At 65.6% G+C, this 213663-nt stretch carries 205 protein-coding genes, 1 tRNA gene, 3 pseudogenes and 2 riboswitches; of the genes and pseudogenes, 104 read left to right on the forward strand and 105 right to left on the reverse strand.

The features are described 5' to 3' along the window. From AC1DIO_RS13530 to AC1DIO_RS13545, 4 genes are all read left to right on the forward strand, one after another. A partial coding sequence (locus AC1DIO_RS13530) for a TCP-1/cpn60 chaperonin family protein (protein ID WP_476853503.1) occupies positions 1–336 on the forward strand: 336 nt, incomplete at its 5' end. Between the two features lie 187 nt (positions 337–523). Further along, a complete protein-coding gene (gene phnD / locus AC1DIO_RS13535; protein ID WP_476853504.1) occupies positions 524–1438 on the forward strand; it encodes a phosphate/phosphite/phosphonate ABC transporter substrate-binding protein in 915 nt (304 codons plus the stop codon). Between the two features lie 183 nt (positions 1439–1621). Continuing rightward, positions 1622–2008: a DoxX family protein gene (locus AC1DIO_RS13540; RefSeq protein WP_476853505.1), complete on the forward strand. Its 387-nt coding sequence runs from the start codon at positions 1622–1624 to the stop codon at positions 2006–2008. A gap of 130 nt (positions 2009–2138) precedes the next feature. Then, positions 2139–4238, forward strand: coding sequence for an ABC transporter ATP-binding protein/permease (locus AC1DIO_RS13545; protein ID WP_476853506.1), 2100 nt, complete (start codon positions 2139–2141; stop codon positions 4236–4238). Positions 4239–4343: 105 nt separating this feature from the next. On the opposite strand, the gene AC1DIO_RS13550 is transcribed toward AC1DIO_RS13545, so the two are convergent. The 8 genes from AC1DIO_RS13550 to AC1DIO_RS13585 all read right to left on the reverse strand — a co-directional run bounded on the left by AC1DIO_RS13550 (position 4344) and on the right by AC1DIO_RS13585 (position 13613). Continuing rightward, the gene (locus AC1DIO_RS13550) at positions 4344–4826 is read right to left on the reverse strand and encodes an META domain-containing protein (RefSeq protein ID WP_441489044.1); all 483 of its coding nucleotides are present in this window, start codon (positions 4824–4826) and stop codon (positions 4344–4346) included. Positions 4827–5021: 195 nt separating this feature from the next. Continuing rightward, positions 5022–5996: an ATP phosphoribosyltransferase gene (gene hisG, locus AC1DIO_RS13555; RefSeq protein ID WP_476823345.1), complete on the reverse strand. Its 975-nt coding sequence runs from the start codon at positions 5994–5996 to the stop codon at positions 5022–5024. Then, positions 5993–7105 carry an ATP phosphoribosyltransferase regulatory subunit gene (locus AC1DIO_RS13560; protein ID WP_476853507.1) on the reverse strand — a complete coding sequence of 371 codons (1113 nt, stop codon included), beginning with the start codon at positions 7103–7105 and terminating at the stop codon, positions 5993–5995. The genes hisG and AC1DIO_RS13560 overlap by 4 nt, the downstream gene beginning before the upstream one ends. Positions 7106–7310: 205 nt before the next feature. After that, positions 7311–8834 carry a histidine--tRNA ligase gene (gene hisS / locus AC1DIO_RS13565; RefSeq protein WP_476853508.1) on the reverse strand — a complete coding sequence of 508 codons (1524 nt, stop codon included), beginning with the start codon at positions 8832–8834 and terminating at the stop codon, positions 7311–7313. 119 nt (positions 8835–8953) lie between these two features. Next, the gene (gene glcF, locus AC1DIO_RS13570; RefSeq protein ID WP_476853509.1) at positions 8954–10342 is read right to left on the reverse strand and encodes a glycolate oxidase subunit GlcF; all 1389 of its coding nucleotides are present in this window, start codon (positions 10340–10342) and stop codon (positions 8954–8956) included. A gap of 3 nt (positions 10343–10345) precedes the next feature. Beyond that, the gene (locus AC1DIO_RS13575) at positions 10346–10900 is read right to left on the reverse strand and encodes a DUF2585 domain-containing protein (protein WP_441489231.1); all 555 of its coding nucleotides are present in this window, start codon (positions 10898–10900) and stop codon (positions 10346–10348) included. 92 nt (positions 10901–10992) lie between these two features. Continuing rightward, positions 10993–12180: a glycolate oxidase subunit GlcE gene (gene glcE / locus AC1DIO_RS13580; RefSeq protein WP_476853510.1), complete on the reverse strand. Its 1188-nt coding sequence runs from the start codon at positions 12178–12180 to the stop codon at positions 10993–10995. Further along, the gene (locus AC1DIO_RS13585; RefSeq protein WP_441489038.1) at positions 12177–13613 is read right to left on the reverse strand and encodes an FAD-linked oxidase C-terminal domain-containing protein; all 1437 of its coding nucleotides are present in this window, start codon (positions 13611–13613) and stop codon (positions 12177–12179) included. Before AC1DIO_RS13585 ends, glcE begins: the two co-directional genes overlap by 4 nt. Positions 13614–13749: 136 nt before the next feature. Between AC1DIO_RS13585 and AC1DIO_RS13590 the strand changes: the two genes are divergently transcribed. Both AC1DIO_RS13590 and AC1DIO_RS13595 read left to right on the forward strand, forming a co-directional pair. Further along, complete coding sequence (locus AC1DIO_RS13590; protein ID WP_441506546.1) at positions 13750–14655, forward strand: LysR family transcriptional regulator; 906 nt, start codon at positions 13750–13752, stop codon at positions 14653–14655. Positions 14656–14755: 100 nt separating this feature from the next. Then, on the forward strand, positions 14756–15691 hold the full coding sequence (locus AC1DIO_RS13595; protein WP_476853511.1) for an SMP-30/gluconolactonase/LRE family protein: 936 nt from the start codon (positions 14756–14758) through the stop codon (positions 15689–15691). A gap of 7 nt (positions 15692–15698) precedes the next feature. On the opposite strand, the gene AC1DIO_RS13600 is transcribed toward AC1DIO_RS13595, so the two are convergent. The 3 genes from AC1DIO_RS13600 to mscL form a co-directional block, all read right to left on the reverse strand. After that, complete coding sequence (locus tag AC1DIO_RS13600; protein ID WP_441489035.1) at positions 15699–16763, reverse strand: AbrB family transcriptional regulator; 1065 nt, start codon at positions 16761–16763, stop codon at positions 15699–15701. Positions 16764–16882: 119 nt separating this feature from the next. After that, positions 16883–18073, reverse strand: coding sequence for a pyridoxal phosphate-dependent aminotransferase (locus AC1DIO_RS13605; RefSeq protein WP_476853512.1), 1191 nt, complete (start codon positions 18071–18073; stop codon positions 16883–16885). Between the two features lie 121 nt (positions 18074–18194). Further along, complete coding sequence (gene mscL / locus AC1DIO_RS13610; RefSeq protein ID WP_441489033.1) at positions 18195–18614, reverse strand: large conductance mechanosensitive channel protein MscL; 420 nt, start codon at positions 18612–18614, stop codon at positions 18195–18197. A gap of 328 nt (positions 18615–18942) precedes the next feature. Between mscL and AC1DIO_RS13615 the strand changes: the two genes are divergently transcribed. After that, a complete protein-coding gene (locus AC1DIO_RS13615; RefSeq protein WP_476853513.1) occupies positions 18943–22506 on the forward strand; it encodes a hybrid sensor histidine kinase/response regulator in 3564 nt (1187 codons plus the stop codon). Between the two features lie 18 nt (positions 22507–22524). On the opposite strand, the gene AC1DIO_RS13620 is transcribed toward AC1DIO_RS13615, so the two are convergent. Then, positions 22525–23085 carry a thioesterase family protein gene (locus AC1DIO_RS13620; RefSeq protein WP_476853514.1) on the reverse strand — a complete coding sequence of 187 codons (561 nt, stop codon included), beginning with the start codon at positions 23083–23085 and terminating at the stop codon, positions 22525–22527. A gap of 121 nt (positions 23086–23206) precedes the next feature. Between AC1DIO_RS13620 and AC1DIO_RS13625 the strand changes: the two genes are divergently transcribed. From AC1DIO_RS13625 to AC1DIO_RS13640, 4 genes are all read left to right on the forward strand, one after another. After that, entirely contained in the window at positions 23207–23719 is a 513-nt protein-coding gene (locus AC1DIO_RS13625; protein ID WP_441489229.1) for a tyrosine phosphatase family protein, read from the forward strand. A gap of 34 nt (positions 23720–23753) precedes the next feature. After that, positions 23754–24743: an NUDIX hydrolase gene (locus AC1DIO_RS13630; RefSeq protein ID WP_441506542.1), complete on the forward strand. Its 990-nt coding sequence runs from the start codon at positions 23754–23756 to the stop codon at positions 24741–24743. Positions 24744–24866: 123 nt separating this feature from the next. Continuing rightward, positions 24867–25331, forward strand: a complete 465-nt coding sequence (locus AC1DIO_RS13635) for an Lrp/AsnC family transcriptional regulator (protein ID WP_441489030.1) — start codon at positions 24867–24869, stop codon at positions 25329–25331. 61 nt (positions 25332–25392) lie between these two features. Then, on the forward strand, positions 25393–25650 hold the full coding sequence (locus AC1DIO_RS13640) for an exodeoxyribonuclease VII small subunit (RefSeq protein WP_441489029.1): 258 nt from the start codon (positions 25393–25395) through the stop codon (positions 25648–25650). Between the two features lie 121 nt (positions 25651–25771). Here AC1DIO_RS13640 and AC1DIO_RS13645 read toward each other — a convergent pair whose 3' ends face one another. Next, positions 25772–26668 (reverse strand): LysR family transcriptional regulator, encoded by an 897-nt coding sequence (locus AC1DIO_RS13645; protein ID WP_476853515.1) that lies wholly within the window; start codon positions 26666–26668, stop codon positions 25772–25774. Positions 26669–26753: 85 nt separating this feature from the next. Here AC1DIO_RS13645 and AC1DIO_RS13650 point away from each other — a divergent pair, with 85 nt between their 5' ends. Continuing rightward, positions 26754–27389, forward strand: coding sequence for an NAD(P)H-dependent oxidoreductase (locus AC1DIO_RS13650; RefSeq protein ID WP_441506539.1), 636 nt, complete (start codon positions 26754–26756; stop codon positions 27387–27389). A 77-nt stretch (positions 27390–27466) separates the two neighbouring features. On the opposite strand, the gene AC1DIO_RS13655 is transcribed toward AC1DIO_RS13650, so the two are convergent. Together AC1DIO_RS13655 and AC1DIO_RS13660 are read right to left on the reverse strand one after the other, a co-directional pair. After that, the gene (locus AC1DIO_RS13655; protein WP_441506538.1) at positions 27467–28051 is read right to left on the reverse strand and encodes a biotin transporter BioY; all 585 of its coding nucleotides are present in this window, start codon (positions 28049–28051) and stop codon (positions 27467–27469) included. 109 nt (positions 28052–28160) lie between these two features. Continuing rightward, positions 28161–28829, reverse strand: a complete 669-nt coding sequence (locus tag AC1DIO_RS13660; protein ID WP_441506537.1) for a GntR family transcriptional regulator — start codon at positions 28827–28829, stop codon at positions 28161–28163. Positions 28830–28952: 123 nt separating this feature from the next. Here AC1DIO_RS13660 and AC1DIO_RS13665 point away from each other — a divergent pair, with 123 nt between their 5' ends. After that, the gene (locus AC1DIO_RS13665) at positions 28953–29873 is read left to right on the forward strand and encodes a pirin family protein (protein ID WP_441506536.1); all 921 of its coding nucleotides are present in this window, start codon (positions 28953–28955) and stop codon (positions 29871–29873) included. 126 nt (positions 29874–29999) lie between these two features. On the opposite strand, the gene AC1DIO_RS13670 is transcribed toward AC1DIO_RS13665, so the two are convergent. After that, the gene (locus AC1DIO_RS13670; RefSeq protein ID WP_441506535.1) at positions 30000–31241 is read right to left on the reverse strand and encodes an MFS transporter; all 1242 of its coding nucleotides are present in this window, start codon (positions 31239–31241) and stop codon (positions 30000–30002) included. Positions 31242–31404: 163 nt separating this feature from the next. Here AC1DIO_RS13670 and dxs point away from each other — a divergent pair, with 163 nt between their 5' ends. Both dxs and AC1DIO_RS13680 read left to right on the forward strand, forming a co-directional pair. After that, complete coding sequence (gene dxs / locus AC1DIO_RS13675; protein ID WP_476853516.1) at positions 31405–33315, forward strand: 1-deoxy-D-xylulose-5-phosphate synthase; 1911 nt, start codon at positions 31405–31407, stop codon at positions 33313–33315. A gap of 18 nt (positions 33316–33333) precedes the next feature. Beyond that, positions 33334–34062 (forward strand): TlyA family RNA methyltransferase, encoded by a 729-nt coding sequence (locus AC1DIO_RS13680; RefSeq protein ID WP_476853517.1) that lies wholly within the window; start codon positions 33334–33336, stop codon positions 34060–34062. A gap of 45 nt (positions 34063–34107) precedes the next feature. On the opposite strand, the gene AC1DIO_RS13685 is transcribed toward AC1DIO_RS13680, so the two are convergent. Next, a complete protein-coding gene (locus tag AC1DIO_RS13685) occupies positions 34108–34608 on the reverse strand; it encodes a hypothetical protein (RefSeq protein WP_476853518.1) in 501 nt (166 codons plus the stop codon). Between the two features lie 90 nt (positions 34609–34698). Between AC1DIO_RS13685 and AC1DIO_RS13690 the strand changes: the two genes are divergently transcribed. Beyond that, positions 34699–35436: an SOS response-associated peptidase gene (locus AC1DIO_RS13690; protein ID WP_476853519.1), complete on the forward strand. Its 738-nt coding sequence runs from the start codon at positions 34699–34701 to the stop codon at positions 35434–35436. Between the two features lie 41 nt (positions 35437–35477). On the opposite strand, the gene AC1DIO_RS13695 is transcribed toward AC1DIO_RS13690, so the two are convergent. Together AC1DIO_RS13695 and AC1DIO_RS13700 are read right to left on the reverse strand one after the other, a co-directional pair. Further along, on the reverse strand, positions 35478–36884 hold the full coding sequence (locus tag AC1DIO_RS13695) for an FAD-binding oxidoreductase (RefSeq protein ID WP_476853520.1): 1407 nt from the start codon (positions 36882–36884) through the stop codon (positions 35478–35480). 13 nt (positions 36885–36897) lie between these two features. Next, positions 36898–38151, reverse strand: coding sequence for a class I SAM-dependent RNA methyltransferase (locus AC1DIO_RS13700; protein WP_441489019.1), 1254 nt, complete (start codon positions 38149–38151; stop codon positions 36898–36900). Positions 38152–38343: 192 nt separating this feature from the next. On the opposite strand from AC1DIO_RS13700, the gene AC1DIO_RS13705 reads away from it, so the two are divergent. Both AC1DIO_RS13705 and AC1DIO_RS13710 read left to right on the forward strand, forming a co-directional pair. Then, positions 38344–39390, forward strand: coding sequence for a cysteine synthase A (locus AC1DIO_RS13705; protein WP_441506530.1), 1047 nt, complete (start codon positions 38344–38346; stop codon positions 39388–39390). Positions 39391–39394: 4 nt separating this feature from the next. After that, a complete protein-coding gene (locus AC1DIO_RS13710) occupies positions 39395–39961 on the forward strand; it encodes a hypothetical protein (protein ID WP_441506529.1) in 567 nt (188 codons plus the stop codon). 12 nt (positions 39962–39973) lie between these two features. Here the strand turns inward: AC1DIO_RS13710 and AC1DIO_RS13715 are convergent, their stop codons facing one another. From AC1DIO_RS13715 to AC1DIO_RS13730, 4 genes are all read right to left on the reverse strand, one after another. After that, positions 39974–40459 carry a hypothetical protein gene (locus AC1DIO_RS13715; protein WP_476831691.1) on the reverse strand — a complete coding sequence of 162 codons (486 nt, stop codon included), beginning with the start codon at positions 40457–40459 and terminating at the stop codon, positions 39974–39976. Between the two features lie 93 nt (positions 40460–40552). After that, the gene (locus AC1DIO_RS13720) at positions 40553–41542 is read right to left on the reverse strand and encodes a magnesium transporter CorA family protein (protein WP_441506527.1); all 990 of its coding nucleotides are present in this window, start codon (positions 41540–41542) and stop codon (positions 40553–40555) included. Between the two features lie 100 nt (positions 41543–41642). Next, entirely contained in the window at positions 41643–42503 is an 861-nt protein-coding gene (locus tag AC1DIO_RS13725; RefSeq protein WP_441489015.1) for an SDR family oxidoreductase, read from the reverse strand. Positions 42504–42517: 14 nt separating this feature from the next. Then, positions 42518–43378, reverse strand: a complete 861-nt coding sequence (locus tag AC1DIO_RS13730; protein WP_476853521.1) for an SDR family NAD(P)-dependent oxidoreductase — start codon at positions 43376–43378, stop codon at positions 42518–42520. A 77-nt stretch (positions 43379–43455) separates the two neighbouring features. On the opposite strand from AC1DIO_RS13730, the gene AC1DIO_RS13735 reads away from it, so the two are divergent. Beyond that, positions 43456–44244 (forward strand): class I SAM-dependent methyltransferase, encoded by a 789-nt coding sequence (locus AC1DIO_RS13735; protein WP_476853522.1) that lies wholly within the window; start codon positions 43456–43458, stop codon positions 44242–44244. Between the two features lie 17 nt (positions 44245–44261). Here AC1DIO_RS13735 and AC1DIO_RS13740 read toward each other — a convergent pair whose 3' ends face one another. Then, the gene (locus AC1DIO_RS13740; RefSeq protein ID WP_441506524.1) at positions 44262–46037 is read right to left on the reverse strand and encodes an acyl-CoA dehydrogenase family protein; all 1776 of its coding nucleotides are present in this window, start codon (positions 46035–46037) and stop codon (positions 44262–44264) included. 162 nt (positions 46038–46199) lie between these two features. On the opposite strand from AC1DIO_RS13740, the gene AC1DIO_RS13745 reads away from it, so the two are divergent. Further along, the gene (locus AC1DIO_RS13745; RefSeq protein WP_476853523.1) at positions 46200–47198 is read left to right on the forward strand and encodes an L-threonylcarbamoyladenylate synthase; all 999 of its coding nucleotides are present in this window, start codon (positions 46200–46202) and stop codon (positions 47196–47198) included. A 70-nt stretch (positions 47199–47268) separates the two neighbouring features. After that, positions 47269–48174: a LysR family transcriptional regulator gene (locus AC1DIO_RS13750; protein WP_441489010.1), complete on the forward strand. Its 906-nt coding sequence runs from the start codon at positions 47269–47271 to the stop codon at positions 48172–48174. 48 nt (positions 48175–48222) lie between these two features. Here the strand turns inward: AC1DIO_RS13750 and acuI are convergent, their stop codons facing one another. Beyond that, positions 48223–49209, reverse strand: coding sequence for an acrylyl-CoA reductase (NADPH) (acuI, locus tag AC1DIO_RS13755; protein WP_476853524.1), 987 nt, complete (start codon positions 49207–49209; stop codon positions 48223–48225). A 95-nt stretch (positions 49210–49304) separates the two neighbouring features. Next, on the reverse strand, positions 49305–50540 hold the full coding sequence (locus AC1DIO_RS13760) for an MFS transporter (protein ID WP_441489008.1): 1236 nt from the start codon (positions 50538–50540) through the stop codon (positions 49305–49307). Between the two features lie 302 nt (positions 50541–50842). Between AC1DIO_RS13760 and AC1DIO_RS13765 the strand changes: the two genes are divergently transcribed. The 3 genes from AC1DIO_RS13765 to AC1DIO_RS13775 all read left to right on the forward strand — a co-directional run bounded on the left by AC1DIO_RS13765 (position 50843) and on the right by AC1DIO_RS13775 (position 53590). Then, complete coding sequence (locus AC1DIO_RS13765) at positions 50843–52099, forward strand: cell wall hydrolase (RefSeq protein WP_476853525.1); 1257 nt, start codon at positions 50843–50845, stop codon at positions 52097–52099. 339 nt (positions 52100–52438) lie between these two features. After that, entirely contained in the window at positions 52439–52684 is a 246-nt protein-coding gene (locus AC1DIO_RS13770; protein ID WP_476853526.1) for a GDCCVxC domain-containing (seleno)protein, read from the forward strand. Positions 52685–52993: 309 nt separating this feature from the next. Continuing rightward, on the forward strand, positions 52994–53590 hold the full coding sequence (locus AC1DIO_RS13775) for a hypothetical protein (RefSeq protein WP_476853527.1): 597 nt from the start codon (positions 52994–52996) through the stop codon (positions 53588–53590). An 82-nt stretch (positions 53591–53672) separates the two neighbouring features. Here AC1DIO_RS13775 and nadC read toward each other — a convergent pair whose 3' ends face one another. From nadC to AC1DIO_RS13810, 7 genes are all read right to left on the reverse strand, one after another. Beyond that, positions 53673–54527, reverse strand: a complete 855-nt coding sequence (gene nadC, locus AC1DIO_RS13780; protein ID WP_476853528.1) for a carboxylating nicotinate-nucleotide diphosphorylase — start codon at positions 54525–54527, stop codon at positions 53673–53675. Between the two features lie 13 nt (positions 54528–54540). After that, on the reverse strand, positions 54541–56100 hold the full coding sequence (locus tag AC1DIO_RS13785) for an L-aspartate oxidase (RefSeq protein ID WP_476853529.1): 1560 nt from the start codon (positions 56098–56100) through the stop codon (positions 54541–54543). A 54-nt stretch (positions 56101–56154) separates the two neighbouring features. After that, positions 56155–57258, reverse strand: a complete 1104-nt coding sequence (gene nadA / locus AC1DIO_RS13790; RefSeq protein WP_476853530.1) for a quinolinate synthase NadA — start codon at positions 57256–57258, stop codon at positions 56155–56157. 179 nt (positions 57259–57437) lie between these two features. Then, complete coding sequence (locus AC1DIO_RS13795) at positions 57438–57707, reverse strand: hypothetical protein (RefSeq protein ID WP_441506514.1); 270 nt, start codon at positions 57705–57707, stop codon at positions 57438–57440. An 8-nt stretch (positions 57708–57715) separates the two neighbouring features. Then, the gene (infA, locus tag AC1DIO_RS13800; RefSeq protein ID WP_054207590.1) at positions 57716–57988 is read right to left on the reverse strand and encodes a translation initiation factor IF-1; all 273 of its coding nucleotides are present in this window, start codon (positions 57986–57988) and stop codon (positions 57716–57718) included. Between the two features lie 83 nt (positions 57989–58071). Then, positions 58072–59517, reverse strand: coding sequence for a DEAD/DEAH box helicase (locus AC1DIO_RS13805; protein ID WP_441506513.1), 1446 nt, complete (start codon positions 59515–59517; stop codon positions 58072–58074). A 190-nt stretch (positions 59518–59707) separates the two neighbouring features. Further along, complete coding sequence (locus AC1DIO_RS13810) at positions 59708–59917, reverse strand: cold-shock protein (protein ID WP_043233725.1); 210 nt, start codon at positions 59915–59917, stop codon at positions 59708–59710. 363 nt (positions 59918–60280) lie between these two features. Between AC1DIO_RS13810 and AC1DIO_RS13815 the strand changes: the two genes are divergently transcribed. Beyond that, positions 60281–60424, forward strand: coding sequence for a hypothetical protein (locus tag AC1DIO_RS13815; RefSeq protein WP_476769646.1), 144 nt, complete (start codon positions 60281–60283; stop codon positions 60422–60424). A gap of 3 nt (positions 60425–60427) precedes the next feature. On the opposite strand, the gene AC1DIO_RS13820 is transcribed toward AC1DIO_RS13815, so the two are convergent. The 4 genes from AC1DIO_RS13820 to AC1DIO_RS13835 all read right to left on the reverse strand — a co-directional run bounded on the left by AC1DIO_RS13820 (position 60428) and on the right by AC1DIO_RS13835 (position 65448). Further along, positions 60428–61132 (reverse strand): HAD-IA family hydrolase, encoded by a 705-nt coding sequence (locus AC1DIO_RS13820; RefSeq protein WP_476853531.1) that lies wholly within the window; start codon positions 61130–61132, stop codon positions 60428–60430. A gap of 3 nt (positions 61133–61135) precedes the next feature. Then, positions 61136–61957, reverse strand: coding sequence for an alpha/beta fold hydrolase (locus AC1DIO_RS13825; RefSeq protein WP_476853532.1), 822 nt, complete (start codon positions 61955–61957; stop codon positions 61136–61138). A gap of 131 nt (positions 61958–62088) precedes the next feature. After that, positions 62089–64773 (reverse strand): pyruvate, phosphate dikinase, encoded by a 2685-nt coding sequence (gene ppdK / locus AC1DIO_RS13830; protein WP_476853533.1) that lies wholly within the window; start codon positions 64771–64773, stop codon positions 62089–62091. 177 nt (positions 64774–64950) lie between these two features. Beyond that, the gene (locus AC1DIO_RS13835) at positions 64951–65448 is read right to left on the reverse strand and encodes a YcgN family cysteine cluster protein (RefSeq protein ID WP_441506509.1); all 498 of its coding nucleotides are present in this window, start codon (positions 65446–65448) and stop codon (positions 64951–64953) included. Between the two features lie 267 nt (positions 65449–65715). Between AC1DIO_RS13835 and AC1DIO_RS13840 the strand changes: the two genes are divergently transcribed. From AC1DIO_RS13840 to AC1DIO_RS13850, 3 genes are read left to right on the forward strand one after another with little or no spacing between them, the layout of a single operon-like run. Continuing rightward, positions 65716–67941 (forward strand): transglycosylase domain-containing protein, encoded by a 2226-nt coding sequence (locus AC1DIO_RS13840; protein WP_476853534.1) that lies wholly within the window; start codon positions 65716–65718, stop codon positions 67939–67941. A 12-nt stretch (positions 67942–67953) separates the two neighbouring features. Continuing rightward, the gene (locus AC1DIO_RS13845; protein WP_441506507.1) at positions 67954–68529 is read left to right on the forward strand and encodes a DUF1214 domain-containing protein; all 576 of its coding nucleotides are present in this window, start codon (positions 67954–67956) and stop codon (positions 68527–68529) included. After that, a complete protein-coding gene (locus AC1DIO_RS13850; protein WP_476853535.1) occupies positions 68526–69167 on the forward strand; it encodes a DUF1254 domain-containing protein in 642 nt (213 codons plus the stop codon). The genes AC1DIO_RS13845 and AC1DIO_RS13850 overlap by 4 nt, the downstream gene beginning before the upstream one ends. On the opposite strand, the gene AC1DIO_RS13855 is transcribed toward AC1DIO_RS13850, so the two are convergent. Both AC1DIO_RS13855 and AC1DIO_RS13860 read right to left on the reverse strand, forming a co-directional pair. Then, the gene (locus AC1DIO_RS13855; RefSeq protein ID WP_441506505.1) at positions 69168–69962 is read right to left on the reverse strand and encodes a hypothetical protein; all 795 of its coding nucleotides are present in this window, start codon (positions 69960–69962) and stop codon (positions 69168–69170) included. It lies immediately after the preceding gene. Beyond that, the gene (locus tag AC1DIO_RS13860) at positions 69959–70168 is read right to left on the reverse strand and encodes a hypothetical protein (RefSeq protein WP_441506504.1); all 210 of its coding nucleotides are present in this window, start codon (positions 70166–70168) and stop codon (positions 69959–69961) included. The genes AC1DIO_RS13855 and AC1DIO_RS13860 overlap by 4 nt, the downstream gene beginning before the upstream one ends. Positions 70169–70348: 180 nt before the next feature. On the opposite strand from AC1DIO_RS13860, the gene AC1DIO_RS13865 reads away from it, so the two are divergent. Beyond that, positions 70349–71482 carry a DUF2336 domain-containing protein gene (locus tag AC1DIO_RS13865; protein WP_441506503.1) on the forward strand — a complete coding sequence of 378 codons (1134 nt, stop codon included), beginning with the start codon at positions 70349–70351 and terminating at the stop codon, positions 71480–71482. A 23-nt stretch (positions 71483–71505) separates the two neighbouring features. Here AC1DIO_RS13865 and AC1DIO_RS13870 read toward each other — a convergent pair whose 3' ends face one another. The 3 genes from AC1DIO_RS13870 to AC1DIO_RS13880 are packed head-to-tail and all read right to left on the reverse strand — an operon-like array spanning position 71506 to position 74238. Further along, complete coding sequence (locus tag AC1DIO_RS13870; protein ID WP_069877409.1) at positions 71506–71841, reverse strand: DUF1491 family protein; 336 nt, start codon at positions 71839–71841, stop codon at positions 71506–71508. 23 nt (positions 71842–71864) lie between these two features. Next, positions 71865–72449: a hypothetical protein gene (locus AC1DIO_RS13875; RefSeq protein WP_441506502.1), complete on the reverse strand. Its 585-nt coding sequence runs from the start codon at positions 72447–72449 to the stop codon at positions 71865–71867. A 13-nt stretch (positions 72450–72462) separates the two neighbouring features. After that, on the reverse strand, positions 72463–74238 hold the full coding sequence (locus AC1DIO_RS13880) for a PAS domain-containing sensor histidine kinase (protein ID WP_476853536.1): 1776 nt from the start codon (positions 74236–74238) through the stop codon (positions 72463–72465). Between the two features lie 375 nt (positions 74239–74613). Here AC1DIO_RS13880 and AC1DIO_RS13885 point away from each other — a divergent pair, with 375 nt between their 5' ends. Both AC1DIO_RS13885 and AC1DIO_RS13890 read left to right on the forward strand, forming a co-directional pair. Beyond that, complete coding sequence (locus AC1DIO_RS13885) at positions 74614–74889, forward strand: hypothetical protein (protein WP_441488986.1); 276 nt, start codon at positions 74614–74616, stop codon at positions 74887–74889. Between the two features lie 110 nt (positions 74890–74999). After that, complete coding sequence (locus AC1DIO_RS13890) at positions 75000–75425, forward strand: SufE family protein (RefSeq protein WP_441506500.1); 426 nt, start codon at positions 75000–75002, stop codon at positions 75423–75425. 274 nt (positions 75426–75699) lie between these two features. Here AC1DIO_RS13890 and AC1DIO_RS13895 read toward each other — a convergent pair whose 3' ends face one another. After that, positions 75700–76116: a Ros/MucR family transcriptional regulator gene (locus AC1DIO_RS13895; RefSeq protein WP_043233741.1), complete on the reverse strand. Its 417-nt coding sequence runs from the start codon at positions 76114–76116 to the stop codon at positions 75700–75702. 471 nt (positions 76117–76587) lie between these two features. Here AC1DIO_RS13895 and AC1DIO_RS13900 point away from each other — a divergent pair, with 471 nt between their 5' ends. Next, on the forward strand, positions 76588–78714 hold the full coding sequence (locus AC1DIO_RS13900) for a S9 family peptidase (protein WP_441506499.1): 2127 nt from the start codon (positions 76588–76590) through the stop codon (positions 78712–78714). Here the strand turns inward: AC1DIO_RS13900 and AC1DIO_RS13905 are convergent, their stop codons facing one another. Continuing rightward, complete coding sequence (locus tag AC1DIO_RS13905; RefSeq protein WP_476853537.1) at positions 78715–80109, reverse strand: hypothetical protein; 1395 nt, start codon at positions 80107–80109, stop codon at positions 78715–78717. It abuts the gene before it with no gap. Between the two features lie 326 nt (positions 80110–80435). Here AC1DIO_RS13905 and AC1DIO_RS13910 point away from each other — a divergent pair, with 326 nt between their 5' ends. Next, positions 80436–81035 carry a superoxide dismutase gene (locus AC1DIO_RS13910; protein ID WP_069877416.1) on the forward strand — a complete coding sequence of 200 codons (600 nt, stop codon included), beginning with the start codon at positions 80436–80438 and terminating at the stop codon, positions 81033–81035. 72 nt (positions 81036–81107) lie between these two features. Here AC1DIO_RS13910 and AC1DIO_RS13915 read toward each other — a convergent pair whose 3' ends face one another. Together AC1DIO_RS13915 and AC1DIO_RS13920 are read right to left on the reverse strand one after the other, a co-directional pair. Next, positions 81108–82769 carry a methyl-accepting chemotaxis protein gene (locus AC1DIO_RS13915; RefSeq protein ID WP_476853538.1) on the reverse strand — a complete coding sequence of 554 codons (1662 nt, stop codon included), beginning with the start codon at positions 82767–82769 and terminating at the stop codon, positions 81108–81110. Between the two features lie 170 nt (positions 82770–82939). Further along, complete coding sequence (locus tag AC1DIO_RS13920) at positions 82940–83770, reverse strand: ChbG/HpnK family deacetylase (protein WP_476769676.1); 831 nt, start codon at positions 83768–83770, stop codon at positions 82940–82942. Positions 83771–83933: 163 nt separating this feature from the next. Between AC1DIO_RS13920 and AC1DIO_RS13925 the strand changes: the two genes are divergently transcribed. Continuing rightward, a complete protein-coding gene (locus AC1DIO_RS13925) occupies positions 83934–84968 on the forward strand; it encodes a glycosyltransferase family 2 protein (RefSeq protein ID WP_441488979.1) in 1035 nt (344 codons plus the stop codon). Between the two features lie 124 nt (positions 84969–85092). Next, positions 85093–86619, forward strand: a complete 1527-nt coding sequence (murJ, locus tag AC1DIO_RS13930) for a murein biosynthesis integral membrane protein MurJ (protein ID WP_476853565.1) — start codon at positions 85093–85095, stop codon at positions 86617–86619. Between the two features lie 12 nt (positions 86620–86631). On the opposite strand, the gene AC1DIO_RS13935 is transcribed toward murJ, so the two are convergent. The 4 genes from AC1DIO_RS13935 to AC1DIO_RS13950 all read right to left on the reverse strand — a co-directional run bounded on the left by AC1DIO_RS13935 (position 86632) and on the right by AC1DIO_RS13950 (position 89645). Further along, entirely contained in the window at positions 86632–87612 is a 981-nt protein-coding gene (locus AC1DIO_RS13935) for an NAD(P)H-dependent flavin oxidoreductase (protein ID WP_441488978.1), read from the reverse strand. Between the two features lie 5 nt (positions 87613–87617). Continuing rightward, complete coding sequence (locus tag AC1DIO_RS13940) at positions 87618–88484, reverse strand: branched-chain amino acid aminotransferase (RefSeq protein WP_441488977.1); 867 nt, start codon at positions 88482–88484, stop codon at positions 87618–87620. A 125-nt stretch (positions 88485–88609) separates the two neighbouring features. After that, a complete protein-coding gene (locus tag AC1DIO_RS13945) occupies positions 88610–88927 on the reverse strand; it encodes an AzlD family protein (protein ID WP_113515472.1) in 318 nt (105 codons plus the stop codon). After that, positions 88914–89645 carry an AzlC family ABC transporter permease gene (locus tag AC1DIO_RS13950; RefSeq protein WP_441488976.1) on the reverse strand — a complete coding sequence of 244 codons (732 nt, stop codon included), beginning with the start codon at positions 89643–89645 and terminating at the stop codon, positions 88914–88916. The genes AC1DIO_RS13945 and AC1DIO_RS13950 overlap by 14 nt, the downstream gene beginning before the upstream one ends. A gap of 131 nt (positions 89646–89776) precedes the next feature. Here AC1DIO_RS13950 and AC1DIO_RS13955 point away from each other — a divergent pair, with 131 nt between their 5' ends. After that, positions 89777–90385 carry a 4'-phosphopantetheinyl transferase family protein gene (locus AC1DIO_RS13955; protein ID WP_476853539.1) on the forward strand — a complete coding sequence of 203 codons (609 nt, stop codon included), beginning with the start codon at positions 89777–89779 and terminating at the stop codon, positions 90383–90385. 8 nt (positions 90386–90393) lie between these two features. Here AC1DIO_RS13955 and AC1DIO_RS13960 read toward each other — a convergent pair whose 3' ends face one another. The 8 genes from AC1DIO_RS13960 to pheS all read right to left on the reverse strand — a co-directional run bounded on the left by AC1DIO_RS13960 (position 90394) and on the right by pheS (position 99300). Further along, positions 90394–91134 carry a TerC family protein gene (locus AC1DIO_RS13960; protein WP_441488974.1) on the reverse strand — a complete coding sequence of 247 codons (741 nt, stop codon included), beginning with the start codon at positions 91132–91134 and terminating at the stop codon, positions 90394–90396. An 18-nt stretch (positions 91135–91152) separates the two neighbouring features. Beyond that, complete coding sequence (locus AC1DIO_RS13965) at positions 91153–91857, reverse strand: TerC family protein (RefSeq protein ID WP_441488973.1); 705 nt, start codon at positions 91855–91857, stop codon at positions 91153–91155. 72 nt (positions 91858–91929) lie between these two features. Continuing rightward, complete coding sequence (locus AC1DIO_RS13970) at positions 91930–93009, reverse strand: tartrate dehydrogenase (RefSeq protein WP_069877427.1); 1080 nt, start codon at positions 93007–93009, stop codon at positions 91930–91932. Beyond that, entirely contained in the window at positions 93006–93803 is a 798-nt protein-coding gene (locus AC1DIO_RS13975; RefSeq protein ID WP_476853540.1) for an alpha/beta fold hydrolase, read from the reverse strand. The genes AC1DIO_RS13970 and AC1DIO_RS13975 overlap by 4 nt, the downstream gene beginning before the upstream one ends. Positions 93804–94162: 359 nt before the next feature. Beyond that, positions 94163–96586 carry a phenylalanine--tRNA ligase subunit beta gene (gene pheT / locus AC1DIO_RS13980; RefSeq protein ID WP_441488971.1) on the reverse strand — a complete coding sequence of 808 codons (2424 nt, stop codon included), beginning with the start codon at positions 96584–96586 and terminating at the stop codon, positions 94163–94165. Beyond that, positions 96583–96999 (reverse strand): ASCH domain-containing protein, encoded by a 417-nt coding sequence (locus AC1DIO_RS13985; RefSeq protein ID WP_476853566.1) that lies wholly within the window; start codon positions 96997–96999, stop codon positions 96583–96585. Before AC1DIO_RS13985 ends, pheT begins: the two co-directional genes overlap by 4 nt. 2 nt (positions 97000–97001) lie before the next feature. Continuing rightward, positions 97002–98189, reverse strand: coding sequence for a ceramide glucosyltransferase (locus AC1DIO_RS13990; protein WP_441506492.1), 1188 nt, complete (start codon positions 98187–98189; stop codon positions 97002–97004). 28 nt (positions 98190–98217) lie between these two features. Beyond that, positions 98218–99300, reverse strand: coding sequence for a phenylalanine--tRNA ligase subunit alpha (pheS, locus tag AC1DIO_RS13995; RefSeq protein ID WP_476769749.1), 1083 nt, complete (start codon positions 99298–99300; stop codon positions 98218–98220). Between the two features lie 129 nt (positions 99301–99429). On the opposite strand from pheS, the gene AC1DIO_RS14000 reads away from it, so the two are divergent. The 4 genes from AC1DIO_RS14000 (at position 99430) to AC1DIO_RS14015 (ending at position 101884) form a co-directional block, all read left to right on the forward strand. Then, positions 99430–99864: a hypothetical protein gene (locus tag AC1DIO_RS14000; protein ID WP_441506490.1), complete on the forward strand. Its 435-nt coding sequence runs from the start codon at positions 99430–99432 to the stop codon at positions 99862–99864. 3 nt (positions 99865–99867) lie between these two features. Then, on the forward strand, positions 99868–100383 hold the full coding sequence (locus AC1DIO_RS14005) for a hypothetical protein (RefSeq protein WP_441506489.1): 516 nt from the start codon (positions 99868–99870) through the stop codon (positions 100381–100383). Further along, positions 100380–100976 (forward strand): SCO family protein, encoded by a 597-nt coding sequence (locus tag AC1DIO_RS14010; protein ID WP_441506488.1) that lies wholly within the window; start codon positions 100380–100382, stop codon positions 100974–100976. The genes AC1DIO_RS14005 and AC1DIO_RS14010 overlap by 4 nt, the downstream gene beginning before the upstream one ends. A 146-nt stretch (positions 100977–101122) precedes the next feature. After that, on the forward strand, positions 101123–101884 hold the full coding sequence (locus AC1DIO_RS14015; protein ID WP_441506487.1) for an LOG family protein: 762 nt from the start codon (positions 101123–101125) through the stop codon (positions 101882–101884). A gap of 59 nt (positions 101885–101943) precedes the next feature. Here AC1DIO_RS14015 and rplT read toward each other — a convergent pair whose 3' ends face one another. The 4 genes from rplT to AC1DIO_RS14035 all read right to left on the reverse strand — a co-directional run bounded on the left by rplT (position 101944) and on the right by AC1DIO_RS14035 (position 104074). Then, on the reverse strand, positions 101944–102318 hold the full coding sequence (gene rplT, locus AC1DIO_RS14020) for a 50S ribosomal protein L20 (RefSeq protein ID WP_043233082.1): 375 nt from the start codon (positions 102316–102318) through the stop codon (positions 101944–101946). 28 nt (positions 102319–102346) lie between these two features. Then, a complete protein-coding gene (rpmI, locus tag AC1DIO_RS14025; RefSeq protein ID WP_043233081.1) occupies positions 102347–102547 on the reverse strand; it encodes a 50S ribosomal protein L35 in 201 nt (66 codons plus the stop codon). Between the two features lie 201 nt (positions 102548–102748). Continuing rightward, a complete protein-coding gene (locus tag AC1DIO_RS14030) occupies positions 102749–103078 on the reverse strand; it encodes a VOC family protein (RefSeq protein WP_476769747.1) in 330 nt (109 codons plus the stop codon). A gap of 102 nt (positions 103079–103180) precedes the next feature. Then, positions 103181–104074: a LysR family transcriptional regulator gene (locus AC1DIO_RS14035; RefSeq protein WP_441506485.1), complete on the reverse strand. Its 894-nt coding sequence runs from the start codon at positions 104072–104074 to the stop codon at positions 103181–103183. Positions 104075–104170: 96 nt separating this feature from the next. Here AC1DIO_RS14035 and AC1DIO_RS14040 point away from each other — a divergent pair, with 96 nt between their 5' ends. Beyond that, the gene (locus tag AC1DIO_RS14040; RefSeq protein ID WP_476853541.1) at positions 104171–105166 is read left to right on the forward strand and encodes an aldo/keto reductase; all 996 of its coding nucleotides are present in this window, start codon (positions 104171–104173) and stop codon (positions 105164–105166) included. A gap of 149 nt (positions 105167–105315) precedes the next feature. Here AC1DIO_RS14040 and AC1DIO_RS14045 read toward each other — a convergent pair whose 3' ends face one another. After that, positions 105316–106539, reverse strand: a complete 1224-nt coding sequence (locus AC1DIO_RS14045; RefSeq protein WP_476831669.1) for an MFS transporter — start codon at positions 106537–106539, stop codon at positions 105316–105318. Between the two features lie 117 nt (positions 106540–106656). Between AC1DIO_RS14045 and AC1DIO_RS14050 the strand changes: the two genes are divergently transcribed. Further along, positions 106657–107262 (forward strand): TetR/AcrR family transcriptional regulator, encoded by a 606-nt coding sequence (locus AC1DIO_RS14050; protein WP_441506482.1) that lies wholly within the window; start codon positions 106657–106659, stop codon positions 107260–107262. A 250-nt stretch (positions 107263–107512) separates the two neighbouring features. Then, positions 107513–107806, forward strand: coding sequence for a GYD domain-containing protein (locus tag AC1DIO_RS14055; RefSeq protein WP_441488959.1), 294 nt, complete (start codon positions 107513–107515; stop codon positions 107804–107806). A 192-nt stretch (positions 107807–107998) separates the two neighbouring features. Here the strand turns inward: AC1DIO_RS14055 and infC are convergent, their stop codons facing one another. Both infC and AC1DIO_RS14065 read right to left on the reverse strand, forming a co-directional pair. After that, complete coding sequence (infC, locus tag AC1DIO_RS14060; RefSeq protein WP_069877443.1) at positions 107999–108541, reverse strand: translation initiation factor IF-3; 543 nt, start codon at positions 108539–108541, stop codon at positions 107999–108001. Between the two features lie 107 nt (positions 108542–108648). After that, positions 108649–109866: a glycosyltransferase family 4 protein gene (locus tag AC1DIO_RS14065; protein ID WP_476853542.1), complete on the reverse strand. Its 1218-nt coding sequence runs from the start codon at positions 109864–109866 to the stop codon at positions 108649–108651. Between the two features lie 112 nt (positions 109867–109978). On the opposite strand from AC1DIO_RS14065, the gene AC1DIO_RS14070 reads away from it, so the two are divergent. After that, a complete protein-coding gene (locus AC1DIO_RS14070) occupies positions 109979–110752 on the forward strand; it encodes an alpha/beta hydrolase (protein ID WP_476831668.1) in 774 nt (257 codons plus the stop codon). A gap of 10 nt (positions 110753–110762) precedes the next feature. Here AC1DIO_RS14070 and AC1DIO_RS14075 read toward each other — a convergent pair whose 3' ends face one another. The 6 genes from AC1DIO_RS14075 to AC1DIO_RS14100 form a co-directional block, all read right to left on the reverse strand. Next, positions 110763–111029 (reverse strand): BQ00720 family protein, encoded by a 267-nt coding sequence (locus tag AC1DIO_RS14075; protein ID WP_441488957.1) that lies wholly within the window; start codon positions 111027–111029, stop codon positions 110763–110765. A gap of 97 nt (positions 111030–111126) precedes the next feature. Beyond that, complete coding sequence (locus AC1DIO_RS14080; protein ID WP_043233104.1) at positions 111127–111555, reverse strand: Hsp20 family protein; 429 nt, start codon at positions 111553–111555, stop codon at positions 111127–111129. Between the two features lie 225 nt (positions 111556–111780). Then, positions 111781–112137, reverse strand: coding sequence for an HdeA/HdeB family chaperone (locus AC1DIO_RS14085; RefSeq protein WP_476853543.1), 357 nt, complete (start codon positions 112135–112137; stop codon positions 111781–111783). Positions 112138–113526: 1389 nt separating this feature from the next. Continuing rightward, positions 113527–113603: transfer RNA gene (locus AC1DIO_RS14090), tRNA-His, on the reverse strand. Positions 113604–113753: 150 nt separating this feature from the next. Beyond that, a complete protein-coding gene (locus AC1DIO_RS14095; RefSeq protein WP_476853544.1) occupies positions 113754–115013 on the reverse strand; it encodes a hypothetical protein in 1260 nt (419 codons plus the stop codon). Positions 115014–115113: 100 nt separating this feature from the next. After that, positions 115114–115509 (reverse strand): phasin, encoded by a 396-nt coding sequence (locus AC1DIO_RS14100; protein WP_069877448.1) that lies wholly within the window; start codon positions 115507–115509, stop codon positions 115114–115116. 216 nt (positions 115510–115725) lie between these two features. Here AC1DIO_RS14100 and AC1DIO_RS14105 point away from each other — a divergent pair, with 216 nt between their 5' ends. The 3 genes from AC1DIO_RS14105 (at position 115726) to AC1DIO_RS14115 (ending at position 122791) form a co-directional block, all read left to right on the forward strand. Then, positions 115726–118641 carry a sensor histidine kinase gene (locus AC1DIO_RS14105; RefSeq protein WP_441506479.1) on the forward strand — a complete coding sequence of 972 codons (2916 nt, stop codon included), beginning with the start codon at positions 115726–115728 and terminating at the stop codon, positions 118639–118641. A gap of 334 nt (positions 118642–118975) precedes the next feature. Continuing rightward, entirely contained in the window at positions 118976–120637 is a 1662-nt protein-coding gene (locus AC1DIO_RS14110; RefSeq protein ID WP_476776305.1) for a GGDEF domain-containing protein, read from the forward strand. Positions 120638–120847: 210 nt separating this feature from the next. Further along, on the forward strand, positions 120848–122791 hold the full coding sequence (locus AC1DIO_RS14115; protein ID WP_476853545.1) for a M23 family metallopeptidase: 1944 nt from the start codon (positions 120848–120850) through the stop codon (positions 122789–122791). Positions 122792–122918: 127 nt separating this feature from the next. Here the strand turns inward: AC1DIO_RS14115 and mgtE are convergent, their stop codons facing one another. Beyond that, positions 122919–124292 (reverse strand): magnesium transporter, encoded by a 1374-nt coding sequence (gene mgtE, locus AC1DIO_RS14120; RefSeq protein ID WP_441488951.1) that lies wholly within the window; start codon positions 124290–124292, stop codon positions 122919–122921. Positions 124293–124615: 323 nt separating this feature from the next. Here mgtE and AC1DIO_RS14125 point away from each other — a divergent pair, with 323 nt between their 5' ends. The 9 genes from AC1DIO_RS14125 to AC1DIO_RS14165 all read left to right on the forward strand — a co-directional run bounded on the left by AC1DIO_RS14125 (position 124616) and on the right by AC1DIO_RS14165 (position 132838). After that, positions 124616–125773 carry an acyl-CoA dehydrogenase family protein gene (locus tag AC1DIO_RS14125; RefSeq protein WP_476853546.1) on the forward strand — a complete coding sequence of 386 codons (1158 nt, stop codon included), beginning with the start codon at positions 124616–124618 and terminating at the stop codon, positions 125771–125773. Positions 125774–125799: 26 nt separating this feature from the next. Beyond that, a complete protein-coding gene (locus tag AC1DIO_RS14130; RefSeq protein ID WP_476768159.1) occupies positions 125800–126462 on the forward strand; it encodes a glutathione S-transferase family protein in 663 nt (220 codons plus the stop codon). Positions 126463–126544: 82 nt separating this feature from the next. Beyond that, positions 126545–127489 (forward strand): DMT family transporter, encoded by a 945-nt coding sequence (locus AC1DIO_RS14135; RefSeq protein WP_441506473.1) that lies wholly within the window; start codon positions 126545–126547, stop codon positions 127487–127489. 135 nt (positions 127490–127624) lie between these two features. After that, entirely contained in the window at positions 127625–128614 is a 990-nt protein-coding gene (locus AC1DIO_RS14140) for a LysR family transcriptional regulator (protein WP_069877455.1), read from the forward strand. Beyond that, positions 128614–129132 (forward strand): tripartite tricarboxylate transporter TctB family protein, encoded by a 519-nt coding sequence (locus tag AC1DIO_RS14145; RefSeq protein ID WP_441506472.1) that lies wholly within the window; start codon positions 128614–128616, stop codon positions 129130–129132. The genes AC1DIO_RS14140 and AC1DIO_RS14145 overlap by 1 nt, the downstream gene beginning before the upstream one ends. Positions 129133–129136: 4 nt before the next feature. Continuing rightward, positions 129137–130639 (forward strand): tripartite tricarboxylate transporter permease, encoded by a 1503-nt coding sequence (locus AC1DIO_RS14150; protein WP_113518957.1) that lies wholly within the window; start codon positions 129137–129139, stop codon positions 130637–130639. A 62-nt stretch (positions 130640–130701) separates the two neighbouring features. Further along, on the forward strand, positions 130702–131676 hold the full coding sequence (locus AC1DIO_RS14155; RefSeq protein ID WP_441506471.1) for a tripartite tricarboxylate transporter substrate-binding protein: 975 nt from the start codon (positions 130702–130704) through the stop codon (positions 131674–131676). 81 nt (positions 131677–131757) lie between these two features. Next, the gene (locus tag AC1DIO_RS14160; protein WP_476768155.1) at positions 131758–132285 is read left to right on the forward strand and encodes an ureidoglycolate lyase; all 528 of its coding nucleotides are present in this window, start codon (positions 131758–131760) and stop codon (positions 132283–132285) included. A 121-nt stretch (positions 132286–132406) separates the two neighbouring features. Next, complete coding sequence (locus tag AC1DIO_RS14165; RefSeq protein ID WP_441506469.1) at positions 132407–132838, forward strand: DUF1236 domain-containing protein; 432 nt, start codon at positions 132407–132409, stop codon at positions 132836–132838. A gap of 99 nt (positions 132839–132937) precedes the next feature. Here the strand turns inward: AC1DIO_RS14165 and upp are convergent, their stop codons facing one another. The 6 genes from upp to AC1DIO_RS14195 form a co-directional block, all read right to left on the reverse strand. After that, complete coding sequence (gene upp, locus AC1DIO_RS14170; RefSeq protein WP_441506468.1) at positions 132938–133579, reverse strand: uracil phosphoribosyltransferase; 642 nt, start codon at positions 133577–133579, stop codon at positions 132938–132940. A gap of 70 nt (positions 133580–133649) precedes the next feature. Continuing rightward, the gene (locus AC1DIO_RS14175; protein ID WP_476776303.1) at positions 133650–134867 is read right to left on the reverse strand and encodes a URC4/urg3 family protein; all 1218 of its coding nucleotides are present in this window, start codon (positions 134865–134867) and stop codon (positions 133650–133652) included. Positions 134868–134882: 15 nt separating this feature from the next. Continuing rightward, positions 134883–136145, reverse strand: a complete 1263-nt coding sequence (locus AC1DIO_RS14180; RefSeq protein ID WP_476831662.1) for a GTP cyclohydrolase II — start codon at positions 136143–136145, stop codon at positions 134883–134885. A gap of 110 nt (positions 136146–136255) precedes the next feature. After that, on the reverse strand, positions 136256–136423 hold the full coding sequence (locus tag AC1DIO_RS14185; RefSeq protein ID WP_441488940.1) for a Thivi_2564 family membrane protein: 168 nt from the start codon (positions 136421–136423) through the stop codon (positions 136256–136258). A 236-nt stretch (positions 136424–136659) separates the two neighbouring features. Next, the gene (gene glyS, locus AC1DIO_RS14190) at positions 136660–138798 is read right to left on the reverse strand and encodes a glycine--tRNA ligase subunit beta (protein WP_441506465.1); all 2139 of its coding nucleotides are present in this window, start codon (positions 138796–138798) and stop codon (positions 136660–136662) included. Next, a complete protein-coding gene (locus AC1DIO_RS14195; protein WP_069882152.1) occupies positions 138798–139715 on the reverse strand; it encodes a glycine--tRNA ligase subunit alpha in 918 nt (305 codons plus the stop codon). Before AC1DIO_RS14195 ends, glyS begins: the two co-directional genes overlap by 1 nt. Before the next feature lie 238 nt (positions 139716–139953). On the opposite strand from AC1DIO_RS14195, the gene AC1DIO_RS14200 reads away from it, so the two are divergent. Together AC1DIO_RS14200 and AC1DIO_RS14205 are read left to right on the forward strand one after the other, a co-directional pair. Beyond that, a complete protein-coding gene (locus tag AC1DIO_RS14200; protein WP_441488938.1) occupies positions 139954–140244 on the forward strand; it encodes a hypothetical protein in 291 nt (96 codons plus the stop codon). A 161-nt stretch (positions 140245–140405) separates the two neighbouring features. Next, complete coding sequence (locus tag AC1DIO_RS14205; RefSeq protein ID WP_441488937.1) at positions 140406–140726, forward strand: hypothetical protein; 321 nt, start codon at positions 140406–140408, stop codon at positions 140724–140726. Positions 140727–140913: 187 nt separating this feature from the next. Here the strand turns inward: AC1DIO_RS14205 and AC1DIO_RS14210 are convergent, their stop codons facing one another. Together AC1DIO_RS14210 and AC1DIO_RS14215 are read right to left on the reverse strand one after the other, a co-directional pair. Further along, positions 140914–141669, reverse strand: a complete 756-nt coding sequence (locus AC1DIO_RS14210; protein ID WP_441506463.1) for a tRNA1(Val) (adenine(37)-N6)-methyltransferase — start codon at positions 141667–141669, stop codon at positions 140914–140916. Next, positions 141662–141886, reverse strand: coding sequence for a putative signal transducing protein (locus tag AC1DIO_RS14215; RefSeq protein ID WP_069877466.1), 225 nt, complete (start codon positions 141884–141886; stop codon positions 141662–141664). The genes AC1DIO_RS14210 and AC1DIO_RS14215 overlap by 8 nt, the downstream gene beginning before the upstream one ends. 150 nt (positions 141887–142036) lie before the next feature. On the opposite strand from AC1DIO_RS14215, the gene AC1DIO_RS14220 reads away from it, so the two are divergent. Next, a complete protein-coding gene (locus AC1DIO_RS14220) occupies positions 142037–143053 on the forward strand; it encodes a polyprenyl synthetase family protein (RefSeq protein WP_441506462.1) in 1017 nt (338 codons plus the stop codon). A gap of 34 nt (positions 143054–143087) precedes the next feature. On the opposite strand, the gene AC1DIO_RS14225 is transcribed toward AC1DIO_RS14220, so the two are convergent. The 3 genes from AC1DIO_RS14225 to AC1DIO_RS14235 form a co-directional block, all read right to left on the reverse strand. Next, positions 143088–143972 carry a 4-(cytidine 5'-diphospho)-2-C-methyl-D-erythritol kinase gene (locus AC1DIO_RS14225; RefSeq protein WP_441488935.1) on the reverse strand — a complete coding sequence of 295 codons (885 nt, stop codon included), beginning with the start codon at positions 143970–143972 and terminating at the stop codon, positions 143088–143090. 32 nt (positions 143973–144004) lie between these two features. Further along, positions 144005–145783, reverse strand: a complete 1779-nt coding sequence (locus AC1DIO_RS14230) for a tetratricopeptide repeat protein (protein ID WP_441488934.1) — start codon at positions 145781–145783, stop codon at positions 144005–144007. 418 nt (positions 145784–146201) lie between these two features. Continuing rightward, positions 146202–147881 carry an electron transfer flavoprotein-ubiquinone oxidoreductase gene (locus tag AC1DIO_RS14235; protein ID WP_476853547.1) on the reverse strand — a complete coding sequence of 560 codons (1680 nt, stop codon included), beginning with the start codon at positions 147879–147881 and terminating at the stop codon, positions 146202–146204. A 219-nt stretch (positions 147882–148100) separates the two neighbouring features. On the opposite strand from AC1DIO_RS14235, the gene AC1DIO_RS14240 reads away from it, so the two are divergent. The 4 genes from AC1DIO_RS14240 (at position 148101) to ypfJ (ending at position 152503) form a co-directional block, all read left to right on the forward strand. Then, a complete protein-coding gene (locus AC1DIO_RS14240; RefSeq protein WP_476853548.1) occupies positions 148101–148913 on the forward strand; it encodes a uracil-DNA glycosylase in 813 nt (270 codons plus the stop codon). 150 nt (positions 148914–149063) lie between these two features. After that, a complete protein-coding gene (locus AC1DIO_RS14245) occupies positions 149064–150494 on the forward strand; it encodes a cytochrome ubiquinol oxidase subunit I (RefSeq protein WP_476768150.1) in 1431 nt (476 codons plus the stop codon). A 13-nt stretch (positions 150495–150507) separates the two neighbouring features. Further along, positions 150508–151512, forward strand: a complete 1005-nt coding sequence (gene cydB / locus AC1DIO_RS14250) for a cytochrome d ubiquinol oxidase subunit II (RefSeq protein ID WP_476831660.1) — start codon at positions 150508–150510, stop codon at positions 151510–151512. A gap of 109 nt (positions 151513–151621) precedes the next feature. Next, positions 151622–152503, forward strand: coding sequence for a KPN_02809 family neutral zinc metallopeptidase (gene ypfJ / locus AC1DIO_RS14255; RefSeq protein ID WP_069877471.1), 882 nt, complete (start codon positions 151622–151624; stop codon positions 152501–152503). A 102-nt stretch (positions 152504–152605) separates the two neighbouring features. Here the strand turns inward: ypfJ and AC1DIO_RS14260 are convergent, their stop codons facing one another. Continuing rightward, entirely contained in the window at positions 152606–153094 is a 489-nt protein-coding gene (locus tag AC1DIO_RS14260; protein ID WP_441506456.1) for a glycosyltransferase family A protein, read from the reverse strand. Between the two features lie 127 nt (positions 153095–153221). Here AC1DIO_RS14260 and AC1DIO_RS14265 point away from each other — a divergent pair, with 127 nt between their 5' ends. The 3 genes from AC1DIO_RS14265 (at position 153222) to AC1DIO_RS14275 (ending at position 156450) form a co-directional block, all read left to right on the forward strand. After that, positions 153222–154412 carry a PA0069 family radical SAM protein gene (locus AC1DIO_RS14265; RefSeq protein ID WP_441506455.1) on the forward strand — a complete coding sequence of 397 codons (1191 nt, stop codon included), beginning with the start codon at positions 153222–153224 and terminating at the stop codon, positions 154410–154412. A 51-nt stretch (positions 154413–154463) separates the two neighbouring features. Then, positions 154464–155075 (forward strand): ribonuclease HII, encoded by a 612-nt coding sequence (rnhB, locus tag AC1DIO_RS14270; RefSeq protein WP_441506454.1) that lies wholly within the window; start codon positions 154464–154466, stop codon positions 155073–155075. Positions 155076–155265: 190 nt separating this feature from the next. Next, positions 155266–156450: a site-specific DNA-methyltransferase gene (locus AC1DIO_RS14275; RefSeq protein WP_113512834.1), complete on the forward strand. Its 1185-nt coding sequence runs from the start codon at positions 155266–155268 to the stop codon at positions 156448–156450. On the opposite strand, the pseudogene mutY reads toward AC1DIO_RS14275, so the two are convergent. Further along, positions 156431–157501: pseudogene (gene mutY, locus AC1DIO_RS14280) on the reverse strand (A/G-specific adenine glycosylase); the annotation flags it as partial. The gene AC1DIO_RS14275 and the pseudogene mutY sit on opposite strands and share 20 nt — an antisense overlap. 92 nt (positions 157502–157593) lie before the next feature. On the opposite strand from mutY, the gene AC1DIO_RS14285 reads away from it, so the two are divergent. The 11 genes from AC1DIO_RS14285 (at position 157594) to AC1DIO_RS14335 (ending at position 167271) form a co-directional block, all read left to right on the forward strand. Continuing rightward, on the forward strand, positions 157594–158190 hold the full coding sequence (locus tag AC1DIO_RS14285; RefSeq protein ID WP_476853549.1) for a demethoxyubiquinone hydroxylase family protein: 597 nt from the start codon (positions 157594–157596) through the stop codon (positions 158188–158190). A 12-nt stretch (positions 158191–158202) separates the two neighbouring features. Continuing rightward, positions 158203–158766: a GNAT family N-acetyltransferase gene (locus tag AC1DIO_RS14290; protein ID WP_476853550.1), complete on the forward strand. Its 564-nt coding sequence runs from the start codon at positions 158203–158205 to the stop codon at positions 158764–158766. Positions 158767–158814: 48 nt separating this feature from the next. Beyond that, complete coding sequence (locus AC1DIO_RS14295) at positions 158815–159297, forward strand: DUF721 domain-containing protein (protein WP_441506452.1); 483 nt, start codon at positions 158815–158817, stop codon at positions 159295–159297. 104 nt (positions 159298–159401) lie between these two features. Continuing rightward, positions 159402–160031 (forward strand): DsbA family protein, encoded by a 630-nt coding sequence (locus tag AC1DIO_RS14300; RefSeq protein ID WP_441488923.1) that lies wholly within the window; start codon positions 159402–159404, stop codon positions 160029–160031. A gap of 42 nt (positions 160032–160073) precedes the next feature. After that, positions 160074–163529 (forward strand): chromosome segregation protein SMC, encoded by a 3456-nt coding sequence (gene smc / locus AC1DIO_RS14305; protein WP_476853551.1) that lies wholly within the window; start codon positions 160074–160076, stop codon positions 163527–163529. A gap of 219 nt (positions 163530–163748) precedes the next feature. After that, complete coding sequence (locus tag AC1DIO_RS14310; protein WP_476853567.1) at positions 163749–164093, forward strand: AtpZ/AtpI family protein; 345 nt, start codon at positions 163749–163751, stop codon at positions 164091–164093. Positions 164094–164137: 44 nt separating this feature from the next. Further along, entirely contained in the window at positions 164138–164896 is a 759-nt protein-coding gene (locus AC1DIO_RS14315; RefSeq protein WP_476853552.1) for a F0F1 ATP synthase subunit A, read from the forward strand. A 64-nt stretch (positions 164897–164960) separates the two neighbouring features. Continuing rightward, positions 164961–165188, forward strand: coding sequence for a F0F1 ATP synthase subunit C (locus tag AC1DIO_RS14320; protein ID WP_043231023.1), 228 nt, complete (start codon positions 164961–164963; stop codon positions 165186–165188). 80 nt (positions 165189–165268) lie between these two features. Beyond that, positions 165269–165853: a F0F1 ATP synthase subunit B family protein gene (locus tag AC1DIO_RS14325; protein WP_476853553.1), complete on the forward strand. Its 585-nt coding sequence runs from the start codon at positions 165269–165271 to the stop codon at positions 165851–165853. Between the two features lie 12 nt (positions 165854–165865). Then, positions 165866–166342: a F0F1 ATP synthase subunit B family protein gene (locus AC1DIO_RS14330; protein WP_441488920.1), complete on the forward strand. Its 477-nt coding sequence runs from the start codon at positions 165866–165868 to the stop codon at positions 166340–166342. 173 nt (positions 166343–166515) lie between these two features. Next, the gene (locus AC1DIO_RS14335) at positions 166516–167271 is read left to right on the forward strand and encodes a dienelactone hydrolase family protein (RefSeq protein WP_476853554.1); all 756 of its coding nucleotides are present in this window, start codon (positions 166516–166518) and stop codon (positions 167269–167271) included. A 4-nt stretch (positions 167272–167275) separates the two neighbouring features. Here AC1DIO_RS14335 and AC1DIO_RS14340 read toward each other — a convergent pair whose 3' ends face one another. From AC1DIO_RS14340 to AC1DIO_RS14370, 7 genes are all read right to left on the reverse strand, one after another. Continuing rightward, on the reverse strand, positions 167276–168553 hold the full coding sequence (locus AC1DIO_RS14340) for a L,D-transpeptidase family protein (RefSeq protein WP_476831654.1): 1278 nt from the start codon (positions 168551–168553) through the stop codon (positions 167276–167278). A gap of 130 nt (positions 168554–168683) precedes the next feature. Further along, on the reverse strand, positions 168684–170258 hold the full coding sequence (gcvPB, locus tag AC1DIO_RS14345) for an aminomethyl-transferring glycine dehydrogenase subunit GcvPB (protein ID WP_476853555.1): 1575 nt from the start codon (positions 170256–170258) through the stop codon (positions 168684–168686). Then, positions 170258–171598 (reverse strand): aminomethyl-transferring glycine dehydrogenase subunit GcvPA, encoded by a 1341-nt coding sequence (gene gcvPA / locus AC1DIO_RS14350; RefSeq protein ID WP_476831652.1) that lies wholly within the window; start codon positions 171596–171598, stop codon positions 170258–170260. The genes gcvPB and gcvPA overlap by 1 nt, the downstream gene beginning before the upstream one ends. A gap of 82 nt (positions 171599–171680) precedes the next feature. Next, positions 171681–172055, reverse strand: coding sequence for a glycine cleavage system protein GcvH (gcvH, locus tag AC1DIO_RS14355; RefSeq protein ID WP_441488915.1), 375 nt, complete (start codon positions 172053–172055; stop codon positions 171681–171683). 32 nt (positions 172056–172087) lie between these two features. Continuing rightward, on the reverse strand, positions 172088–173245 hold the full coding sequence (gene gcvT / locus AC1DIO_RS14360) for a glycine cleavage system aminomethyltransferase GcvT (protein ID WP_476853556.1): 1158 nt from the start codon (positions 173243–173245) through the stop codon (positions 172088–172090). A 57-nt stretch (positions 173246–173302) separates the two neighbouring features. Next, positions 173303–173400: riboswitch (glycine riboswitch) on the reverse strand. A 4-nt stretch (positions 173401–173404) separates the two neighbouring features. After that, a riboswitch (glycine riboswitch) is annotated at positions 173405–173504 on the reverse strand. Positions 173505–173598: 94 nt separating this feature from the next. Beyond that, a complete protein-coding gene (locus tag AC1DIO_RS14365; protein WP_476824524.1) occupies positions 173599–174210 on the reverse strand; it encodes a hypothetical protein in 612 nt (203 codons plus the stop codon). Then, positions 174207–174719, reverse strand: a complete 513-nt coding sequence (locus AC1DIO_RS14370; protein WP_441488912.1) for an invasion associated locus B family protein — start codon at positions 174717–174719, stop codon at positions 174207–174209. The genes AC1DIO_RS14365 and AC1DIO_RS14370 overlap by 4 nt, the downstream gene beginning before the upstream one ends. A gap of 446 nt (positions 174720–175165) precedes the next feature. Between AC1DIO_RS14370 and coxB the strand changes: the two genes are divergently transcribed. From coxB to AC1DIO_RS14430, 12 genes are all read left to right on the forward strand, one after another. Continuing rightward, a complete protein-coding gene (gene coxB / locus AC1DIO_RS14375) occupies positions 175166–176050 on the forward strand; it encodes a cytochrome c oxidase subunit II (RefSeq protein WP_441488911.1) in 885 nt (294 codons plus the stop codon). A 56-nt stretch (positions 176051–176106) separates the two neighbouring features. Next, the gene (ctaD, locus tag AC1DIO_RS14380; protein WP_476853557.1) at positions 176107–177747 is read left to right on the forward strand and encodes a cytochrome c oxidase subunit I; all 1641 of its coding nucleotides are present in this window, start codon (positions 176107–176109) and stop codon (positions 177745–177747) included. A gap of 144 nt (positions 177748–177891) precedes the next feature. Beyond that, positions 177892–178845, forward strand: a complete 954-nt coding sequence (locus AC1DIO_RS14385; RefSeq protein ID WP_069877488.1) for a heme o synthase — start codon at positions 177892–177894, stop codon at positions 178843–178845. Beyond that, complete coding sequence (locus AC1DIO_RS14390) at positions 178842–179012, forward strand: DUF485 domain-containing protein (RefSeq protein WP_141739979.1); 171 nt, start codon at positions 178842–178844, stop codon at positions 179010–179012. The genes AC1DIO_RS14385 and AC1DIO_RS14390 overlap by 4 nt, the downstream gene beginning before the upstream one ends. Next, positions 179012–179608 carry a cytochrome c oxidase assembly protein gene (locus AC1DIO_RS14395; protein WP_441488909.1) on the forward strand — a complete coding sequence of 199 codons (597 nt, stop codon included), beginning with the start codon at positions 179012–179014 and terminating at the stop codon, positions 179606–179608. The genes AC1DIO_RS14390 and AC1DIO_RS14395 overlap by 1 nt, the downstream gene beginning before the upstream one ends. 56 nt (positions 179609–179664) lie before the next feature. Beyond that, the gene (locus AC1DIO_RS14400) at positions 179665–180528 is read left to right on the forward strand and encodes a cytochrome c oxidase subunit 3 (RefSeq protein WP_441488908.1); all 864 of its coding nucleotides are present in this window, start codon (positions 179665–179667) and stop codon (positions 180526–180528) included. Between the two features lie 66 nt (positions 180529–180594). Next, positions 180595–180969 carry a DUF983 domain-containing protein gene (locus AC1DIO_RS14405; RefSeq protein WP_441488907.1) on the forward strand — a complete coding sequence of 125 codons (375 nt, stop codon included), beginning with the start codon at positions 180595–180597 and terminating at the stop codon, positions 180967–180969. Next, positions 180966–181733, forward strand: a complete 768-nt coding sequence (locus AC1DIO_RS14410) for an SURF1 family protein (RefSeq protein ID WP_441488906.1) — start codon at positions 180966–180968, stop codon at positions 181731–181733. Before AC1DIO_RS14405 ends, AC1DIO_RS14410 begins: the two co-directional genes overlap by 4 nt. Before the next feature lie 91 nt (positions 181734–181824). Further along, positions 181825–183240, forward strand: a complete 1416-nt coding sequence (gene thrC / locus AC1DIO_RS14415; protein ID WP_441488905.1) for a threonine synthase — start codon at positions 181825–181827, stop codon at positions 183238–183240. Further along, positions 183237–184580 (forward strand): M16 family metallopeptidase, encoded by a 1344-nt coding sequence (locus AC1DIO_RS14420; RefSeq protein ID WP_441488904.1) that lies wholly within the window; start codon positions 183237–183239, stop codon positions 184578–184580. The genes thrC and AC1DIO_RS14420 overlap by 4 nt, the downstream gene beginning before the upstream one ends. Before the next feature lie 6 nt (positions 184581–184586). After that, a complete protein-coding gene (locus AC1DIO_RS14425; RefSeq protein ID WP_441488903.1) occupies positions 184587–185201 on the forward strand; it encodes a GNAT family N-acetyltransferase in 615 nt (204 codons plus the stop codon). Positions 185202–185302: 101 nt separating this feature from the next. Further along, positions 185303–188212 (forward strand): EAL domain-containing protein, encoded by a 2910-nt coding sequence (locus AC1DIO_RS14430; protein WP_441488902.1) that lies wholly within the window; start codon positions 185303–185305, stop codon positions 188210–188212. A 35-nt stretch (positions 188213–188247) separates the two neighbouring features. On the opposite strand, the gene AC1DIO_RS14435 is transcribed toward AC1DIO_RS14430, so the two are convergent. Continuing rightward, positions 188248–188859, reverse strand: coding sequence for a YqgE/AlgH family protein (locus AC1DIO_RS14435; protein WP_441488901.1), 612 nt, complete (start codon positions 188857–188859; stop codon positions 188248–188250). Positions 188860–189035: 176 nt separating this feature from the next. Between AC1DIO_RS14435 and AC1DIO_RS14440 the strand changes: the two genes are divergently transcribed. The 3 genes from AC1DIO_RS14440 to AC1DIO_RS14450 all read left to right on the forward strand — a co-directional run bounded on the left by AC1DIO_RS14440 (position 189036) and on the right by AC1DIO_RS14450 (position 191019). After that, on the forward strand, positions 189036–189887 hold the full coding sequence (locus AC1DIO_RS14440; RefSeq protein WP_476853558.1) for a protein-disulfide reductase DsbD domain-containing protein: 852 nt from the start codon (positions 189036–189038) through the stop codon (positions 189885–189887). 46 nt (positions 189888–189933) lie between these two features. Next, positions 189934–190419, forward strand: coding sequence for a peroxiredoxin (locus AC1DIO_RS14445; RefSeq protein WP_113518915.1), 486 nt, complete (start codon positions 189934–189936; stop codon positions 190417–190419). 150 nt (positions 190420–190569) lie between these two features. After that, entirely contained in the window at positions 190570–191019 is a 450-nt protein-coding gene (locus AC1DIO_RS14450) for a GNAT family N-acetyltransferase (protein WP_069877496.1), read from the forward strand. Positions 191020–191034: 15 nt separating this feature from the next. On the opposite strand, the gene rnhA is transcribed toward AC1DIO_RS14450, so the two are convergent. The 3 genes and pseudogenes from rnhA to ispH all read right to left on the reverse strand — a co-directional run. Beyond that, positions 191035–191481, reverse strand: coding sequence for a ribonuclease HI (gene rnhA / locus AC1DIO_RS14455; RefSeq protein WP_113518917.1), 447 nt, complete (start codon positions 191479–191481; stop codon positions 191035–191037). Next, positions 191478–192443, reverse strand: a complete 966-nt coding sequence (locus AC1DIO_RS14460; RefSeq protein ID WP_476853568.1) for a homoserine kinase — start codon at positions 192441–192443, stop codon at positions 191478–191480. Before AC1DIO_RS14460 ends, rnhA begins: the two co-directional genes overlap by 4 nt. Before the next feature lie 24 nt (positions 192444–192467). After that, positions 192468–193421 (reverse strand): annotated as a pseudogene (gene ispH / locus AC1DIO_RS14465) (4-hydroxy-3-methylbut-2-enyl diphosphate reductase); the annotation flags it as partial. 196 nt (positions 193422–193617) lie between these two features. Between ispH and AC1DIO_RS14470 the strand changes: the two are divergent. From AC1DIO_RS14470 to AC1DIO_RS14480, 3 genes are all read left to right on the forward strand, one after another. Beyond that, positions 193618–195477: a monovalent cation:proton antiporter-2 (CPA2) family protein gene (locus AC1DIO_RS14470; RefSeq protein ID WP_441506433.1), complete on the forward strand. Its 1860-nt coding sequence runs from the start codon at positions 193618–193620 to the stop codon at positions 195475–195477. Beyond that, positions 195474–196829 carry an MATE family efflux transporter gene (locus AC1DIO_RS14475; protein ID WP_476853559.1) on the forward strand — a complete coding sequence of 452 codons (1356 nt, stop codon included), beginning with the start codon at positions 195474–195476 and terminating at the stop codon, positions 196827–196829. The genes AC1DIO_RS14470 and AC1DIO_RS14475 overlap by 4 nt, the downstream gene beginning before the upstream one ends. A gap of 99 nt (positions 196830–196928) precedes the next feature. Continuing rightward, complete coding sequence (locus AC1DIO_RS14480) at positions 196929–197888, forward strand: DUF937 domain-containing protein (protein ID WP_476853560.1); 960 nt, start codon at positions 196929–196931, stop codon at positions 197886–197888. Between the two features lie 122 nt (positions 197889–198010). On the opposite strand, the gene AC1DIO_RS14485 is transcribed toward AC1DIO_RS14480, so the two are convergent. Continuing rightward, positions 198011–199915 (reverse strand): methyl-accepting chemotaxis protein, encoded by a 1905-nt coding sequence (locus AC1DIO_RS14485; protein ID WP_476853561.1) that lies wholly within the window; start codon positions 199913–199915, stop codon positions 198011–198013. 224 nt (positions 199916–200139) lie between these two features. After that, positions 200140–200526: a DUF1127 domain-containing protein gene (locus AC1DIO_RS14490; RefSeq protein WP_441488893.1), complete on the reverse strand. Its 387-nt coding sequence runs from the start codon at positions 200524–200526 to the stop codon at positions 200140–200142. Positions 200527–200701: 175 nt separating this feature from the next. On the opposite strand from AC1DIO_RS14490, the gene AC1DIO_RS14495 reads away from it, so the two are divergent. Further along, positions 200702–201583, forward strand: coding sequence for a LysR substrate-binding domain-containing protein (locus AC1DIO_RS14495; RefSeq protein ID WP_069877505.1), 882 nt, complete (start codon positions 200702–200704; stop codon positions 201581–201583). A 49-nt stretch (positions 201584–201632) separates the two neighbouring features. Here AC1DIO_RS14495 and AC1DIO_RS14500 read toward each other — a convergent pair whose 3' ends face one another. From AC1DIO_RS14500 to AC1DIO_RS14515, 4 genes are all read right to left on the reverse strand, one after another. Further along, positions 201633–201809, reverse strand: coding sequence for a Flp family type IVb pilin (locus tag AC1DIO_RS14500; protein WP_441506430.1), 177 nt, complete (start codon positions 201807–201809; stop codon positions 201633–201635). Between the two features lie 102 nt (positions 201810–201911). Next, positions 201912–203291, reverse strand: coding sequence for a glutamate--cysteine ligase (locus AC1DIO_RS14505; protein ID WP_441506429.1), 1380 nt, complete (start codon positions 203289–203291; stop codon positions 201912–201914). 192 nt (positions 203292–203483) lie between these two features. Further along, positions 203484–204656: a carboxylate-amine ligase gene (locus AC1DIO_RS14510; protein WP_476853562.1), complete on the reverse strand. Its 1173-nt coding sequence runs from the start codon at positions 204654–204656 to the stop codon at positions 203484–203486. Between the two features lie 149 nt (positions 204657–204805). Then, the gene (locus tag AC1DIO_RS14515; RefSeq protein WP_441506427.1) at positions 204806–205558 is read right to left on the reverse strand and encodes a 16S rRNA (uracil(1498)-N(3))-methyltransferase; all 753 of its coding nucleotides are present in this window, start codon (positions 205556–205558) and stop codon (positions 204806–204808) included. A 201-nt stretch (positions 205559–205759) separates the two neighbouring features. Between AC1DIO_RS14515 and AC1DIO_RS14520 the strand changes: the two genes are divergently transcribed. Then, positions 205760–206236, forward strand: a complete 477-nt coding sequence (locus AC1DIO_RS14520) for a hypothetical protein (protein WP_113518927.1) — start codon at positions 205760–205762, stop codon at positions 206234–206236. A gap of 7 nt (positions 206237–206243) precedes the next feature. Next, the gene (ubiA, locus tag AC1DIO_RS14525; protein ID WP_476770475.1) at positions 206244–207209 is read left to right on the forward strand and encodes a 4-hydroxybenzoate octaprenyltransferase; all 966 of its coding nucleotides are present in this window, start codon (positions 206244–206246) and stop codon (positions 207207–207209) included. 119 nt (positions 207210–207328) lie between these two features. On the opposite strand, the gene AC1DIO_RS14530 is transcribed toward ubiA, so the two are convergent. Beyond that, complete coding sequence (locus AC1DIO_RS14530) at positions 207329–207850, reverse strand: DUF6101 family protein (RefSeq protein ID WP_476853563.1); 522 nt, start codon at positions 207848–207850, stop codon at positions 207329–207331. Between the two features lie 246 nt (positions 207851–208096). On the opposite strand from AC1DIO_RS14530, the gene AC1DIO_RS14535 reads away from it, so the two are divergent. The 5 genes from AC1DIO_RS14535 (at position 208097) to lpxK (ending at position 212400) form a co-directional block, all read left to right on the forward strand. Then, positions 208097–208924 (forward strand): 3'(2'),5'-bisphosphate nucleotidase CysQ, encoded by an 828-nt coding sequence (locus AC1DIO_RS14535; RefSeq protein ID WP_441488886.1) that lies wholly within the window; start codon positions 208097–208099, stop codon positions 208922–208924. Between the two features lie 109 nt (positions 208925–209033). After that, entirely contained in the window at positions 209034–209276 is a 243-nt protein-coding gene (locus AC1DIO_RS14540) for a DUF4170 domain-containing protein (protein WP_441488885.1), read from the forward strand. Positions 209277–209315: 39 nt separating this feature from the next. After that, complete coding sequence (locus tag AC1DIO_RS14545) at positions 209316–210047, forward strand: lysophospholipid acyltransferase family protein (RefSeq protein ID WP_441488884.1); 732 nt, start codon at positions 209316–209318, stop codon at positions 210045–210047. Next, a complete protein-coding gene (locus AC1DIO_RS14550; protein ID WP_441488883.1) occupies positions 210044–211348 on the forward strand; it encodes a 3-deoxy-D-manno-octulosonic acid transferase in 1305 nt (434 codons plus the stop codon). The genes AC1DIO_RS14545 and AC1DIO_RS14550 overlap by 4 nt, the downstream gene beginning before the upstream one ends. Beyond that, the gene (gene lpxK / locus AC1DIO_RS14555) at positions 211348–212400 is read left to right on the forward strand and encodes a tetraacyldisaccharide 4'-kinase (RefSeq protein WP_476831648.1); all 1053 of its coding nucleotides are present in this window, start codon (positions 211348–211350) and stop codon (positions 212398–212400) included. Before AC1DIO_RS14550 ends, lpxK begins: the two co-directional genes overlap by 1 nt. On the opposite strand, the gene AC1DIO_RS14560 is transcribed toward lpxK, so the two are convergent. After that, positions 212346–212567 carry a DUF2093 domain-containing protein gene (locus AC1DIO_RS14560; RefSeq protein WP_113518934.1) on the reverse strand — a complete coding sequence of 74 codons (222 nt, stop codon included), beginning with the start codon at positions 212565–212567 and terminating at the stop codon, positions 212346–212348. The genes lpxK and AC1DIO_RS14560 overlap by 55 nt on opposite strands. A gap of 99 nt (positions 212568–212666) precedes the next feature. Between AC1DIO_RS14560 and AC1DIO_RS14565 the strand changes: the two genes are divergently transcribed. Next, positions 212667–213488: a dienelactone hydrolase family protein gene (locus AC1DIO_RS14565; RefSeq protein ID WP_476853564.1), complete on the forward strand. Its 822-nt coding sequence runs from the start codon at positions 212667–212669 to the stop codon at positions 213486–213488. 21 nt (positions 213489–213509) lie between these two features. Here the strand turns inward: AC1DIO_RS14565 and AC1DIO_RS14570 are convergent. Further along, positions 213510–213663 (reverse strand): annotated as a pseudogene (locus AC1DIO_RS14570) (IS481 family transposase); the annotation flags it as partial.

Here is a 213663-nt window from a genome sequence, read left to right on the forward strand (position 1 = left end):
GACCAGAAGACCGGCGTCGAGATCGTCCGCAAGGCGATCATGGCCCCGGCCAAGCAGATCGTCGACAACGCTGGCGATGACGGCGCTGTCGTGGTCGGCAAGCTGCTCGAGTCGAAGGACTACGCCTACGGCTACAATGCCCAGACCGGCGAGTACGGCGATCTGGTCAAGGCCGGCATCATCGACCCGACCAAGGTCGTGCGCACGGCGATCCAGGACGCGGCTTCGGTCGCCGGCCTGCTGATCACCACCGAGGCGATGATCGCCGAGCTGCCGAAGAAGGACGCCATGCCGGCTATGCCGGGCGGCGGCGGCATGGGCGGCATGGACTTCTGATCGAAGTCCATCGCTTCTCGCGAATACGACGGAGGCCCGGCGCAAGCCGGGCCTTTTTCATGTCTGCCAGCCCCTGGCTCGGCCTCGGTGCGCGACAGCGGCCCGACGCGTCACGCAACCGCCATCCCGCCGTAATCGCGCCGTCGCGTCCCGCTGAGCAAATGACGCTCACTTTCAGGGGCCAGATATGCTCACACGTCGCACCATGATTGCCGGCCTTGGCGCCCTCACCTGCCTTCCCGCGCTGGCCCAGAGCGACTGGCGCCAGAGCATCAAGGAAATCCGCTTCGGCGTCTCGTCGGCAGAACATGAGGCGGGCGCGATCGCCCGCAACCAGCCAGTGATCGACTATCTCACAGGCAAGCTCGGCGTTCCCGTGAAACTCTATCGGGTCAGCGACTATGCCGGCCTCGTCGAGGCACTGCGGGCCGACCAGCTCGAGTTCGCCCGCTTCGGGCCCGCGGTCTACTCGCTCGGCCGGCGTGTCCTCGGCGACAAGCTGCAGCCTCTGTTCCGCGACATCGATAACAACGGCCAGGAAGGCTATTACTCGGTCATCGTCGTTCGTGCCGACAGCCCCTACAAGTCGGTTGCGGATCTGAAGGGCAAGAACTTCGCCTTCGCCGATCCGAACTCGACGTCGGGCTTCGCCTTCCCGTCCTATTTCCTGCGCAAACAGGGCTTTGATCCGCAGAACCATTTCGGCGGCACCGTCTTCTCCGGCGGCCACGACAACTCAGTCCTGACGCTGGTGCGCGGCCAGTTCGACGGGGTGGCGACCTATCAGGTCAACGAGACCTCCGGCGTCGTCCAGCGCCTCACCGCGCGCAACATGATTCCGGCAGGCGCKACACGCGTGATCTGGACCTCGCCCCTGATCCCCTCCAGCCCGTTCTCGACACGGGCCAACCTGCCCCAGGGACTGAAGGATGCCTTCGTCGCTGCGATGATGGCGATGAAGGCGGAGGCACCCGAGGTCTGGAAGGTCTACACCGACGGTCAGGTTTCCGCTTACGCCCCGGCGAAGCACGAGGACTATCTCGATGTCATCGCGGTGACGGAGGAGCTTGAAGCCCGGCGCAAGCAGAAGCCCGCAGGCTGAGCGGCGATCTGCCGCCGCAACGCGGCACGACAGGCGTTTTCAACAATGAAGTCGCCGATGGAAGCCGGGAATTGGTTCCGCGGGCCGCACCGGCTCTTGCATCGACTTTGGTTGTAAGCCCTATTCCCGCAAGCTGCGGCATTCCGCCGCGCTCTGTGGCACTCTCTTGCGAAAGTCTGCTCCATGCTGAACTCGCCCGCCCTTGCCGACGGCGCCAAGCTCGTCGGCCGCATCCTGCTTGCCCTGATGTTCGTGCTCGCTGGCTACTCCAAGATCAGCGGCTATGCCGGTACACAGCAGTACATGGCCTCGGCTGGCGTGCCCGCCATTCTGCTGCCTCTCGTGATCGCGGTCGAGCTTCTGGGCGGCCTGATGGTCGTTCTCGGCTGGAAGACGCGTCTTGCAGCACTTGCCCTTGCCGGTTTCACGCTGGCTGCGACGCTGCTGTTCCACCTGAACTGGGCCCAGCCGATGCAGCAGCTCCTCTTCATGAAGAACCTCTCCGTCGTCGGCGGCTTCATTGTGCTGTTCGCCGCGGGGCCCGGCCGGCTGTCGCTCGATCGCGGCTGACGTCGCATCACAAATCGCTGAAATCGACACGCCCGGCCTTGAGCMGGGCTTTTTTGTCTGATCCGGTCGGCTAGAAGATATTATCCGCATGCGCCGACGCTGGCGCGAGTTCCCCGGTAAGGAAGACCTGATGCGTCTTTTGAGTTTCTTTGTCGCTGCTCTCGCCGCCATCGCGCTCGTGGCGGGGCAGCAGAGCGGCAGCGGCGGCATGCTCGGTATGGGCGCCGTGGGTGTGCTGCTCGCACTCGCCACCTATCGCTCGACCGAGACCAGCTTCTTCCTGAAGATCTTTTCCGGGATTTTCGGTGTTGAGTACGTCGTCTTCGGGGCCGGCTCGGTGCTCGCGCAGCTTGGCTACTGGCCTGCCGATTGGGCCGCGATCGCTCCCCCTGCCAGCCTCGCCACGACAGTCGCCGTCTTCGGCATCCTGATCTATGCGATCTCCTTCATTCCGATGATCCAGCGCATCTCGCGCCTGGCATCGCCCTATTTTTCCTCGACCGAGACGACGACGGCGTACCTTTGGCCGTTCGGCACCTATCAGATCCAGCTCGGGCGCCTCGGCGTCATCCTGCTGATCTTTCTGGTAATCCTGAATCAAGCGCAGGTCGGCATCTCGCTTCGTCTCAGCTTCTTCAATCGCGATTTCTACAACGCGATCCAGGAGAAGGATGCGCCGTCATTCTGGTATCAGCTGATCTATGTCTTCAGCGTCTGGGCCGCCATCTCGGTGGTCTCGAACCTGATCGAGATGTTCGCCAACTACACGCTGCTGATCCGCTGGCGGCGCTGGATGGCGKAAAAATACAGCAAGAGCTGGCTCGGCAACGCCACTCATTACCGGATCTCGCTGGCGGGCACTGCCGACAACCCTGACCAGCGTATCGCGGAAGATACCCGCGCCTTCGTCAATCAGACCTACAACTTCGCCCTGCCGCTGCTGTCGCAGATTTCGACACTCGTCTCGTTCTCGATCATCCTCTGGTCGATTCCCGTTCCGATCACCATTCCGGGCACCGAGATCATCATCCCGGGCTTCCTGCTGTGGATGGCGCTGATCTACGCGATCGCGGCAACCTGGATCACGCATCTCATCGGCAAGCCCCTGATCGGGCTCGAATTCGAGCAGGAACGCCGGGAGGCGAACTTCCGCTTCTCGCTGGCGCGTCTGCGTGAATATTCCGAGCAGATCGCGCTGATGCGCGGCGAAGCCTCCGAACAGCGGCATCTGAGCCAGCGCTTCGGCGACATCGTCTCGAACTTCTATCGACTGGTCTGGAGCCGGGTGAAGCTGACCAGCTTCACCCTGTCCTATAATCAGGCGAATGTGGTCGTGCCCTATGTGCTGCTCGCACCGCATTACTTCACGGGCATCATCACGCTCGGCATCATGACGCAGGTTGCCTCGGCCTTCGATCGTGTCCAGACGGCGATGTCGTTCTTCATCAACAGCTATCAGGCCATCGCCTCCTATCTGGCCTCGATCAACCGCCTGACCACTTTCGAGGCGGCGATCGGGCAGGCGCAAGCCGCCACGGCCGGCGAGAAGGGCATCCACCAGACCGAACTCCCCGGGAACGAGGTCCATATCGACGGCGCGACACTGACGCTGCCGAACGGCACGCCGATCGTGCGGATCGACGGGCTCGATCTCGGCACTGCGCGCTCGACACTGGTGATCGGACCGTCAGGATCGGGAAAATCGACGCTGTTCCGCGCCATAGCCGGCATCTGGCCCTTCGGGGAAGGCAAGGTCGGGGTTCCCGCCAGTGCGCGGATCATGCTGCTGCCGCAGCGCCCCTACCTGCCGCAGGGGACCTTGCGCGCGGCCATGTCCTACCCGGCGCTCGACGACACCTATACCGATGCCGACATCGCGACGGCGATGACCCAGGTCAAGCTCGCCCACCTGATCGACCGGCTCGACGATGTCGACCTCTGGGCACAGCGCTTGTCAGGCGGTGAGCAGCAGCGCCTCGCCGTCGCGCGCGCCTTGCTGGCCAAGCCCGACTGGCTCTTCCTTGACGAGGCCACCGCCTCGCTCGACGAGAAGCTGGAAGGAGAGATCTACGACCTCATCGACCGGACACTGCCGCAGACGAAGATTGTCTCGATTGGGCATCGCTCGACATTGCGGGAGATGCACGACGAAATCGTCGTCATGCAGCCGAACGCGGATGGAACGCACAGTCCCCGCGCGATGGTTCGTGAGCCAGTCGTTCAGTCGTGAGTCAATGAGCGCCCGTAGCCGGGCGCTCGTCTGCCTTTCCCGCATCACGCTTCGTGTCGGGAAAGGCGGATCGTCAGGAGAACTGAAGCCGGCGGCTGACCGTCGTCAGATGCCGCGGTCGAAGCGCAACTCGCCCGAGGCGGTCTTGATCACCAGCCTGCCCTCGACGAGGTCCCAGTTGCGAGCTCCGCGCAAGGCGACCAGATAGGCCCGCTCGAATTCGGCAGCGCCCTTGTCGCAGGAGCGCTTGGTGATGGCCATGGGGCCGACCGCGATCCCCTGCTGGCGCAGCGGGTATGCCGCAGCGGAAAACGTGTTGCAGCCGCTGTAACCGGTGCCACGCAGGTTCGAGTCGATCTGCAGTGTGGCCTTGCGATCGGCGATCGACTTGCCGTTCATCGAAATCGCCGTCCAGGAGGCGCCCAGGGGGAAGGTTTTTTCCTGTTTCGGCGCTGCAGGCGCCTGCTCCGGCTGGTTCTGCATATCACGCGGCGACATCGCCTTTCGCTGGGCGGAAGCCGGCGACGCGATCAGCAGGGGTGCGAGGCTCAGGGCGAAGACAGCGGCGTAGCCAAGGCGTCGATTCATCATTTCTCTACCTATGCGGGGCCGGGACGATAGCCCACGCCCCGCTCTCATGGAAACGCCTAGAACCGTATCGCGTTGGGATCAACTGCGATCATTGCGACAACGTTGCTTTGCCGAGTGGCAGCGCCAGCAACGTCACGCGGCATCGCGTCGGAAATGGGGCCGGCTTCAGCCCAAGGCGGCGCCAGATGTCGCTCAGATTCGCGCCAGCAGGCGCTCCAGCAGGGGATTGGCCTTGCGGAAGACATAGGCTGGGGCGTTGACGGTGATCTCGTCAGCGCCGGAGCCGGCCAGATCGTCGACCAGTGCGAAGACCGCCTTCTCCGGGCAATGGATGGCCAGGATACCGCTCTCGGCGTGCGCACCGAAGGGCAGCCGAGCGCCATGTCGCACCACCATCTCCTCGATGGCCGCAGGCTTCGCATCGGTGAGCCGCGCGCGGATCTCCCGGACGGAACGCCCCTCCTCCTCGGCCGCGATGCGCGAKAGAATGGCATTGGCGGCGGCACGTGCGCGCGGGCTCCACGGCGCCCGCACCGAGGCGACGAGGTTGGCCTCGGAGGCCAGCATGACGCCATCGTCCAGAATCTTCAGGGCGTTGGCGGCCAGCGTCGCGCCGGTCGTGGTGATGTCGACGATGATTTCCGCGGAACCGGCCGCTGGCGCCCCTTCCGTCGCGCCCAGGCTTTCGACGATGCGGTAGTCGCCAAGCCCGTGCTCGGCGAAGAAGCGGCGTGTCAGGTTCACATATTTGGTGGCGACGCGCAGTTTGCGGCCATGGCGTGCGCGCATATGGCTCGCGACATCGTCGAGATCGGCCATGCAGCGGACATCGATCCAGGCCTGCGGCACGGCGACCACGACATTGGCGTGGCCGAAGCCGAGCGGCGTCAGCATCTCGACGGCGGCATCGGCATCGGCCACCTGCTCGCGCACGAGGTCCTCGCCCGTGATCCCGAGATGGGCCGCGCCGGAGGCCAGTTGCGAGACGATCTCCGAGGCCGAGAGGAACGCGACTTCCGCGCCATCCAATCCCGCGATCGTGCCGCGATAGTCGCGCGAGCCACGCGACTGCACGAATTTCAGTCCGGCACGGCCAAAAAAGGCAGTGGCGTTTTCCTGGAGCCGCCCCTTGGAGGGGACCGCGAGAACCAGCGGAGCGTCGCTCATGATGTTTGTCCCGTCAGCCGGTCGAGCCAAAGCGAGGCGCCGACTGCCGGGGCCGGCTGAGGCGCACCGAGGCGACCGAGCACGTTGTCGTAGCGGCCACCTCCGGCAACGGGCCGGCCGTCGCTGCGGCCCAGGTCATGCAGCTCGAAGATGAAGCCGGTGTAATAATCGAGATTGCGGGCGAAGCCGGTCGAGAAGGAGATCTGGCCGACATCGACACCGCGCGCCGCAAGGAAGCCGGTGCGCTCGTCGAAGGCGTCGAGTTGCTGCCCCAGGTCGAGCGAAGCCTGGTCGGAAAGGGCCCGCAATGCGGCCGACGCCGCATCGGGATCACCCGTGACGGCAAGTGCCTGGCCGAGCACGGCCTTCACATCCTCATTGACCGGGTTCTCGCGCTMAGCGGCACGGGCCAGGAAGCGTTCGGCGATATCGCCGGCGGAGCGGCCTCCGACCGTCGAGATCCCCGCGATCGACAATACATCCTCGACAAAGGCCTTGGCCGCCTTGGGATCCTGCCCCTCCAGCGCCTTGAGCAGTCCCGCATGAGCCGTTTCGCCAGTGGCTGCCGGTGGATCGAGCGCCTCGACCGCCTCGGCCGCCTTGCCCTGCACGACCGCGCGCATCAGCCGGCGGCGCGCCCCCTGCGGCACGGCCAGACCATCGAGCAATGCGCCGAGCAGTGCGACGTCGCCCATCAGAACACGCGGCTGCGTCAAGCCAAGCGCCGCCGCCGCCTCGATCGTCAGTGCCATGATCTCGGCATCGGCTGCGGCAAAATCCTCGCGGCCAAAGGACTCGAGCCCGGCCTGTGCGAATTCACCCGGCTCACGCGAGCGCATGCGGAAGACCGGGCCGGCATAGGCATAGGCCATCGGCGCACTCACGCCCGCCGCGATGTGATCCAGCGCCACCGGAATCGTATATTCCGGGCGAAGGCACCAATCGCGGCCATCGGCGTCCTGCGTCATGAAGATGCGCCGGCGGATATCTTCGCCTGAGAGATCGAGAAAGACATCGGCCGGCTGCAGAATCGCCGGCTCGGCGCGCTGATAGCCCTCAGCGGCGAGGAGCGCGATCACGGTGTCGATGCTGGCGCGTGTGGCGGACAAGGGCAGCTTCCTGTTGCGCGGCTGTCCTAGCAGCCGCGTCATGGATTTTCGATGGTTTTTAGGGAATTGGGTTAGCGGGATTTGGCGACCGACTCGTTGCCGACGGTTTCCGTCATGGTCGGGCTAGTCCCGACCATCCACGTCTTTGCCTACGATGAACGCTCAAGACGTGGATGCTCGCCACAAGGGCGAGCATGACTTTCAATCAGCCGTGTCGCTTCAGCACCCGCTTCACCCCCTCGACCAGCTMGGTCACCGGCACGGCGAACTGGGCCTCGGCCTGCCTCGCTTTGTGCTCGGCCGAATCCTTGACGTCGCGGCTGGCGGCGGCGAGTTCCGCGCCGAGGATCAGGTCCTTGATCACGATCGTGCCGGCCTCGCGCTCGGAGGAGCCCTGGATCACCGCACAGACCGCGCCGCGCTTATCGGCATATTTCATCTGGGCGTTGAAGCCGGAGCCGCCGAGATAGAGATCGGCACGCAGCAAGGGCTTGCCGTCCCCGTCCCGGGCCTGGCGGAGCTGAGACACGAATGCCTGATAGGCCGGCATATGCTCGGGCGTCTTGTTGTCCATGGCGGTGACGACGACGAGCGGCAGTTCGTTCTTCGTGTCGACCAATGGCGACTTCACCGCCTTCAGTGCCGAATAGAGCCGCGAGACGCCGACCGAGAAACCCGTCGCCGGCACCGGTTCCGGCCGGAAGCGGCCGACCAGCCCGTCATAACGTCCGCCGCCGGCGACCGAGCCAAAGCGCACGACCTGGCCGTCGTCATTGGTGACCGGGAAGGTCAGCTCCACCTCGTAGACCGGGCCGGTGTAATATTCGAGGCCGCGCACCACGGAAGGATCGATGACGACGCGGTCCGCATAGCCAGCCGCTGCGATCAGATCCGCCATCATGCGCAGTTCCTCGGCCCCTTCATGGCCAACGGGCGTCGACGCGAAGCCATCTGCGAGACGCTGCGCGGTCGCGGCATTGTCCGCAGCCCTGGCATCAAGAATGGACAGGACGCGCGTGGCCTGTTCGGCGCCCAGCCCCGCACCCTTCGTAAAATCTCCGCTCTCGTCCTTGCGCCCGTCACCCAGCAGCAGCCGCACGCCGTCGGGGCCGAACTTGTCGAGCTTGTCGATCGCGCGCAGCACGGTCAGCCGGCGCCCGGCATTCTGCTCGCCGCCAAGCCCGATCGCCTCCATCACGCCATCGAGCACCTTTCGGTTGTTGACCTTGACGACATAGTCGCCGCGCTTGATGCCGAGGCGCTCCATCGTGTCGGCAGCGAGCATGCAGATCTCTGCATCGGCCGCGACCGAGCCCGAACCGACGATATCGGCATCGAACTGCATGAACTGACGGAAGCGCCCGGGCCCCGGCTTTTCGTTGCGGAAGACGTAGCCGGCGCGATAGCTGCGATAGGGCTTTGGCAGCGCATCGAAATTCTCGGCGACATAGCGCGCGAGCGGCGCCGTCAGGTCATAGCGCAGCGAGAGCCACTGCTCGTCATCGTCCTGGAAGGAGAAGACACCCTCGTTCGGCCGGTCCTGGTCCGGCAGGAATTTCCCGAGCGCATCGGTGTATTCGACGAAGGGCGTCTCGACCGGGTCGAAGCCATAAAGCGAAAAGCTCTCGCGAATGACGGACAACATGCGCTCGGTCGCCGCCACATCGGCAGGACCGCGGTCGATGAAACCACGCGGCTGGCGGGCTTTCAGCTTGTCGGGTTTCGACATGGTTCAGGCTTCACTTCTTGAACGAGATGCGGAACAGCCCGCAGGGTAAGGTCCCGCGTTCGGTAACTTGACCGGGCAACGGGGGCAAGCACGCTTGCCCCTCCCCGAGCGGGAAGCGCCTATTCGGCCGCKAACAGCATGTCCTTCTGCTGACGCGGATCGCCGAGGGGAGCATCCTTGATCCCCGCCCTTGCCAGCTTCTCCGGCAGCGGCCCGCCGGTGGCCCAGTCGAGCAGCTCGGCGGTATGGACGACCGGGGTCGTCGCGCCCCGGTCGGCAAAACCCTTCGCCAGCTGGGTCATGCAGCCGATATTGCCGGTGGCGACGATCTGCGGCTTCGTCTTCTCGATATGGCCGATCTTGCGTTCGCGCAGCTGCCCCGCGATCTCGGGCTGGAGGATATTGTAGACACCGGCCGAGCCGCAGCAGATATGGCCCTCCGGCACCTCCTTCACCTTGAAGCCGGCTCCGCTCAGAAGGCGCTTCGGCCCGTCCTTGAGCTGCTGCCCGTGCTGCATCGAGCAGGCCGAGTGATAGGTCACCGGCAGCGCGACCTCACGGACATGGCGCAGCTCGAGCGTCTCGAGGAACTCGGTGACATCCTTCGCGAGGCTCGAAATCGTCGCCGCCTTCTCCGCATAGGCCGGCTCGTTGCGGAACATGAAGCCGTAATCCTTGATCGTGGTGCCGCAGCCTGAGGCGGTGATCAAGATGGCATCCAGCCCCTCGCCGTCKACCTCGGCCATCCAGGCGTCGATGTTGCGCCGGGCAAAGACGTGACTGTCCTGTTCGCGCCCCATGTGATGGACGAGCGCGCCGCAGCAGCCCTCGCCCTTCGGCAGCACGACCTCGACGCCATGGCGCGTCAAAAGGCGGATCGTCGCTTCGTTGATGGCGGGGTCGAGCACCGGCTGGGCGCAGCCTGAAAGCAGCGCCACGCGCTTGCGGCGCACGGCCGTGACGGGGAAAACCTGCGGCCCCTCCATGGTCGAGCGCGCCGGCAGGCGTGCAGGCGCCAGCGCCAGCATCGCCTTCAGCCGCCCGCCGACCTGCGGCAGCAGGCCGAGAAGGCTCCCGAACGGCTTGCCCAGCATCGCCGCCAGCATCGCGGCGCGGAACCGACCGGGATAGGGCAGGATCGCAGCGAGCACTCGGCGCAACGCCTCGTCATGCCAGGAACGCTGATAGGTCTCCTCGATATGGGCCCGGGCATGATCGACAAGGTGCATGTAATGCACGCCGGAAGGGCACGTCGTCATGCAGGAGAGGCAGGAGAGGCAGCGGTCGACATGCTTCACCACCTGCTCGGTCGCCGGCTTGCCGTTCTCCAGCATGTCCTTGATCAGGTAGATCCGCCCGCGCGGGGAATCGAGTTCGTCGCCCAGCAGCAGATAGGTCGGGCAGGTTGCCGTGCAGAACCCGCAATGCACGCAGGTGCGCAGGATCTTCTCCGACGCCGGCAGGCGCGGATCGGAGGCCAGATGTTCGGGCGTGAAGTTGGTCTGCATCGCTCAGGCCCCTCCCTGCCAGATTTTGATCCAGTCGGCGGGGTAGATCAGCATGATGATATTCAGGGTCAGGTTGTCACGGATGAGGTAGCCGACCACCAGCTCCATGCCGAGCGCAAGCGAAATGGTGAGCCAGACGGGCAGGACACGGGCGAGAAGGAAGCCKACGATCATCGCCGCGATATCGGAGACCGAATTGATGATGCTGTCGCCGGTATAGCCGAGCGAGATCGTCATTTCCCGGTAGCGATCGATGATCGCCGGGCTGTTCTCGGCAATTTCCCAGGCGTTCTCGATCAGGATCGCCAGAAGAAGCGCCTGCCCGAACGAGATCGGCAGGCCGGTCAGCCGGCGCACCGACCAGAACAGGCCATAGAAGAGGAAGCCATGGATGATGTGGGAGAAGGTGTACCAGTCGGCAATATGCTGGGAGTTCTCCGACGAATTGACGTCGCCGTGCCACGGCTTGACAAAGCCGCATTTGCAGATCGGCTCGCGGCCCATGACAAACAGGATCAAGGCGGCTGCGGCAATCATCAGAGCCGCGACGAGGGCGATCGTGCCCGGCTTGAACCGCCCCGGCGCCCAGGCTTGGCGGCGCCCCCCTTCAGTGCGGATCTCACGCGCGGCGGCTATCTGGTCGAACACCATCAAATCCCCGCATACATTCGGCCAGGCTCGAAGATTCCGGCCGGGTCGAAGCTGTTCTTGATTCCGGCCGTGACCCGCATCAGCGGCTCGGCCAGTGGTTCGAAGACCGGTACAACAGCGCGAACCGCGTGGGGTGCGCGCACCAGGGTCGCGTGACCTCCAAGCGACCTGATCGCAGCACGGATCGCGGCGGCTCCAGCGTCCTCGTCAGGCGGCACGGCGAGCCAGACCAGGCCGCCGCCCCAGTCATAGAACCAGCGCGCTTGCGGCAAGGCTTGCATGATCGCCGCCGTAGCACGCGGGGCCCTCGTCGGAGCAAGCGAGAGCCGCCAGACGGCTTCATGGCTGCCGGCGAAGAACCTCGCATCCCGTACGGAATGCCACAGCTCCTGCGAGGCGGCCCCCTCGATCAGTTCGGGCCTGCCGTACTGGCTCAGCAATTCGCCCAGCGCATCGGCGCGATAGGCGATCGAGCTCGCGAAATTCTCCAGCCTGAGCAGCGTGCGGGCCTGGTCGGCTCCGATGCCGGCCGGCAGATGCGCCGCCGCCATCGGTTCGAAGGGCGAGCTGAGCGCGGCCGAAAGCAGAGCGACCGCCGCCTCGTCGGCAAGGCCGGGCCAGGCCAGCGTGGCCACGCATTCCGGCGCCGGCAATACGCGGAAGGTGACTTCGGTCAGGAAGCCAAGCGTGCCGTGGGCACCGCTCACCAGCTTGACCAGATCGAGCCCGGTGACGTTCTTCATGACCCGGCCGCCGGACTTGATCGCCTCGCCCCGGCCGTTGATCAGCCGGATGCCGATCAGCGAGTCGCGGGCTGCACCAGCGTTGATCCGGCGCGGACCGGAGATATTTCCGGCTGCGACGGCACCGATTGTCGGCTCGCCCTCCGTGCCCAGCAATGCGCGATGATCCATCGGCTCGAAGGGCAGCATCTGGCCGCGGTCGGCCAGCGTCCTCTGGATCTCCGCCAGAGGCGTGCCGGCCCTGGCGCCAATCACCATCTCGGACGGCTCGTAGAGCGTGATGCCGGTCAGACCAGCGCTGGAGATGGTGCTCACGACCTGGGTCGGGCGCCCCAAGCCGGTCCGCGTACCGCCGCCGCGAATGGTGACCGGCGTGCCGTTGGCAGCGACGGAGGCAACGACGGCGCAGGCCTGGGCTTCCGTGGTGGGGGTGTGAATGGTCACGCGGCGACCCTGCCATCAAGCGGAAAGACCTTGGCCGGATTCAGCAGCCACTCGCTGTCGAAGACCGCCCGCACCCGCATCTGCTGGTTGAGATCGGCTTCGTTGAACTGCACGCGCATCAGATCGCGCTTCTCGATGCCGACGCCGTGTTCGCCGGTGAGGCAACCGCCCACCTCGACGCAGAGCTTGAGGATGTCGTTTCCGGCATCCTCGGCTTTGCGCGCCTCGACGGGGTCGTTGCAGTTATAGAGGATCAGCGGGTGGAGATTGCCGTCGCCCGCATGGAAGACATTGGCGACGCGCAGTCCATAGCCTTTGACGATCTCTGCCATGCGCTGCAGCACAAACGGCAGTTGCCCGGTCGGGATCGTACCGTCCATGCAGATGTAATCGGCGATCCGGCCCGTCGCACCGAAGGCCGATTTGCGGCCCTTCCAGATCGCGGCGGTCTCCATCGCCGACTTGCTTTCCTTGACCGTCTTGACGCCATGCTCGCGCGCGATCGCAACGATGCGCGCAAGCTGGGCGTCCATTTCCGCGTCCGAGCCCTCGACCTCGATGATCAGCAGCGCCTCGACATCCATCGGGTAGCCGGCCTTGGCGAAGGCTTCGCAGATCTCGATCGCCGGCTTGTCCATGAACTCCATCGCGACGGGGATGATGCCGGCGCCGATGATGGCGGCCACCGCGGCCCCTGCCTGCTCGCTGCTCGGGAAGCCGAACAGCACCGGGCGCGCGCCCTCGGCCGAGCGCAGGATCCGCACCGTCGCTTCGGTGACGATGCCGAGCTGGCCTTCGGAACCGACGATCAGGCCGAGCAGGTCGAGACCCGGGGCATCGAGATGGGCGCCCCCGATCTCGACGATCGAGCCATCGAGCATCACCAGGGTCACGCCCAGCACATTGTTGGTGGTGACGCCGTATTTCAGGCAATGCGCGCCGCCGGAATTCATGCCGATATTGCCGCCGATCGAGCAGGCAAGCTGGGAGGACGGGTCGGGCGCATAGAAAAAGCCCTCGGACATCACAGCCCCGGTGACGGCGAGATTGGTGACGCCGGCCTGCACCCTGGCGGCGCGGTTGGCATAGTCGATCTCGAGGATGCGATTCATCTTCGAGACACCGATGACGACGGCATCCTCCTGCGGGATCGCGCCACCGGCGAGCGAGGTGCCAGCGCCCCGCGGGACGACGGGAACGCCCTGCTCGCCGCAATAGCGCAGCACCGCCGCGACCTCCTGCGTCGTCGAGGGCAGCACGACCGCCAGCGGCATGCGGCGATAGGCGGTGAGCGCATCGGTCTCATAGGGCCTGCGCTCGTCATCGGAGGTGATCAGGGCCTCGGGCGCCACCAGTCCGGCAAGCCCGGCGATGATCGCATCGCGGCGCGCCAGGATGTCCGCGCGCGGCGCGGGAAAGGCAATGGCGCTCATGGTCTCCTCCTCCGGATGTCAGCTCTCGCGATATCACCCACACCCGGTTTCATACAAACAGGTTAGACCAATTCGAACCCGCTTGCAGCGCGACCAAAAGCCATGATTATTTCCAAAATGGAAAAGGTGGGCGAGCATGGACCGGTTCGGCGATCTGGATGTCTTCGCGCATGTGGTGACGGCCAAGAGCATGTCCGCGGCGGGGCGCGAATTGAAACTCTCGCCGGCGGTGATCTCGAAGCGCATCCGCCGGCTCGAGGAGCGCCTTGGCGTGCGGCTGCTGCAGCGCACCACGCGGCAGTTATCGCTGACCGAAGCGGGACAGGGCTTCTATGAGCGCGTGGTCTCGATCCTGTCCTCGATCGAGGATGCCGAGGCCTGGGTCGCAAGCGGCGCGGGCCAAGCGCGCGGGACCTTGCGCGTCTCCGCTCCCACCTCCTTCGGCCGGTTGCATATCGCGCCGCATCTGAAGCCCTTTCTCGACGCCAACCCGATGGTGACCGTCGACCTGATCCTGAGCGATTCCTTCGTCGACATCATCGCGGAGGGGTTCGACCTCGCGGTGCGGATCGCCGACCTTCAGGATTCGAGCCTCGTCGCCAAGCGGCTCGCGCCCAATCATCGCGTGCTCTGTGCCGCGCCGGACTATGTCGCCACTCGCGGAATACCGGCCAGCATCGAGGAGCTCTCTCACCACACGCTGATTGCCCATAATGCCGACCAGTGGCGGCTGGACGGACCGTCCGGTCCGGTCGGCGTGCGCGTCAACGGGCCGCTTCGGACCAATTCCAGCGAGGTCGTGCGCGAGGCGCTGCTCGCCGGCGTCGGCATCGCATTGCGCTCGACCTGGGATGTCGGGCCGGAACTGAAGACCGGGCAGCTCGTCAGGGTCCTGCCGGATTACTCGGTCGGCAAGCGTGTCGCCGTCTACGCGGTCTATCCCAGCCGCCGGCACATGGAGCAGAAGGTGCGCGTCTTCGTCGATTATCTCGCGGAGCTCTATGGCGCGACGCCGTACTGGGATGCGGGGCTTGATCTATGAGACGGCTCCCGCCCGCCCGTCATAGGGCATCTGCGCGGCGCCGGATTGCCCGGACACGTGGCTTGCTCGATCTTCGACACATCACTGGAGAAACCCGCTCATGTTCGGCTTGATCGAAGGCACCGGCGTCGAGGTTCTGGACCCGCGCTTCCACCGGGTCGTGCCGGGCTCGGCGCGGGTCGAGAGGCTGTGGACCGGAGCCCGCTGGTCCGAGGGGCCAGCCTGGTTTCCAGCCCATCGCAGCCTGGTCTGGTCCGACATCCCGAACAATCGCATGCTGCGCTATGACGAGGTGAACGGCCAGGTCGGCATCTTCCGCCAGCCGGCACGGAACTCGAACGGCAATACGGTGGATCCGCAGGGCCGGCTCGTCACCTGCGAGCATGGCGGGCGGCAGGTGACCCGGACGGAACATGACGGCTCGATTACCGTGCTTGCTAACAACTGGCAGGGCAAGCGGCTGAACTCCCCCAATGACGTCGTGGTGAAATCCGACGGCTCGATCTGGTTCACCGACCCGGATTACGGCATCGGCAGCGACTATGAGGGCGACAAGGCGGATGGCGAGATCGGCCATTGCAACGTCTACCGCATCGATCCGGTCAGCGGCGCGCTCTCGATCGTCGCCGACGACTTCGTCAAGCCGAACGGCCTCGCCTTCTCGCTGGACGAGAGCGAGCTCTATATCGCCGATACGGGGGCGAGCCATGACCCGGATGGGCCGCGCCATATCCGGAAATGCGCCGTGACGGGGGACGGCGCGTCGCTGGGCCGCTCGGAGATCTTCGCAACCTGCTCGGCCGGCCTGTTCGACGGCTTCCGGCTCGATGCCACCGGCCGCATCTGGACCAGCGCGGCGGACGGCGTGCATGTCTATCACCCCGACGGCACCTTGATCGGCAAGGTGCTGATTCCCGAAATCGTCGCCAATGTCTGCTGGGGCGGCGCGAAGCTGAACCGCCTTTTCATCTGCGGCACGACATCACTCTACTCAGTGATGACCCACGCCAACGGGGCGACCTGGCCGAAGCGCTGAACCGCGCTCAACTCTGCGGCGGCTCCGACTTCATCCGGACCACCAGCAACGGCATGGCGAGGCCGAGCAGCATGAAGCGCGCAAGATGGTGCGCGCCGACATAGAGCGGATCGAGCCCCATGGCGAAGGCAAGCATCGCCATCGCCTCCAGCCCTCCCGGCGCAAAAGCGGCCATTGCGCTGGCATAGGGCACGCCCGCAAGCCAGGCGGCCGGCCAGGCGAAGGCGAAGGCGACCACCATCGAGACGAAGAAGCCGCCAATGGCGAGCGGGAACAGCCCGGCGATTTCGCCGCGCTTGAGGTTGGAGACGCGCCCGCCCATCGCCGCGCCCAGCATGACCATCACCACGGTCGCGATCTCGGGCGGGAGCGTGCCATGGACCACGCCGGTGCCATGCAGCACGGCACTGGCCATGGTTGCGCCCAGGATGAAGGGCGCGGTGACGCCGATGCGCTCGAAGACGAGCCCGGTGACCAGGGCCACACCAAGAACCAGCGCCATATCCGGTGCGCTGGCGACGATCACCGCCGGCATCTGACCGACGCTGCCATCGCTCAAGGCCCGCATCAGACTGGGCAGGATCGCGACCAGGACAAGGATGCGGAAGAGCTGGATCACCGCGATGCGGCCAAGATTGGCCCCCTTGGCATGGGCAACGGCGATGACCGCCGACAGCGCGCCAGGCGCGGCGGCCAGCAGGGAATCAATCCAGGACCAGCGCGCGACGTAACGCAGATAGGCGCCGGTGGTGAGCATGATGGCCGCGAGCGCGACGAACAGGACCGCCAGCGAACCGGGATAGCGCGCCGTTGCCGCAAGCGCCTCGGGCGTCGCGGAGGAGCCGATCAGCACCCCCGACATCAGCATGGTCGCATCGAACCAGGGCTTTCGCAGATCGGGCAGGCGCTTGGCGACGCCGACGATCGAGACGATCAGCATCGAACCCGAGAGCCAGGCGGCCGGCACGTCGAACAGCGCGAAAATGGCGCCGCCGAGGGCGGCGCAGGCAATCACGGCCGCTTCACGCGACAATGTCTTGAGCCTGTAGGGGATGTAAGCCGGGCCGGTCATGTCACTCGGAGCAAGCGCCGAGGAGACACGACGCAGGGCCGATCAATGAACGCGGCGCGCAATCCGGTCAAACAAGGAGATGCTATCGCCGCGCAAGGCTGGGCTGCGCCCAGCGGGGCCTATGACGTCAACGCCCTTTGCAGCCGCGCCACCGCCTCGACGAGGTCAGAGGATTTGCGCGCGAAGCAAAGCCGCAGGCCCGTCTCGCCTCCGGGGCCGAAAGCGGTGCCCGGCGCCAGGCCGACATTGGCCTCATCGACCAGTTCGATCGCCAGCGCGCGCGAATCCTCGCGGCCGTCGACACTGAAGAACTGGTAGAAGGCGCCATCCGGCGCGGTCAGCGAAACCCGGTTCGTCGCCTTCAGGCCTTCGAAGATGATCTTCCGGCCTTCGGTCGCACGCGCGATCTGCTCGGCGACGAAGGGCTCGCCCTCGGTGAGAGCGGCGATCGCGGCGCGCTGGACGAAGACCGGCGATCCCGAGGTCGAATACTGGATCAGGTTCTCGACCACCTGGCCGAAGGCGGCCGGCACCTCGATCCAGCCGATGCGCCAACCCGTCATGGCCCAGTTCTTCGAGAAGGTCTGGACGAACAGGACGCGATCCTCCGCCTCCATCACGTCGTGGAAGGAGGTTGCGCGCGGCGCCCCGCCATAGACGAAGCGGCCATAGATCTCGTCGGCGATGATCCAGATACCGTGCTTGCGAGCCAGGGCAAGCAGCGCAGCCATCTCGTCCTTGGTCGCGGTCCAGCCGGTCGGGTTCGCCGGGGAGTTGATGACGAGCGCGCGCGTCTTCGGCGTGATCGCCGCGGCGAGCTTGTCGAGATCGAGCGTGAAGCGGCCGTGCTCCAGATCCATCGGCACGCAGACGGCCTTGGCTCCCGCCACGCCGATGGCCGCAGCGAAATTGGGCCAGGCCGGCGTCGGAATCAAGAGTTCATCGCCAGGTCCGGCAATCATCCTGACGGCGATCTGAACGGACTGCATGCCCGAGCCCGTGACGAAGAAGCGGTCGGCGGAAAGCGGCTGACCGTAGAGCGCCGTGTGGTAACGCGCGAGCGCCTCGCGCAGCTCCGGAATACCGCGCTGCCAGGTGTAGAAGGTCTCGCCATCAGCCAACGACTTGTTGGCGGCACGGACGATGAAATCGGGCGTCGAGAGATCGCCCTCGCCGACCCAGAGCGGGATCAGGCCAGGCTTCAGCCGGCCGTGATTGACCACCTCGACGATGCCGCTTTCGGGTGCATTACGGGCCTCTGGCCTCAACTCGGCAATCAGGCTGGCGCCCGGCAGCGTGCTCGTCGTCATCGGCTTCGACCTCGCAAGTTCAATGCCTCACCTTTAGCCGAAGCGGCGAGCGGGAGGCATGAAATCGCGAGATCGGGTTGATCGCTCGCGGTGATGAATTGCCCGCGAGCGGTGAGCGAAATCAGGCGTTCTTCTGCTTCAGCAGATCGCGGATTTCGCCGAGCAGCACGACGTCCTGCGGCGGGGCCGGCGGCTCGGCCGGAGCTGCCTTCTGGTCCCGCTTCACCCGGTTGATGCCCTTCACGACCAGGAACAAGGCAACGGCGATGATCAGGAAATTGATGGCTGCAGTGACGAAGCTGCCATAGGCGAACACGGCGCCCTGCTTCCTGGCCTCGGACAGGATCGGGCTGGTGACCGCGCTATTGAGGCCGAAGAAGTAATTGGAGAAATCGAGACCGCCCAGCGCGCCGAAGATCGGCATGATGATGTCGCTGACGAGAGAGTCGACGATCCTGCCAAAGGCCGCGCCGATGACCACGCCGATGGCGAGGTCCATGACGTTGCCCTTCATTGCAAATTCTTTGAATTCCTTCAGCATTGCCCTGCCCCTTCACCTCGGGATGATCGGCTTCACGCCTACCGGACGGCGTGCACGGATGTCGCAGGCTAATTGAGAGTTGCAGCGGTTAGAAGCCCGTCAGGGCGCCGACCTTTCGTCGGTGCACAGTCTTGGCCGGGGTTGAACGGACGATAGCACGCTGCCGCAGCGCAACGGCTGGGCAATAGCAGCCCGCGCCCAGCGGGAAATCTCCGGTCCAAGGCCTCGCGAGATCAACAGCTTAGGCGGTGCCTCGGCCGAAAGCCGCATCGCGCTGGGCGCGCACATGCACTAGGCTGCGCTGCTGCCGCTCTGGCATGGAGGCAAGATGATCCCGGCCTGGTCCGTCGTTCTGGTCGCGCTCGGCTATCTCTGCGTGCTGTTCGCCATCGCGCACGCTGCCGATACCTTCGGCCGCAAGCTGATGGGCGGGCCGGCGCGCACGACGATCTATGCGCTGGCGCTTGGCGTCTACTGCACCTCCTGGACCTTCTACGGCTCCGTCGGCTTCGCCAATCGCGCCGGTTTCGATTTCCTCGGCATCTATGTCGGGCCGATCCTGGTCATCGGCTTCGGCTATCGCTTCGTCACGCGCATCGTCGAGATCGCCAAGTCGCAGAACATCACCTCGATCGCGGATTTCGTCGGCGCGCGCTACGGCAAGAGCGAGCGGGTGGCCGCGCTCGTCTGTCTCGTCGCCGTGATCGGCGCACTGCCCTACATCGCCTTGCAGCTCAAGGCCGTCGCGAATTCGCTCTCGGTGTTCCTGACCGCAACGGGTGGCCAGGCGCTGACGCCGGATGTCCCGGTCCTCAGCGACCTCGCCTTCCTCGTCGCCATGGTGCTCGCCGGCTTCGCCTGTGCCTTCGGCACACGCCATATCGATGCAACCGAGCACCAGGACGGGCTGGTGCTGGCGATTGCGGCCGAGTCGCTGGTCAAGCTCGTGGCGTTTCTCGCGCTCGGGATCTTCGTCGCCTATGGCCTGTTCGATGGCTTCGGAGACCTCCTCGCCCGGGCGGCGAAGATGCCGGACGGGGCGCCTCCGATCTGGGAGCGGACCTCGAGCTGGCCGACCTTCCTGACGCTGACGCTGCTCTCGTCCTTCGCCGCGCTGCTGCTGGCGCGGCAATTCCACATGACGATCGTCGAGAACCGGGACCCGGGCGACGTCCGCCGCGCCGCCTGGATGTTTCCCCTCTATCTCGTCCTGATCAATCTCTTCGTGCTGCCGCTGGCGGCGGCGGGCGAATTGCTGATGCCGGGAAGCGGCATCGATCGCGACATGACCGTGCTGCTGCTGCCGCTGGAGCGGGGTGCAGGCTGGCTCGCGCTGTTCGTCTTCATCGGCGGGCTCTCCGCCGCGACCGCGATGGTGATCGTCGCCTCGGTCGCGCTCGCCATCATGATCTCAAACCATCTCGTCATGCCACTGCTGGTGCGCGGCCGAGGCCTGCTGAGCGACCCGGACCGGGCCATCCCGAGATCGCTGCGTTCCGGCCCGACCGGCGGCGACCTCGGTTCGCAGGTCGTGATCATCCGGCGCTTCGCCATCCTCGCCGTGATCCTGATGGGCTACGCCTATTACCGGGCGGCAGGTGAAGCGGCGCTGGTCTCGATCGGGCTCCTGTCCTTTGCGGCAACCGCACAGATCGCACCGGCATTCTTCGGCGGATTGCTCTGGCGGCGCGGCACCGCGCTCGGCGCCGTCGCAGGCTTGACGGCGGGCACGCTGACCTGGGCCTACACGCTGCTGGTCCCCAGCCTCGCATACCCCACCAGCGTCTGGAGCGAGATCGTGGCCAAGGGGCCGCTGGGCATCACGTCATTGCGGCCGGAAGCCCTGCTCGGCCTCGATCTGCCGGCCCTGCCGCACGGCGTGTTGTGGAGCCTCGGCCTCAACCTTCTCTGTTATGTCGGCTTCTCCCTGCTGCGACCGGCCAATGCCATGGAGCGCCTGCAGGCCAACTCCTTCGTCACCTCCGATCGCGCAACGATGGCCCAGTCCTTCTCGCTCTGGCGGTCCAGCGTCACGGAGGCCGAGCTGCAATCGACCATCGGTCGCTATCTCGGCCAGGAGCGGACGCAGCGCGCATTCGAGGGCTTCTCCATCGGGCGTGGCGAGGTTGCCAGCAGCAGCAATCGCGAGGCCGACATCCACATGCTGCGCTTCGGCGAGCATCTGCTCTCGTCGGCCATCGGCGCGGCATCCTCACGGCTTGTGCTCTCCCTGCTGCTGCGCCGCCGGAACCTGTCGACGGAAGCCGCCTTCAAGCTGCTCGATGATGCTTCGGCAGCCCTGCAATATAATCGCGACATTCTGCAGCACGGGCTCGACCATGCCGGCCAGGGCATTACCGTGCTCGACCGAGACCTGCGGCTGCTCGCCTGGAACCAGGCCTTCATAGAGCTCTATGACCTGCCGCAGTCGCTGGTGCGGTTCGGCACCGGGCTCGACGAGATCGTCCGTTTCAATGCTGCCCGCGGCGCCTATGGCGATGGCGAGCAGGATGAGTTGATGGCCGCGCGGCTCGAGAGCTTTGTCAATGACCGCGAGCCAGTCCGGCTCAAGCTCTTTCCCTCGACCAAKGTCATCGAGATCCGCTCCAATCCGCTTCCCGATGGCGGCCTGGTGACGACCTATACCGACATCACCGAGACCGTCGCCGCGCATGAAGAGCTCGAGCGGACCAATGAAAGTCTCGAGCGACGCGTCGCCGAACGCACCGAGGAAATTCTCCACGTCAACGCCGAGCTTCAGCGCGCCAAGGCCGAAGCCGAGGAGGCGAATGCGTCCAAGACGCGCTTCTTGGCCGCCGCCAGCCACGACCTGCTGCAACCCCTCAATGCCGCGAGGCTCTATGCGACGGCACTGGTCGAGCGTGACCKGATCGCCACCAGCCCCGAACTCGCCGAGAATATCGATGCGTCGCTGGACGCGGTCGAGGAAATCCTGACGGCACTGCTGGAGATCTCGCGTCTCGACGGAGGCGCACTCAAGCCGGAACTGACCAGTTTCAGGCTCGACGAACTGATGCGCCAACTCCAGCGCGAATTTGAGCCCAGCGCTCAGGAACGAGGCCTGCAACTGGTGTTTTCGCCCAGTTCCGTCGCCCTGCGCTCGGACCGGCGCCTGCTGCGCCGGCTGCTGCAGAACCTGATATCGAACGCGATCAAATACACGCCGAACGGCAAGGTCCTGGTCGGCTGCCGCCGCCGCGGCAATCAGGTTTCGATCGAGGTGCTCGATACCGGCCTCGGAATTCCTGCCAGCAAGCAGAAGACGGTGTTTCGCGAGTTCCAGCGGCTCGATCAAGGGGCCAGGGTCGCCCGTGGCCTCGGGCTCGGGCTTTCAATCGTCGAACGCATCTCCCGCACGCTCGACCACAAGCTCACGCTGACCTCCACGCCAGGGCGCGGGACGCGGTTCTCGGTGATGGTGCCGCGAACGGCGCCGCTCCCGGCCATGGCGACCAGCAGCACCCCGCCCCCGACGCCTGCGGGGCAATTGGCCGGTCTCAAGCTCCTGGCGATTGACAACGAACCCACGATCCTCGATGGCATGAAGCGCCTGCTCGAAGGATGGGGCTGTGCGGTCGCGACAGCGCCCGGGCTGGACGAAGCGCTTGCGCAGCTTCAGGCCCACGGCATGCCGGACGTGATCATCGCCGACTACCATCTCGACCATGGCGACGGGCTGAGCGCAATCGCAGCCTTGCGCGATCGTTCCGCCAGGCGCGTTCCCGCGATCCTGCTGACGGCCGATCGCTCGCCTCAAGTGCGGGAGGCCGCTGCGGCCTTCGACGTGCATATCCTCAACAAGCCGCTGAAGCCCGGAGCACTCCGCGCCCTGCTTGCGCAATGGCGCGCGATGCGTCTCGCCGCTGAATAGCAGGGAGACCTGCCCCACTCAGCGCTCGGCGCCGCCGGCCTGGCGCATCGCCTCCTCCGAGGCGAGAAAGGCCGCGACCTCGGCGCTCTGCGGCGGGCTCTCGGCGCTGATTCCGATATCGGCGAGAATGCGGGTCACCGGCACGTATCTCCTGGTCGCACGATCGTAGAGGGCAGCCCGCACCAGCGCCACGGCAGCGACGATCTCCGTGCCGTCGCGCCCCCGGCTGAGAATGCGATGCTGCATCACCAGCCAGTTCTCGGTCCAGCACAGGATCCGCGTCTCCAGCGCGAAGGGGCGGAACAGGCGCAATTCACGCCTGAAACGAATCATCCCGGCATTGACCACCGGCACCCAGCCCTCCCGCAGCACCGTGCGCCAGAGCCCGGTACGCAGCATCAGGTCGGTCCGCCCGAGATCCATGAGACTCCAGTAGCGGCCATTGTTCATGTGCAGGCTGGTGTCGAGATCGTGAAACCAGACGCGGAACGGCAGGACCGACATGTCGAAAGGTGGCTTCAGCCTGGATCGGAAGAGCGTGGTGACAAGAAGCCAGAGCAGGCGCAGCCAGAGGTTCATGCAGGCTCCTGTGGAGTGTCGCCGTCAGACGGCGCGCCCCGTTCCCGATGTCGCGACGATTGGCCATATCATCGTCACCGACTCGCGCCACTCTTTCGCACGTCCTGCAGCGGAACTCGCCATGCCGACACTCCATGTTTCGTCCCTCGCCCGGCTTCACGAGACGGTCGCATCGGTCGGTGCCAGCCATGTCGTGACCTTGATCAACGTCAACACGGTCGTGGAACGCCCGGCCGGCATTCTGCCCGAGCGGCATCTCTTCATCGGCATGTCGGACATCACGGCGCCGCTGGACGGGCATGTCCTGCCCGACGAGGACCATGTCCAGCGCTTCCTGAGCTTCATCCGCGACTGGGACCGCGCCGCGCCGATCGTGTTTCACTGCTGGGCGGGCATCAGCCGCTCGACCGCGGCGGCCTACATCGCGACCTGCGCCCTGCGGCCCCAGCGTGACGAGGCGGAGATTGCGCTTGCGCTGCGCAGCGCATCTGCCTCGGCCACGCCCAACGCCCGGCTCGTCTCGATCGCAGACCAGATCCTCGGACGCTCCGGTCGCATGACCACCGCAATCGAGAGCATCGGCCGGGGTGCGGACGCGTTCGAAGGCACTCCGTTCCGCATCGATCTCGATTGAGGCGGCGCCGGCCTTGCTGCATCGTGGTGGTGACATGCCCAAAGTCACAGCCCCCGCCATCGAGATCGGCCTCGCGGCAGCGATCGTCGCCTTCACCGGCAACCAGCCGCATATCCTGACGGCGCAGGGTCACGACGGAGACGCCACGCCGGGCCTCCCCTACGGCCCGTTCGACCCACTGGCGCATCGCACCTTCGAGATCGGCCTGCGCTCCTGGGTTGCGGACCAGACCGCGCTGTCGCTCGGCTATGTCGAACAGCTCTACACGTTCGGGGATCGCGGGCGGCAGGCGGAGATCCGCGATACCGGCCCCCATGTCGTCTCGGTCGGTTATCTCGCGCTGACCCGTGCGCCATCCCTGCCTGAGCAGGTCGCATTCCAGCCCTGGTATGGCTTCTTTCCCTGGGAGGACTGGCGCGCCGGCCGCCCGGCGGTCCTCGACTCGACCATCCTGCCGCAGCTCGACGACTGGGCGCAGGACAAGGCGGCCGAACGCGCGGAGCAGGAGCGGCGCGCCCTGTCGCGCCAACAGCGCATCGCAAGTTGCTTCGGGCTCGGTGGCGTGCCCTGGGACGAGGAGAAGACGCTCGAGCGCTACGAACTGCTCTACGATGCCGGGCTCGCCTATGAGGCGCTACGCGACCGGCGCCCCGATGCACTGCCGCGTTCCCCCAGTCCCCTGCTGGGCCGGCCGATGCGCTTCGACCATCGCCGCATCCTTGCGACCGCGATCGGCCGACTGCGCGCCAAGCTCAAATACCGTCCGGTCGTGTTCGAACTGATGCCGGACGCCTTCACCCTGACCGCGCTGCAGAACACGGTCGAGGCGATCTCGGGCCGGCACCTGCACAAGCAGAACTTTCGGCGGCTGGTCGAAAGCGCAGCGCTGGTGGAGCCGACTGGCACGATGACCCGCACTGCCGGGCGCCCCGCCGCGCTMTTCCGCTATCGCCGAGAAGTCATTGCCGAGAGGCCGGCTCCGGGCCTGCGCGTCGGCGGGCGCAACCTCGGAGGAGAGCGGTAGTTTTGTGCGGATGCGAAGGGAGTTGTCGTGCATATCAGCGCGACAGCCGAGAAACTGAGCAGAAAATTGCTTGCTTCTTACGAAATTTGCGACAATGCATCGCCCTCAAGAGGGGCCAAAGCCATGACGATCGAACTCGATTCCCGCGACCGGACCATTCTGCGCATCCTGCAGACCGATGGGCGGATCACCAATTCGGACCTCGCCGAAAGGGTTCACCTCTCCCCGTCCGCCTGTCTGCGCCGCGTCCGGCAATTGGAAGAAAGCGGGCTGATCCGCGGCTATGCGATGATGCTCGACGACAAGATCGCCGGCTTCCCCGGCACGGCCTTCGTCTTCGTTACGCTGGACCAGCAGGGGCGTGCCTCGCTTGAAGGGTTCGAGCAGGCGGTGCAGAATCTGCCCGAAATCCTGGAATGCCATCTGCTGGCTGGCGCGCATGACTATCTGATGCGGGTCATCTATCGCGACAGCGCTGATTTCGAGCGCATCCACACCGACATCATTACCCAGCTGCCGGGCGTCACGCGTGTGCAATCGACGCTGACGCTGCGCACGATCAAGAAGACCTCCGCATTGCCGGTCTGATGCAGGGTTGCAGCGAACAGGGCCAGAGCCGATAAGAGTGGCCCAACGGGAATCGCCGATCTTGACCGACGCCAAAACCAATTCCGATATCGCCGCCCTGCCCTTCGAAGAGGCGCTGAAGCAGCTCGAGAGCATCGTTGCCCGGCTCGAGCGCGGCGACGTGCCACTCGAGGAATCGATCGACATCTACACCCGCGGCGAAGCGCTCAAGGCACGCTGCGACGCCCTGCTGAAGCAGGCCGAGGCCCGTATCGAAAAGATCACGCTCGGCGCCGACGGCAAACCGGCCGGCACGACGCCGCTGGACGTCGACAAGTAAGCCGGCGCGGCCCGCGGGCTAAAGCATCGGCCCGAAAAGTGGATTGCGGTTTTCGGGGCAAAGCCGATGCAAAGACAAAGGGTTAGATCATCGAACTGGATACGATATCCGGTCCGATGATTTAGGCGGAGAGCAGCGCCTCGATCAGCCCCGCCACATGCTGCACTGCCGGATCGCGGTCACTGCGCCTGTGCCAGGCGACATGGAGCGGAAAACCCGGCACCGGAATCGGCGGCTCCCGCACCGCATAGTGCTCGCCGCTATCCCGAGGGAGCGTCCGGCTCGGCAGCAGCGCGATCAGGTTGGAATCGAGCAGCAGCGGCGGAACGATCAGGAAGCTCGGCACGACCATGCCGACATGGCGCTTCCTGCCGAGGACCGAGAGCGCTTCGTCAAGCGCGCCGAAGGTTTCGCCGCGGCCCGAAACCAGAACATGCGGATAGGCGAGCCAGCGATCCAGATCGAAGGCTAGCGCCGCCGGGTGCTCCTTCCGCATCGCCACGACGTAACGCTCGCGCAGCAATTCCTTGCGGGTAAAATCCTTCTCGACGCTGGGGATGACCGAGACGGCAAGATCAGCATGGCCTCGCGCCAGGCCGTCAAGCGCCTCCGGCGCACCGCGCCAGGGCATGAGCGCCAGTGTGATGCCAGGGGCCGTGCGCGCGAGCTCACTATACAAACCTCCGGCCAGCAGGGCGGGCGGCAGCTCCGCCGTCACCACCCGGACAATCTGCTGCAAGGTGGCGAGATCGGGCTGCGGCGGATCGAGCAAGGCTGTCATCTGAGCCAGCAGATCCTTGATCGGCTGCTGGAGCGATTGCGCCCTTGCGGTCGGCCGCATCTGCCCGCCGCCGCGCTCCAGGAGCCTGTCATTGAAGAGATGCCGGCAGCGATCGAGCGCGCTGGATGCTGCCGGCTGGGACAGTCCAACCCGCTCAGCGGCGCGCGAAACATGGGCTTCGTCCAGAAGCGCATCGAGGACGACAAGGAGGTTGAGATCGGTCGATCTTAAATTCATGAAATGGATAATACGATATATCGATCATCCATTGGAGTAATTTTGTTGGCACCCGCATCCTCTGCACATCACAAAGGAGGACGCCGTGCCCAACACCCTGATCCTGTTGTTCCACCCCGATTTCGCCACATCGAATGTCAACCGCGCCCTCTGCGAGGCCGTTGCCGAACTGCCGGGCATCACCGTCGTCGACATGCAGGCACAGTATTCAGATGGCGTGATCGACGTCGATGCGGAGGTCGCACGCCTCCTCGCGGCAGACCGGATCGTCCTGCAATTCCCGGTGCAGTGGTATTCGACACCACCACTGCTCAAAGCCTGGCAGGATGCGGTGCTGACCCGGATGTTCTACCTGGCCTACCAGGACGAAGGGCGCCTGCTCGCCGGCAAGCCGGTCCTGATCGCCGCGACCGCCGGCAATGTTGCGGAGGCCTATACGCCCGCGGGCCAGAACCGCTTTTCGCTTCGCGAGCTTCTCCGCCCCCTGGAAGCGACGGCCCATCGCTGCGGCCTCGCCTGGCAGGAACCCTTTCTGATCTACGAGACCCGCAAGGCCGACACTGAGGCGCTGCAGCTCGCCGGAGAGCACTATGCCGGCCGGATCAGCCGCCTTCCGTGCCCCATCACGGAACCAGCGCGGGAATCGATCCAGCCCCTGCACGCCGCCAATGCCGGCCTCCTGCTGCTGGCCGGAACCAGCCTCGCGAGGACGACAGGTTAGCGACGACCTGCACGGCCTTGGATACGGCAGAGCTGCCGCGCGCCGGAAGCCGGAGCGCGGCACACCCGCCCGCAGGCTTAGCCTGCCTGTTCCGAGCGGCTGGAGGCCTTCAGGATCGCAGCTCCCAAGGCGGATTTCAGGACGGCCCCCACGATGAACGGGACGACGCCAAGGAGCAGCGCGCGCTCGACGCCGATCAGGGTCGCAAGCCATGCTGCGCCGATCACCAGGCAGAGCGCATTGCCGAGCAGCATCGCGGCGAAGGACCGCATGAGCCTGCTCCCGCCCCAGCCGCGCTCGGCAAGCCAGCCGACCATGGCGGCCACGATCGGGAAGGAGAAGAGATAGCCGCCTGTCGGGCCCATGAAATGCGGCAGGCCGGACGCGCCGCCGGCGAGAACCGGCAGCCCGAGCGCCGCCTCGAACAGCCAGGCGAGGACAGTGACGGCGCCAAGACGCCAGCCATAGAATGCGCCGATCAGCGTCACCGCCAGCGTCTGCAGCGTGATCGGCACCGGAACCATCGGCACGCTGATTTGCGAGGCCAGCGCCAGGAGCAGGGTTCCGAACAGCACGGCGCCCGCCTGCACGAGGACAGGGCGGCTGCTCAGGCGCAGCGGACCGCCCGCCAGCTGCGTCGTAGCATAGGTCATTGCGTTCATTGCGATCTCCATCAATGATCAGATGCATATTATCTATAATTCATGAATCTGATCTATGATGGACTCCACATCGCGGCGAAGAATGCAAGCCCCTCCCGCCATGCACCTGTCATCCGACGATCGAAAAGGCCTCGCGCGTGCCACCGGAGGAGGTGCGAACCGGCTTGGTCCCAATCCACTGGACATGCCGCGCAAGCGTCGCCGCCGCGGCCTCGATTTGTCCTTCGCGCAACGCGGAGAGGATAGCACGGTGGTCGTGATCGGTGCGCGACTCCCATTCCGAACGCCAGGCAGCGAACAGGAACCGGGCGCTGGTCGCATGCAGATCATCGATCGCAGCCAGCAAGCGGGGCATGGCGCAGGGAGCGAGGATCAGCTTGTGAAAGCGCCGATTCGCATCCTCCCACGACCTCACATCCTGCGACTTGTCGCCGGCGCGCGTCGCTTCTTCGGCCTGCTCGAGGATCGCCCGGGTCAGATGTGGCGCGGCATGGCGCAGCGCCAACACCTCCAGCGCCGCCCGCATTTCCGCGACCTCGCGGACCTCCCGCAGATCGAAAGCGGCAACCCGCACGCCCCGGCGCGGCTCGCTGACGGCCAGACCCTGCGCTTCCAGCCTCTGAAAGGCCTCGCGCACCGGCACATGGCTGGCGCCGAACTCGGCCGCGACATGGTCCTGGCGCAAGCGGGCTCCGGGCTCGATCGCTCCGGAGATGATCCGGTCGGCCAGAGCGCGGCTGATCCGGATGGCGAGCGTGTCTTTCTGTTCGCTGGTCATTTTTTATAGATAATTTTGTTGTGATCTCCTGTCGAGCGCTTCGGATTCCCGGCGCATATCGATGCCGCTTGCCCCGTCGCGGCGTTGCGGCCAGACTCACCGTCAGATCCTGGGAGATCCCTCATGTCGCATCAGCCCGCCGATGACCCGATCCTGGGTGATGCCCGCTCCTGCCAGGCGATCGAGCAGGTCATCGTGCCGCGCGCTCATGACCTCGGCGGCTTTTCGGTCAGGCGCGCCCTGCCCTCGATCGGCCGGAAGATGGTCGGACCGTTCATTTTCTTCGACCAGATGGGCCCGGCCGAATTCCTGCTCGGCGAGGGTATCGATGTGCGCCCGCACCCGCATATCGGTCTGGCGACCGTGACCTATCTCTTCGACGGCGAGATCATGCATCGCGACTCGCTCGGCACGGCGCTGCCCATTCGCCCCGGTGCGGTCAACCTGATGACGGCGGGACGCGGCATCGTTCACTCCGAACGCACGGCGCCAGAAGAGCGTCTCAAGGCGCCGAAGCTCTATGGCATCCAGACCTGGCTCGCCTTGCCGAAGAGCCATGAGGAAGTCGCGCCGGAATTCATCCATCACGCCGCGCCCGAACTGCCGCGCATCGTCGAAGGCGGCAAGCGCATCAGCCTGATCATGGGCTCAGCCTACGGCCAGACCTCGCCGGTGAAATTCCCCTGGGATACGCTCTATGCCGAGGCGGTGCTGGCACCCGGCGCCATCCTGCCGCTCGACCCCGATTACGACGAGCGCGCGGTCTATATCGTCTCCGGCAAGATCGACATTGCCGGAGAGGAGTTCGGCGCCGGGCAATTGCTCGTCTTCAAGCCGGGCGACCGCATCTCGATCCTCGCGATCGACCAGAGCCGGCTGATGCTGGTCGGCGGCGAACCGATGGATGGCCCGCGCCATATCTGGTGGAATTTCGTCTCCTCCTCGAAGGAGCGCATCGACCAGGCGAAGGAGGAATGGAAAGCCGGCCGCTTCGACACCGTTCCCGGCGACGAAGCCGAGTTCATTCCCTTGCCGGAGAGCTGAGGGCAGTCCCGCGCAGCTCAGGGCTGCACGCTTGCTGGCCTGAGCCTGCGGGCCGTGCGTGTCCAGATCCGTGGGAAACGATGAACCTGCGGGTCGTCGGACACACAGCCATTCGAAGCCTGCCCATTATCCGGCCTGCAACCCAGACCGCAGCTCGGCCGAAGAGAGTTCGCCCGAAGGAATCGCCCTCAACGCCGGCATGCGGGAGGCCAGGATCGCGGCGACCGAGAGCGCGAAGAGGATGACGGGGAGCCAGATCGCCAGCCCAAGTCCGAGCCACTCGCCAGCAAGCCCTCCCGCAATCGCGCCTAACGGACGCATGCCGTACATCGCTGTCGTCAGCGTGGCACTGACGCGACCGAGCAAAGCCGGCGGCGTCACCGCCTGGCGCAGACTGGTCTGAATGATGCCCCAGAGAATCGGTCCGAAGCCGAAGAGGAAGAAGGCGAGCGCCAGCGCCGCAAGGCCGAGCGTCGCCGGAGCGATGGCCAGCAGCAGCGCGCCCAGGAGCGATGAAGCTGGGCCGAACACGAGAAGCAGCCCGGTTGGCAGGCGCGCGATCAGTGCGGCGCCGAAGAACGCGCCAAGGATCAGGCCGGCACCATAGACCGACGAGGAGAGACCGATCGTCTCCGGGGCGAGCAGCAGAATGCGCGCGGCATAGGGTGCGAACAGCGCCATGAAGGCGAAGAAGGCAAGGTTCCAGGCGATGGCGCAGAGCGCGATCGGCCTGAGATAGGGATGTTGCAGGACGAAGGCCCCGCCTTCCGCAATGGCCCGGTGCAACGGCTGGCGTGCGGCTGCCACCGGCCGCTCAGACGGCAGGCGCATGGCAAGCGCCAGGACCACGATTCCACATAGGGCACACAGCGCCAGCCCGAGCGCGCCGATGCCTCTTGCGACAGCCCAGCCGGCGAGCAGCGGCGCGGCCAGGCTCAGCACCGCACGGCCGAGTTCCATCCGACCATTGGCACGCGGCAGATCCCTAACCGCCACCATGCGCGGCAAGAGCACGAAAATGGACAATGCGATGACAACCGGGCCGGTCGCGGCAATGAAGGCCGAGAGTGCCAACGCCCAGTTCGTATGCCCTGAGATGAGCAGCGCCGCGCCGATCAGCGAGCCCGACAGCAACAACCCGCCTCCGGCGAGAATCAGTGAGCGGGGCGCAACCCGGTCCGCCCACACCCCCGCAGGCAGCGAGACGACGAGCCATGCCGCCGACTGAGCCGCGACAAGCAGGCCGACAAGCCGACTGCTGGCGCCAGCCTCCGTCGCTGCGAGCGTGATAGTGTCGAGCGCCAGCTTGTCGGCGAACTGCGCGACGATGCCGGCCAGGAGCAGGCCGAGGGGAAGGTGCGACGACATGGCGGGTTTCCGTCTTTGCGAGGTTGCCGCCAGCGTCCCACGCCTAGGACATCAGCCCCACCCGTTTCCTGTCTTCCGGCGCTGTGACGACCCGCCGGTTTGCCAGCGCCGCTCGCAGGCTTTATTCGAAGTCGATCACCTCGAAGGAACGTGTCGCTCAACCGTGCCCCGCCCTGCCACTCCACTTCTCGATCAAGTGTCCGATCCCGCCGCATTGCGTCGCCTGGACGATGTCCAGTTGCGTCAGCTCGCCGACGAACTTCGCGCCGAGACCATCGATGCGGTCTCGGTCACCGGCGGCCATCTCGGCGCTGGCCTCGGCGTGGTCGAGCTGACCGTCGCCCTGCACCACGTCTTCGACACCCCGGATGACCGCCTGATCTGGGATGTCGGCCATCAGGCCTATCCGCACAAGATCCTGACCGGCCGGCGCGACCGCATCCGGACCTTGCGCCAACCCGGAGGCCTCTCCGGCTTCACCAGGCGCAGCGAGAGCGAGTACGACCCCTTCGGCGCCGCTCATTCCTCGACCTCGATCTCGGCCGGGCTCGGCATGGCGGTCGCGCGCGATCTCGCCGGCAAGCCCAACAATGTCATCGCGGTGATCGGCGATGGAGCGATGTCGGCGGGCATGGCCTATGAGGCGATGAACAATGCCGGAGCGCTCGGCTCCAGGCTGATCGTCATTCTGAACGACAACGACATGTCGATCGCGCCGCCGGTGGGCGCGATGTCAGCCTATCTCGCGCGGCTGGTCTCTGGACGCACCTATCGCTCGCTCCGCGAGGTGGCAAAATATCTGGCGGAGAAACTGCCCCGCTTCTTCCACGAGAAGGCCAGGCGCACCGAGGAGTTCGCGCGCGGCTTCTGGACCGGTGGAACGCTGTTCGAGGAGCTCGGCTTCTATTATGTCGGGCCGATCGACGGTCACAATCTCGACCACCTGCTTCCGGTGCTGCGCAATGTCCGCGATGCGCAGAGCGGGCCGATCCTCGTCCATKTCGTGACGCAGAAGGGCAAGGGCTATGCCCCTGCCGAGGCGAGCGCCGACAAGCACCACGCCGTGGTGAAGTTCGATCCCGTCACCGGGCAACAGGCCAAGGCTCCTGCGAATGCTCCGAGCTATACCAAGGTCTTCGCCAATGCGCTGATCAAGGCGGCGCGCGCGGACGAGAAGATCGTTGCCGTCACCGCCGCCATGCCCTCGGGCACCGGTCTCGATGCATTCGGCAAGGAATTTCCCGGCCGGACCTTCGATGTCGGCATTGCCGAGCAGCATGCGGTGACCTTTGCCGCCGGCCTGGCAAGCGAGGGCTACAAGCCGTTCTGCGCGATCTACTCGACCTTCCTGCAGCGCGCCTATGATCAGGTCGTGCATGATGTCGCCATCCAGAAGCTACCGGTGCGCTTCGCGCTMGACCGGGCCGGCCTTGTTGGCGCTGATGGCGCGACCCATGCCGGGGCCTTCGATGTGGCCTATCTCGCCTGCCTGCCCGACATGGTGGTGATGGCCGCAGCCGACGAGGCGGAACTGACCCATATGGTTGCGACCGCCGCCGCCTACGATTCCGGGCCGATCGCCTTCCGCTATCCGCGCGGCGAAGGCGTCGGCGTGGAGATGCCGCAAACCGGCATTCCGCTCGAGATCGGCAAGGGCCGGATCGTCCGCGAAGGGTCACGCGTAGCCATTCTGTCGCTGGGCACACGGCTTGCGGAGAGCCTTGCGGCTGCCGAGTTGCTCGCTCAGCGCGGGCTCTCGACCACGGTCGCCGACGCACGCTTCGCCAAGCCGCTGGACGAGGCGCTGATCCTGCGGCTCGCCCGCGAGCACGAGATCCTGATCACCGTCGAGGAAGGCTCGGTTGGCGGCTTCGGCAGCCATGTCCTTCACCTGCTGGCGAGAACCGGAATGCTCGACGGCGGGTTGAAGGTGCGAACGCTGACATTGCCCGATCTTTATCAGGACCAGGACAAGCCGGATGTGATGTACGCGCTGGCCGGGCTCGACGCCGCAGGCATCGTGCGCAGCGTCGAGCAGGCGCTGGGCACGCCGGACGCCGTGCGCCGCGCCTGAGCGCGGGCGGCTGAAATCATGAAGAGCCGGGCGGACCAGCTTCTCGTCGAGCGCGGCTTCTTCGAGAGCCGCGCGCGGGCACAGGCGGCGATTGCTGCGGGCCTCGTCTCGGCGGGCGGCGTCACCGTGCGAAAAGCCTCTGACATGATCGCGCGCGATGCCGAGATCCTGGCCGAGGCACCGCATCCCTATGTCTCGCGTGGCGGCCTCAAGCTGGCGGCCGCGCTCGATGCCTTCGGCTTCGATCCGGCCGGGCTGACCTGCGTCGATGTCGGCGCCTCTACCGGTGGCTTCACCGACGTCCTGCTCCGGCGGGGCGCGAGCCGCGTGTTCGCCGTCGATGTCGGGCGGGACCAGCTTCATCCCAGCCTGAGAGGCCTTGCGCGCGTCACCAGCCTCGAAGCGCGCGATATCCGGGCGTTGGCGGCGGGAGAATTTGCCCCGGCTCCCGCGCTCGCCGTGATCGATGTCAGCTTCATCTCGCTGAGGCTTGTCCTGCCGACCGTTGCCGGCCTGTTGACGCCCGAGGCCCGGATCGCGGCGCTGATCAAGCCGCAATTTGAAGCCGGACGAGCGGCGCTCAAGAAGGGCGTGGTGCGCGATGAAGCCGTGCACGCCCAGGTCTGCGCGGAGATTTCGACGCTGTTCGCGGAACTGGGCTTCGCGGTCAGCGGCCCGATCCCCTCACCGATCGAGGGCGGCGACGGCAATCGCGAGTTTCTGATTGGCGGCTACCGGTCAGGTTAGATCAAACCGCAGATCACTTTTCGGGCCGATGCTTAGGACGCTAACTCAGTTCGCGAACAGGGCGTCGATATTGCTCTGCAGTGAGCGGACATCGAAGTCGTCGGTGTCGATCTGACCGTTGACGTTGATGAAGAGCGTGGTGTGACCGATCAGACTGCGCAACGCTCCAGCTGCGACCTCGACGACTGCCGCGACGTCCTCGCCTTCATCCAGATCCCCGAGCAGCGCGGTCGCCGCAGCGATCAACTGGCTCATGGTGCGGCAGAGCTCTTCGAAAGCCTCGATCTGACGAGCGTCGAGCTGGTCGTAGGCAGCAAGCGCCTCCGGTGCGCAGCGCAGCCGCGAGGTCTGGAAATGCTCGCGATAGCCGACTGCCCGCCAGCTGCGGAGCTCGTCGATGATGCCGCGATCCATCGGCACCAATTCGATCAGCATCAGCGCTTCGCCATAGCGATTGAGATAGTCGGTCGAGAGCGGGGGCTTCCCGGTCGGACCCAGCCGTTCATCCGCGTCAACGGCCAGCGCTCTCATCGCGGGGGCGGTCATCCTCAGGCCTCTGAATTGGCGGGACTATGCTCGACCAAACCCGAATAAAGTGTTGATCCGAGCGGTAATGCTTGGCACATCCAGCGCGACATGTGTGGTCGCTACGCCATTACCCTTCCGCCTCAGGCGATGCGCGAACACTTCGCCTATCCCGAGCAGCCCAATTTTCCGCCGCGCTACAACATCGCGCCGACGCAGCCCGTGCCTGTCATCCGCAATCATGAAGGCGGACGACAGTTCCTGCTGATGCGCTGGGGCTTCATTCCCGGCTGGGTCAAGGACACCAGGGACATTCCGCTGGTGATCAATATCCGCAGCGAGAGTGCACGCGAGAAGCCGTCCTTTCGCGCTGCTTTCAGCCGCAGGCGCTGCCTGATGCCGGTCGACGGCTTCTATGAATGGCATCGGCTAGACAAGGAGAGCCGCCCCTATCTGTTCCGCAAGCCGGATCACGGCCTCTTTGCCTTCGCCGCCCTGTGGGAGACCTGGCATTCGCAGGACGGTTCCGAGATCGACACGGTCGCGATGGTCACCGGTCCGGCCAACGGCCTGATGTCAGCCTTCCACCACCGCTGCCCCGTCATCCTCGCACCTGCGGATCACGCAGCCTGGCTCGATGCCAGCGCGCGCGACGACGATGTCGCAACGCTGCTGAAGCCTCCGGCGGAGGATTTGCTGGAAGCGGTCCGGATCGGGACCGCGGTGAACCGGGTCAGCAATGACGGGCCTGAAGTTCAGGCCCCCTATGACGCGGCAACGGAAAACCGGGCACCGCCCGCAAGGCCGCGCCGGCCGGTCGAGCCACCGGCGCAGGGAAGCCTGTTCTGAGAGGGTTGGCCGTGTGCAGCCAAGCCTGACGGGCTGTCGTCTTACAGCACGGCGCCGGGGTTCAGGATGCCCTGCGGGTCGAGCGTCGCCTTCAATGTCTTCATCAGCGCGAGTTCGACCGGATCCTTCACGCTCGGGAGCAAGTAGCGCTTGAGCCGGCCAATGCCGTGCTCGGCCGAGATCGAGCCATGCATCTCGGTGACGATGGCGTGGACGGAGCGATTGATCTCATTCCAGCGCGCCAGGAAGGCCTCCTTGTCGGCCCCGACCGGCTGGCTGACATTGAAATGGATATTGCCGTCGCCAAGATGGCCGAAGGGCACCGCGCGGCAGCCGGGGATCATCGCCTCGACCGTCGCAATGGCGCGAGCCAGGAAATCCGGCGTTGCGTGCAGCGGCACGGAAATGTCGTGCTTGATCGAGCCGCCCTCGAAACGCTGCACCTCCGACAGCATCTCGCGCAGCTTCCAGAAATCCTTGCGCTGTTCCAGCGAGCCGGCCAGCGCGGCATCGGTGATCAGGCCGTTTTCCAGTGCCTCGCCCAGGAAGGATTCGACAGCCTCATTGAGACCGACCGCGCTTTGAGCCGAAACTTCCATCAGCACGTACCAGGGCGACGGTTCCGAAAGCGGGTCACGGGTACCGGCCGCATGGCGCAGCACGAACTCAAGCCCGATGCGCGGCATGAGTTCGAAGGTCGTCAATGTGCCGCCCGCGCCGGCCTTGGCGGCGTTGAGCAAGGCCAGCGCCTCCACCGGCCCCGGCAGCGCAAGGAAGGCCGTGGCGCGCGCCGCGGGAAGCGGGAAGAGCTTCAGCACCGCAGCGGTGATGACGCCGAGCGTTCCTTCGGCTCCGATGAAGAGGTTCTTCAGGTCGTAGCCGGTATTGTCCTTGCGGAGTTGCCTGAGCCCGTTCCAGATGCGGCCGTCGGCCAGCACGACCTCGAGCCCCATGCAGAGCTCACGAGCATTGCCATAAGCGATCACGGCGGTGCCGCCCGCATTGGTCGAGAGATTGCCGCCAATGGTGCAGGTGCCCTCCGAGGCGAGCGAGAGCGGGAAGAGCCGCCCGGCAGCTTCAGCCGCCTCCTGTGCGCGCTGGAGCGTAACCCCGGCCTCGACGATCATGGTGTCGCCTTCGGCATCGACGGCACGAACCTTGTCGAGCCGCTGCAGCGAGAGAATGATCTCACGCCCGTCGGCAACCGGGATCTGCCCCCCGACAAGCCCGGTATTCCCGCCCTGCGGCACCAGCGTCGTCCCGGTCTCGGCTGCAAGCCTGACGATCGCCGCGACCTCCTCGGTCGAGCCCGGCCGCACGACTGCCGTCGCCTGGCCGCGAAACAGATCCCGCCATTCCTTGAGATAGGGCAGCATCGCATCAGGCTCGGCGATGATGTTGCGCGCGCCGACGATGCCGGCCATCCGGTCCAGAACTTGAGCGCTCATAGGGTCTCCGGGGTCACTTCTTGCCTGAGCGCCGAAACCGGGCGACCAGCTCTATGTGAGCGGAATACCGGAACTGGTCGACCGGCGTGACACCGTCCAGCGCATATCCGCCCGCGACCAGAAGCGCCGCGTCGCGTGCGAAGCTCCCGGCATCGCAGGAGACATAGACGACGGTCGCGACCTTGGACGCGGCCAGCCGCTTCACCTGCGCCTCCGCGCCTGCGCGAGGCGGATCGAGCACCACCGCATCGAAGCCGTTCAGCTCGGACTCAAGCAGAGGCCGGCGAAAGAGATCGCGTTGCTCGCCCGTGACGGCCTTCAGCCCTTGCGTTGCGCTCGCGGCCCTGAGCAAAGCCTGCACGGCTGCCTTGTCGCTCTCCAGCGCATGAACCTGCGCCTTCTCCGCCAGCCGGAAGGTGAAAGGTCCGCATCCCGCGAAAAGATCCGCCACGCGCTTCACCTTCGGCAGCGCATCGACGACGAGCGCAGCGAGACGCTCCTCGCCTTCCGCCGTCGCCTGGAGAAAACCGCCGGGGCCGGGCGCAACATAGGCTCGCCCCATGGCCTGCAAAGGCGGGCGGCGCTCGACGATGACATCGCCATGCATGGCGAGCCGGGCGAGATCGAGCCGTTCGGCCACCTCAGTCAGGGTGAGGCGCAGCTTGCCTCCGGCAGGGCCGTGGCCGCGAATATCGACATCGAGCCCGGCCTCGGAGGTCGTAACCTGAAGGTCAAGCGGCTTGTTCGAGCCCCCCAGCCGGTTGGCGAGCAGCTGCGCGACGGCAGGAGCGCGCGCAAGGCCGGGAGCCAGAACCGGACAGGCCTCGACGGCAATGAGGTCATGACTGCGGGCCATCATGAAGCCGACCATCATGCCCGCGCCTTCGCGCCGGGCGTGGAAGGTCACACGGCGCCGACCCACTCCATGCGCATCGACCACCGCCGCTACCGGCGCATCGATCCCGACACGGGCGAGCGCGGTCACGATCTGCTGCCGCTTCCAGTCCTGATAGAGTGCCGGAGGCATATGCTGCGCCGCGCAGCCGCCGCAGCGGGTAAAGAGCGGGCAGATCGCCGCCACCCGCGATTCAGCGGGCGCCAGGATCTCGACGAGTTGCGCGCGGTCGCCATCGCGAACGACCCGCACCGTCTCCCCGGGCAGGGTATAGGGCACGAAGACCGCCCCTTGGGACGTCTCGGCAATGCCGTCGCCGCGCTGGCCGAGATGCGCGATCGTGAGGGTTTCGTTCATGGCGAGAATGGACATGCGGATTTACGTTTGTGACCTTCGGTTTAGGTTCGCCTATCAGGTTGAACCGAAAGAGGGAAATTCGGTCGCCCAATCCACGCAATTCGAAAAATTCTTCCCGTGAAACGAGAAGAAAATTCTCTATCTTGACGTGCAGCGCCGCTCCGGCCCGACCGGAGACGCGTCTCGGCCCGAGGAGCGATTTCCATCATGACGATCCGCAACGGTGTCATCGAAGCCATCGGCAATACGCCCCTGATCAAGCTCAAGCGTGCCTCGGAGATGACCGGTTGCACGATCCTGGGGAAGGCCGAGTTCATGAACCCGGGGCAATCCGTCAAGGACCGCGCCGCCCTCGCGATCATACGCGATGCCGAGGCGCGCGGCCTCCTGAAACCCGGCGGCGTGATCGTCGAAGGCACGGCCGGCAATACCGGCATCGGGCTTGCCCTCGTCGGCAATGCACTTGGGTATCGCTCGGTGATCGTGATCCCCGAGACGCAGTCGCAGGAAAAGAAGGACATGCTGCGGCTTGCCGGCGCGACGCTGGTCGAGGTGCCTGCGGTCGGCTACGCCAATCCCAATAATTACGTGAAGGTCTCGGGCCGTCTCGCCGAGGAACTGGCGAAGAGTGAGCCGAACGGCGCGATCTGGGCCAACCAGTTCGACAACATCGCCAATCGGCAGGGGCATATCGAGACGACCGGGCCGGAGATCTGGCGACAGACCGACGGTAAGGTCGACGGCTTCATCTGCGCGGTCGGCACCGGCGGCACGCTTGCCGGCGCCGCGATCGCGCTGAAGGGTTTCAACCCAAAGATCCGCATCGGCCTTGCCGATCCGATGGGGGCGGCCCTGCATTCCTGGTTCACGACCGGCGAATTGAAGGCGGAAGGCTCCTCGATCACAGAGGGCATCGGTCAGGGCCGGATCACCCGGAATATCGAGGGCGCTCCGATCGACGTCTCCTTCCAGATCCCTGACGAGGAGGCGATCCCGCTCGTCTTCGAACTGCTGGAGCATGAAGGGCTTTGCCTCGGCGGTTCTTCCGGCATCAATGTCGCCGGCGCGATCAGGCTGGCAAAGGAGATGGGTCCGGGCCACACCATCGTGACCATCCTCGCCGATTACGGCACACGCTATCAGTCAAAGCTGTTCAATCCGGAATTCCTGCGCTCGAAGGGCCTGCCCGTTCCTGGCTGGCTGACGCGCGGCAGCGAGGGCCTGAAGGACGTGATGGCCCGCGTGCTGGCGTGACACCGTGCTGCTGAACCGCAGGACATTGGATGGCATCGCAGCCGGGCGCGTCACGCTTGTGTTCCGCCGCTGGCGCCGGCCCAGCGTCAGGGCGGGCGGCACGCTCCTGACGAGCATCGGCCTGCTGGCGATCGAGGATGTCGATCCGGTCGCGGAGATCAGCGAGGACGACGCGCGTGCCGGAGGACATGTCATGCGTGAAAGCCTGCTTGCAGAGCTTTCGAGCCGCGAGGGCCAGCTCTACCGGATCCGCCTGCGGCTTGCCGGGCCAGATCCACGCATCGCCTTGCGGGCKGAGGCCGAGCTTGGCGAGCCGGAGATGCACGACATCGAAACGCGCCTCATGCGCCTCGACGCGCGCCGGGCCTGGACGCTGGCGACGCTCGCACTGATCGCGGCTCATCCGGCACGGCGCGCACCAGAGCTTGCGGCACTGCTTGGCAGAGAAACCCTTCCGTTCAAGCAGGATGTGCGCAAACTCAAGGCGCTCGGGCTGACGGAAAGCCTGACGAGCGGCTATCGCCTGTCGCCGCGCGGAGAGGCGCTGCTCCAGCGCCTCTCGCCCCGATGACGGAGCAGCGATCTACTGGATCGGCTTGACGCTGCTCATGATCGTGTCGATCGCCTTGCCATGCTTCGTGCGCTCCTCATCGGAGCCCCAGAGCGTCAGCATGATCATGCGGTTCTTGCCGGCCGACATCATGATGAACTCGACTGTCGTCGGCCCGTTGTCGTCGCTGGTTTCGAACTGGAAGATGGTCGCAGGAATGCCATTCAGAGGCGCCTCGGCCTTCTTCGGCGGCACCTTCTTGATGTTGTTCTCCTTCATCCACTTCTCGTTATTGTCCAGCATCGCTTCGACATCGCGGGCGCTGGCATATTCGACGGAGAAGAAGACGTCCTTGCCGGGAGACTGGGCGGAGTAGCCATAGGCGATCTCCTCGGTGGCCCAATTGTCCGGCACGGTGATGGTGACGGCAGGATCCTTGTCGGGAACCGCGAAATTGCGCGCATGGGCCGATGTCGCGAGCACGCCCAGAAGGGCGACCGCCGCCAGAATTCGCTTCATGTGATGTTGGTCCAAGGAAGCTTCCGGCACAGCGCCTGGAAAGCCCCTGACCTTTGGCCATTATCGCGGGCCGGGCAATCTTCAATCCAGGCGTCAGAGCCACTTTTTCCAGCGGAATAAGACATAGGGCACCACGGCCGCGACGATCATCATGCCGACCGCGATCGGGTATCCGAACTGCCAATCCAATTCCGGCATCGTCTTGAAGTTCATGCCGTAGACCGAGGCGATCAGCGTCGGCGGCATCAGGGCGACGGCGACGACCGAGAACAGCTTGATGATCTTGTTCTGCTCGATGCTGACCAGACCCAGCGTGGCATCGAGCATAAATTGCAGCTTGCTCGAGAGGAAGGTCGCGTGCTCCTCGATGGCCTGGACGTCGCGAATCGAGGTCCGCCATTCCGGTGCGAAGCCGCTCGCGGCCTTCTTCGGCCGCTTGTAATTGGCCGACAGGAAGAGCAGCACGCGCTCGATTGCCACCATGCTCTCGCGCACATTCGAGATGATGTGCTCGTACTGGCCGATTTTCTGGATCACGCCCTGATAGGCGCTGCCCTGCTCGACCTCGGCCGCCTTGCCGTCGAAGATCCGGCGCGAGGCACCGTCGATCTTGTCGCCGACACCGCGCAGCACCTCGGCGGCTCGGTCGACGATGGCCTCGATCAACCCTTCCATGATGGCTTCTGGCTGCATGCCGCAGCCGCCCGGCTTGGCGACCCGGTTGAGAAAGATGCCGAAGGCACCGGGCTCGTCATAGCGCACGGTCACCAGCGCCTTCTCGGTCAGGATGAAGGTGACGTCCGCCAGCTTGGGGACATTGCTGTCCGACTGGCAGATTACCCGCGCCGTCATGTAATGGGCGCCGTTCTCGGTATAGATGATCTCGGACGGCTCGAGGTCATGCATCTCCTCGCGCGTCGGGATCGAGATGCCGAGATGGGCCTCGACCCGCTTGTCGTCCGTGGAGGTCGGATTGAGGAGATCGATCCAGACGGCTCCCACCGGGATCGGCTCATCCTCCGAGAGCGGGCGATGGGCCAACCGGTCGCCATGGTCGGGGCAGATGCTGTGGATCAGGAGCATAGGGGAGCGACTCGTCGGCAGCCGACAGGCCGCTTTGCTGCAGGGCAGGAACTCCAAGCCACCAACGATGTCAAACCGATGACGCGCCTCGCGGCGCGCTTCACACCCCGCCCTTCACACCGGCTGGCGGCTTGCTGTCGGCGGGCACGAAGAAGTCCGGCATCAGCGGCACTGACGGATCGACGCGGTAGGCCGAAAAGTCGGTGACGCCTTCGCCGGCCATGAAGCTGTCGTCGATCAGGAAATTGCCGGAAAACTGCCGCGACGACTTCAGGAAGATCATATGCGCCGCATCGGCCAGGATCTCGGGCGTGCGGCTCGCCTGCACCATCTTGTCGCCGCCGAGCAGATTCTGGACGGCCGCTGTCGCGATGGTGGTGCGGGGCCAGAGTGCGTTGACCGCGATGCCCTTCGGGGCGAGTTCGCCGGCCAGGCCCAGCACGCACAGGCTCATGCCGTATTTCGCGATGGAATAGGCGAGATGCGGCGCGAACCAGTGCGTCTTCATGTCGAGCGGCGGCGAGAGCATCAGGATATGCGGGTTCTCCGCCTTCTCCAGATGCGGGATCGCATATTTCGAGACCATGAAGGTGCCGCGCGTGTTGATCTGGTGCATCAGATCGAAGCGCTTCATGTCGGTCATCTGCGTGTTGGTCAGATTGATCGCGCTCGCATTGTTCACGACGATGTCGATGCCGCCGAAGGTGGCTGCCGTCTTGGCAATGGCGTCCGCGACCGCAGCCTCATCGCGCACATCGACCATCAGCGGCAGGCATTTTCCGCCGGCGGCCTCGATTTCGGCGGCGGCGGTATGGATCGTGCCCGGCAGCTTCGGATGCGGCTCGGCCGTCTTCGCGGCAATGGTGACATTGGCGCCGTCGCGGGCCGCCTTGAGCGCGATCGCGAGCCCGATGCCGCGCGAGCCGCCGGTGATGAAGAGCGTCTTGTTCTTGAGCGACATGGTCTCTCTCCCTCTCAATCTGGAATGGTGAAACGGTCCGGCTGAGTGCCGTCCTTATCGGTGAAGCCATAGGCTCGCGCGAGATCGGCAACATGCAGCACGGTCCCGGCGTGCCGGTTGACATCGGGATCAGCGGCGAGCGCGGCGACGGCCCTGCCGGCATAGAGTGGCGTCTCCGTCGTCTCGGCCGCCATGCCGGCATCCTGCACGCGCTCGGTCAGGACATGGCCGGGCGAGAGGCCGAGCGCGGTGACACCGTAAGGCCTGAGTTCCTGCGCCATGGCGAAGGTCAGCCGGTTCATCGCAGCCTTGGCGAGATCGTAGACGACATCGCCGAGATAGCCCGCACCGGTATCGAAACCCACGGTGACGATCAGCCCCTTGCGCATCTGGACCATGGCCGGCGCAACGGCCTTCGCCAGCAGGAGCTGCGCATAGACGCCACTCTCGAAGCCCTGGCCCAACCGTGCAGCCGGGCGGCGCCAGAACGGCGTGCCAAAGGCCGATCCGTCGGGGTACCTGTCGCCGTCATAGCCCTCATTGCCGCCCCAGACCGCATCGACGACGCAATCGAGCCGGCCGAAGCGTCGCAGAGCCCAGGAGACAAGCTGATCGACCTCGCGCTCCTGCGTATGGTCGCAGCGATAGGGATGCCCTTTGCCGCCGGCCGCCTCGACCTCGCGCGCCGTGTCCTCAAAAGTCTCCGGCCGCTGGTCCGTGCKGGGGCCGGCCTCGCTGGAGCGGCCGGTAACGATGACGGTTGCCCCTGCTTCGCCCAGGGCCCGCGCGATGCCGCGCCCCAGGCCGCGCGAGGCTCCCGCAACGAGGCAGATGCGGCTAGCGAGCGGCGCTGCCGCAAGGTCGGCGCTGGTCACCACCGGAGCGACAATTCCGGTAGCGCAGGCATCGGCAATCCTCTAGACGGACCGTCCCCCGAATCAGGAGAGCCGGAATGGACAGCGCAGACGTCGCCGCCTGCTGGGAGGCCAATGCCGAAACCTGGACGCGCCATGCGCGCGCCGGCTACGACCTTTATCGGGATGCCCAGAACACGCCGGCCTTCATGGCGAACCTGCCCTCTGTCGCCGGGCTCGAGGGGCTCGACATCGGCTGCGGCGAAGGCGCCAATACGCGCCGCATTGCGCAGGCCGGCGCGCGGATGACCGGCATCGATATCGCGCCGACCTTCATTCGGCATGCACGGGAGGCGGAAGCGGTCGCTCCGCTCGGCATCGCCTACCAGGTCGCCGACGGCATGGATCTGCCCTTCGCCGGCGGGAGTTTCGATTTCGCGACCGCCTTCATGTCCCTGATGGATATGCCGCGGCAGGATCGCGTCCTGGCCGAAGCCGAACGCGTCCTGCGACCCGGCGGCTTCCTGCAATTCTCGATCCTGCACCCTTGCTTCGCCACGCCGTTCCGGCGGGTTCTGCGCCACGAGAACAAGACCGTACTCGGGATCGAGGTGCGCGAGTATTTCCGCGCCACCGATGGCGAGATCGAGACCTGGCGCTTCGGCGCTGCGCCCGAGCATGAGAAGGCCAAGGTCGAGCCGTTCAAGGTGCCGCGCTTCCACCGCACACTGAGCGAGTGGGTCAACCTCCTCATCACGACGAGCTTCACCATCGAGCATATGCACGAGCCGACGGTCGATGCCGAAACGGCGGCGCGCGAGCCCTATCTCGCGGATACCCGCGTCGCGCCGCTGTTCCTGCACATGCGCGTGCGCAAGGCCGGCTGAGGCGCACGGCGCCCCGTTCACGCGGCGAAGACCATGTCGGCCTCGGTCACGGCGCCAGCGCCTTCCGTCACGGCGAGTTCCAGCCCCGGGGCCTCGATGGCGCCATGCTCGGCAAAGAAGCGGGCAGTCGCCACGGCTGCGGCGCCGCCTTCCTCAGTGCGCATGGCGAGCGCCTTCTTCGCCAGCCCGGTTCCACCCTGCGCCAGCGCGAAGAGCTTGAGATAGGGCGTCGCACCGGCGAGCACCTCGGCAGGTTTCGCCCCCATGGTCGCGAGCATCCACTCGGTTGCACGCTCCAGCGCGTCGACCGCGCTCTTCAGCCGATCGGCGGTGCGGCCGAAGCCGGGCGTGTTGGCCGCCGCAACCTCGTCCGCCACGCCCCGCATCTCGGCGATCAACGCCCTGACGGCATCGCCGCCGGACAGCGGCAGCTTGCGCTGCACGAGATCGATGGCCTGGATGCCGTTGGTCCCCTCGTAGATCGTGGCGATGCGGGCATCGCGCAGATGCTGGGCCGCGCCGGTCTCCTCGACATAGCCCATGCCGCCATGGACCTGGATGCCTGTCGAGGCGACTTCGACGCCGATATCCGTCGCATAGGCCTTCGCCACCGGCGTCAGAATCGCGGTGCGTTCGGCGGCCTGCTTGCGCTTGCCGATATCGGTCTCGCGATGCGAACGATCGAGCGCTTCCGCGACCATGTAGGCAATCGCACGCGCCGCCTGCGTCTTGGCCCGCATCTCCATCAGCATACGGCGAATGTCGGGATGCACGATGATCGGGCTCATCGGCGCGCCTTTCGGCGCATCGAGTGCCGCGCCCTGCTTGCGTTCATGCGCGAAGGCGAGCGCCTGCTGATAGGCCCGCTCGGCGATGGCGACGCCTTGGAGCGCCACGTTCAGCCGGGCGTTATTCATCATCGTGAACATGCAGGCGAGGCCACGGTTCTCCTCGCCGATCAGCCAACCGATCGCTCCGCCATTGTCGCCATAGGCCATCGAGCAGGTCGGTGAGGCATGGATGCCGAGCTTGTGCTCGATCCCGGAGCAGCGCAGGTCGTTATGGCCGCCGAGCGTTCCATCTGCGTTGACGAGGTATTTCGGCACGAGGAAGAGCGAGATGCCGCGTGTGCCGGGAGGCGCATCGGGCAGTCGGGCAAGGACGAGATGCACGATATTCTCGGTCATGTCGTGCTCGCCATAGGTGATGAAGATCTTCTGGCCGGTGATGCGATAGGTGCCGTCCCCGGCGCGCTCGGCCTTCGAGCGCAGCGCGTTGAGGTCGGAGCCGGCCTGCGGTTCGGTGAGGTTCATCGTACCCATCCACTCGCCGGAGACGAGCTTGGCGAGATAGGTCTCCTTCAGTTCCGCCGAGCCATGGGTATGCAGTGCCTCGATCGCACCGACGGTGAGCAGCGGACCAAGCGCGAAGGCGAAGGCGGCGGAGTTCCACATCTCGGTGCAGGCCGACTGCACCAGCGCCGGCAGGCCCTGCCCGCCATAGGCTTCCGGAGCCGGCAGTGCGTTCCAGCCAGCCTCGGCCCAGGCCTTGTAGGCCTCCTTCCAGCCGGGCGGCGTGGACACCGCGCCATCCCTCAGCGTCGAACCGACCTTGTCGCCGACCATATTGAGCGGCGCGATCACATCGCCCGCAAATTTCGCCGCCTCGCCGAGGATCGCTTCGGTCATTCCGCCGTCGAGCTCGGGGGCCAGGCCATCGGCAACGAGCCGGTCCAGCCCTGCCACATGGCGCAAGGTGGCGACGATGTCCTCGACCGGGGCGCGATAGCTCATGGCCTTCTCCCTGAATGCCCTGCCCGCCTGGCAATGTGCCGGCGCAAGGTCTGCTGCCGTCGTTATGCGTTGACGGCGATGTTAGCGACKAACTATCCCCTTCGCCACGCGCCAGCCTCACGACTTTCCGCCATACGCACTGCCGCACAACACAGTTTATATATGAACCATTCCAGGTCAACGGGCTCCGGGATACGTCCGACCCGCATTCTGCAGGCCGATGCCGAAGGCATTGCCGAGGCCGCGCGCCTGCTGCGCGCCGGAGGCCTCGTCGCGCTGCCGACGGAGACCGTCTATGGATTGGCGGCCGACGCGACATCCGGCCACGCCGTCGCCGGCATCTATGCGGCAAAGGAGCGGCCGAGCTTCAATCCGCTGATCTCACATCTGCCGAGCGTCGAGGCAGCGCGGCGCGAGGGCCTGTTCGACGCCAATGCGCTGGCACTGGCAAAGGCCTTCTGGCCGGGCCCCTTGACGCTGGTGGTGCCGGCTTCGTCCGCCTGCCAGGTCAGCGAGCTGGCACGCGCCGGGCTTGCCTCCGTCGCGTTGCGCGTGCCGTCGCATCCGCTTGCCCATGCCATTCTCGAAGCAGCCGGACGCCCGATCGCCGCACCCTCCGCCAACCGGTCGGGCCGGGTCAGCGCCACCAGCGCAGAGCATGTGCTGGCCGATCTCGATGGCCGGATCGATGCCGTGGTCGATGCCGGGCCGGCCGAGGTCGGTGTCGAGTCGACGATCATCGCCTGCCTCGATGGGGCGCCCAGGCTGCTTCGACCGGGCGGCGTCTCCCGCGCGGCGATCGAGGGCGTGATCGGCCGCCCGCTGGTGCTCGCCGGCGAGGCTGGCGCCGCACCCATTTCGCCCGGACTGCTCGCCTCGCATTACGCGCCCGCTGCCGCGGTGCGGCTGGACGCCGAAGCGCCCCGCACCGGAGAAGCCTGGCTCGGCTTCGGACCGGAGCCAGCGGGCTTCGTCGCGCCGGCGATTTCGCTCAACCTGAGCCCGCGCGGCKATCTCGCGGAAGCTGCAGCCAATCTCTTCGGCTACATGCGCCAGCTCGATGCGCAGGGCCCCAAGGCGATTGCGATCGCATCGGTGCCCGCGCACGGCCTCGGGGAAGCCATCAACGACCGATTGAGGCGCGCTGCGGCACCGCGCTGAGCCCCGCAAACAGCGCCTTGCAATTGCGCAAGATATCGCGATGCTGCCGCCGCAACCGGAGCCTGCGTCGATGAAGTCCAATCTCGCCTGGGATGATTTCAGGCTGGTCAAGGCGATCGCCGATCACGGCGGGCTGACGGGTGCGGCTGCTGCTCTCGGGGTCAATCATTCCACCGTGTTCCGCCGGCTCGGGCAGATCGAGGAACAGCTCGGCCTGCCCCTCTTCGAACGCCACAAGACGGGCTATGTCGCTACCTGCGCCGGCGAAGAGATGGCCGTCCTGGCGAGCCGCATGGAGGAGGATGTCACCGCCTTCGACCGCCGCCTGGCCGGGCGCGATGTCGCTCCTTCCGGCGAGGTCCGCGTCACCACGACCGACACGCTCTTCCTCAACATGCTGCTGCCGATCTTCGCGGCGTTCCGCCAGGCGCATCCGGCGATCCGGCTGGATGTCGCCATCGGCTACCAGACGCTCAACCTCTCGAAGCGCGACGCCGATGTCGCGATCCGGGCCAGCGATTCGCCCGGGGAGACCCTGGTAGGGCGCCGGCTCGCGACGCTGAACTGGGCGATCTATGGCCGCAGCGAGGACGGGCTCACCTCGGAGGAAGCCGCCGATCCTGCCGTTCTCTTCGAACGGGACTGGGTCACGCTCGGCGACCAGCTCGGTTATGTAAAGGCGGCACGCCATGTCCGCGACCATGTCGCGCCGGAGCGGATCGCGCTCAAATGCTCGGCGGTACTCGGCCTCACCGAAGCCGTCGAACAGGGGATCGGCATCGGCCCCCTGCCCTGCTTCATCGCCGATCAGCGCCCCAGCCTGACGCGCCTGACGGCGCCCAATCCGGATTTCTCGACCGGGCTATGGATCCTGACCCATCCCGATATCCGCAACGCGCCGCGGGTGCGTGCCTTCATGGACTTTTGCGGAAACGAACTCGCGAAGCACCGCGGCCTGATCGAAGGGACGGGGTGAGCCTTGGATCGCCGTGCGTCCTACCGGACGCAATGTGGCGATCCCTCTCTAGCCCACCTCGACCACCACCCGGCCCCGCACCTTGCCCTCGACGATCGCCTTGCCGGTCTCGATCACGCTCTCCAACGGAATCGTCGAGGTCATGGCAGCAAGCTTGTCGCGATCGAGATCGGAAGCCAGCCGCGCCCAGGCCTCGAGCCTGCGTGGTTTCGGGCACATCACCGAATCGACTCCGAGCAGCGAGACGCCTCGCAGGATGAAGGGTGCCACCGAAGCCGGCAGATCCATGCCCTGGGCCAGGCCGCAGGCAGCAACGGCGCCGCCATAGCGGGTCATCGCCAGCAGATTGGCGAGCGTATGCGAGCCGACCGCGTCGACGCCGGCGATCCAGCGCTCCTTGGCCAGCGGCTTGCCGGGGTTGGAGAGTTCGTTGCGGTCGATGATCTCGGCCGCGCCGAGACCCTTGAGATAGTCGGCCTCCTCGGCGCGGCCGGTCGAGGCGATGACATGCCAGCCCGCCTTCGCCAAAAGCGCGATCGCGACCGAGCCGACGCCGCCGGCCGCACCGGTGACCACAACCGGGCCATCAGCGGGTTTCAGCCCGTGCTTCTCCAGCGCCAGCACGCAGAGCATCGCGGTGTAGCCCGCGGTACCGATCGCCATGGCGTCGGCCGGGGTCATGCCGGCCGGCAGCGGCACCAGCCAGTCACCCTTGACCCGGCTCTTCTGGGCATAGGCGCCAAGATGGGTCTCACCCGTGCCCCAGCCATCCAGGATGACGAGATCGCCCGGCTTGAAATCGGGGTGGCTGGAGGTCTCGACCCGGCCGGAGAAATCGATCCCGGGAATCATCGGCCAGCGCCGGATCACCGGCGCCTTGCCAGTGATCGCGAGCCCGTCCTTGTAGTTCACGGTCGAGTGCGTGACGCGGACGGTGACGTCACCTTCCATCAGATCGGCTTCGGCGAAATCCGTAAAGGCGAGGTTCGGGCCGGTTTCGCCCTTCGTCGCGACGAGCGCCTTAAAGCTGGACATGCATCACTCCTGTCGTGCCAACTGGTCACGACAGGAGTGGAACGAGCCCGGGCAATCCGCAAGGCGCAAGCATGTGCGCCTTTGCCTCGTCCCGATCAGGCGGGCTGCGGCACCGCGCGCGTCACAGGCTTCTCGACGATCGGCAGGTTGATCAGGGCGGAGGCGACGCCCAGAGCGACCGAAAGCCACCAGACGATCTCGTAGGAGCCGGTGCGCTCATAGAGGATGCCACCGAGAAGCACGCCGAGGAAACCGCCGACCTGATGCGAAAAGAAGGCGAAGCCATAGAGCATCGCCATGTATTTCGTGCCGAACATCAGCATGACCAGCGAGGAGGTCGGCGGCACGGTCGAGAGCCAGAACAGGCCGATCACGACGCCGAAGGCCAGCGCGGTGGCCGGGCTTGCCGGCAGCAGGATGAAGGCGGCGATGGCAACCGCCCGCCCCAGATAGATCCAGGCCAGCAAATGGCGCTTCGGCATGCGGGAGGTCAGCCAGCCGGAGCCGAGAGAACCCGCCGCATTCGCGAGACCGATCACGGCAAGTGTCCAGCCGCCGACCCAGGCGGGCATTCCCGCATCCTTGAGATAGGCCGGCATATGCGCGGTGATGAAGGCGAGCTGGAAGCCGCAGGTGAAGAAGCCGAGCACGAGCAGGACGTAACTGCGATGCTTGAAGGCCTCCGTCAGGGCCTGCGTGACGCTCTGGTTCGGCAAGTTGACGGCCGAAGCAACCTGCCTGGCCTCTCCGGTCTTGCGCGTTCCCAGCATGATGGCGAGCGGCATCACCAGCAGCACCGAGCCGGCGAAGACGACAAGCGCCTGATGCCAGCCGATCTGCTCGATCATGATGTTGCCGATCGGCGGGAACAGGAACTGGCCGAAGGAGCCGGCCGCGGTCCCGGCACCGAATGCCATCGGGCGCCATTGCTCCGGCAGCAGCTTCCCGAAGGCAGCCAGCACGAGATTGAACGAACAGGCCGAAAGGCCGAAGCCGATCAGCACACCGGCGCCGAGATGCATCGTCATCGGCGTCGTGGCATAGGCCATGACGACGAGGCCGGCGGCATAGAGCAACGCACCGAAGCACAGCACCCGCACCGTACCGAACCGGTCGGCCACGGCGCCGGCAAAGGGAGCGCCGAGGCCCCAGAGCAGGTTCTGCAGGGCAATGGCGATACTGAACGTGTCGCGCCCCCAGCCGAATTCCAGCGTCATCGGGATCTGGAACAGACCGGCGCTGGCGCGGGGGCCGAAGGTGATCAGCGCGATCAGACAGCCGGCAGCGACGACGATTTCAGGCGCGTATCTGCGCCCAGTGGCCGCACTCATTGGGAGCTCCGACAATAGGACAGAAGGAGAGCAAGTTTAAACGTGTGGCTGCACGTTATCGTTTCGTCCCGCGCCGCAACAATGTCTTTTCGTGAAATTCCACATCACGGCCGCACATGGAACGCGGGTCGCCGAAGAACGCGCGCCGGAGCGCGGCATTAACCGGCTCTCAACCCTACCGGATGGATAACGGGATCGTCGAAAAGCGCGCCTTGGCTGCGCGGCCGACCCCCGGTGTTGTCAAGGCGGGCAGAGCGTTGAGTCAGTTGCGGTTACGGCGTCGCACGAGGCGAATCAGGGCGTTGGGTCTGAAATGGGCCCTGGCCACGGTCGCGCCCTGGGCGCTGTCCGTCGGGCTGCTGGTTTCCTTCACCGCATCCGCCGGGCAAAATCACGACGGCGACGCAATTCCCTATTCCATGCTGCGGCGCGCGGCGCCCTCGCCCGAATCCGTGCTCGAGGAAGGCCCTTCGATGCTGGTTGCGGCCAGCGCCTTCCGCCTGCCGGGCCTCACGCTGTCATCCTCGATCCAACAGGCTCATCTCTCCTTCGACGACCCCGAACGGCGTATCGCCATCGATCCGCGCCAGCCGCGCGAGGACATGAAGCGCACGGCAAGCGCCTTCCCCGAGGTCGACCGCAGCGCCAAGGGCGACCTGCTGCCGGGCCTGCGCCCGGGCCTGACGCTTACCCCGCAGCCACGCGAGCTCGAACGTGTCGTCTTCGGCGACAACCAGCCGGGCCTGATTTCGGGCGGCTTTGCGCTCGACGCCGTACGCGAGGGCGAAAGCAGCGACGGTCCGCAAGTGGGGTTCGAGCCCTATGCCAATGACGAGGGACTGACCGACCCAGCCCTCTCGGACTCCTCGCCGAGCTCGCCGAAGCGGATCATCACCTCGCCGCGGGAAGCCGAGCTGCATCTCGAGAGCATCGACGGCTCGACGCCCTCGGTTCCGCAGCCCTCAGCACGGGCCTCATCGACTCCGGCCGTGAACTACAGCGTCGCCACCATCGCGCCGACGACGCCGCCGGCCGTGGCCGCCGCACGGCCCGCCGCCATCGGCAAGGCCGCCGCTCCCGCAACCAGCGTCGCGCGCAAGAGCGATCCGGGGCCGAAACAGATTTATACCGGGCTGATCCTGCCGGAGAACATGGCGCGCGAGCAGCGCTGCCTCGCCGAAGCCGTCTATTTCGAGGCTCGTTCGGAATCCGAGGAAGGCCGGGCTGCGGTCGCGCAGGTCGTGCTCAACCGGGTGAAGAGCGGGCTTTATCCGGACTCGGTCTGCGGCGTGGTCTACCAGAACCGGAACCGCTACCTCGCCTGCCAGTTCACCTTCGCCTGCGAGGGCAAGTCGCTGCGAATCACCGAGCCCGAGCCGTGGCGCGCCTCCGTGCGCATCGCACGCGAGGTCTTTGAGGGCACGACCTATCTCGCGGATGTCGGCGCCTCCACTCATTACCACGCGGACTATGTTCGGCCGTACTGGGCCAAGAAGCTGAAGAAAATGGACGTGATCGGCCGGCACGTCTTCTATCAGCTGAGGCCGGGCCAGACTTAGTCTATCCTGAATTTTCAACCGCGGGCCCTGACTCCAAACAGATTGAATACCGGGCTTGTTTGCGAGAATGCGGGATCTTGGCTTGCGAGAGCGGGGCTGCATCGAGGCGCCTCTGGTCGGCCCGGAGGTCACCCTACGGGAGGGGCCACCTGCCCTGGAAACCTCTGTCGGCTCCATGAGGTGCTCAGCGAAAGCCACTGCGCCAGGACCTGATCCTTCCGGGCAGCGCCAGGCCGGACATGCAGGACGCTCGTGAAAGTCGTCCTGTCAGCTTGACCCGGCCCGTCGCTTGGAATTGCATCTATGATGCCTGATGCCTCAGAACCGCGCGTGAATTGAATGCAGCTTCAGTCCCTGATTACCTGCCCGCATTGCGGACACGCGGCTGCCGAGACGATGCCGACCGACGCCTGCCAGTTCTTCTACGAATGCAAGGGATGCGGTGCGGTGCTCAGGCCGAAGCAGGGCGATTGCTGCGTGTTTTGTTCCTATGGCTCGGTTCCCTGCCCGCCCATTCAGGAGGCTGTGAACGGAGGATCCGGCAACCTGTCCTGCTGCGCCTCTCCTGGTCCGAGCGGAACGTGATCTGAGCCCGGGGATACAGCCCGAAGCTGCGTCCATCTCGGCTGCACGCTGAACGAAACCGTTCTTGCCACGGTGCCCGGCCGGGACTTGCGGCCCGCTCTACCCTTGAGTCGGCAGGCTTCCGCTGCGTAGGGCTCGCCGGCCTGCCGCCTTTGCATTCCAATTCAGTATTCGAGGCCTTGCCGGATGCCGCCGATCATGGTTAATTTTACCTTGTTTTAGCGTTTACCTTGCGTTCATCACTTCCGGCTGGCTTTCTGCCTCCAACACGGCGGCGCCAKGACGCCGCCGGGGAGTTCGGAGTCAGACATGCGAKGCAAGGTGTTTTCCGCTTCCGCATTGGCCGCTTCGGTGGCTGCGGCCGCGCTGCTGCTCGGCGCCCAGGGCGCCCAGGCTGGCGGTGGCTGCTATGGCTCCGCCTGCTACACGCTGCAGCAGTTGCCCCCGGTCTATGGCACGATCAACGAGACCTATGTCGCGCGCCCGGCCCAGACGCAGTCGCGCATCATTCCGGCCGAATATGAATACGTCACCGAGCAGGTGATGGTGCATCCGCAGCGGGTCATCCCGCGCTATCGCCCGGCCCAGTACAGCACGGTTGCCGAACAGGTCCTGATCTCACCGGCGGGGCGTCGCTGGGAGGTGAGCCGCGATCTCTATGGCAACGTCACCGGTTGCTGGGTCGATGTTCCCGCGCGCTACGGCATCCAGCAGCGTACGGTCGAGATCAGCCCGGCGAGTACCGATTACGAGACCCTGCCCGCCGTCTATGGCCAGCGTCAGCGCAAGGTCATGGTGCGCCAGACGCAGGTCGTGCACGAGACGATCCCCGCTCTCTACGAAACCCGCCAACGCCAGGTGCTGATGAGCCCTGGCTCGCAATACTGGGCGCGCGGCCGCTATTGAGTTCACGCCTACCAAGAGTTTAGACGCAGACCCTTTTAACCACGGAAACGACCTTACGCCCCGGCTTCGGCCGGGGCTTTTTTCATGCGATCTCGATATCGAGCCCGAGGTCGAGCACGCTGGCGGAATGGGTCAGGGCGCCCACCGAGATCATGTCGACGCCGGTCGCCGCAATCGCCGCGACGGTGTCGAGCGTGATGCCGCCGGAGGCCTCGACCTTCATGCGGCCGCCGACCATCGCAACGCCCGTGGTCAGATCCGCAACGGACATGTTGTCGAGCATGACGATGTCGGCCCCCTCGGCGAGGACCTCCTCGAGCTGGGCCAGGGTATCGACCTCGATCTCGATCTTGACGAAGTTACCGGCCTGGCGCTTGGCCGCCTGCAAGGCCGGGCGAATGCCGCCGGCGACGGCGACATGATTGTCCTTGATCAGGACGGCGTCATCGAGCCCATAGCGATGGTTGCCAGCGCCACCGCAGCGAACGGCGTATTTCTCGAACGCGCGCAGGCCTGGCGTGGTCTTGCGGGTGTCGACGATCATCGCCTTCGTGCCCGCGGCCTTGGCTACATAGGCCGCTGCCAGTGTAGCGATGCCCGAGAGCCGCCCCATGTAATTCAAGGCGACACGCTCTGCCGAGAGGACAGAGCGGGCCTCCCCCTCGATGCGAGCCACAATGGCGCCGGGTTCGAGCCTGTCGCCGTCCGACATGGCGGCCTCGAAGCGAACCGACGGGTCGTATTGCCGGAAGGTTTCGCGGGCGAAGGGCAGCCCGGCAACGATGCCGCTCTTGCGCGCGGCGATCACCGCGCTTGCCCGCTTGCCGGCCGGAATCGTCGCAAGGGTGGTGATGTCACCGGCCCGGCCGAGATCCTCGATCAGAGCGGCACGTACCGCTTCGGTGATGAGCAGGGGATTGAGGACGGCTTGGCTCACGTCGGGCTCCGGATCAGGACAGGGCGCGGCGCGCGGCAGGCGGCGCCGATAATGTCAGCTTGCTGCGCGTCGCCAGCGCCGTGCTGGCTTGCGGGAAATCGCTGCGCCAATGGCCGCCACGGCTCTCGCGCCGGGCAAGTGCGGCTGCAACGATGATGAGGGCGGCACTCGCCATGTTGACGAGCGTCGAACTGTCCGCAGCCTCGGCGATGGCCTGGAGCTGACGCGACGCGGCAAGCAGCCCTGGCCCGTCACGCACCACGCCGGCCCTATCCGACATGATCGCGCGCAAGCGCTCGATCGCGCGCTGGTCCGCGGCTGTCGGCAAGCAGGCTGCCGTGCCGCTCATGCGGACAGGCTTCCCCCTGGTTCTCATCACCAACGGGCGGCCCTTCAGGTGCTCGGCGACACGTGCGCCGAAGACCACCGCCTCCAGAAGGGAATTCGAGGCGAGTCGGTTGGCGCCATGCAGGCCGGTGCTGGCCACTTCACCGGCGGCATAGAGGCCGGGAAGCGTCGTGCAGCCATGAGCGTCAGTCGCGACTCCACCCATGTGGTAATGCTCGGCCGGCGCCACCGGCATGAGGTCCGTCGTAGGATCGATGCCCGCCTTGCGGCAGGCGGCGGTGACGGCGGGAAACCGCTCGGCAAACTCAACACCGATCGCCGCCCTTGCATCGAGAAAGGCGCCACGCCCGGCCGCGATCTCGGCGAAGACAGCGCGGGCCACGATATCACGCGGGGCGAGCTCGGCGTCCTTGTGCACGGCCAGCATGAAACGCTCGCCAGCGGCATTGACGAGAATGCCGCCATCGCCGCGGATCGCTTCGGTCGCGAGCGGGGCTGGGTCGAGCCCGAGCGCCAGCGCGGTCGGATGAAACTGCACGAATTCGGCATCGGCGATCGTCGCGCCGGCGCGTGCCGCCATGGCCAATCCTTCGCCACGCGCCTCCGCCGGGTTCGTGGTCAGTGCGTAGAGATGGCCGATGCCTCCCGTGGCCAGCACGGTCGCGACGGCATGAAACCGCGTCGCCTCACGCGCTGCCCCGTGCTCGCCGCGCGCCAGCACGCCCGTGCAGGCGCCATCCGACAGAAGCAGGTCCTCGGCAATGAACCCTTCCCGCACAGTGATCGAAGGCGTCTGCCGCACCGCCGCAATCAGCGCCTGCATGATCGCGGCGCCGGCACCATCGCCGCCGACGCGGACGACGCGATGCTCCGAATGCGCGGCCTCGCGCGACTGCACGAGGCGCCCGGCGAGATCGCGATCGAAGGGGACGCCATAGGACAGAAGATCATGGACGCGTTCGGCAGCCTCATTGGCAACCATATGCGCGACGGCCTCGTCGACGATGCCGGCACCCGCCGCGATCGTATCGGCAGCGTGTTTGCCGGCCGTGTCGCCCTCGGACATCGCCGCGGCAATGCCGCCTTGCGCCCAGCTCGAGGAAGAGCCCTCGCCGAGCGGGCGCGGCGCCAGCACCGTGCAGGGCAGCGGCGCCAGTTTCAGGGCCGTGAACAGCCCCGCCAGCCCGCCGCCGACGATGAGGATATCCGCTTGGATGTCAGGCATGAGGGCCAATCCGCCGCCAGCGCCCCTCCCCCTGAGGGGAGAGGCATGCAGGCTTTACATCGTCAGGTTGACCATGCGCTCAACTGAGCGCCGGGCCTTCTCGGCCATCGCCGGATCGATCACCACCTCGTGCTGCATATAGACCAGCGATTCGAGGATCTTGGGCAAGGTAATGCGCTTCATATGCGGGCAGAGATTGCAGGGCCGCACGAATTCGACGCCCTTCGTCTCGGCTGCAACATTGTCCGCCATTGAGCATTCGGTGACGAGCAGGACGCGGCCCGGCAGCTCATGCTTGACCCAGTCGATCATGCCCTTGGTCGAACCAGCGTAATCGGCAACTGCCACGACTTCCGGCGGGCATTCCGGATGGGCGACGATTTTGATGCTCGGATCGGCCTCGCGGTAGCGCACGAGCTCTTCGGCGGTGAAGCGCTCATGCACCTCGCAGGCGCCGGCCCAGGAGATGATCTTCACCTTGGTCTGCGCCGCGACGTTCTTCGCCAGATACTGGTCAGGCACGAAGATGACTTCCGGCACGCCCAGGCTCTCGACCACCTGCACGGCATTCGACGAGGTGCAGCAGATATCAACCTCCGCCTTCACATCGGCCGAGGTGTTGACATAGGCGACGACCGGACGGCCGGGATAGCGCTCGCGCAACAGACGGATATCGGCGCCCGTGATCGAAGAGGCCAGCGAGCAGCCGGCCTTCATGTCCGGCATCAGCACGATCTTTTCGGGGCTGAGCAGCTTCGAGGTCTCGGCCATGAAATGCACGCCGCCCTGCACGATGACCTCTGCCTTGGTCTTCGAGGCCACCTTGGCGAGCTGCAAGGAGTCGCCGACGATGTCGGAGACACAATGGAAGATCTCCGGCGTCATGTAGTTATGGCCGAGGATGACCGCGTTGCGGACCTGTTTCAGCTCGTTGATCGCCTTGATCGTCGGCGCGAAGAAGGGCCACTCCACCGCCGGAATGACGGCCTTGACCTTCTCGTAGAGATGCGCGGTCGCGGCCTCGACCTCAGGCGTCCAGGTCAGGTCTGGCATCGGCAATGGTCGGAAGCGCGGATCGTCCCTGCKGCGCGCGACAGTGACCGGGGCGACAGCGTTGTCGGCCTCGAAGCCCCGAGTCTTTTCCAAGCCCAAAGACATGGCATCCTCCTCATCCCTGCGATGCCGGAGCTCCGCTCCGGGTCGCCGCCGGCCTGTTGCTAGCCAGCTATGCTCGTTTTGAGCATAAGGATATTAGCACGTCTCCCCGATGCTGACCAGCACTCGGCATCCCGCGCCAGCGCGCGGTCCTTCATGTGCTTGGGGAATATGGCAGGCAGTCAGGCGATGCCGCCGGTGACCAGCGCCAGGACGCCAAGACCGAGCACGAAGGCCAGGATCCGGGCGGGCATCCCGACAAGGGCGCCGGGCGGACGGCCCGTCACGAAACCAAAGACGACTTCGATGAGGCCGAGCCCGATCAGGACGAACAGATAGCGCGGGAAAGCTGCCGATCCCGCCAGCCATCCAATGTGAGCCGCGAGTGCGACAAGGCCTCCGAGGCCTGCGCCTGCAGCGAGGAAGAGCAGTTCAACCCGGCTGAAGCGCATGCTGTGGCTCAACGCCGACGGAAGTTCTGATTGCGCGGCGGCCCACCCGGAGCCGGTCCCGCCGTCTTCTGACGGAAGTTGATGCGGCCGCGATCAAGATCATAAGGCGACATCTCGACGACGACCCGGTCTCCGGCGATCGTGCGGATGCGGTTCTTCTTCATCTTGCCGGCCGCGTAGGCCAGGATCACATGGTCATTGTCGAGCTTCACCCGATAGTTTCCATCGGGCAGCACCTCGACCACCGTGCCGTCGAACTCGAGAAGTTCTTCTTTCGCCATTCCTTGGTCCTTCTTCTGCGCCTTGGGCGGACGACCGGATCAGAGGGATCCGCCGGCCCGATMGTCCCCTGGCTATCCGCGCGTCAGTTCGCGCGGCGCCGGGCGCCGCCATTGCGACGTTGCTCTGTTCTTTGCTGCAAGAACGCGACGCCGCCAAGTCCTTCCTTGCCGGCAACGCTGTCTTTTCGCGCCGAAGGCGCCTCAGTGCGCTGCGGCGGACGGTCATTGCGCGGAGTCTCGCTGCGCTGACCGGCGGCATGCTGGGGCTTGCCCGCCTGCTGCGGCTTCGCGCCCTGGCGCTGGCCCTGCGGCCGGCCATGATCGCGCCCGCCACCGGAGCCCTGGCCATTGCGGCCGCGACCCTGGTTCTGCGGCGGCTTCTTGGGCGTGCGACCATCCCAGTGCGGCACCTCGCCGACCGGGGTCAGCGAAACGCGGGTCAGCTTCTCGATCGCCGCCAGATCGCCGCGCTCTTCCGGGGTGCAGAAGGCAATGGCGACGCCGGTGGCACCAGCGCGCGCGGTGCGGCCGATGCGGTGGACATAGGTTTCCGCCACGTTCGGCAGGTCGAAATTGACGACATGGCTGACGCCGTCGACATCGATGCCGCGCGCCGCGATATCGGTCGCGACCAGAATGCGCAGTTCGCCATCACGGAAAGCGCCGAGAGCGCGCTCGCGCTGGCCCTGGCTCTTGTTGCCGTGGATGGCAGCCGACTTGATGCCGGACTGCTCGAGCTGGCGCACGACCTTGTCCGCACCGTGCTTGGTGCGCGTGAACACGATCGCGCGCTCCATCTCCGCCACGCCGAGCGTCTTCGCCAGCAGCGCCGGCTTGTGGCCGGGATCGGTGAAGATGACGCGCTGCTCGACCTTCTCGGCAGTCGTGGCAACCGGCGTCACCGCGACCTCGACCGGATTGGTCAGATAGGCCGAGGCGATCTCGCGGATCTGCTTCGGCATGGTCGCCGAGAACAGAAGCGTCTGGCGCTTGGCCGGGATCAGCGTCGCAATCCGGCGCAGGGCATGGATGAAGCCGAGATCAAGCATCTGATCGGCCTCGTCGAGCACCAGGAACTCGATCTCGCGCAGCGAGACTGCGCGCTGGTCGACGAGATCAAGCAGGCGGCCGGGCGTGGCGACGAGGATGTCGACGGTCTGGCCAAGCGCACGGATCTGCTTGCCGACTGGCACGCCGCCGAAGATCACGGCCGATTTGACCGTGGTGAACTGGGCGTAGGTGCGGATGCTGGTCTCGATCTGCGCCGCAAGCTCACGCGTCGGGCTCAGGATGAGTGCGCGCACCGAACGCGGCTGCATGCGCCGGGGGTTGTTCAGCAACCGGTGCAGCATCGGCAGCGAGAAGGCGGCCGTCTTGCCCGTGCCCGTCTGGGCCGCGCCGAACAGATCCTTGCCTTCGAGAATAGGGGGGATGGCCTGCGCCTGGATGGGCGTCGGCTTGGAATAACCTTCAGCCGCGAGCGCCTTGAGAAGCTGCTCGGCGAGGCCGAGGTCTGTAAATTGTGTCAAAACAGGTCTTTCTGAAGCCGAAACGCAAGGGGCGCATGTGGAAACCGGCTGCGCCACCGAATGGGTTCGGCATTGAAGTACGTCATTCCGCCCGGCGAACCGCTAGCCACTGCGCCGAAAGGTATTGTTGTAAAGGTATCGATAGAGAGAGCCGGGAGAGTGCGAGCACCCTCCCGGTCAGTATTCAGCCTCAGGCGACGACGAGGTTGCCGGCCGAGGACTTGCCGGTCTTGCGATCGGCGATCAGCTCGAAGGAGACGACCTGACCATCGCGAAGTTCGCGCAGACCAGCACGCTCGACAGCGCTGATGTGGACGAAAACGTCCTGGCCGCCGGCCTCAGGGGTGATGAAGCCATAGCCCTTGGTGGTGTTGAACCACTTCACGGTGCCCTTGTTCATAGGGTAGTCCTTACGTTTCAGATCCGCGTTCGTATGTGGAAGACACGACTTGACGCGCGGACGCCTCGCCGTGGCCTTGATAACGATGTGTGGTGGATCTGAATCGTGCCCGCCGACCGGGAAATCCCGCGCGGAGGATTGGCCAGAACCCGGCCGCATCTCGTCTTACATGGGCGGCACTAGCATAAATTGCAATGCGGGTCCAGCGCAGCGCCCTGATGCGCAACGGCGCCCCCTTCCCGGCATCCGCGCAAGACGGGAGCATCGGAGAAGGCGGCCCGCGGAGGCCCGCTCTGCGTCGAGGCTGCATCCCTCGACCCGTCGCATCAACGTCTTCGTCGGCGTGCCGACAGAATAACCGCAATGAGCGATGTCAATCGGCAGGCCGAACTCTTTGCCGATCTGGTCTTCGAACGGGGACTGCTCGCTTGCGCCCTGGAACGGATGCCTTCCGGGCCGCTCCTCAGCTTTGACGCGGCGGATGGTCCGACCAGGGGCCGTCGCTAGCGCTCATTCGATCTMGCCCAGAAGCCCGACGAGGCCGCCAAGATCCGCCAGGCGGCGATAGCGCTGCTCCGCGACCGGTTCCTCGGCATGTTCGAGCACCCAGGTCAGCTCATGCGGCACATGCACAGCCCAGGCCCCCGCCTGCAGCGCCGGCACGATGTCCGACTTCAGCGAGTTACCCACCATCATCGCATGTCTCGGCCCGTCACCATGACGCGCGAAGATGCGTTCATAGGTCGTGACACTCTTGTCGCTGACGATCTCGACCGCCTGGAAGAAATCGCCCAGCCCGGACTGGGCGAGCTTGCGTTCCTGATCGAAAAGATCGCCCTTGGTGATCAGGACCAACCTGTATTCGGAGGCCAGCGCCTCCAGTGTTTCCTGTGCCCCCGGAAGCGTCTCGACCGGATGCGCCAGCATCTCGCGCCCGGCGGCAAGGATTTCGGCGATGACGGAAGCCGGCACATTGCCGCCTGTGACCTCGATCGCGGTCTCGATCATCGAGAGCGTGAAGCCCTTGATGCCAAATCCGTAGAAGCCGAGATTGCGACGCTCGGCGTCCAGCAACCTGCCGGAGATTTCGGCGGCTTCGCCGTGCTCGCCGAGCAGGGCGACGAAACGCTCCTCCGTCAGCCGGAAGAACTGCTCGTTCTGCCAGAGCGTGTCATCGGCATCGAAGCCGATCGTGGTGAGCGCGCGAGACGGCACGGTTCAGCCCTTCAACTCGGAGATGAAGCGGTCGAGCTCGGCATTGAAGCGCGCCGCATCCTCGAAATAGACGGAATGGCCGGTTTCGGGAACGCTGACGAAGCGGCCCCTGGGAGCATGGGCAGCGACCGCCGCGACGCCACAAGGCGGGACGACGAGGTCGTCGGCGCCGGACAGGAACAAGGCTGGACAATCGAGTGCGGCGAGGTCGGACGGCGGGCGGTTGCGCGCCTCCCAGATGCGTTGCCGAACCAGCGCCTTGTCCAGACCTGCATTGATGCGGTCGATCGATTTGTAGAGTTCGTAGAGCGCCGGCAAGCGTTTCGCGAAGGCTTCGCCGCAGGCAGGATGGATACCGCTCCTGGCCCAACGCGGCAGTGTCTCATCGACACGCTGCTGCCAGGCCGCGAGTTCGCTCGAGATATTCCTTCCGGCCTTGCCGAAATCGAGCGTGCCGGTGGTGCAGGCCATGACGAGCCCGCTCACCCGACCGGGGTTCGCCAGCGCATAATCCACACAACTCCAGCCGCCCATGGATTGCGCGACCAGAACCGGCCGCTCCAACGACAGATKGGTGATCAGCGCGGCGAGGTCGCCGGCATAGTCTGCCGGATCGGGGCCTCCGGCCACCGGCTCCGACGGCGCGAAACCGCGATGAGCGAAGGTGACGCAGCTGTACTGCGGACTGAAATGAGCGACCTGCTGCCACCAGGACAAATGATTGCCGCCCAGTCCATGAGCGAAGACGATGGGCGGGCCAGAGCCCGTGACCTCGTAATAGAGCTTGCCGAAGGGGCGGGAGAGTTGGCCGATACGCGTCTGCATGGCGCGAAACTAGACCGGCGGCCGTTCTCGCGGCAATGCAGGATTGTCGGTCTCAGGCCGAGCATGGCGCAGGCCCGGGACCGACGTCCAGGAGATGGTCGGCTCGAGGCCGACCATCAGGATCTCCCTGCTCAGGCGTCCTTGGCCTTGATCGCGCCCAGTGCGGCTTGCGCCGCGGCCAGGCGTGCGATCGGCACCCGGAAGGGCGAGCAGGAGACGTAGTCGAGACCGATGCTCTCGCAGAAGCCGATCGAGGCGGGGTCGCCACCATGCTCGCCGCAGATGCCCAGCTTGATCCGCGGACGGCTCCGGCGACCGCGCTCGACCGCGAGCTTGACGAGTTCGCCGACGCCCTCCTGGTCGATGGTGACGAAGGGGTCGAATTCCAGGATGCCCTTGGCGGTATAGGAGCCGAGGAAGGAACCCGCGTCGTCGCGGCTGATGCCGAGCGTGGTCTGGGTCAGGTCATTGGTGCCGAAGGAGAAGAATTCGGCGCTGCGGGCGATCTCCTCGGCACGCAAGGCGGCGCGCGGCAGCTCGATCATCGTGCCGACCTGATAGGTGAACTCGGTCTTGCTCTCGCCGATCACGGCCTTCGCCATGGCGTCGATGCGGGCCTTGACGAGGTCGAACTCGGCGACGCCCATCACCAGCGGCACCATCACCTCCGGGATGACCGGCTTGCCGGTCTCGCGCGCCGAGATCACGGCGGCCTCGAAGATGGCGCGGGCCTGCATCTCGGCGATTTCAGGGTACGCCACCGCCAGCCTGCAGCCGCGGAAGCCGAGCATCGGGTTGAACTCGTGCAGCTCGGCCGCCCGGCGCCGGAGCACGTCCGGCGTCACCGCCATGGCGCGCGCCACCTCGGCGATCTCCTCGTCGGTATGCGGCAGGAACTCGTGCAGCGGCGGATCGAGCAGCCGGATCGTGACCGGCAGGCCCTGCATGATGGTGAAGAGCTCGACGAAATCCTGCCGCTGCATCGGCAGGAGCTTGGCCAGCGCGTCGCGCCGTCCCTTGTCGTCGCCGGCGAGGATCATCTCCCGCATCGGCAGGATGCGATCCTCGTCGAAGAACATGTGCTCGGTGCGGCAGAGCCCGATGCCCTCGGCGCCGAAATCGCGGGCCGCGCGGGCATCGCGCGGCGTCTCGGCATTGGCACGGACCTTGAGGCGCCGAACCTTGTCGGCCCAGCCCATCAGCGTGCCGAAATCGCCGGAAAGCTCCGGCTGTTGCATCTTGACCTCGCCAAGCAGAACCTGGCCGAGGGTGCCGTCGATCGTGATGAAATCGCCGGCCCGCAGCGTGGTCGGCCCCACCGTCAGCGTGCCCTTGGCATAGTCGACCCGGATCTGGCCGGCGCCGGAGACGCAGGGCTTGCCCATCCCGCGCGCCACGACCGCCGCATGCGAGGTCATGCCGCCACGCGTGGTCAAGATGCCTTCGGCGGCATGCATGCCGTGGATATCTTCCGGACTGGTCTCGACCCGGACCAGGATGACCTTGCGGCCTGTCTTCTTGGCAACCTCCGCATCGTCTGAATTGAAGACGATCTCCCCGGCCGCCGCACCGGGCGAAGCCGGCAGGCCGGTCGTCAGCACGCGGCGCTCGGCCTTGGGATCGATCGCCGGGTGCAGGAGCTGTTCGAGGGCGCCGGGCTCGACGCGGCCGATCGCCTCCTCCTCGCCGATCAATCCCTCCTGTGCCAGATCGACCGCGATCCTGAGCGCGGCCTTGGCGGTACGCTTGCCGGACCGGGTCTGCAGCATCCAGAGCTTGCCCTCCTGGATGGTGAACTCCATGTCCTGCATGTCGCGATAATGCTTCTCGAGGATGCCGTAGATCCGGCAGAGCTCGGCATAGGCCGCGGGCATCGCCTTCTCCATGGAAGGCTTGTCCGAGCCGGCGGCCTGACGCGCCACCTCGGTGATGTCCTGCGGAGTGCGGATGCCGGCAACGACATCCTCACCCTGCGCATTGATCAGAAACTCGCCATAGAGCGCGTTCTCGCCGGTCGAGGGATTGCGGGTGAAGGCGACGCCGGTGGCCGAGGTCTCGCCCATGTTGCCGAACACCATCGACTGGACATTGACGGCCGTGCCCCAGGAGGCAGGGATATTGTTGAGTTCGCGGTATTTGATCGCGCGGGCATTCATCCAGGACGAGAACACTGCGCCGACGGCGCCCCAGAGCTGCTCCTGCGGCTCCTGCGGGAACTCGGCACCGAGCGCCTTCTTCACGATGTCCTTGTAACGACCGACAAGCACCTTCCAGTCATCGGCCGAGAGATCGGTATCGAGATGCAAGCCCTTGCGCTCCTTGTAGTCTTCGAGCGCCTCCTCGAAATGGCCGTGATCGACGTCGAGCACGACGTTCGAATACATGGTGATGAAGCGGCGATAGCTGTCCCAGGCGAAGCGGGCGTCGCCCGAGGCCTTCGCCACGGCCTCGACGGTGACGTCGTTGAGGCCAAGGTTGAGGACGGTGTCCATCATGCCTGGCATCGAGGCGCGAGCGCCGGAGCGCACCGACACCAGAAGCGGATTGGCAGGATCGCCGAAGAGCTTGCCGGTGAGACGCCCCATCTCGGCAAGCGCAGCCTTCACCTGCCCGGCGAGATCGGACGGGAAATTCTTGCCATTATCGTAATAATGGGTGCAGACCTCGGTGGTGATCGTAAAGCCGGGCGGAACCGGCAAGCCCAGATTGCTCATCTCGGCGAGGTTTGCACCCTTGCCGCCGAGCAGGTTCTTCATGCCCGCTTCACCCTCGGCCTTGCCGTCGCCGAAGGTGTAGACCCACTTCCCACCAGCCATCACAACTACCTCTTCATCCAGCCGGGCTCAGCAACGCGCCGGCGATCCAAAAGTTTCATGCGAAGCGCCGCCGGCAGAGACAGCCGGGCGGCAGGGACGGGCGAGGTCATGCCGAAAAGCGGATGAACAATCAATGAGCGAGGCTGCAGCAGGATTGCTGCAGATCTGCGACGCTCCTCAGCCACGCAAAGGGTTGCGCGCCGCACGCGGCCAACGCAGCGGCCAATTGACGATACGTTCGGGCAGGTCGTCCTCATCGACGTCATCTTCACTGGCGAAGACCCGGCCGCGCACGGAGACGCCGGCCGTGACGACCGTCTCGGGGTCGCCAGACACCAGCGGATGCCACCAGGGCAGGTCACGCCCCTCCCCGACCAGCCGATAGGCGCAGGTCGGCGGCAACCACGGCAGCGTGCGAACGTCTTCCGGGGTCAGCGTCACGCAATCGGGAACGAGCGTCGAGCGATGGGAGTAATCCTTGCAGCGGCATGTCCCGGCATCGAACAATCGGCAGCCAATATCGGTCGCGTGGATGCGGCCGGTATCGTCGTCCTCGAGCTTCACCAGGCAGCAGCGCCCACAGCCGTCACAGAGCGATTCCCACTCCTGCATGGTCATCTCGTCGAGCGTCTTGCTAAGCCAGAATGGCTCTGGCCGGATGGGTGCGTCCGTCATGAAGGCGCTTATGCGCCCTCGTGGGGTTCGTGGGAAGCGCCGCGATGCCGCGCATCCCAGCTGCACGTCGATCCGGGCGGACTGTTTCGCAATGGCACGGATCGTCTGGCGCGAAACCTGCTGTTCATCTGCTTAAAGGATGACACTGGCCTTCACGCGCGCGAAGGTCGATCCTATGTCCCTACCAAGGGGCACTTTGGGTTGCCAACACCATCCGGTCGCGGCAGGAGATAACCGCAGTTTTTCGTCAGGGTGGCCCGGGCGGCGATGGAGTTCAGGAAGGCAAACTGGACGACCCGTCTCAAGCGCTTCGCGCTTGCCGTCGATTCATGGATCGACGACATGCTCTGGGGCGCGGGCCGTCGCGCGGGCGAAGCCTATGAACGTTTGCGCAGCTATGCCGACCGGCTGACCGTCTCCGGCGGCAAGCGGCTCGCAGCGGAGTTCGCCAGCGAGGGCCTGAATGTCGGGATCGCCGGCGCTCTCGTCATGCTCATGCTCGCAATCCCGGCCTTCCACGAAGGCCGCGAGGAGGCGCTCAAGCATCAAGTCTTCGCGGTGACCTTCCTGGACCGATACGGCTCCGAGCTCGGTCATCGCGGCGCGCGCCATGACGATTCGCTGAAGCTCGAGGAACTGCCGGACCATCTCATCAAGGCCGTCCTGGCAACCGAGGACCGGCGCTTCTACGACCATTTCGGCATCGACATCTTCGGCACCTTTCGCGCGATCACCGTGAACGCGCGCGCCTCGGGCGTGGTGCAGGGCGGCTCGTCGCTGACCCAACAGCTCGCCAAGAACCTCTTCCTGAGCAATGAGCGCTCGCTCGACCGCAAGATCAAGGAAGCGTTCCTGGCTCTGTGGCTCGAATACAGGCTGACCAAGAACGAGATCCTCAAGCTCTATCTCGACCGCGCCTATATGGGCGGCGGCACCTTCGGCGTGGCGGCTGCGTCAGAATATTATTTCGGCAAATCCGTGAAGGATGTCAGCGTGGCCGAGGCCGCCATGCTGGCAGGACTGTTCAAGGCGCCGACCAAATATGCGCCGCATGTCAATCTGCCGGCAGCCCGCGCCCGCGCCAATGACGTGCTGAACGCGATGGTCGATGCCGGGTTCATGACCGCAGGCCAGATCGACAGCGCGAAGCGCAACCCGGCGACCCCGGTCGACCGTAAGCGCGACGTCAGCCCCGATTACTATCTCGACTGGGCCTTCGAAGAGGTTCGCAAGCTGGCTGATGAGGGCAAGATCGGCCCGGACCGGGTCCTGACCGTCAAGACGCCGCATGATCCGGCGATCCAGGATCGCGCCGACCACGCGATCGAGACGGTCCTGCGCCAACACGGCCCGGCCTATCATGCGAAGCAGGCGGCGACCGTGGTGATGGACCCTGACGGCGCCGTGCGCGCGATCGTCGGGGGGCGCGACTATGGTGCGAGCCAGTTCAACCGCGCGACGGCCGCAAGGCAGCCCGGCTCTTCGTTCAAGCCGTTCGTCTATGCGGCAGCACTCTCCGCGGGGCTCTATCGTCCTAACACGATCGTGACCGACCGCCCGGTCTGCATCGGCAACTGGTGCCCGAACAATTACGGACGCTCCTATGCCGGGTCGATGCCGTTGACGGTGGCGCTGGCGAAGTCGATCAACACGATCCCGGTGCAGATGTCGATCGCGATCGGCCGCGCCACCGGCGAGACCCACGAGGCGCGCGCGGCACGCATCGGCCGGATGAAGATCATCGAGACGGCGCACGCCATGGGCTTGACCACGCCGCTGACCGACACGGTCTCGCTGCCCATCGGCGCAGCCGAAGTCACGGTCATGGATATGGCCGCAGGCTATTCCGTGTTCGCCAATGGCGGGCTGCGGGCCAAGCCCTATGCCGCGATCGATATCCATAATTCGCAGGGCGAGCTGATCTACCGGCATGATCGCGACGACGGCACCGGCAAGCGCGTGCTGAGCGTCCAGGTCGCGCAGGACATGAACTTCATGCTGTCCAAGGTTCCGACCGAAGGCACCGGGCGTCGCGCCGCGCTCGACGGCGTCGTGACGGCCGGCAAGACGGGCACCACCAATGGCTACAAGGACGCCTGGTATGTCGGCTATTCCGGCAATCTGGTCGGCGCGGTGTGGTTCGGCAACGACGACTCGTCGGAGACGGCGAATATGACGGGTGGTTCCCTGCCGGCAATGACCTGGAAGGAGATCATGCAGTTCGCCCATCAGGGGCTGGAGCTGAAACCGATCCCGGGTGTCACGCCTGTGACCGACCCGAAGGTCGCAGCACTCGCCAAGGCCAATGCTCCGGCAGCCGATGCCGCAGCGCTGGGCGCCGGCGCAGGACATATGCCGCGCCAGTCCTTCGAGGTTCTCTCGGCGGTCGGCGCGATGTTCCGCACGATCGAGCCGGTGCGGGCGGCAGGACGGACGGCCCAGGCCGGCATCCAGGACCTGACGCCACCGGGTGGCGCAAGCCGCATCCGCTGAACAGGCTTAGCCGTGCGCCTCCTAACGCTCTCCTACATCATCGCACTCGGTGCCGGGCTCGGGCTCGCCTCGGCGCATTATGCCGTCGCGGAGCGCCCTCCGCTCGGACGGCTGCAGGTCGGTTCATGGACCGCCTGGCCGCGCAGCGGCGGGCGTGATGTCGATCCCTATATGCGGGCCTATCTGGCCCGCGGCGTGCATCTGCCCCTTGGCTCCGGCGAAGGGCTCGAGTTCATCGCCGAACGCGACGAGAGCGGCCAGGTGCTCGACGGGCGCTGCCGCTATCTCGTCACCGGAACGACGCCGACGACGCGAGGCTGGACACTGAACGTCACGGACGCCGATGGCCACGCCTTTCACCTGCCGCTCGAACGCAGCGGATTCACCGATGCCGAGATCGTGCGCGACGAGAGCGCCGGTGTCCGGGTGGTTGCCGGGACGACGCCGGAGGCGGGAAACTGGCTGCCATTGCCCATTCGCGGGCGGTTCCAGTTTCGGCTGAGGCTCTATGATACCCCGATCTCTGGACATGCCAGCGAACTGCGCCCCGAGTCCCTTCCCCGCATCGGCCGGATCGATTGCCGATGACAAGTTTCGAGCCCTCCCACGGTGTTTCCGGTCCGGTCGTCGCGAAGGCAAAGCGGGCGATGAATTGGCGTCTGCGCATCACGACCGCGATCCGCCGCTTCGCACTGGCGACGCTGGCCKGGCTGGTGCTGGCCGGAATCGTCCATATCGTGATCGTGCTGCTGATCCCGCTCTTGTCGGAGCGCGATGCGGCAACGGCTTATGCGGCCTTGGGCGCCGGGGGGCAGGCCGAACTGGTATCGGCGCAGACCGCAGGCCTGCCGGCCCCGCGTGATGCCGACCCTGCCCTGGTGACCGCCGTTTGCAGCTATGATCTGAGTGCCGGCCCGATGCGGGTGGTGGCTCGCGTCGGATCACTGCCGCTGGGACTATCGCTGCACCGGCGTGGCGGCGGTGTCGGCTACGCCATCACGGACCGGGCCGCGATCCGCGGGGTTCTGGAATTCGTGGTGATGACCAGCGAACAGCTCGACGAGCGATTGGCACGCGACGAGGAGGGAGAGACCACCCGCGAACTGCGTGTCGTGTCCGACACGGAGCAAGGCCTGATCGTCGCGCGTGTCCTGGCGAAGCTGCCTTCCGACCGGCCCGATGCCGAGGCGATGGCCAAAGGCGTCGCCTGCGGCCTGGCGGATTGATCAGCCCTTGTAGACCACCGGCCTGGACGGCTCGTCACTCCGGAAGGTGCCGATCAGCGGCAACTTGCAGAGGGGCCCGGCCTCGGCCTCGAGCGCCATGATGCTGCGTTCGGCCCTGACCGCGTCGCGCGCCGGCATCTCGACGACGAGATTGGCCAGCGCATAGCGGTAGCTTTCCAGCCGGAAGGCGACACGCTCGCAGACCCAGAGAATCAGGCCTTCATTCTCGATCACGCGCGCCAGGGCCGGATCGTTCTGATCGGGCGGCACGAGAGGCGATGCCTCCAGCGTCTTCATCCGGATCCGGTCTGCCGCTACCACCCTGGCTGCATTGCCCCGGAACGGCCCGATCAGCAGGCGGTCGGCGTGGGCATCCTCGGCCAGCCGATTGTAGCGCGAGGCCTGCGACCGAAAGGAGCCGGATATCAGCGACCGATGATAATCGGAGATGTTGCTGGACTGAGCGGCTGCCGGCAGGATTCGGGCATAGGCCAGATCGGAGACCTGGCGCTCGAAGACATTGCGTTCATGTGCCGGCATGACGAAGCGCCAGGCGCGATCGCGCAACTGCTCCTCGTCGTCTGTCATATGGAAATACGATACGGCCTCGCCACGTGCGATTGCGGAGCCGAGGCCGATGCTTGGCGCAATGGTATCGTTCCAGATACCGGGACGCGGGCGGCCGAAGTCGCCGCTGCCCGGCGCACAGCCCGCTGCCGACAGGGCCACCGCCAGAGCCCATTGCAGGCTCCCCCTGCCCGCACCGGAACGCATACGCCGCAACAGGAGCATCACGCCGGCTGCCTGACACTCTTCGGAGCGGACTTGGCACGGGACCGGGTGCTCGGCTTGCGCTCCGGCCTGCCGGAAGCGCGCGGCTCCGGCGGGCGCTCGTAGCGAACACCGGTGAAGAACAGGATCGTTCCGGCTTCCCGGGGAATGGCCGGGAGCAGGCCAGCAACCCTGCGCCGACGCGGCGCGAAAGGAATGACGACGGCCATGATGCGCCTCCTTGGTTGGCGCCTTGGTTGCGGTCGAGGCAGGGAACGGATGGCACGGCGCGGGCCGGCGCCGGCAGCCGAGGCCCTCAAACCGCATCAGGCCCCGACATGGTTAACGCCACATTAACGCGTCGGGCATAAGTTGACGGAAACCACCCGAGTCTCCGACGAGTTGTCAGTATGCCGTCCCGAATCTCCGCCGATCTTGCGCAGCTCGCTCGTCTCGCGCGTGACGGCGGGCTCGATCTCAGCCAGGTTTCACTGCGTGTGAAAGCCGATCTGCTGATGTCGACTGCCCAGCCCTCCAGCGAGGATCTGGAGGCGTTTCGGGAGATGGCACTCGCCCTGATTCCCGCCATCGATGAGGGCACAGCCATCATCCTGGCGCGCAAGCTTGCCGGGTGGCGCCATGCGCAGGCTGATGTCCTGCAGGCGCTCAAGGCACGCGGTGGGGCTGTTCTGTCGACGCTGATGCGCCATGGCGGCCCGATCTCGCCCTCCGAGCTCGAAGACATTGCAGCCCATGGCGACGCAGCAGCTGCCATTGTCGTTGCCGAACGGGCCGACCTGCCGGCCAAGGCCAGCCTGATGCTGGCGGGTCGGGGCGAGCGGGCAGTCGATCTGGCGCTCCTCGCCAACCCGTCCGCCCCCCTGCCCCGGCCCGTGCTCGACCTCCTGCTCGACCGGGCGCGAGACGATGCCGCCTATGTGCCGGGCCTGCTTGTGCGGCGAGACATCAACAGCGCAGATCTGATCCCGCTCTTCCTGCATGCCGGAGCCGAACGACGCCGCGCCACAATCGAATCGCTTGCGGCGCTGGAGGCGGTCAGCCCATCGGAGAGACGCCCGGCGCCGACGCCGGAGACCTTTGCAGGCTGGCTCGCCACCGCCGAACAGGATCGCGATGGCCTCTTCGGTGCGCTCTCGAGCCAGCTGGGCACGGGCATCCGTCTCGCCGAGGCAATGGCCCGCGATCACTCGCGCGACCTGACGGCACTGACCTTGATCGCCGGCGGCGTCAGCGTCGAGGACGCGACGCGCCTCCTGATCCGGCTTGGCGACGATGCCGCCCATTCGGTGGAGCGCATTTTCGCCCTGGTGGCGCTGATGCGCTCGGTCACCCCAGGGGTGGCCTATCGGCTCGTCATGCAGATATCCGGCGAGAGCAAGGGTCTGTCCAGCCGCAAGGGCCAGCACCAGCCCCTCCTCGACCCGAGTGGAACGCCTGCCCGTTCCGGCGCCGCCAGGCCCGAAACTCGCTCGGTCCTCGACGAGGTCAGACGCGGACTTCGCGGCGGGCGCGAGCACGGCTGAGCGTTCGTATACGCTGCCGGGGGTCAGCCCTCGGCAAGGGCCAGTCTGGGATCGCCCTTCCGGTTCTCGATCTCGACGAGCCAGAGGTCCGGATCGAAACGACGTTCGCGCTCCACCCGTTCCTCAACGCTTAGCGGGTCGGAATCGAGGATCAGCTGAAAGCGGCGTGCGCCGCTCTCGTCCGCCAGCGCCTGCGGCGCAGGCCCGTAGAGCGCGGCGGTGCCGTCAAGCCGGTCGAGTTTGACGAAGATCGCCCCGGCCTCGCTGGCACCGCGGCGGCGCAGGACGGCATCGAAGCCGTCGAGTGCCGCCTGCCGCAAATAGGCTGAGACCCAAAAATCGCTGGTAAGACGCGCCATCGTCGGAAGGTACGCGATCTGCCTCAGTTTTCCACGGTGCGGCGCGGCGAAGCCGGCTTGGCCGAAGCCACGCCACGGATTTCCGCCGGAGGCCGCATGTCGACACCGTTGATCAGATCGGCGATCGGATCCCGGTCACGCACCGGGGCGGGAGCACGCTGTGCGGCCGCCTGGGCCGGCGCAGGGCGCGGGGCCGCATTGACGGATGCCGGTGGACGCGGCGCCGCTTCACGAGCCGCCTGCGTCAAGCCGCCCGGGCGCGAAGGGGGCAATTGCGCGGGCTCCGCCGGAACGGATGCGGCCGGAGCGGGAGCGGCAGGGGCCTGCTCGGTGCGCCGCTCCGCGTTGCGCGGCGACGGGGTGGCCGTCGTGGATTGTGAGAGGATTGGCGAGGGATGACGCGCCTTCTGAAACAGGAGCGCGTTCATCAGGATGGCCGCGGCGGCAGCCGAGAACAGGGTCAGGATCAGGCTACGACCCGGGCGACGCAAGGTTGCGCGCCAGATCCGCATCAGGAAGGACGCCTTGCGGCGAGCCGGCGGGGCGCGTCTCGCCGGAGCGGACAGGGTCGCGTTCGAGTGAGCGCGGGCTGCGAGTGTGACGGACATGGTCGGCTCTCGATCAGGCAGTCAGACGATAGGGTTCTTTGGTTTCGAAGCCGCGGCGCGGCGCTCGGGCGAAGGTAACGATCTTTGCGGGCTCGGAGGCCTGGGCGACGCCGCCAACCGGTAACCTCACCGAGACGCGCGTGCCGACACCTGGAGCGCTCTCCACCGTCAGGCGGCCACCATGCAGGCCGACGAGGCCACGCACCACCGACAGGCCGAGACCGGTGCCCTCATAGGCGCGGTCATAGGAGCCCTTGGCCTGGAAGAAGGGGTCGCCCAACCGTGGCAGATCCGCGGCCGCAATGCCGATGCCGGTATCGGACACCGAAAGATCGAGCATATCGCCGTCACGCACCACGGCCAGCGTKACCCGGCCGCCAGCCGGCGTGAACTTGATCGCGTTCGAAAGCAGATTCAGCAGGACCTGCTTCAGCGCACGACGGTCGCCACGCAGCAACGGCAGATCCGGGCCGATGACGCGTTCCAGGGCAACCTTCTCCGCTTCGGCACGTAGCGCCATCAGCCTGCAGCCGTCCTGGGCAAGTTCCGCAAGATCGAGCGGCTCCTGCTCGATCGCCATGACTCCGCTCTCGATCTTGGAGACATCGAGCAAGGTATTGACGACATCGAGCAGGTGATGGCCGGAAGCATGAATGATATTGGCGTATTCGAGGCGCTTGCCAGCATCGAGCAGGCCGTAACTGTCGGTTCCCAGCATTTCCGAGAAGCCGATGATCGCGTTCAGCGGTGTGCGCAGCTCATGGCTCACCGTGGCGAGAAACTGTCCCTTCTCGTCGCTCGCACGGACGGCCTCGGCATGGCCGCGCGCCCGCTCTTCGTCGAGCGCACGACGCGCGGTGACGTCGCGCATGACGCAAACGACCGCAGCCCCGTCCCGCGGCCCGGCATTCGCGACGCGATGCGCCTGCATCTCGAGCCAGAGGGCCACCGGAGAGGACGGCGTTCCCGGCTCGTCCTGGCGCGGCACGAACAGCGTGCGGAAGCAGGCGCTCGCTGTCCCGTCACCGTGCGCGGCATCGCTGAGCGCCTTGAGGAAAAGGGGGCGGTCGGCGACATGGACACGCTCGAGCAGCCCTCGCCCGATCAGCTCGCGCGGCTCTGCGCCCGTCAAGGAGGCCGAAGCCGCATTGGCGAAGACAACGGCGCCGGTCGCATCATGCCAGGTMACGAGGTCTCCAACATGGTCGAGCAGGAGCTGCGCACGCACGCCGGAGGCGCGATGTTCGCGCATCTCGTCGTCACGCCGCCACAGGAAGCCGAAGGCAACCACCGAGACATGCAGGATTGCGGCAGCAGCCAATAGCGGCATGGCAGCGGAGACCCAGGGAGCCGGCTCCGCGGACAGGCCGAATGCATGCACGATTGCGACCGAAGCCAGGGCGCCGGCAGCGATGGCGCCGGCGCGGGCAACATAAGCCCGCGAGCCGAAGAACATGGCCTCCGCCGGAATGGCGGCGAGCCACAGCAGGAGTGGCGACGCGATCCCGCCGGTCATGCCGGAAAGCGCGACGATCAGGAGCGCCAGCGCTGCGGCCGAAATGCAATGGGCGAGTTCGAGCCGCCCGCTGCGCGAGAGAATGAAGACAGCCAGCAACGGAAGCGTCACCGCAATCAACACAAGCAGTTCAAGCGCGCCCATCGTACCCCGCCAGGCGAGATAGGCCGGAGCCAGGCTCAGGGCCACCGCGCCGAGCGTCAGCCGCGTCAGCATGAAGCGCTCGTGGCGGATGCGCTCAACGGAATTCGGCAGCACCGATGGATGAACCATCKCCGCTACCTGTGTCCTGATCGCCGTCATCGTGATGGGAAAACGCAACGCTCACCTCGGCAGGCCGACTTGCCTGTAACATCCCGATCCTTGCCGAGCCGGGTTTAAGCGGGGTTTAAGGCGATTGCCGACCGAACGCGCCGAACCTGTTCCGCGGAGAGAAATTCGACAAATTGTACAGATAGTTAGAGCAGTTCGGCCGACGAATTTCATCCATTTCGATGTTCGCAGCAGGGTGAACGGAAGCTGAAGATAGAGCTGCGCCTTCGATTCAAATGCATTGCTTACAAATGACGCGATCTTTTGAGATCCGGATCTAGGATGTCTTCGGGATCAGGGGCGAGCCGGCATTGCCGGCAACCGGGGAAACGAGCGATGGCCTATCTTCTGCGCAGCCTGGCGGTGATCGGGGTCATCGCCCTCAACTCACCCGTCCATGGCGGCAAAGCCGAAGATGGCGGCGCGGCTGATACCCTGCGCAACGTGGCGAAGGCTGCGAGCCAGGTCGATGTCAGGACAGTGGCGAATGGCGCCATGGCCGCCCGTGAGGCCGCAGAGATCCTGGCTGGTCTCGATCCGGAAACGCGCTCCCGCTTCCTGGCGCTCACGCTCAGTGCAGCAAACCAGAAACCTCTGGCCACTACCCGCTAGCAGACTCGCACCTATATCTTGAAGGGCGAGCGCTTGACGGGGGGCGCCGGTCGGCCGAAGACGCTCGCCGTTGCCGCCCCGCCCATGGCGCGGCTCCGAGCGGACAGGACATGAGCGCAAGCCTCGACGAGATCATCGCCAATTTCGAGCTGCTCGAAGAGTGGGACGACCGCTACCGGTATCTCATCGAGCTCGGCCGCAGCCTCGCCCCGCTGCCGGAAGAAGCGCATAACGACGACAACAAGGTCCGCGGCTGCGCCAGTCAGGTCTGGCTGGCGGCACGCAGGGAAGGCGGCCCCGGCGCAGGGACGCGCCTGCATTTCCTGGGGGACAGCGATGCCCATATCGTACGTGGCCTCGTTGCGCTGGCACTCGCGATCTATTCGGGCCGCACCGCCCAGGAGATCCTCGCGACGGACGCATTCACGATCTACCAATCCCTCGGGCTCGCAGCCCATCTGACGCCGCAACGCTCGAACGGCGTGCGCGCGATGATCGAACGCATCAAGACGGATGCCCGCAGGGCGGTCGCCTAAGACTGCTCAAGACCGAATGCGGCGGGCGCAGTGAAAGCTGTCGCGCGGCCGGTTAAGCCTCGCCTCCTGCCGCTTCCTCATTTGCTTCGCTGGGGGATGTCGGCGCCCCCAGGCGACGGCTGGGACCGATGAGCCGAGGCACGACGCGATCCCCGCCGAGCACGCCGGCAAGCGGCAGCGCCATGAAAAAGGCCGCCGGGAACCCGGCGGCCAGACGAACTGTTTGGTCGCAAGCGCTGCCCACATTGGCAGCGCCGTCCTCCGCGACAAGCAATCAGCGGCGCTTGCGGCGCTGCTGACCCAATCCCATTTTCTTCGCCAGCTGCGAGCGCGCCTCGGCGTAGTTGGGAGCCACCATCGGGTAGTCGGGCGGCAGACCCCACTTTTCGCGATACTGCTCGGGCGACATATTGTACTGCGTACGAAGATGACGCTTCAGCGACTTGAACTTCTTCCCGTCCTCAAGGCAGATCAGATAGTCGGCCGTGATGGATTTCTTGACCGGAATGGCCGGCTTGGGCGCCTCGGCAGGCACAACCGGCGCAACACCACCAACAACGCGGCTCAGGGCGGCATGCACATCGCTGATCAAAGCGGGCAGTTCGGACGTAGGAACAGAATTGTTCGACACATAAGCGGACACGATGTCCGCGGTCAGCTCGATGAAATCCGAGCCGTCGTTGTCGGTCATGGCGAAAATACTCCTTATGTGTTCTTGGACAAAAAAATCGTCGGATCGGCCTGAACGTCCCGCGACTGAAGCCTTCGTTCTTCCAGCCCAGCAGCTGGTCAAGAGCTGCCCAAGCCAGAATCACAAAAAGCGAGACGACGAGGAAACGGTTTAATGCATAGAAAACACTCTCGCAAGACAATAATCGATCGCATGAATACATTCAAACGCCCGACTTACTGCACCCACGAACATTGTTCATAGCGTCCGTATTGTGTCGCGGCCATGATCATGCTCGGTCTGGTTGTCTTGCTCGCGCCACACACCGGCCTTACCTGTTCATTGCGCGCGCGAAGTACCCAAGTGTCCTATGCCTACCCGGATTTGAACTCCGAACCTTCGTGAACATCGCAACAAACGACGTTGACTACGCAACGATACCCACATCGCCCTCAATCCTTAACGCCATCTTAAGACAGTGCGAGCCCTGCCGTGACCAAACGCCTCCCCTTGCCTCCCCGTGCCGAGAAGCGGCCGGAGACCCGTACCGTTCACGGAGTTGCGCTGAGCGACGCCTATGGCTGGCTCAGGGCCGAGAACTGGAAGGATGTTCTCCGGGACCCCGGCAAACTGCCTGCAGATATTCGCGCCTATCTTGAAGCTGAGAACACCTATTGCGCAGCATTGATGGCACCGACGCGTGCTCTGCAGCGCGATCTGGTCAAGGAAATGCGCGGCCGGATCAAGGAAGACGATGCAGCCGTCCCACAGCCGGACGGCGCCTTCCTCTATTATTCGCGCTATCGGCGCGGCGGCGAACATCCTCTGATCTGCCGCAAGCCGCGCATCAGGCCCGAAAAGGGCGAAGCCCGCGAGCAGCTCCTGCTCGATGCCGACGCCCTGGCAAAGGGCAAGGACTTCTTCGAGCTCGGCGACGCGGCCCACAGCCCCGATCACAGCTTGCTTGCCTGGAGTGCGGACGAGGCGGGCTCGGAGCTCCACGACATCAAGGTCCGCGACCTTGCCACCGGAGCGGATCTGGACGACCGGATCACCGACACCACCGGCGACATCGTCTGGGCGCCCGATTCACGCTCCTTCGCCTATGTCCGTCTCGACGCCGATCACCGCCCGTCGCAGGTCTTCCGCCATCGACTTGGCACCGGGATGGACGAGGACGAACTCCTGCATGACGAGCAGGATGCAGGCATGTTCGTCGATATCGACGAGACCCAGTCCGGCCGCTTCCTGCTGATCTCGATCAGCGATCATGAAACCTCGGAGACCCGCTTCGTCGATCTTGCCGCACCGCAGGCTGAGCCGGTCCTGATCGCGCCGCGCGAGACGGGCCGCCAGTACAGCGTCGAGCATCACGGCGACGACTTCCTGATCCTGACCAATGCCGATGCCGAGGACTTCAAGATCGTCTCGGCCCCGCTCGCATCCCCATCGCCGGAGAATTGGCAGGACCTGATACCGCACCGATCAGGCCGCCTGATCCTCAGCCATCTCTGCCTGAAGGATCGGCTCATCCGGCTCGAACGCGAGGATGGCCTGCCGCGCATCGTCATCCGCGACCTCGCCAGCGGCGCCGAGAGCAGCATCTCCTTCGACGAGGAGGCCTATGGTCTCGGCCTCGATGCCGGCTACGAATTCGAAACCGACACGCTGCGCTTCCTCTATGCCTCGATGGCGCGCCCGGCCGAAACCTACGACTACAACATGGCGACGGGAGAGCGGACGCTGCTGAAGCGCCAGGAGGTTCCGTCCGGCCACGATCCGGCGGCCTATCGGGTGCGACGCGTCTTCGCGACGGCGAAGGACGGAGCCAGGGTCCCTGTCTCGCTTCTGCACCGGGCCGACCTTGCCCTCGATGGTTCAGCGCCCTGTCTGCTCTATGGCTATGGCTCCTACGGCGCGGCCATGTCGGCCTCGTTCCGGACCAATCCGCTCAGCTTGGTCGATCGCGGCTTCGTCTATGCCATTGCCCATATCCGCGGCGGCACCGACAAGGGCTGGCGCTGGTATCTCGACGGCAAGCGCGAGAAGAAGACCAACACCTTCACGGACTTCATCGCGGCGGCCGAGATGCTGGCCGATACCGGCTTTACTGCACGCGGCCGCATCGTCGCGCAGGGTGGCAGCGCCGGCGGCATGCTGATGGGCGCAATCGCAAACATGGCCCCGGAGCTGTTCGCCGGCATCATCGCCGAGGTCCCCTTCGTCGATGTGCTCAACACGATCCTTGACGACACGCTGCCGCTCACCCCGCCGGAATGGCCGGAATGGGGGAACCCGATCCGGGACGTCGAAGCCTTCCACATGATCAAGAGCTATTCGCCCTATGACAACGTCCAGGCGCAGGCTTACCCGCCGCTGCTCGCGATGGGCGGGCTCACCGACCCTCGTGTGACCTATTGGGAACCGGCAAAATGGGTCGCGCAACTGCGCGCGACCATGACCGGCGGCGGGCCGGTCCTGCTGCACACCAATATGGAGGCCGGCCATGGCGGCTCGGCCGGGCGCTTCGACTCGCTGAAGGAGGTGGCGCTGGCCTATGCCTTCGCCATCCACACGATCCGCGAGGGATGGCCGGAGCAAGCGGCCGCCAAGAGCTGATCAGCCGCCAAGCCTGCTCTTCTCGCTGGCGAGATAGGTCTTGAGCTCGTCCATCGAGGCGAACTTGTACTCGCCATCGGGCGTACGAGCCTGGATGGAACCATCAGCATACATCGTGAAATGCGTGTCGCCGACCTGATAAGCTCCGACGACGCCCTCGTCGGAGGTCGCCGGGCCGGGCGGCTCGGGAACCGTTTCCGTCTCTTCGCCGGAGATTGCCTCCTCGGCTTCATCCAGCGGCTCGCCCTCAGCCTCGGTCTCCTCGAAGACCGGCTCGATCCGAGATTCCGCCTCAGTCGTGTCCGGTTGGACCTCCGGCGCATCCGCACTCTCGACATCCGGCTCCAGCCGTGGCGCTCCGCTGGTCAGCGGCGGCCAGCGCGGTATCGTAGGCTCATCCGCCACTTGCTCGGGCTCGCCAAAAGTCGGCTCACGCCGGCCGAAGGCCGGTGCCATCCAGGCGGCGGCCTCGTCGATCTCGCGATCGCGCTGATCGAACGATGTTTCTCCCACCGGCAGATCGGGCTCCGGTTCGGGCTCGAAATCGGGTTCCGGGCGCTGCGGACCGAACGAGAGATGCTGGCGCAAGGCGCCGAAATCATCGGCTTCCACGGGGGGCTTGGCCTCCTCCGGGCGCGGCCTCTCGACCTGCGGCCACCAGGCTGGCGCTTGAGGCGAACGCAGGTCTTCGTCACCCGCCACAGCGCCCGTGTCGGCGTCCTCGACCTCTCCGGCGGCTTCGTCCTCATGCTGCGTCACGAAGGAAGCGGCAATCGACGGGGTGACAACGTCCGGCGCAAGCTCGGGCAGCACCGCTTCCGTTTCATGCGGCTCATGCAGTTCGGCCGTGGGGGCATCCGCCCTGCCCTTTTCGGGCTCCTCGACCGCGTCAATGGCCTCCTCACGCCGGTCAGCGGGCAGCTCCGAGGGGTGCGTGATCTCATCGAACAGATCGCTGATCACAGGCTCAGGCAAGTCCTGGGCGGCAGCGGGAGCATCCTCAGCGCCACCGCGCATTGAAGCTGCCAGGGCCCCGCCGGCGGCGACAAGCCCGGCCCCTGCTGCCACGGTGCCAAGGCCCGGAAGCGTCGACCGGGCTTCGCCCGGGATCGTCCGTACATCGTCATCCATCTCCACCGATGCCCGCGCCGCGTCAGCGGCGGAAGGCCCGGCTGAGGCCACCGTCAGCGCACCGGCAATCGCCACCCTGACGCGGCGCAGTTCCACCAGGACCCACGACAGGGCAAGCAGGATGATCCCAGCAGCGACAGCCACGCTGCCGGCTATGACCAGGGTGAAGCCCCGCTCGAGCACGAGGTAGGGCCAGCCATTAACGATGGCAGCGATGCCACCGGCAAAGAACCCCAGGCCCAACAGAACGAAGATCGTTATCAACGCAGTACCCTCAGTATCCACCGGAGGCAGGCGGCTTCATCGCCTCTCCGATCATCTTCTAACTTATTGAATAAGAGACTGTTTCACAATTCGCACTGAACTATGCCTGCAAATGGCCTGTTCATTGTGCCCCGTCCCGCATGTTTCGGGCCGTTTGCTCCGACGCAATATCATGGCCCACGGCGCGCCAAGCCGGTTGCCGGCCGGAAGCGGGAGGCTTAACTATCGCGTGGAATGGCGGCTGATCCGCCGGGCTGGCAAGTCCCAAGCCGTTCATGACGAAGCCATTCTCAGCAGTGTGATTTGACAGCCTAAGGAGAGGCCAAATGACCTTTACCCTTCCCGATCTGCCCTACGCCCATGACGCGCTCCAGCCGTTCATGTCGCGGGAGACGCTGGAATATCACCACGACAAGCACCACCAAGCCTATGTCACCAACGGCAACAACGCGATCAAGGGCACCGAATTCGAGGGCAAATCGCTCGAAGAGATAGTCAAGGGCTCCTACGGCAAGAACCCGGCTGTCTTCAACAATGCCGGCCAGCACTACAACCACCTCCATTTCTGGAAGTGGATGAAGCCCAATGGCGGCGGCAAGCTGCCGGGCGCGCTGGAGAAAGCCGTCGTCGATTCGTTCGGCTCCGTCGACAAGTTCAAGGAAGACTTCGTTGCGGCTGGCGTTGGCCAGTTCGGCTCCGGCTGGGCCTGGCTCGAGGTCAAGGGCGGCAAGCTCGCGATCAGCAAGACCCCGAATGGCGAGAGCCCGCTGGTTCACGGCGGCACGCCGATCCTCGGCGTCGATGTCTGGGAGCACTCCTACTACATCGACTATCGCAACCGCCGTCCCGACTACCTCAAGGCCTTCCTCGAGAGCCTGGTGAACTGGGACTACGTTGCTGAACTCTACGACGGCGCCAAGGCCTGACGGCAGCGCAGTCGTGACCCTATGCGACGGGGCCCTTTCGGGCCCCGTTTTGCATTCTTGGTAGGGTGACGGTCAGGCCGCCACGCTGTGCAGGAATTGGTCGACCGTCGCGCGCAGTCGCAATGCCTGGGCCGCAACCTCGCCAGCGGCATCCCGAACCTGCCCCGCAGATTGTCCGGTCTCCTCGACGCTGTCCGCGAGCACGCTGAGATCGCTCGACACCGACAGCGCTGAAGAGCTTGCCATCGCAACGCCGCTGGCAATCTCGCCGGTCGCGATCGCCTGCTGCTCGATCGACGTTGCGACCGCGTTCGTGAAGTTCTCGATCGCGCCCATTCGGTTGGCGATGTTCAAAATGGCGCCGACGACCTCACCGGTCGCCCCCTGGATGGCGCCAACCTGTGTCACGATCCGATCTGTTGCATCCGCCGTCTGCGCCGCAAGACTCTTCACCTCCGACGCAACGACCGCGAAGCCACGCCCAGCGTCGCCGGCGYGCGCAGCCTCGATCGTCGCGTTGAGCGCCAGCAGATTCGTCTGTGCGGCGATATCCCGGATCAGATTCACCACCTCGCCGATCGCGCGAGCCGTTTCGTCCAGCGCTTGTACCGAACCCGCGGTGTCGCGCGAGGCTGAGGCTGCCTCGACGATCTCGGTGCGGACATGCCGGATCTGAAACTCGACCTCGCGGATGGCCGCGCCCATCTCTTCGGCGGCCTGTGCGGCGTTCTCGACATTGGCCGAGGCCCCGTGCGAGTTCTGGGCGGCGCGGGCCGCACGTCCCGACGACTCTGCCGCAACACGCGCCAGGCCATCCGACGCTTCGCTCATCCGTTCGGCGTTGTTCTTGAATGCCTCCAGCGCGGCACCAACCTCGCCCCGGAACAGGGCAATCGATTCGTCGACGCGGCGCTGCTGGTAGCGGCGTTCGGCCTCGGTGACGTGCTGGKCCTCCTGGAGGGCCGCACGCTCTCCCAACCGGACCTTGAGCACGCTGAGCGCCTGCGCGATCGCGCCGATCTCGTCCCTCCGGTCTGCCGCGTCGATCGGTGTATCGAGCTTGCCGTCGGAGATGCTGACGATGGCCTGGGTCATGCTCTTCAGCGGCCGCATCGTGCGCGACAGGGAAACCCAGAGCAGTGGTCCGAGAATGAGCAGGATCAGAACGCCGATGCCGATCGTGACGAACTGCTCAAAGGAGGCCCGCGCATTGAGGCGCGTCTTGTCGAACCGGACGGCGACATAGCCGACCTGCTTCTGGTTCGGCCCAATCCGCACCGAACGAAGCTGGACGAGGTAGACATTATCCTCAAGCTGAAGAGTATCGCGCTCCTTCAAGGCATCCCAGGGCTCGCGCCCAAGTGCCGCCGCCAATGAGCGTGGGGTGAGCGAAAGCCTGCTCTCGGTCGATTCGCCGGCGCTCGCCAGGGCAACGATGTCATCGGCGACGAAGCCGGCATTGAAATCGGGGTCCTGACGCAGCGATTCGAGGATGTATCCCAGTGTCGTGGTGTCACGGGACAGAATTAGCGCCGGAGCGGCATTCGTGACCATGCTGGTCAGCGCAGCGATCTTGTGCTCGAGATCGTCGCGGGTCTGGGCCTGATTATAGCGTGATGCCACGATCACGAGGATGAGGATGGCCGCCGCGACGATGGCAATCGCCGCCCCAGCGATCCTGCTGCCGAGCGAGAGCGAACCGCGTGTTCCAGCCGAGCGCTTCGATGCAACCATCGCGATCGCCCCAGATCGCTTCAACCATGCCATAGCGCCGAGATCTCCGCCGGAGGCTGCAAGGGTAGGATCCGAACGGACCGGTGCTTACAAACTGAGCGATCACGGTAAATTTTCGATTGCGTAGGGTTAGCTTCGCGGCAAAGTTTTTAGCCGGCACCGACCTGTGGTCAAAACAGCTCCGAGAAGCGCGCAATTCTGAAGCCCGGCGGAGGCACGAACGCGGCAAGGGCAGCGTGTTCGAGCGCGCGCGTGGCGATCACCGGATCGAGCCGCGCCAGTTCGTCATCGATATGTCCGGGATGACACATCACAAGATGTGCCGCTCCGGGCGCGATCAGGAAATGGCGCAGATCCGCGCCGAAGTCGCGTTCGGAATCGAATGGCGAAACGCCAGAGAAGCCCCGGTTGACCGGGATCCCGCGCCGCAAAGCCTGCGAGCGCAGGCCCACGGCCAGACCAGCGATCACCAGTGCCTTGCCTACCGCCACCCCGCGCTGGCGGATCGCCCGGGCCGAGTCGGCCGGATCGCGCAGATAGACCGTCCCTTCCGGGTAGTGGCGCTGGATCGCCCGCAGCACCGCTCCGCGGACGCCCGGCAGCACGTGGACGTGCTGATGGCCGTCGACAAAATCCGGTGCGTGGCCCAGCGCGTCCTCGAAGGCTTCGAGCTGACGGCCGATCTCGCCCGCGATCTCGGCGCGGGCTGCGGCCGAGGTCGCCGCCGCCCGCGCGAGATCGCCGAGCCTTGGGAACATGCCCGCTGGCGCGACCCGATGCATCGGCCCAAGCGGGGCAGCGCAGGTCAGATTGAGATGCAGCCCGAGATCAGCCCTGCCGGAAAAGCTGCCCAGTTCGGAGGCAAGGCGCTGCCAATGCGGCCGGTTTGTCATTGCGCCCGTCGCCGAGAGCTTTCCAAGCGCAAGCAATTCCAGGATCGAACGGCTGACGCCTTCGGTCATGGCAAAATCATCGGCACAAAGAACGAAACGGATCGTCATCGATTTCGTTGTCCAGGGTTCATCCGCGATGGTGTAAGGGGCCCGTCGTAGGACTTGTGAGCACAACAGCTTTACGGTTCTGTGCCCATCGCGTCACCCGTGTCGAGCCCGGCTTCGCCGGAAGGCGGGGCCGGCCCGTCCTGGCCGGATCAAGAGGTCAGTCGTGTCGGAAACTTCGCCCGCTCCCAGCCTCGCAGTGCAGCGCCCCGCGCCTGCCCGGCCGGAGCTCTCCATCGTCGTCCCCGTTCACAACGAGGCCGATAATCTGCCGCTTCTCGTCGAGCGCCTGAAATCCGTGCTGACAGGCGTGGTTTCGTCCTGGGAAATGATCTGCATCGATGACGGCAGCCGCGACGGCTCGCTCTCCGTGCTGCGCCTGCTGAACGCCAGCGACCCGCGCATCAATGCCGTGTCGTTCAGCCGCAATTTCGGCAAGGAGATCGCCATCGCCGCCGGGCTCGACCATGCTTCGGGCGATGCGGTGGTGATCATGGACGCCGATCTGCAGCATCCGCCGGAAACCATCCTGACCTTCCTCGCCAAGTGGCGGGAAGGATATCTCAACATCTACGGCCAGCGCGCCGACCGCTCGGGCGAGAGCCGGCTGAAACGCGGCTTCGCCAAGGCTTTCTATCGGGTCTTCGCCAGTTTCGGCGAGACGGAGTTGCCGGAGGGCGCGGGCGATTTCCGCCTGCTTGACCGCCGTGTTGTGGACGCATTGCGCGCCCTGCCGGAGCGGGCACGGTTTTCCAAGGGTCTCTATGCCTGGGTCGGCTTCCCCTCGACCGGCGTGACCTTCGAAGTCGCCGAGCGCCAGCACGGCGTCACCAAGTTCAGCTTCCGCAAGTTGTTCAGCTTCGCCTTCGACGGGTTGTCCTCGTTCTCGACCGTGCCGCTCAAGATAGCGACCTGGACGGGGGTGATCATCGCCCTGATCTCGACCTTCAGCGCCTTGTTCTTCCTGTTGCGGACGCTGCTCTACGGCACCGACCTGCCTGGCTTCCCTTCGCTGATCGTGTCGATCATGTTCTTCTCGGGCATCCAGCTGATTTCGCTCGGGCTGATCGGCGAGTATGTCGGACGCATCTTCGCGGAAGTGAAGCGCCGGCCACTCTACCTGATCGGCGAGCGGGTCGGTTTCAACGCGCGCGCCGTCGATCATCCGCGCGGCGACGCATTGCCGCCATTGATCCGCTAAGAATGGTGCAGACGATTCGGCTTGTTCCGGCGCAGGCGAGCGCGCCTTGGGGCAAGAGCGAGGCCTGGAGTTCGAGCATGACGCCGTCCGCACGCCGGAAACCACATCCCGGCCTCATGCGCTGATGTTCAGGAAGATCCTGTCCGTTGGCGGCTTCACGCTGCTCTCCCGCCTGAGCGGTTTCCTGCGCGACATCGCTCTCGCCGCCGTGCTCGGCGCCGGCGCGATGATGGATGCTTTTTCCGTCGCGTTGCGGCTGCCCAATCATTTCCGCGCGATCTTCGGCGAGGGCGCCTTCAACCAGGCCTATATCCCGGCCTATGCGCGCATCAGGCAGCAGACCGGAGACGCCGCGGCGGCGCTCTTCGCCAACCGCGTCTTCACGCTGAACCTGATCGTGCAGGTCGTTCTGCTCGCACTCGCCCTGCCCCTGATGCCCGAGGTCGTGCGCCTGCTCGCGCCCGGCTTTGCCAACGATCCTCAGCGCTTCGAGCTTGCGGTCGCGCTGACGAGGATCACCTTCCCCTATCTGCTCTTCATCACGCTGGTGACGTTGCTCGCCKCGAACCTGAACGCCGTCGACCGTTTCGCAGCCGCAGCGGCAGCGCCGGTCCTGCTCAACATCTGCCTGATCGCTGCACTGTTCATCGCCTTCCTGTTTCCGAGCGCAGCCTATGCCGCCGCCTGGGGCGTCGCCGTCGCGGGCCTGCTCGAATGGCTGCTGCTGGTGCTTGCGGCCCGGCAGGCCGGCGTGTCGACGGCGCTGACGCGCCCGCGTGTCGATGCCGATGTGAAGAGCTTTCTCAAGGCTTTCGGCCCGGCCGTCATCGGCTCCGCCGGTGTGCAGATCGCGCTCTTCGCCGACACGATCATCGCCTCCCTGCTGCCGCGTGGCGCCTATGCCTCGCTCTACTATGCCGAACGGCTCTACCAGCTGCCGATCGGCGTGATCGCGATCGGGGTGGGTACGGTGCTGTTGCCGACCATGAGCCGCCTGATCGCGGCCGGCGATATCCACGGCGCGGACAAGGCGCAGAACCGGGCCGTGGCGCTGACGCTGGTCATGGCCGCCCCCTTCGCCGCAGCCTTCCTCGCCATCCCGGAGCTGATCGTCTCGGCCCTGTTCGAACGCGGCCGTTTCGATGCGGCAGCAAGCCAGGCGGCGGGCGCAGTGCTGTTTGCCTATGCAATCGGGCTCCCGGCCATCGTGCTGATCCGCTCGCAGGTCTCCGCCTTCCAGGCTCGTGGCGACACCACGACGCCAATGCTGGTTTCGCTTGCCGCCATCGCCGCCAATGTCGCGCTCAAGCTGCTGCTCTGGCGCGATTTCGGCGCGCCCGGGCTTGCGTTGGCGACGGCAACCGGAGCCTGGATCAATGTCGGTGCCTTGTTCGTCCTGGCGCTGCGCCGCGGCTGGACGAAACCGGACCGGCAGCTTCCCGGGCTGATCGTCATCACCCTCGCAGGTGGTGTGATTGCCGGGCTGGTCGCCCGTGTGCTCGCGCCCGGTGTCCTGGCCGCACTGGCGCATGTCCCGGTCGAGCCGCGCCTTCTGGCACTCACCGCGATCGGGCTGGTGGCCGCGAGCCTCTATCTCGTGATCGTTGCTGGCGGGTTGAAGGCGGCAGGCCTGTTCCGGCTCCTGCGCTGACCGGCAGATTCGTCAGGCCCTGAGCCGGGCTGCTCCGGAGCGAATGCGCGCGGCGGCCTCCGCAACCATGCGCTCGACGATCTCGGCTGCCGTCGGGATATCCGAAATCAACCCGGCAGCCTCGCCGAAGATCACTGCGGCGCCCTGCGGATCGCCGGCCATGAAAGCCGCCTTGTAGGCCGGGGCCTCCGCTTCGATCACGTCCTTGAGTTCATGGTCCCGGCCAACCCATTTCGCAATGAAGGCGTTTGCGCTGACCCGGATATCGAACGGTCTTGGCCAGTCGAGCTGGCGGACGATATCGGGGAGCGACGAGCGCACGGTCTCGTCCCCCGTCGCGGCGACGGCGACCGCATGGTGATTGGCGTGAACCAAGGCCTCACGGCTCGCCCAGAAACGCGTACCGACCAGAACGCCGTCTGCCCCCAGCATCAGGGCCGCCGCGAGTCCACGGCCATCGGCGATGCCGCCCGCCGCCAGCAGCAAAGTATCAGGGCTTTCGCGTGCGAGCAGATCGGCCACTTCCGGCACGAAAGGCAGGGTCCCGCGCGCTTGACCGTGACCACCGGCTTCGGCGCCCTGCGCGACGATGACGGCTGCGCCGGCCCGCAGCGCCTGCCGGACATGAACAATCGACTGGCACTGGCAGATCATCGGCACGCCAGCCGCCGCGATCTCGCCCGCAAAGGGTGCAGGATCGCCAAAGGAGAGCATCAGCGCCGCAGGCTGATGCTCGAGAACCTTGCCAAGCAAATGCGGCTGCCTCGCAAGCGACCAGGTGATGAAGCCGCAGCCGGTCCGGGTATTGCCGGCTGCGGCGAATTGCTGGTCCAGCCAGGCATCATCGCCGTAACCGCCGCCGATCAAGCCCAGCCCGCCGGCGCGCGTCACAGCGGCGGCCAACGCCCCGCCCCCGGCCAGAGCCATCGGCGCGGACAGGATCGGATGATCGATCCCGAAGCGCTCGGTGAGCCGGGTGGCGAGGCACGCCACAGTGACTAGGCGGTCTTGGAGTGCGCGAAGTCCATGTAGAGTTCGCGCGCCTTGCGGAACAGCGGGCCGGGCTGGAGCGCGGTGTTGTCGATCCGGGAAACCGGCATGACCTTCGAGTAGTTGCCGGAGATGAAGATCTCGTCGGCCTGCTCGAAATCGCTGTAGCGCAGGCTGGTCTCCTCGACCGTGATACCGTCCTGGCGCAGCAGCGAAATGACGCGCTGGCGGGTGATGCCGTTCAGGAAGGTGCCGTTCGCGACCGGGGTCTTCACCACGCCGTCCTTGGCCATGAAGATGTTGGACGTCGCCGTCTCCGCGACATTGCCAAGCATGTCGAGCACCAGCGCGTTGTCGAAACCGGCCGCCTTGGCGGCGCGCAGGACACGGGCATTGTTGGGGTAGAGGCAGCCGGCCTTCGAGTCCGTCGGCATGGTCTCGAGCGTCGGGCGGCGATAGGCGCCCTGCGTCACCGAGAAGCCGTTCGACGGCACCGGCATCGGAGCCTCGAAGAGGCAGAGGCAGAACTTGGTCGACTCAGGGTCGGCCATGATGGTCGAGAGACCGTCTGCCTCGCCCCAGTACATCGGCTTGACATAAAGCGCCGTGCCCGGGGCGAATTTCTTCGCGCCTTCATAGGTCTTGGCGATGATCTCCTCAGCCGACATCGTCGCCTTCAGGCCGAGCGCATGGGCCGAGCGGTTTACGCGAGCCGCATGCTTGTCGAGATCGGGCGCCTTGTCCTCGAAATAGCGAGCCCCGTCGAAGACGGTCGAAGCCAGCCAGCTGGCATGGGTCCGCGGGCCCATGATGCCCGGATTTCCCTCATGCCATTCACCTTCGAACCAGCTCCAGGTTTGCGAATACCAAGCCATAACCATCCTCGATTTTGTCAGTGTTATTGACCGACACCGTCTGCCGCCCCGCCGCGCGCGTCAACATGCCGAAGGCCCTCCGGCAATGACGTCATGTGATGGAAGCAATGCAGCCGGGTGATGGATCACAAGCCAAAGGCGCGGGCGAGCGAAACCACCGCCATGCCGACGACAAGTGCCAGAAGCTCGCTTCGGCGCAGTACCATGCTGCCGACAGCGGCCAGCAGCGCCAGCGCCGCAGCAAGCCCCAGACGCTCGACCAATGGCAGCACGGTTGCGACGACGATCGAGCCCGGCAATGCGGCCAGCCCGCGCCGGACATGCGGCGTGAGAGGGATGAACCCCATCAACACCACGCCCGAGATGCGACAGAGATAGGTGGCGATCGCCATGGCGGCGATCGCTGCCCAGGCTCCCCAGCCGGCGAGATCAGGCAGCGTCATCGAGGAAAGCTCCAGCGACCGCGCCAGAGAGCGCTCCGACGATGATGAAGGCATAGCCATCGACCAGCTTGGCCGTGACAAGCGCCACGATGCCCGCAACCAGCCAGGGCCGCGCCGCCTTCCGGCCACGCCAGAGCGGCACGATCATCGCTGCGAAGAAGATCGGCATCACGAGATCGATGCCATAGCGTCGCGGATCACTCACCAGCGAGCCGAGCAGATATCCCGGCACGGTGGCAAGAACCCAGACAACCCAGAGCAGGAGTCCGCCGCCGATCAGCACGCCGAGATCGCGCCCACCCTCGGCGTGATAGCGCGTTCCGACCAGCCAGTTCGCATCGGTGAAGAAGAACAGATGCAAGGCGTTGAGGGCCCGCGGAAAACGCGAGAACCAGGGCTGAAGCGACGCACCTTGCAGCACCATCCGCGCATTCACCGTCGCGGTGACGGCTGCAAGGCCGGCGATCGCCCCCCAGGTCCATTCCGGCCGCCAGAGTTCCATCGCCACGAGCTGCGCGACCCCGGCATAGACAATCGCGCTCATCATCACGGTTTCCAGCAGGCTCAGGCCCTTCGCCGCGGCGGCTGCACCGAAGGCAACCGCGAAAACGATGATGCCCGGGAGCACCACGGAAATCTTGCGGACTCCCAGAATCATGCCGCGCCAGGTCACGGGCGCGCGCGCTTCCTTCGGGAGTGGGTCGGGTGACGACGTCATGCTTCTTCCATGGACCAAGCAGGCCCCGCGTCAACGGGTCCAGGCGGCGCCGTTGCATGAATTCCATGCAGGGCGGCGCAACGCGGATCAACAGAGGCGACGGAACGCCCCGAGCCCGCTAGCATTCCGCGATGCTCTGGCTGACCTCGATCGATACAAAGGCCTCCACACTCCCCGCGGTCTGGCTGATCCCGACCAGCGAGCGACCGGCCAATCTGATGGAGCGCGCGCGGCTCAGACGTAGCGTGGCTGGGCTCGTGCTGGACCACCAGCTCGGCCAGCCGGCCGCCACCAGTGAGATCGGCCATGACKAGCGGGGCCGGCCGCTGCTCGTCGGCCCCGCTGGCCGCGACCTGCATCTTTCTCTCGCGACGCGCTCAGGCATCGTTGCCGTGGGCCTTGCCGAGCGGCCGATCGGCGTCGATGTCGAGCGGGTGGAGCAGCAAACAGAGCCGCCGCTGGCCGTTCTGCACCCCACCGAAAGGGACATTCTGCTTGCCCTGCCTGCGGCTGAAAGACCGCTCGCCTTCGCGCAACTCTGGAGCGCGAAGGAAGCCTATGTGAAGGCACTGGGCACGGGCTTCGCGCACGCGCCCGAACGCTTCTGCGTGAGATTCCTGGCGGAAGGATTCTTCACGGTCGAGGACGCGGGCGTTCGCTCCATCGGTCTCGGAGCGGCCCGCCTCATGAAAAACGGCGACCAGGAAGACCTGGCCGCCGCGATTGTCGTTCTTGCCTGAAGGGCGGCTTAGCCGGGCTGGTTCACCGGCTTGCGCTTCAGGACGTAGCCGATGATGCAGACGAGCGCCGCGCCGAGAGCCGCGCTGACATAATGGGGCAGGTTCGCAGGCCCGACGCCGAGCGGGTTGACGTCCGTCGAGACCGCCTTGACCCAGGTCGGCATGTTCACCTGCAGCCATTGCAGCACGGCGATATCACCCAGAATCATCTCTGCCGCGATCCAGCCGAGCAGTGCAGCGCCAATCCAGATCAGGATCGGGAAACGCTCGATGATCGAGGTCAGGAGCTGCGCGCCCATGATGATCAGCGGGATCGAGAGCAGCAAGCCGAAGATGAAGAGCTCAGGGTGGCCCTTGGCGGCGCCGGCGATCGCGATGACGTTGTCGAGGCTCATCACGGCATCGGCGATGGCGATGGTGCGCACGGCCTTCCAGAGATTGTCCGCTGCCTTGATGTCGGTATGCGCTTCCTCTTCACCCTTGGCGAGCTTGACCGCGATCCAGAACAGCAAGAGGCCGCCGACGACCTTCAGATAGGGCACGGCCAGCAGATAGGTGACCACCAGAGCGAAGGCGATACGCAGGCCGACCGCCGCACCCGCGCCGAGCCAGATGCCGACCTTGCGCTGATTCTCCGGAAGGGAGCGGACGGCAAGCGCGATCACCACCGCGTTGTCGCCGGACAAGAGCAGATCGATCCAGATGATCTGCAGCAGCGAGATCCAGAATTGGCTCGACGAAAAATCCATTTTACGGTCAGTCCTCTATCAAGTTGCCGGGTCGGGCCGGCGTGATTTCAGCCAATAGCCAAGGCCGAGAACCAGCAGCGCTCCAAGGATCGCCGCCGGATATTCAAGCTGGTGCATCACTGCTGCACCAAATTGCGATGCGAACCAGGGGTCGCTATCGAGCATCTCGCCCGCGACCCAGCCGAGCAGCCCCGCCCCCGCCCAAACCAGGAGCGGGAACTGGGCCAGCAGGCGGGTGATCAAGGAGGCGCCGACGACGATCAGCGGGATCGAGATCACCAGCCCCGCCACCAGGAGCGGAATCGAGTCCTTGGCGACCGCAGCGATCGCCAGGACATTGTCGAGGCTCATGACGATATCGGCGATCGCAACCGTCTGAACGGCCTTCCAGAGCTTGCTGCTGGCGGCGATGGCGTCGTCGTCACCCTCGCCATCCTCCAGAACCAGCTTCACGGCGATCCAGAACAGCAGCACCGCGCCGGCGATGCGCAGGAAAGGCGCGCTCAGGAGCGAGGCCACCACGACCGTGAACACGACCCGCAGCAGCACGGCGACAATGGCACCAAGCGCAATGCCCTTGGTGCGTTGCGCCGGTGCCAGCGCCCGACAGGCGAGCGCGATCACAACCGCGTTGTCGCCCGACAGCACGATGTTCAGCACGATGATTTCGAAGAGCTTGCCCCAGAGGAGGGGATCGGCCAGCGAAGCAGCGGTGAAATCCATGGATGAAGCAGCCTCTCGCGGAATATGATCGCTTTCTAGCCAATACCCTGGCTGGAGTCGCGCCCTTCTTGCTCAGCCCAGCGCTTGCTCGACTGCTCTGCCCGCAGCCTCGGTGCTCAAGGTTCCGCCGAGATCGCGCGTGCGCGTCCGGGCGTCTCCAAGGGCACGCTCGATCGCGGCCTCGATGGCCTTTGCGGCCTCGCGCTCGCCGAGATGGTCGAGCATCATCGCGCCTGACCAGATCTGGCCGACGGGATTGGCGATGCCCTGGCCGGCAATGTCGGGCGCCGAGCCGTGAACGGGTTCGAACAGCGAAGGGAATTCACGGGTCGGGTTGATGTTCCCCGACGGCGCGATGCCGATCGTGCCGGTGCAGGCCGGCCCGAGATCGGACAGGATGTCACCGAACAGGTTGGAGGCGACCACGACGTCGAAACGATCGGGATTCAGCACGAAATGCGCGGTGAGGATGTCGATATGGTACTGATCGACCGCGATATCCGGATAGTTCTTGGCCATCTCCTTCACCCGCTCGTCCCAGTAGGGCATGGTGATCGAGATGCCGTTCGACTTGGTGGCCGAAGTCAGCTTCTTGCGCGGCCGGCGCTGGGCGAGCTCGAAGGCGTATTTCAGCACGCGGTCGACGCCGACGCGGCTCATCACCGTCTCCTGCAGCACGATCTCGCGCTCGGTGCCGGCATACATGCGCCCACCGACAGAGGAGTACTCGCCCTCGGTGTTCTCGCGCACGACAAAGAAATCGATATCGCCCGGCTTGCGGTTGGCCAGCGGGCCAGGCACGCCGGGCATCAGCCGCACGGGGCGGAGATTGACATACTGGTCAAATTCACGCCGGAACAGCAGCAGCGAGCCCCAGAGCGAGATGTGGTCCGGCACCTGCGCCGGCATGCCGACAGCACCGAAATAGATCGCGTCATGCCCACCGATCTGGTCCTTCCAGTCGTCGGGAAGCATCTTGCCGTGCTTGGCGTAGTAGTCGCAGGAGGAGAAATCGAAGCTGTCGCAGCGCAGCTCGAAGCCGAACTTCTTCGACGCCGCTTCGAGCACCCGCAGACCTTCGGGCATGACCTCCTTGCCGATGCCGTCGCCGGCGATCACAGCGATGCGGTAGACGCGATTGGTTCCGGTCATGTGTCTTCTCCGAAGAAAGCCGTGAATTCGGCAGCGACGAGATCGGGGATCTCCTCCGCCAAATAATGGCCACCGGGCAAGGGCCGGCCTTGGACATTCTGTGCACGCTGGCGCCAGAGCGCCAGGGGATCGAAGCAGCGCCCGATCACGCCCTGCTCGCCCCAAAGCGCCAGCAGGGGCTGCTCAAGCTTGCGGCCATCATCCTCGTCGTCATGACGGAGGTCGATGGTCGCGGCCGCGCGATAATCCTCGCAGCTCGCGTGAATCGTCGCCGGATCGGCGAAGCAGCGCAGGTAGTGTTCAAGCGCCTCAGGCGCGAAAGGGGTCAGACCGGCGGAGCCCGAGCCGCATTTCTTCAGCCAATAGGCCTTGGAATCAGCACCGATCATGCGCTCGGGAAAGGGCGCGGGCTGGATCAGGAAGAACCAGTGCCAATAGGCACGCGCGAAGGCGTCGGTGGTATTGGCATACATCTCGCGCGTGGGCGCGATGTCGAGCGTGGCGAGCCTCGTCACACGGCCTGCGTGGTCGAGCGCCATGCGATGGGCCACGCGCGCGCCGCGATCATGCGCCCCAACGGCAAACCGATCATGGCCAAGCGCAGCCATGACCTCGACCATGTCCTGCGCCATCGCACGCTTGGAATAGACAAGATGAGCGGCATCGGAGACAGGCTTCTCGCTGTCGCCATAGCCACGCAGATCTGCACACACCAGGGTAAAATGCCGCTTCAGCCGGTCCGCGACCTTGTGCCAAAGCGCATGCGTCTGCGGATAACCGTGCAGCAGCAGCAAGGCCGGCCCCTCCCCGCCTGTCCGCACGCGAATTCGCGCACCCGACGTCTGAACGTCGAGCAGGCGAAAGCCAGGGAAAAGGCTGTCCGCAACGGGACATTCGGAGATGGTCATACAGCCAGGGCACGTTGAAACGATCAGCAGCCGATAGCGCGATTGTTCACGGATTGCGCGGGCGGATTATTACACAATCTGGATCAATAACGCGCACTGGCCCATCGCCCCAGAGGCGCACCAACGCTCTGCCCCGAGACAGCCCGATGACAGGCCTGCCAGATACGCAAAAGGCGGGCGCGCCCAGTGTCGCTCCCGCCTTCCCGCATGTCTGCTCCGGGGAACCGGTGCTCCCGGCCTGAGGATCAGCTCCGCAGGGTCGCGCCGTAGCGCTTGGTCATCTCGGCGACGATCTTGCTGCCGACCGCATCGATCTCGACATCGGTCAGCGTCTTCTCGGCAGGCTGGAGCGTGACGGCGAGCGCCACGGATTTCTTGCCTGCCTCGACGCCCGGCCCCTCATAGAGATCGAACACCGTGACATCGGAGATCAGGCTGCGCTCGGCATTCTGCGCCGTGCGCATCATGTCACCCGCCGCAACCTTGGCATCGACGATGAAGGCGAAATCGCGCGTCAGCGGCTGGAAGCCGGAGAGGCTCAATTTCGGCTTGACCTTGGTCGGCCTGGCCTTCGGCAAAGGCAGGGTGTCGAGATGGATCTCGAAGGCCACGAGCGGCCCCTTCACGTCCAGCGCCTTGAGGATCTTGGGATGGACTTCCCCGAAGGCGCCGATGACGCCCTTCGGCCCGAACTGCAATGTCGCCGACCGCCCCGGATGAGCCCAGGCAGGGCCACCGGCCACGACCTGCAAGCCGCCGACGGGGATTCCGAGACCGGAGAGCAGGGCCATGACGTCGGCCTTGGCATCGAAGGCATCGACAGGCTCGGCCGCACCGTCCCAATGACGGCCGACACCCTCGAGCCGGGCCGTGCCGCGGCGCAAGCCGGCGGCCGCTATCACCTGGCCTTCGGGCTCATCGCTGAAGAAGACCTGCCCGACCTCGAACAATGCGACATCGCCGAAGCCGCGTGCCGCATTGGCCTGGGCCGAACGGATCAGCCCCGGCAGCAGCGACGGCCGCATGTCGGAGAGATCGGCGGCAATCGGATTGGCCAGAACCAGCTTGGGCGAGCCGCCGCCGAAGAGCGTCGCCGCCTCGTGCGAGATGAAGGACCAGGTCACCGCCTCGACCAAGCCACGGCTGGCAAGCAGACGCTTGGCGGCGCGGGTGCGCTTCTGAAGCACGGTGAGAACCGGCTTCACCACCTCTGCCTTGATGCGCGGCAGCGGCGTGGAGGCCACGCGGTCGAGCCCGGCAATACGCAGGATCTCCTCGACCAGATCGGCCTTGCCCTCGACATCGCCGCGCCAGGACGGCGCCGCGACCTTCACCCGCTCGCCCGCACCCGAGACATGGAAACCGAGCGAGGTCAGCGCGAGCTTCATCTCGACCTGCGGCAGATCGAGCCCCGTCAGACGCTTCACTTCCGACCACGGGAAATCGATCGCGGGGCGCGACTCCGGAAGCTCGCCCTCGAACACCATTTCGGAGGCTTCGCCGCCGCAGAGATCGATGATCATCACCGTCGCGAGATCGAGGCCCGGCCGGCAGAAATCCGGATCGACACCGCGCTCGAAACGATAGCGCGCATCCGAGTTGATACCGAGTGCTCGGCCCGAACGGGCGATGTTGAGCGGGTCCCAGAGCGCGCTCTCGACCAGGACATCCACCGTGTTCTCGTCGCAGCCCGAAGCCTCGCCACCCATGATGCCGGCGAGCGATTCGACGCCATGCGCATCGCAGATCACCACCTGTTCGTCGCTCAGCTTGTAGGTGCGTCCGTCGAGCGCGAGAATCTCCTCGCCCGCCTTGGCCCGGCGCACCGTGAGATCTCCCCTGACCTTGGCCGCGTCGAAGACGTGAAGCGGCCGGTTGCGGTCGAAGGTCATGAAATTGGTGATGTCGACGAGCGTATTGATCGGCCGCAAGCCGATGGCGCGCAGGCGGGCCTGCAACCATTCCGGTGACGGACCGTTCTTCACGCCGCGGATCAGGCGCAAGGCGAAGGCCGGGCAGAGCTTCTTGTCCTGCGGCGCGAAGTCGAGCGTGACCTTGACCGGGCACGGGAACGAGCCGCGCACCGGCTGGATCGACGGTGTCCTCAGCGTGCCGAGACCTGCGGCGGCGAGATCGCGCGCGACACCGCTGACGCCGAGCGCGTCGGCCCGGTTTGGCGTGACCGCGATCTCGATCGTGGCGTCGTCGAGCTTGGCATAGGTTGCGTAGGGCATTCCGACCGGAGCATCCTCCGGCAGTTCGATGATGCCGTCATGATCCTCGGAGAGCTGGAGCTCGGCCTCCGAGACCAGCATGCCGTTCGACTCGACGCCACGAATGACGCCCTTGCCGAGGGTGATGTCCTTGCCGGGAATGTAGCTGCCCGGCGGCGAGAACACCCCCTTCATGCCGGTGCGGGCATTGGGCGCGCCGCAGACGACCTGCACGGGCTCGCCGGTGCCGGTGTCGACCAGGCAGACGCGCAGCCGGTCGGCATTCGGGTGCTGCTTGGCCTCGATCACATAGGCGATGGTGAAGGCCTGGAGCGCCTTCGCCCTGTCCTCGACGCCTTCGACCTCGAGCCCGACACGCGTCAGGGTCTCGGTGATGGTGTCGACCGTATCGGTGGTGTCGAGATGGTCTTTGAGCCAGGAGAGCGTGAATTTCATGCGTGTGCGTCCATCGGAGCGAGCACTTCCACCAGACGGAAGCGTTCGCAAATCAAGGTCATGTCGGGACTGAAGACGCCGAGGCGTCGGAAATAGGCTTCATGGGCTTGGCGCCATGAGGCCAGAGTACGGTCGTCCTCGCCTTCCTCGAAGGCGAATTCGGCATCGATCTCGTCGAACCGCCGCGTCGTCAGTTCGAGCGTCTCGATGACGCAGACAGGTCGCTTGCCGCCGTCGAGGACGATCCACATCTGGCCGACCTCCGGGCAGTCGGGATCATCGGGCGTGTTCACCGTCGCCCGCTTGCGGCCGCTGACGACGAGCGCGGCCAGTTCGGAGGCCAGCTCCGGGCTGTCGCCAAAGGAGAAGCTCGGGCAGCCCCGGTAGCGCTCGGGGATCGTGGTCGTGCCCATGGTCACGTCGCCCCGTCCCGTCGCGCCGAAACCGGCGACAGCTGGGACTGGCCATCGTTCAACCGGTCCTCGCCATCGGTCCTGATCTTCATCGCGTTGCCGCGCCACGTCACCTCGCCCGCGACGAAGGCATAGGCCCAGATCCCCGGGAAGACGATATCGCGCACCAGGAAGGCGAAAGGCAGCCGCCACGACAGGTACCAGCCGACGCCATAGGCCAGAAGCATCTCGCCCGCGTACCAGGGCAGCAGCACGACGCATAGCGCGGCCCAGGCCGGCAGCCCAAAATCTGGCGCCGCAACAACGGCCGCCAGCACTGGCAGCAGCGGTCCCGACAGGATCTCCGGTGCAAAGAATGGCAGGAACGTCACCCGGCGCAGCCTGGCCCAGCGGAACTGGCGCTGCACCACATCGCGCAGGCTGCGCTCGCCCAGGGGCTGCTCGAAGGGCTGGCCGACGAGATGGACATGCTTGCCGGCCCGGCGCACCAGCTTCGTCGCCGCTGCATCTTCGGCGATCTCCGCCCCCAACGCTGCAATGCCGCCATTGGAGTCGAGAAAGGGCTTGTTCCAGAGCATCGACTTGCCCTGCGCGAAGCCGAAGCCGAGAGCCTCGCCGGCATATTGCCAGCGCGCCTGGAAGGTATTCAGGAAGGCGCATTCGAGTTCGGCGCAGAAGCCCTGCGGGCGCGAACCGGCCGGTGTCGAGCAGACGAGCCCGGTCGTGGGCCGCCACGCCGTCAGCATCCGCTGGATATAGTCCTTCGGCATCAGCACGTTGGAATCGGCGAGAATGACCCAGTCCGTGTCCGCCGCGTCCCAGCCCTTGACGCAGTTATTGAGCTTCGGATTGGCGCTGACGGCGACATCGCCGACGATCAGCCGCACGCGGTCGTCGCCGAAGCGCCTGATCAGATCCTCGATCAGCGGCACGATAGGGTCGTCGCCATCGGCAACGCAGAAGATCGTCCTGTAGCGGGGGTAGTCGAGCACCAGCCCCGAGCTCAACGTCTCGCGGCTGAACGCCTCGAGACCGCGCACCGGCCGCACGATCGTGACGGCCGGGCACTGGTCGAGCAAGGCCGAGCCCAAAGCGCGGTGGCGCAGGCGGAAATAGGCGATCGCGAGGCACAGCAGGTTGAGCGCGACGGCAAGCACCGCGAACAATCCTGCTCCTGCTGCGACTGTCATCCCGCCCTCCCCTGCACGACCGGCTCCCTCACGACGTCAGGCCGCCAGTCAGGGTCGGCAGGTCGAGTGGGCGGAAGCCGTAATGGGAGAGCCAGCGAATATCGGCCTCGAAGAAGGGGCGCAGGTCCGGCATGCCGTATTTCAGCATGGCGATACGGTCGATGCCCATGCCCCAGGCGAAGCCCTGATAGACATCGGGATCGAGGCCGCAATTACGCAGCACGTTCGGGTGCACCATGCCGCAGCCGAGAATCTCCAGCCAGTCGTCGCCTTCGCCGAAGCGGATCTCGCCGCCCTTGCGCGAACACTGGATGTCCACTTCGGCCGACGGTTCGGTGAAGGGGAAGAAGGAGGGGCGGAAGCGCATCTTGACGCTATCGACCTCGAAGAACGCCTTGCAGAACTCCTCGAGCACCCATTTCATGTGGCCAAAATTGGCCTTCTTGTCGATCACCAGACCTTCGACCTGATGGAACATCGGGGTGTGGGTCTGGTCGGAATCCATACGATAGGTCCGGCCCGGGCAGACGACGCGGATCGGCGGCTCCTGCGAGATCATTGTGCGCACCTGCACCGGGGAGGTGTGCGTGCGCAGCAGCTTGCGCTCGCCATTGGCGTCAGGCGCGAAGAAGAAGGTGTCGTGCATCTCCCGCGCCGGGTGGCCGACGGGGAAGTTCAGCTTGGTGAAGTTGAGATCGTCGGTTTCGACATCGGGACCTTCCGCGATCGAAAAGCCCATGTCGCCAAAGATCGTAGTGATCTCGTCGATGACCTGGCTGATCGGGTGGATGCGCCCGCGCGCCTCCGGCCCCTCGCGCACCGGGAGGGAGACATCGATCCGCTCGGCAGCAAGGCGCGCGTCGAGCGCAGCCTGCCCCAACGCCTCCTTGCGCTCGGTGATGGCGCCCTGGACCTTGTCGCGCAGGCCGTTGATCAGCGGGCCCTTTTCCTTGCGCTCGTCCGGCGTCATCGCGCCCAGCGTCTTCAGCAGCGCGGACACCGAGCCCGACTTGCCGAGCGCAGCGATGCGCAACTGCTCGAGCGCGGCTTCGTCCTGCGCAGCGGCGATCTCACCAAGAAGTGAATCGCTGAGGGTATCGATCTCATTCATGCCTGATCTGGTCCGATTGCGAGGCATCTTCTAGGGTGTCATCTTGAGCGATGCTAGGGGCAATCGTGCTGGCAAAGCATCGCAGGTGCGACGGCAGAGACCCTGTTTGGCCGAAATGAGCGCAGCACCATGACAATCCTGTCTCACTGGCGCGCATTGGCATTCCTGATCGTCACGCTGAGCGCCGCTCCGGCAGGGGCACAGGACGGGCAGCGCGTCACGATCACCGGGGAAATCAGCGATACCTGGTGCACGATCAGCGGGCTGATGTTCGCCAGGGGCACAGCCCACCACCAATGCGCAATCTGGTGTGCGCTTGGCGGCATCCCGGTCAACATCCGCGACCCGGCCGGCAATCTCTATCTCATTCTCAAGATCGGCGACGACGATGAGAGCGCCGCCAATCCGCGTGTTGCGCGAATGGCCACACACGAGGTCACAGTCGATGGCGAGCTGCTCGAGCGCGACGGCGTGAAGTACCTGCTCGTCGACAGGATCGCCGACGACAAGGGCGTGATCAGCATGACGCATGAAGAACACGGCATCCAGCCGTTCGGGAACTGAGCGATGCGAATGCTGCGGCACATGCTGGGTGTGGCCGCGCTTCTCGCCGGCATCCCCGTGACAACCGCGCGCGCGGCCGAAGCCTGGAACATCCCGTACGAGACTGCGACAATCCTCAAGGGGCGGGTCGTCGATGCGCTCTGCCATCTCACAGGCCGTTGCACGCCCGGTTGCGGCAGCGGCAAGCGCCAGCTCGGCCTTGTCCTGGCCGACGGCACCTTCCGGCTTGTCGCGAAATCGAACGTCGACTTTGCCGGCTCGGTCCGGGACCTGATCGGTTATTGCGGCCGCGAGATCGAGGCCGATGGCCTGCTGATCGCCAACCCGGCAGTGACAGTATTCTTCGTGCAGGCGGTCCGCGAAGGCCCCTCGCAGCCCTGGATTCCGGCCGAACGCTTCAAGTCCGACTGGGAGGCCCGCAACGGCAAGGCCTCCGAATGGTGGCGGGCCGATCCTGAAGCGAACCGCAGCATCGCCGAAGACGGCCCTTACGGAATCAAGGGACTTCGGCCGAAATGATCTCGCGGCGGGTGCTGCTGGCCCTTGGCGCCATCCTGCCAGCCGCAGGCGCGTTCTCGCAGCAACCGCCTGCATCTGGCGCCAGCCCTATCGACCCGCTCGCCACCCGGTTCGGCGGCCCTTTCACGCTCATCGACCACACCGGCAAGCGCGTGAACGACACGGATTTCCGCGGGCGGTTCATGCTGGTCTATTTCGGCTTCACCCGTTGCACCGATACCTGCCCGGTCGATCTTGCGATCATCGCGCAAGCGCTCGACGCCATCGGCCCGCAGGCCGAGCGGCTCGCGCCGCTCTTCGTCACGGTCGATCCGGCCCATGACACGCCCGCCACGATGGCAGCCTATGTCACAGCCCTCCATCCGCGCCTGATCGGACTGACCGGCAGCGAATCGGAGATTGCCGCGATCGCCCGCGCCTACAAGGTGCATCGCCGCAAGCTCACGCTGCCGCATCATGGCGCCGCGGAGTACGCCGTCGATCACGGCTCCCTCACCTATCTGATGGACCGCGAGGGGCGCTTTCTGACCCTGCTGCCGCACAATGCCGGCGCGCCACGTCTCGCCGAGATCCTGAACAAGTACCTCGGCTGAACACGTGCTTGGCCTCAACACCTGCTTGGCCCGAACAAGTGCTTGGCCCGAACAAGTCCGGGCCTGGCGGAGCAGCCCTGCCAGCGATGCAGGCGACAGTGCCGCCGGGATGCGGCTATGCAGGTGGCATCATGGAGACAGACATCATGCCCGACAGCCAGGCCCAGAAGAATTCCCCCTCGTACCGCCTGGCGGCGCTCGACCCCGATTTCATCCTTGGCGATTCGACACGCGGCGTGCGCTTCATGCTCGAATACCAGAAGGCCGAGGACCATTTACGCGCGCGCGGCATCATCTCGACCGTTGTCGTCTTCGGCTCGGCCCGCGTCCGGGAAGGTGACCGCTGGTACGAGGCGGCGCGGCAATTCGCCCGCATTGCCTCCGAGCGGGGCGGCGCGCTCATCGACGGCGAGAGCGGGCGCCATCATGTCATCGCCACTGGCGGCGGGCCGGGCATCATGGAAGCAGCCAATCGCGGTGCGACGGAAGCGGGGGCGCTCTCGATCGGCTTCAACATCACCCTGCCGCACGAGCAGGAGCCGAATCCGTGGTCAACGCCGGACCTGACTTTCCGCTTCCACTATTTCGCGATGCGGAAGATGCACCTGGCAATGCGCGCCGCGGCGCTCGTCGTGTTTCCCGGCGGATTCGGCACGCTCGACGAACTCTTCGAGATCATGACGCTGAAGCAGACGGGCAAGATGCCGGCCGTACCGATCGTGCTCTATGACAGCGCCTTCTGGCGTGACCTGCTCAATCTCGATGCCATGGCCGCGGCAAAATTCATCCGCCCCGAAGATCTTTCGCTGTTCTGCTACGCCGATACGCCGGAGGAAGCCTACCAGCGTGTCGTCGACGGTGCGGGCCAGAACTGGGTCCTTCCCGCAAACGACAGCATGCAGAGCTGACAACGAAAAAGGCCGGCATCGCTGCCGGCCTTTTCCAATTCACTTCGCCGAGGCGAAACTCAGGCGGCCTTGGCTTCCGCGCCGAGGGCACCCTTCACCGTCTCGACCACGGCCGCGAAGGCGGCTGCGTCGTCGATGGCCAGCGCCGACAGCGTCTTGCGATCGAGCTCGATACCGGCCTTGGCGAGACCGCCAATGAAGACCGAGTACGTCAAGTCATGCTCACGCACCGCAGCGTTGAGGCGCTGGATCCAGAGCGCGCGGAACGAGCGCTTCCGGTTCTTGCGGTCGCGATAGGCATACTGCATCGAACGATCGACGGCCGCCTTGGCAGCGCGGATCGTATTCTTGCGGCGGCCATAAAAACCCTTGGCGGCCTTAAGTGTCTTCTTGTGCTTGGCGTGGGACGTTACGCCCCGTTTCACGCGAGCCATGTGTGATCTCCGGAAAGGTTAGAGGGCGTCAGCCGTTCGGCAGGAAGTATTTTTTCACGTTGGCGGCATCGCCCTCGAAGAGGGTTGCCGTGCCGCGGTGATTGCGGATCTGCTTGTTGGTCCGCTTGATCATGCCGTGACGCTTGCCGGCCTGGGCGTAGAGCACCTTGCCGGTTCCGGTGATCTTGAAGCGCTTTTTGGCGCTCGACTTCGTCTTGATCTTGGGCATTTCAGCTCCTCAATGGTCGCGGACGCGCGAGATGCGCCGCTTCGATTTTGCTTGCTGGAAGCAAAGAACGACCGCCACGGCAGCCCTTATCAGCCGGGCGATCGAAGGGCGCGCATATGACAGAAAAGCCCGGGGCTGGCAAGTGCAGGCGCCACTCATGCCTAAAAGGCCGCATGGCGAACCGGAACGGGTTTATCCCGATCAGCCCAGCTTTTCGGCGCGAGGCCCTCTGATCCCGATGCAATTGCCCCAAGGATCGCGAACCTGGCACATCCACAGATCACCGTCGATGGCCAGCGGCCCGCGATAGAGAACCGCGCCGACCGCCTGCAAATGGGCAAGCGATCGCTCGAAATCCTCCACCCGCCAATAGACAATCGAGCCGGTAGCGCCGCTGGCCACCTTCGTGTCATCCGGAACGATTTCAAGTTGCGTCTCGCCAATCTGCAGAAAGGCGAATCCCGAAGGCTGGCTCGTCGCCGGAACGGCGCGGGGAAATGCGCTGCGATACCAAGCGAGCCCCGCGACCACGTCCGAGACGTGAACCAGAACGGCCGAAATAGAACCCGTCACGGAAATCCTCGTGGTCATGATCGGAAGGGAGCCCAACGGGCCCGGAAGCGTGCGGCAGCGCTACCCCTTATCAGCGCGGAAGAAGTCGATGAAAGCCCGCAGCGCCGGGCGCATCTGCCGGCGGCTCGGATAATACACGTAGAACCCGTCGAAGGGTGGACACCAATCCTCCAGAACAGACACCAGCCTGCCCTGCCCGAGCCCATCGCGGACATAGTCATCGAAGAGGAATGCGATGCCGGCACCATCAAGCGCGGCCTGGAGGACGAGCCGGTCATCGCCCAGGATCAGCGGCCCCGTGACTTCGGGTTCGACGACGAGACCGTCCTTCTCGAACTCCCAGCGATAGATCACGCCACTTTCGAAGCGGAAGCGGATGCAGCGATGCCCGGGCAGTTCGTGCGGCGTCAGCGGCATGTCACGCCCGGCGAAATAGGCCGGGGCCGCAACCGCGACGCCACGCATGCGCGGCCCGATGCGAACGGCGATCATGTCGCGCTGCAGGCTCTCGCCGAGCCGGATCCCGGCATCGAACCCGCCCGCGACGACATCAGCGAATCTGTCGTCAATGACGATCTCGAGCACGATTTCCGGATAGGCCGCGGCAAAGGCGCCGAGCTTCGGCGCCAGTACCAGATGAGCGGCGGTGCGCGGCACGGTGAGGCGAAGATTGCCGGCGGGCTCGTCGCGCGAGGCAGCTGCCACTTCCAGCGCCAGGGCGATCTCCGACATCGCCGGCAGCAGCCGTTCCAGAAGCTGCGCCCCGGCCTCGGTGGGAGCGACGCTGCGCGTACTGCGCGCCAGCAAGCGCACGCCGAGCCGGGCCTCCAGCAGCGACACGGCATGGCTGACGGCGGACGGCGCAATGCCGAGCTCGCGTGCCGCGCCACGGAAACCCCGATTGCGGGCGACGGCCGCCAGGACGGCGAGATGCGGGAGATCAGCGCGGTTCATTGATCTGTTTTATCGAACAGGCCGTGCTTTCTCCAGGTGATTATCGATCAGTGGCGCAAGCCTCATCTGTATCGGATCACAAAAGAGGAGCCCGTGATGCAAACTCGCAAGCTTGGTCAAGAACTCGAAGTCTTCCCCGTCGGCCTCGGCTGCATGGGGATGACCTTCGCCTATGGTGGCCAGGAAGAGAGCGCCGCGATCGCCACCTTGCGGCGCGCCGTCGATATCGGAGTGACCCTCTTCGACACCGCCGAAGTCTATGGCCCATTCGAGAACGAGGTCCTGCTGGGCAAGGCGCTCAGGCCTGTGCGCGACCAGGTGGTGATCGCCACGAAGTTCGGGTTCAGGATCCTCGAAGAGGGCAAGGGACCGGAGCGCATGGCGGGGCTCGACAGCCGGCCGGAACATGTGAGGGCCGTGGCGGAAGCCTCGCTCAAGCGGCTCGGGATCGACGTGATCGATCTCTATTACCAGCACCGCGTCGACCCGAATGTGCCGATCGAGGATACGGTCGGCGCCATGGCCGATCTCGTGCGCGAGGGCAAAGTCCGAGCGCTCGGCCTGTCCGAGGCCAATGCCTCGACGATCCGCCGGGCGCACGCGGTGCATCCGATCGCGGCCGTCCAGAGCGAATATTCGTTGTGGAGCCGCGAGCCTGAAGACGGCGTGCTCGCCGTCTGCCGTGAGCTCGGAATCGGGTTCGTGCCCTACAGCCCGCTCGGCCGCGGCCTGCTCACCGGCACGATCCGGACGCTCGACGAGTTGGGCAGCGAGGACTGGCGCCGGACCCTGCCACGCTTCCAGGCCGAAGCGTTGGAAGCCAACGCGGCGCTCGTCGAACGGCTGGAACGCCTGGCCGCGAGCAAGAACGTCACCGCCGCGCAGCTTGCGCTGGCCTGGGTGCTGCATCAGGGGGACTTCATCGTGCCGATCCCCGGTGCGCGCAAGATKACCCATCTGGAGCAGAACAGGGCGGCGGCCGACATCGTCCTGACCACCGACGAAACAGCAGCCATAGGCGAAGCGCTCACGCCGGCCGACGTGGCGGGCAAACGCTACACCGACGCCGCGCTCGCCCTCGTCGACGGCTAGCCCTGTCGGGCATCGTTCAGGAGGCGCGCTCTGCGCGCCTCCTTCTTCGACGAGCGCTCACGCAGGCCAATGATGGCAGGCCCCACGGATCGGATGCTCCGGCGCGGCTACAATGATGCGAAGGCTCTGCCCCTTTCGGCGTTCTGCCCCTAAGGGCCGATACAGGCTGCGGCCTCACGCAGGACGGGCTGCGGCTTCTCACCATGCAGGCGGCGATAACCAAGCAAGGCCGTCGCGAGGGCAACGCCGCCTGCGGCAACCGAAATCCAGAAACCACTGCGCGCGCCAAACCCGTCGATGACCCAGCCTGAGGCGGAAGAGCCCACCGCCATGCCGATACCGATGCCGGTCATGGCCCAGGTGATGCCCTCGGTCAGTTTCGCAGCCGGGACGAGGCGCTCGATCAGGCCGATCGAGACGATGATCGTCGGCGAAACGGCAGCGCCGGCCAGGAACACCACGACGGCAAGGCTGCCGATGCTGTTGACGGCGAGCAGAGGCAGCGTGGTCACCGCTGCAAGCGCAATCGCAATCAGCAACTGGCTGGCCAGCGACATGCGCAGCTTGAGCGCGCCGAACACGATCCCCGTGATCAGCGATCCCGCGGCATAGCTCGCCAGGACGAAACTGGCGGCAGCCTTGTTCCCTTGCGCCTCGGCGAAGGCAACGGCGGTGACCTCGGCCGTTCCGAAGATCGTGCCGATCGCAATCAGGATGAAGGCGATGATCCGCACCGACGCGAGGCGAATGACCGAGTCACCGCCACTCGCCCCCTGCGGATGCACGGGCGGTTCGGATGCCCGCTGCGCGACGAACAGCGCAGTTCCGACGGTCAGCAGCAGCGTCGCGGCGAGCGGCCCTGCCTCTGGAAAGAAGGATACGCTCAGCCCGATCGCGATGACCGGCCCGGTCATGTAGATGACCTCGTCGACCACCGACTCGAAGGCGAAGGCGGTCCGCAGCTTCGGCGTATCGCGATAAAGCTCGGTCCAGCGCGCCCTGACCATCGCCGATATGCTCGGCATCGTTCCTGACAGCATGGCGAAGACGAAAAGAGCCCAGACGGGCGCTTCGTAGCGGGTCGACAGCATCAGGCCCGATAGCGCCGCAATCGCTGCGAGTGTTGCGGGAATGAGCAGCCGACGCTGCCCGTAGCGATCGACCAGCCTGGAGAGCTGAGGCGCGATCAGTGCGTTGGACAAGGCGAAGGTCGCCGCGACCGCCCCTGCCAGCCAGTATTCGCCGCGCGCCTGGGACAGCATGGTGACKACGCCGAGCGTTACCATCGAGACCGGCATGCGCGCGATGAAGCCCGTCGCCGAGAACGCGATAGCGCCTGGAGCCCTGAAGATCTCGCGATAGGGGTTGGCCATGACGGGCCTCTTTCCAGAAGTTTCTGTACCACTTACATACGGAGCGTATGAAAGTGAAGTAGGAGCCGACCCGGCCCGTGTCAATTGACATACGCCGCGTATGCGAAAGGAACATGGATGGCTCGCAGACCACGCACGGAGATGATCGCCGAGACGCGGGCCAAGCTCCTCGGTGCGGCGCGCCATGCCTTCGGCACCGTGGGCTATGCCGACGCCTCGATGGATGAACTGACCGCCGCCGTCGGACTGACACGCGGGGCGCTCTACCATCACTTCGGTGACAAGAAGGGCCTGCTCAGGGCCGTGATCTCCGAAATCGATGACGAAATGAACGAGCGCCTTCGCATCGTCTCCGCCAGTGCGGCAGATAAATGGGCCGGCTTCCGCGACGAGTGCACCGCCTATATCGAGATGGCGCTGGAGCCGGAGATCCAGCGCATCGTCCTACGCGATGGGCCAGCCGTCCTCGGCGATCCCTGGAACTGGCCAACGCAGAGCGCCTGCATCCGTTCGATGACGGCGAGCCTCGAGACGCTTGTCGCGGACAGGATCCTGCTCGCGATCGACCCCGAGGCGGCCGCCCGCCTGATCTCCGGTGCGACGCAACATGCGGCACAATGGATCGCCCATGCCGAGAACCCGCAAGCCGCCTCTCACCGGGCGATCGCGGCCTTTAATGCCATGCTGGACGGATTGCTGCTTCACCCTGCCGGGAGTGGTTGAGGGGTCGCCCGCCGGAGCCTCGCCCGGGACGCGCCAGAGTCGGCGGCGACGGCCGGCAGCGCCGCTGACGGTCACGTTGGAGCATCGGCTGTCCCGAAAACCGCAATCCACTTTTCGGGTCGATGCTTTACACTGGCGCCAGAGGCCCGGCGGATGGCGAAACATCCCGTCCTAGACCGAGCGGCGACGATCGGGCCGCCGCACACGACACTTCCGACGCATGGGCCGGGCCCAGCCAGGGAGAAGCGTGATGACGACCTATATCCTGCTGACCAACTGGACCGACCAGGGCGCGCGCAACGTAAAGGACTCGCCGACCCGCCTCGACACGGCCAGGAAGCTGCTGCGCGACATGGGCGGCGACTTCAAGGCCTTCTTCATGACGATGGGGAAATACGACATGGTCATCGTCTGCGAGGCACCAGACGATGCCGTTCTGGCGCGCTTCTGCCTGCAACTGGCAATGCACGGCAATGTGAGAACGCAAACGCTCAAGGCATTTCCGGAAGCCGCCTATCGCGAGATCATTCGCTCCGTCAGCTAGATCATCGGACCGGATTCATAACCGGTCCGATGATCTGGTCTTCTGTGTTTGCATCGGCCTTTCGGAAAACCGCAATCCACTTTTCGGGCCGATGCCTTAGGACGACCCAGCAGGGATCAAATGAGACAAGGCCCAGCCGAAGCGGCCGGGCCTTGTCTCAACCTGATTCCGAGGCAGGGCGCTCCAGGCGACCTATTTTGGCGCCAGGACCATCACCATCTGGCGACCCTCAAGCTGCCAGTCGCTCTCGACCTTGGCAACATCGACAAGATCAGCCTTGACCCGCTCGAGCACCTTCACGCCGAGGTCCTGGTGCGCCATTTCGCGGCCGCGGAAGCGCAGGGTCACCTTGACCTTGTCGCCCTCCTCGAAGAAGCCGTGCATGGCCTTCATCTTGACGTCGTAGTCGTGCTTGTCGATGCCCGGCCGGAGCTTGATCTCCTTGATCTCGATGGTGCGCTGCTTCTTGCGCGCCTCGGCGGCCTTCTTCTGCTCCAGAAAGCGGAAGCGGCCGTAGTCGAGAATCTTGCAGACCGGAGGCACTGAATTGGGGGCGATCTCGACCAGGTCGAGACCGGCATCCTCGGCAATCTTCAGGGCCTCGAAGAACGACACAACGCCACGGTTGGCGCCGGTATCGTCAATGAGCTGAACCTCACGGACACCGCGGATGTCGCGGTTAGAACGCGGACCGTCTTTGGTCGGGGTTGGGGCAGCGCGGAACGGACGGCGAATGGCTGTATTCTCCTATGAATGGTGCTGTCGGCACCGTTGATCAGACACATTGCATAAAGTCGGGCATTGTCAATGCAAACACGGCAACACCCGCTCAAGTACAGAGCCTAGCGCCCAAGCAAGGCGCAATAGACGTCGAGGGTTTCGCTGACCATGTTCTCGAGCGAAAAGTGCTGCTCGACATGGAGGCGGGCCCGGCGGGCCAGCGCATCGCGCGCCGAGGGGCGCAGCGCCAGCGCCTMCTTGAGGCCCGCGGCCAGTGCAGACGCATCGCCCGGCGGCACGCGCCAGCCCGTGCGCTCGCCGGGAGCCGTCTGCGGCGGCGCGAGTACGGTTTCGGGAACTGCTCCGAGATCGGAGACCACAACCGGAATGCCCATGGCTTGCGCCTCGACCGCAACACGGCCGAAGGCCTCCGGCTCGGTCGAGGGCACGGTGACGACCGCCGCCGCGAGCAAGGCCGCCGGCATGTCGGTGCAATGGCCGACGCGCTTGACCTGTTCTTCGAGCCCGGCCTTGGCGATGGCCTGGTCGAGCTCCCTGACATAGCCATCGCGGCCCTGATGGTCGCCTGCGAAGATGAAGGCGGTATCGTTGTCGCCGCCCTCGCGCAGAAGGCGAGCCGCCTCGATCAGCACACGATGGCCCTTCCAGCCGGTCAGTCGTCCCGGCAAGAGCACGATGCGCTGATGTGGCTCGACGCCCCAGGCACGACGCAAGGCCTGGACTCGTTCCGGCCCGACCGCGGATGGCGCGAAGGCCGAGAAATTGGTGCCGCGATGGACGACACGGATGCGGTCACGCGCAAAGCCGTGCTTCGCCAGAATCAGGTCGGCCGTGTAGCGGGAATTGGCGATGACCACGTCGCCGCGCGCCATGACCGAATTATACTGCGTCTTCACCGCCGAGCGGCTGGCATAGGAGCCATGATAGGTGGTGACGAAGGGCAGCTTGAGCGCACGCGCCGCGGCAAGCGCAACCCAGGCCGGCGCCCGCGAACGGGCGTGAATCAATTCAACGCGCTCCCGTCGGCAGAGCAGCACGAGCTTGCGCACATTGAGCGCCATCGTGACCGGGTTCTTCGAAGCAGCCGGGAACGGCAGCCAGACGCCGCCCTTCGCCTGCAGCTCGGCGACAAGGCGGCCGCCCTCGGTCGCGACGAGCGCGCGCGCGCCGGCTTCGGTCAGCCCCTGGGCGATATCGACCGTCGTACGCTCGGCTCCACCTGCCTCGAGATCGGGGATGATCTGCAGGATGGTCCGCCCGCTCAGGGGATGATTATCCGTCGAAGGCAGCGACGGATGCGCGCCTGACCGCAAGGACATGTTCACCGTTTCAAAAAATCTCTCGGATCGGAGGCGGACAGTATGACAGCGCACAGGGCCGATCCCAGCCTATAATGCCCTGACAGGACAGATTCGTCACAGGAGATTTCAGGTGGAGCAGCCTGCCCCGCAATGGCTTGATGTCGGCAACGGCGCGGACGGCCGCCGCATCGCCTTTCTGGAGCAGCCGGGAACGGGACATCCCGTCGTCTGGCTCGGCGGCTTTCGCTCCGACATGCGGGCGACCAAGGCTGACGCACTCGCGCAATGGGCAAGCTGCAGCGGACGCGCCTTCCTGCGCTTCGACTATTCCGGACATGGCGAGACAGGTGGCGATTTCGGTCGCTGGACCTTGTCGCATTGGCTGGAGGACACGCTCGCCGTCATTGCCGCGCGCTGCGCGGCGCCCCCGGTTCTGGTCGGCTCGTCGATGGGAGGCTGGATTGCGCTGCTCGCGGCCCGGAGACTGCGGGGCACCGCTCTTGCTCCCGCCGGCATGGTGCTGATCGCGCCCGCGGTGGATTTCTCCGAAGAGCTGATGTGGGCTCAGATGCCGACAGCGATTCGCGAGACGATCCTGCGTGACGGAGTCTGGCAGCGCCCATCCGCCTATTCGCCGGAGCCGACGCCGATCACGCGGGCGCTGATCGAGGATGGCCGCAGCCATCTCCTCTTCGGCGGCGAGATCAAGACGGGTTGCCCCATCCATATCCTCCAGGGAATGCAGGACCCCGACGTTCCCTGGCAGCATGCGATCAAGCTGGTGGAACACCTGAGCGGCGATCCCGTGACGCTGACCTTGATCAAGGACGGCGATCACCGGCTCTCGACGCCGCTCGACATTGCGAAACTGCAGGCTGCGGTGGCGGAAATCGCCACCGCCTGACGCTCGCAGTTCAATGCACGCTGACCATCCGCAGGTCGTGTTCCCAGGCATTGGCGGTCGCAGCTTCCCGGGAATCGGTTACCAGGATCGGCGCACCATCGGCGGAGAGCAGCGCGAAAAGCTTGAGGCCCGGCTCGATTTCCGGAGCCTGCGGAAAGATCCTCAGCAATTCCTCGGAACTCATCGGCTTGAGATAGGCCACTTCGCCCGTGCCAAGTGCAGCGAATTCTGCCTGGGTCAGTGGTGGCGTGCGAATAACATTGGTCTCTTCAGTCATCGCGCCCTCCTTTGAGCAGTGCGAATGGCGGTTCCTATGTTGATCACCAGATCATGAACGAAAGCACAACCGCGAAGCCTTCGTTCCGACCTTGGGCTCAATCGCGACTGATAATATCAATACGCCTGATGAGCCGCTCCGGTTCCGGCCTGACCAAATCAATGGCTAGCAGGCCATTCGACAAATCCGCCCCGAGTACCTGCATTCCGTCAGCCAGCAGAAAGGAGCGTTGGAACTGACGCGCCGCGATGCCGCGATGCAGGAACTGCCTGCTCTTGTCGTCGCTCTGTCGGCCACGAATGGTGAGCTGGTTCTCTTCCAGCGTGATCTCAAGCTGGTCTCGCGAGAACCCCGCCACGGCAAGAGTGATCCGGAGACGATCCGGCTCATCCTCCGTGCGCGGCATGCGCTCGATATTGTAGGGAGGATATCCCTCGCTTGCGCCTTTCGCGACCCGGTCCAGCGCGCGTTCGATATCATCGAACCCAAGCAGGAAAGGATGGGACAGGCTAGGCGTACGCGTCATGCAGAAGCCCTCGAAAGGCGCCTCATCTATCGATCGGAGCCCGCTGGCGCAGCACTCCGCAGGCGGAAGGCGAAGCCCTTCCGCTTGATGGTGATATGGCAATCGCCAGCAACGGGTTCAAGACCGTCGAAAGCTCAGCCCACAAGCGCAACGTCGACAGGCCGTCACTCGGCCAAATCGCGACGCCGCGCGAGGGCGATCAGCGGCGCCGGTTCGCGCCCCGCATCATTTGGCGAGGACGATGCCACGCTCCTTGCGCATCTTGTCGAACACCAGGCCCATCGCCTTGATGACTGTCACCTTTGGGTTGGCCTTGCAGTAGACAATGGTCTCGTGCTCGGCCTCCCTGGCCCGCGCGACGTTGATGAAGTGTTTTTTGCCAAGGCCATTGTACCAGCCGCTATACCACGTCGTCAGGAGATCGGCGTCTTGCTGGAAAGTACCGGCCAGCTGGGCACAGGTCAGTTTCTGGACATCGATGTAACCGTTCGCGTCGGCGTAGGTTTTCAGCTCAACCTGTGCATTCGCACCGGATGTGGCGAAGGCGATGAAAGCTGCGGTGGCAAAGGCGAGGCTGCGCATGGTTCGTTCCTTCATTATCCAAAGATTGAGAATGGGAGGCGATGCCAGACTAGACCGTCGAAAGCTCGTCAGCAGGTTTTCTCGAGTTCAGTATCCGCCAGTCGTTATTCTTTCTCAGCTCAGATGACGGAAAAAGCGGCTTGTTGTCGTGCCTGCGCGCGAGGCTGGGACGTCGCTCATTTTTGGCAGTTACGAGCGACGCCACAACATTGGACTGATCCACTTCGGCTGCACAAGTTGTATTCGGAGCGAAGCGAACTTCAAGTCCGCTATCCGAGAGCCGGACATCCAATCTCGGGCTATGCCATTTCAATCTGGAATCGAGGGAGAAACTCTAAGCGGAGCACCGGACGTCGCCACGAATGACGCGCCGCTCGGGGGTCTGCCGCGGCGGCGCACGAACACGCCCTCTGCCGATCGTTGAGGAACCGGAGGACGTTCAAAAACGCCCGGCGGTTGCTGAACGATCAGCGAAGGCTCTGATGGCTCGTGATAACAGAATTAGGCGCTAGCGACGGACGCCGACCCTGTTGACCCCACCATTGCGATTCCCCGGACGAGGCGCTGTCACGGCACCGACCCCAACGGGCCGAGCTACGAGACGAACGCCGGGCCGCGCGACGCACCCGGCGGGATAACCGATATAGCTGCAATAAATGACAGCATTTGCGGGAGCCGTTGTCGCGGCAAGACCGGTGAAGGCGATTCCGACCGTCGCCATTGTGAAAATCGCAAGTTTAACTTTTGTCATTTCAGGTCCCCGGGACTTTGAAGATAACAAGCGCTGGGGAGGATAACATCACATCTACTTCGACGGAAGGACCGATGACATCACCGACACCACCGACACCCGATTCGAAAATGGGATTCGCGCGTCCGGAATGTGGCGCCTGTGAGCCACCATCGAAATGCGCGTCGCCGGTCTATTTGACGCGCGGCGCACCAGGGGGATAGCCGATGCTGACGGCGGCTGCGGCGCAGATCACGCGGGGGCGTTGACGGCGGATCGGCCTCGCCCGATGCCGCAGCATGTCGACGCCTTTGGCAGACACCGACACCCTGCCCCGCCACGCGCCCGTGCCGAGCCCCACCACAAGCGCGCGGACGTTGATAGCACCAAAACGCCTGAAGGCCCGCACCGGCCGCTGATCAGGGCCACTGGGGCGCTGACATCCCATCCCGCGATGGATGTGCCGCACATGGCCGCTTCTACGATGGAGCGGCTTCGCCGCTTCATCTGGACGGCACTGCCCCGAATCKCGGCGACTTCGAAAGGGAGCCCGGGAGCCCACGCGTCGGGTCGCTCAAATCCGCGCGGAGCCCCGACAGGCGAGGCCAGTCCAACCGGACACGCCTCCGACACGATCGATGATTTTCAACGGGGGGGAATGGTACAGCCACCCCGGCTTGAACGGGGGACCTCTAGATCCACAATCTAGCGCTCTAACCAACTGAGCTATGGCTGCACGGCACTCTCGGCGCCCTTCGGGCGCCCTGCCAGACCGCGTAAGGATGCGAACTGGCCGGCGGCGCGGAACCTAGTGCCGTCGCGGCGCGATTGCAACCGCCGAAATGCACCGCACCACACGAAATCCAGCGCGCCGTCGTTTGCCCCTTCAATCCCGCCGCAAAACGGCCTGCGCGGTGCGTGCCAGATCCGTCACATGGGCGGAATAGGCCTCGTAGCCACGGCGCAACGCCTTGGCGTGAATCACCACCGCATCGGCGGGATTGTCCGTCCTGGCGAGCGTCTCCGCCTCGCTCAATGCTGCTTTCAGCTCGGTACAGGCATGGTCGAGAACCTTTGCCTGCAGCGCGCCGACCACGCGTGCAGCGGCGAGCATCTGAGCCAGCCAGGTCGAAGCTGACAGCGTCGCAAATTCCGGTGGGCGCGAAAGCGGCGATACAGCGGCCGCAACCGGTGGGGCCGCGCTGGCAAGCTTCCGAACGTCTGCGGAGACGGTCGCCGTCGCCTTCTTCACGACTTCCGTGCCGGTCTTTACGGCGGCGGCACCGACTTCTGCGGCCGATTTGAGGATAGCGGCCGGCTGGCTGGTGGCCGCAGTCGAAACTGCCTTGGCAGCGGCAGCCGGCTTTCTGGTCACCTGCTTTGCGACACGAACCTTGGTCGACGGCTTGGCCTTGGCCGCAGCCGCTACGGGCTGGCGCGCAACCCCGGACTTGGCAGCGGGCGCGACTGGCGCCGAGACGGGGGCAGCGGCGACCTTGGCGGGCGGCACAGCGCTGGCGGCCTGGACTGGCGCAACCGGAGGCTTGACGGCGCTCTTCAGCGGCTCAACCGGCTTGCTCACGGCCGCAGACGGCACGGCGGAGGCCGGGACAGCGGCGACCTTGGCGGGCGGCACAGCGCTGGCGGCCTGGACTGGCGCAACCGGAGGCTTGACGGCGCTCTTCAGCGGCTCGACCGGCTTGCTCACGGCCGCAGACGGCGCGGCGGAGGCCGGGACAGCGGCGACCTTGGCGGGCGGCACAGCGCTCGCGGCCTGGACCGGCGCGACCGGAGGCTTGGTGGCGTCCTTCAGCGGCTCAACCGGCTTGGCCACGACAGCAGCTKCCGGCGATACGGCGGCAAAGGGACCTGCCGGCTTGGCGACGACGGGCGCGGGAGCCGGCTTGACCGGCGCAACCGCGACGGGCTCCGCAGGCGCTGGAGCAGGATTGGCAGGGGCGGAAACTGGAGTTGGGGCCACTGCAGCAGCGAAAGCAGCAGGCGGCGCACCGACGACCGGACCGGTCGCGGCCGGGATTGCTGGCGCGGCCTTCGACTCAGTCGGCGCGTCGCCCGAGAGGGCCTTGACGGAAGCGAGACTGATCGGAGCCTTTGATCCGATCTTTGGCGGAGCAGGCTTAGCCATCGTCATTCCTCCTTCAGCGAGCGAACGGGTGGCGCCGAGCCCTGGCCCGGCGCCAATGACCTTGTCGCGTGGAGCGGCGCAGTACTGCGCCGCTGGCGACTCACTTCATCTTGGTCGCCTTGGCGGCGGTCTCGGCGGCCTTGGCCGCAACCTCCTGGGCGGCAACGCCCAGATCCTTGAGCTGGCCCTGGAGAGCCGCAACCTGCGACTTCAAGAATTCGGACTGATGCTGCAGGACCTCTGTCAGGTCCTTCGACTTGACCAGCTTCTGGGCGAGATCGAAGGCGGCGGCGACGTTGCTCTCGGCATAGGTCATGGCCTTGCGGGTCACGTCCTGAGCGTTGACGCGTGCGGATTCGGCCGAACCATGCGCACCGTCCACTGCCTTGTGGGCCGCGCCGATGAAGCCATCGAAGGCCTTGCGGGCCTGCTCGACACTGCGCTCGGCGAACTCGCGCATCTCGGTCGGCACTTCATAAGGCGTCTTGCCGGTCATGGGTTATCCTCCTGGCTGTGGATGGCTTGGTTTACCACTCGATTGTGCACTGCAATATCATTATTGCGGCGCAATGACAACCGCGTGACCCCGCTACGTTAACGCTGTTTCGATCAGACGCGGGAGAGCCTTCATCAGTTCCATGGATTTGCAGTCATTTGCCCGCTATTAAGGCTTTGTTAGCCATATCGGCGCAGACCGAACGAGCGGATGGGAATGAGCGAACCCGGGCAGGATTGGGCGATGCAGGGAACAGACGCAGCGAAAGACGCAGCGCTGGCGCCCTTCATTGCGGACGGCGCCTTGATGCTCTGGGACCAGAAGACTTCCCGGGTCGGCTTTGTCAACGCGGGCGCCGAAGCACTGCTCGGCCAGCACGCCGATGGCACATCATTGCCCACACCAACGCGCAACAGGCTGGCACTGCTCGCCGGCGGGCTCGCTCCGCGGGATCATTTGCGCCTTGAACGCCTCCGGCTGACGCCCGGCTTCACTGCCACGCTGGTGACATGCGGCTGCAAGTTGCTGACGGGACCAGAGGGTCAACAGATCCTCGCGATCGCCATCGCTCCGTCGGAGCTGCGCCGACTCGGCATTACGGTTCCGCCGGCTCCACGTGTCGTGGCGCCATCTGCCCCGGGCGCAACCGTCGCTTCTCCCGCTCCGGCGCCGGCAATTGCTGCACCGAAGCGCGCGACCGTGCGTTTCGTCTGGCAAAGCGACGTTGACGGCCGCTTCACGAGTCTTTCGCCCGATATTGCCGAGATCGTCGGGACCGATGCCGCCGCAGGCCTGATCGGTCGTAGCTGGCTCGAGCTGATCGACCGCGATCTGCTCGACCGCGAGGGCAGTCTGATCCAGCGGCTGGCCTCCGCCACCACCTGGAGCGGACACCCGGTCCTGTGGCGGACTGCCGGCCTCGCCGAAGGGGTTCGGGTCGAGCTTTCCGGTGTGCCCGTCCTCGATGCGAAGCGTGATCTTGCAGGTTTCCGTGGTTTTGGTCTCGCCCGCATGATCGAGCGCGAACCATTCCCGCTGCCCACCGATGCGTCGGACAGCCCCGTGCCCGCTTCAGCGCCGCCCCCCCCTGCCCCAGCCTCCGATGAGCCTGGTCCCGCGCCGCTCGTCGCGGTGTCCGCCGACAGCGCCGACGAAGGCAAAGCCCCGGAGATGAGCATCGACGTTCCGGCCACGGAGCCGACACCGGCGGCTCGCACCGAAACTCCGCCTCCGAACGAGGCCGGCGCCAATGTCGTGCCGCTTCGCAACGGTCATCTCACAACGGTCAGACCGCTGCTCGAACCTTCGAAGGCGCTGCTGACCTCCGCTGAGCGCAATGCTTTCCGCGAGATCGCCAAGGCGCTCGGCGCCCGCATCGCCGGAGACGACGAAGGCGAGCCCCGGCTGCCACCGGCGGTCCCGTTGCGCCTGAACGAAGAAGCCGACCGCCCTGGCCAGCCGGCACCCGAGCCGACGGAGCCGGTCGACACGGCGGCAGCGGAATCGAAGCCCGCTGCGGCGGAAGCGTCCTTCGTTTCCGAGCCGGTGCCGTCGGTCGACGCCCCCTCCGCAGCTGCGGCGCGGCAACGCCTGCCGAATTCGCATGCCGATGTGCTCGACCGCCTGCCCGTTGCAGTCCTGGTCAACCGCGGTGACGAACCGCTCTATGCCAATCGCACGCTTCTCGATCTGCTCGACTACGCCGATCTCGCCGACCTGACGTCCGGCGGCGGCATCAGCCGCATGATCAAGGGAGCGGCCCGCTCCGATGGCGGCACCATGATCCTGGTCGATCGGACGGGCCATCTCGTCAGTGTCGATGCCCGCCTGTCGAGCGTCTCATGGCAAGGCGAGCCCGCGACGCTGATGGCCTTCCGTCATCCCGATGGCGGCGGCGAGGTCAAGGTCCTGACCGAGGAAGAGACTGAGGAAGCGGAACTCGCAGCCGAGTTCGAGGCCGAGGAGGCCGAGATTGCGGCGCGCGTCGACGCGTTGCGGCTCGACATCGACGCCCGTGAAGCCCGGATCAGCGAGATGATCGCGGTGCTTGATACCGCGACCGACGGCGTCGTCACCGTCGACGAGCGCGGCCGCATTCTCTCGCTCAACAAGACCGCGGAGGCCCTGTTCGGTTACGACCAGCGGGAGGTCTCAGGCGAATTGTTCACGTTGCTCTTCGCTCCGGAGAGCCACGCTCCTGCCCTCGATTACCTCGAAGGCCTCAAGGGCGGCGGCGTCGCCTCGGTGATGAATGACGGGCGCGAGGTCATGGCGCGCGTGCGTCAGGGCGGCCGCATTCCGCTGTTCATGACCATGGGCCAGATCGCCGACGGCGCAGAGCGACGCTTCTGTGCCGTGCTGCGCGACATCACCGCCTGGAAGAAGACCGAAGGCGAATTGGTCGAGGCCCGCAAGGCGGCCGAGAAGGCCAGCGCCCAGAAATCGGACGTGCTTGCCAAGATCAGCCATGAGATCCGCACGCCGCTGAACGCGATCATCGGCTTCGCCGAGGTCATGGCCGAGGAGCGCTTCGGGCCCATCGCCAATGAACGCTACAAGGAATACCTGCGCGACATCCACCAGTCGGGCGGCTACGTCATCAGCCTGGTCAATGACTTGCTTGACCTCGCCAAGATCGAGGCGGGCAAGCTCGATCTCGACTTCGTCAGCGTCAATCTGAACGAGATCGCGCTGTCCGTCGTCAATCTGCTGCAGCCGGAGGCTCAACGTGGGCGCGTGGTGCTGCGCTCCGGGCTCTCGCCCAAGCTGCCGCCGGTCGTGGCCGATCAGCGTTCGATCCGTCAGATCGTGATCAACCTGCTCTCCAATGCGGTGAAGTTCACMGATGCCGGCGGGCAGGTCATCGTCTCGACGGCCCTCGGCGATCAGGGCGAGGCGATCCTGCGGGTCCGCGATACCGGCATCGGCATGGACGACAGCGAAATCGCAATGGCGCTGGAGCCGTTCCGCCAGGTGCCAACGACGCGACGCGCCGGAGGCACGGGCCTGGGCCTGCCGCTGACCAAGGCGCTGGTCGAAGCCAACCGCGCGGCGATGACCATCACCAGCGTCAAGAAGGAAGGCACGCTGGTCGAGATCACCTTCCCGCCGCAGCGCGTCCTGGCGGGCTGAGGCCCGCGCGCCTTCGGTTTACATCTCGGGGCGCGCCGCCTTGTCGCAGCGGAAGCTGCCCCGCATGCCCTTTACTTTGATGTCGTCTTGCGCGCCTAAGCTCTGACGTTCGGAGCAACTCTGCCTCCGAAGGCACCGGCCCCGGATCGGTCCGCCTGGACTTTCCTATTGCGGCGATATTCTGAGCGGAATATCCGCCCCCTGGGCAGTTTCCCATGGGTGATGCGAGTAAATTCTGTCTGCCATGGTTCCCGCTGGAAGAAATGCCGCAGACCGCCCTGGCTCAGAGCATCCCAATCTGAGCTACCGGTTCTGGGCCGCGATCATCCTGGTCATGGCCTGTTCACTGGCCCTCGGCCTGACACTCATCGCCAGCTATTACAGCGATCTGGACGCCAGTCGCGACAATCTCTCCAAGCTGCAGGCCTTCCGGTTCGCCCTGGACGCGGCCAATCGGCTGACTGCTGAACGGGGGCCGACGAACAGCGTCTTGGGCGAGGAGCCGTCGCTCGACAGCCCTTCCCGCCAGCGGCTGATCGCGTTTCGCGCCGAGACCGACGCCGCGCTGGCGCGGATTTCCGAGACCGCGCAACTCAAGCCATCGCTGGATGCCCTGGTCCAGACGCTCGCCTCGGCCCGGCAGCAAGTCGACGCTCTCGCCAGCCGCCCGCTGTCAGGGCGCAGCAATGCCGAGATCGAGCAGGCGGTCGAGACCATGTTCGGCGTCTTCGATGCGGCCCAGCCGATGCTGTCCATGGTCATGACCGGCCTCCTGGCTGGCGAGACCGATCTCGTCGGCCACGCCATGGTCGCGCGCATGCTGAGCGAGCTGCGCGAATATGCCGGGCGGCTCGGCTCCCATCTGGTCATCCCGATGGCCAGCGGCCTGCAGATCGATCTCGACCGCAGGGGCGCGTTCGAGCTGAGCCGGGGGCGGGTGCTCGCCTTGTGGGATCTCGCCGGGCAACAGACCGGGGCGAGCGACGATGCGCGAGTCGCCGCTGCGCACCAGGCGGTCGTCGAGCGCTTCTTTGGGAACGGGATGGCGCTGCTCGAGCGAACGCTCAAAGCAGGCCAATCCGGCGATTTTGGCGTCACCCCGACCAGCTTCACCCATCTGATCGTGCCGACATTCGCACCGCTGGAGCAGCTTCGCGACGCCTATCTCGATGTCACCGTCGAGCATCTGCAGATGGAGCGCAACGTCGCTCTGCGGTCCCTCATCGCCGTCGTGGCCGCGACCTGCCTTGCGCTCATCATCGAACTCGCGCTGCTCGTCGCCAGCCAGAACCTGCTGTTCCGGCCCTTGCTGCGCGCCCGCAGCCACGTCCTTGCCCTCGCCGACGGAGCCGTGCAGGAGCCCATCGACGGTCGGGGCATGCGGGGCGAGATGCGCAGCCTCTTCCTGGCGCTCGATACGCTTCGCCGGCGGCTGATCGAGCGCAACACGTTGGACAACGAACGCGCGGCACTGACGGAAAAGCTGAGGAAACGGGCCGACACCGATGGCTTGACCGGCGTGCTGAACCGGGGCGCCCTGGAGCGGCTGGTCGCTCACCTCCATGACGGGGAAGCCGACCCGACGGGTATCGGTCTGATCCTGCTCGACATCGACTACTTCAAGGACGTCAACGACCGATTCGGCCATGCCGCGGGAGACGCGATCCTCAAGGAAGCCGCCCAGCGCCTGCGCTCGGCGCTGCGGCGCGACGACGTCATTGCCCGCTTTGGCGGCGAGGAGTTCGCCATCCTCCTGATGGATCCACACGTCGAATCGCCGGTCGACGTCGCAGAGCGGCTCCGGACGATTCTGCAGGCCTCCCCCTTCACGCTGGAAACGGGGCAAAGCATCGAGGTGACCGCGAGTTTCGGCGTCGCCCGAAGAGAAAACCAGGACGGAGGCTGGCCTGCGCTCGTCACAGCCGCCGATCGCGCGCTTTATGTCGCCAAGGCCGCGGGGCGCAACCGTGTCGAGGAAGACCGAGAGACGTCCTGATTCGGGCTCATCGCCATCCCGGCCGGGGATGACGACCAGCGGAACGTCACCGGTTCACGACGATCCTCGAACAGCCTCGAACGCGCATGCGCTGACGGGCCGCGGGTGAAAAGTTTCTGCCGTCATAGTTTCGCCCCTTCCCGCCGCACATAGGGAGGCACCCCGTTCTCGCAGGCAGAGTCGCGAAGAGTTCCGACCGACGGAGTGGTGTTGCGCCCGTTCTACGACGAAAACGCCGATGCGCTGACCGATCCCTTTGCGCCTCGCCCGAGCCCCATGCCGCTGCGCGATCACGCCGCCTTCTCGGGACGGTGGCTTTCGGCCAGCCTGCTTCTGGGGCTGGTCGGAGCCGGATTGCTGACCTCGTCATTGCTGGTTTCCGAGGCCGATAGCCCCGCCACGCGAAGCCCGGAACGGGCCGTCACGGCCTTGCCGCGCGGCACCAGTGCAAACGGTTCGGCCCGCAAGGGCGACCTGCTTGTGCAGCGCGGGTTCTCGATCGGCACGGCGCGTCATTTCCGTGCGCCGCTCACCGAAACGGTCGGCGCGCGCGAAATCACCAAGGTCCATGCGCTCGTCCATGTCGCCGCGGAACTCTCGCCGCTCGCGATAGCTGCTCCCAACATGCCCGACCTCGAATCGCTCAGCTCTCCGCCCAGCGCCGGTCGAGAGGCTGCTCCGCAGGCGGCAGTCGATCCCGCTGATGCCGATGTGTCGGTCGTGAGGCGCGATCTATCCGATCAGGCGGCGACAGGCACCGAGCCCGGCCTCTCCGATACTGCCGCCGCCGAGCAGGTTGCCGAGTTGCTCCGCCTCTCCGGATCGGAACCGCAACTGCCGCTGGAGTATTCGAACCAGCGCATTCTCTCGCGCACCCTTCGCTTGGCCGGGGAAACCGAAACGGAGCAGGCGGCTCCCCTCGGTTCACCGGCATTCGGCTCTCTGGATGTCAGAATCATCCCGGAGAACGTCACCAATATTCCTGTGCGCACCGGCTCTCCGGGACCGTTCGAAGAGCGCGACATCATGCTCGGCCATGGCGACACCCTGGCCTCCATCCTCCAGAACAATGGCGCAGACGACCGGCGGGTCGCGGCCATCGTCGCCGCACTCGGAAAGCGCGCGAAGGCGGAGCTCCCGGAAGGCCAGCATCTGCGCCTCCTGATCGCACCGGAGGGCAGCGGCCAAACCATCCAGCGCGTCATTCTCTTCGACGAAACCGGCCCGGAAGAGATCGCTGCGGCAGATGATGGCGGCCGGTTCGTCGCGGTGGCCAAGAATGACGCGCACCACAATCCAGCTGACGACAGCAGCGATGACGACGACGAGGACAGCAGCGAGCGCGCCACCCTCTTCCAGAGCGTCTATGCCAGCGCGGTCAAGAGTCAGGTACCGCGTGAACTCATCGACGAGTTCGTCGGCATCTTCGCATCGAATCTCGATCTCAAGCAGCGAACGAATGTCGGCGATCGCCTCGAGATGATCTTCAGCGACGACGAGGCCGCCTCGACCGGCCGCCGTGAGCTGCTCTATGCCGCCCTGACGGCGGAGGGAGAGACCCACCGCGTCTATCGCTACGCTTCGCCCGAGACCGGGGATGTCGACTATCTCGACGAAGAAGGGCTTTCGCTGCGAAAGCTCCTGCTGCGCCGGCCGGTCCAGATCGGACGCATCAGCTCACCGTTCGGTATGCGCCGTCACCCGATCCTGCGCTATTCACGCCTTCACAGCGGCGTCGACTGGGCCTCGCCCCGCGGCACGCCGATCATGGCTGCAGGTGACGGGAAGGTGGTCGCCGCCGGCCCGCATGCCGGCTACGGCAACCGCGTCGAGATCGAGCACGCGAACGGCTACGCCACCGCTTACAACCACATGGCCAATATCGGCTCGCAGATCAAACCCGGAGCCACTGTCCGCATGGGCGAGATCATCGGCACCGTCGGCACGACGGGCCTCTCGACCGGACCTCACGTCCATTATGAGGTGACGATCAACAGCCACTTCGTCGATCCGATGAAGGTCAAGCTGCCGAGCAATCACAGCCTGGGCGGCACGGCACTGAGCGAGTTCAAGGACCACCAACGCCAGATCGAGAAGCTCAGGCAGCCCGGGCCCGCCACCACGGTCGCGGTGCAGAACGGACGCGCCGGCTAAGGCATCGCCCCGGGACGGGGATTGCGGTTTTCGGGGAAGGCCGATGCGAGCACGGAAGGCTTACATCATCGGAGCGGATACGAGATCCGGTCCGATGATGGAGCCGTGCCCGTCCTGCAGCGGGCGTTCAAAGCAAGGTGCCGCTCAAGATCATCGCGGCCACCCCGAAATAGATCATCAGGCCGGTGACATCGACCAGGGTCGCGACAAAGGGAGCCGAAGCACTCGCCGGGTCGAAACCCAGGCGCTTGAGGATGAAGGGCAGCATCGAGCCGGTGAGCGAACCGAAGGTGACGATACCGAGCAGAGCCACGCCGACGGTTGCCGCGATCAGGGCCCAGTGCTCGCCATAATCGTACAGACCGAGCTTCTGCCAGGCGATGACGCGCACGACACCGATGGCGCCGAGGATGGCGCCAAGCGTGAGGCCGGTCGGAATCTCACGCAGCGCCACCCGCCACCAGTCGCTCAGCTTGATCTCGCGCAACGCCAGCGCCCGGATCAGCAGCGAGGTGGCCTGCGACCCGGAATTGCCACCCGAGCTCATGATGAGCGGGATGAACAGGGTCAGCACGATCGCCTTCTCGAGTTGACCTTCATAGTGCTGCATCACCGAGGCAGTCAGCATCTCGCCGATGAGCAGGATGCTGAGCCAGCCGGCGCGCTTGCGGATCATCCGGCCGAAGCTGATCTCGTTGTAGGGCTCGTCGAGCGCCTCCATGCCGCCCAGTTTCTGCACGTCCTCCGTCGTCTCCGCGATCATCGCATCGATGACGTCGTCGACCGTGACGATGCCGATGACGCGCTCGCCAGCATCGATGACGGGAACGGCAAGGAGGTCGTATTTCGTGAACAGCCGCGCGACATCTTCCCGGTCGACCTCCGGCGTCACGCTGATCGGCTTCATCTCGGGCACGACAGAGGCGACGAGCGCCTGCGGATCGCCGCTGATCAGCCGGCGCAGCGAAACGGCGCGGACCAGCTTCCCGGTCGCGGGATCGAGGACATAGATCGCATAGATCGTTTCGCGCGTACGCTCGACATGCCGGATGTAATCGAGCGTGCGCGCGACGGTCCAGTCGGCCGGGACGCTGACGAATTCCGTCGTCATGATCGAGCCCGCGCTTTGCTCGGGATAGGCGAGCAGGCGATTCAGCGTCGCGCGCGTGTCGTGGTCGACACGGCCGAGCAGGCGCAGGCGCAACGGCTCGTCGAATTCCGGGACCACGTCGGCGACGCGGTCCGCCGACATGGCGGACAGGAACTGCGCCGCGCGCGCTTCCGGCATCAAGCCGAGCGCTTCGGAGGCCGCCGTCAGTTCATGCTGGTCCAGGACCTCGACGGCCCGTTCGAACGGCAAGGCAAGGAGCACGGCGGCAACCGTTTCGACGTCCTGGTCGTTCAGGGTTTCGACAATGTCGGCGATATGGTCCCGCGCCAGCGTCTGGGCGAGGGTTGCAGCGAGAAGATCCCGCTCCGGTGCGGTGGCAACGGCATTCATAGCTCGTATCCTTTGATCGGCCGTCATGGCCGATCGCAGGCGAGCCGGTTTCCCCGGTCAGGCGCGCGAAGCGGCGTCAGACGGCATCGACTGTCGACTGGGACTGTCGGTTGGCATTGGGTCGGGGTTCCTGTGAAACTGCCGCCGGAAGGCTTGCAGCGAGGCCGAGATGCACCCGAAGGCTCATCGCGTCAACCCCCATCTCCGTGACCGGAGCGCATGTGCGGGAACGCGCGTCCATCTTCGCAGGAACGAGCCGATCACGCCGGTTGGCGGTTCAGTGCCGGCCCTCTAAGGTCGGTGCACGAAACGACGAGGGCAGCATGGAATTCGCGCTGAGCGACGAGGAAGGACTGATCCGCGAAGCCGCCCGGAAAATCGCGTCCGACCGGCTGGCGCCGCTGGCCGAGGCTCTCGATCGCGGCGAGGGTCGCAGCGAATTCCTGGCCAATCTGAAGACCCTCGCCGAAAACGGCTTCATGGCGCTCAATGTCCGCGGCGAGTTCGGCGGCAGCGAGGCCGGCACGGTCGCCTTCGCGCTGACACTGGAGGAACTCGCGGCCGCCTGCGCCTCGACCGCGGTCACGACCTCGGTGACCAATATGGTCGGAGAGGTCATCCAGGCGGTCGGCTCGGCCGCGCACAAGACCGCCTATCTGCCGAAGCTCGCTGACGGCACCTATGCGGCCGGCGCCTTCTGCCTGACCGAAGCCGGAGCGGGCTCGGACCCCGCGGGCATGCGGATGCGGGCGCGCCGCGACGGCGACAGCTATGTGCTCGACGGCCAGAAGATCTTCATCACCAGCGGCKAATATGCCGGCCTCTTCGTCGTTTGGGCCGTGACCGACCCCGACGCACCGAAAGGCAAGGGCATCTCGGTCTTCCTGGTTCCGGCCGACACGCCGGGCGTCAGCGTCGGCAAGGCCGAGAAGAAGATGGGGCAGACCGGCTCGGCCACGAATACCATCCATTTCGAGGGCGCACGCATCCCGGCCTCGAACCTGATGGGTCGGGAGAATGACGGCTTCCGGGTTGCGGTCGGCGAGCTGGCCGGCGGGCGCATCGGCGTCGCCGCCGTTTCGCTCGGCATCGCCCGCGCGGCCATGGAGGCCGCGAAATCCTACGCCAAGGAGCGGCAGCAATTCGGCCAGGCGCTCAGCGACTTCCAGGGCCTGCAATGGATGATCGCCGACCGCGAGCTCGACCTGCATGCTTCGCGGCTGCTGATCCTCGACGCCGCCGCCCGGAAGGATCGCGGCGAGCCTTTCGCCCGGGAAGCCTCGATGGCCAAGCTCTTCGCCTCGGAAGCGGCGCATCGCTGCACCGACACGGCAATCCAGATTCATGGCGGCGCCGGCTATTGCCGCGACTTCCCCGTCGAACGCTATGCCCGCGATGCCCGCATCACCCGCATCTATGAGGGCACCTCCGAGATCCAGCGCCTGATCATCGCCCGCGAGACCTTGCGCCAGACCGTCTGACCACCCCCAACCTGAAAGCCTGCCTCATGACCCTGACGATCTACGGGTGCTATCGTTCGCGCGCGACGCGCAATATCTGGCTCGCCAACGAGCTTGGCCTCTCCTTCAGGCACGTGCCTGTGATCCAGGCCGGCCGAGTGCCTGATCCCAAAGCGGCTGACGCACCGGTTCATACCCGCAGCGCCGAATTCCTGAAGGTGAACCCCAACGGGCATATTCCGTCGATCGACGATGACGGCTTCGTCCTGCACGAATCGCTCGCGATCAACCTCTATCTCGCCCGCAAGCATGGCGGGCCGCTGGCGCCGAAAGACGTCCAGGAAGAGGGACTTGCTGCGATGTGGACGCTCTGGGCCGCGACCGAATGCGAGATCAACGCGCTCAACACGCTCTATCACCGCATTGCCAAGCCGCCGGCGGAGCGCGACGCCAAACTGGCCGACGCCGCGGCAGAGGCCCTGCGCGCGCCTCTGGCGGTGCTCAACGATGCCCTCGCCAGGGACGGCTATCTCGTCGGCGGTCGCTTCACCGTCGTCGACATCAATGTCTCCGAAGTCATTCGCTATGCCCAGACCGGCGCGCCCGAGCTGTTTGCCGCCGTCCCGCATGTGAAGGCCTGGCTCGAAGTCTGCCAGGGCCGCCCTGCCTTCAAGGCGATGTGGGAGGCACGGGACGCCGAAGCCGCCTGATCAGAAAGCGGGTGGCGGCCCGCCTGACTTCACCCTAGCGATCCTGCAACTGCGTTTCAGGATCGCGTCAAGGACCGACCCCATGGGCTCCTCTCCCGCCTCCCCGCCTCCCGCGATGGGCACGCGCGAGTGGCTCCTGCTGCTCGTGCTTTCGCTGCTCTGGGGCGGCTCTTTCTTCTTCGCCAAGATCGCGGTGACGGAGTGGCCGCCGCTCGCCGTGGTGCTGGCGCGGGTCGCGCTTGCGGCAGCCGTGCTCCATGTCGCCGTGCGCGCGCTTGGCCTGACGATGGCAGTGGGCGGCCGGATGTGGCTCGCCTTCTTCGGCATGGGCCTGCTGAACAACCTCATCCCCTTCGGCCTGATCTTCTGGGGGCAGACGCAGATCGGCGCTGGCCTCGCCGCGATCCTGAATGCGACGACCCCGGTCTTCGGCGTGGTCGTCGCTCATCTTTTCGGAAGCAACGAGAAGGCCACACCACTGAAGATCACCGGCGTGCTGGCCGGTGTCGTCGGCGTCGCCATCCTGATGGGCCCGGATGTGATCAGTGGGCTCGGCAATGCACTGCTTCCGCAGCTCGCCTGCCTGGCGGCGGCTCTCTCTTATGGCTTTGCCGGTCTCTATGGCCGCCGGTTCCGCGAGCTCCCGCCATTGGTGACGGCAACGGGCCAGCTCAGCGCCACGACGGTCATGACCCTGCCACTGGTCCTGCTCCTCGCCCCGCCATGGCTCCTCCCGTTCCCATCCAAGGCCGCGATCGGTGCGTTGGTCGGACTCGCCCTGCTCTCGACCGCGCTCGCCTATGTCATCTTCTTCCAGATCATGCGGCGCGCCGGCGGCAGCAACGCCATGCTGGTGACCTTCCTCGTGCCGGTCAGCGCCATCCTGCTTGGCGTCGGGCTGCTCGGGGAAGCGCTGCTGCCACGGCATTTCCTCGGCATGGCAGCGATCTTCCTCGGCCTCGCCCTGATCGACGGACGGCTCTTCCGGCGCCGCAAGGGCCCTCATCCCAAGGAAAGCCTCGGCTAGGTCCACGGCTTTGTTGCCAAAAAATTATGAATTGCTCTACGGTCGCTTTCACGGCACCAGCCGCTAAAGGCCATAACCGCGAAGGCTGGAAGATATCGCAAAAAGCGATACGCCAGAGGGGAGCAGACGATCGTCATGGATGTTCGGCAACTGCGATGCTTCATCGCGGTGGCGGAGGAGTTGCATTTCGGCCGCGCGGCTGAAAGGCTTGGCCTCGCACCACCCGCACTTTCGCGCCAGATCAGCACGTTGGAAGACGAGCTGGGCGTCAGTCTGCTTACGCGCACGACACGTCAGGTCGCGCTGACCCGCGCCGGCCTGCTGATGCTCGAGGAAGCCAAGGGCATCCTCGTCAAGATGGAACATGCCTCGCGCGCCGTGCGCGAAGCCTCGCTCGCCTCGAGCAAGGTCTTGCGGGTCGGCGCAATCGACGCCGCCTCCTCCAGCTTCGTCCCGCAAGCTCTCGTCGCCTTCCGCGAACGCCATCCCGGTATCGAGATCAAATTTGTCGAAGCCATGACCGCGGCACTGATCCAGATGCTGGAAGCCGGCAAGCTCGACATCGCGCTCGTACGTCCGCCACGCAAGCCGACAGACTGCGCCTTCGAGATATTGCGTGTCGAACGGCCGATCGTGGTGCTCAACGAGAGCCACCCTCTCGCCGCCCGTGAGAGCCTGACGATGAACGACCTGATCGGCGAGCCGTTCGTCGTTCCGTCCAAGCGGATCCGGCCCTTCGCCTATGATCTCGTGATGGCCTATTTCGAAAGCGTCGGCTCGGTGCCGAACGTGACGATCGAGGCTACCGAAAAGCCTGCCATGATGTCTGCGGTCGCCGCGGGGCTCGGCATGGCGCTCGCCCCCGACTGGGTCTCGCGACTGACCTTTCCGGGCGTGACCATGCGCCGCCTGCGTGGCGCATTGCTCGATCCGCCGCCGCCMGGCGCCCTTGTCGGCGTCGCCTGGCGTCCGCACCAGAAGCTCGCGGCGCGCGACGACTTTCTGAACATCCTTCGCGAAAGCGTGACGTTGATCGACGAGAAAAACGTCCTGCCATTCACAATGCCTGTCAAAAAACTGAAGCGTGCGGCCCAGACCGCCAGACCGCAGACTGGAGGAGCCTGATGAGCTTGAACACTATTGAACGCGCGCAGGGGCTGCGTGTCCGTTCGCAACAGGATCTGGCCGCCGGGCTGTTCATGATCCTTCTCGCTGCCGTGGCGCTGTTCCTCGCCAGCGATCTGCCGATGGGGTCGCTGCGGCAGATCGGGCCGGGCATGCTGCCGAAGGCGTTTGCCGTGATATGCGCCGGGCTCGGAGTGCTGCTGGCCCTGAGTTCGCTGCGCTTTAACGGCGAGAAGCTCTCGGGCTGGTCCTGGCGCGGCGTCATCTTCGTGCTCGGCGGCGCGGTCGTCTTCGGCCTCACCATTCGTGGCTTCGATCTGGGGCCGATCAAGGTCCCGCAGCTCGGTCTCGTCGTTTCAGGCCCCCTCGTCGTGCTGATCTCCGGCCTGGCCGCGGATGATCGCAAGATCAAGGAGCTGGTGATCTTCGCGCTCGTCATGACGACCTTCTGCGCACTGCTGTTCAAATATGCATTGGGTCTGCCGATCCCCCTGGCACCCTGGCTGTTGGGGATCTGATTCAATGAGTGAAATGATTGCCCATCTGCAGCTCGGCTTCGGCGTCGCGCTCTCGCTGCAGAATATCGCACTCGCCTTCGCCGGCTGCCTCGTCGGCACGCTGATCGGTGTGCTGCCCGGCGTCGGGCCGATCGCCACCATCGCCATGCTGCTGCCGATCACCTTCGGCCTCGATCCTGTCGGCGCTCTGATCATGCTGGCCGGCATTTATTACGGCGCCCAGTATGGCGGCTCGACCACGGCGATCCTGGTCAATATCCCCGGCGAGGCGACCGCGGTCGTCACCACCCTCGACGGCCACCAGATGGCCAAGCAGGGCCGCGCCGGCGTTGCGCTCGGAACCGCAGCGCTCGGCTCCTTCTTCGCCGGCTGCGTCGCCACCCTGATCATCGCCGCGCTCGGCGCGCCCCTGACCAAGCTCGCACTGCTGTTTGGCCCGGCCGAGTATTTCTCGCTGATGGTCATGGGGCTTTGCTTCGCGGTCGTGCTTGCGCGCGGCTCGATCCTCAAGGCCTTCTGCATGATCATGCTCGGCCTTCTGCTCTCGACGATCGGCACCGATCTCGAGACCGGCCAGGAGCGCATGACCTTCGGCTTCCCACCTTTGTCCGATGGCATCGACTTCGCCGTGCTTGCAATGGGCGTGTTCGGTTTTGCCGAGGTGCTGAGGAACCTCGAGAATCCCGAGACGCGCGACGTCGTGCGCGCCAAGATCGGCCGCCTGCTGCCGGACTGGAACGACATCAAGCAGTCGTTCTTGCCCGTCGTACGCGGCACCGCCATCGGCGGCATTCTCGGCATCCTGCCGGGCAACGGCGCGGTGCTGGGCCCGTTCGCCAGCTACACGATCGAGAAGAAGATCGCCAAGGACCCCTCGCGCTTCGGCCGCGGTGCCATCGAAGGCGTGGCAGGTCCGGAATCGGCCAATAATGCCGGCGCACAGACGGCCTTCATCCCGCTGCTCACGCTCGGCATCCCGCCGAATGCGGTGATGGCGCTGATGGTCGGCGCGATGACCATCCACGGCATCATCCCCGGCCCGCAGGTCATGACCAAGAACCCAGAACTGTTCTGGGGCATGATMGCGTCGATGTGGATCGGCAACCTGATGCTGCTGATCATCAACCTGCCGCTGGTCGGCGTCTGGGTGAAGCTGCTTCAGGTGCCCTACCGCCTGATGTTCCCGGCGATCCTGATCTTCTGCTGCATCGGCATCTACTCGGTGAACAACCAGCCGGTCGACGTCGCCTTCACCGCGCTGTTCGGCCTGTTCGGCTACATCCTGATCAAGCTCGGCTTCGAGCCAGCCCCGATGCTGCTCGGCTTCGTGCTCGGCAAGCTGATGGAAGAGAAGCTGCGGCAGGCGCTGATCATCTCGCGCGGCTCGTTCATGACCTTCATCGAACGGCCGATCTCCGGCGGCCTGCTGGCCGTCGCCGTGATCATTCTGGTCGTCGCTCTGCTGCCATCGATCTCCCAGAAGCGCGACGAGGTGTTCACCGAATGACGGGGTTGCCTCGCCATCCATTTCACCATCACGCTACGTCACCGATCTCTGGGAGGATCCACATGAAGAAACTCGTACTTGGTTTGGCTACGACAGTTGCGCTCGCCCTCACCGGCAGCGCGCAGGCACAGTCGAAATATCCGGAGAAGCCGATCACCATGATCGTGCCCTTCGCTGCCGGCGGCCCGACCGACATCATCGCCCGCATCGTCGGCGAGAACATGTCGAAGACACTCGGCCAGCAGGTCGTGATCGAGAACGTGGCGGGCGCCGGCGGCACGACCGGTATCACCCGCGCCCTGACCGCAACGCCCGACGGCTACACCATTGCGATGGGCCATCTCGGCACCTTCTCGGCTGCGCCTGCGACCTATCCCGGCCTGAAATACGACCCGATCAACGGCATGCAGCCGATCGGCCTCGCCGGCGGCACGCCGATCCTGATCGTCGCCCGCAAGAATTTCGAGCCGAAGGACCTGAAAGAGTTCGTCGCCTATGTGAAGACGAACACCGACAAGGTGAACGAGGCCCATGCCGGCGTCGGATCGGTCTCATGGACGACCTGCACGTTGCTGAAGGGTCAGCTTGGCGTGCCGAAGCTGAACGCCGTCGCCTATCGCGGCACGGGCCCAGCTCTCAACGATCTCGTCTCCGGCCAGATCGATTTCATGTGCGACCAGATCGTCAGCGTCGCCGAGCAGGTCAAGGCCGATACGATCAAGGCTTATGCGATTGCCTCGACCGAGCGCTCGCCCGCCCTGCCGAACGTGCCGACCACCAAGGAAGCCGGGCTGCCCGAGTATCAGATCGAGGCCTGGAACGGCATCGCCGCGCCGAAGGGCACGCCGAAGGAGGTCGTCGACCGGCTCGTCGATGCGCTCGACAAGGCCCTGAAGGACGAAGGCGTCAAGAAGCGCCTGCTCGATCTCGGCACCGTGATGCCGAGCGCCGAGGAGCGCACGCCCGCCGGCTTCGGCGCGTTGATCAAGCGTGACGCCGACAAGCTCAGCCCGACCCTGGCGGCGGCGCCGAAGTAAGCGCCCTCCCTATCGGCTTCCATGGCGGCGGGCCCAGCGGCCCGCCGTTTTCTTTTGGCCCCGAACCGATAGCATCGCGCCATGACCGAGACGATCAGCCTCACCATCGAGCCTCTCACCGCCGAGACCTTCGCGCCCTATGGCCGGCTGCTTGCGCCGGAAGGGCCCCGCGATGCCGGGCGCGAGGGCTATGACATCTGGATCAAGCCGTTCAGCGCCGAGAGCCAGGCCAGGCTCCAGATCGTGCGCTATCACGCCCGCCCCTTCGTCGTGCGGGTCATGGAACGGCATCTTCATGTCACAGAAACCCGGATGCCGCTGGGAGGACCATCCTCCGTCCTCGTGGTCGCACCGCGCGAGGCAGATTTCCCGACGGGTGCCAACCTGCGTGCCTTCCGCCTCGAGCGAACCGGCATCCTGCTGCATCGCAGCACCTGGCATTCGATCGACGCCTATCCCGAGTCAGGCACGCATGCCGATTTTCTCTTCCTCTCGGAAGAGGCGACCGTAAGCGAGCTCTTCGACACCCCGAACAGCCCCCCGCGAAGGACCGAAGTCGTCGACCTTCGCAAGCGAGAAATCCACGTCGTGATCGACGTTAGTCGTTGATATCGCGAACTGATCGCGAGTTCTTTCGCGGTCAGTCACATCTCGTTACCTCGAAATTCCGGAACCTAATCTGCAGTACATCGTTCTCCTCCCAGTTTCCCGAATTCGAAGGAGAATGAAAATGATCAAGAAGCTCCTTATTGCTGCTGCTATCGCTGCAACTCCTGCGATGGCCTTTGCCCAGACGGATACAGCGCCGAAGGGCGGCGCGGTCGGCGGTGCAACCAGCGGGGCCGTGAGCGGCGCCGTCGGTGGCGCGGTTGTCGGCGGTCCGGTCGGTGCCGTTGTCGGCGGCGTCGGCGGCGCGGTGGTCGGTGCGATCATCGGCGACGCGACGACACCGCGCTTCCGCCAGTATGTCGTCGAGCAGCAGGTCCCGTCCTACACCTATGCCGAACCCGTTGCCGTCGGCACGGTCCTGCCGGAGCGGGGCGTGGTCTACCGCCAGGTGCCGACGGAATACGGCGCTCAGAACTATCGCTATACGGTCATCAACAACCGTGCCGTCCTGGTCGAGCCGCAGACTCGCCGCATCGTCCAGGTGATCGAATAACCGGTGATCGAAACGATCCGAAGGGCGACCTTATATCGAGACCCGGCCGCTCTTCAGATCGGGCCCGCTCCAGCAATGGGGCGGGCCTCAATCCATGCGTCAGCGCGTGCCGAACATGCGGTCGCCGGCATCGCCGAGGCCCGGCACGATATAGCCGTGCTCGTTTAGGCGCTCGTCGATCGCAGCCGTCCAGATGCGCACATCCGGGTGAGCACCGCGCAGGCGTGCGACCCCTTCCGGCGATGCCAGCAGGCAAACGAAGCGAAGGTCCTTGGCACCGCGCTCCTTCAGCCGATCCATCGCCGCCACGGCCGAGTTTGCCGTGGCCAGCATCGGGTCCATGACCACGATCATGCGGTCGGCAATGTCGGACGGGGCCTTGAAATAATACTCGACCGCCTGGAGCGTATCAGGATCGCGATAGAGCCCGATATGAGCGACGCGGGCAGCCGGGACGAGTTCCAGCATGCCATCGAGGAAGCCGACGCCGGCGCGCAGGATCGGCGCGAAGACCAGCTTCTTGCCGGCGATGATCGGCTGCATGCTCTTGGTCAGCGGCGTCTCTATCTCGATCAACTCGGTCGGCAGGTCGCGCGTGACCTCGTAGCAGAGCAGCATGCCGATCTCGTTCAGGAGCTGCCGGAAGCTCTTGGTCGAGCGATCCTTCTCCCGCATCAGCGTCAGCTTGTGCTGGACCAGCGGATGGTCGACCACGGTGACGCCGTCGGAATGCCTGGTCATACGCTCTACCCCTCATCGTTCTCATGAGCCCTMGCCCCAGGCGAAGGCTGCTGCTCACGGCAGCACGGTCTCAGAATACCGTGCCATCGCTGACGATGGTCAAGGGCGGCCCGCCATCCCCGCGTTTTTCTCGTGCGATGCGCCGTCCGGCAGCCCAGGTCCCACCCTCGAGGATCTTGGCGAGCGGGAGTTCGTCCCGCGAGCGATCAAGCCGCTCCCGAATGAGCACACCCAACTCATCGAGAAGGGCCACCGTGAGCGCCCGCCATTCGACCACGAGCGGCGACGCGACGTCGTGACTGCGCGCCGCATCATCCGCATGCTTGAGCGTGATCACGCCCACGTCGAGGAACAGCCCGCCATTGCGATACTCGGGCAGGCCGGTGAGATCATCGATATCGACGACGGTGATGCCGGCCCATTGCAGCGGTTCGATCAGCGAATAGGAGAGCCATTGCGAGAGCTTGTGGAACGGCACGAGTCCGGCCGTGGAGAGATCCGGAGCGATCAGCGGATGACGCCAGGTATCGCCCAGGGCAATTCCTGCGATCGTCAGTCGTGACGGCCAGATGCCGCCGAAGGTGCCAAGAACCTCGGCCAGGATGTGGGCGGCGCGGATCGAGCCGCCCGACGCCGTCTCGATGAAGCGATCGAAGAGGTCGCCCGGCCGTGTCAGGCCCTGGCGTTCGAGTTCCTCGCCGAGTCGGTTCAGCAATGCGGCCCGCCCTTCGAGCGCAAGCAGGGGATTGGCCGGTCCGGCCTGGAAACCGGCGGCGAGTGCCTCGGTGTCGAGCCGCTTCAGGGCCTCGGAATCGGCCCGTAGCGAGTCCGCCGCGTCGCTCGAGAACAGCCCCGCAGCGAACATGTCGAGCGAGGCGAGCGCCAGCCCTTCCGATCGGCTGATCGGCTTGCCCGTCACCCTGTCGTGATAACTCCAGGTGGGCCCCGCACCGGCATCGAGCAGAACGCTGACGACCGCGAGATCGTAGGCCGCGCGGCCGCGCGCTCCGGCATCTGGGAAATGCGCCCCGCGCTCAAGCATGCTCCAGCGATCCATGCCTCCGACCACGAAATGGCGCCAGCGCGCGTGGAAGGGGATGTCCAGCGTCGGATAATTTGCCCGGATCGTCTCGAGGACATAGTCCGCGCAGGCCGCCAGCCGCTCGGGATGCACGGAGAAATGCAGCAGGCGGCCCTCAAGGCCGAGCTGGAGCATTTCCTGCGCCCGCTCACGGATTGCGGCGGGCTTCAGGAGCCGGCGGACGGCCTCGGGGTCACGGTCGGACATGGCTGGCTGGTGCTCTCAGAACTTGTCGAGGTCGCGACCGACGGTCGCCTTCAGCGTGTTGTCGCCAGGCGTGCCCTCCGGCGAGTAGTAGCCGGCTGCCTTCTTGGCCTCGATCTCGACCGAGGCATCGGGCGGGATCAGCTCCGGCGGAATGGCAACGCGCTCGCCGATCTCGATGCCCGACTGCACCATGGCGTCGTATTTCATGTTCGACATCGACATCAACCGGTCGATGCGCGTGACACCGAGCCAATGCAGCACATCCGGCATCAATTGCTGGAAGCGGGCATCCTGCACGCCGGCAACGCATTCGGTGCGCTCGAAATAGGTCGCAGCGGAATCGCCACCCTCCTGGCGCTTGCGGGCATTGTAGACGAGGAACTTGGTGACCTCGCCAAGCGCCCTGCCCTCCTTGCGGTTGTAGACGATGAGGCCGACGCCGCCGCCTTGCGCCTCCTTCACCGCCTCCTCGATGCCATGCACGAGATAGGGCCGGCAGGTGCAGATATCGGAGCCGAAGACATCCGAGCCGTTGCATTCGTCATGGACACGGCAGGCAACCCTGCGCTTCGGATCGATGATCGCTGAGATATCGCCGATGACATAGCAGGTGATCGAGCCGATCGGCGGCAGGAAGACGTGCAGATCGGGCCGGGTGACGAGTTCGGGGTACATGCCGCCGGTCTGCTCGAACAGCGTGCGGCGCAATTCCTGCTCCGACGTACCGAAGCGCTCGGCAATGCCCGGCAGGTGCCAGACCGGGTCGATGGCGATCTTGGTGACGCTGATATCGCCGGACTTGTGCAGGATACCCTCATCGGCGGCGAGCCTGTGGCCAGCCATCGCAGCGAGAATCTCCGGCAGGTTCAGCCGCGCCTTGGTGATGGCGATGGTGGGCCGGATATCGACGCCCTCGGCAATCAGTCGCCCGAAATCCTGTGCGACCCGATGGCCGTAAGGGTCCAGCGAGACGATCTTGCCGGGTTCAGCCCATTGCGGCTGCGGCAGAATGTCGGTGGTCGGCTGCGTGTTCGTCAGGTCCGGGCGCTGCGACGGATTCATGGCGCGCGCCGAGATCGCAAGCGCACGATAGACCGAGTAGGAGCCGCCATGGGCTCCTATGACGTTGCGGTCAGCCGGGTTGGTGGTCGAGGCAATGACCGGGCCGCGCTCGACGGCGGTTTCCGCACCCCATCGGATCGGGAAGCGCGTCGCCGCACTGCCAGGCTCGGGATGCGACGTCAGGCGGATATGGGTGGTCCGGTTCTGCGAATTCATCGCGACGCTCTCGAATCGGAAAAGGGCCCATGACGGAGTCGTCCGGGCCCTTTTGACCGATAGGAGAGTGGATCAGTGCTCAGCGCACGTCAATCGACCCGCGCTGGCGCTCAGAAAACCGCGAGATAGCGCAGCAGCGAGATGATGCCGATGATGATGACGATGATCTGGACGATGTTCTTGATCTGGGCATCGAGCGGGAGCATGCGCACGAGATAAAGCACCAGACCGATCACCAGAATCGTGATCAGAAGCGAAATCAGAATACTCAGACCCATAGCCCACATCCTTTATCGCGGCCGCTTGCCGGCCCCCCGGAGGCCGTGCGCGAGGCGTTCGCGGCACGGTTTCTCTGCAGGACAGAACGTCGCAGGATGGGAATTGGTTCCGTTTCAGGGGCCGAGCGCCCGCTTATCCCGAGCTTTCACCGCCATTTTCGGCATAATCGGGACTGACCCGACCATGCCTGTCGCGAGGCGCGGATGCTCGCCGGAATGGCGAGCCGTGGGGCGCGCTAGCCTGCGATCCGCGAGAAATCCGCCACGGCGCGCGTCGCCTCGCGCAGCTGGTTGAGCAGCTTGAGACGGTTGGCGCGCAGGGCCGGATCGGGATCGTTGACCGTGACCTTGTCGAAGAAGGCATCGACCGAGGGCCTGAGCTCGGCCAGCGCAGCCATCGCACCTTCGAAATCCTCCTTGGCGACGGCAGCCTCGGCCTTCGGCGTCGCCTGGGCCAGTGCAACGGCGAGCCCCTTCTCCTCGATCAGGCCGGCATCGGCGATGAGCTGGAGATCGGCGGCAGCGGCAAAAGCGCCCTCGCCGTCCTTCTTCTCCTCGGCCTTGAGGATATTCGCCGCACGGCGATAACCGCTGAGCAGGTTCACGCCGTCCTCGGTGTCGAGGAAGCGGCTGAGCGCGTCGACGCGGCGGGTGATGAGCAGGAGATCGTCGCTGTTCGATGCGCCTTCGCCCAGCACGGCATCGACCAGGTCATGCCGCGCCCCGGCATCGCGGAGCACGACCTTCAGGCGGTCGTGGAAGAACGAGACGAGGTCTGGATCTGGGGCGACACCGGCGAGCGAGAGCCGTACCCCATTCTCGACAACCAGCCTGATCACACCCAGCGCCGCACGGCGCAGCGCGTAGGGATCCTTGCTCCCGGTCGGCTTCTCGTCGATGGCCCAGAAGCCGACCAGCGTATCGAGCTTGTCGGCCAGGGCGACGGCAACGGAGACCGGGTCCGTCGGCACACGATCGGACGGGCCGAGGGGCTTGTAGTGCTCTTCGATCGCTGCCGCGACAGAAGCGTTCTCGCCCTGCAGCTCGGCATATTTCCGGCCCATCAGCCCCTGCAATTCCGGGAACTCGCCGACCATCTCGGTCGGCAGATCGGCCTTGGCGAGTTTCGCCGCGCGTTCGGCGAGAGCGGGATCGGCACCGACGAGCGGCGCCAGCTCGCGAGCCAGCGCCGCGATGCGCTGCACGCGCGCGCCCTGCGTCCCAAGCTTGGCGTGGAAGACGACGCCGAGCTTGTCGAGCTTGGCCATGCGCTGGTCGAGCGGCTTGGCGAGGTCGAGGCCAAGTGTCCCGGCACTCTCCCTGAACGTGTCGAGATCGGGCAGCGAGCCCTTGTCCGTCGCAAAGAAATAGGCCGCGTCCGAGAGGCGCGCACGCACGACGCGGCCGTTGCCGGCGACGATTGCGCTGCCGCCATCGCTGGCGTTCAGGTTCGAGACCAGGATGAACTTGTTGGCGAGCGCCCCCGTCACCGGGTCACGCAGCACGAAGCATTTCTGGTTGGCGCGGATCGTGGCGCGGATCGCCTCGCCCGGAATCTCGAGGAAGCGCTCCTCGAAGGCGCCCATCAGCACGACCGGCCATTCGACGAGGCCGGCGACCTCCTCGAGCAGGCCTTCATCCTCGACGAGGTCCAGCCCCTGCGCGAAGGCGAGGTTCCGGGCGTCGGTGAGGATGATTTCCTTGCGCCGGTCGGCATCGAGCACGACCTTCGCCTTCTCCAGATGCGCGACATAATCGTCGAAACGCCTGACCGTTATGGCCTGGGGCGCATGGAAGCGGTGGCCATAGGTCGTGTTGCCAGAGGCAATGCCGTCGACCTCGAACCGGACCACCTCGGGCTCCTCGGTCTCCGGCCCGAAGGTGCAGAGGATCGAGTGGAGCGGGCGCACCCAGCGCAGGCTGGCGCCAGCGGCGGAGGCTTTGCCCCAGCGCATCGATTTCGGCCAAGGGAAGTTGCGAATCACGTGCGGGACGATCTCGGCGATGGCCGCGACCGTCTCCTGCCCCGGCTTCTCGATGATGGCGACGTAGGAATCGCCCTTCTTGGGGTCGCTGACGATGGTCGCCTGGTCGAGCGAGGCAAGCCCTGCCGCCTTCAGGAACCCTTGGACGGCGGCGTCGGGCGCGCCCACGCGCGGCCCCTTGCGCTCCTCGCGGATATCGCGGCCGCGCACCGGTAGTTCAGCGATGTGCAAGGCGAGGCGGCGCGGCGTCGCAAAGGCCCTGGCGCCCTCATAGACGAGGCCGCGTTCGACCAACGCATCGGTGACGAGTTTCTTGAGGTCTTCCGCCGCCTTGCGCTGCATGCGGGCGGGAATCTCTTCCGAGAAGAGTTCGAGCAGGAGATCGGGCATCAGTTCGCTCCCCCGCCGGCGGTCTTCAGCCAGGCCGCACCGCAGGCCTTGGACAGTTCACGCACGCGCAGGATGTAGCTCTGGCGCTCGGTGACCGAGATCACCCCGCGCGCATCGAGCAGGTTGAACATGTGGCTGGCCTTGATGCACTGGTCATAGGCCGGCAGCGCCAGCGAGTGGCGCGGATCATTGGCTCCCTCCCCGGCTTCGCCCGCGGCGAGCAGCGCCCGGCACTCGGCCTCGGCATCGTTGAAGTGGCGGAACAGCATCGCCGTGTCGGCATGTTCGAAATTATAGCGCGAGAATTCCTGCTCGGCCTGGAGGAAGACATCGCCGTAGCTGACGCGATCCTCACCCTCGAGCCCGTTGAAATTCAGATCCATGATGCGGTCGACGCCCTGCAGATAGCAGGCGAGACGTTCGAGCCCATAGGTCAGCTCTCCCGCGACAGGCGCGCATTCGACGCCGGCGACCTGCTGGAAATAGGTGAACTGACTCACCTCCATGCCGTCGCACCAGCACTCCCAGCCGAGCCCCCAGGCGCCCAGTGTCGGGCTCTCCCAATCGTCCTCGACGAAGCGGATATCGTGGAGCCCCATGTCGACGCCAATGGCCTGGAGCGAGTCGAGATAGAGCTGCTGCAGATCCGGCGGCGATGGCTTCAGAATGACCTGGAACTGGTAATAATGCTGCAGGCGGTTGGGGTTCTCGCCATAGCGGCCGTCCTTCGGCCGACGCGAAGGCTGGACATAGGCAGCCTTCCAGGGCTTGGGACCGAGCGCGCGCAGCGTCGTCGCCGGGTGGAACGTACCGGCGCCGACTTCCATGTCGTAGGGCTGCAGGACGACGCAACCGCGCTCCGCCCAGAAGCGCTGCAAGGTCAGCAGCAGGCCCTGGAACGAGCGGGTCGGGTTCATCGGATCGGAGACGGGAGCACCGGCCAAGAGCTTGAGCCTTCCAGACAATCTAAGAATAGCGGCGTGCTTAGGGGCAGCCACGGCGCGCGGTCAAGCATTCCGCGCATGACCATGGAACCGACGCGGACAGCATTCGTTCATGATCGGCGGGATAATCTCCGCAGCAACCGTACAGTCCGCGGCGTTCGGGGCGAGCGCTCGAGACGGGCCGGCGGCGTCAGCCAGCAGGAGTAGCTTAATGCTGTCATCACGTTTCATTGCCGCTCTCTTCGGAGCGCTCACCCTCATGTTCGCGGCCTTCACCGTCGCCCCCGCAACGGCCGCACCGGTCAGCACCGGCACGATGCAGACGACGCAGGCTCCGACTGATCTGGTCCAGCAGGCGCAGTACTATGGCCCGCGTCCCTATTATGGCCCGCGCCGCCCGTATTACGGCCGCCCGGTCTATCGTCCGCGCTGCTTCTACAGTAACCGCCGCGTCTGGAACGGCTATCGCTGGGTGATGCGTTCGGTGCGCGTCTGCCGCTGATCGCGGCGTGAATTGTGGCTGCCATGTGGCGGTCCGATGAAGGATAGCTGAACGGCGCGGTGTCGCGCCGTTCAGTTTTTGAGCGTTAGCATCTTCACCGAATTGGTGTTCGACCGCGCGGCAAGGGCCGCGGGCGCCAGGCAGGGGAGAGAATCCACGCCATGCTTCGCAAAGCTTTTCTCGGTGTCGCGGCAGCGGTCAGCCTCGGCGGCGGCGTCATCGCCAGCGCCCCGGCCTCGGCCCAGGTCGTCACCCTCGGCTTGAGTGCAGCCGCGCAGGCGGATCATGGCTACGAGCAGGTCCAGTACGGCTATGGCCCGGGTTGGGGCCCGCGCCCCTATTACGGTCGGCCCTATTATGGCGGTCCGCAGCCCTATTACGGCTATGGCGGTCCGTATTACCGCCCGCGCTGCTTTTTCCGCCCGTTCCGTTATTGGGATGGCTGGCGCTGGGTCGTGCAGCAGCAGCGGATCTGCCGCTGATCTCACCGTCCGTGATTGCATCGGCTTTCCCGAGAGCGGTGATCCACTTTTCGGGCCGGTGATCTAACCTTCTGTGTTCGCATCGGCTTTCCCGAAAACCGCAATCCACTTTTCGGGCCGATCATCTAACCTTCTGTGTTCGCATCGGCTTTCCCGAAAACCGCAATCCACTTTTCGGGCCGATGCTTTAGCCGAGCAGTGCCCGGCCACGGTGAACCGCTTCGCTGAGTTCGGTGAAGCGGCCATCAGGCCCGTTCAAGACAAAGGCCGGCAGCAGCGCTGCCGGCTTTCTGCTGTTCAGCGTCGCCGTGACGATGATGCGAATCGCCGGCCGGTCGGCCGAGGCGTGCACGGGGCGGATGGCCACGCCACCAAAGCCGGTTTCCAGCCCATTCAGAATAGCCCCCAGCGCCTCGGCCCGATGAATGATCGCGACGCGTCCGCGCGGCTTGAGCAGCCGGCGCGCTGCCTTCAACCAGATTTCGAACGGCTGATCGGCGACATGCGCCGTTCGCCGGTTGCTCACTGGCGACGCCTTCACCGTATCGTCTACAAAGAAGGGCGGGTTCATTGCCACGCAGGCGAAACCTGCTGGCACAAGGCTGGCTTCGGCACCGGCCCCGACATCGGCCGCAACGAGCCTGACCCGATCGCCGAAGCCGTTCAGGACGATGTTCTGCTCGGCCAGCGCCGCAAGGCGGGGATGCCGCTCGATCAACGTGACCGTCAGCTCCGGCCGAAGCATCGCCGCGGCCAGACCGACCGTCCCGACGCCAGCGCCGAAATCGGCCAGCGGGCCTGTCTCGTCTTCCGACAACGCCGCAGCGAGCAGAATCGCGTCCGTGCCGGCACGATGCCCCTTCTTCGGCTGACGAAGAATCAGACGGCCATCGAGCAATCGATCCTCGACGATCTCGCCGAGATCCGTCTCCGAATCACTCATCGCGCAGCTCGGCGCCGAACCCCGCCTCGATCAAAAGCGCGCGGGCCCTTCGGCGATCCACCTCGCGCACGAGCAGGCGCCTCTGGAAGGCTCCGGTCATGCCCTCAAGCGCGCTCATGTGCTGGTCGGCGATCAGACAATCGAGATTGGCGGATGCGAGCAGCGCCTCGATGGCGCCAAGCAGGACAAGGTCATTGGTACGGACGAGTTCGTGCATTGTGTCATGGAGACGAAGGCAGGGTCTGCGCGCAAGCCATTTTCGGCCCTGGACTCGCGGGTGCGGCGTCAAAGTGCGATTGCGGGGGCTGGCCACCCATGCAACGGTTGTGGCAATGCAACAAAGCTGAAATCGGCCGGAGTGAGCAGCGTGGGCGTCGTCGTACCCTTCGAGGACAAGGAACAGGGACAGGCCAGCATCGAGGGTCTCGTGGGCCTGACACGCACCGACATGGAGCGCGTCAATGCGATGATCCTGTCGCGCACCGGCTCGGACGTCACCATGATCCCCGAGGTCGCCAACCACCTGATCTCGTCGGGCGGCAAGCGCCTGCGGCCGATGCTGACGCTCGCCACGGCCGCGCTCTGCGGCTATCGGGGCGAGGGTCATGTCAAGCTCGCGGCCAGCGTCGAGTTCATGCACACCGCCACGCTGCTTCATGACGACGTCGTCGACGAGAGCGACATGCGCCGTGGCAAGCTCGCGGCCCGGATGGTCTGGGGCAATGAAGCGAGCGTGCTCGTCGGTGACTTCCTGCTCGGACAGGCTTTCAAGATGATGGTCGAGGTCGGCTCGCTCCGCGCGCTCGATATTCTCTCCACCGCAGCCGCCGTCATCGCCGAAGGTGAGGTGATGCAACTCGCCGCGGCCAAGAACACAGCCACGACCGAGGACGAGTACCTCGCCGTCATCCGCGGCAAGACCGCGGAGCTGTTCGCGGCGGCCTGCGAAGTCGGGCCGGTGATCGCCGAATCACCCAAGGCCGATGCTGCCGCCTGCCGCAGCTATGGGCTCAATCTCGGCATCGCCTTCCAGCTCATCGACGACGCGCTTGATTATGGCGGCGTCGCGAACAAGCTCGGCAAGAACACCGGCGACGATTTCCGCGAGGGCAAGATCACCCTGCCGGTCGTGCTCTCCTTCCGGCGCGGCGACGAGACCGAACGCGCCTTCTGGCGCCGCACGCTGCAGGATGGCGAGATCAAGGACGGCGATCTCGAGGAGGCGCAGGCGATCATGCGCCGTCACCGTTCCCTCGACGATACGATCGAGCGGGCCCAGCACTACGCCAAGATGGCGAAGGATGCGCTCGGCCTCTTCCCCTCATCGCCGATGAAGCAGGCGCTGAACGAGACGGTCGATTTCTGCGTGGCGCGGGCGTACTGAGCGTGGCGCGGGCGCACTGAGCAGCCCGCGGACCTCATCTCAGCAGGGTCGGCTTGATCCACCAATCCGGCCGCTCATCCGCCAGCAGCTTCGCAGCGGCAGCGCTCTGCCGGCAATCGTCGAACAGGGCAAAGCAGGTCGCGCCCGAGCCTGACATTCTGCCGAGCCGGTAACCCGGCAGCCGGGACAGCCGCTGCAGGACGTCGGTGATGATCGGCGCGACCTGAGCCGCCGGGGCTTCGAGATCGTTGCCGGTCCGATGCAGCGCCGCAAGCAGGTCCGGGGCAGCAGCGAAGCGCTCCGCCGCACCGATGCCCGATTCCACTGCGGCCGGGCAAGATTGCCCCTGCGCAAGTCCGAGCGTACGGAAAACGTCTGCGGTGCCGACGGCGACATTCGGGTTGACCAGAATGGCGAAGAGCGGCGGCAGGCACAGTGCGGGGCCGAGGCGCTCGCCAATCCCGGCCATGATGCGAGCGCGCGACTCGAGGCAGACCAGGACATCGGCGCCAACCCTGATGGCAGCGCGCTGCAGCTGAGGCGAGGCAGGCGAGAGCCCGTTCAGCCTTGCCAGCAGACGCAAGGTTGCTGCCGCGTCAGCCGAGCCTCCGCCAATGCCGGAGGCGACCGGCAGACGCTTGACGAGGTGGAAATGTCCGGTTCGCAGTCCGGGGAGCTCGTCTGCCAGCGCCTGCACGGCACGGAGAACCAGATTCCCATCATCCGCGACAAGACTGGTGCCTTGCGGACCACCGATCGTCAGGCCGAGGCCTGAAGCCGGTTCCAGCGCCAGCGAATCACCGACACTGGCGAAGGCGACGAGGCTCTTCAGCTCGTGATAGCCATCGGCGCGACGGCCGAGGATTTTCAGATCGAGATTGACCTTGGCGCGAGCGCGGGTCGTCAGCGCAACAGGCACGCGAGGTCCGTCACCGCATCACAATGCATCGGTCAGCCGCCATCCGCCTTCGGCTCGGCGGCATTGGCCGACGGGGCCTCCTCCAGCCCCTTCTCGATCTTGTGCTTGATCTTGACCAGATCCTCGGGCTCCGGGCTGAGATCGCGGGCGGCGTTCCACTGAAAGACCGCCTCCAGCTTGCGGTCGACGCGCCAATAGACATCGCCGAGATGATCGTTGATCACCGGATCGGAGGGCCGCAGCTCCATCGCGCGCTCGAGTTCGCGGGTCGCCTCGGTATAGCGGCCGAGCCGGTAGTAAGCCCAGCCGAGCGAATCGGTGATGTAGCCGTCACGCGGGCGCAGTTCGACGGCCCGGCGCAGCATGCCCAGCGCTTCATCGAGCTTGAGATGCTGATCGACCAGGGAATAGCCGAGATAGTTGAGCACCAGCGCCCGCTCGCGCCCCAGCGCCTCCGGCATCAGTTCGAGGGCCTTGCGCAGATCCTCCTCGGCCTCCGCCCAGCGCTTGATGCGCTCGCGGGCAATGCCACGGAAGTAATAAAGGTCCCAGTTCGAGCGGCCCGGCGAAGCGAGCTTCGCGATCGCCTTGTCATAGGTGTCGGCAGCCTCGGCGAAGCGCTTGCGTGAGCGGTAGACATTGCCGAGCGCCGAGAGCGCGTCGACATCGTCAGGACGCGCTGCGATCAGCGCTTCGAGATGCTTCACCGCCTCGTCCGACTTGCCAAGCGCTTCCAGCGCCAGACCGGACTGGATCTCGGCATTGGAGGCCAGCGGCGAACCCGGCGGCATGCGGTTGTAGACCGTCACCGCATCATCGAGCTGCTTGGCCCGCTCCAGGATGTCGCCGAGCGTCAGGACGGCGAGATCGTGATTGGGGTCGAGATAGAGGGCGAGCCTGAGATAGAGCAGTGCAGCGGCCTCGTCTCCCTGGCGGTTCCCCGCGCTGGCGAGGCCGTAGAGCACTTCGGCTGCACCCTGCTGCGCCGTAGCGACCGAGCGGGCAAGCGGCTCCTTGGCGGCGACCCGGGTCAATCCGTCACGCACGATGGGGTGATTCGGCAGGAGCCTGTCGAAGGCGCCATAGGTTGCCGCAGCTCCTTCGAAATCGCCGGAGCGGGTCTGGAAGCGAGCCCAGAGATCGACGAGACGCAGCGTCGTCTTCTCGGCCTCATAGGCCGCCTTGAGCCTGCGCTCGGAATCCGCCTTGCGGCCGGCGATATCGAGGATCAGGCCGGCATGATAGTCGCGGAAGAGATTGTAGGAAGGCTCGCCCTTGAGCCGCTCGAGCGTCTCGAGCGCGCGGTTGGTCTGGCCGGAGCCGGCATAGGACCATGCGGACAGCAAGGTCGCCGTGATGTCGGCGGAACGCCCGCGCCCGCCGCGCTGCAGGTGATTGCGCGCCGTCTGATACTGTTTCTGCTTGATGGCGCGAATGCCGATCGCGAGCTGCGCCAGCCCGTTGCTCGGGTCGCGCTGCACCAGCTTCTCGGCGGCGCGGAACGCGTCATCCATGGAGCCATCGGCCAGGAAGGCGACGAAACCACGCTCCAGCAGATCGTTGTTCTTCGGATCGCCCTTGATCGCCTCCCGCAGGAAGACCGAGGCCGCGCCAAGGTCTCGGCCGGCACCGGCCACGATCGCGGCCAGATAGTTGCCTTCAAGGCTTTCGGCAGGCTCAAGCGGCTCGGTGGTGCGGGTCGGCGTATTGGCTTGCGTGGTGGCCTGCGCAGCGGCCCCGGCATGAAGCGCGACAAACAAGGCCAAGGCCAATGTCGCGCCGGCCCCTCGGCCGTTCATTCGAAACGTCACGACTGCTATTCTCCCTCGGTCCGCTGCCTCGTGTGGCACAGGGGCTGGGTCCATTCAGCGCGACCGTGACCGCTTCGCATAGGCGCGCAAGATGGCCGTTTCCGGGCGCCCCGGCAAGCCGCAAAGCCGGCGCAGATCGCCTCCGTAGCAAGGATGCAACAACCACTGCAATCACGTCGTGCAGCGCACAAATTCAATCACGTCACGCTGCAGATCGGCACGCCATCACCATTGCAGCTGCATCTCTCGGCTCTGTGGCGACGATTCGCCCAGGATCATCCCAGGGAGACGATCGTTCGCTCGGTCGCCGCGATCATCGACCGCACCTCGCCGGGGCCAAGTGACCATTTCGGCAGGACAAGCCGCCGCCCTGGCAGGGCGCGGCCTCCTTATCGCACCGGTCACCGTCGCCGACTCATCACATGTTCGAGTAACCCGGGCCACCGCCGCCCTCAGGCACCACCCAGGTGATGTTCTGGGCGGGATCCTTGATGTCGCATGTCTTGCAGTGCACGCAGTTCTGCGCGTTGATGACGAAGCGCGGATCGCTCTTCGTCTCGTTGTCCTTGTAGACGATCTCGTAGACGCCGGCCGGGCAATAGAGCCGGGCGGGCTCGCCATACAGCGGCAGATTCTTCGCCACAGGAATGGCGGGGTCGGTCAGCTTCAGATGGGCGGGCTGGTCTTCCTCGTGATTGGTCGAGGACAGGAACACCGACGACAGCTTGTCGAAGGAGAGCTTGCCGTCCGGCTTGGGATAGGTGATCGGCGTCACCTCGCTCAGTGGCTTCAGCGTCGCGTAATCCGGCTTGCCATGCTTGAGCGTGCCGAAAGGCGACCAGCCGAAGAGCTGGTTCAGCCACATGTCGATGCCGCCGAGCACAACACCGCCGATCGTCCCGAATTTCGACCAGAGCGGCTTGACGTTGCGGACCGGCTTGAGGTCGCGGCCGATCGGAGACGCGCGCCAGCTGGTTTCGATCTCGCTGACTTCGTCATGCGCGCGTCCCGCCGCCAGCGCCGGCACGAGATGCTCGGCCGCCAGCATTCCGGACAGGATCGCGTTGTGGCTGCCCTTGATGCGCGGCACGTTGACGAAGCCGGCCGCGCAGCCGACCAATGCCCCGCCCGGGAAGCTGAGTTTCGGCACGGATTGCCAGCCACCTTCGGTGATGGCGCGCGCGCCGTAGGACAGGCGCTTGCCGCCCTCGAAGACGTCCCGGATCATCGGGTGCGTCTTGAAGCGCTGGAACTCGTCGAAGGGCGAGAGTGTCGGGTTCTCGTAGTTGAGATGCACGACGAAGCCGACGGTGACGAGATTGTCGTCGAAATGATAGAGGAACGAGCCGCCACCGGTCTTGCCGTCGAGCGGCCAGCCGAAGGAGTGCTGCACCCGGCCCTTGTGGAACTTCTCCGGCTTGACCTGCCAGATCTCCTTGAGGCCGATGCCGTATTTCTGGGGCTCACGATCCTTGTCGAGACCAAAGCGCTGGATCGCGATCTTGGACAGCGAGCCGCGCGCTCCTTCGCCGAGCAGCGTATAGCGCCCGCGCAGCTCCATGCCGCGGGTGAAGCGTTCGGAGACCGTGCCGTCCTTGGCGATCCCCATGTCGCCCGTGGCGACACCAGTGACGGCGCCCTTCTCATCGAAGAGAAGCTCAGCGGCCGCGAAGCCCGGATAGATCTCGACACCCAGCGCCTCGGCGCGGGTCGCCAGATAGCGCGTCACCAGCCCGAGCGAGCCGACGAAATTGCCGTGATTGTTCATCAGCTTCGGCATGCCGAAATTCGGCAGCCGGATTCCGTTCGGCTCGGTCAAGAAATAGAAGATGTCCTCGCTKACTTCCGTGGTCAGCGGGCGTGCCTCGTCCTGCCGCCAGTCAGGCAACAGCGCGTCGAKACCAATCGGATCGATAACCGCGCCCKAGAGGATATGGGCGCCGACCTCCGCCCCCTTCTCGACCACGACCACCGAGATGGCCTCGTCGAGCTGCTTCAGGCGAATGGCGGCTGCGAGACCAGCGGGACCTGCGCCGACGATGACGACGTCATAGTCCATGCTCTCGCGCGGGGTGCTTTGCGCTTCCTCGAGTTCCATCCTGCCCTCCGCCAACAACTTTCGCCTCGACAGCGATAGTTTATATATGAACGATCACACTCTCTGGCTCAAGCCAAACCGAAACCAGATTGGAACCCCTCTATCCGAGCCCACGTTCCAATTTGCAACCGCGTTTGACCGCTCTGGCGAGCACGCGGAGCCGGGACAGCCGCCCGACAGGTGTCGCGAAGCCGCGCCGGACCGTGCTAAGACGCCGGGATGATCCCTGCTGGCCACGATCCCGTCGAACTCATTGCCTGGTACGCCGAGATGGGCGTCACCKAGATGCTCGACGAGACGCCGCATGACCATTTCGCCGAATCCGCACAGGCCGCCGAAGCTGCCGCCACGCAGCCTGCAGCACGCCGCAATCCTCTGCGTGCGGTTCCTGCCGCGCGCGTCATCGCGGCCGACGCAACGGCGCCCGACGAGGCCATGCAGAGCGCGCGCCTGCTGGCCGGGCAGGCCAAGACGCTCGACGAATTGAAGGAGGCACTGGCCAGCTTCGAGGGCTGCGCGCTCAAGGCGACCGCGAAGAATCTCGTCTTCGCCGACGGCAATCCGGAGGGGCGCGTGATGTTCGTCGGCGAGGCCCCCGGCGCCGATGAAGACAGGCTCGGCCTGCCCTTCGTCGGGCGCTCCGGCCAGTTGCTCGACCGGATGCTGGCGGCTATCGGCCTCAACCGGCAGGAACATGTCTACATCGCCAATCTTCTGCCCTGGCGTCCGCCCGGCAACCGCACGCCGACGCCGCAGGAGGTCGCGATCTGCCTGCCGTTCATTCAGCGGCAGATCGAACTCGCCAATCCCGATATCCTCGTCTGCATCGGCGGCCCCTCTGCCCAGGGCCTGCTCGGCTTCACCGGCATCCTCGCCTCGCGCGGCAAGTGGACCGAGTACGATATGGGCACAAGGCGCATCCGCGCCCTCGCCACGCTTCACCCCGCCTATCTGTTGCGCCAGCCCCTGCAGAAACGCCTCGCCTGGCGCGACATGCGGGCGCTCAGGACAGCGCTCGACGCAGCCAGCTAAAGTATTCGCCTGCGACAACGCAGCCCTGCCTCTGCGACATTCCGGCCCCTCGCGCAGTTTCGGATTTGACTAAATTGCCGCGCAGCGACGATGCTGTGCGGGCAGAGTCGTTTCAAGCCGCTCGTGCGGCGTGCCGGCCGGAGCCTTGCGATGGAAATCGACGCTTTTCTGCTTTCGCGTATTCAATTTGCTTTCACGGTTTCCTTCCACATCGTCTTCCCCGCCTTCACCATCGGGCTTTCCGCCTATATCGCGACATTGCTCGGCCTCTGGCTGAAGACCGGCGACGACAAGTTTCACCTGCTCGCCCGGTTCTGGACCAAGATCTTTGCGGTCTCCTTCGCGATGGGCGTCGTTTCGGGCATCGTGCTGTCCTACCAGTTCGGCACGAACTGGAGCCGGTTCTCGACGGTGGTCGGCAACGTCATCGGTCCACTGATCGGCTACGAGGTTCTGAGCGCCTTCTTCCTCGAGGCCTCCTTCCTCGGCGTCATGCTGTTCGGCTGGAAGCGCGTTCCGCCCTGGCTGCATTTCCTGTCCGCGGTGATCGTCGCCGCCGGAACGGCCTTGTCGGGGTTCTGGATTCTCTCGGCCAATAGCTGGATGCAGTATCCGACCGGCCACGAGATGCGCGACGGCATCGCCTATCCGGTCGACTGGCTGCAGATCATCTTCAATCCGACCTTCCCCTTGCGCTTCATGCACATGATGACGGCGGCCTATCTGACCACCGCCTTCGTGGTGCTGGCGACGGGAGCGCGCCATCTCCTGGCCGGGACGAGCATCGAGCCTGCCAGGACGATGGTGCGAATGGCGATCCTGATGATCGCCCTGACGGCTCCGATCCAGGCCATCATCGGCCACCAGCACGGCGAGGACACGGCGAAATACCAGCCGGCGAAGCTCGCAGCGATCGAAGCGCATTGGGATTCGTCGAAGCCCGGCGCTCTGGTTCTCTTCGCCTGGCCCGACGAGAAGGCCGGCATCAACCGCTACGAAATCGCGATTCCCGGGCTCGCCAGCCTCGTGACCCATGGCAGCATGAGCGCTCTCTTTCCCGGCCTGAATGATTTCGCGCCGCAGGACCGGCCGCCCGTCAAGATTCCCTTCTTCGCCTTCCGGCTGATGGTCGGCATCGGCTTCCTGATGATCGGCTTCGGCTGGCTCGGTGCCTATCTCTGGTCACGTGGCAAGGTGTTCGAAGCACGACGTTGGCTCTGGCTGGCGCAATACACCTGGCCACTCGGTTTCGTCGCCATCCTCGCCGGCTGGTTCGTGACCGAGGTCGGGCGCCAGCCCTGGCTCGCAACGGGTGTGCTGCGTTCGGTCGACTCCGTCTCGCCGGTGACGGCGATGCAGGTCGCAATCTCGCTCGCGCTCTTCGTCTGCGTCTATTCCGTGGTCTTTGCGGCCGGGATCCTGCTGATGAACCGGTTGATCGACAAGGGCCCCGACGCTCTCCTCGCCACGGACCCACCGGAGCAGCCTTCGCAGCGAACGCTCAAGGCGACGCAGGATGACGCCTCTGTGCTGTTCGGCGACGGGCATCCCGGCGACGACAAGATCCAGCCGGCGAATTGAGGGGAGAGCTGAGATGGAATGGTATCTCCCCGTCATCTGGGCCGTCCTGATCGGTACTGCCGTGATGCTCTATGTCGTGCTCGACGGTTTCGACCTCGGCATCGCGATCCTCTTCCCGACGACCAGGGACGAGGGCGAACGCGACCAGATGATGAACTCGGTCGCGCCCTTCTGGGACGGTAACGAAACCTGGCTCGTGCTCGGCGGCGGCGGCCTCTGGGTCGCCTTTCCGACCGCCTACGCCATCATCATGCCGGCCTTCTACACACCGATCATCCTGATGCTGCTGGCGCTGATCTTCCGCGGGGTCGCCTTCGAATTCCGCTGGGTCGCCAAGCCGCATCACAGGAAATGGGACATTGCCTTCTGGCTCGGCTCGACCCTTGCGGCCTTCGCTCAGGGCCTCGTGCTCGGTGGCTTGATCCAGGGCATCACCGTGAGCAACCGCGAGTTTGCCGGCGGCCCCTTCGACTGGCTGACGCCGTTCTCGGTGATGTGCGGGGTCGGCGTCGTCGTCGGCTACGCGCTGCTCGGCGCGACCTGGCTCGTCTTCAAGACGGAAGGTGCCGTCGCGGACAGGGCACGGCACCAGGCGAAATGGCTCCTGCTCGGTCTGATGGCTTTCGCTGTGATCGTCTCGCTGTGGACGCCCTACGCACATCCGCGCATCGCCGAACGCTGGTTCACGCCGTCCAACCTGCTGCTGCTCTGGCCATTCCCGGTCCTGACGGCGTTCTGCGGCTATATGGTCTGGAAGCGGCTGCACGGGCAGCACGAATTCACACCCTTTGCCTTCACCATCGCGATCTTCCTGCTCTGCTTCCTGGGACTCGCGATCTCGAACTATCCCTATCTGGTGCCCCCGAGCCTGACGATCTGGGATGTGGCCGCAGCGCCGTCCTCCCATATCTTCGTCCTGATCGGCGTCTGCTTCCTGCTGCCGATGATCCTGTTCTACACGGCCTTCGTCTACTGGACCTTCCGCGGCAAGGTGAGGGCCGACAGCGGCTATCACTGAGGTAACAGGAAGAACCTGGGGAACCACCCGCGCGCGAGCCGGTTGACGAATAGCTTGAGTTCCGGGCCTCTCTCCACGAGATTGCTCGGGACTAGACGGGGACTCCGCCATGCGTTGGGAAGATTATCGCCAGTCCGAGAATCTCGAGGACAGGCGCAATGGCGGCGGCGGCTTCGCGGGGCTTCCCGGCGGGCGCGGCGGTGTCGGCATCGGAACTATGGTCGTGCTTGGCCTTGTCGGCTGGGCTCTCGGGATCGATCCGCGCATCCTGATCGGTGGCGCCGAAATGCTCGGGGTCGGGCGCAGTGCTCCGACCCAGGAGAGCCGCCCGGCCTCAGGCCCGCCGCAGGATGAAATGGGTCGCTTCGTTTCGGCGGTGCTGGCGCAGAACGAGGATATCTGGACCAAGATCCTGCCGCAGCAGGCGAACCGCCGCTACGAACCGCCGAAGCTCGTGCTGTTCTCGCGCATCGATCGCTCGGGGTGCGGCACGGCACAGGCAGCGATGGGGCCGTTCTATTGCCCCGAAGACAAGAAGGTCTATCTCGACCTCTCCTTCTTCCAGGAGATGCAGCGCAAGCTCGGCGGTGGTGGTGACTTCGCCTATGCCTATGTGATCGGCCACGAGGTCGGCCATCACATCCAGAACCTGCTCGGTATCCTGCCCAAGGTGAACCAGCTGCGACAGCGCATCTCGGAGCGCGAATCGAATGCGCTGTCAGTGCGGGTCGAGCTGCAGGCGGACTGCTTCGCCGGCGTCTGGGCGCATAATGTCCAGGCGATGGGCCGAATCGACCAGGGCGATGTCGACGAGGCGATGCGGACGGCGGCGGCGATCGGCGATGACCGGCTGCAGCAAGCCTCGCAAGGCGTGGCCGTGCCCGATTCCTTCACCCACGGCTCGTCGGCGCAGCGCACACGCTGGTTCACGACCGGCTTCAAGTCCGGCTCGCTGCAAAGCTGCGATACCTTCCGGACGAACCAGCTTTAGATCATCGGACCCGATCTCGTATCCGATCCGATCTCACCTTCTGGGGTTGCGTCGGCTTTCCCCGAATACCGCGATCCACCTTTCGGGCCGATGCCTTGCGTCTCAGGATACGGCACGCTCCCGGCGCACCGAGAGACGCCGCGGCGCGGCATTCAGCCGCCCGGCCAGAACCAGCCCCTTCGGCACCACAAGGCCGGCCCGCAGCCGACGCGGGCCGAATGACAGCGCGGCGCGCTCCTTGAGCGCCGCAGCAACCCCGCTCAGCGGCAACAGGGCCGGCCTGTCGGGCGCCAGCAGCAGATGGCGCTCGGTCGCCTGAATCCAGTTTGGCTGCAGGATGTCCCCGGCGCTCAACAGAAGCAGCCAATCGCCGCGCGCCTGCGCGGCACCGGCATGCCAGCTTTCAGGCACGGCCGCCCTGACATAGGTCGCACCCGTCGCATCGGCGAGGCGTTCCACCTCCCCCTCACCATCCGCATCGACGACCACGGCATGGCCGAGGAAACCTTCGGCAACGGCCGGGATCAGCGCGGAAAAAGTCGCAGCGAGTGCTCTGGCCGGTCCGTCGGCCCTGATGACGGCTGTAAGCATGGCCCATTGATTATGACGCAGCGCAACATGCCGCAATCCCGCCACTTGCATTTTGTTCCCTATATGTTCACATTGATGGTCACGGAAACGCCGATTCTTACGGCCCTCTCAGGAACGGCTCAGCGCCATGCAGCAAGCCAGACCCAGTTCGCGACCGATCGCAGCCCAGCCGCTCAGGCGGCATGACGGCGAAACCCTGTCGGCATCCGCGCGTGTCGCTCCGGCTGACCCCCTCGCCTATGCCGGCCACCGCATCGATCCGGAACGACGGCGCGGGCGCGGGGCAACGATCAATCCAGGCGGACGCTTCGAGACCGAGCAGCGCGTCGCCGAAGATGATGGCTGGGGCTCTCTCGGCGAATTACCAGCCTTCAAGACCGAAGTCGCGATCGAGAAAGCGCGCACGATCATCACGCGGAATGATTCGCCGGATATTTCGTTTGACCGCTCGATCAACCCCTATCGCGGCTGCGAACATGGCTGCGTCTACTGTTTCGCGCGGCCGAGCCATGCCTATCTCGGGCTTTCGCCTGGGCTCGATTTCGAGAGCAAGTTGACAGCCAAGCCCGACGCCGCGCTGCTGCTCGAGAAGGAATTGTCTGCACCGTCCTACCAGCCGCGCACCATTGCGATCGGCACCAATACCGACGCCTATCAGCCGATCGAGAAGAAGCTGCGGATCATGCGCTCGATCCTGGAGGTGCTGGCGCGCTTCCGCCACCCGGTCGGCATCGTCACGAAATCGGCACTGGTACAGCGCGACATCGACATCCTGGCGCCGATGGCAGCGCAGGGCCTCGCCAAGGTCGCGATCTCGGTGACGACGCTCGATCCCAAGATCGCGCGCGGCATGGAGCCGCGCGCCGCCGCGCCGGCGAAGCGGCTGGAGACGATCAAGCGGTTGTCGGATGCCGGCATTCCGGTGACCGTGCTGGTCGCGCCGATCATCCCCGCGATCAACGAGCAGGAAATCGAGCGCATCCTCGACGCCGCCAAGGCCGCCGGGGCGCGCGAGGCCGGTTACGTGCTGCTGCGGCTGCCGCTGGAGGTGAAGGATCTCGTCCAGGACTGGCTCCTGACCCACCATCCAGACAAGCTGCGCCATGTCGTTTCGCTGATCCGCTCGACACGCGGCGGCAAGGATTACGACTCGGCCTGGGGCCAGCGTCAGGTCGGTTCCGGTCCCTATGCCTGGATGATCGGGCGGCGCTTCGAAATGGCAGCCGAACGCCTCGGCTTCAACGCGACGCGGTTGCGGTTGCGCAGCGACCTCTTCCTGAAGCCGGAGAAGGAAAAGGCACAGCTCAGCCTGTTCTAGACGACGGCCTTCCGGCATAAGCCCGGCAACGATTTCTTTCCTGGACCGGGCATGGCCGCCGATTTCAGCCGCGAGGCGCACGCAATTGAGCAAGGATTCTGGCCATTGGCCGGCGTCGACGAGGTCGGACGCGGGCCGCTGGCCGGGCCAGTGGTGGCGGCTGCCGTCATTCTCGACCCCGGCCTGATTCCGGCTGGCCTCGCCGATTCGAAGGAACTCAGCGCCGCAAGGCGCGAAGCGCTGTTCGGGGAGATCGCCAAAGCCGCGCTCGGTATCGGGATCGGCAGCGTCACAGCGCAGGAGATCGACGCGCTCAACATCAGGCAGGCGACGCTGCTCGCCATGAAGCGCGCGGTTGCCGGTCTGCCTGTCCAGCCGCGGCATGTGCTGGTCGATGGCAACGACCCTCCCACTCTGCCCTGCCCCTGCGATGCGATCATCAAGGGCGACGGCAGCGTGGCCTCGATTGCGGCCGCATCGATCATCGCAAAGGTGACCCGCGACCGGATGATGGCGCGCCTGGCGACGCATTATCCGGCCTATGGTTTTGCCGGGCACGCCGGATATGGCACGGCCGCGCATCGCGCCGCGATACAGACCCACGGCCCGTGCCCGGAGCACCGTTTTTCCTTCGCGCCGATCAAGGGCGTCTGGCGGCGCTGAGCGGTTGTGCGATGCCCGCGACACGTTAGCCGTTTCTTAACACCCGATCCGGATTCAGCTGGTTTGCCAATGCACTAGGCAAAAACTGCAGCCCCAAAACGAGACGCATTTTTTTCAACCCGGAAACCCGGCTTTTACCCTGACTCCCCCAAGATCGCGACTGTTGAAGTTGCGTAAATGGTTCGGCGTCATGGGTACCTCGCGTACCGGGACTGCCAGCGCCGCCGTCCGGATTCAGGTTTCGCGTACCGGACGGCCTGCGCTGCAGTCTCGGATGAAGGCTTCGAGCCTTTCATTTGATCTTCCGCTCGATCAGGTCGTCGTCGGCGACTGCATCGCCGCGCTCGACCGCCTGCCTCCGGCAAGCGTCGACCTCGTCTTCGCGGATCCACCCTACAATCTTCAGCTTGGCGGCGATCTCCGCAGGCCTGACGACAGCCTCGTCGATGCCGTCGACGACGACTGGGACAAGTTCGCCTCCTTCGCCGAGTATGACGCCTTCACGCGAGCCTGGCTGACCGCCTGCCGGCGGGTGCTGAAGCCGGACGGCGCAATGTGGGTGATCGGCTCCTATCACAACATCTTCCGCGTCGGCGCGATCCTGCAGGATCTCGGCTTCTGGATGCTGAACGACATCGTCTGGCGCAAGGCCAACCCGATGCCGAACTTCCGCGGCCGGCGCTTCACCAACGCGCATGAAACACTGATCTGGGCGGCGCGCGGCGAAAGCTCGAAATACACCTTCCATTACGAGGCGTTGAAGGGCGGCAATGACGACCTGCAGATGCGCTCGGACTGGTATCTGCCGCTCTGCACCGGCGAGGAACGTCTGAAGGACGCGTCCGGCGCCAAGGTGCATCCGACTCAAAAGCCGGAGGCCCTGCTGGCCCGCGTCATGCTTTCGGCTAGCAACCCCGGCGACGTGATCCTCGATCCGTTCTTCGGCACCGGCACCACGGGTGCCGTCGCGAAGGCTCTCGGTCGGCGGTTCATCGGCCTTGAACGCGACCCGGTCTATGCCGAGGCGGCGCGCAAGCGCATCGCCGCTGTCCAGCCATTGCCGCCCGAATCGTTCTCCACCGCGCCTTCGAAGCGCAGCGAACCGCGCGTGCCCTTCCTCAGCCTGGTCGAGGCCGGGCTGGTCAAGGCCGGTGAGAGTGTCGTCGACGAGAAACGCCGCCACAAGGCGACGATCCGGGCCGATGGCACGCTGTTGCTTGGCCCGGCTGTCGGCTCGATCCACAAGGTCGGAGCGCTGGCCCAGGGGTTACCCGCCTGCAATGGCTGGACCTTCTGGCATGTCGAGCGCCCGGAAGGGCTGACGCTGCTCGATTCACTGCGCGGCGAGATCAGGGCGCAGATGGCAGCGGCCTGAGCGCCTCGAGCCCTGCCTCGAGCGCTTTCAGGAAGACCGCCGGGAACGGCTCGTCACGGAGCCGCGCCAGCGGGGTGAAGCGGGAGCCTTGCGGCGCCGGCGTCGCCCGCGGGGCACGCGCGACAAGGACCGTGAGCTCCAGCGGAAAATGGGTGAAGACATGGCGAACGGGCGTTGCCAGCCTGCGCCACTGCGCCGGAAGCGGAGCATCCTGCAAGGCGTCAGCGAGGCGGTAATCCGCGCTCCATTGACCGGTCGGCACCTCCGCCATGCCTCCAAGCAGCCCCTTGGCCGGCCGCGTCCGCAGCAGAACCGCGCCATCCTCGCGCAGCAGCACGAAGGCAGCCCCGTAGCGGGTTGCCCCAGTCTTCTTCGCCGCCTTCCGCGGAAAGGTCTCCTGTGTCCCCGCCGCCCGTGAGACGCACGGCGCCTGCCACGGACAAATGCCGCAGGCTGGCGAGCGCGGCGTGCAGATCGTGGCGCCGAGATCCATCAGTGCCTGCGCGTAATCGCCCGGTCGTTCCGACGGCAACAGGGCCAGGGTGCGCTCCCTGATCAAGGGCTTGGCCCCCGGCAAAGCATCCTCGATTGCAAAGAGACGGGTCATGACGCGCTCGACATTGCCGTCAACCGCAACCGCCGGCCGGTTGAAGGCAATGGCTGCGACAGCGCCTGCCGTATAAGTTCCGATGCCCGGCAGTTCGCGCAGGCCTTCCTCGGTATCGGGAAAGCGACCCGCGTGCAGCGCCGAGACCGCTTTGGCGCAAGCATGCAGATTGCGAGCCCGCGAGTAGTAGCCGAGGCCGGCCCAGGCCTGCATGACCTCCTCGCTCGGCGCGTCGGCAAGAGCCCCAACCGTCGGGAACCGTGCCATGAACCGTTCGAAATAGGGCTTCACCGCCGCTATCGTGGTCTGCTGCAGCATGATCTCTGAGACCCAGACGCGATAGGGTTCGGCCCTCTCGCCGGGCAAGGCACGCCAAGGCAGGACACGGCGGTGGCGATCGTACCAGTCCAGGAGATCGGCGGCAGTCGCAGCAGGGGCGCGCATTGCGAGGGTCATGTCCCCGGTTTAGCGTGCCGTCCCCCAGCCGCAAGATGCTAACGTCCAAGATGCTAACGTCATTGAGCTCCCGCGATCACATGACCATATCGCCGGAGAGCCCTTCACCCCACGACGCCCTCACGATCAAGCGGATCGTGCGCGTGAACCATGCCGGGGAATACGGCGCGATCCGCATCTACTCCGCGCAGATCGCAGTGGCGAAGCGGCTCACGCCCGACATCGTCCCGGCTTTGCAGCAGATGCTCACCGACGAAATCGACCATTGCGTCAGGTTCTATGCGGCCATGCCGGCACGCGGTTCACGTCCCTGCCGGATCATGAAGCTGTGGAGTCTCGGTGGCTCGCTGCTCGGCTTGATGACGGCATTGATGGGGCGACGCGCGATTTGGGTTTGCACCGCAGCGGTGGAAGAGACCGTACACCGTCATCTCGATGAACAAATGCATTTCCTACAGGGCCGAGACGCCGATCTCCACGCCGTCATCAACAGCATCCGCGAGGAAGAGCTGGCGCATCTTCATCATGCCGAAATGCAGCTCGGCAGCGAAGCAAGACACTCGCTGCAGACCATGCTGCAATCCGCCATTGCGATGGTGACCGAAATTCTGATCTGGCTATCGACTTGGGGGGATTCCACCCGCATGACACGCGCGCTGCGGCAAGCGCGCTCGTAACGGCGAACGACCATGTCGACAGCAACGCAAGCCATCCCCGCCCTCGAAACGCGCCGCCTGATCCTCAAGCCGCTGACGCTCGATGACGCACCAGCGATCCAGGCGCTGTTTCCGCACTGGGAGATCGTGCGCTATCTCACCAGGCGGGTGCCTTGGCCCTACCCGCCCGACGGCGCGCTCGCCTATCTGCATGAGGTCGCCGTGCCAGGAATGGCGCAAGGTACGGAATGGCACTGGAGCCTGCGGCTGAAGAGCGAGCCCGGCCAACTCGTCGGCCTGATCTCGCTCAGGGAGGGCGAGGACGAGAACCGCGGCTTCTGGCTCGGTCTGCCCTGGCAGCGACAAGGGCTGATGAGCGAAGCGGCCGCCGCCGTCACCGATTTCTGGTTCGATGTCCTCGGGCGTTCGGTGCTGCGCGTGCCGAAGGCCGCCGACAACACCGCGTCCCGCCGCATCTMCGAGAGTGGCGGCATGCGCGTCATCCGGGCCGAGATGCGCGATTATGTCGGCGGCCGGCATCTTTCGGAAATCTGGGAGATCAGCGCCGAGGAGTGGCGACGTCACCGGAACAGCTGATACAGCTTCTGCCCTTGTCGCGCCGATGCGCCGGTCCCAGAATAGAGCATGGCTGCCAAACCCCTCGCCGACCTGATCGATGACTGCCTTGCGCCGGCGCTCGCCGCCCAGGGTTTTGCCGGGCGCGCCATCGTCTCGCACTGGCCGGAGATTGTCGGCGAGCGGCTGGCAGCACGATCGCGGCCGCTCAAGATTGACTGGCCGCGCCGACGCCCGGCGCCCGGCGAGACATCGGAACCGGCAACGCTCGTCGTGCGCGTCGAGGGCGCCTTCGCGCTCGACATGCAACAACTCGGGCCCGTGGTCCTCGAGCGGGTCAACACCCATCTCGGCTGGCGTGCCGTCGGCAAGCTCGTGCTGAAACAGGGACCGGTCGAGGCCCCGCAGCAGAAGCCGGCGCCTCCGCCGCCCGACCCGGCCCTCGTTGGGCGGATCGCGCAGCAGGTCGCCCATATCGAAGACCCGGGACTGCGGGCCGCGCTGGAACGGCTCGGCCTGGGCGTCGCTCAGAAATCCGCCACCACGAGATGACACGGCTTCGTGAGGAAGCCGTCATTCCCCGTGAACCGATCTTGCCACATTCGTGTTGGCCACTATGGTCCCGACACCGATTTGGCCCCTTAGGATATTGCACGATGACGAACAGGCGACAGCTTCTGACCGGCGCGGCCGGGATCGCAGCCGCCGCGATGCTGGGTTCCGCTCCGGCCCGGGCGCAATCCGCGACTGCCGACCTCGCTGTCGCCGGCCCTCTGGGCGATGTCTGGCTCGGCAAGCCCGACGCCAAGGTCACCATCATCGAATACGCCTCGCTGACCTGCAGCCATTGCGCGAGCTTCCACCGCGATACCTGGCCGGCGCTGAAGGCGAAATATATCGACACCGGCAAGGCGCGCTTCACGCTGCGCGAATTCCCGCTCGATCCGCTGGCGACGGCGGGCTTCATGCTGGCGCGCTGCAACGGCAACGACAAATACTACCCGATGTCGGATCTGCTGTTCGATCAGCAGCGCAACTGGGCTTTCACCGAGAAGCCGGTCGATGCGCTGGCCGCGATGGTGAAGCAGGCCGGTTTCACACAGGAATCTTTTGAAGCCTGCTTGAAACGGCAGGATATCTATGACGCCGTCACACAAGTGAAGGATCGCGGGGCCAAGGCTGGCGTCGACTCGACGCCGACCTTCTTCATCAACGGGCAAAAGCGTGCAGGTGCGCTTTCGATCGCGGAATTCGACAAGATCCTCGAGCCGCTGCTGGCCGGCTAAGCCCACGCGCCATCCTGCCACCCTGGACGATGAGGCGCGTCGATGCATCTGACGCGCCTCAAGCTGACCGGCTTCAAGACCTTCGTCGAGCCGTCCGAGTTCCTGATCGAGCCAGGCCTGACGGGAATCGTCGGCCCCAATGGCTGCGGCAAGTCCAATCTCGTCGAAGCCCTGCGCTGGGTGATGGGCGAGAGTTCGTTCAAGAACATGCGCGCGTCCGGCATGGACGACGTCATCTTCGCCGGATCCTCCGAACGTCCCGGCCGCAACATGGCCGAAGTCGCGCTCACCCTCGACAATAGCGACCGCAAGGCTCCCGCGGCCTTCAACGATACCGATGTCCTCGAAGTGACCCGCCGGATCGAGCGCGAGGAAGGCTCGACCTATCGCGTCAATGGCAAAGAGGTGCGCGCCCGCGACGTGCAACTGCTCTTTGCCGATGCGGCGACCGGAGCCCGCTCGCCGGCCCTGGTGCGGCAGGGGCAGATCAGCGAACTGATCGCCGCCAAGCCGCAATCGCGTCGCCGCATCCTTGAAGACGCCGCCGGCATCGCGGGCCTGTACAGCCGCCGACACGAGGCCGAACTCCGACTCAGGGGGGCGGAAGAAAATCTGACGCGGCTGGAGGACGTGCTTGGCGAGATCGGCACGCAGGTCGACGCCTTGCAGCGGCAGGCGCGGCAGGCCGGGCGCTATCGCAGCCTTGCCGCCGACATCCGCCGTGCCGAGGCGACGCTCGCCCTGATCGCCCATCGCGACGCGCGCGAACATGCGGCCGCTGCCGATCGGGCCCTGGAAGCGGCGGTCCGCGGCGTTGCCGAACAGACAGGCATCCAGGCCGAAGCGGCACGCCATCAGGCCGTCGCGGCGCATGCGCTGCCGGCGCTACGCGAGGCCGAGGCCGCCGCAGCCGCCGCCCTGGTCAGGCTGAAGCGCGGCCTTGATGAGCTCGAGGCGGCAAACAGACGCGCCAAGCTACGCGCAGACGAGCTTGGCAAGCGCCTGACCGAGTTGCAGAGCGATCTGACGCGCCAGGACAGGCTCGCCGACGATGCCGCCGAAAGTCTCGCGCGGCTGACCGGAGAGGATGAGACGCTTGCCGGCGAAGCCAGCGCGGCCACGACCGTGGGAGAGGCTGCAGGAGCCTCGCTGGCCGAGGCCGAAGCGATCCTGCTTCAGGCAGAGGGTGAGCATTCCACGGCACAGGCCAGATTGTCGGAATTCGCGGCCCGCCGCGACGCCATGGAGCGGACGCTCCGTGACGCCCGGAACCGCGAGGCCAGGAATGTCGCGGAGCAGGACAGGTTGCGTCGCGACCTTGCCGCGCTCGACGCAGATGATGCCGCGGCTCAACTCGACAGGCTGACGGGCGCGCGTGCTCAGGCCGAGGAGACCATGCTGGAGATGGATTCGGCGGCAGCCAGCGCAAGAGCTGTTCTGGGTGCAGCCCGAGAAGAAGAGACCCGGCTGCGCGCGCCGCTGGCCGAGGCAGATCGCGCAGCCCAGCGCCTCGACACGGAAATCCGCACGCTGCAGAAACTTCTGGCACCGGCGGCCGGCGATCGCTGGCCGGCGATCCTCGAAGCGATCAGCGTCACGAAAGGGTTCGAGACCGCACTTGGTGCGGCCCTTGGCGACGATCTCGACGCCGCCTCCGACACTGCTGCCCCGGCTCATTGGCGCGACATGGGCAATGCTGCGGGGGACCCTGCCCTTCCCGATGGCGCCGAGGCGCTGGCCCGGCATGTGCGCGGTCCGCAAGCCCTGGCGCGGCGCCTGGCCCAGGTCGGCATCGTGCCGCGCGAAGAGGGCGCGAGGCTTCGCGCCTCGTTGCAGCCCGGCCAGCGCCTGGTCTCACGCGAAGGCGACATCTGGCGCTGGGACGGCTTCACCAGCGCGGCGGAGGCCCCATCCCCAGCGGCCCGCCGCCTCGCCGAAAAGAATCGCCTTGGCGACCTCGAACGCGAGGCGGAGGCCGCGCGCAAAGCTGCAGAGATTGCGCGGCAGGGCCTCGATACCGCCAGCAAGACGGTTCGCGCCTCCGCGCAGGCTGAAACGGCCGCCGTCGAAGCCGTGCGGCTCGCCCGCCGCGATCTGGATCAGGCCCGAGAGCGGCTCGCAAGCGCCGAGCGCAAGGCCGGCGAGACAGCCGCGCGCCGCTCGGCTCTCGATGAGGCCGTCGCCCGCCTGGGCCAGGCGATCGCGGAAGCGACGACCCAGGCTTCTGCAGCCGAAGAGGCGCTCGCCGCCCTGGCGCCGGCGACCGAGCTCGAAAGCGTCCTCCTGAAGGCGCGCGCCGTCCTCAGTGAACAGCGCGCAGCCGCTTCGGATGCGCGTGCCCGCGTCCAGACCCTGGCGCGAGAGGCGGAGCTTCGCGAGCGACGCCGCGCCACGATCTTCGTCGATATCCGGGCCTGGCAGGAACGAGCCAGGGCGAGCGCCCAGACCGCTGACGAGACGAAGCGGCGCATCGCGACTGCGGAGATCGAGCGCAAGGCGCTGCTCGACGCACCGGACACCTTCCTGGTCGAGCGCAGGCGCCTGGTCGGCGAGATCGAGGCGGCCGAGACGGCACGCCGCGAGGCGGCTCACCGCCTGGCCACGGCGGAGACCGCCCAGGCTGAGGCCGATCGGCTGGCCAGAGCGGCCCTGGAAACCCTCTCTGGTGCACGCGAGGTCCGCGCCTCCGCCGAGGCGCGCCTGGAGGCAGCCCGACAGCGCCTGGTCGATGTGGAGCGGCAGATCGAGGACGGGCTCGAGACAGGGCTCGCCGGGCTCCAGGAACTGACTCTGATCAAGCCGGGCGAAGCGCTGCCGAATCCCGCCGAAATCGAAGGTCGCCTCGCAGGCCTGAGGACCGAACGCGAACGTCTGGGCGCTGTGAACCTGCGTGCCGAGGACGAGCTCGTCGAAATCCAGACCAAGCGCGCGGGCCTGACAGGGGAGCGCGACGACCTGAGCGAGGCGATCCGGCGCCTGCGCCAGGCCATCGGCGCGCTGAACCGCGAAGGCCGCGAGCGGCTGCTGGCCGCGTTCGAGGTGGTGCACGAACACTTCCAGCGTCTGTTCGGCATCCTGTTCGGCGGTGGCACGGCCGAGCTCCGGCTGGTCGACTCGGAGGATCCTCTCGAGGCGGGGCTGGAAATCTTCGCGCGCCCCCCGGGCAAAAAGCCGCAGGTGATGACGCTGCTCTCCGGCGGCGAGCAGGCCCTGACCGCGACCGCCCTGATCTTCGCCGTGTTCCTGACCAACCCCTCGCCGATCTGCGTGCTCGACGAGGTCGACGCGCCGCTCGATGACGCCAATGTCGAGCGCTACTGCGATCTGCTCGACGATATGGCCCGAAATACCGAGACGCGCTTCATTTTGATCACCCACAACCCCATTACCATGGCGCGCATGGAACGGTTGTTCGGCGTGACCATGGCCGAGCGAGGGGTCAGCCAACTGGTCTCGGTCGACCTCGCAACAGCGGAACAAATCCGCGAAGCCGTCTGAAAAAAAGCCACATTCGGGTTCGCAATGCGGCAAGAATGCCGCACAAAGCACTAATATCAAATAATTTCAACAACTTAACACCAATCCCCATGCCTTGACAGTCGCCGGAGCGGACAATAAAGGAAACGCGCTGACAACGGCTCGGCCTGCGGGTCCGGACAGGTTCGTGGCAATTTCGGACGCGGTCGTGGCCATGACACGGTCGGAAGGGAGTTGCTGATGTCTGAATCCGACCCGAACTCCGATCCGAAGTTGCGGGAAAGACTGGACTCGCTGAAGGCCGCCCTCGGGCGTGCTGAAGCCGCCGAAAAGGCGGATTCAGAGAAGGCGGGTCCCGACAAAGCGCTTGCTGGCGCGATGTCATCAGGTTTTCGCGCGGCCACGGATATGGCTGGCGGCGTTATCGCTGGTGCCCTGATCGGGTATTTCGGCGACCGGTGGTTGGGAACGTCGCCGTTCCTGCTGATCGCCTTCCTGGTGATCGGAACCATCGCCGGCCTGCGCTCCGCCTATCGGCTCGGAACGCGCCCTTCCTCACCGAAGGGCGGCGAACCGGAACGTTGAATGTGTTTGCAGTGCCCCGAACCGGGGCAATTTAGGGGTGACTTATGGCGGCTGGCGGCGGAATCGATCCGATCCACCAATTCGAGATCAAGCCGATCCTGGGCCTGCGGCCGTTCGGCCTCGATCTGTCCTTCACCAATGCTTCGCTGTTCATGGTGGTGGCCGTCGCGGTGATCTCCGCCATCATGATCTATGGCTCCAGCCAGCGGGCGACGGTTCCAGGCCGCCTGCAGTCGCTCGCCGAGATGCTCTACGAGTTCGTCGCGTCCACCATCACAGGCGTGATGGGTCGGGACGGGATGCGCTTCTTCCCCTTCGTGTTCTCGCTCTTCATGTTCGTGCTGACCGCGAACATGCTCGGCATGGTCCCGGGTTCGTTCACCGTCACAAGCCAGATCATCGTGACGGCGGCCTTCGCCTTCCTCGTGATCACCGTCGTGCTGGTCTACGGAATCACGAAGCATGGCAGCCATTTCTTCGGCCTGTTMGTGCCGTCAGGCGTGCCGGGCTGGCTGCTGCCCTTCATGGTCCTGATCGAAGCCGTCTCCTTCATGTCCCGGCCGATCTCGCTCAGCCTGCGCCTGTTCGGCAACATGCTGGCCGGCCACATCGCGCTCAAGGTCTTCGGCGGCTTCGTCGTCGCCCTGACCGGCGCCGGCATCTACGCCACACTGGCGCCGCTGCCGCTGTTCCTGGCCGTCGCGCTGACCGCGCTTGAGTTCCTCGTCGCTTTTCTGCAGGCCTATGTCTTCACGATATTGACCTGCGTCTATCTCAACGACGCTCTCCATCCGGGACACTGACCGGGCGAGCTCGCGAGACTTCACCCTTCCACCACTCTCAACTGTTTTACATCGGAGAAAGACTATGGATCCCGTCGCAGCTAAGTATATCGGCGCTGGTCTCGCCAGCCTCGGCATGGGCCTCGCCGCTATCGGCGTCGGCACCATCTTCGGCAACTTCCTGTCCGGCGCCCTGCGCAACCCGTCGGCTGCCGACGGTCAGTTCCCGCGCGCCTTCATCGGCGCGGCGCTCGCGGAAGGTCTCGGCATCTTCGCGTTCGTCGTCGCGCTCGTTCTGCTCTTCGTCGTCTGACGAGCATTCACTGCGGCTCCGCAGGCGTTATCATGCGCCGCGGAGCCGTCATTCGTTGACGCAACCTTCAGAGGCGTTCCATGCAGGTTCGCGCTTCCCGCGCACAGCGCATCGGGGTCGTATCAGCCGCCGCCAGCGTTATGGCGGTTTCGGCCGACACGGCGTTCGCGAAGGGCGCTTTCCCCCCCTTCGACCCGACCTTCTTCGCCAGTCAGATCTTCTGGCTCGCGATCAGCTTCGGTGCGCTCTATTGGCTCATGTCGCGGATCGCCCTGCCGCGTGTCGGCGAGGTTCTGGCCGAACGCAGCACGACGATCGCTCGCGATCTCGACCAGGCCACCGAGATCCACGCCAAGGTCGAGGCCGTCGCCAAGGACCATGAGCACGCGCTCGCCGAAAGCCGCCGCAACGCCCAGGCCATCGCTCAGGAGGCTCGCACCGCCAGCGCTCGCGAGACCGATGCCAAGCGTCACGCAACCGAAGCGKAGCTCGGCGCCAAGCTCGCAGCCGCCGAGAAGACAATCGCGGATCGCAAGACCGCCGCGATGAAGCATGTCGAGACGATCGCTGCCGGCGCTGCCGCCGAGATCGTCGGCAAGCTGACGGGTCAGAGCCCCACCGACGCCGAGACCGCTGCCGCGGTCAAGTCCGTCCTGAGCGCCTGAGGAGACCGAACCATGGATACCGTCTGGGTTGCGGTTGCCCTCGTCATCTTCCTCGGCATTCTGGGGTATTTTGGCGTCCACAAGTCGCTTCTGAGCGCACTCGATTCGCGCGGCGAGAAGATTGCCCGCGAGCTTTCCGAAGCCCGCCGGCTGCGTCAGGAGGCTGCCAAGCTGCTCGCCGAGTACGAGGCGAAGCGCAAGGCTGCCGAAGGTGAAGCCGAGGCGATCGTCGCCGCAGCCAAGGACGAGGCGATCCGCCTTGCCACCGAGGCTGAGGAGAAGCTCGCCGATTTCGTCACCCGCCGGACCAAGTCCGCCGAGGACAAGATCGCGCAGGCCGAGATGGAGGCTGCCGCGGAAGTCCGCGCTGCCGCCGCCGAGGCCGCTACGCTGGCCGCCGAAGGCATCCTGCGCAGCCAGATGGGCGGCAAGGCTGCCGAAAGCCTGTTCGCGACCGGTCTGAAGGAAATCAAATCCAAGCTGAACTGAGCGATCAGTTCAGCCAGGGAATGCGACGCCGCGAACCTCCGGGTTTGCGGCGTTGTCGTTTTCACATCCTGCGCGCGCCGGATTCGGCCGAGCACATAGAACCTCGCCGAGATGGAGGCCCCATCCTGATCGCTCGCCTGGCACTGGCCACGATTGTTGTGCTCGCCTGCGCCATGCCGGCCCGCGCAATGGAGGAGGTCTCGTTCTCGTCACGCGACGGCACCGTCCTGACCGGCTGGATCGCCAAGCCCGCTGGAACAGGCCCCTTCCCCGCCGTGGTTGCCCTGCATGGCTGCAGCGGCCTCTGGCGGGCCTCTGGAGGGCTTAGCGCACGTGAGCGCGACTGGAGTGCCAGGCTGGTCGCTGCTGGCTTCCTCGTGCTCCTGCCCGACAGTTTTCGCCCCCGCGGGATCGTCGCGCTCTGCAATGATCGCGAACGTGCGCTGCGGCCGGCGGATCGCGCCAGCGATGCCCTCGGCGCCGCCGACTGGCTCGCCCGTCAGCCCTTCGCCAAACCCGCCGGGATACATCTGATCGGCTGGTCGAATGGCGGCTCGACAGCGCTCCATGTCGCCGCCGATCGCGCGGCCGCGGGCCCCGGAGGGTTTCGGGCGATCATCGCCTTCTATCCTGGCTGCAGGGTCCTGCTGAAACGCGGCTGGCGCGCTCGGGTGCCGACGACGATCCTTCAGGGACTGGCAGATGACTGGACACCAGCGGCGCCCTGCGAGGCGCTGGCACGGCAAGGCGGAGCGCGCTTCGTGGGCTTCGCCGGCGCCTATCACGATTTCGACCATCCGGACCTGCCGCTCCGGGAGCGCCGCGCGGCCTATTCGCAGCGCCCGGACGGCAAGGTGACGATCGGGACGGATGTCGCGGCGCGCGCCCAAGCCATCAGCGACGTGATGGCGATCCTCCGGGCGCCCTGACGCCTCAGTTGACGGCGGTGACCGCCTTCACAGTCGCGGCCCTGGCAGGGGCTGCAACCGGGCTCGGAGCAGCCGGTGCCGGACGCGCCTCGAGCTTGGCGGGCTGTACTTTCGGCTTGGGTTTGCGCGCCTGGATCGTCGATGTGACGATGCCCTGCGGCGTGTCCAGCCCATAGATGTCCTCGCGGAACTGGACCAGCCCATCGGCGCCCTGCCAGCCGGTCAGATAGACCCAGGCCACGGGCACCGCCTTCTTCAGCCGGATGTCCTTGCGCTCGCCCTTGGCGATCTCGGCCACGATCGCCGGCTCGGTCCACTCGGTGCCTTCGAGCAACCAGGCGGCGAGGTCGCGCACCCCTTCGATGCGCGCACAGCCGGAAGAGTTGAAGCGAACATCCGAACGGAACAGCGTCTTCTTCGGCGTGTCGTGCATGTAGACCGCCTCGGTATTCGGCATGTCGATCTTGAGCTGGCCAAGCGCGTTGAGCGGTCCAAAATCCTGCCGAACGGTGAAATACGGCGAGGTCAGGCCTGCCCAGTTCACGGTCGCCGGATCGATCTCCCGATTTTCTGCTCCGAGAAGGCGCATGTTCGACTTCACGATGAAGTCGGGCTCCTTGCGCATCTTGGGGATGATGTCGGCCTTCACGATCGAGGTCGGCACGGTCCAGTAGGGGTTGAGGTTCACCGAGGTGATATTGGCCTGGAGCACCGGCGAGGGTCGATCGGGGCGACCGACAACCGCGAGATGCTTGCGCTGGACCACGCCGTTCTCGACCGCCTCGACGCTGGCGCCGGGGATGTTCACGACGACATAGCGCTCGGCAAAGACGAAGCCGTTGCTCTTCAGCCGCTCCAGGGTCGCGGTCAGCTGGTTCAGCCGGACTTCAACGGGAACGTTCAGCGCCTTGAGCGTCAGGCGGCCGACCGTTCCGAGATCGGACAGGCCGTGACGAACCTGGAAGCGCTTCACGGCTGCGATCGTCGCAGCGTCATAGATGTCGCCGGGCAAGGCCGTCGGCGGCAGATCTCCGCTCAACATCAGGCGCTGCTTCAGTGCGACGACATCAGGCCCCTGCGAATCCGGCTTCAGGGCGGAGACACTGCCGGCGAGCCTGGGCCAGCCACCACGCGACGCGATCTCCTCATGGGTGATCAGCGCCTCAAGCGTGCGGTCATAGGTGTTGGGGCCGTAGCTCGGCTCCTGTGCACGCGCGATGCCGACCGTCAGAACGAGCGCGGCAACGGCAACTGCGGAGCTCCGGACAAAAGAGCGGTACATCGACTGTTCCCAAGGTGCGAAAACACGCACCGAGGAAATCATCCTCGCACATGGTCAAGGAATGCTTAAGACCGCGAAGAGAGATGACGATAGGGCAGCGTCCGATCGCTGCCCTATCGATCAAGCATCCTTACTCAGCCGCAGCTGCAATCGGCTCCGGCTTCACCCATTTCAGGATCGGCTGCCGGGCAGCGCGCGTCTCGTCGAGACGGCGGATCGGGGCATGGTGCGGCGCCGCGGTGAAGCGGGCCTTGTCATTGCCCTTCGCGGCCATGGCCAGATCGCGCAGCGTCGCAATGAAGAGGTCGAGCGAGGCCTTCGATTCCGACTCGGTCGGCTCGATCAGCATCGCGCCATGGACGACGAGCGGGAAATACACGGTCATCGGGTGATACCCCTCGTCGATCATCGCCTTGGCAAAGTCGAGCGTGGTGACGCCGGTGCCCTTCAGCCACTCATCGTCGAACAGCGCCTCGTGCATCGAGGGGTGGTCGGGGAAAGGCAGCGACATCAGGTCGGACAGGCCGGCGCGGATGTAGTTGGCGCTCAGCACCGCATCCTCGGAAGCCTGCTTCATGCCGTCGGCGCCATGGCTCAGCATATAGGCGAGCGCACGCACATACATGCCCATCTGGCCGTGGAAGGCGGTCATGCGGCCGAAGGGATCATTGCCCGCCGGCGCGTCGTCGGCGTGCTCCACGAGCCGCGCCGCACCACCCTCGACATGGATGAAAGGCACCGGCGCATAGGGAGCCAGCCTGCTCGACAGCACGACCGGACCGGCGCCTGGGCCGCCGCCGCCATGCGGCGTCGAGAAGGTCTTGTGCAGGTTGATATGCATGGCGTCGACGCCGAGGTCACCCGGCTTCGCCTTGCCGACGATGGCGTTGAAGTTCGCGCCGTCACAATAGAAATACGCGCCGGCCGCATGCAGCGCAGCGGCGATTTCGACGATCTGCGGCTCGAAGATGCCGCAGGTATTGGGGTTGGTCAGCATGATCGCGGCAATGTCCGGCCCGAGCAGGGCCTTTACGTCCTCGACCGCCACCGTGCCGTCCGGGCGCGCCGGGACGGACCGGACCTCGAAGCCGATCAGCGCCGCGGTCGCCGGGTTGGTGCCGTGCGCCGATTCCGGCACGAGCACGACCTTGCGGGTCTCGCCCTCACCCTTGGCGGCAATGGCGGCCTTGATCGCCATCATGCCGCAGGCCTCGCCATGGGCACCGGCCTTGGGCGACAGCGCCACGGCCGGCATGCCGGTCAGCGTCATCAGGTACCGCGCGAGCTCCAGCATCAGCTCGAGCGCGCCCGGCACGGTCGAGACCGGCTGCAGCGGATGAACGTCCGAGAAGCCCGGCAGCCGCGCCATCTTTTCGTTGAGGCGGGCATTGTGCTTCATCGTGCAGGACCCGAGCGGGAAGAGCCCGGTGTCGATGCCGTAGTTCTTCTGGCTCAGGCGCACGTAGTGGCGCATCGTCTCCGGCTCGGAAAGACCGGGCAGGCCGATGCCGTCCTTGCGCGCATGCTTGCCGAGGCGGCTCTTGAACGGCGCCGGCTTCTCGATATCGACGCCGGTCGTCTCATGATGGCCGATCTCGAAGATCAGCGGTTCGATCTGCTGCAGCGCGCGATTGCCGGTGAAGGTCTCGCGGCCGTGATCCACGGAGGAAGCAGCCTGGGTGGGACGTCCCTGACGGTTCAGCATCACAGCACCTCCGCGAGCGCCGCCACGAAGGCCGCCCGATCCTCATCCGTGTTGATCTCGGTATTGGCGACGATCAGCAGATCGTCGAGCCCGGCTCCCGGCAGCAGGCGCGAGGCCGGCACGCCGCCAAGCACGCCCCTCTCGGCCAACGCCTCGACGACCTCGGCCGCCGGCTTCGACAGCTTCAGCGTGAACTCGTTGAAGAAGCTGTCGTTGAGCAGCTTCACCCCCTTCACGCCGGCCAGCATGTCGGCCAGCTTCACGGCATTGGCGTGATTGAGCTCGGCCAGACGCGAGAGCCCGGCCTCGCCGAGCAGGGTCATGTGAATGGTGAAGGCCAGCACGCAGAGGCCGGAATTGGTGCAGATGTTCGACGTCGCCTTGTCGCGCCGGATGTGCTGCTCGCGGGTCGAGAGCGTCAGCACGAAGCCGCGACGTCCGTCGGCATCGACGGTCTCGCCGCAGAGCCTGCCCGGCATCTGGCGCAGATATTTCGTCTTGGCGGCGAAGAGACCGACATAGGGGCCACCGAAGTTCAGCGCATTGCCGATCGACTGGCCTTCTCCGACGACGATATCAGCGTCCATCGCGCCTGGAGGCGTGACTGCGCCGAGCGACACGACCTCGGTGAAGACGGCGATCAGAAGCGCACCATGGGCATGGGCCTTGTCGGCGATCGGCTTCAGGTCGCGGAGATTGCCGAAGACGTCCGGAGACTGGACGACGACGCAAGATGTTTGATCGTCGATCTGCGCGAGGATGTCCTCGTTAGCGACGACATCGGGCGCCAGCGCCACGACCTCGTCGCTCGCCATGCCGGACAGGGTCTTCACCACATCGGTGTAGTGGGGATGCAGCCCCCCCGACAGGACCGCCTTGCGGCGCTTGGTGACGCGGTGAGCCATCAGCACGGCCTCGCCGGTCGCGGTCGAGCCATCGTACATCGAGGCGTTGGCGACCTCCATACCGGTCAGCGCGGCGATCTGGGTCTGGAATTCGAAGAGGTATTGCAGCGTGCCCTGCGCAATCTCGGGCTGATAGGGCGTGTAGCTGGTCAGGAATTCCGAGCGCTGGATCAGGTGATCGACGGTCGCCGGAACATGGTGTTTGTAGGCGCCTGCCCCCACGAAGAACGGAGCCGCGGAGGCTGCGACATTCCTGGCCGCCATCCTGCCCATGATGCGCTCGACCTCGAGTTCACCCTTGGCGCGCGGCAGGTCGAGCGGAGCCTTCAGCAGCTTGCCGGTGGGCACGTCGCTGAACAGGGCGTCGATATCGGGAACGCCGATGCGCGCGAGCATGTCCTCGCGGTCGGTGTCGGTGAGGGGCAAATAGCGCATCGGGGTTTCCTTGATCATTCCAGGTCCGGGCGCTGCGCGCGCCCGGCACCGGACATTCAGGTCATGGGCAATGAATCGCTGCTCACAGCGTCTTCACGTAGTCCTGGTACTCGGCCTCGCTGAGCAGGCCCTCGAGCTCGGCAGGATTGGTCAGCTTCAGCTTGACGAACCAGCCCTTGCCGGCCGGGTCCTCATTGACCGCGCCAGGCGCAGCCTCGAGTTCACTGTTGACGGCCACAATCTCGCCCGAGACCGGGGCATAGACTTCGGACGCGGCCTTGACGCTCTCCACCACAGCAGCCTCGCCGCCCTTGGCGACCGCCTTGCCGACGGAAGGCAGCTCGACGAAGACGACATCGCCGAGCTGGCCCTGGGCGTAGTCGGTGATGCCGATGGTGCCGGTGTCACCCTCGATGCGGATATATTCGTGGTCCTTGGTGTAACGGGTCTCGGCCATAATGGTCCTCCAGATCAGGATAGGGTCGGGAATCAGCGCTTGTAGCGGTTGGGCACGAAGGGCATCGGCGCGACGGTCGCCGCCAACGGCTTGCCGCGCACGATCAGGCCGAGGCGCGTGCCGGGAGCCGAGTGGGCCTTTGCGACATACCCCATCGCGCAGGGCGCGTTGAGCGTGGGGCCGAAGCCGCCGGATGTGACCTTGCCGACGATCTCGCCTTCCGGCGTCGCAATGTCGGCGCCTTCGCGGGCAGGAGCGCGGCCCTCGGGCAGGAGCCCGATGCGGACGCGCGAAACGCCTTCCGCGAATTCGCGCTGGATGCGGGCCGCTCCCGGGAAGCCGCCTTCCTCGCGCCGGCGCTTCTGGATCGACCAGTTCAGTCCGGCCTCGACCGGCGAGGTCGTGGTGTCGATGTCGTGCCCGTAGAGGCAGAGACCAGCCTCGAGCCGCAGCGAATCGCGGGCGCCGAGTCCGATCGGCTTGACGCGCGGATCGAGCAGGAGCGCGTCCCAGATCTCGCCGATCCTGTTTGCTGCAGCGGAAATCTCGTAGCCGTCCTCTCCGGTATAGCCGGAGCGGCTGAGATTGGCCTTGACGCCTGCCACCTTCATGCTGCGCGCACTCATGAAGCCCATCTCGGCGGCCTCGGGCGCCAGCGCGGCGAGCGCTTCAGCGGCAGCAGGCCCTTGCAGCGCGATCAACCCGCGATGTTCCGCGCGGACGAGCTTCACATTGGCCGGCAGGCGCGCCTCGATATGGGCGTAGTCGGCCGTCTTGCAGGCCGCATTGACGATGAGGAGGAGAGCACCGTCCTCGTCGGGCTCGCTGGAGCGCGTGACCATCAGATCGTCGAGGATGCCGCCATTCTCATCGAGGAGCTGCGAATAACGCTGCTTGCCGGGAGCGAGGTTGACGATGTCGGCGGGGACCAAAGCCTCKAGCGCGCGCGCGGTGGTCTCGTKATCGGGCCCGAGCAGAAAGGCCTGCCCCATATGCGAGACGTCGAAGAGCCCGGCCTTCTCGCGCGTCCAGTTATGCTCGGTGAGAATACCCATCGGGTACTGCACCGGCATGTCATAACCGGCAAACGGCACCATGCGGGCACCGAGCATGACATGACGGGAATGAAGCGGGGTCTTGAGCAGCGCCTCGGCGCCTGCGGCATCAGCTTCAACGGCTTCGGCAGCCATGGCGGCCCCTTCCAGAATCGAGCGCAAGCCCCGGACGGAATGTCCGGAGCGCGCCCCCTCTGTCTTGGGACCTGAGAGATTTCCCCGAACCGGCAGGATCAGCCGGACAGGTTACACCCGTCGGTGGGCGGAGTTGCATCCGCCGCTTTCCAGAGCGCCAATTCCCACGCGGTCCGTTTGCCTGAGCGTTTCCGGGGCGGTTGCGCCTTCGGCGCCGGGCCTGGACAAGTCCGGACCCGGTCTCTCCCGCGGGGATGATGCGGCGTCAGCACAGATACAAGACGCCGCCTTCGAGTCAATCGGCGCCTTGCCTCAGTTCACGGCAAACGCCGGCGCCATTCGCGGCGGCAAGGCTACCGGCGCCGCGCGCGAGCCGGCGCCGCAGCACCAGCGGTGTTGAGGCCGACGATGATCTCGACGTCGCCCTTGCCCGGCGGGACGACGATCCCGTCCTCGACATGGGTGAAATCGGTTCCGCCCTGGCCGGAGGGGATCGTGCCGCCGACACGCGCCGCACGGCGTGCAACGACGGTCGTCCCGCGCAGGACCTCCGTGCTCATCGACGCATAATAGCTGCCGGGGCCACCGGCCGGACCAGCCAACACACGGCCTTCGGCACCCACCTTCAGCCTGAAGCCGCCACCGCCCGTCGGCGTGCACTCGCGCGCCACGTTCAGGATCGAAATCTGGTGCCGCAGGCTACCGCTATCGGGGCCGGACTGGGCGCGAATGGCAGCGCCACCATCGGCAATGGTCACGCTCGGGCAGACGAAGTCCGCCTCCTGATCAACCAGCGGCTTCTCCACCGGCGGAGGCGGCTTGGTCGACTGGAACATCACGATATTGCTCAGCGTCTGCATGCCGCTCTGCTCGCCCGCGGGCGAGCGCGAACCGCAGCCGGCAAGGCCAAGGCACAGCACAGAAGCAGCCAGCATAGTCAGCCGGCGAGGCATCACGTCATTCACGGCAAGGTCTCCACGCCAGGCCCGAATCCGGAAAGCGAGACGGGGATACCCACGCCCTCCTCCGGCGTCTGAAATACGATGAATGTGGCGCTTTTTCCGGCCTTGAGCTGGCCGAGAAGCGTATCGTCCATCACCACCTCGGCAACGCAGCCCGTGGTCAGGCAACGAACGAAGCCAGCGCGGCCGATGTCCTTGTCGTCGATCTTGAGACCGAGCCCCGACGGCAGCAGCACACCGAGGGGCGCCACGACACGCAGAAGCCGGCTCTTCTGGTCGGCCGTCTTCAGCACGATGACCAGCAGCGTCAAATTCGGCCGATCCTCGGCCGCAACATTCTGCACGAGCGCGCATTGCTCGGCCTTGGCGCCAGGCGGCACCTCGCAGCGCAACTGCCAATCGCCATGCGTCGACTTCACAGCGCCCTGGGCGAAAGCCACGCTGCTCGAACCCAGACATACGCCCACGGCCGCCAGCGCAGCCGCGAAGACAGGTCCGATGAACTTGCCCATCCCCGTCATTCCCTTCAAACCGGCACGAATAGCCGGACATCGCCCCCTGAAGCCGGATCGCCCTTGCAGGAATCGTTCGTCCGATTCCGACAAAACCGCCATCCGTCTCTAATCATATTCGAGAGGGCGATCCATGTTTTGAGGGATGCCAGAAGGGCTTCCACACAAAACAATCACGCTCCGAATGTGCCTGCGTTGGGACCATGCAGACCCCGCCCTGTCAAGGACAGAGCCACAACGGAAGCACTTCTTGAGGCCGAGACCTCGCGTGATTATGCCGCACGGGCTGCGTGGAAGGCCTGCATTGCCCCTCTGGCGCAAGCGTGATCTTTGATTTATCGCAATGCCGAAGAACGAGGCGGGCCGATCAGCCGGCCTCGTTGCGCGTGGGCCGCATAGACAAGGACAGCGGGCCGCGACGGGATCACAGGAGCTATGTCGGACCGATGCGATTTCTGAGCAGGACCATTGCAACAGTGGCCGCAGCGGCCCTCGCCGCGGGCGCGACGACGCTTCTTCCTGAAAGTGCGCTGGCCGGCACCGGCATGCCTTCGCCCTGGCAGATGAATCTGCAGGGCGCCGCCACCGAAGTCTCGGAATACATTCACTGGTTCCATGACTGGCTTAACGTGATCATCTTCACGATCTCGATTTTCGTGCTGGGGCTGCTGATCTATGTCGCGTGGCGCTTCAACGAGAGGAAGAACCCCGTCCCCTCCAAGACGACGCATAATGCGCTGCTGGAAGTGGCCTGGACGGTCATCCCGGTCCTGATTCTCGTCGTCATCGCCATTCCCTCCTTCCGCCTGCTCAAGCTCCAGCTCGAGATTCCGCAGTCGGACCTGACCGTTAAGGTCACCGGCAAGCAGTGGTACTGGTCCTACGAATATCCGCAGGACGGCGGCGCCTTCGGCTTCGATTCGCTGATGCTCGACGAAAAGCAGCGCGCCGAAGCGATCGCCAGCAACAAGATCGCCGCAGCCGAGGCTCCGCGCCTGCTCGCTGTCGACAACGAGGCGGTCGTGCCGGTCGGCAAGGTCGTGCGCGTCCAGGTCACCGCGGCCGACGTCATCCACAAGTTCACCGTGCCGTCCTTCGGCATCAAGATCGACGCCATCCCCGGCCGTCTCAACGAGACCTGGTTCCGCGCCGATCGCGAAGGCATCTATTATGGCCAGTGCTCGTTCATCTGCGGGCAGAACCACGCCTATATGCCGATCGCGTTCCGCGTCGTGAGCGCCGAGCGCTATGCGGCCTGGCTTGCCGAATCGAAGAAGAAATTCGCCAGCGCCGGCGACGCCGCCGGCAAGGTCGCCGCCGCGGCCGAGTGAACGAACCAGATCTGACTGAACTCACGCGAACAGATTTCGCACGAGGAGACGAATCCATGGCAACTGCGGCTCCGGGCGCCCACGCCCACGCACACGGACATGATGACGCCCACGCCCACGCCCACCCGACCGGGTGGCGGCGCTGGCTGCTCTCGACCAATCACAAGGACATCGGGACGCTCTACCTGACCTTCTCGATCATGGCTGGTCTGGTCGGCGGCTTCCTCTCGATCATGATGCGCATCGAGCTGCAGCAGCCCGGCCTGCAGATCTTCGCCAACGGCCAGAGCTACAACGTCTTCGTCACCGGCCACGGCCTGATCATGATCTTCTTCATGGTCATGCCCGCCGTGATCGGCGGCTTCGGCAACTGGTTCGTGCCGTTGATGATCGGCGCGCCCGACATGGCCTTCCCGCGCATGAACAACATCTCGTTCTGGCTGACCGTCGCCGGCTTCGTGCTGCTGGTCATCTCGATGTTCGTCGAAGGCGCGCCTGGCGCCCATGGCGTCGGCACGGGCTGGACGATCTATCCGCCTTTCTCGTCGGCAGGCCACCCAGGTCCTTCGGTCGATTTCGGCATTCTCGCGCTTCACCTCGCGGGCGCTGCCTCGATCCTCGGCGCGATCAACTTCATCACCACCATCCTGAACATGCGCGCGCCTGGCATGACCATGCACAAGATGCCGCTGTTCGCCTGGGGCGTTCTGGTCACCGCCTTCCTGCTGCTGCTGTCGCTGCCCGTGCTCGCCGGCGCCATCACCATGCTGCTGACGGACCGCAATTTCGGCACCACCTTCTATGACCCGGCCGGTGGCGGCGATCCGGTGCTCTACCAGCACCTGTTCTGGTTCTTCGGTCACCCCGAAGTGTACATCATGATCCTGCCGGCTTTCGGCATCGTCAGCCACATCATCTCGACCTTCTCGAAGAAGCCGATCTTCGGCTATCTCGGCATGGCTTATGCGATGGTGGCGATCGGCGTCGTCGGCTTCATCGTGTGGGCGCACCACATGTACACCGCCGGTCTCTCGCTCAACACGCAGCGCTACTTCGTCTTCGCCACGATGGTGATCGCGGTGCCGACCGGCATCAAGATCTTCTCCTGGATCGCGACGATGTGGGGCGGCAGCCTGCGCTTCACCGCGCCGATGCTCTGGGCGATCGGCTTCATCTTCCTGTTCACCGTCGGCGGCGTGACCGGCGTGGTGCTGGCCAATGCCGGCGTCGACCGCTCGCTGCATGCGACCTATTACGTCGTGGCCCACTTCCACTACGTGCTGTCGCTCGGCGCCGTGTTCGGCATCTTCGCCGGCTTCTACTACTGGTTCCCGAAGATGTCGGGCTATGTGATGCCGGACTGGATCGGCAGGCTGCACTTCTGGGTCGCCTTCTTCGGCGCCAACCTGCTGTTCTTCCCGCAGCATTTCCTTGGCCTTGCCGGCATGCCGCGTCATTATGCGGACTATCCCGATGCCTTCGCCGGCTGGCATTTCTGGTCGTCGATCGGCTCCTACATCTTCGCTGCCGGCCTGCTCATCTTCTTCTACGGCGTCATCGTCGCCTTCTCGAAGAAGCAGCTCGCCGGGGACAATCCGTGGGGCGAAGGTGCAACGACGCTGGAATGGACCCTGTCCTCGCCTCCGCCGTTCCACCAGTTCGAGACCCTGCCGCGCATCGTCGGCTCGGACMACTGATCCATCTGGCGGCGGGCTCCCCGGCCCGCCGCCGCCCCTCCCCCGAGCGCCACCTGCGGCGTTCCGGAGATGGGCGGCAAGACCGCTCCCTCTCATTCCCCACGGCCGCTGGCGGCCGTCGTAAAGAGTGAAACGACAAGACCAATGTCCGCTGCGTTCGACAGGTTCGATTCCCGCACCGATGGCGCGAAGAGCTCCACCGGCGAGGCGCGCGATTTCTTCGCGCTCCTGAAGCCGCGGGTGATGTTCCTGGTCGTCGTCACCGCACTGGGCGGCATGGCGACGGCCCCCGGCACGATCCACCCGGTGATCGGATTCGCCTCGCTGCTCGCGATCGCGGTCGGCGCCGGTGCGTCCGGCTGCCTGAACATGTGGTACGACGCCGATATCGACGCGCTGATGGTGCGGACCGCCAAGCGTCCGATTCCGGCCGGGCGGATCCTGCCATCCGAGGCGCTCGCCTTCGGGCTGACCTTGTCTGTCGGCTCGGTGATCGTGCTCGGCCTCGTCGCCAATCTGCTCTCGGCGGCGATGCTCGCCTTCACCATCTTCTTCTATGCCGTCGTCTATTCGATGTGGCTGAAGCGCTCGACGCCGCAGAACATCGTCATCGGCGGAGCGGCCGGAGCCTTCCCCCCGATGATCGGCGAGGCGGTCGTGACCGGCGATTTCGGCCTGCACTCGATCGTGCTCTTCGCGATCATTTTCCTCTGGACGCCTCCCCATTTCTGGGCGCTGGCGCTGGTCAAGTCCGGCGACTATGCCCGCGCCGGCATCCCGATGCTGCCGAATGTCGCCGGCCCCGCCGCGACGCGCCGGCAGATCGTGGCCTACTCGCTGGTCATGGCGCCGGTCGCGGTACTGCCTGCCCTGATGGGGTTCGGCGGATTGGCCTATCTCGTCGTCTCCGTGGTGACAGGACTTGCCATGATCGCGCTGGCCTTCCGCGTGTTGCGCGTGACTGAGGGTGAAGCCGCCCACAAGGCCGCCTATGCGCTGTTCGGCTTCTCGATCCTCTACCTCTTCCTGCTCTTCGCCGTGCTGCTGGCAGAGAACAGCCTCGGCCTGATGTGGGCCCTGCCCAAGGTGCTAGGATGAGCGAAGCTCCGAAACGCGAGATCCCGCCGGCCTTCTCTCCGGAGGACATGGCACGCCGCAGGCGCCGCTCGGTCGCGCTGGCGCTGGTCCTTGCAGGCCTGGTCATTTTCTTCTTCGTGGTGACGCTGGTGAAGACCGGTCCGGCCATCATGAACAGGCCGCTGTGATGACCGCGACGCCATCGAACCGTCAGCATGCGAGAATGCGCCGGACGGCGCTGATCTGCGCCGGCGTCGCTGTCGGCATGACCGGCCTCGCCTTCGCAGCCGTGCCGCTCTACGACCTGTTCTGCAAGGTCACCGGCTTCGGCGGCACGCCGATGGTCGGGACCGCGGCCGCCGGGCGCATCCTGGACCGCAAGATGGCTGTGCGTTTCGACGCCAATGTCTCGCCGGCCCTGGGCTGGCGCTTCGAGCCGGAAAGCTCCGAGATCACCTTCCGCGTCGGCGAGACGCAGACGGTGTTCTACAAGATCACCAACACGACGGACCGGGTCTCCACCGGCATCGCGACCTTCAACGTCACGCCGACGCAGGGGGCCGCCTATTTCGTCAAGCTGCAATGCTTCTGCTTCACCGAGCATACGCTGCAGCCAGGCGAGACGCTGGAAGCGCCGGTCGTGTTCTATGTCGACCCCGAGATCGAGCAGAACCGCGATCTTAACGGGGTCAAATCATTGACGCTGTCCTACACCTATTTCCCGTCCAAGGCCGGCCAGCCGGTCGCGGATGGCAAAGGTGACGCGGGCAAGTCGAAACTATAAGAACTGCGACAGCACCAAGCGCTGCGCAGCAGAGTCGGACGCGGAGACAAAGTAAGATGGCCGGGGCCCATACCAAGAACCACGATTACCATCTCGTCGACCCGAGCCCGTGGCCGCTCGTCGGCGCGAGCAGCGCGACGATCATGGCCATCGGCGCGGTCATGTGGATGAAGGCGATGACCGTCGCCGGCATGCATCTCGGCCCCCTGGTCTTCGGCGTCGGCCTGCTCGGTGTTCTCTACACCATGCTCGCATGGTGGATGGACGTGGTGCGCGAGGCTGAGCACGAGGGCCACCACACCCGCGTCGTCCAGCTTCACCATCGCTACGGCATGCTGATGTTCATCGCCTCCGAGGTGATGTTCTTCGTCGCCTGGTTCTGGGCCTTCTTCGACGCCAGCCTCTTCAGCGGCGAAACGATCCAGTACGCCCGCCACGACTTCACCGGCGGCGTCTGGCCTCCCAAGGGCATCCAGACCTTCGATCCCTGGCACCTGCCGCTGCTGAACACGCTGATCCTGCTGACCTCGGGCACGACGGTGACCTGGGCGCATTACGCGCTGCTGCAGAACGACCGCAAGGGTCTGAAGCAGGCGCTCTGGCTGACCGTGTTCCTCGGCGGCCTGTTCTCGATCGTGCAGGCCTACGAGTACGCCCACGCCACCTTCGCCTTCAGCGGCCATATCTATGGCGCGACCTTCTTCATGGCGACCGGCTTCCACGGCTTCCATGTGCTCATCGGCACGATCTTCCTGGCGATCTGCCTGTACCGAGTCTATCTCGGCCACTTCAAACCAGCCCAGCATCTCGGCTTCGAGTTCGCGGCCTGGTACTGGCACTTCGTCGACGTGGTGTGGCTGTTCCTGTTCGCCGCGATCTATGTCTGGGCGTCCGGCGCCGGATCGGCCGCGGCGCACTGAGCGGCCGCCTCAAGACAATCCCGAAGGCGGCCGCGAGGCCGCCTTTGTTTTTTCCGGGAAACCATGATGGCAGAGTACGAGCATATCAGCCCCTCACCCTACGCGACCGGCCTTTCCGGCCGTTGCCCGCGCTGCGGCGAAGGCAAGCTCTTCGACGGGTTTCTGAAGCTGCGCCCTCGTTGTGCCGCGTGCGGGCTGGATTTCGCCTTCGCCGACTCGGCTGACGGCCCTGCCGTGTTCATCATGCTGATCGCAGGCTTCGCGGTTCTTGGCGCGGCGCTGTCGGTCGAGATCGCCTATGAGCCGCCGATCTGGGTGCATCTCTCGATCTGGCTGCCGCTGGCCGTCACCGTCTGCCTCGCCCTTCTGCGGCCGATGAAGGGGCTCGCGGTCGCGCTGCAATACGCCCACAAGGCCGAGGAAGGCAGGCGAGAAAAGTGAGCGCGCAGACAATGCCAGACAGCACACGGCGTCCGAGCCTTCTCCTGCCCGCGATCCTGACCATCTGCGGGACTTTGGTGCTCTGCACGCTGGGGAGCTGGCAGCTGTTGCGGATGGGCGAGAAGCACAGCTTCATCGAGCGCCTGCAAGCGCAGGCAGCGAGCCCTCCGGCGCCCCTCCCGCCCGAGCAGCAATGGAGCACGCTCGACCCTGCGAAGCTCGACCTGACGCGGGTCGCGGCATCCGGGCGTTACGTCGACGGCCCCTTTGCCGGCGTGCGCACCACGATCGCATCGGGCGGACCGGGAACGCGCCAGCTCTCCGGCTTCGGCCGCTGGATCTTCCAGGGGTTCCGGCTCGATGCCGGCGGCGTCATCCTGATCAATCGCGGCTTCGTGCCGGAAGCGCGCCTGGGCGAGATCAAGCCGGCCTCCGGACCGGCAACCGTGACAGGCTTCCTGCGCACGCCCGAAGCACGCAACAGCTTCACCCCGGCCGACCTCCCGGCCAATCGCGAGTTCTTCACACGCGATCCGGCCGCCATTGCGTCCTCCCTCGGCCTGGCGGCCGCGCCGTTCTATCTCGAGCTCGAGCGTCAGGGAGACGGGCTGACGCCGCCGGCCGGCGTCGATGTCAAGGAGTTGATCGGCCGTATTCCCGACAACCACCTGCAATACGCACTGACCTGGTTCGGGCTGGCCCTGACCCTGATCGGTGTCTTCATCGCCTTCGCCTGGCAGGCCCGGCGACAGAAACACGACTGACCTCGCCCCGCGGCCCTGCCGCGGGCGCGCAACCTTTGCCCTCGCTGCGCTCCCGGCCTATAGCAGCAGCACGACCACAGAGAGCGACACCGTGCTGCATGTCTCCACCCGGGGGGAAGCGCCCTCCCTCGCCTTTTCCGACGCCCTGCTCGCCGGGCTCGCCCGCGATGGCGGCCTTTATGTCCCGAAGGCCTGGCCCAGAATTGAAGCCCAGGACATCGCGGGCTTCGCCGGCAAACCCTATGCCGAAGTTGCCGAGCGCATCATCGGCGCGCTGGCCGACGGAGATATCGAGACGGCGGCGCTGCGCGCCATGATCCGCGAGGCCTATGCCACCTTCCGGCATCCGGCCACCTGTCCGCTGACGCAGCTCGGCGACAATCTCTTCGTGCTCGAGCTGTTCCACGGCCCGACTCTGGCATTCAAGGATGTGGCAATGCAGTTGCTTGGGCGGCTGATGGACCATGTGCTGGTGCAGCGCGGCGAGCGCGCCACCATTGTCGGCGCAACCTCCGGCGACACAGGCGGTGCTGCCATCGACGCCTTCAAGGGGCTTGAGCGGGTCGACATGTTCATCCTCTATCCGCAGGGGCGCGTCTCGGACGTGCAGCGGCGGCAGATGACCACGGTGGACTCACCCAATGTCCACGCCATCGCGGTCGAGGGCACATTCGACGATTGCCAGAACCTCGCCAAGGCGATGTTCAATCACCACAGCTTTCGCGACGAACTGCGCCTCTCCGGCGTGAATTCGATCAACTGGGCCCGCATCGCGGCGCAGGTGGTCTACTACTTCACCTCGGCTGTCGCCCTCGGCTCGCCCCGGCGCAAGGTCTCCTTCGCGGTGCCGACCGGCAATTTCGGCGATGTGCTCGCCGGTTGGGTCGCCAAGCGCATGGGTCTGCCGATCGAGCGCCTGGTGATCGGCACGAACAGCAACGACATCCTCCCGCGCACGCTCGAGAGCGGCGCCTATGAGATGCGGGGCGTCGCCGCCACGACCTCCCCTTCGATGGACATCCAGATCTCCTCGAATTTCGAACGCCTGCTGTTCGAGGCGCATGACCGCGACGGTGCCGCCGTGCGCCGGCTGATGCAGTCCTTGCAGCAATCCGGCCGGTTCGAGATCGCGCCGGAGCCGCTGGCCCGCATCCGCTCCGAGTTCGACGCCGGCGCGGTCGACGAGGCCGAGGTCGCCGACGAGATCGGCCGCACGTGGCGCGAGGCCGGCTATCTGCTCGACCCCCATAGCGCGATCGGGGTTGCAGCCGCGCGCCGGGGCCTGAGGGCAGATCCTGCCACGCCGATGATCGTGCTCGGCACAGCCCATCCCGCCAAGTTCCCCGCAGCCGTTGCGGCGGCGAGCGGTGTCACGCCCGCCCTGCCGGCCCATCTCGGCGATCTGATGGAGCGCAAGGAGCGCTTCACCCTGCTGCCGAACGACCAGGGACGCATCGAGGCCTTCATCCGGCAGAACGCCCGGACAGTGCGGGGAGCGGCGGCATGATCGCGACGGGGCCGGCCGAGATCGCCGAACTGGCCACGCCTGCGCCACGCTCGTCGGGGGCGCATGACCCTGAGGTCGACCTGACGACCCTGCCCTCCGGCCTGCGCATCGTCTCGCAGCGCATGGACCATGCGTCCACCGTCTCGCTCGGCATCTGGATCGGGGCCGGCGCGCGCGACGAGCTTCCGAACGAACACGGACTGGCGCATCTGCTCGAGCACATGGCCTTCAAGGGCACGGCGCGGCGCAGCGCCCGTGAGATCGCCGAGGAGATCGAAAGCGTTGGCGGGGATCTCAACGCCGCGACCAGTGTCGAGTACACCTGCTACACGGCCCGAGTCCTGGGATCCGACCTCGCACTCGCCGTGGACATCCTGGCCGATATCCTGACGTCGCCAGCGCTTGCGCCCGAGGAACTCGCCCGCGAGAAGGGTGTCATCCTGCAGGAGATCGGCGCGGTTCAGGATACGCCCGACGATCTCGTCTATGACCGCTTCCTGCAGGCGGCCTTTCCGGACCAGCCCCTCGGCCGCCCGATCCTGGGAACAGCGAAGACGGTCAACAGTTTCACGCCCGACGCCATCCGGGCCTATCTGGCGCGCCACTACCATGCCGGCAACCTGGTGCTGGCTGCTTCGGGCGCCGTCGACCATGACGAGCTCGTCGCCTTGGCACGTGACAGGCTCGCCAGCCTCCCAGGCAAACCCGTTGAGGCCTTCGAGCGCGAGGATGGTCATTACCGGGGCGGCGAAGCGCGAATCGAGGGCGACGAGGAGCAGGTCCATCTGGTGCTCGGCTTTCCCGGCCAGCCTTTCCGGGACGGCGCGCATTACCCGCTCCAGGTGTTCTCCTCCGTGCTCGGCGGAGGGCTGTCATCCCGGCTGTTCCAGGAGGTGCGCGAGCAGCGCGGCCTCGCCTATTCCATCGACGCCTTCCACTGGCCCTTCTCCGATTGCGGCGTGTTTGGAATCAGCGCCGGCACAGCACCGGAAGATGCGAGCGAGCTGATCGATGTTGCCCTTGGCTGCCTGCGGCAGGCCGCCGAAGATGTGACGGAGGTCGAGGTTGCACGCGCCCGGGCCCAGATGAAGGTCGGGCTGCTGGCCTCGCTTGAGAGCCCTGGTGGCAAGCTTGAACAGATGGCCCGCCAGGTGCTCGTCTTCGGACGTGCGATACCGCGCGAGGAGCTGGCGCACCGGCTCGATGCTGTCACGCTGGAGGATGTTCGCGCCGCCGGACGCTCTCTGCTCGGGCACCAGCCAACGATCGCCGCTGTCGGTCCGCTGTCCGGCCTCCCGCCGGCAGAGCAACTGCGGCAGGCCGCACGCTCCGGGGATTGAGCAGCCATGGCTCTCTTCCGCTTCTCGACCGATCCGCCAGCCCGCCCGCTCGTTCGCACGCCGAACCTGTTTCTGCGGGCGCCACTGGCGAACGACTATGCGGCCTGGGCGGTTCTGCGGATGGAGAGCCGGGAATTCCTGACGCCCTGGGAGCCGGTCTGGAACGAGGATGACCTGACGCGGAATTCGTTCCGCCTGCGCGTCAAGCGTGCCGCACGCGAGATCGCGGCTGACGAAGCCTATCCCCTGTTCATTTTCGATGCCGGCAGCGAAACCTTGCTGGGGGGATTGACGCTCGGACTGATCCGGCGTGGCGTCGCCCAGGCCTGCACGCTCGGCTACTGGATGGGACAACGCCACGCCGGCAAGGGATATATGACCGAAGCCGTGCGCGGCGCGGTGCGCTTCGCTTTTTCCGACCTCGGCCTGCATCGCGTCGAAGCTGCCTGTTTGCCCGGCAATGAGCCGTCTCGCCGGCTGCTGGAGCGCGTCGGCTTCCGCTGCGAAGGCGAGGCGCGGGCCTATCTGCGCATCAACGGAAACTGGGCGGACCACTTGCTCTATGCGATGATTTCGACGGACCGGCTGCTCGGCCCCGCGGAGACGGGCGGCGCGCGATGATCCACAGGGCCGAGCCTCTGCCTTGCCCTCGCCACGACCGGTCGGTACGACTGGGTCCCCCGCCCCGCTTGAGCGCGGCCCACACAGTTACCGAGTCGCGCTTGTCCCCTCCTGACCGACTTCTCCGGTTTGGCCTTGCCTTTGTCGGCCTCGCACTCCTGTTCGTGCTGTCCCTGGCCGTACCGGCCCAGGCCGTGGAGGCCGTCCGCGTCCCTGTCGACGCACCGGTGATCGACCTGACCCATGTGGTCGAGCGCAACAAATCCGATGGCGACGTCATCCAGATCTCGACCGCGCCGGGGCCCGACGGCATCGTGCGCCGCATCGCGGTCAGGGCACGCGAGTCGGGCGCACGGCCGGACTGGATCGTCTTCGCGCTCACAAATGATTCCGACGAGCAGATCGACCGGCTGCTGGTCGCGCCGTTCCACCGCCTGATCGGCTCCGGCGTGATCTGGCCTGATCTCGGCGACACGCGGATCGAGGCCGTGACGGCGAGCCAGGGGCTTCGCCCCGAGCGCGAGGATAGCCCGGACGCCGACGTCTTCATGATCACGCTCGACCCGGGCACGACGGTGACCTTCGTCGCCGAGCTGAAATCTCCGAACCTGCCTCAGCTCTATCTGTTCGAGCAGGAGGCCTATCGCCAGAAGACCAACGGGCTGACGCTCTACAAGGGCATCATCATCGGCATTGCCGGCCTGCTCGCGCTCTTCCTGACCATCATCTTCGTGGTCAAGGGAGCGGTTATCTTCCCGGCCGCCGCCGCCCTGGCCTGGGCCGTTCTCGCTTATGCCGGGCTCGATTTCGGCTTCTTCCAACGCATCTTCCCGCTGACGCCGGCGATCGAGCGCATCTACCGCGCCGGAGCCGAGGTGGTGCTGGCGGCGACGCTGCTCGTCTTCCTCTTCGCCTATCTCAACCTGTCGCGCTGGCATGTCCGCTACAGCCACGTGACGATCATCTGGATCCTCGGCCTCTTCGGCCTCGTCGGTCTGGCCGTCTTCGATGCCCCGATGGCGTCGGGCATTGCGCGCATCTCGATCGCCGCCGTCGCGGCCGTCGGCTTCGTGCTGATCCTGCACCTGGCGACGCATGGCTACGAGCGCGCCGTCATGCTGATCCCGACCTGGTTCCTGCTTGCCGTCTGGGTGACGGCCGCCGGGTTCACGGTCACCGGCCAGTTCCAGCGCGACCTGGTCGCGCCCGCCCTGATCGGCGGGCTGGTGCTGATCGTGCTTCTGATCGGCTTCACCGTCATTCAGCACGCCTTCGCCGGCGGCGCGCTGGCGCAGGGCCTTGTCTCCGACACCGAGCGGCGGGCGCTGGCGCTGTCGGGCTCCGGCGATCTCGTCTTCGACTGGGATGTCAGCGCCGACAAGATCTTCGTCTCGCCGCAGACCGAGACCCTGCTCGGCCTGTCGCGCGGCGCGCTCGAAGGTTCGGCGGCGCGCTGGCTTGAATACATGCATGTCTCCGATCGCGACCGCTATCGCGTCACGCTCGATGCCGTGCTGGAACAGCGGCGCGGCAAGCTGCAGCTCGATTTCCGTCTGCGAGCCGCCAACGGCAGCTATCACTGGTTCAACCTCAAGGCCCGGCCCGTCATCGGCTCCAACGGCGAGGTCATCCGCGTGATCGGCACGCTCGCCGATGTCACCGAGCAGAGGACTGCGCAGGAGCGGCTGCTGCATGACGCGGTGCATGACAACCTGACCGGCCTGCCCAACCGCAAGCTGTTCCAGGATCGTCTCGGCGCCGTCTTCGGCTTCTGCCGCGCCGACGACAATATCCGCCCGACGGTGATCGTCATCGACATCGACCGCTTCAAGCAGGTCAACGAGTCGGTCGGCTTCTCCGCGGGCGATTCGATCCTGCTGACGCTCGCCCGCAGGCTCGGCCGTCTGCTGCGGGCGCAGGACACGCTTGCCCGCATCGGCGGCGACACCTTCGCCATGATCCTTGTCTCCGAGCGGGACCCCGAGCGTATCCTGGCCTTGGCGGAACTCGTTCGCCGCGCCGTCTCGACGCCGGTGACCTTCGCGGAACGCGAGATCTTCCTGACCCCCTCGATCGGGCTTGCGCTGTTCGACGCCTCGCCGGCGGCCCGCAAGGACGATGCTCTGAAGAACGCCGAGCTGGCGATGGCGCATGCCAAGCGGCAGGGCGGCAACAAGATCGAGGTCTTCGTCCCCGCGATGCGGACCGATCGCAACGATCGTCTTGCCCTGGAGAGCGACCTGCGTCGCGCCATCGAGCGCGGCGAGATTCAGGTGATGTACCAGCCGATCGTCAGGCTGGAGGACCGGACCATCGCGGGCTTCGAGGCCCTGGTGCGCTGGGACCACCCGCGCGAGGGCCGGCTGCTGCCGCAGGATTTCCTGGCGATCGCCGAGGAAACCGGGCTGATCGTCGATCTCGGCGTCTATGTGATGGACCGTACCGCACGCGAGCTCGCCGCCTGGCAGGCCGCGCTCGAGGTCGACCCGCCGATCTTCGCCAGCGTCAACGTCTCGAGCCGCCAGTTGCTGCGCCACGACCTGCTGCATGACGTCAAGACGGTGCTGGCGCGCCGGCGCGTCTTGCCGGGCACGCTCAAGCTCGAGATCACCGAAAGCCTGGTGATGGAGAATCCGGAATATGCCGCGCAGATGCTCTCGCGCATCCGCGAACTCGGCGCCGGGCTCTCGCTCGATGATTTCGGCACCGGCTATTCCTCGCTGTCCTATCTGCAGCGGTTTCCGTTCGACACGATCAAGGTCGATCAGAGCTTCGTGCGCCAGATGGGCAACGGGAAACCGCCGGTGATCCTGCGCTCGATCGTCCAGCTCGCCGCCGATCTGCGCATGGACGTCGTTGCCGAGGGCGCGGAGACGGAGTCGGATGCGATCGAGCTCTACCAGCTCGGCTGCCAATATGCGCAGGGCTATATCTTCGGGCAGCCGATGAGCGCAGCCGAAGCCCGCAGGCTGGTGGGCGCGAGCGCCGCGTCCTCTTCGGAAGCAGCGTAACCCCTCCCCTATTCCGGGAGGGAGGCCAGCGCCGCTCAGGCGTGTCCGGCCGTGCTGGACAGGAACGCGGGATCGATGCCGATCTTGTGCAGCGCGCGATGGTATTTGGTTTCGATGCCGTCGTCGAAGAGCAGCGCCGGGTCAGCGGCGCAGTGCAGCCAGCCATTCGACTGGATCTCGGATTCAAGCTGCCCCGCTCCCCAGCCCGCATAGCCAAGAGCCAGCACCGCGTTCTCCGGACCGCTGCCAATGGCAATGGCCCGCAGGATATCCAAGGTCGCCGTCAGGCAGATGCCGTTGTCGATCGGCAGGGTCGCCGATTCCAGGAAGAAGTCCGAGGAGTGCAGTACGAAGCCACGCTTGGTCTCCACCGGTCCGCCGCGCAGCACCTGCATCCGTTCGGCTTGGCTCGGCAGGCGAATCAGCTCTTCCGAGGGAATCACATCGAGCTGGACCAGCAGATCGGGAAACCGCGTGTCCGGCGCCGGCTTGTTGAGGATGATGCCCATGGCGCCATCCTCGGAATGCGCACAGATATAGACCACGCTGCGGCTGAAACGCGTGTCAGTCATGCCGGGCATGGCAATCAGGCACTGCCCGTCGAGATAGCTGCGGCCGCTGACGCGTTGGCTGGATCCGATCTTCATACCGCCATGCTAAATCCAATCGGCCCGGCTGGAAACCGGTGTCCTTGAAAATGCCGGCACCGCGATTGCGCCCCAATCATGCGGCATAGGATGAATGGCTGCATGTCACATGATTGCCAGCAAATGTGAGAGAGATTGTTTCGCTTTTTGCAGACGCATTCCCTAAGACGGTCATCGTGAAGTTGGCATTGCTCTCACTCGCGCTCGCCGCGCTGGCGTTCAGCGCTCCTGCTCAGGCGCAGGAGGCGGCGGTGTCGTCATGGTCCGGCAGTACGCATTCCTCGATCCGCCTGATCGCCGGAGCGACGGCCCCCTCGGGCAAGCAACGCATCGGCGTCGAGATCACTATGGCGCCAGGCTACAAGACTTATTGGCGCAACCCCGGCGATTCCGGCGTTCCTCCCTCCTTCGACTGGAGCGGCTCCACCAATGTCGGTGGCCTCGACGTGCGCTGGCCCGCGCCGGAACGCTTCGAGGATGGCACCGGCTTTTCGATCGGCTATGTCGGCGAGGTCGTGGTGCCGGTGTCGGTGCAGCCGGTTGACCCCAGCAAGCCAGTCATGGTCGTGCTCAAGCTCGACTATGCCGTCTGCGAGAAGATGTGCATTCCCGCCAAGGGCGAGGCTCAGCTCTGGCTCGAGCCCGGCGTGACCTCGGTAACCTCGCCGCGGCTCGAGAGCTTCGAGGCGCGGGTGCCGATTCCCGTCAAGCTTGGGCCGCACAAAGAGAAGATCTCGGTGATCGAGGTGCTGCCCGGCGAGGCTGGGCCTGAGCCCAAGGTCAAGCTCGTGCTGCAGGCTCCGCCGGACGGCGCGATCGAGGATGTCTTCGTCGAGGGGCCCGGCGCCTGGTCCTTCAGCAAGCCGGTCCTGAAGCCGCAGGCCGATGGCACTGTGCTCGCTCATGTCCGGATTACGGACCGTCCCAAGGGCGCAGCGGGGCCGGTGCCCTTCATCGTGACGGTGCGCGGCAAACCTGCAGCGGTCGAGACGCGGCTTGAACTCGACATCCCGGTCGCCAAGCCCTAATCCCTGACCGAGCGGCGAAGGCCGCATGGCTCACGGAGAACAGGCGATGACGATCAAGGTGGGTGACACACTTCCGCAGGCGACGTTCCGCGTGATGACGGCGGACGGCCCGGCAGCGAAGACGACCGAAGACCTGTTCAAGGGCAAGAAAGTGGTGCTGTTTGCGGTGCCCGGCGCCTTCACGCCGACCTGCCACAAGAATCACCTCCCCGGCTATCTCGCCAAGGCTGCAGAGATCAAGGGCAAGGGCGTCGACGCCATCATGGTGACCGGCGTCAACGACGTCTTCGTCATGGATGCCTGGTCGAAGGCAACGGGCGCAGTCGGCGTCATCGAGTTCCTCTCGGACGGCAATGCCGATTTCGCCAAGGAGATCGGGCTTTCGCTCGACGGTTCGGGCTTTGGCCTCGGAACCCGCTCGCAGCGCTATTCGATGATCGTCGAAAACGGCGTGGTCGAGGCTCTCAATGTCGAAGACGCACCGGGCAAGGCCGACGTCTCCGGCGCCGAAGAAATGCTGAAGCAGCTCTGAGCGCTTCGCGCATGAAAGAGCCCGCCCGGCCCCCGCCGCGCGGGCTTTTTGATGCCTGCTGCAACGATGCTGATCGAAAGCATGGCGCTTTGTCATGAGACAGATGCCGCGCCCCCGGGCTAGCGTGACAGCGCTATTGGGAGAGGCTGCATGTCCGAGATCACCATCCGCCCGCTCGTCGCGAGCGATCGCACCGCCTGGGGACCGCTCTGGCAGGGCTACCTGACCTTCTACAAGTCGAGCCTGCCGGAAGAGATCCATGACCTGACCTTCGCCCGGCTCACAGGCGGCAAGGAGCCGATGGGTGGCTTCATCGCCGAACGCGACGGCAAGGCAGTCGGCATCGTGCACTGGGTCACGCACCGCACCACCTGGAGCGCCAAGGATATCTGCTATTTGCAGGATCTGTTCGTCAGCCCGGATATCCGTGGCGGCGGCGGCGGCCGCAAGCTGATCGAAGCCGTGCGGCAGATGGCCGAGGCCAAGGGCTGTTTCCGCGTCTACTGGCAGACGCATGAGACGAATCTTCAGGCGCGCGAACTGTACGACAAGGTCGCCGACCTCTCGGGCTTCCTGGTCTATCGGCAGCCGCTCGGCTGACGAGCCGGCCGGGCTCTATCGCCCAGGCTTGAACGGCGCCATGCCGGCGCGGGCGAGCACGTCAGCGCGCTCATTCATCTCGTCTCCGGCGTGGCCCTTGACCCATTTCCACTCGATCTTGTGGCGGCCGAGTGCGGCATCGAGGCGCTTCCAGAGCTCCTCGTTCTTCACCGGCTTCCGGTCGGCGGTCTTCCAGCCATTCTTCTTCCAGCCATGGATCCAGCCAGTGATGCCCTGGCGCAGGTACTGGCTGTCGGTATGCAGCGCCACCGTGCAGGGCCGCGTCAGCGTCTCGAGCGCGGAGATCGCCGCCATCAGCTCCATGCGATTGTTGGTGGTCATCTGTTCGCCGCCCGAGAGCTCGCGCGCCTTGCCATTGTAGCTGAGGATCGCGCCCCAGCCCCCCGGGCCGGGATTGCCCGAACAAGCCCCGTCGGTCCAGATCTCTACTGTATCGCTCATCGTTTCAGGCMGTATTCGCGGGCGTCACCGACGCGCTGGTGGAAGGCAAGTTTGCGGTCGTATTCGAGCGGATCGAGCGGCTTGACCAGGGCCCCCGGCGGAACGTTCAACCAGTCCACCAGCCGGGTCAGGAGGAAACGCAGGGCCGAACCGCGGCAAAGCGCCGGAAGCGCCTCAACCTCGGCGGGGGTCAGGGGGCGCACGCTTTCATAGCCCGCGAGGATCGCCTGCCCCTTGGTGAGATTGAACGATGCATCGGCCTCGAAGCACCAGGCATTCAGGCAGATGGCGAGATCGTAGGCGAAGGCATCGGTGCAGGCGAAGTAGAAGTCGATCAGCCCCGACAGCCGGTCCTTGATGAAAAAGACGTTGTTGGGAAAGAGATCGGCGTGGATCACGCCGCGCGGCAGGTTCTGTGGCCAGTTGGCCTCGTGGAACGCGATTTCCGTCATGACGCGCTTCGCCAGTCCAGGCGAGACCGTCTCGGCCCCGGCACCGGCCTGTTCCGCCAGCGGCCGCCAGCCCGCGACTGACAGATCATTGGACCGGGTCATGCCGAAGCCCTCGCCCGCCTTGTGCAGGAGCGCCAGCCCACGCCCGACCTCGGCGCAATGAGCAGCCGTCGGACGACGCACGGAGAGACCATCGAGGAAAGTCACGATCGCCGCCGGCCGCCCCGCGAGCCGGCTCACAGCCAGACCGTCCTGCGCCTTGACCGGCAGCGGGCAGATCAGCCCGCGCTCGGCCAGATGTTCCATCAGTCCGAGGAAGAACGGCAKATCAGCCGCGCTCACCCGTTCTTCGTACAGCGTCAGGATGAAGAAGCCCTGCGTGGTGTGCAGCAGGAAATTGGAATTCGAGACCCCCTCGGCGATGCCCTTGACCGCCAGCAGATCACCAATGCCGTAACGCGCCACGAAGGCAGCCATCTCATCGTCGGGCACTTCAGTATAGACGGCCAAATTCGCTMACTCGGCCGCATTCGGCGCAGGCTCGCCGCGCAGTTCGCGCGGCAGGGGGAAGAAGACGCTTTCATCGGCGGTCGAGACGGTCTCGACGCGGACGTCATAGCGCTCGGCGAAGGCATCGATGATCTCTTCGACCAGCACCTCGGGAGCGCTGGCGCCCGCCGTGATGCCCAGCCGCTTGATCGCACCGAAGATCGACCAGTCGATCTCGTCGGCGCGCAGCACCAGCCGCGCAGAGGGGCAACCGGCCCGCTCGGCGACCTCGCGCAGGCGCTGCGAATTGGAGGAATTGGGCGAGCCGACGACAAGAAGTCCGTCGACCAGCGGGGCAACCCGCTTCACCGCCTCCTGACGGTTCGTGGTGGCGTAGCAGATATCTTCCTTGTGCGGCGCGATCAGCTCCGGGAACCGCGCCTGCAGCGCCTGGACGATGCCGCGTGTGTCATCGACCGAAAGCGTGGTCTGGGTGACATAGGCAAGTGGTTGGCCGGTGGGAGGAGCAAGCTGCGCCACGTCGTCCAGCGTCTCGATCAGCGTGATCGCACCCGCAGGCAGCTGGCCCATCGTACCGATGACCTCGGGATGGCCGGCATGGCCGACGAGCAGGATATGGCGGCCGCGCTTGTGATGAACCTCGGCCTCGCGATGCACCTTCGTGACCAGCGGGCAGGTCGCGTCGATGGCGAAAAGTGTCCGCGATGCGGCCTCGGCAGGAACCGATTTCGGCACGCCATGGGCCGAAAATATCACCGGACGGGTGGTGTCGGGCACCTCCGACAGCTCCGCGACGAAGACCGCGCCTTTGCGCTTCAGCGATTCGACGACATATTTGTTGTGCACGATTTCGTGGCGCACATAGACCGGCGCGCCATGCAGCGTGAGCGCCTTCTCGACTGCGTCGATGGCGCGCACGACCCCGGCGCAAAAGCCGCGCGGGGCACAAAGCAGGATGTCGAGCGGCGGCTTGGTCACGCGGTTTCGAGGCCTCGGAAATGGTCAGCGCCTTCTTTCGGCGTGCGCCCCGCGATGTCAAGGAAGAGCAGCGCCGCAGGACGTGACGGGCCGTTGCGCAACTCGCCCCTCGCAGCGCAGCAAGGAAGCGCCTAGATAGGCAGCATGGTCGGCTGTGGCACTTGCGCGGGCCTGCTTTCCACAACGAAGAGTTCCCATGGCCGACGCCAGTCACACGAGTTACCTGCCGCCGATCCTGATTTTCTGTGCAGGCGCAGTCATTGCCGTGCCGCTGTTTCGTCGTCTCGGCCAATCCGCCGTGCTCGGCTATCTTGCGGCCGGCATCGCGATCGGCCCTTCGGTGCTCGCCCTGGTCAATGACCCGGACGCGATCCGGGGCACCGCCGAGATCGGTGTCGTGCTGCTGCTATTCTTGGTTGGGCTGGAGCTTCAGCCGTCACGCCTCTACTCGATGCGCAAGGACATCCTCGGCGCCGGCCTCGCGCAGATGGCGCTCAGCGCGACGGCGATCGGGCTCGTTGGCTGGAAATTCGGTCTCTCCGTMGGCGGCGCCATTGCGGTGGGGCTTGCGCTTGCCCTGTCTGCGACATCGATAGCCCTGCAGGTCCTGGAGGAGCGCGGCGACGGCAGCGAAACCTACGGCCGGCGCACCTTCTCGATCCTGCTGTTCCAGGATATCTCGATCGCTCCAGCGCTGGCGCTGCTCCCCCTGCTGGCGACCACGGGCGCGCAGAACCACGGAGGCGCTCCGGCACTCGCGGGATTGGGCCTCGCCCTGCTCGCCGTCGCGCTGCTCGTGCTCGTCGGACGCTACCTGCTCAATCCGTTCTTCCGGATCCTCGCCAGCACCGGCGCGAAGGACGTGATGACCGCGGCCGCGCTGCTGATCGTGCTCGGTGCCGCGATGCTGATGGAGCGGGTCGGCCTCTCCATGGCCATGGGCGCCTTCCTCGCCGGAGTGCTGCTGGCGGACTCGCATTTCCGGCACGAGCTCGAAGCCGATATCGAGCCGTTCCGCGGCGTGCTGCTCGGCCTGTTCTTCATGGCGGTCGGCATGTCGCTMGACCTCCAGCTCGTTTTCGAAAACGCCCTGCTGCTGGCGCTCGCGGCGCCATTGCTGGTCGCCTTCAAGATCGTCGTCGCGGCAACGATCCTGCGCGTCTCCTGTTCGTCGAGGACCGAAGCCATACGGGCCGGTGCCCTGCTCTCGCCGGCCGGCGAATTCGCCTTCGTTCTCCTGCCGCTCGGTGCTGCGCTCGGGCTGCTCAACAGCCAGCAGGCGGCCCTGGCGACATCTCTCGCCGCACTCTCGATGCTGATCGGACCGGTTGCCGCCAAGCTGATCGACCTCTGGCTGACCCGGAGCGCCGCCCCGGCGGAAACCATGGAAGAGGATTTCGAAGGTGCCGGCGGCTCCGTCATGGTCATCGGGTTCGGCCGGTTCGGGCAGGTGGTGACCCAGGCCCTGCTGCTGCAGCACATCCCGGTGACGATCATCGACTCCAATGTCGAGCGCATCCGGTCGGCGTCCAAGTTCGGCTTCCGCATCTATTACGGCGACGGCACGAGACTGGACGTGCTGCGTGCTGCCGGCGCCGGGAAGGCCAAGATCATCTGCATCTGCATCGACAATCGCGAAGCGGCCTTGCGGATCGTCGAGATGGCGAGGGCCGAATTCCCCTCCGCACGGCTGCATGTGCGGGCCTATGACCGTGTCCATGCGATCGAGCTGATGAAAGCCGATGTCGACTTCCAGATGCGCGAAACCTTCGAGTCGGCGCTTGGCTTCGGGCGGGTGACGCTGGAGAGCCTCGGCCTCAGCTATGATGAGGCCAGTCTGGTCATCGACAGCGTCCGTGACCGCGACGCCCAGCGCATGGAGATCCAGTATCACGAGGGCATCGCCGCCGGCATCCAGAAGGTGCCGCGCGTCTCGCCGGAGCCGCTGGTTCAACCGAAGGCCAAGTCCAAGGCACTCACCGAGGAGACGCGCGAGGTCATCGAGGATGGCGGAGCTGAAGTCGCGGTCGGCGGCGTCGGAGAACCGGAATTGTGAACGCACCCGTCAACCCCAACCAGGCCGTCTTCGTCAGCGGCTCGACCTTTCGCCATGTCGCGGTGATGACCGCGACCGGAGCGGTCGGGCTGATGGCGATCTTCGTCGTCGACCTGCTCTCGCTGCTCTACGTCTCCTGGCTCGGCCGGCCGGCGGCGACTGCTGGCGTCGGCTTCGCGACGATCGTGCTGTTCCTGACGGTCTCGATCAATATCGGCTTCATGATCGCGGTCTCGGCGCTGGCCTCCCGCACGCTTGGATCCGGAGACCGCAAGGGCGCTCGCCGGATCGCGGGCTCCGCTATGACCTTGATGGCGCTTGCCGCAATCGCGCTCACGCTGCTGGCATTGCCTTGCCTGCCCTGGCTCCTGAGGCATCTTGGGGCGCATGGCGAGGCCTATGACGTCGCCCTCTCATTCCTTTGGATCGCCCTGCCCTCCAATCTTCTGATGGCGCTGGGCATCGGATTTTCGGGCGTACTGCGCGCCATCGGAGATGCCCGGCGCGCCATGTTCGTTACGCTCGGGGGCGGGCTCGCAACTGCAGTGCTCGATCCGCTGTTCATCTTTGGCTTTGCACTCGGCACAGACGGCGCCGCCTGGGCGACCGTGCTGTCACGTGTCATTTTTGCCTTTGTCGGCTTCCGTGGCGCGGTGAAGATCCACGACATGGTCGGCATGCCCAACCGGCAGGCGCTGCTGGCCGACACGCCGCGCACGCTTGCGATCGCCGGCCCGGCGATCCTGACCAATCTCTCGACGCCGATCGCAAACGCAGTCTTCGCCAGCATCTTCGCGCGCTTCGGAGATGGCGCGATCGCGGCAATGGCGATCATGGATCGGTTGGTGCCGGTGGCCTTTGGCGTGATCTTTGCGCTATCGGGCGCAGTCGGGCCGATCCTTGGCCAGAACTGGGGAGCCGGCCGTTTCGACCGCATGCGCCGCGCGCTCAGCGATTCCGTGATCTTCGCCGTGGCCTGCGTCTGCGTTGCCTGGCTCGCGCTCGTCCTGCTGCGCGGCCCGATCGTCGCCGTATTCCATGCCAGCGGCCTGACCGCAGAGCTGGTGATGTTCTTCTGCCTGATCTCCGGGCCGATGTGGATCTTCGTCGCGATACTCTTCGTCGCCAATGCCGCGTTCAACAATCTCGGCATGCCGATCCTGTCGACTCTCTTCAGCTGGGGGCGCGCAACGCTCGGGACGATGCCGATGGCCTGGGTCGGCGCATATTATGCGGGGCCGAAGGGGGCGATGGTCGGCACCGCGCTCGGGGCTGTGGCGTTCGGCCTCGTCGCGCTGGTCTTTGCCTATCGCGGCATCACGCGCCTGGAGCGCCAGCCCAGGGGCGCGTGAGCATCCAGCATCGCGGCGGCCTCGCTTGCCTGCCCGCCCCGCCCTGCTATCGTTCGGGGTGCAGGCGGCGGCAGACCGCGACGAAGACGGAGAGGCGCCATGATGAACCTGTTCGAGATGATGCAATCGGCCCAGAACGGGCAGGCCGTGCAGAATCTGGCTCGGCAATACGGGCTCAGCCAACAGCAGACGCAGAGCGCGCTCGACGCCTTGCTGCCGGCCTTCACCATGGGACTGCAGCGCCAGACGCAGGACCCCCGCGCTTTCGGCAATCTCGCCCAGATGATGACGGCCTCGCCCTTCGGCTCGCTCTATGACGCCGATGGCGATGGCATTCCCGACAACGCCGCGATGATGGGCAACAACGTCCTCAACCAGCTCTTCGGCTCGAAGGACGTCAGCAACGCGCTGGCCGCCCAGGCTGCGGCGACCAGCGGCGTCGGCCAGGCGGTTCTGAAACAGATGCTGCCGGTCATCGCCTCCATGATCATGGGCGGGTTGTTCAAGTCGACCAGCAATCAGGGGCTCGGCGGCATCTTCGGGCAATTCGCCGAGATGATGCAGGGCAGGATGCCGGGCCAGCAGCCCGCGCCCCAAACCCAACCGCAAACGCCGGGGAGCTCGCTCGACGCGATTCTCGGGAGCCTGTTCGGGCAGGCGGCTGGTGCCCCTCCGACACAGGGTGGCGGTCCCTTTGGCGGCGGTCCGCTCGGAGGTGGTCCTCTGGGCGGGGCAAGGCCAGGCGAACCGGCCGGGGCCGACCCGATGGGCGGGCTTCTCGGCCAGATCCTGACCGGGATGCTTGGCGGTGCAGCGGCTCAGCCCCAGGCGGCGCCGCCCCCGTCACAACCGCGTGGCCAGGCCACCAGGCCCACGGCAGAGCCTGAGCTTGAGCCGGAACCGGACCAGCCGGCGCCTTCGGGCGAAGCCGGGCCGGGGTCGATCGGCCTCGACGCGCTGAACCAGATGTTCGAGCATGGTCGCCAGGTGCAGGACGACCATCAGAACGCGCTGAAGTCGATTCTGGACGCGATGCTCGGCGGCGGGCAGCGTCGCTAATTCATCGGACCGGATATCGTATCCGGCCTGATGACTTAACCTTTTGTCTTTGCATCGGCTTTGCCGAAAACCGCAATCCGCTTTTCGGGCCGATGCTTTCGGCACTCATCGCCCTGTCCCGATCAGGCGCTGCGCCGCTGCGACCACTCGATCACGGCGCCACGGCCTTCGGACATGGCCGCAGCGATCGCCCGGAGATCGGCGACATTGTCGCGCGTGCGGAAGCTCGAGACGAGATCGTTGAGGCGCCGGATCTGATCGCCCAGTGCGCTGGCAGAGGCTGCGCTCTGTTCGGCCAGTGCGGCGTTCTGCTGGGTCATCTCGTCCATAAGCGCGACCGACAGGCTCATCTCGTCGATTCCATTGGCCTGCTCGGCCGAGGCCGCGGAGATTTCGGATACGGTCGCGGAGACTTTTCGCGATGCGGCCACGATCTGATCGAGCGCTTCACCGGCAGAGCGGACGAGCCCGACGCCCTGGGCCACCTCCGCTCCCGATTCCGAGATCAGCGCGCTGATACCCTTGGCGGCCTCGCCCGAGCGCTGCGCCAGCGTGCGGACCTCCGAGGCGACCACGGCAAAGCCCCTGCCGGCATCGCCCGCCCGCGCCGCTTCGACCGCCGCATTCAAGGCGAGCAGATTGGTCTGAAAGGCGATCTCGTCGATGACCGAGGTGATGTCGGAGATCTTTCGTGAGGCCGTCTCGATGCGTGCCATTGCAGCGACCGCATCATGGACGATTGCACCGCCCCGTTGCGCCACGCTCATCGCCTCATCGGCCAGCGAGACGGCCTGCTTCGATGCCTGCGCAGAGGCCTTGACCGAGGCGGCAAGCTCTTCCGTGGTTGCCGCAGTCTCCTCCAGCGAGGACGCCTGTTCCTCGGTGCGCTTCGAGAGATCGTCTGCGCCCATATTGATCTCGCGCGCCGCGTTGCCGACATCGGCCGCAGTCGCCTGGATGGTGGTGATCGTCATCGAGAGATGCTCCACCGCCGTATTGAAATCGTCGCGCAGCTTCTCATAGGCAGCGGTAACCTCCGCATCGATGCGATGGCTGAGATCGCTCTTCGAGAGCAGGTCGAGGCCCTCTGCCAGCAGCCCCATGACCAGCCCCTGCTCCCGCGCGAGTTGCTCCTGCTGCTTTGCCTGCTCGGCCCGCTCGGTCTCGATCTGCCGGCGCTGCTGCTCGGAAAGGTCTCGTCCCTCGGCGCTCTCCGCCTCGAGACGCTGCACGGCAAGGCCGTTTTCCTTGAAGACCTGAACCGCACGCGCCATCGCGCCGATCTCGTCCTTGCGCGCCTGGCCCTGAACTTCGACCGCGTAATCGCCCCTGGCGAGATCATCMATGCGCGATCTCAGCGCTTCCAGCGGCCTGGTGATCGAAAACCGGGTCAGCAAGGCAGCACCGCCCAGGCCAAGCAGGATGCCCAGGGCTGAGAGGCCCAGAATGACGATGCTCAGTTCGCTGGCCTCGGCATCGAGCGTTTCCGAGGTCGCCTGGGTTTCCGTCTTGATGGCTTCGTTGAGTTTGCCTGCGGCGGTGACGATCTCGCCAATTGTGCGATCGAGCTGGGACATGACCGACAACGCGGCCAGATCCTCGTCCTTCGCGGCCTGGGCGACGATATCGTCGATCTGCGGTTTGAGCGCGGAGAGTGCCCGGCCCATGGCGTCGAACTCGGCAGCCTTCTGCGGGAAGCTGATCTTGGCCTCGATCAGCTGGAACTGCGCACGGTCATAGGCCTTGCGCACATCCTCGATGCTGGTCGCGTTCTGCTTCATGAATTCGGGATAGGCGATCGCCTTGTAGAGATCGCGCACGATGTCGGTCATGGCGCGGGTGGTCCGGCCCGAATCGAGGATCGCCGTCGCATTGTGCGAGATCAGATCGGAATATGCCTTCTGGATCCGCGCATATTCGCGGCCGGCATAGACGGCAGTTGCAACGCTGATCAATCCGAGAACGATCAGCGGGATCGCGATCTTGGTCCTGAGACGCAGATCCTGAAAGCGCAGAGAAATCCGCATACCGACACCCACCCCCCCGAGAAGCATCGAACCGGGCATCGCCGCGGCATGTCGGGAACGTTCGGCGGGAATGCTGAAAAATAGGTTACGAATGCCGATTAGGGCCAAATTGCAGGCGAAATGGCTTCAAATCCCGCTTCCGCCATGCCCGGCGAGAGCTTGGAAAAGAAAAACGGACGGAAGCACGAAGCTCCCGCCCGCAAGAAACGCGCAGTGCCAAGGGGTCAGGCGCTGCACGCAACCGTCGAATTCGAACCGGCCGCGACCGGACGCGGCGTGAGAGGCTTGGCGACAGCATTCTTCACCTGAGCCTGTCGAACGCCCTCTTCGCGCCGGAGAGAGGCGACGCCGGCCCGCGCGCTGGAGCGGGCCGCGAGAGCCGCCGAAGGGTCCTTCAGCCAGGATACGGTCAGCGCGCCGTCGATATCGGAGCGGACGAGACCGATATCCTTGAGGCCGCGCTCGTCGAGTTCGGAGAGCCTCAGCACCTCACGGCGGTGAATCAGAGCGCGCGTCAAGGCTTTCACGCCAACATAACCGCCGGCCACAACACGCGTGACGCCGGTGGCGACGAACGAGAGCGACTTCGGAACGAATGTCAGGATCAGCATGGCGACCTCCTTCAGGGGTCTGGCGGCAAAACGAGCATTTTCCGGCCCGGCTGGAGCGCACCGACGACACGGACTGGAGAATGTGCGCAGGATAGCTTTGCGCTGGCCATCAGCCAAACGAATGGTTATGATGCTTCACAGCACGGATATTGATGATCCATCGTGGGGGTGCTCCATGGCGCATGTTCTCGACGCCGACCAGCTCAAGACCTTTGTCGCCATTGCCGATACGGGCTCGTTCACTCGCGCGGCGGAGATCGTCTACAAGACGCAATCCGCCGTCTCGATGCAGATGAAGCGCCTTGAGGAACGGGTCGGGCGCCCGCTCTTCGGCCGCGACGGACGCCACGCCAAGCTGACGGAAGATGGTGAGCGCCTGCTGGATTACGCGCGCCGCATCGTGCGCCTCAATCTCGAATGCGTGGCGAGCTTCGCCGATGCAGACCTCAAGGGGCGCATCCGCCTCGGCGTCCCCGACGACTATGCCGACCGCTATCTACCCGAGATCCTGGCTCGCTTTGCTCATTCCAACCCGCGCGCCGAGGTGACGGTCGTCTGCGAGCCGACTCCGATGCTGGCCGAGCGCATCGGCACCGGTGATATCGACCTTGCCATCATCACCCATGTCGAAGGCCGCGGTCAGGGCGAGATCATCCGGATCGAGCCACTGCTCTGGGTCACCTCTGCGCGCCATACCGTCCATGAGGAGGACCCGCTCCCGCTCGCGCTCGGCCGTCCGACCTGCAATTGGCGGCAGGCTGCGGTCGAAGCGCTGGAGAAGAAGGGGCGCCGCTTCCGCGTGCTCTATGCGAGCTGGAATTCGACTGCGGTCGGTGCAGCCGTGGTCGCCGGCCTCGCCGTCTCTGTGCTGCCGGAGAGCGCGATCAGGCCCGGTATGCGCATACTCGGCCCCAGCGAGGGCTATGCAACCCTGCCGTCCTGCAAGATCGGGCTATTGCGCACGCGCTTCGACCCGTCGGTGCTCTCCAATGCCCTGGCGGAGCACATCATCCAAAGCCTCGACAACCTCGCGAGCTTCAAGACGGCGGCGGAGTAGAACCGTCCGCAGCCTGCCCTGGGCCCGGCTCCCTCGGGAGCCGTGGTTTTCAGGGATTGAGCCCGGTCTGTACCGCTTCGAATACACCGCGTACGAACCGACCTATCTCCTGCCCGCCGACGATCACGGACATCGAGATCAGGCCAGCAACGAGCCCATACTCGATCGCCGTCGCGCCGCGGTTGTCGCGGGCGAAGCCGAGAAGAAGGGTGAGCAATCGTTCCATGGCCGGATGCTCGCTCCGAAGCTTCGGAGAAAGCGTTAACGCCCGATGGCAAATGCCGCGAACCACCGACCTTGCCTGGGAATTCCCTGGCTGATCGGCCGTTTAGATGAGCAAATCCTTAAAGACCGGCTCGACACGCTCGTTCCATTCCCCGCGATACCGGTCGGCAAGGTCCTGAGCCAGGCTGCGGCCGCTCTCGGCAATCGCGAGAACAGGATCAAGGAAACGCGTCTCGTCCTCGCCCTTGCCGTTCAGGCGGGCGCGGCGCGCGAGACCAGCGCGCGACAATTCCAGAACCTGTTGCGCAATCTCACGCGCGCTGCGGCCGGCGACTGTGGCAGAGAGCCCCGCCGCAGGCACTGCGTCGCGCAGGCCCTGACGCTCCTCGGTGCTCCAGCCTTTGACCAGGTCCCAGGCGGCGTCGAGCGCGACCTGATCATAGAGCAATCCGACCCAGAAGGCGGGCAACGAGTTCAGCAAGGCGGGCGGCCCGGCATCGGCGCCCCGCATTTCCAGAAAGCGCTTCAGCCGGACCTCGGGGAACAATGTCGACAGGTGGTTGGCCCAATCGGACATGGTCGCGTGCTCGCCCGGAAGCTGCGGCAACCGGCCGGCGAGCAGATCGCGGAAGGAGGCGCCCGTCACGTCGTGGTAGACCGGCCCGCGTTTGACGAAATACATCGGCACGTCGAGCGCCCAGTCGACATAGCCCTCGTAGGACATGCCCTCATCGAACACGAAGGGCAGCATGCCCGAACGGGCATTGTCGGTATCGAGCCAGATTTCGGAACGGACCGACTGGAAGCCGTTGAGCTTGCCCTCGGTGAAGGGCGAAGAAGCGAAGAGCGCGGTTGCGATCGGCTGCAGGGCAATCGAAACCCTGAGCTTCTTCACCATGTCCGCCTCGTCGGCAAAATCGAGGTTCACCTGCACGGTGCAGGTCCGGAACATCATGTCGAGGCCGCGCGTGCCGACCTTCGGCATGTAGTTGGCCATGATCCGGTAGCGGCCCTTCGGCATGACCGGGGTCTGCTCCCGCGTCCAGAGCGGCGAGTGGCCCAGCGCCAGGAAGCCGATATCGTGAGGCTCGGCGACCGCTTTCACATCGGCAAGATGCGCGGCGAGCTCCGCCGCCGTTTCATGCAGCGTTTCGACCGGCGCGCCGGAGAGTTCGAACTGGCCACCGGGTTCAAGCGAGATCGCCCCGCCACCTTCGGGCCCGGCCAAGCCAATGATATGGCCATCGTCAATGATCGGCTCCCAGCCGAGCCGCTGCTGCATGCCCTCGAGCAGGTGCCGGATACCGCCCGCGGCCCCGCGCCCCTCGTACGGCACGGCGCCGATATCCGCGCGGTAGAACGGGAACTTCTCGTGCTCGGTGCCGATCCGGAAGGCGGAGCGAGGCTTCTCGCCTGCCGCAATCCAGCCGATCAGCTCGGACTTCGACGCGATCGGGGTGGAATCGGACACATCGCGAGCCATGGGCGCTCCGGCAGGACGAAAGGGTGGCCGACATCTCGCACGCACCGGACGGCACGGGCGAGGCAGGCCCAGGAAGCGTCAGACATATGCGACCGCCGAACGGAGGACAACGACCTCCGTCCCGCGTTCGTGGAAGGAGATTGCTTGCGCAAATGCACAACGCACATGCCGGCATCCGGCATCCGCTTGCGTTCAGGCCACACCGCGCAGGGGCTGGCTCATGTCCTGCAGCCGGCTTGCGCCATAGTTTCGCGTCTCTGACGCCAGCCAGTCGATGACGGAGGCCAGCCCTCCCGCGTCGCTCCCGGTGCGCGCGCGGGCCTCCTCGAAGATGGCGAGCTGTCGATCCGCACTGGTGCCCTGAGCCGCAATCGTCCGGCACTCGCCAAGTTCGGCGGTACAGCCGAGCGCCGCGGCATCGTCCGAAAGCTGATCGATCAGTTCGTCGACCAGGCTCGGAACCGAGCGCATCCCCTTGCTTTCCGGGCAGACCAATCCGCCATGGATCCCATAGCGCTGGGCCCGCCAGACATTCTCTGCTGCGATGGCGCGCGCGGCCGCGGTCAGATCAGCGTTGAGCCCGGGGTTCCTGCAGAGGTGGCGAACAAGGCACCGATAGAGCGCGGCGATGGCCAGCGTATCGTCCAGGCGCGTGCAGCTGTCGGCGATGCGCAATTCCAGCGTCGGATGCTTCTCTGAAGGGCGAATCGCCCACCAGATATAGCTGGCATCCTTGATCGCCCCGGCCGCGACCAGGGTATCGACATAGGCGCGGTAGTCGGCGGGTTCGAGGAAGAGCTCCGGCAGGCCGGTGCGCGGTAGTTCCGCGTAGGCGGATAGTCTGTAGCCCATCAGGCCGGTGCGCCGCCCCTGCCAGAAGGGAGACGACGTCGACAGCGCGAGAAACACCGGGAGGAACGGMATGATCCGCCCCATCAGCCGGATGCGCTGATCTTCGTCCGGCACCTCGACATGGATATGGAGCCCACAGAGCTGGTTGCGGCTGCCGAGCATCTGGAGTTCGCGCATCAGCTTGTCATAGCGAGCCGCCTCGGTGGCGCGCTGGCGCGACCAGGCCGCGCTCGGATGCGTGCCGCAGGCGAGCAGGAGCATGTCATGCGCCAGCCCGATGCTCGCAAGGCCGGTCCGCAGCGTCGCCAGCGATTTGCGCGCCTCTGCCATCGTCTCGCAGACCGGTGTCGCCACCTCGATCTGGGACTGCAGCATCTCCCGTTGGACTTCGCTCGGAAACGCCGCATGCACGGCATCGAGGAATGCCGGCGAGATCTTCCGGACGATGCCACGTGTMGTGAAATCGGACAGGAAATACTCTTCTTCGATACCGAAGCGGCAGGCTTGGCTCATCTCATGGTCCTCGCGGGTCGTCGAATCACGGGAGCAGACCCTCGCGCGCAAAACCGGCCCTGAATGAGCCGGTTCGATGGCACCGCGACGAATGTGGATCTTCCTCCCCAACGACCAACGTGGAATTCGGCGCGTCGTTCCCTGCGCGCTCAGCCCGATCTCGAGACCCAGTCGCCCAATGTCGCCTGGACCAGGGCAAGCGCCGCGACCGCCGCCGTATCGGCGCGCAGGATGCGCGGGCCGAGCGAGATACGGATTGTCTTGGGGCGTGACAGCACTCGCCGGCGCTCCTCGTCGTCAAAGCCACCTTCGGGACCAATCAGCAGGGCGAGCGGCGCCGGCGGGGCTTCCGCCAGCGCGCTCAGGGGACTCGCCGCGGCCATGTCCTCGTCGCAGAAGATCAGCAGGCGCTCGGGCTCGAGAGCGGCCAGCGCCGCATCGAGCGGCTGCTCGGAACGAATTTCCGGCAAGGCCAGGATGCCGCATTGCTCGGCAGCCTCGATGGCATTGGCCCTGAGGCGTTCGAGGTTCAACCGCGAGACCTGCGTGCGTCGGGTGAGCACCGGCTGCAGCACGCCGGCCCCCATCTCCACGGCCTTCTGAGCCATGTAATCGAGCCGCGCGTGTTTCAGCGGCGCAAAGAGATAATGCAGGTCCGGCACGGAGGTCTGGAGCTGCAGCTGCCGCAGCGGGCGCAGGCTCGCCTGCTTCCGCCCTTCCGGAACGATCTCGGCAAGCCATTCGCCGTCGCGCCCGTTGAAGACGAGAACGCCGGCGCCATCGCGCAGGCGCAGGACGTTGAGAAGGTAATTGGCCTGCTCCCGCTCGAGAGGAACGGGCGCATCCTGTGCCAACGTGGAGTCGAGATAGAGCCGATGTTTCGGCAGGTCTGGCATCGGCATAGGCGCAAACAATCTCCCTCTTGCGACAGCAGCCGATCTTGCAATGCCATTGCGGCGGGAAAGTCGCCACATTCTTCGTCTAATCGCAAGAGTCGGTGACAGAATTCAGTTCAATGTCGCCTGACGCTTGGCGAGACCGCCCCTCTGCTGATATGGAGTGCGCGGTTCCAGGAACCCTCATCGATTGGGAGCAGGACTATTATGCGGCGATACGTGGCCTCGGGGTTGATTGCGACGCTCGGCTTGGCAGCGGCGACATTCCTCCACGTCAGCCCGGCGAGCGCTCAGGCCTCGGGCTGCGAACAGCTTCAAAAGCTCCTGCAGGAGCGGCAGTCGATCGTCGCGCGGTTGAACTCCGCGTCCAAGGCCAAGCGCAAGCTGACGCCGGCGGAGGCCTGCGGAACACTCGGCAGCCTCGTCAACAACGGCAACGCCACCCTCAAATTCGCAACCGCCAATCAGGACTGGTGCCAGATTCCGCCGACCTTCGTGGACGGCATGAAGGCCGACAATGAGAAGGCAGCCGGCTTCCGCAATCAGGCCTGCAATGCGGTGAAGCAGCAGGCGGCCATGCAGCGCAAGGCGCAGCAGCAGGCCCAGCAACAGGGCAACAATCCGTTCGGCGGCGGCGATTCTCTGACCGGCGGCCCGATGCGGGTGCCGCAGGGCGCGCTCTGATCTCGCCATGGTCCTGGCCTCGAAGCCAGCCGACATGACCCTGGTTGATGCGCCCCTTCCCGACGCCCTGAAAGGTCATTGGGTCGATACAAGGGCGCCGGTCTGGCTGCGCCCTTATCTCAAGCTTGCCCGCATCGACCGGCCAATCGGCTGGTGGCTGCTGCTGCTTCCGTGCTGGTGGGCCGCAGGGCTTGCAGCCATCGCGAGCGGCAGCGCGTTTCCCAATCTCTGGCACGGCCTGCTTTTCATGGTTGGCGCCATCGTGATGCGAGCCGCCGGCTCGACCTTCAACGATATCGTCGACCGAAAGCTCGATGCTCAGGTGGCACGAACGCGCGGACGCCCGTTGCCCTCCGGGCAGATCACAACCAGGTCCGCCGCGCTCTTCATGGTCGCGCTGTCATTGGTCGGACTGCTGATCCTCGTCCAATTCAATCGCTTCACGATCGTGCTCGGCATCGCCTCGCTGGCGATCGTCGCGATCTATCCCTTCATGAAGCGCATCACCAGCATGCCGCAATTCGTGCTGGGCCTCGCCTTCTCATGGGGCGGGCTCCTGGGCTGGAGCGCCGTGTTCGGGCAGCTCGACCCACCGGCCTACCTGATCTACGCGGCCGCGATCGTCTGGACGATCGGCTACGACACCATCTACGCCATGCAGGATATCGAGGATGATGTCATTGCCGGCATCAAGTCGAGTGCCCGCTATTTCGGGGCCTGGACGCGCGAGGCGGTCGGGTTTTGCTTCACGCTCTCTGTCGCGCTCGCTGGCGTGGCGACCTGGAGCACGGGCGGTGGCGCCATGGCCTGGATTGGACTTGCGGCCTTCGCCGCGCATCTCGCCTGGCAGGTTTCCCGGATCCAGGGCGCGACCTCTCCGGTCGCGCTGGGCCTGTTCCGCTCCAACCGCAACGCCGGCCTGCTGCTGGCCGGCGGCTACGCACTCGATGCGTTGAGCCGCTCTTTCCTGTGAAATGAAGGCCCAAGGCAGCGGCCCGAAGAGCGGTTTGCGTTCTTCGGGGAAAGCCGATGCCGACATGGAAAGATTAGATCATGGACGGGATGCGATATGCGGTCCCCTGATCTAACCGCTCAATCCGTCAGCCGCTCGCCGGAGACGATGACCGGCCGCGCTGGAAGCTGCGCGGTCTTGCGCCGTGTCAGGAAGCGTGGGCGGCGGCCATTGAGAAAGGCGTGCCGACGGCGGATGCGGATCGGCCCCAGTGCCAGCCGGCCGAGCTGAGGAAAGGGCTCGGTGATCACGCCATCGACGGATTCGAGCAACAGCGGCAAACCGCTGCTGCGACCACAGTCGCGCCAGTGTGCCACGGCATCTTCGGCATCGAAGACCGCGACACTGATCGCACGGCCATCGCCGGCCGTCAGAGCGAGTTCCAGACGTTCATCTTCGCCGGACGGATTGGCCAGCCGCAGGGCAATGCCGCGCCAACCGGGGTTTCCGCGCAAGATCCTCACCGAGGCGATGCGCTCGATGCGGGGCGCCTCGACCTGCACCGGCATCGGATTGCGCGCGACTATGCTGCTATGGTTCGGGCAGCCGAGAAGGTTCGGCGCAAAGCCGACCCCCCCGGCAGCCGGCGTGACGCTGGCCATCGGTTTTACGCCTCTCATGTCCCTGCTGCGCGGAGCCCTCTGTGAAGTCCGGGGCTCTCGTGCTTGCAGGGTGGAGAGTGGACCGCAGCCCTATCCGAGCGCTTAAGAGCTTCGGTTAAAGGAATGTGTTGCGGCCATTTGGGCGTCTAAATCGGCCGCTATCCGGCGTGATGCTTGACGGAATCTTTCGCAACTGCGCTGCTTTTTCACCTTGAAACCGCAGCAGGGAGGCTCGATAGGGAGCGCATGACTTCGCAAACGCTGCCTGTCGCCCCGGATCTTCTGCCTCACGTCCGGGAAAGCTGCATCGAGGCGGGTGCGCTGGCACTCGAACTGTTCCGCCCCGGAGCCAAGACCGCGGCCCGGACATGGTCGAAGAGCGGCGGCTCGCCCGTCACCGAAGCCGACATCGCCGTCGACACCTTCCTGCGGATCAGACTCTCGGAATTGCTGCCGGATGCCGCATGGCTATCGGAAGAGACCGCCGACGACGCGCAGCGGCTGTCGCGCCGTCTCGTCTGGGTCGTCGACCCCATCGATGGAACGCGCGCGTTCATGTCGGGCTCGCCGGACTGGGCGGTTTGCGTCGCCCTCCTTGCTGATGGCGCTCCGGTGACCGGCGTCGTGCATGCGCCCGCCTGCGGCGCAACCTATACGGCCCGACGGCACGAGGGGGCCTACTGCAACGACCGGCCGATCGCGACGACCCGCCTGACCAAGCTCGGCGGCGCTCGCATTGCGGGGCCGAAGCCGATGCTCGACGCCTTGGCGCGGATCGAGACGTTCGACGCTGCCGAGAAGATCCCTTCGCTCGCACTCAGGCTGGCACGGATCGCGGACGGCACGATCGATGCTGGGCTGGTCTCCCCTGATGCGCGGGACTGGGACCTTGCCGCCGCGCATCTCGTGCTGGACGAAGCCGGCGGCCAGCTCAGCGACGGGAGCGGCAACCCCGTCGTCTACAACCGCGAGGTACCGATCCACGGCATGCTTGTTGCTAGTGGCGCAAGCCTCGCGGAGCCGCTGCTTGCTGCAATGCAGCGCCTGCGCGAGACCCCGCCGCAGAGCGCATGAAGGCCAGCCGCCTCGGACAAATTCGACCTCGCTCAATCGGCACTCGCACCGCTCGCGCGGATAGCTTATCTGGTGCCGCGGCAGAGCCTCATTCCCGCTGGAGAGACCAATGAACGCGGACACCGACCAGAAGCAGCTTCTTCATCTCGTCTTCGGCGGCGAGCTGAGCTCCCTTGACGGCATCACCTTCAAGGACCTGTCGAAGCTCGACATCGTCGGCATCTACCCGAACTATGCGAGCGCCCATGCGGCCTGGAAGGCCAAGGCACAGGCGACCGTCGACCAGGCCCAGATGCGCTACTTCGTCGTGCACCTGCATCGCCTGCTCGATCCCGAAACCGCGAAGTCCTGAGCTGCGGGACAGGCATTCAGCGGTTCGGAAGCGGAGTTCATGGGCTTTTCCATCCTCAAGACGCGTGTGGCGCAAGAGACGCTCGGCCGGCTGCTGGCCGGCTATCTCAAACTCGTCCGCCGCACCAGCCGAACCGTTGTCGAACCGGCCGACATCTATGATCATATCCGGCCGGAGCTGCCGCTGATCATCGCGATGTGGCACGGCCAGCACATCATGATCCCCTTCGCACGGCCGGATTGGATGCCCGCCTGCTCGCTGGTTTCCCGCCACGGCGATGGCGGATTCAACGCCGTCGCGCTGCGCGAACTCGGCATCGGCGCCATTCGCGGCTCAGGGGCGCTCGGCCGCAAGGTCCGCGAGAAGGGTGGTGCGAGCGCGTTCCTCGCCATGGTTCGACGCCTGGCCGCCGGCGACACCATGGTGCTCACGGCCGACATTCCCAAGCGCGCCCGCGTCGCGGGGCCTGGCATCATCGCGCTGGCCAAGGCATCGGGTCGCCCGGTCCATCCCGTTGCCGTGGTGACGAGCCGGCGCGTCGACTTCAACAGCTGGGACCGCGCCTCGATCGGCCTGCCCTTCGGCCGCTGCGCGATCGTGGTCGGCGATCCGATCCGGATCGCGCGCGATGCCGACGAGGCCACGAGCGAAGCCGCCCGTCTCGCGCTCCAGGCCGGGCTCGACGCGGTCCATGCCCGCGCCTATGAGCTGGTCGGTTCCCGCGACCCCGGCGCGGGGCTCCGCGCTGCAACAGGAGCCAAAGCGGCATGAGCGGCAAGGGCCCCTTCCTCAGAGCCTACCGCATGGCGACTGCGCTGTTCGAGCCGGCCGCTGCAGGCCTGCTGGTCTGGCGCCGTCGCCGCGGCAAGGAAGATCCGACACGCTTCGCCGAGCGCCGCGGCTATCCCGGCGTCCAACGGCCCGACCAGACGCTGATCTGGCTGCATGGCGCCAGCGTCGGCGAGACGGTGACGCTGCTCCCCCTGATCGAGCGCCTGCAGCGGCGCGGGCTGGCCGTTCTCGTGACCTCCGGCACCGTGACCTCGGCGCGCCTGCTTGCAGCGCGTTTGCCAGCCGGCGCCATCCACCAGTACCTGCCGCTCGACGTACCGCGCTACATGCGCCGCTTCCTGGACTATTGGCAGCCGGCCATGGGGCTGATCTGCGAATCCGAAATCTGGCCCAATATGGTGATCGAGGCACGCAAGCGGGATATTCCGCTCGTGCTGGTCAATGCCCGGATGTCGGAGCGCTCCTTCAAGCGCTGGTACAGGGCGCCCAGAACCTCACGCTACCTGCTCTCCAGCTTCGATTCCTGCCTTGCCCAGTCGCAGGGCGACGGCGAGCGTCTTGCCCAGCTCGGCGCGCCGCGTGTCAGCATCGCCGGCAATCTGAAATTCGATGTCGCGGCGCCCCCGGCCGATCCGAACACGCTCGCGATTCTCGATGGGCTGACGGCCGGCCGGCCGATCTGGATCGCCGCCAGCACGCATCCGGGCGAGGAGGAGCAGATCCTGTCGGCCCATCTCGGCATCAAGCCGCATGTGCCGAAGCTGCTCACGATCATCGCTCCGCGGCACCCTCAGCGCGGCCAGGAGATCGAGGATCTCGCCCGGGCCAACGGTGTCGCCGTCGCGCGGCGCGCGGCTGGAGAGATGCCGGACCCCGATATCGAGCTCTATATCGCCGACACGGTCAACGAGCTCGGCCTCTTCTATCGGCTCTCGCAAGTGGCCTTCCTTGGCGGTTCGCTCGTGCCGATGATCGGCGGACATAATCCGATCGAGCCCGCCAAGCTCGGCTGCGCCCTGGTGCACGGGCCGTATGTCCACAACAACGCCGAGATCTTCGCCGCCTTCGATCAAGGCGGCGGTGCGCGTGAAGTTCCCGATGTGCAGGCGCTCGCAGGCGCGGTGCATCGCTGGCTCAGCGACCCGGCAGCCGCACGGCAGGCCGCGCGCGCGGCGGGGCAAACCAGCAAGCAGCTCGGCGGCGCACTGAGCCGCACGGAACAGGCCATCGAACCGCTCTTGATGCGCGTCGCTCTGGGCCAGCGCGAGATCGACAGCTGATGCGCGCACCGGCGTTCTGGTGGCAGCATCGGCCGAGCCTTCTTGCCCGGCTGCTGCAACCGATCGGCTCCCTCTACGGCGCGCTCACCGCGCGCCGCATGCGCCAGACCGGTACCGATGCAGGCATCCCGGTGATCTGTGTCGGGAATTTCATTGCTGGCGGTGCCGGCAAGACACCGACGGCGATCGCGCTGGCCGCGCTTGCGACAGCCCGCGGAGAAACGCCCTTCGTCCTGATGCGGGGCTATGGCGGACGGCTCGCCGGGCCTGTCGAAGTGGACAGGCGTCACCATGATGCCAACGGCGTCGGGGATGAGGCCGTGCTGATGGCCTCTGCCGCCCGCACCGTGGTAGCCCGCGATCGGCCGGCCGGAGCCGCCTTCGCGAAAGCGTTCGGCGCAAGCCTGATCATCATGGATGACGGGCTGCAGAACCCCTCGCTCACCAAACAGCTGCGGTTGGCTGTCGTCGATGGCGCGAGCGGGATCGGCAACGGTCTATGCCTGCCAGCCGGCCCGTTGCGGGCGCCGCTGGCTGAGCAGTTGGCGATGACCGATGCGATCCTGGTGATCGGCCCGGGCGAGGCAGGGGACAGGGTCGCCGCCGCGGCCCGGGAGGCCGGCAAGCCGGTTCTGCGCGGGCGGCTTGCGCTGTCGGCCGGGATTGCCGACAGACTTCGTGGTCAGGCCGTCCTGGCCGTCTCAGGGATCGGACGGCCGGAGAAATTCAGCGCGACCCTGCGCGAGGCCGGCGCCGAGATTCGCGCCGAACATGCCTTCGGCGATCACCACGCCTACACGGCCGAGGACGTGGCCAAGATCATCCGCGAGGCAGCGGCGCAGGATTGCCTGGTGGCGACCACCGAAAAGGACATGACAAAGCTCGCTGCACTCTGGCCGTTTGCGGAGCAGCACCGCCTGCTGGCGGTCCCGGTCTCGCTCGTCTTCGACGAACCGAGCGAGATCACGCACCTGCTGGATGGCGTGAAGGCGGGCTCTCAGGCACGCCCGGCGCGGCGCAGCCGCAACAGCACCGCCTCCGGAGAGACATAGGCTTCCTGCCACTCGACCGACCAGTAACGCAGATCGTCGAGCTTGATCGGGGCGCCGGTCACGGCGCAGCGCACGAAGGCGCCGGGGCGCACCACGCGGAATTCGCCGTGACCATAGTCGACGGCAGCTTCGGGTCCCGGCACGGGAGGACGCTCGCTGATGTTCATCTGTAAGATCGAAAACCGTTGCTCAGGGAATGAATTATCCGATAACTCGGAGCTGTGATAGCGTTCCTGCCGATGATGTCCAGTCTCGTCCGACACGTCATGGCCCTTACAGGCCTCGCGCTGCTTTGGTGCGCGCCCGCGTCTGCGGGCGGCTATGAGCGCGTTCGCATCMCGGTCGAGGAAGGACAGCTGGACGGTGTGCTGTACCGCCCGAACGGTCCAGGGCCATTCCCGGCCGTGGTCGCCCTGCATGGTTGCGGCGGCCTGTGGCGCGACAATGGCAAATTGTCCGCCCGGCATTCGGACTGGGGCGAGCGGCTGGCTGCCGCTGGCTACGTCGTGCTGATGCCGGACAGCTACGGCTCGCGCAGGCTCGGTTCACAATGCGGCGTCAAGGAACTGACGGTTCGGGCGAGCCGTGAGCGCGTCGCCGACGCGGCAGCATCACGGCAATGGCTGCAGGCTCGCGATGATGTGCGCGACAAGGAAATCTCCCTGCTCGGCTGGTCCGGTGGCGGCTCCACCGTCCTGACCGCGATCCGCAAGGACAGGCGCCCGGCCGACGGCCAACCCGATTTCGCTCGCGCCATCGCCTTCTATCCGGGCTGCCGCTTCCAATCGGAGTCCGCGAGCTTCTCGGCCAGGCTACCGACCCTCATCCTGATGGGCGATGCGGACGACTGGACGCCGCCAGCGCCCTGCGACCATCTCGCCAAAGCGGCACGGGCGCGCGGCGAAGCCATCGAACTCGTGCTTTATCCCGGCGCGCTGCATGATTTCGATCACCCTCGCCTCGAGGTGAAGGAGCGCAGCGACGTGGCCTATTCCGCGACCGGAACCGGCAAGGTCACGGTGGGGACACATCCTGAAGCCCGCGATGACGCGATCAAACGCGTCAAGAGCTTCCTGATGGGGCGTTGAGGGACCCCGTACCGCGCTCAGCTAGATGTGCGGTCTCGGGATGAGATGGTGCGGATTGATTTTGAAGGGTGACGGGTCACTGATCCAGGCGTCGCAGATGGCCTGATAGGGCGTTCGCCATCGCAGCGCCTTGAGATGCTTGGCGAAGTTGTAGGCGGTAACGAAGACCAGGACG

It is taken from the genome of Allobosea sp. 05T439, from assembly GCF_056396005.1.

Excerpts from the sequence above, each read along its gene's own strand:
- AC1DIO_RS14055 (WP_441488959.1), top strand. The coding sequence starts at position 107,513 with ATGACGACCTATATCCTGCTGACCAACTGGACCGACCAGGGCGCGCGC.
- AC1DIO_RS14445 (WP_113518915.1), top strand. The coding sequence starts at position 189,934 with ATGACGATCAAGGTGGGTGACACACTTCCGCAGGCGACGTTCCGCGTG.
- AC1DIO_RS13685 (WP_476853518.1), bottom strand. The coding sequence starts at position 34,608 with ATGACCGCCCCCGCGATGAGAGCGCTGGCCGTTGACGCGGATGAACGG.
- AC1DIO_RS14145 (WP_441506472.1), top strand. The coding sequence starts at position 128,614 with ATGAGCTTGAACACTATTGAACGCGCGCAGGGGCTGCGTGTCCGTTCG.
- AC1DIO_RS14205 (WP_441488937.1), top strand. The coding sequence starts at position 140,406 with ATGCTTCGCAAAGCTTTTCTCGGTGTCGCGGCAGCGGTCAGCCTCGGC.
- AC1DIO_RS14000 (WP_441506490.1), top strand. The coding sequence starts at position 99,430 with ATGACAATCCTGTCTCACTGGCGCGCATTGGCATTCCTGATCGTCACG.
- rplT (WP_043233082.1), bottom strand. The coding sequence starts at position 102,318 with ATGGCTCGCGTGAAACGGGGCGTAACGTCCCACGCCAAGCACAAGAAG.
- AC1DIO_RS14185 (WP_441488940.1), bottom strand. The coding sequence starts at position 136,423 with ATGGGTCTGAGTATTCTGATTTCGCTTCTGATCACGATTCTGGTGATC.
- AC1DIO_RS14530 (WP_476853563.1), bottom strand. The coding sequence starts at position 207,850 with ATGGCCAGCGTCACGCCGGCTGCCGGGGGGGTCGGCTTTGCGCCGAAC.
- AC1DIO_RS14370 (WP_441488912.1), bottom strand. The coding sequence starts at position 174,719 with ATGGGCAAGTTCATCGGACCTGTCTTCGCGGCTGCGCTGGCGGCCGTG.
- AC1DIO_RS14490 (WP_441488893.1), bottom strand. The coding sequence starts at position 200,526 with ATGCTGATCCTGACATTCGTTCCGAAGTCGCTCTCGTTCGTCGCCACC.
- AC1DIO_RS13870 (WP_069877409.1), bottom strand. The coding sequence starts at position 71,841 with ATGGCGCGTCTTACCAGCGATTTTTGGGTCTCAGCCTATTTGCGGCAG.
- smc (WP_476853551.1), top strand. The coding sequence starts at position 160,074 with ATGCATCTGACGCGCCTCAAGCTGACCGGCTTCAAGACCTTCGTCGAG.
- AC1DIO_RS13585 (WP_441489038.1), bottom strand. The coding sequence starts at position 13,613 with ATGAGCGCCATTGCCTTTCCCGCGCCGCGCGCGGACATCCTGGCGCGC.
- AC1DIO_RS14540 (WP_441488885.1), top strand. The coding sequence starts at position 209,034 with ATGAACGCGGACACCGACCAGAAGCAGCTTCTTCATCTCGTCTTCGGC.
- AC1DIO_RS13665 (WP_441506536.1), top strand. The coding sequence starts at position 28,953 with ATGTCGCATCAGCCCGCCGATGACCCGATCCTGGGTGATGCCCGCTCC.
- AC1DIO_RS14265 (WP_441506455.1), top strand. The coding sequence starts at position 153,222 with ATGCAGCAAGCCAGACCCAGTTCGCGACCGATCGCAGCCCAGCCGCTC.
- AC1DIO_RS14175 (WP_476776303.1), bottom strand. The coding sequence starts at position 134,867 with ATGTCCGACCGTGACCCCGAGGCCGTCCGCCGGCTCCTGAAGCCCGCC.
- AC1DIO_RS14550 (WP_441488883.1), top strand. The coding sequence starts at position 210,044 with ATGAGCGGCAAGGGCCCCTTCCTCAGAGCCTACCGCATGGCGACTGCG.
- AC1DIO_RS13965 (WP_441488973.1), bottom strand. The coding sequence starts at position 91,857 with ATGGATTTCACCGCTGCTTCGCTGGCCGATCCCCTCCTCTGGGGCAAG.
- AC1DIO_RS14215 (WP_069877466.1), bottom strand. The coding sequence starts at position 141,886 with ATGCACGAACTCGTCCGTACCAATGACCTTGTCCTGCTTGGCGCCATC.
- AC1DIO_RS14100 (WP_069877448.1), bottom strand. The coding sequence starts at position 115,509 with ATGACCGGCAAGACGCCTTATGAAGTGCCGACCGAGATGCGCGAGTTC.
- AC1DIO_RS14285 (WP_476853549.1), top strand. The coding sequence starts at position 157,594 with ATGACCATATCGCCGGAGAGCCCTTCACCCCACGACGCCCTCACGATC.
- AC1DIO_RS14535 (WP_441488886.1), top strand. The coding sequence starts at position 208,097 with ATGACTTCGCAAACGCTGCCTGTCGCCCCGGATCTTCTGCCTCACGTC.
- AC1DIO_RS13960 (WP_441488974.1), bottom strand. The coding sequence starts at position 91,134 with ATGGATTTTTCGTCGAGCCAATTCTGGATCTCGCTGCTGCAGATCATC.
- AC1DIO_RS13840 (WP_476853534.1), top strand. The coding sequence starts at position 65,716 with ATGGAGTTCAGGAAGGCAAACTGGACGACCCGTCTCAAGCGCTTCGCG.
- AC1DIO_RS13620 (WP_476853514.1), bottom strand. The coding sequence starts at position 23,085 with ATGAACCTCTGGCTGCGCCTGCTCTGGCTTCTTGTCACCACGCTCTTC.
- cydB (WP_476831660.1), top strand. The coding sequence starts at position 150,508 with ATGGAATGGTATCTCCCCGTCATCTGGGCCGTCCTGATCGGTACTGCC.
- AC1DIO_RS13835 (WP_441506509.1), bottom strand. The coding sequence starts at position 65,448 with ATGACGGACGCACCCATCCGGCCAGAGCCATTCTGGCTTAGCAAGACG.
- AC1DIO_RS14160 (WP_476768155.1), top strand. The coding sequence starts at position 131,758 with ATGACCGAGACGATCAGCCTCACCATCGAGCCTCTCACCGCCGAGACC.
- AC1DIO_RS13595 (WP_476853511.1), top strand. The coding sequence starts at position 14,756 with ATGTTCGGCTTGATCGAAGGCACCGGCGTCGAGGTTCTGGACCCGCGC.
- AC1DIO_RS13735 (WP_476853522.1), top strand. The coding sequence starts at position 43,456 with ATGGACAGCGCAGACGTCGCCGCCTGCTGGGAGGCCAATGCCGAAACC.
- AC1DIO_RS14335 (WP_476853554.1), top strand. The coding sequence starts at position 166,516 with ATGCCGGCCCGCGCAATGGAGGAGGTCTCGTTCTCGTCACGCGACGGC.
- gcvPB (WP_476853555.1), bottom strand. The coding sequence starts at position 170,258 with ATGCTGAACCGTCAGGGACGTCCCACCCAGGCTGCTTCCTCCGTGGAT.
- AC1DIO_RS14135 (WP_441506473.1), top strand. The coding sequence starts at position 126,545 with ATGGGCTCCTCTCCCGCCTCCCCGCCTCCCGCGATGGGCACGCGCGAG.
- AC1DIO_RS13760 (WP_441489008.1), bottom strand. The coding sequence starts at position 50,540 with ATGAGTGCGGCCACTGGGCGCAGATACGCGCCTGAAATCGTCGTCGCT.
- AC1DIO_RS14310 (WP_476853567.1), top strand. The coding sequence starts at position 163,749 with ATGTCTGAATCCGACCCGAACTCCGATCCGAAGTTGCGGGAAAGACTG.
- AC1DIO_RS13540 (WP_476853505.1), top strand. The coding sequence starts at position 1,622 with ATGCTGAACTCGCCCGCCCTTGCCGACGGCGCCAAGCTCGTCGGCCGC.
- AC1DIO_RS13990 (WP_441506492.1), bottom strand. The coding sequence starts at position 98,189 with ATGACAGTCGCAGCAGGAGCAGGATTGTTCGCGGTGCTTGCCGTCGCG.
- AC1DIO_RS13695 (WP_476853520.1), bottom strand. The coding sequence starts at position 36,884 with ATGAGCGCTCAAGTTCTGGACCGGATGGCCGGCATCGTCGGCGCGCGC.
- AC1DIO_RS13635 (WP_441489030.1), top strand. The coding sequence starts at position 24,867 with ATGACGATCGAACTCGATTCCCGCGACCGGACCATTCTGCGCATCCTG.
- upp (WP_441506468.1), bottom strand. The coding sequence starts at position 133,579 with ATGACCAGGCATTCCGACGGCGTCACCGTGGTCGACCATCCGCTGGTC.
- AC1DIO_RS14405 (WP_441488907.1), top strand. The coding sequence starts at position 180,595 with ATGGCAGAGTACGAGCATATCAGCCCCTCACCCTACGCGACCGGCCTT.
- gcvPA (WP_476831652.1), bottom strand. The coding sequence starts at position 171,598 with ATGCGCTATTTGCCCCTCACCGACACCGACCGCGAGGACATGCTCGCG.
- ppdK (WP_476853533.1), bottom strand. The coding sequence starts at position 64,773 with ATGGCTGGTGGGAAGTGGGTCTACACCTTCGGCGACGGCAAGGCCGAG.
- AC1DIO_RS14450 (WP_069877496.1), top strand. The coding sequence starts at position 190,570 with ATGTCCGAGATCACCATCCGCCCGCTCGTCGCGAGCGATCGCACCGCC.
- AC1DIO_RS14390 (WP_141739979.1), top strand. The coding sequence starts at position 178,842 with ATGAGCGAAGCTCCGAAACGCGAGATCCCGCCGGCCTTCTCTCCGGAG.
- AC1DIO_RS13660 (WP_441506537.1), bottom strand. The coding sequence starts at position 28,829 with ATGACCAGCGAACAGAAAGACACGCTCGCCATCCGGATCAGCCGCGCT.
- AC1DIO_RS13885 (WP_441488986.1), top strand. The coding sequence starts at position 74,614 with ATGGCCTATCTTCTGCGCAGCCTGGCGGTGATCGGGGTCATCGCCCTC.
- glyS (WP_441506465.1), bottom strand. The coding sequence starts at position 138,798 with ATGCCCGATCTCCTGCTCGAACTCTTCTCGGAAGAGATTCCCGCCCGC.
- AC1DIO_RS13645 (WP_476853515.1), bottom strand. The coding sequence starts at position 26,668 with ATGAATTTAAGATCGACCGATCTCAACCTCCTTGTCGTCCTCGATGCG.
- AC1DIO_RS13690 (WP_476853519.1), top strand. The coding sequence starts at position 34,699 with ATGTGTGGTCGCTACGCCATTACCCTTCCGCCTCAGGCGATGCGCGAA.
- AC1DIO_RS14110 (WP_476776305.1), top strand. The coding sequence starts at position 118,976 with ATGGCCTGTTCACTGGCCCTCGGCCTGACACTCATCGCCAGCTATTAC.
- mgtE (WP_441488951.1), bottom strand. The coding sequence starts at position 124,292 with ATGAATGCCGTTGCCACCGCACCGGAGCGGGATCTTCTCGCTGCAACC.
- rnhA (WP_113518917.1), bottom strand. The coding sequence starts at position 191,481 with ATGAGCGATACAGTAGAGATCTGGACCGACGGGGCTTGTTCGGGCAAT.
- AC1DIO_RS14200 (WP_441488938.1), top strand. The coding sequence starts at position 139,954 with ATGCTGTCATCACGTTTCATTGCCGCTCTCTTCGGAGCGCTCACCCTC.
- AC1DIO_RS14180 (WP_476831662.1), bottom strand. The coding sequence starts at position 136,145 with ATGAATTCGCAGAACCGGACCACCCATATCCGCCTGACGTCGCATCCC.
- pheS (WP_476769749.1), bottom strand. The coding sequence starts at position 99,300 with ATGAATGAGATCGATACCCTCAGCGATTCACTTCTTGGTGAGATCGCC.
- AC1DIO_RS13625 (WP_441489229.1), top strand. The coding sequence starts at position 23,207 with ATGCCGACACTCCATGTTTCGTCCCTCGCCCGGCTTCACGAGACGGTC.
- rnhB (WP_441506454.1), top strand. The coding sequence starts at position 154,464 with ATGGCCGCCGATTTCAGCCGCGAGGCGCACGCAATTGAGCAAGGATTC.
- AC1DIO_RS14400 (WP_441488908.1), top strand. The coding sequence starts at position 179,665 with ATGGCCGGGGCCCATACCAAGAACCACGATTACCATCTCGTCGACCCG.
- AC1DIO_RS14195 (WP_069882152.1), bottom strand. The coding sequence starts at position 139,715 with ATGAACCCGACCCGCTCGTTCCAGGGCCTGCTGCTGACCTTGCAGCGC.
- gcvH (WP_441488915.1), bottom strand. The coding sequence starts at position 172,055 with ATGGCCGAGACCCGTTACACCAAGGACCACGAATATATCCGCATCGAG.
- AC1DIO_RS13970 (WP_069877427.1), bottom strand. The coding sequence starts at position 93,009 with ATGACCGGAACCAATCGCGTCTACCGCATCGCTGTGATCGCCGGCGAC.
- mscL (WP_441489033.1), bottom strand. The coding sequence starts at position 18,614 with ATGCTGAAGGAATTCAAAGAATTTGCAATGAAGGGCAACGTCATGGAC.
- AC1DIO_RS13815 (WP_476769646.1), top strand. The coding sequence starts at position 60,281 with ATGAGCGATGTCAATCGGCAGGCCGAACTCTTTGCCGATCTGGTCTTC.
- coxB (WP_441488911.1), top strand. The coding sequence starts at position 175,166 with ATGCGATTTCTGAGCAGGACCATTGCAACAGTGGCCGCAGCGGCCCTC.
- AC1DIO_RS14155 (WP_441506471.1), top strand. The coding sequence starts at position 130,702 with ATGAAGAAACTCGTACTTGGTTTGGCTACGACAGTTGCGCTCGCCCTC.
- AC1DIO_RS13680 (WP_476853517.1), top strand. The coding sequence starts at position 33,334 with ATGAAGAGCCGGGCGGACCAGCTTCTCGTCGAGCGCGGCTTCTTCGAG.
- AC1DIO_RS14420 (WP_441488904.1), top strand. The coding sequence starts at position 183,237 with ATGATCGCGACGGGGCCGGCCGAGATCGCCGAACTGGCCACGCCTGCG.
- lpxK (WP_476831648.1), top strand. The coding sequence starts at position 211,348 with ATGCGCGCACCGGCGTTCTGGTGGCAGCATCGGCCGAGCCTTCTTGCC.
- AC1DIO_RS13950 (WP_441488976.1), bottom strand. The coding sequence starts at position 89,645 with ATGACGTCGTCACCCGACCCACTCCCGAAGGAAGCGCGCGCGCCCGTG.
- AC1DIO_RS13550 (WP_441489044.1), bottom strand. The coding sequence starts at position 4,826 with ATGAATCGACGCCTTGGCTACGCCGCTGTCTTCGCCCTGAGCCTCGCA.
- AC1DIO_RS14075 (WP_441488957.1), bottom strand. The coding sequence starts at position 111,029 with ATGACTGAAGAGACCAATGTTATTCGCACGCCACCACTGACCCAGGCA.
- AC1DIO_RS14130 (WP_476768159.1), top strand. The coding sequence starts at position 125,800 with ATGACCCTGACGATCTACGGGTGCTATCGTTCGCGCGCGACGCGCAAT.
- AC1DIO_RS14260 (WP_441506456.1), bottom strand. The coding sequence starts at position 153,094 with ATGCTTACAGCCGTCATCAGGGCCGACGGACCGGCCAGAGCACTCGCT.
- AC1DIO_RS13705 (WP_441506530.1), top strand. The coding sequence starts at position 38,344 with ATGACGATCCGCAACGGTGTCATCGAAGCCATCGGCAATACGCCCCTG.
- ubiA (WP_476770475.1), top strand. The coding sequence starts at position 206,244 with ATGGTCCTGGCCTCGAAGCCAGCCGACATGACCCTGGTTGATGCGCCC.
- AC1DIO_RS13700 (WP_441489019.1), bottom strand. The coding sequence starts at position 38,151 with ATGTCCATTCTCGCCATGAACGAAACCCTCACGATCGCGCATCTCGGC.
- AC1DIO_RS13945 (WP_113515472.1), bottom strand. The coding sequence starts at position 88,927 with ATGACGCTGCCTGATCTCGCCGGCTGGGGAGCCTGGGCAGCGATCGCC.
- AC1DIO_RS13670 (WP_441506535.1), bottom strand. The coding sequence starts at position 31,241 with ATGTCGTCGCACCTTCCCCTCGGCCTGCTCCTGGCCGGCATCGTCGCG.
- AC1DIO_RS14035 (WP_441506485.1), bottom strand. The coding sequence starts at position 104,074 with ATGAACCGCGCTGATCTCCCGCATCTCGCCGTCCTGGCGGCCGTCGCC.
- AC1DIO_RS14080 (WP_043233104.1), bottom strand. The coding sequence starts at position 111,555 with ATGACGCGTACGCCTAGCCTGTCCCATCCTTTCCTGCTTGGGTTCGAT.
- AC1DIO_RS14385 (WP_069877488.1), top strand. The coding sequence starts at position 177,892 with ATGTCCGCTGCGTTCGACAGGTTCGATTCCCGCACCGATGGCGCGAAG.
- AC1DIO_RS13910 (WP_069877416.1), top strand. The coding sequence starts at position 80,436 with ATGACCTTTACCCTTCCCGATCTGCCCTACGCCCATGACGCGCTCCAG.
- AC1DIO_RS14015 (WP_441506487.1), top strand. The coding sequence starts at position 101,123 with ATGCCCGACAGCCAGGCCCAGAAGAATTCCCCCTCGTACCGCCTGGCG.
- AC1DIO_RS13725 (WP_441489015.1), bottom strand. The coding sequence starts at position 42,503 with ATGTCGCTCAAGAACAAGACGCTCTTCATCACCGGCGGCTCGCGCGGC.
- AC1DIO_RS14320 (WP_043231023.1), top strand. The coding sequence starts at position 164,961 with ATGGATCCCGTCGCAGCTAAGTATATCGGCGCTGGTCTCGCCAGCCTC.
- AC1DIO_RS14295 (WP_441506452.1), top strand. The coding sequence starts at position 158,815 with ATGGCTGCCAAACCCCTCGCCGACCTGATCGATGACTGCCTTGCGCCG.
- AC1DIO_RS13865 (WP_441506503.1), top strand. The coding sequence starts at position 70,349 with ATGCCGTCCCGAATCTCCGCCGATCTTGCGCAGCTCGCTCGTCTCGCG.
- AC1DIO_RS14330 (WP_441488920.1), top strand. The coding sequence starts at position 165,866 with ATGGATACCGTCTGGGTTGCGGTTGCCCTCGTCATCTTCCTCGGCATT.
- AC1DIO_RS13715 (WP_476831691.1), bottom strand. The coding sequence starts at position 40,459 with ATGAAGCGAATTCTGGCGGCGGTCGCCCTTCTGGGCGTGCTCGCGACA.
- AC1DIO_RS14245 (WP_476768150.1), top strand. The coding sequence starts at position 149,064 with ATGGAAATCGACGCTTTTCTGCTTTCGCGTATTCAATTTGCTTTCACG.
- AC1DIO_RS13590 (WP_441506546.1), top strand. The coding sequence starts at position 13,750 with ATGGACCGGTTCGGCGATCTGGATGTCTTCGCGCATGTGGTGACGGCC.
- acuI (WP_476853524.1), bottom strand. The coding sequence starts at position 49,209 with ATGTCCAGCTTTAAGGCGCTCGTCGCGACGAAGGGCGAAACCGGCCCG.
- AC1DIO_RS13895 (WP_043233741.1), bottom strand. The coding sequence starts at position 76,116 with ATGACCGACAACGACGGCTCGGATTTCATCGAGCTGACCGCGGACATC.
- AC1DIO_RS14435 (WP_441488901.1), bottom strand. The coding sequence starts at position 188,859 with ATGAAGATCGGATCCAGCCAACGCGTCAGCGGCCGCAGCTATCTCGAC.
- AC1DIO_RS13600 (WP_441489035.1), bottom strand. The coding sequence starts at position 16,763 with ATGACCGGCCCGGCTTACATCCCCTACAGGCTCAAGACATTGTCGCGT.
- AC1DIO_RS13740 (WP_441506524.1), bottom strand. The coding sequence starts at position 46,037 with ATGAGCTATCGCGCCCCGGTCGAGGACATCGTCGCCACCTTGCGCCAT.
- AC1DIO_RS14395 (WP_441488909.1), top strand. The coding sequence starts at position 179,012 with ATGACCGCGACGCCATCGAACCGTCAGCATGCGAGAATGCGCCGGACG.
- AC1DIO_RS14300 (WP_441488923.1), top strand. The coding sequence starts at position 159,402 with ATGACGAACAGGCGACAGCTTCTGACCGGCGCGGCCGGGATCGCAGCC.
- AC1DIO_RS13940 (WP_441488977.1), bottom strand. The coding sequence starts at position 88,484 with ATGGCTTGGTATTCGCAAACCTGGAGCTGGTTCGAAGGTGAATGGCAT.
- AC1DIO_RS14050 (WP_441506482.1), top strand. The coding sequence starts at position 106,657 with ATGGCTCGCAGACCACGCACGGAGATGATCGCCGAGACGCGGGCCAAG.
- AC1DIO_RS14500 (WP_441506430.1), bottom strand. The coding sequence starts at position 201,809 with ATGGAACGATTGCTCACCCTTCTTCTCGGCTTCGCCCGCGACAACCGC.
- AC1DIO_RS13785 (WP_476853529.1), bottom strand. The coding sequence starts at position 56,100 with ATGCCTGACATCCAAGCGGATATCCTCATCGTCGGCGGCGGGCTGGCG.
- AC1DIO_RS14165 (WP_441506469.1), top strand. The coding sequence starts at position 132,407 with ATGATCAAGAAGCTCCTTATTGCTGCTGCTATCGCTGCAACTCCTGCG.
- rpmI (WP_043233081.1), bottom strand. The coding sequence starts at position 102,547 with ATGCCCAAGATCAAGACGAAGTCGAGCGCCAAAAAGCGCTTCAAGATC.
- AC1DIO_RS14505 (WP_441506429.1), bottom strand. The coding sequence starts at position 203,291 with ATGGCTCGCGATGTGTCCGATTCCACCCCGATCGCGTCGAAGTCCGAG.
- AC1DIO_RS14560 (WP_113518934.1), bottom strand. The coding sequence starts at position 212,567 with ATGAACATCAGCGAGCGTCCTCCCGTGCCGGGACCCGAAGCTGCCGTC.
- AC1DIO_RS14085 (WP_476853543.1), bottom strand. The coding sequence starts at position 112,137 with ATGCGCAGCCTCGCCTTTGCCACCGCAGCTTTCATCGCCTTCGCCACA.
- AC1DIO_RS13655 (WP_441506538.1), bottom strand. The coding sequence starts at position 28,051 with ATGAACGCAATGACCTATGCTACGACGCAGCTGGCGGGCGGTCCGCTG.
- infA (WP_054207590.1), bottom strand. The coding sequence starts at position 57,988 with ATGGCGAAAGAAGAACTTCTCGAGTTCGACGGCACGGTGGTCGAGGTG.
- AC1DIO_RS14425 (WP_441488903.1), top strand. The coding sequence starts at position 184,587 with ATGGCTCTCTTCCGCTTCTCGACCGATCCGCCAGCCCGCCCGCTCGTT.
- AC1DIO_RS14495 (WP_069877505.1), top strand. The coding sequence starts at position 200,702 with ATGGCGCATGTTCTCGACGCCGACCAGCTCAAGACCTTTGTCGCCATT.
- AC1DIO_RS13875 (WP_441506502.1), bottom strand. The coding sequence starts at position 72,449 with ATGTCCGTCACACTCGCAGCCCGCGCTCACTCGAACGCGACCCTGTCC.
- AC1DIO_RS14480 (WP_476853560.1), top strand. The coding sequence starts at position 196,929 with ATGATGAACCTGTTCGAGATGATGCAATCGGCCCAGAACGGGCAGGCC.
- AC1DIO_RS14515 (WP_441506427.1), bottom strand. The coding sequence starts at position 205,558 with ATGCCGATGCCAGACCTGCCGAAACATCGGCTCTATCTCGACTCCACG.
- AC1DIO_RS14520 (WP_113518927.1), top strand. The coding sequence starts at position 205,760 with ATGCGGCGATACGTGGCCTCGGGGTTGATTGCGACGCTCGGCTTGGCA.
- AC1DIO_RS13770 (WP_476853526.1), top strand. The coding sequence starts at position 52,439 with ATGCAGCTTCAGTCCCTGATTACCTGCCCGCATTGCGGACACGCGGCT.
- AC1DIO_RS14545 (WP_441488884.1), top strand. The coding sequence starts at position 209,316 with ATGGGCTTTTCCATCCTCAAGACGCGTGTGGCGCAAGAGACGCTCGGC.
- AC1DIO_RS14275 (WP_113512834.1), top strand. The coding sequence starts at position 155,266 with ATGGGTACCTCGCGTACCGGGACTGCCAGCGCCGCCGTCCGGATTCAG.
- AC1DIO_RS13810 (WP_043233725.1), bottom strand. The coding sequence starts at position 59,917 with ATGAACAAGGGCACCGTGAAGTGGTTCAACACCACCAAGGGCTATGGC.
- ypfJ (WP_069877471.1), top strand. The coding sequence starts at position 151,622 with ATGCGTTGGGAAGATTATCGCCAGTCCGAGAATCTCGAGGACAGGCGC.
- AC1DIO_RS14340 (WP_476831654.1), bottom strand. The coding sequence starts at position 168,553 with ATGTACCGCTCTTTTGTCCGGAGCTCCGCAGTTGCCGTTGCCGCGCTC.
- AC1DIO_RS13605 (WP_476853512.1), bottom strand. The coding sequence starts at position 18,073 with ATGACGACGAGCACGCTGCCGGGCGCCAGCCTGATTGCCGAGTTGAGG.
- AC1DIO_RS13860 (WP_441506504.1), bottom strand. The coding sequence starts at position 70,168 with ATGGCCGTCGTCATTCCTTTCGCGCCGCGTCGGCGCAGGGTTGCTGGC.
- AC1DIO_RS13750 (WP_441489010.1), top strand. The coding sequence starts at position 47,269 with ATGAAGTCCAATCTCGCCTGGGATGATTTCAGGCTGGTCAAGGCGATC.
- AC1DIO_RS13890 (WP_441506500.1), top strand. The coding sequence starts at position 75,000 with ATGAGCGCAAGCCTCGACGAGATCATCGCCAATTTCGAGCTGCTCGAA.
- AC1DIO_RS14010 (WP_441506488.1), top strand. The coding sequence starts at position 100,380 with ATGATCTCGCGGCGGGTGCTGCTGGCCCTTGGCGCCATCCTGCCAGCC.
- pheT (WP_441488971.1), bottom strand. The coding sequence starts at position 96,586 with ATGAAATTCACGCTCTCCTGGCTCAAAGACCATCTCGACACCACCGAT.
- AC1DIO_RS14210 (WP_441506463.1), bottom strand. The coding sequence starts at position 141,669 with ATGAGTGATTCGGAGACGGATCTCGGCGAGATCGTCGAGGATCGATTG.
- AC1DIO_RS13985 (WP_476853566.1), bottom strand. The coding sequence starts at position 96,999 with ATGGGCACGACCACGATCCCCGAGCGCTACCGGGGCTGCCCGAGCTTC.
- AC1DIO_RS13720 (WP_441506527.1), bottom strand. The coding sequence starts at position 41,542 with ATGCTCCTGATCCACAGCATCTGCCCCGACCATGGCGACCGGTTGGCC.
- AC1DIO_RS14005 (WP_441506489.1), top strand. The coding sequence starts at position 99,868 with ATGCGAATGCTGCGGCACATGCTGGGTGTGGCCGCGCTTCTCGCCGGC.
- AC1DIO_RS13920 (WP_476769676.1), bottom strand. The coding sequence starts at position 83,770 with ATGACGATCCGTTTCGTTCTTTGTGCCGATGATTTTGCCATGACCGAA.
- AC1DIO_RS13795 (WP_441506514.1), bottom strand. The coding sequence starts at position 57,707 with ATGCGCTTCAGCCGGGTTGAACTGCTCTTCCTCGCTGCAGGCGCAGGC.